Origin of the sequence: Inmirania thermothiophila (assembly GCF_003751635.1) — a bacterium.
In the GTDB taxonomy this organism is placed as follows: Bacteria; Pseudomonadota; Gammaproteobacteria; order DSM-100275; family DSM-100275; genus Inmirania; species Inmirania thermothiophila.
This window is the reverse complement of sequence record NZ_RJVI01000003.1, coordinates 1-219,259: the sequence shown is the minus strand read 5'-3', so window position 1 is coordinate 219,259 and position 219,259 is coordinate 1. Positions and strand designations below refer to the sequence as shown.

At 74.7% G+C, this 219,259-nt stretch carries 227 protein-coding genes and 1 other RNA gene (1 of these 228 cut by a window edge); 109 read left to right on the top strand and 119 right to left on the bottom strand.

Annotated features, from left to right (window positions below):
* The 3 genes from argJ to EDC57_RS11745 all read right to left on the bottom strand — a co-directional run.
* A protein-coding gene (gene argJ, locus EDC57_RS11755) for a bifunctional glutamate N-acetyltransferase/amino-acid acetyltransferase ArgJ (protein WP_123402092.1) crosses the window boundary here: on the bottom strand, window positions 1-481 show its beginning. It extends 734 nt beyond the left edge of the window; the window shows 481 of its 1,215 coding nt (coding positions 1-481); the start codon lies at window positions 479-481; its stop codon lies off the left edge, out of view.
* 9 nt (window positions 482-490) lie between these two features.
* Window positions 491-3,313: a preprotein translocase subunit SecA gene (gene secA / locus EDC57_RS11750; RefSeq protein WP_123402091.1), complete on the bottom strand. Its 2,823-nt coding sequence runs from the start codon at window positions 3,311-3,313 to the stop codon at window positions 491-493.
* An 89-nt stretch (window positions 3,314-3,402) separates the two neighbouring features.
* Window positions 3,403-4,320, bottom strand: coding sequence for a M23 family metallopeptidase (locus EDC57_RS11745; protein ID WP_123402090.1), 918 nt, complete (start codon window positions 4,318-4,320; stop codon window positions 3,403-3,405).
* A gap of 41 nt (window positions 4,321-4,361) precedes the next feature.
* On the opposite strand from EDC57_RS11745, the gene EDC57_RS13335 reads away from it, so the two are divergent.
* Window positions 4,362-4,787: a DciA family protein gene (locus tag EDC57_RS13335; RefSeq protein ID WP_123402089.1), complete on the top strand. Its 426-nt coding sequence runs from the start codon at window positions 4,362-4,364 to the stop codon at window positions 4,785-4,787.
* Window positions 4,788-4,798: 11 nt separating this feature from the next.
* Here the strand turns inward: EDC57_RS13335 and lpxC are convergent, their stop codons facing one another.
* The 18 genes from lpxC to rnpB form a co-directional block, all read right to left on the bottom strand.
* Window positions 4,799-5,713 (bottom strand): UDP-3-O-acyl-N-acetylglucosamine deacetylase, encoded by a 915-nt coding sequence (lpxC, locus tag EDC57_RS11735; protein WP_123402088.1) that lies wholly within the window; start codon window positions 5,711-5,713, stop codon window positions 4,799-4,801.
* Window positions 5,714-5,836: 123 nt separating this feature from the next.
* Complete coding sequence (gene ftsZ, locus EDC57_RS11730; protein WP_123402087.1) at window positions 5,837-6,976, bottom strand: cell division protein FtsZ; 1,140 nt, start codon at window positions 6,974-6,976, stop codon at window positions 5,837-5,839.
* A gap of 43 nt (window positions 6,977-7,019) precedes the next feature.
* Window positions 7,020-8,255 (bottom strand): cell division protein FtsA, encoded by a 1,236-nt coding sequence (gene ftsA, locus EDC57_RS11725; RefSeq protein ID WP_123402086.1) that lies wholly within the window; start codon window positions 8,253-8,255, stop codon window positions 7,020-7,022.
* Window positions 8,252-9,055: a cell division protein FtsQ/DivIB gene (locus tag EDC57_RS11720; RefSeq protein ID WP_123402085.1), complete on the bottom strand. Its 804-nt coding sequence runs from the start codon at window positions 9,053-9,055 to the stop codon at window positions 8,252-8,254. The genes ftsA and EDC57_RS11720 overlap by 4 nt, the downstream gene beginning before the upstream one ends.
* Entirely contained in the window at window positions 9,052-10,002 is a 951-nt protein-coding gene (locus tag EDC57_RS11715) for a D-alanine--D-alanine ligase (protein ID WP_123402084.1), read from the bottom strand. The genes EDC57_RS11720 and EDC57_RS11715 overlap by 4 nt, the downstream gene beginning before the upstream one ends.
* Window positions 10,002-10,880, bottom strand: coding sequence for a UDP-N-acetylmuramate dehydrogenase (gene murB / locus EDC57_RS11710; RefSeq protein ID WP_123402083.1), 879 nt, complete (start codon window positions 10,878-10,880; stop codon window positions 10,002-10,004). Before murB ends, EDC57_RS11715 begins: the two co-directional genes overlap by 1 nt.
* The gene (gene murC, locus EDC57_RS11705) at window positions 10,877-12,292 is read right to left on the bottom strand and encodes a UDP-N-acetylmuramate--L-alanine ligase (RefSeq protein WP_123402082.1); all 1,416 of its coding nucleotides are present in this window, start codon (window positions 12,290-12,292) and stop codon (window positions 10,877-10,879) included. Before murC ends, murB begins: the two co-directional genes overlap by 4 nt.
* A 1-nt stretch (window position 12,293) precedes the next feature.
* Window positions 12,294-13,340, bottom strand: a complete 1,047-nt coding sequence (murG, locus tag EDC57_RS11700; RefSeq protein WP_425454803.1) for an undecaprenyldiphospho-muramoylpentapeptide beta-N-acetylglucosaminyltransferase — start codon at window positions 13,338-13,340, stop codon at window positions 12,294-12,296.
* Window positions 13,341-13,345: 5 nt separating this feature from the next.
* On the bottom strand, window positions 13,346-14,509 hold the full coding sequence (gene ftsW, locus EDC57_RS11695) for a putative lipid II flippase FtsW (protein ID WP_211331999.1): 1,164 nt from the start codon (window positions 14,507-14,509) through the stop codon (window positions 13,346-13,348).
* Window positions 14,506-15,864 (bottom strand): UDP-N-acetylmuramoyl-L-alanine--D-glutamate ligase, encoded by a 1,359-nt coding sequence (murD, locus tag EDC57_RS11690; protein WP_123402080.1) that lies wholly within the window; start codon window positions 15,862-15,864, stop codon window positions 14,506-14,508. Before murD ends, ftsW begins: the two co-directional genes overlap by 4 nt.
* On the bottom strand, window positions 15,861-16,943 hold the full coding sequence (gene mraY, locus EDC57_RS11685; RefSeq protein WP_211331998.1) for a phospho-N-acetylmuramoyl-pentapeptide-transferase: 1,083 nt from the start codon (window positions 16,941-16,943) through the stop codon (window positions 15,861-15,863). The genes murD and mraY overlap by 4 nt, the downstream gene beginning before the upstream one ends.
* Window positions 16,944-16,947: 4 nt before the next feature.
* Entirely contained in the window at window positions 16,948-18,309 is a 1,362-nt protein-coding gene (locus tag EDC57_RS11680; protein ID WP_123402078.1) for a UDP-N-acetylmuramoyl-tripeptide--D-alanyl-D-alanine ligase, read from the bottom strand.
* Complete coding sequence (locus EDC57_RS11675) at window positions 18,306-19,769, bottom strand: UDP-N-acetylmuramoyl-L-alanyl-D-glutamate--2,6-diaminopimelate ligase (protein ID WP_211331997.1); 1,464 nt, start codon at window positions 19,767-19,769, stop codon at window positions 18,306-18,308. The genes EDC57_RS11680 and EDC57_RS11675 overlap by 4 nt, the downstream gene beginning before the upstream one ends.
* On the bottom strand, window positions 19,766-21,448 hold the full coding sequence (locus EDC57_RS11670) for a peptidoglycan D,D-transpeptidase FtsI family protein (RefSeq protein WP_245995288.1): 1,683 nt from the start codon (window positions 21,446-21,448) through the stop codon (window positions 19,766-19,768). Before EDC57_RS11670 ends, EDC57_RS11675 begins: the two co-directional genes overlap by 4 nt.
* A 14-nt stretch (window positions 21,449-21,462) precedes the next feature.
* Window positions 21,463-21,732: a cell division protein FtsL gene (gene ftsL / locus EDC57_RS11665; protein WP_123402076.1), complete on the bottom strand. Its 270-nt coding sequence runs from the start codon at window positions 21,730-21,732 to the stop codon at window positions 21,463-21,465.
* Window positions 21,729-22,652 carry a 16S rRNA (cytosine(1402)-N(4))-methyltransferase RsmH gene (gene rsmH, locus EDC57_RS11660; RefSeq protein ID WP_281272261.1) on the bottom strand — a complete coding sequence of 308 codons (924 nt, stop codon included), beginning with the start codon at window positions 22,650-22,652 and terminating at the stop codon, window positions 21,729-21,731. Before rsmH ends, ftsL begins: the two co-directional genes overlap by 4 nt.
* Before the next feature lie 17 nt (window positions 22,653-22,669).
* Window positions 22,670-23,125 carry a division/cell wall cluster transcriptional repressor MraZ gene (gene mraZ / locus EDC57_RS11655; protein ID WP_123402075.1) on the bottom strand — a complete coding sequence of 152 codons (456 nt, stop codon included), beginning with the start codon at window positions 23,123-23,125 and terminating at the stop codon, window positions 22,670-22,672.
* A gap of 272 nt (window positions 23,126-23,397) precedes the next feature.
* Window positions 23,398-23,774: RNase P RNA component class A (gene rnpB, locus EDC57_RS11650), an RNA gene on the bottom strand.
* Between the two features lie 120 nt (window positions 23,775-23,894).
* Here rnpB and EDC57_RS11645 point away from each other — a divergent pair.
* Window positions 23,895-24,635: a cytochrome c biogenesis CcdA family protein gene (locus EDC57_RS11645; protein WP_211331996.1), complete on the top strand. Its 741-nt coding sequence runs from the start codon at window positions 23,895-23,897 to the stop codon at window positions 24,633-24,635.
* 9 nt (window positions 24,636-24,644) lie between these two features.
* Here EDC57_RS11645 and rsmI read toward each other — a convergent pair whose 3' ends face one another.
* Complete coding sequence (gene rsmI, locus EDC57_RS11640) at window positions 24,645-25,484, bottom strand: 16S rRNA (cytidine(1402)-2'-O)-methyltransferase (protein ID WP_123402074.1); 840 nt, start codon at window positions 25,482-25,484, stop codon at window positions 24,645-24,647.
* 73 nt (window positions 25,485-25,557) lie between these two features.
* Here rsmI and EDC57_RS11635 point away from each other — a divergent pair, with 73 nt between their 5' ends.
* From EDC57_RS11635 to EDC57_RS11620, 4 genes are read left to right on the top strand one after another with little or no spacing between them, the layout of a single operon-like run.
* Window positions 25,558-27,432, top strand: coding sequence for a penicillin-binding protein activator (locus EDC57_RS11635; RefSeq protein WP_170165136.1), 1,875 nt, complete (start codon window positions 25,558-25,560; stop codon window positions 27,430-27,432).
* Complete coding sequence (locus EDC57_RS11630) at window positions 27,429-27,797, top strand: YraN family protein (protein ID WP_211331995.1); 369 nt, start codon at window positions 27,429-27,431, stop codon at window positions 27,795-27,797. The genes EDC57_RS11635 and EDC57_RS11630 overlap by 4 nt, the downstream gene beginning before the upstream one ends.
* 55 nt (window positions 27,798-27,852) lie before the next feature.
* Window positions 27,853-28,434 carry a BON domain-containing protein gene (locus EDC57_RS11625; RefSeq protein WP_123402072.1) on the top strand — a complete coding sequence of 194 codons (582 nt, stop codon included), beginning with the start codon at window positions 27,853-27,855 and terminating at the stop codon, window positions 28,432-28,434.
* 1 nt (window position 28,435) lies between these two features.
* Window positions 28,436-29,857, top strand: a complete 1,422-nt coding sequence (locus tag EDC57_RS11620) for an FAD-binding oxidoreductase (RefSeq protein WP_425454799.1) — start codon at window positions 28,436-28,438, stop codon at window positions 29,855-29,857.
* On the opposite strand, the gene EDC57_RS11615 is transcribed toward EDC57_RS11620, so the two are convergent.
* The 7 genes from EDC57_RS11615 to EDC57_RS11585 all read right to left on the bottom strand — a co-directional run bounded on the left by EDC57_RS11615 (window position 29,827) and on the right by EDC57_RS11585 (window position 34,955).
* Entirely contained in the window at window positions 29,827-30,324 is a 498-nt protein-coding gene (locus tag EDC57_RS11615; RefSeq protein ID WP_123402071.1) for an O-acetyl-ADP-ribose deacetylase, read from the bottom strand. The genes EDC57_RS11620 and EDC57_RS11615 overlap by 31 nt on opposite strands.
* Window positions 30,325-30,343: 19 nt before the next feature.
* A complete protein-coding gene (locus tag EDC57_RS11610) occupies window positions 30,344-30,763 on the bottom strand; it encodes a ClpXP protease specificity-enhancing factor (protein WP_123402070.1) in 420 nt (139 codons plus the stop codon).
* Window positions 30,764-30,802: 39 nt separating this feature from the next.
* Window positions 30,803-31,429, bottom strand: a complete 627-nt coding sequence (locus EDC57_RS11605; protein WP_123402069.1) for a glutathione S-transferase N-terminal domain-containing protein — start codon at window positions 31,427-31,429, stop codon at window positions 30,803-30,805.
* 103 nt (window positions 31,430-31,532) lie between these two features.
* Window positions 31,533-32,258 (bottom strand): cytochrome c1, encoded by a 726-nt coding sequence (locus tag EDC57_RS11600; protein WP_123402068.1) that lies wholly within the window; start codon window positions 32,256-32,258, stop codon window positions 31,533-31,535.
* Window positions 32,258-33,478: a cytochrome b gene (locus tag EDC57_RS11595; RefSeq protein ID WP_123402067.1), complete on the bottom strand. Its 1,221-nt coding sequence runs from the start codon at window positions 33,476-33,478 to the stop codon at window positions 32,258-32,260. Before EDC57_RS11595 ends, EDC57_RS11600 begins: the two co-directional genes overlap by 1 nt.
* Window positions 33,478-34,071 (bottom strand): ubiquinol-cytochrome c reductase iron-sulfur subunit, encoded by a 594-nt coding sequence (petA, locus tag EDC57_RS11590; RefSeq protein WP_123402066.1) that lies wholly within the window; start codon window positions 34,069-34,071, stop codon window positions 33,478-33,480. The genes EDC57_RS11595 and petA overlap by 1 nt, the downstream gene beginning before the upstream one ends.
* 125 nt (window positions 34,072-34,196) lie before the next feature.
* Window positions 34,197-34,955 carry a Nif3-like dinuclear metal center hexameric protein gene (locus tag EDC57_RS11585; RefSeq protein WP_123402065.1) on the bottom strand — a complete coding sequence of 253 codons (759 nt, stop codon included), beginning with the start codon at window positions 34,953-34,955 and terminating at the stop codon, window positions 34,197-34,199.
* A gap of 53 nt (window positions 34,956-35,008) precedes the next feature.
* Between EDC57_RS11585 and EDC57_RS11580 the strand changes: the two genes are divergently transcribed.
* Window positions 35,009-36,160 carry a S1C family serine protease gene (locus tag EDC57_RS11580; RefSeq protein WP_123402064.1) on the top strand — a complete coding sequence of 384 codons (1,152 nt, stop codon included), beginning with the start codon at window positions 35,009-35,011 and terminating at the stop codon, window positions 36,158-36,160.
* Window positions 36,161-36,182: 22 nt separating this feature from the next.
* A complete protein-coding gene (locus EDC57_RS11575; RefSeq protein WP_123402063.1) occupies window positions 36,183-37,445 on the top strand; it encodes a D-amino acid dehydrogenase in 1,263 nt (420 codons plus the stop codon).
* A 9-nt stretch (window positions 37,446-37,454) separates the two neighbouring features.
* Here EDC57_RS11575 and EDC57_RS11570 read toward each other — a convergent pair whose 3' ends face one another.
* A complete protein-coding gene (locus EDC57_RS11570; RefSeq protein WP_123402062.1) occupies window positions 37,455-38,861 on the bottom strand; it encodes a mannose-1-phosphate guanylyltransferase/mannose-6-phosphate isomerase in 1,407 nt (468 codons plus the stop codon).
* A 100-nt stretch (window positions 38,862-38,961) separates the two neighbouring features.
* On the opposite strand from EDC57_RS11570, the gene galE reads away from it, so the two are divergent.
* The 5 genes from galE (at window position 38,962) to EDC57_RS11545 (ending at window position 42,724) form a co-directional block, all read left to right on the top strand.
* A complete protein-coding gene (gene galE / locus EDC57_RS11565; protein ID WP_123402061.1) occupies window positions 38,962-39,954 on the top strand; it encodes a UDP-glucose 4-epimerase GalE in 993 nt (330 codons plus the stop codon).
* Complete coding sequence (locus EDC57_RS11560; protein ID WP_211331994.1) at window positions 39,951-40,298, top strand: VanZ family protein; 348 nt, start codon at window positions 39,951-39,953, stop codon at window positions 40,296-40,298. The genes galE and EDC57_RS11560 overlap by 4 nt, the downstream gene beginning before the upstream one ends.
* Window positions 40,299-40,587: 289 nt before the next feature.
* A complete protein-coding gene (locus EDC57_RS11555) occupies window positions 40,588-41,427 on the top strand; it encodes a PEP-CTERM sorting domain-containing protein (protein WP_123402060.1) in 840 nt (279 codons plus the stop codon).
* 34 nt (window positions 41,428-41,461) lie between these two features.
* The gene (locus EDC57_RS11550; protein ID WP_123402059.1) at window positions 41,462-42,319 is read left to right on the top strand and encodes a LamG domain-containing protein; all 858 of its coding nucleotides are present in this window, start codon (window positions 41,462-41,464) and stop codon (window positions 42,317-42,319) included.
* A 15-nt stretch (window positions 42,320-42,334) separates the two neighbouring features.
* Window positions 42,335-42,724: a hypothetical protein gene (locus EDC57_RS11545; RefSeq protein WP_123402058.1), complete on the top strand. Its 390-nt coding sequence runs from the start codon at window positions 42,335-42,337 to the stop codon at window positions 42,722-42,724.
* Between the two features lie 6 nt (window positions 42,725-42,730).
* Here EDC57_RS11545 and EDC57_RS11540 read toward each other — a convergent pair whose 3' ends face one another.
* From EDC57_RS11540 to EDC57_RS11530, 3 genes are all read right to left on the bottom strand, one after another.
* On the bottom strand, window positions 42,731-43,495 hold the full coding sequence (locus EDC57_RS11540) for a S1 family peptidase (RefSeq protein WP_123402057.1): 765 nt from the start codon (window positions 43,493-43,495) through the stop codon (window positions 42,731-42,733).
* Window positions 43,495-43,677 carry a hypothetical protein gene (locus EDC57_RS11535; RefSeq protein ID WP_123402056.1) on the bottom strand — a complete coding sequence of 61 codons (183 nt, stop codon included), beginning with the start codon at window positions 43,675-43,677 and terminating at the stop codon, window positions 43,495-43,497. The genes EDC57_RS11540 and EDC57_RS11535 overlap by 1 nt, the downstream gene beginning before the upstream one ends.
* Window positions 43,678-43,825: 148 nt before the next feature.
* Complete coding sequence (locus EDC57_RS11530; RefSeq protein WP_123402055.1) at window positions 43,826-44,143, bottom strand: hypothetical protein; 318 nt, start codon at window positions 44,141-44,143, stop codon at window positions 43,826-43,828.
* A gap of 141 nt (window positions 44,144-44,284) precedes the next feature.
* Between EDC57_RS11530 and EDC57_RS11525 the strand changes: the two genes are divergently transcribed.
* The 8 genes from EDC57_RS11525 to EDC57_RS11495 all read left to right on the top strand — a co-directional run bounded on the left by EDC57_RS11525 (window position 44,285) and on the right by EDC57_RS11495 (window position 54,034).
* Entirely contained in the window at window positions 44,285-45,568 is a 1,284-nt protein-coding gene (locus EDC57_RS11525; RefSeq protein WP_123402054.1) for a nucleotide sugar dehydrogenase, read from the top strand.
* Entirely contained in the window at window positions 45,568-46,587 is a 1,020-nt protein-coding gene (locus EDC57_RS11520; RefSeq protein WP_123402053.1) for an NAD-dependent epimerase, read from the top strand. The genes EDC57_RS11525 and EDC57_RS11520 overlap by 1 nt, the downstream gene beginning before the upstream one ends.
* A gap of 224 nt (window positions 46,588-46,811) precedes the next feature.
* Entirely contained in the window at window positions 46,812-47,369 is a 558-nt protein-coding gene (locus EDC57_RS11515) for a hypothetical protein (protein WP_123402052.1), read from the top strand.
* A gap of 29 nt (window positions 47,370-47,398) precedes the next feature.
* On the top strand, window positions 47,399-47,689 hold the full coding sequence (locus tag EDC57_RS12870) for an HPr-rel-A system PqqD family peptide chaperone (RefSeq protein ID WP_170165135.1): 291 nt from the start codon (window positions 47,399-47,401) through the stop codon (window positions 47,687-47,689).
* Complete coding sequence (locus EDC57_RS11510; RefSeq protein WP_170165134.1) at window positions 47,686-48,618, top strand: HprK-related kinase A; 933 nt, start codon at window positions 47,686-47,688, stop codon at window positions 48,616-48,618. The genes EDC57_RS12870 and EDC57_RS11510 overlap by 4 nt, the downstream gene beginning before the upstream one ends.
* Window positions 48,587-49,693, top strand: a complete 1,107-nt coding sequence (locus EDC57_RS11505; RefSeq protein WP_123402050.1) for a nucleotidyltransferase domain-containing protein — start codon at window positions 48,587-48,589, stop codon at window positions 49,691-49,693. Before EDC57_RS11510 ends, EDC57_RS11505 begins: the two co-directional genes overlap by 32 nt.
* Before the next feature lie 103 nt (window positions 49,694-49,796).
* Window positions 49,797-53,252, top strand: a complete 3,456-nt coding sequence (locus EDC57_RS11500; RefSeq protein WP_123402049.1) for a VanZ family protein — start codon at window positions 49,797-49,799, stop codon at window positions 53,250-53,252.
* A gap of 92 nt (window positions 53,253-53,344) precedes the next feature.
* Window positions 53,345-54,034, top strand: a complete 690-nt coding sequence (locus tag EDC57_RS11495) for a hypothetical protein (RefSeq protein WP_123402048.1) — start codon at window positions 53,345-53,347, stop codon at window positions 54,032-54,034.
* Between the two features lie 90 nt (window positions 54,035-54,124).
* Here the strand turns inward: EDC57_RS11495 and EDC57_RS11490 are convergent, their stop codons facing one another.
* The 4 genes from EDC57_RS11490 to EDC57_RS11475 all read right to left on the bottom strand — a co-directional run bounded on the left by EDC57_RS11490 (window position 54,125) and on the right by EDC57_RS11475 (window position 58,810).
* The gene (locus tag EDC57_RS11490) at window positions 54,125-54,829 is read right to left on the bottom strand and encodes an exonuclease domain-containing protein (RefSeq protein ID WP_245995286.1); all 705 of its coding nucleotides are present in this window, start codon (window positions 54,827-54,829) and stop codon (window positions 54,125-54,127) included.
* Between the two features lie 11 nt (window positions 54,830-54,840).
* Window positions 54,841-56,697: a putative nucleotidyltransferase substrate binding domain-containing protein gene (locus EDC57_RS11485; RefSeq protein ID WP_123402047.1), complete on the bottom strand. Its 1,857-nt coding sequence runs from the start codon at window positions 56,695-56,697 to the stop codon at window positions 54,841-54,843.
* A gap of 123 nt (window positions 56,698-56,820) precedes the next feature.
* Window positions 56,821-58,551 (bottom strand): sodium:solute symporter family protein, encoded by a 1,731-nt coding sequence (locus tag EDC57_RS11480; RefSeq protein ID WP_123402046.1) that lies wholly within the window; start codon window positions 58,549-58,551, stop codon window positions 56,821-56,823.
* A gap of 10 nt (window positions 58,552-58,561) precedes the next feature.
* A complete protein-coding gene (locus EDC57_RS11475) occupies window positions 58,562-58,810 on the bottom strand; it encodes a DUF4212 domain-containing protein (protein ID WP_123402045.1) in 249 nt (82 codons plus the stop codon).
* Between the two features lie 293 nt (window positions 58,811-59,103).
* Here EDC57_RS11475 and EDC57_RS11470 point away from each other — a divergent pair, with 293 nt between their 5' ends.
* From EDC57_RS11470 to EDC57_RS11360, 22 genes are all read left to right on the top strand, one after another.
* Window positions 59,104-60,642 carry a GGDEF domain-containing protein gene (locus tag EDC57_RS11470; protein WP_123402044.1) on the top strand — a complete coding sequence of 513 codons (1,539 nt, stop codon included), beginning with the start codon at window positions 59,104-59,106 and terminating at the stop codon, window positions 60,640-60,642.
* A 207-nt stretch (window positions 60,643-60,849) separates the two neighbouring features.
* Window positions 60,850-62,217 carry a phenylacetate--CoA ligase family protein gene (locus tag EDC57_RS11465; RefSeq protein WP_123402043.1) on the top strand — a complete coding sequence of 456 codons (1,368 nt, stop codon included), beginning with the start codon at window positions 60,850-60,852 and terminating at the stop codon, window positions 62,215-62,217.
* Window positions 62,214-63,044 carry a sulfotransferase family protein gene (locus EDC57_RS11460; RefSeq protein WP_148051462.1) on the top strand — a complete coding sequence of 277 codons (831 nt, stop codon included), beginning with the start codon at window positions 62,214-62,216 and terminating at the stop codon, window positions 63,042-63,044. Before EDC57_RS11465 ends, EDC57_RS11460 begins: the two co-directional genes overlap by 4 nt.
* On the top strand, window positions 63,041-64,255 hold the full coding sequence (locus EDC57_RS11455; protein ID WP_123402041.1) for a glycosyl hydrolase: 1,215 nt from the start codon (window positions 63,041-63,043) through the stop codon (window positions 64,253-64,255). The genes EDC57_RS11460 and EDC57_RS11455 overlap by 4 nt, the downstream gene beginning before the upstream one ends.
* Window positions 64,245-65,402 carry a glycosyltransferase family 4 protein gene (locus EDC57_RS11450; RefSeq protein ID WP_123402040.1) on the top strand — a complete coding sequence of 386 codons (1,158 nt, stop codon included), beginning with the start codon at window positions 64,245-64,247 and terminating at the stop codon, window positions 65,400-65,402. Before EDC57_RS11455 ends, EDC57_RS11450 begins: the two co-directional genes overlap by 11 nt.
* Window positions 65,399-66,343 carry a sulfotransferase family protein gene (locus EDC57_RS11445; RefSeq protein WP_123402039.1) on the top strand — a complete coding sequence of 315 codons (945 nt, stop codon included), beginning with the start codon at window positions 65,399-65,401 and terminating at the stop codon, window positions 66,341-66,343. The genes EDC57_RS11450 and EDC57_RS11445 overlap by 4 nt, the downstream gene beginning before the upstream one ends.
* Window positions 66,333-67,460 (top strand): glycosyltransferase family 4 protein, encoded by a 1,128-nt coding sequence (locus EDC57_RS11440; RefSeq protein ID WP_123402038.1) that lies wholly within the window; start codon window positions 66,333-66,335, stop codon window positions 67,458-67,460. The genes EDC57_RS11445 and EDC57_RS11440 overlap by 11 nt, the downstream gene beginning before the upstream one ends.
* Before the next feature lie 4 nt (window positions 67,461-67,464).
* A complete protein-coding gene (locus EDC57_RS11435) occupies window positions 67,465-68,352 on the top strand; it encodes a glycosyltransferase (protein ID WP_123402037.1) in 888 nt (295 codons plus the stop codon).
* 37 nt (window positions 68,353-68,389) lie between these two features.
* Window positions 68,390-69,100, top strand: a complete 711-nt coding sequence (locus EDC57_RS11430) for a class I SAM-dependent methyltransferase (RefSeq protein ID WP_123402036.1) — start codon at window positions 68,390-68,392, stop codon at window positions 69,098-69,100.
* A 136-nt stretch (window positions 69,101-69,236) separates the two neighbouring features.
* A complete protein-coding gene (locus EDC57_RS11425) occupies window positions 69,237-69,824 on the top strand; it encodes a tetratricopeptide repeat protein (RefSeq protein ID WP_123402035.1) in 588 nt (195 codons plus the stop codon).
* A complete protein-coding gene (locus EDC57_RS11420; RefSeq protein ID WP_123402034.1) occupies window positions 69,821-71,941 on the top strand; it encodes a sulfatase family protein in 2,121 nt (706 codons plus the stop codon). Before EDC57_RS11425 ends, EDC57_RS11420 begins: the two co-directional genes overlap by 4 nt.
* Window positions 71,938-73,449 (top strand): oligosaccharide flippase family protein, encoded by a 1,512-nt coding sequence (locus EDC57_RS12865; RefSeq protein WP_170165133.1) that lies wholly within the window; start codon window positions 71,938-71,940, stop codon window positions 73,447-73,449. The genes EDC57_RS11420 and EDC57_RS12865 overlap by 4 nt, the downstream gene beginning before the upstream one ends.
* Window positions 73,446-74,750, top strand: coding sequence for a sulfotransferase family protein (locus tag EDC57_RS11405; protein WP_170165132.1), 1,305 nt, complete (start codon window positions 73,446-73,448; stop codon window positions 74,748-74,750). The genes EDC57_RS12865 and EDC57_RS11405 overlap by 4 nt, the downstream gene beginning before the upstream one ends.
* Window positions 74,722-75,687 (top strand): glycosyltransferase family 2 protein, encoded by a 966-nt coding sequence (locus EDC57_RS11400; RefSeq protein ID WP_170165131.1) that lies wholly within the window; start codon window positions 74,722-74,724, stop codon window positions 75,685-75,687. Before EDC57_RS11405 ends, EDC57_RS11400 begins: the two co-directional genes overlap by 29 nt.
* A gap of 337 nt (window positions 75,688-76,024) precedes the next feature.
* Entirely contained in the window at window positions 76,025-77,224 is a 1,200-nt protein-coding gene (locus tag EDC57_RS11395) for a polysaccharide pyruvyl transferase family protein (protein ID WP_123402030.1), read from the top strand.
* A gap of 104 nt (window positions 77,225-77,328) precedes the next feature.
* A complete protein-coding gene (locus EDC57_RS11390; protein ID WP_170165130.1) occupies window positions 77,329-78,168 on the top strand; it encodes a glycosyltransferase family 2 protein in 840 nt (279 codons plus the stop codon).
* A complete protein-coding gene (locus tag EDC57_RS11385) occupies window positions 78,161-79,438 on the top strand; it encodes a putative O-glycosylation ligase, exosortase A system-associated (protein ID WP_123402028.1) in 1,278 nt (425 codons plus the stop codon). Before EDC57_RS11390 ends, EDC57_RS11385 begins: the two co-directional genes overlap by 8 nt.
* Complete coding sequence (locus EDC57_RS11380; protein ID WP_123402027.1) at window positions 79,435-81,189, top strand: asparagine synthetase B family protein; 1,755 nt, start codon at window positions 79,435-79,437, stop codon at window positions 81,187-81,189. The genes EDC57_RS11385 and EDC57_RS11380 overlap by 4 nt, the downstream gene beginning before the upstream one ends.
* A gap of 25 nt (window positions 81,190-81,214) precedes the next feature.
* Window positions 81,215-82,336, top strand: coding sequence for a polysaccharide deacetylase family protein (locus EDC57_RS11375; RefSeq protein WP_123402026.1), 1,122 nt, complete (start codon window positions 81,215-81,217; stop codon window positions 82,334-82,336).
* Window positions 82,337-82,514: 178 nt separating this feature from the next.
* Window positions 82,515-83,111 carry an asparagine synthase-related protein gene (locus EDC57_RS11370; protein ID WP_281272264.1) on the top strand — a complete coding sequence of 199 codons (597 nt, stop codon included), beginning with the start codon at window positions 82,515-82,517 and terminating at the stop codon, window positions 83,109-83,111.
* Complete coding sequence (locus tag EDC57_RS11365) at window positions 83,108-84,100, top strand: sulfotransferase family protein (protein ID WP_148051461.1); 993 nt, start codon at window positions 83,108-83,110, stop codon at window positions 84,098-84,100. Before EDC57_RS11370 ends, EDC57_RS11365 begins: the two co-directional genes overlap by 4 nt.
* Window positions 84,101-84,389: 289 nt before the next feature.
* A complete protein-coding gene (locus EDC57_RS11360; protein ID WP_123402023.1) occupies window positions 84,390-84,806 on the top strand; it encodes an endonuclease domain-containing protein in 417 nt (138 codons plus the stop codon).
* A 251-nt stretch (window positions 84,807-85,057) separates the two neighbouring features.
* Here the strand turns inward: EDC57_RS11360 and rfaD are convergent, their stop codons facing one another.
* Genes rfaD through hldE form a run of 3 tightly spaced genes read right to left on the bottom strand, consistent with a single transcriptional unit; the run spans window position 85,058 to window position 88,019 of the window.
* On the bottom strand, window positions 85,058-85,999 hold the full coding sequence (gene rfaD / locus EDC57_RS11355; RefSeq protein WP_123402022.1) for an ADP-glyceromanno-heptose 6-epimerase: 942 nt from the start codon (window positions 85,997-85,999) through the stop codon (window positions 85,058-85,060).
* Window positions 85,996-86,586, bottom strand: a complete 591-nt coding sequence (locus tag EDC57_RS11350; RefSeq protein ID WP_211331993.1) for a D-sedoheptulose-7-phosphate isomerase — start codon at window positions 86,584-86,586, stop codon at window positions 85,996-85,998. The genes rfaD and EDC57_RS11350 overlap by 4 nt, the downstream gene beginning before the upstream one ends.
* On the bottom strand, window positions 86,583-88,019 hold the full coding sequence (gene hldE / locus EDC57_RS11345) for a bifunctional D-glycero-beta-D-manno-heptose-7-phosphate kinase/D-glycero-beta-D-manno-heptose 1-phosphate adenylyltransferase HldE (RefSeq protein ID WP_123402021.1): 1,437 nt from the start codon (window positions 88,017-88,019) through the stop codon (window positions 86,583-86,585). Before hldE ends, EDC57_RS11350 begins: the two co-directional genes overlap by 4 nt.
* Before the next feature lie 119 nt (window positions 88,020-88,138).
* Between hldE and lpxL the strand changes: the two genes are divergently transcribed.
* Together lpxL and msbA are read left to right on the top strand one after the other, a co-directional pair.
* Window positions 88,139-89,059 (top strand): LpxL/LpxP family Kdo(2)-lipid IV(A) lauroyl/palmitoleoyl acyltransferase, encoded by a 921-nt coding sequence (gene lpxL, locus EDC57_RS11340; protein ID WP_123402020.1) that lies wholly within the window; start codon window positions 88,139-88,141, stop codon window positions 89,057-89,059.
* Window positions 89,056-90,801, top strand: a complete 1,746-nt coding sequence (gene msbA, locus EDC57_RS11335; protein ID WP_342768987.1) for a lipid A export permease/ATP-binding protein MsbA — start codon at window positions 89,056-89,058, stop codon at window positions 90,799-90,801. The genes lpxL and msbA overlap by 4 nt, the downstream gene beginning before the upstream one ends.
* Before the next feature lie 58 nt (window positions 90,802-90,859).
* Here the strand turns inward: msbA and EDC57_RS11330 are convergent, their stop codons facing one another.
* Window positions 90,860-91,726 (bottom strand): glycosyltransferase, encoded by an 867-nt coding sequence (locus EDC57_RS11330; RefSeq protein WP_170165129.1) that lies wholly within the window; start codon window positions 91,724-91,726, stop codon window positions 90,860-90,862.
* A 20-nt stretch (window positions 91,727-91,746) separates the two neighbouring features.
* Window positions 91,747-92,709 carry a UDP-glucuronic acid decarboxylase family protein gene (locus tag EDC57_RS11325; protein ID WP_123402018.1) on the bottom strand — a complete coding sequence of 321 codons (963 nt, stop codon included), beginning with the start codon at window positions 92,707-92,709 and terminating at the stop codon, window positions 91,747-91,749.
* On the opposite strand from EDC57_RS11325, the gene EDC57_RS11320 reads away from it, so the two are divergent.
* Window positions 92,708-93,757, top strand: a complete 1,050-nt coding sequence (locus EDC57_RS11320; protein WP_123402017.1) for a glycosyltransferase family 9 protein — start codon at window positions 92,708-92,710, stop codon at window positions 93,755-93,757. The two genes, EDC57_RS11325 and EDC57_RS11320, sit on opposite strands and share 2 nt — an antisense overlap.
* Here EDC57_RS11320 and EDC57_RS11315 read toward each other — a convergent pair.
* From EDC57_RS11315 to EDC57_RS11270, 10 genes are all read right to left on the bottom strand, one after another.
* Window positions 93,735-94,853, bottom strand: a complete 1,119-nt coding sequence (locus tag EDC57_RS11315) for a glycosyltransferase family 4 protein (protein WP_148051460.1) — start codon at window positions 94,851-94,853, stop codon at window positions 93,735-93,737. The genes EDC57_RS11320 and EDC57_RS11315 overlap by 23 nt on opposite strands.
* A complete protein-coding gene (locus EDC57_RS11310; protein WP_123402015.1) occupies window positions 94,850-95,611 on the bottom strand; it encodes a glycosyltransferase family 2 protein in 762 nt (253 codons plus the stop codon). The genes EDC57_RS11315 and EDC57_RS11310 overlap by 4 nt, the downstream gene beginning before the upstream one ends.
* A 27-nt stretch (window positions 95,612-95,638) precedes the next feature.
* Window positions 95,639-96,907: an O-antigen ligase family protein gene (locus EDC57_RS11305; protein ID WP_123402014.1), complete on the bottom strand. Its 1,269-nt coding sequence runs from the start codon at window positions 96,905-96,907 to the stop codon at window positions 95,639-95,641.
* Window positions 96,895-97,923, bottom strand: a complete 1,029-nt coding sequence (gene waaF, locus EDC57_RS11300) for a lipopolysaccharide heptosyltransferase II (protein WP_245995284.1) — start codon at window positions 97,921-97,923, stop codon at window positions 96,895-96,897. Before waaF ends, EDC57_RS11305 begins: the two co-directional genes overlap by 13 nt.
* 4 nt (window positions 97,924-97,927) lie before the next feature.
* Window positions 97,928-98,158, bottom strand: coding sequence for a zinc-finger domain-containing protein (locus EDC57_RS11295; RefSeq protein ID WP_123402013.1), 231 nt, complete (start codon window positions 98,156-98,158; stop codon window positions 97,928-97,930).
* Window positions 98,148-99,071, bottom strand: a complete 924-nt coding sequence (locus EDC57_RS11290; RefSeq protein WP_123402012.1) for a branched-chain amino acid transaminase — start codon at window positions 99,069-99,071, stop codon at window positions 98,148-98,150. Before EDC57_RS11290 ends, EDC57_RS11295 begins: the two co-directional genes overlap by 11 nt.
* 39 nt (window positions 99,072-99,110) lie before the next feature.
* Window positions 99,111-101,996, bottom strand: coding sequence for a bifunctional [glutamate--ammonia ligase]-adenylyl-L-tyrosine phosphorylase/[glutamate--ammonia-ligase] adenylyltransferase (glnE, locus tag EDC57_RS11285; RefSeq protein ID WP_123402011.1), 2,886 nt, complete (start codon window positions 101,994-101,996; stop codon window positions 99,111-99,113).
* A 128-nt stretch (window positions 101,997-102,124) separates the two neighbouring features.
* Window positions 102,125-103,747, bottom strand: a complete 1,623-nt coding sequence (gene groL / locus EDC57_RS11280; RefSeq protein WP_123402010.1) for a chaperonin GroEL — start codon at window positions 103,745-103,747, stop codon at window positions 102,125-102,127.
* A gap of 34 nt (window positions 103,748-103,781) precedes the next feature.
* Window positions 103,782-104,072 (bottom strand): co-chaperone GroES, encoded by a 291-nt coding sequence (groES, locus tag EDC57_RS11275; RefSeq protein ID WP_123402009.1) that lies wholly within the window; start codon window positions 104,070-104,072, stop codon window positions 103,782-103,784.
* A 143-nt stretch (window positions 104,073-104,215) separates the two neighbouring features.
* Window positions 104,216-104,641: an FxsA family protein gene (locus tag EDC57_RS11270; RefSeq protein ID WP_123402008.1), complete on the bottom strand. Its 426-nt coding sequence runs from the start codon at window positions 104,639-104,641 to the stop codon at window positions 104,216-104,218.
* Between the two features lie 91 nt (window positions 104,642-104,732).
* Between EDC57_RS11270 and cutA the strand changes: the two genes are divergently transcribed.
* The 14 genes from cutA to EDC57_RS11200 all read left to right on the top strand — a co-directional run bounded on the left by cutA (window position 104,733) and on the right by EDC57_RS11200 (window position 116,347).
* Window positions 104,733-105,083: a divalent-cation tolerance protein CutA gene (cutA, locus tag EDC57_RS11265; protein ID WP_123402007.1), complete on the top strand. Its 351-nt coding sequence runs from the start codon at window positions 104,733-104,735 to the stop codon at window positions 105,081-105,083.
* Window positions 105,071-105,529, top strand: coding sequence for a protein-disulfide reductase DsbD domain-containing protein (locus EDC57_RS11260; RefSeq protein ID WP_170165128.1), 459 nt, complete (start codon window positions 105,071-105,073; stop codon window positions 105,527-105,529). The genes cutA and EDC57_RS11260 overlap by 13 nt, the downstream gene beginning before the upstream one ends.
* Before the next feature lie 127 nt (window positions 105,530-105,656).
* Complete coding sequence (gene aroQ / locus EDC57_RS11255; RefSeq protein WP_123402006.1) at window positions 105,657-106,118, top strand: type II 3-dehydroquinate dehydratase; 462 nt, start codon at window positions 105,657-105,659, stop codon at window positions 106,116-106,118.
* 7 nt (window positions 106,119-106,125) lie between these two features.
* Window positions 106,126-106,590: an acetyl-CoA carboxylase biotin carboxyl carrier protein gene (gene accB, locus EDC57_RS11250; protein WP_123402005.1), complete on the top strand. Its 465-nt coding sequence runs from the start codon at window positions 106,126-106,128 to the stop codon at window positions 106,588-106,590.
* 10 nt (window positions 106,591-106,600) lie between these two features.
* Window positions 106,601-107,947 carry an acetyl-CoA carboxylase biotin carboxylase subunit gene (accC, locus tag EDC57_RS11245; protein WP_123402004.1) on the top strand — a complete coding sequence of 449 codons (1,347 nt, stop codon included), beginning with the start codon at window positions 106,601-106,603 and terminating at the stop codon, window positions 107,945-107,947.
* A 3-nt stretch (window positions 107,948-107,950) separates the two neighbouring features.
* A complete protein-coding gene (gene prmA / locus EDC57_RS11240; protein WP_123402003.1) occupies window positions 107,951-108,823 on the top strand; it encodes a 50S ribosomal protein L11 methyltransferase in 873 nt (290 codons plus the stop codon).
* Between the two features lie 73 nt (window positions 108,824-108,896).
* Window positions 108,897-109,553 carry a zinc-ribbon and DUF3426 domain-containing protein gene (locus EDC57_RS11235; protein ID WP_170165127.1) on the top strand — a complete coding sequence of 219 codons (657 nt, stop codon included), beginning with the start codon at window positions 108,897-108,899 and terminating at the stop codon, window positions 109,551-109,553.
* Between the two features lie 76 nt (window positions 109,554-109,629).
* The gene (gene dusB / locus EDC57_RS11230) at window positions 109,630-110,616 is read left to right on the top strand and encodes a tRNA dihydrouridine synthase DusB (RefSeq protein ID WP_123402001.1); all 987 of its coding nucleotides are present in this window, start codon (window positions 109,630-109,632) and stop codon (window positions 110,614-110,616) included.
* A complete protein-coding gene (locus EDC57_RS11225) occupies window positions 110,613-110,918 on the top strand; it encodes a helix-turn-helix domain-containing protein (RefSeq protein ID WP_123402000.1) in 306 nt (101 codons plus the stop codon). The genes dusB and EDC57_RS11225 overlap by 4 nt, the downstream gene beginning before the upstream one ends.
* Window positions 110,915-112,474 carry a bifunctional phosphoribosylaminoimidazolecarboxamide formyltransferase/IMP cyclohydrolase gene (purH, locus tag EDC57_RS11220; protein ID WP_123401999.1) on the top strand — a complete coding sequence of 520 codons (1,560 nt, stop codon included), beginning with the start codon at window positions 110,915-110,917 and terminating at the stop codon, window positions 112,472-112,474. The genes EDC57_RS11225 and purH overlap by 4 nt, the downstream gene beginning before the upstream one ends.
* Window positions 112,475-112,486: 12 nt before the next feature.
* The gene (purD, locus tag EDC57_RS11215; RefSeq protein WP_123401998.1) at window positions 112,487-113,785 is read left to right on the top strand and encodes a phosphoribosylamine--glycine ligase; all 1,299 of its coding nucleotides are present in this window, start codon (window positions 112,487-112,489) and stop codon (window positions 113,783-113,785) included.
* Window positions 113,782-114,408: a TatD family nuclease-associated radical SAM protein gene (locus tag EDC57_RS11210; RefSeq protein WP_123401997.1), complete on the top strand. Its 627-nt coding sequence runs from the start codon at window positions 113,782-113,784 to the stop codon at window positions 114,406-114,408. The genes purD and EDC57_RS11210 overlap by 4 nt, the downstream gene beginning before the upstream one ends.
* A 27-nt stretch (window positions 114,409-114,435) precedes the next feature.
* A complete protein-coding gene (ubiU, locus tag EDC57_RS11205; protein ID WP_123401996.1) occupies window positions 114,436-115,431 on the top strand; it encodes a ubiquinone anaerobic biosynthesis protein UbiU in 996 nt (331 codons plus the stop codon).
* Window positions 115,432-115,441: 10 nt separating this feature from the next.
* On the top strand, window positions 115,442-116,347 hold the full coding sequence (locus EDC57_RS11200) for a U32 family peptidase (protein ID WP_123401995.1): 906 nt from the start codon (window positions 115,442-115,444) through the stop codon (window positions 116,345-116,347).
* Between the two features lie 9 nt (window positions 116,348-116,356).
* Here EDC57_RS11200 and ubiT read toward each other — a convergent pair whose 3' ends face one another.
* The gene (gene ubiT, locus EDC57_RS11195; protein ID WP_123401994.1) at window positions 116,357-116,866 is read right to left on the bottom strand and encodes a ubiquinone anaerobic biosynthesis accessory factor UbiT; all 510 of its coding nucleotides are present in this window, start codon (window positions 116,864-116,866) and stop codon (window positions 116,357-116,359) included.
* Window positions 116,867-116,974: 108 nt separating this feature from the next.
* Between ubiT and EDC57_RS11190 the strand changes: the two genes are divergently transcribed.
* The gene (locus EDC57_RS11190; RefSeq protein ID WP_211331991.1) at window positions 116,975-119,482 is read left to right on the top strand and encodes a glycogen/starch/alpha-glucan phosphorylase; all 2,508 of its coding nucleotides are present in this window, start codon (window positions 116,975-116,977) and stop codon (window positions 119,480-119,482) included.
* Window positions 119,483-119,499: 17 nt separating this feature from the next.
* On the opposite strand, the gene EDC57_RS11185 is transcribed toward EDC57_RS11190, so the two are convergent.
* The 3 genes from EDC57_RS11185 to trxA form a co-directional block, all read right to left on the bottom strand.
* Complete coding sequence (locus EDC57_RS11185; protein WP_123401992.1) at window positions 119,500-119,802, bottom strand: cupin domain-containing protein; 303 nt, start codon at window positions 119,800-119,802, stop codon at window positions 119,500-119,502.
* A 20-nt stretch (window positions 119,803-119,822) separates the two neighbouring features.
* Entirely contained in the window at window positions 119,823-121,082 is a 1,260-nt protein-coding gene (gene rho / locus EDC57_RS11180) for a transcription termination factor Rho (protein ID WP_123401991.1), read from the bottom strand.
* A gap of 193 nt (window positions 121,083-121,275) precedes the next feature.
* Window positions 121,276-121,602 carry a thioredoxin TrxA gene (gene trxA / locus EDC57_RS11175; RefSeq protein ID WP_123401990.1) on the bottom strand — a complete coding sequence of 109 codons (327 nt, stop codon included), beginning with the start codon at window positions 121,600-121,602 and terminating at the stop codon, window positions 121,276-121,278.
* Between the two features lie 128 nt (window positions 121,603-121,730).
* Here trxA and rhlB point away from each other — a divergent pair, with 128 nt between their 5' ends.
* Genes rhlB through gspF form a run of 5 tightly spaced genes read left to right on the top strand, consistent with a single transcriptional unit; the run spans window position 121,731 to window position 128,543 of the window.
* Window positions 121,731-123,005, top strand: coding sequence for an ATP-dependent RNA helicase RhlB (rhlB, locus tag EDC57_RS11170; RefSeq protein WP_123401989.1), 1,275 nt, complete (start codon window positions 121,731-121,733; stop codon window positions 123,003-123,005).
* A gap of 13 nt (window positions 123,006-123,018) precedes the next feature.
* The gene (gene gspC, locus EDC57_RS11165) at window positions 123,019-123,879 is read left to right on the top strand and encodes a type II secretion system protein GspC (protein WP_123401988.1); all 861 of its coding nucleotides are present in this window, start codon (window positions 123,019-123,021) and stop codon (window positions 123,877-123,879) included.
* A 39-nt stretch (window positions 123,880-123,918) separates the two neighbouring features.
* Entirely contained in the window at window positions 123,919-125,841 is a 1,923-nt protein-coding gene (gene gspD / locus EDC57_RS11160; RefSeq protein ID WP_123402246.1) for a type II secretion system secretin GspD, read from the top strand.
* Window positions 125,828-127,330, top strand: coding sequence for a type II secretion system ATPase GspE (gene gspE, locus EDC57_RS11155; protein ID WP_123401987.1), 1,503 nt, complete (start codon window positions 125,828-125,830; stop codon window positions 127,328-127,330). The genes gspD and gspE overlap by 14 nt, the downstream gene beginning before the upstream one ends.
* 4 nt (window positions 127,331-127,334) lie before the next feature.
* Entirely contained in the window at window positions 127,335-128,543 is a 1,209-nt protein-coding gene (gspF, locus tag EDC57_RS11150) for a type II secretion system inner membrane protein GspF (RefSeq protein WP_123401986.1), read from the top strand.
* An 8-nt stretch (window positions 128,544-128,551) separates the two neighbouring features.
* On the opposite strand, the gene speD is transcribed toward gspF, so the two are convergent.
* From speD to EDC57_RS12860, 3 genes are all read right to left on the bottom strand, one after another.
* Window positions 128,552-129,358: an adenosylmethionine decarboxylase gene (gene speD, locus EDC57_RS11145; RefSeq protein WP_425454802.1), complete on the bottom strand. Its 807-nt coding sequence runs from the start codon at window positions 129,356-129,358 to the stop codon at window positions 128,552-128,554.
* Window positions 129,359-129,421: 63 nt separating this feature from the next.
* On the bottom strand, window positions 129,422-131,089 hold the full coding sequence (locus EDC57_RS11140) for a DUF885 domain-containing protein (protein WP_170165126.1): 1,668 nt from the start codon (window positions 131,087-131,089) through the stop codon (window positions 129,422-129,424).
* Window positions 131,086-131,526, bottom strand: a complete 441-nt coding sequence (locus tag EDC57_RS12860) for an OsmC family protein (protein WP_170165125.1) — start codon at window positions 131,524-131,526, stop codon at window positions 131,086-131,088. The genes EDC57_RS11140 and EDC57_RS12860 overlap by 4 nt, the downstream gene beginning before the upstream one ends.
* A gap of 107 nt (window positions 131,527-131,633) precedes the next feature.
* On the opposite strand from EDC57_RS12860, the gene crp reads away from it, so the two are divergent.
* Window positions 131,634-132,263 (top strand): cAMP-activated global transcriptional regulator CRP, encoded by a 630-nt coding sequence (crp, locus tag EDC57_RS11135; protein ID WP_123401983.1) that lies wholly within the window; start codon window positions 131,634-131,636, stop codon window positions 132,261-132,263.
* A gap of 15 nt (window positions 132,264-132,278) precedes the next feature.
* On the opposite strand, the gene EDC57_RS11130 is transcribed toward crp, so the two are convergent.
* Window positions 132,279-132,608 (bottom strand): (2Fe-2S) ferredoxin domain-containing protein, encoded by a 330-nt coding sequence (locus EDC57_RS11130; protein WP_123401982.1) that lies wholly within the window; start codon window positions 132,606-132,608, stop codon window positions 132,279-132,281.
* A gap of 66 nt (window positions 132,609-132,674) precedes the next feature.
* Here EDC57_RS11130 and EDC57_RS11125 point away from each other — a divergent pair, with 66 nt between their 5' ends.
* From EDC57_RS11125 to EDC57_RS11080, 10 genes are read left to right on the top strand one after another with little or no spacing between them, the layout of a single operon-like run.
* A complete protein-coding gene (locus tag EDC57_RS11125; RefSeq protein WP_245995282.1) occupies window positions 132,675-133,940 on the top strand; it encodes a (Fe-S)-binding protein in 1,266 nt (421 codons plus the stop codon).
* 38 nt (window positions 133,941-133,978) lie between these two features.
* The gene (gene gspG / locus EDC57_RS11120) at window positions 133,979-134,395 is read left to right on the top strand and encodes a type II secretion system major pseudopilin GspG (protein ID WP_123401981.1); all 417 of its coding nucleotides are present in this window, start codon (window positions 133,979-133,981) and stop codon (window positions 134,393-134,395) included.
* Complete coding sequence (locus EDC57_RS11115; protein ID WP_123401980.1) at window positions 134,392-134,844, top strand: GspH/FimT family pseudopilin; 453 nt, start codon at window positions 134,392-134,394, stop codon at window positions 134,842-134,844. Before gspG ends, EDC57_RS11115 begins: the two co-directional genes overlap by 4 nt.
* Complete coding sequence (gspI, locus tag EDC57_RS11110) at window positions 134,844-135,206, top strand: type II secretion system minor pseudopilin GspI (RefSeq protein ID WP_123401979.1); 363 nt, start codon at window positions 134,844-134,846, stop codon at window positions 135,204-135,206. Before EDC57_RS11115 ends, gspI begins: the two co-directional genes overlap by 1 nt.
* Window positions 135,203-135,775, top strand: a complete 573-nt coding sequence (gene gspJ / locus EDC57_RS11105; protein WP_123401978.1) for a type II secretion system minor pseudopilin GspJ — start codon at window positions 135,203-135,205, stop codon at window positions 135,773-135,775. The genes gspI and gspJ overlap by 4 nt, the downstream gene beginning before the upstream one ends.
* Window positions 135,776-135,777: 2 nt before the next feature.
* Window positions 135,778-136,713 (top strand): type II secretion system minor pseudopilin GspK, encoded by a 936-nt coding sequence (gene gspK, locus EDC57_RS11100; protein ID WP_123401977.1) that lies wholly within the window; start codon window positions 135,778-135,780, stop codon window positions 136,711-136,713.
* A complete protein-coding gene (gene gspL / locus EDC57_RS11095; protein ID WP_123401976.1) occupies window positions 136,701-137,849 on the top strand; it encodes a type II secretion system protein GspL in 1,149 nt (382 codons plus the stop codon). The genes gspK and gspL overlap by 13 nt, the downstream gene beginning before the upstream one ends.
* Window positions 137,846-138,322 carry a type II secretion system protein GspM gene (gspM, locus tag EDC57_RS11090; RefSeq protein ID WP_123401975.1) on the top strand — a complete coding sequence of 159 codons (477 nt, stop codon included), beginning with the start codon at window positions 137,846-137,848 and terminating at the stop codon, window positions 138,320-138,322. The genes gspL and gspM overlap by 4 nt, the downstream gene beginning before the upstream one ends.
* Window positions 138,319-139,098: a type II secretion system protein N gene (gene gspN / locus EDC57_RS11085; protein ID WP_123401974.1), complete on the top strand. Its 780-nt coding sequence runs from the start codon at window positions 138,319-138,321 to the stop codon at window positions 139,096-139,098. The genes gspM and gspN overlap by 4 nt, the downstream gene beginning before the upstream one ends.
* A complete protein-coding gene (locus EDC57_RS11080) occupies window positions 139,095-140,666 on the top strand; it encodes a hypothetical protein (protein ID WP_123401973.1) in 1,572 nt (523 codons plus the stop codon). Before gspN ends, EDC57_RS11080 begins: the two co-directional genes overlap by 4 nt.
* A gap of 3 nt (window positions 140,667-140,669) precedes the next feature.
* On the opposite strand, the gene yrfG is transcribed toward EDC57_RS11080, so the two are convergent.
* The gene (yrfG, locus tag EDC57_RS11075; RefSeq protein WP_123401972.1) at window positions 140,670-141,365 is read right to left on the bottom strand and encodes a GMP/IMP nucleotidase; all 696 of its coding nucleotides are present in this window, start codon (window positions 141,363-141,365) and stop codon (window positions 140,670-140,672) included.
* 67 nt (window positions 141,366-141,432) lie between these two features.
* Here yrfG and EDC57_RS11070 point away from each other — a divergent pair, with 67 nt between their 5' ends.
* From EDC57_RS11070 to EDC57_RS11025, 11 genes are all read left to right on the top strand, one after another.
* Window positions 141,433-142,083, top strand: coding sequence for a hypothetical protein (locus EDC57_RS11070; protein WP_123401971.1), 651 nt, complete (start codon window positions 141,433-141,435; stop codon window positions 142,081-142,083).
* 4 nt (window positions 142,084-142,087) lie between these two features.
* Window positions 142,088-142,636 carry an ADP compounds hydrolase NudE gene (gene nudE / locus EDC57_RS11065; protein ID WP_123401970.1) on the top strand — a complete coding sequence of 183 codons (549 nt, stop codon included), beginning with the start codon at window positions 142,088-142,090 and terminating at the stop codon, window positions 142,634-142,636.
* Window positions 142,633-143,445: a 3'(2'),5'-bisphosphate nucleotidase CysQ gene (cysQ, locus tag EDC57_RS11060; RefSeq protein WP_123401969.1), complete on the top strand. Its 813-nt coding sequence runs from the start codon at window positions 142,633-142,635 to the stop codon at window positions 143,443-143,445. Before nudE ends, cysQ begins: the two co-directional genes overlap by 4 nt.
* Window positions 143,446-143,653: 208 nt before the next feature.
* On the top strand, window positions 143,654-143,896 hold the full coding sequence (locus EDC57_RS11055; protein WP_245995298.1) for a helix-turn-helix domain-containing protein: 243 nt from the start codon (window positions 143,654-143,656) through the stop codon (window positions 143,894-143,896).
* 4 nt (window positions 143,897-143,900) lie between these two features.
* Window positions 143,901-145,058 carry a proton-conducting transporter transmembrane domain-containing protein gene (locus tag EDC57_RS13200; RefSeq protein WP_245995279.1) on the top strand — a complete coding sequence of 386 codons (1,158 nt, stop codon included), beginning with the start codon at window positions 143,901-143,903 and terminating at the stop codon, window positions 145,056-145,058.
* 120 nt (window positions 145,059-145,178) lie between these two features.
* A complete protein-coding gene (locus tag EDC57_RS13195; RefSeq protein ID WP_245995277.1) occupies window positions 145,179-145,943 on the top strand; it encodes a hypothetical protein in 765 nt (254 codons plus the stop codon).
* A complete protein-coding gene (locus EDC57_RS11045) occupies window positions 145,940-146,884 on the top strand; it encodes a respiratory chain complex I subunit 1 family protein (protein WP_123401967.1) in 945 nt (314 codons plus the stop codon). The genes EDC57_RS13195 and EDC57_RS11045 overlap by 4 nt, the downstream gene beginning before the upstream one ends.
* Entirely contained in the window at window positions 146,884-147,564 is a 681-nt protein-coding gene (locus EDC57_RS11040) for a formate hydrogenlyase (RefSeq protein ID WP_123401966.1), read from the top strand. The genes EDC57_RS11045 and EDC57_RS11040 overlap by 1 nt, the downstream gene beginning before the upstream one ends.
* Window positions 147,561-149,042: a hydrogenase 4 subunit F gene (locus EDC57_RS11035; protein WP_123401965.1), complete on the top strand. Its 1,482-nt coding sequence runs from the start codon at window positions 147,561-147,563 to the stop codon at window positions 149,040-149,042. The genes EDC57_RS11040 and EDC57_RS11035 overlap by 4 nt, the downstream gene beginning before the upstream one ends.
* Window positions 149,039-150,610 carry a hydrogenase large subunit gene (locus EDC57_RS11030; protein WP_123401964.1) on the top strand — a complete coding sequence of 524 codons (1,572 nt, stop codon included), beginning with the start codon at window positions 149,039-149,041 and terminating at the stop codon, window positions 150,608-150,610. The genes EDC57_RS11035 and EDC57_RS11030 overlap by 4 nt, the downstream gene beginning before the upstream one ends.
* A 1-nt stretch (window position 150,611) precedes the next feature.
* Entirely contained in the window at window positions 150,612-151,121 is a 510-nt protein-coding gene (locus EDC57_RS11025) for an NADH-quinone oxidoreductase subunit B family protein (protein WP_123401963.1), read from the top strand.
* 42 nt (window positions 151,122-151,163) lie between these two features.
* Here the strand turns inward: EDC57_RS11025 and EDC57_RS11020 are convergent, their stop codons facing one another.
* From EDC57_RS11020 to EDC57_RS10995, 6 genes are all read right to left on the bottom strand, one after another.
* Window positions 151,164-152,108 (bottom strand): hypothetical protein, encoded by a 945-nt coding sequence (locus tag EDC57_RS11020; RefSeq protein WP_123401962.1) that lies wholly within the window; start codon window positions 152,106-152,108, stop codon window positions 151,164-151,166.
* Window positions 152,105-153,250: a vWA domain-containing protein gene (locus EDC57_RS11015; protein ID WP_245995275.1), complete on the bottom strand. Its 1,146-nt coding sequence runs from the start codon at window positions 153,248-153,250 to the stop codon at window positions 152,105-152,107. The genes EDC57_RS11020 and EDC57_RS11015 overlap by 4 nt, the downstream gene beginning before the upstream one ends.
* Before the next feature lie 5 nt (window positions 153,251-153,255).
* Window positions 153,256-154,302 carry an AAA family ATPase gene (locus EDC57_RS11010; RefSeq protein WP_123401961.1) on the bottom strand — a complete coding sequence of 349 codons (1,047 nt, stop codon included), beginning with the start codon at window positions 154,300-154,302 and terminating at the stop codon, window positions 153,256-153,258.
* A gap of 10 nt (window positions 154,303-154,312) precedes the next feature.
* Window positions 154,313-154,789 carry a DsrE family protein gene (locus tag EDC57_RS11005; protein WP_211331990.1) on the bottom strand — a complete coding sequence of 159 codons (477 nt, stop codon included), beginning with the start codon at window positions 154,787-154,789 and terminating at the stop codon, window positions 154,313-154,315.
* A 113-nt stretch (window positions 154,790-154,902) separates the two neighbouring features.
* Window positions 154,903-155,235 (bottom strand): MoaD/ThiS family protein, encoded by a 333-nt coding sequence (locus EDC57_RS11000; protein ID WP_123401960.1) that lies wholly within the window; start codon window positions 155,233-155,235, stop codon window positions 154,903-154,905.
* Window positions 155,232-155,987 (bottom strand): SDR family NAD(P)-dependent oxidoreductase, encoded by a 756-nt coding sequence (locus tag EDC57_RS10995; protein WP_123401959.1) that lies wholly within the window; start codon window positions 155,985-155,987, stop codon window positions 155,232-155,234. Before EDC57_RS10995 ends, EDC57_RS11000 begins: the two co-directional genes overlap by 4 nt.
* A 68-nt stretch (window positions 155,988-156,055) precedes the next feature.
* On the opposite strand from EDC57_RS10995, the gene EDC57_RS10990 reads away from it, so the two are divergent.
* The 3 genes from EDC57_RS10990 (at window position 156,056) to EDC57_RS10980 (ending at window position 158,599) form a co-directional block, all read left to right on the top strand.
* Window positions 156,056-156,793: a 2-thiouracil desulfurase family protein gene (locus EDC57_RS10990; RefSeq protein ID WP_123401958.1), complete on the top strand. Its 738-nt coding sequence runs from the start codon at window positions 156,056-156,058 to the stop codon at window positions 156,791-156,793.
* Window positions 156,794-156,826: 33 nt separating this feature from the next.
* Window positions 156,827-158,224: a sensor domain-containing diguanylate cyclase gene (locus EDC57_RS10985; protein ID WP_123401957.1), complete on the top strand. Its 1,398-nt coding sequence runs from the start codon at window positions 156,827-156,829 to the stop codon at window positions 158,222-158,224.
* 126 nt (window positions 158,225-158,350) lie between these two features.
* The gene (locus tag EDC57_RS10980; RefSeq protein WP_123401956.1) at window positions 158,351-158,599 is read left to right on the top strand and encodes a hypothetical protein; all 249 of its coding nucleotides are present in this window, start codon (window positions 158,351-158,353) and stop codon (window positions 158,597-158,599) included.
* 75 nt (window positions 158,600-158,674) lie between these two features.
* On the opposite strand, the gene trpC is transcribed toward EDC57_RS10980, so the two are convergent.
* The 6 genes from trpC to rpe all read right to left on the bottom strand — a co-directional run bounded on the left by trpC (window position 158,675) and on the right by rpe (window position 164,070).
* Window positions 158,675-159,481: an indole-3-glycerol phosphate synthase TrpC gene (gene trpC / locus EDC57_RS10975; protein WP_211331989.1), complete on the bottom strand. Its 807-nt coding sequence runs from the start codon at window positions 159,479-159,481 to the stop codon at window positions 158,675-158,677.
* A complete protein-coding gene (gene trpD / locus EDC57_RS10970; protein WP_123401955.1) occupies window positions 159,478-160,497 on the bottom strand; it encodes an anthranilate phosphoribosyltransferase in 1,020 nt (339 codons plus the stop codon). The genes trpC and trpD overlap by 4 nt, the downstream gene beginning before the upstream one ends.
* A 33-nt stretch (window positions 160,498-160,530) precedes the next feature.
* Window positions 160,531-161,112 carry an anthranilate synthase component II gene (locus EDC57_RS10965; protein WP_211331988.1) on the bottom strand — a complete coding sequence of 194 codons (582 nt, stop codon included), beginning with the start codon at window positions 161,110-161,112 and terminating at the stop codon, window positions 160,531-160,533.
* A 12-nt stretch (window positions 161,113-161,124) separates the two neighbouring features.
* A complete protein-coding gene (trpE, locus tag EDC57_RS10960) occupies window positions 161,125-162,597 on the bottom strand; it encodes an anthranilate synthase component I (RefSeq protein WP_123401954.1) in 1,473 nt (490 codons plus the stop codon).
* A gap of 118 nt (window positions 162,598-162,715) precedes the next feature.
* Window positions 162,716-163,396, bottom strand: a complete 681-nt coding sequence (locus EDC57_RS10955) for a phosphoglycolate phosphatase (protein ID WP_123401953.1) — start codon at window positions 163,394-163,396, stop codon at window positions 162,716-162,718.
* Entirely contained in the window at window positions 163,393-164,070 is a 678-nt protein-coding gene (gene rpe, locus EDC57_RS10950; RefSeq protein WP_123401952.1) for a ribulose-phosphate 3-epimerase, read from the bottom strand. The genes EDC57_RS10955 and rpe overlap by 4 nt, the downstream gene beginning before the upstream one ends.
* A gap of 180 nt (window positions 164,071-164,250) precedes the next feature.
* Between rpe and EDC57_RS10945 the strand changes: the two genes are divergently transcribed.
* Window positions 164,251-164,700: a CopD family protein gene (locus tag EDC57_RS10945; protein ID WP_245995273.1), complete on the top strand. Its 450-nt coding sequence runs from the start codon at window positions 164,251-164,253 to the stop codon at window positions 164,698-164,700.
* Here EDC57_RS10945 and EDC57_RS10940 read toward each other — a convergent pair.
* Genes EDC57_RS10940 through EDC57_RS10920 form a run of 5 tightly spaced genes read right to left on the bottom strand, consistent with a single transcriptional unit; the run spans window position 164,691 to window position 167,659 of the window.
* On the bottom strand, window positions 164,691-165,413 hold the full coding sequence (locus EDC57_RS10940) for a TerB family tellurite resistance protein (protein WP_123401951.1): 723 nt from the start codon (window positions 165,411-165,413) through the stop codon (window positions 164,691-164,693). The genes EDC57_RS10945 and EDC57_RS10940 overlap by 10 nt on opposite strands.
* A 6-nt stretch (window positions 165,414-165,419) precedes the next feature.
* Window positions 165,420-165,608: a hypothetical protein gene (locus EDC57_RS10935; protein WP_123401950.1), complete on the bottom strand. Its 189-nt coding sequence runs from the start codon at window positions 165,606-165,608 to the stop codon at window positions 165,420-165,422.
* Between the two features lie 51 nt (window positions 165,609-165,659).
* Window positions 165,660-166,946, bottom strand: a complete 1,287-nt coding sequence (locus tag EDC57_RS12855; RefSeq protein ID WP_123401949.1) for a fused MFS transporter/spermidine synthase family protein — start codon at window positions 166,944-166,946, stop codon at window positions 165,660-165,662.
* A 3-nt stretch (window positions 166,947-166,949) separates the two neighbouring features.
* Complete coding sequence (locus EDC57_RS10925; RefSeq protein WP_211331987.1) at window positions 166,950-167,228, bottom strand: DUF2249 domain-containing protein; 279 nt, start codon at window positions 167,226-167,228, stop codon at window positions 166,950-166,952.
* Window positions 167,225-167,659 (bottom strand): hemerythrin domain-containing protein, encoded by a 435-nt coding sequence (locus EDC57_RS10920; protein ID WP_123401948.1) that lies wholly within the window; start codon window positions 167,657-167,659, stop codon window positions 167,225-167,227. The genes EDC57_RS10925 and EDC57_RS10920 overlap by 4 nt, the downstream gene beginning before the upstream one ends.
* A 92-nt stretch (window positions 167,660-167,751) precedes the next feature.
* On the opposite strand from EDC57_RS10920, the gene EDC57_RS10915 reads away from it, so the two are divergent.
* Entirely contained in the window at window positions 167,752-168,426 is a 675-nt protein-coding gene (locus EDC57_RS10915; RefSeq protein ID WP_123401947.1) for a Crp/Fnr family transcriptional regulator, read from the top strand.
* Between the two features lie 9 nt (window positions 168,427-168,435).
* On the opposite strand, the gene EDC57_RS10910 is transcribed toward EDC57_RS10915, so the two are convergent.
* The 12 genes from EDC57_RS10910 to EDC57_RS10855 form a co-directional block, all read right to left on the bottom strand.
* On the bottom strand, window positions 168,436-169,101 hold the full coding sequence (locus tag EDC57_RS10910; protein ID WP_123401946.1) for an energy-coupling factor ABC transporter permease: 666 nt from the start codon (window positions 169,099-169,101) through the stop codon (window positions 168,436-168,438).
* 62 nt (window positions 169,102-169,163) lie between these two features.
* Complete coding sequence (locus tag EDC57_RS10905; protein WP_123401945.1) at window positions 169,164-170,729, bottom strand: nitrite reductase; 1,566 nt, start codon at window positions 170,727-170,729, stop codon at window positions 169,164-169,166.
* Entirely contained in the window at window positions 170,716-171,870 is a 1,155-nt protein-coding gene (gene nirJ / locus EDC57_RS10900) for a heme d1 biosynthesis radical SAM protein NirJ (protein ID WP_123401944.1), read from the bottom strand. Before nirJ ends, EDC57_RS10905 begins: the two co-directional genes overlap by 14 nt.
* A 3-nt stretch (window positions 171,871-171,873) precedes the next feature.
* Complete coding sequence (gene ahbB / locus EDC57_RS10895) at window positions 171,874-172,383, bottom strand: siroheme decarboxylase subunit beta (protein ID WP_123401943.1); 510 nt, start codon at window positions 172,381-172,383, stop codon at window positions 171,874-171,876.
* Window positions 172,380-172,823 (bottom strand): Lrp/AsnC family transcriptional regulator, encoded by a 444-nt coding sequence (locus EDC57_RS10890; protein WP_123401942.1) that lies wholly within the window; start codon window positions 172,821-172,823, stop codon window positions 172,380-172,382. Before EDC57_RS10890 ends, ahbB (EDC57_RS10895) begins: the two co-directional genes overlap by 4 nt.
* A complete protein-coding gene (gene ahbB, locus EDC57_RS10885; RefSeq protein WP_123401941.1) occupies window positions 172,810-173,322 on the bottom strand; it encodes a siroheme decarboxylase subunit beta in 513 nt (170 codons plus the stop codon). The genes EDC57_RS10890 and ahbB (EDC57_RS10885) overlap by 14 nt, the downstream gene beginning before the upstream one ends.
* Window positions 173,310-173,828, bottom strand: a complete 519-nt coding sequence (locus tag EDC57_RS10880) for an Lrp/AsnC family transcriptional regulator (protein WP_170165124.1) — start codon at window positions 173,826-173,828, stop codon at window positions 173,310-173,312. Before EDC57_RS10880 ends, ahbB (EDC57_RS10885) begins: the two co-directional genes overlap by 13 nt.
* Before the next feature lie 20 nt (window positions 173,829-173,848).
* Window positions 173,849-175,012, bottom strand: coding sequence for a cytochrome D1 domain-containing protein (locus tag EDC57_RS10875; protein WP_123401939.1), 1,164 nt, complete (start codon window positions 175,010-175,012; stop codon window positions 173,849-173,851).
* Window positions 175,009-175,341 carry a c-type cytochrome gene (locus tag EDC57_RS10870; RefSeq protein WP_123401938.1) on the bottom strand — a complete coding sequence of 111 codons (333 nt, stop codon included), beginning with the start codon at window positions 175,339-175,341 and terminating at the stop codon, window positions 175,009-175,011. The genes EDC57_RS10875 and EDC57_RS10870 overlap by 4 nt, the downstream gene beginning before the upstream one ends.
* Before the next feature lie 59 nt (window positions 175,342-175,400).
* Window positions 175,401-177,140: a cytochrome D1 domain-containing protein gene (locus EDC57_RS10865; RefSeq protein WP_123401937.1), complete on the bottom strand. Its 1,740-nt coding sequence runs from the start codon at window positions 177,138-177,140 to the stop codon at window positions 175,401-175,403.
* A 40-nt stretch (window positions 177,141-177,180) separates the two neighbouring features.
* Entirely contained in the window at window positions 177,181-178,590 is a 1,410-nt protein-coding gene (locus EDC57_RS10860) for an ATP-binding protein (RefSeq protein WP_123401936.1), read from the bottom strand.
* Entirely contained in the window at window positions 178,587-179,300 is a 714-nt protein-coding gene (locus EDC57_RS10855) for a response regulator (RefSeq protein ID WP_123401935.1), read from the bottom strand. Before EDC57_RS10855 ends, EDC57_RS10860 begins: the two co-directional genes overlap by 4 nt.
* Window positions 179,301-179,506: 206 nt before the next feature.
* Here EDC57_RS10855 and EDC57_RS12850 point away from each other — a divergent pair, with 206 nt between their 5' ends.
* The 5 genes from EDC57_RS12850 to EDC57_RS10830 are packed head-to-tail and all read left to right on the top strand — an operon-like array spanning window position 179,507 to window position 184,514.
* Window positions 179,507-180,151 carry a Spy/CpxP family protein refolding chaperone gene (locus EDC57_RS12850; RefSeq protein ID WP_123401934.1) on the top strand — a complete coding sequence of 215 codons (645 nt, stop codon included), beginning with the start codon at window positions 179,507-179,509 and terminating at the stop codon, window positions 180,149-180,151.
* Between the two features lie 53 nt (window positions 180,152-180,204).
* On the top strand, window positions 180,205-181,626 hold the full coding sequence (locus EDC57_RS10845; protein WP_123401933.1) for an FGGY family carbohydrate kinase: 1,422 nt from the start codon (window positions 180,205-180,207) through the stop codon (window positions 181,624-181,626).
* Window positions 181,626-182,357, top strand: a complete 732-nt coding sequence (locus tag EDC57_RS10840; RefSeq protein WP_123401932.1) for a glycerophosphodiester phosphodiesterase family protein — start codon at window positions 181,626-181,628, stop codon at window positions 182,355-182,357. Before EDC57_RS10845 ends, EDC57_RS10840 begins: the two co-directional genes overlap by 1 nt.
* A complete protein-coding gene (locus tag EDC57_RS10835) occupies window positions 182,354-183,541 on the top strand; it encodes an FAD-dependent oxidoreductase (RefSeq protein ID WP_123401931.1) in 1,188 nt (395 codons plus the stop codon). The genes EDC57_RS10840 and EDC57_RS10835 overlap by 4 nt, the downstream gene beginning before the upstream one ends.
* A 10-nt stretch (window positions 183,542-183,551) precedes the next feature.
* Window positions 183,552-184,514, top strand: coding sequence for a glucosaminidase domain-containing protein (locus tag EDC57_RS10830; RefSeq protein WP_123401930.1), 963 nt, complete (start codon window positions 183,552-183,554; stop codon window positions 184,512-184,514).
* Here EDC57_RS10830 and EDC57_RS10825 read toward each other — a convergent pair.
* The 4 genes from EDC57_RS10825 to EDC57_RS10810 all read right to left on the bottom strand — a co-directional run bounded on the left by EDC57_RS10825 (window position 184,480) and on the right by EDC57_RS10810 (window position 188,011).
* Window positions 184,480-185,532, bottom strand: coding sequence for a polysaccharide deacetylase family protein (locus EDC57_RS10825; protein ID WP_123401929.1), 1,053 nt, complete (start codon window positions 185,530-185,532; stop codon window positions 184,480-184,482). The two genes, EDC57_RS10830 and EDC57_RS10825, sit on opposite strands and share 35 nt — an antisense overlap.
* A gap of 35 nt (window positions 185,533-185,567) precedes the next feature.
* Window positions 185,568-185,726, bottom strand: a complete 159-nt coding sequence (locus tag EDC57_RS10820) for a PEP-CTERM sorting domain-containing protein (RefSeq protein ID WP_148051459.1) — start codon at window positions 185,724-185,726, stop codon at window positions 185,568-185,570.
* 145 nt (window positions 185,727-185,871) lie between these two features.
* On the bottom strand, window positions 185,872-187,512 hold the full coding sequence (locus EDC57_RS10815) for an FAD-dependent oxidoreductase (RefSeq protein WP_123401927.1): 1,641 nt from the start codon (window positions 187,510-187,512) through the stop codon (window positions 185,872-185,874).
* Window positions 187,505-188,011, bottom strand: coding sequence for a gluconate 2-dehydrogenase subunit 3 family protein (locus EDC57_RS10810; RefSeq protein ID WP_170165123.1), 507 nt, complete (start codon window positions 188,009-188,011; stop codon window positions 187,505-187,507). Before EDC57_RS10810 ends, EDC57_RS10815 begins: the two co-directional genes overlap by 8 nt.
* Window positions 188,012-188,122: 111 nt before the next feature.
* On the opposite strand from EDC57_RS10810, the gene EDC57_RS10805 reads away from it, so the two are divergent.
* Window positions 188,123-188,713, top strand: coding sequence for a lamin tail domain-containing protein (locus EDC57_RS10805; RefSeq protein WP_170165122.1), 591 nt, complete (start codon window positions 188,123-188,125; stop codon window positions 188,711-188,713).
* Here EDC57_RS10805 and EDC57_RS10800 read toward each other — a convergent pair.
* Window positions 188,685-189,071: a SirB2 family protein gene (locus EDC57_RS10800; protein ID WP_123401925.1), complete on the bottom strand. Its 387-nt coding sequence runs from the start codon at window positions 189,069-189,071 to the stop codon at window positions 188,685-188,687. The two genes, EDC57_RS10805 and EDC57_RS10800, sit on opposite strands and share 29 nt — an antisense overlap.
* A gap of 155 nt (window positions 189,072-189,226) precedes the next feature.
* Between EDC57_RS10800 and EDC57_RS10795 the strand changes: the two genes are divergently transcribed.
* Genes EDC57_RS10795 through EDC57_RS10760 form a run of 8 tightly spaced genes read left to right on the top strand, consistent with a single transcriptional unit; the run spans window position 189,227 to window position 197,221 of the window.
* Complete coding sequence (locus EDC57_RS10795; protein ID WP_123401924.1) at window positions 189,227-189,721, top strand: hypothetical protein; 495 nt, start codon at window positions 189,227-189,229, stop codon at window positions 189,719-189,721.
* Window positions 189,712-193,773, top strand: a complete 4,062-nt coding sequence (locus tag EDC57_RS10790; RefSeq protein ID WP_123401923.1) for a tetratricopeptide repeat protein — start codon at window positions 189,712-189,714, stop codon at window positions 193,771-193,773. The genes EDC57_RS10795 and EDC57_RS10790 overlap by 10 nt, the downstream gene beginning before the upstream one ends.
* Window positions 193,745-194,383 carry a tetratricopeptide repeat protein gene (locus tag EDC57_RS10785; RefSeq protein ID WP_170165121.1) on the top strand — a complete coding sequence of 213 codons (639 nt, stop codon included), beginning with the start codon at window positions 193,745-193,747 and terminating at the stop codon, window positions 194,381-194,383. The genes EDC57_RS10790 and EDC57_RS10785 overlap by 29 nt, the downstream gene beginning before the upstream one ends.
* Window positions 194,380-194,631, top strand: coding sequence for a hypothetical protein (locus EDC57_RS10780; RefSeq protein ID WP_123401921.1), 252 nt, complete (start codon window positions 194,380-194,382; stop codon window positions 194,629-194,631). Before EDC57_RS10785 ends, EDC57_RS10780 begins: the two co-directional genes overlap by 4 nt.
* Window positions 194,632-194,646: 15 nt before the next feature.
* Entirely contained in the window at window positions 194,647-195,324 is a 678-nt protein-coding gene (locus EDC57_RS10775; protein ID WP_123401920.1) for a MotA/TolQ/ExbB proton channel family protein, read from the top strand.
* Window positions 195,321-195,812 (top strand): ExbD/TolR family protein, encoded by a 492-nt coding sequence (locus EDC57_RS10770; RefSeq protein WP_123401919.1) that lies wholly within the window; start codon window positions 195,321-195,323, stop codon window positions 195,810-195,812. The genes EDC57_RS10775 and EDC57_RS10770 overlap by 4 nt, the downstream gene beginning before the upstream one ends.
* Window positions 195,809-196,285, top strand: coding sequence for an ExbD/TolR family protein (locus EDC57_RS10765; RefSeq protein ID WP_211331986.1), 477 nt, complete (start codon window positions 195,809-195,811; stop codon window positions 196,283-196,285). Before EDC57_RS10770 ends, EDC57_RS10765 begins: the two co-directional genes overlap by 4 nt.
* Window positions 196,286-197,221, top strand: a complete 936-nt coding sequence (locus EDC57_RS10760; protein WP_123401918.1) for a TonB family protein — start codon at window positions 196,286-196,288, stop codon at window positions 197,219-197,221. It abuts the gene before it with no gap.
* A 3-nt stretch (window positions 197,222-197,224) separates the two neighbouring features.
* On the opposite strand, the gene EDC57_RS10755 is transcribed toward EDC57_RS10760, so the two are convergent.
* From EDC57_RS10755 to EDC57_RS10640, 24 genes are all read right to left on the bottom strand, one after another.
* Window positions 197,225-197,683: a hypothetical protein gene (locus EDC57_RS10755; protein ID WP_123401917.1), complete on the bottom strand. Its 459-nt coding sequence runs from the start codon at window positions 197,681-197,683 to the stop codon at window positions 197,225-197,227.
* Window positions 197,684-197,688: 5 nt separating this feature from the next.
* The gene (locus EDC57_RS10750; protein WP_123401916.1) at window positions 197,689-198,933 is read right to left on the bottom strand and encodes an NnrS family protein; all 1,245 of its coding nucleotides are present in this window, start codon (window positions 198,931-198,933) and stop codon (window positions 197,689-197,691) included.
* Window positions 198,934-198,941: 8 nt separating this feature from the next.
* A complete protein-coding gene (locus EDC57_RS10745; protein ID WP_123401915.1) occupies window positions 198,942-200,759 on the bottom strand; it encodes a nitric oxide reductase activation protein NorD in 1,818 nt (605 codons plus the stop codon).
* Window positions 200,723-201,757: a 4Fe-4S binding protein gene (locus EDC57_RS10740; RefSeq protein WP_211331985.1), complete on the bottom strand. Its 1,035-nt coding sequence runs from the start codon at window positions 201,755-201,757 to the stop codon at window positions 200,723-200,725. The genes EDC57_RS10745 and EDC57_RS10740 overlap by 37 nt, the downstream gene beginning before the upstream one ends.
* Window positions 201,754-202,152: a magnetosome magnetite crystal formation protein family gene (locus tag EDC57_RS10735; RefSeq protein ID WP_123401914.1), complete on the bottom strand. Its 399-nt coding sequence runs from the start codon at window positions 202,150-202,152 to the stop codon at window positions 201,754-201,756. Before EDC57_RS10735 ends, EDC57_RS10740 begins: the two co-directional genes overlap by 4 nt.
* Window positions 202,133-202,954: a CbbQ/NirQ/NorQ/GpvN family protein gene (locus EDC57_RS10730; protein WP_123401913.1), complete on the bottom strand. Its 822-nt coding sequence runs from the start codon at window positions 202,952-202,954 to the stop codon at window positions 202,133-202,135. Before EDC57_RS10730 ends, EDC57_RS10735 begins: the two co-directional genes overlap by 20 nt.
* 15 nt (window positions 202,955-202,969) lie before the next feature.
* Window positions 202,970-203,218 carry a cytochrome C oxidase subunit IV family protein gene (locus EDC57_RS10725; protein ID WP_123401912.1) on the bottom strand — a complete coding sequence of 83 codons (249 nt, stop codon included), beginning with the start codon at window positions 203,216-203,218 and terminating at the stop codon, window positions 202,970-202,972.
* A gap of 14 nt (window positions 203,219-203,232) precedes the next feature.
* Window positions 203,233-203,835: a cytochrome c oxidase subunit 3 gene (locus EDC57_RS10720; RefSeq protein WP_245995270.1), complete on the bottom strand. Its 603-nt coding sequence runs from the start codon at window positions 203,833-203,835 to the stop codon at window positions 203,233-203,235.
* Between the two features lie 92 nt (window positions 203,836-203,927).
* Entirely contained in the window at window positions 203,928-205,367 is a 1,440-nt protein-coding gene (locus EDC57_RS10715) for a cbb3-type cytochrome c oxidase subunit I (RefSeq protein ID WP_123401911.1), read from the bottom strand.
* Between the two features lie 15 nt (window positions 205,368-205,382).
* Window positions 205,383-205,811 (bottom strand): c-type cytochrome, encoded by a 429-nt coding sequence (locus tag EDC57_RS10710; RefSeq protein ID WP_123401910.1) that lies wholly within the window; start codon window positions 205,809-205,811, stop codon window positions 205,383-205,385.
* A 148-nt stretch (window positions 205,812-205,959) separates the two neighbouring features.
* On the bottom strand, window positions 205,960-207,162 hold the full coding sequence (gene ccmI, locus EDC57_RS10705; protein WP_123401909.1) for a c-type cytochrome biogenesis protein CcmI: 1,203 nt from the start codon (window positions 207,160-207,162) through the stop codon (window positions 205,960-205,962).
* The gene (locus EDC57_RS10700; protein ID WP_123401908.1) at window positions 207,159-207,632 is read right to left on the bottom strand and encodes a cytochrome c-type biogenesis protein; all 474 of its coding nucleotides are present in this window, start codon (window positions 207,630-207,632) and stop codon (window positions 207,159-207,161) included. Before EDC57_RS10700 ends, ccmI begins: the two co-directional genes overlap by 4 nt.
* Entirely contained in the window at window positions 207,632-208,168 is a 537-nt protein-coding gene (locus EDC57_RS10695; RefSeq protein ID WP_123401907.1) for a DsbE family thiol:disulfide interchange protein, read from the bottom strand. The genes EDC57_RS10700 and EDC57_RS10695 overlap by 1 nt, the downstream gene beginning before the upstream one ends.
* Window positions 208,165-210,144 (bottom strand): heme lyase CcmF/NrfE family subunit, encoded by a 1,980-nt coding sequence (locus EDC57_RS10690; protein ID WP_123401906.1) that lies wholly within the window; start codon window positions 210,142-210,144, stop codon window positions 208,165-208,167. Before EDC57_RS10690 ends, EDC57_RS10695 begins: the two co-directional genes overlap by 4 nt.
* A gap of 9 nt (window positions 210,145-210,153) precedes the next feature.
* A complete protein-coding gene (gene ccmE, locus EDC57_RS10685; RefSeq protein ID WP_123401905.1) occupies window positions 210,154-210,603 on the bottom strand; it encodes a cytochrome c maturation protein CcmE in 450 nt (149 codons plus the stop codon).
* Complete coding sequence (gene ccmD, locus EDC57_RS10680) at window positions 210,600-210,764, bottom strand: heme exporter protein CcmD (RefSeq protein ID WP_123401904.1); 165 nt, start codon at window positions 210,762-210,764, stop codon at window positions 210,600-210,602. Before ccmD ends, ccmE begins: the two co-directional genes overlap by 4 nt.
* Complete coding sequence (locus EDC57_RS10675; RefSeq protein ID WP_123401903.1) at window positions 210,761-211,501, bottom strand: heme ABC transporter permease; 741 nt, start codon at window positions 211,499-211,501, stop codon at window positions 210,761-210,763. The genes ccmD and EDC57_RS10675 overlap by 4 nt, the downstream gene beginning before the upstream one ends.
* Before the next feature lie 11 nt (window positions 211,502-211,512).
* Window positions 211,513-212,199, bottom strand: a complete 687-nt coding sequence (ccmB, locus tag EDC57_RS10670) for a heme exporter protein CcmB (RefSeq protein WP_170165120.1) — start codon at window positions 212,197-212,199, stop codon at window positions 211,513-211,515.
* Window positions 212,196-212,810, bottom strand: a complete 615-nt coding sequence (gene ccmA / locus EDC57_RS10665; RefSeq protein ID WP_123402234.1) for a cytochrome c biogenesis heme-transporting ATPase CcmA — start codon at window positions 212,808-212,810, stop codon at window positions 212,196-212,198. Before ccmA ends, ccmB begins: the two co-directional genes overlap by 4 nt.
* 141 nt (window positions 212,811-212,951) lie before the next feature.
* Window positions 212,952-213,347, bottom strand: a complete 396-nt coding sequence (locus EDC57_RS10660) for a c-type cytochrome (RefSeq protein ID WP_245995267.1) — start codon at window positions 213,345-213,347, stop codon at window positions 212,952-212,954.
* Window positions 213,348-213,358: 11 nt separating this feature from the next.
* Window positions 213,359-213,844, bottom strand: coding sequence for a c-type cytochrome (locus tag EDC57_RS10655; RefSeq protein ID WP_170165119.1), 486 nt, complete (start codon window positions 213,842-213,844; stop codon window positions 213,359-213,361).
* Window positions 213,845-214,268: 424 nt separating this feature from the next.
* A complete protein-coding gene (locus EDC57_RS10650; protein WP_211332003.1) occupies window positions 214,269-214,670 on the bottom strand; it encodes a DUF302 domain-containing protein in 402 nt (133 codons plus the stop codon).
* Window positions 214,671-214,717: 47 nt separating this feature from the next.
* Complete coding sequence (locus tag EDC57_RS10645) at window positions 214,718-215,140, bottom strand: c-type cytochrome (protein ID WP_211331984.1); 423 nt, start codon at window positions 215,138-215,140, stop codon at window positions 214,718-214,720.
* A 547-nt stretch (window positions 215,141-215,687) separates the two neighbouring features.
* On the bottom strand, window positions 215,688-216,626 hold the full coding sequence (locus tag EDC57_RS10640; RefSeq protein WP_123401898.1) for a LysR family transcriptional regulator: 939 nt from the start codon (window positions 216,624-216,626) through the stop codon (window positions 215,688-215,690).
* Window positions 216,627-216,743: 117 nt separating this feature from the next.
* Between EDC57_RS10640 and EDC57_RS10635 the strand changes: the two genes are divergently transcribed.
* Window positions 216,744-218,138, top strand: coding sequence for a ribulose-bisphosphate carboxylase (locus EDC57_RS10635; protein ID WP_123402233.1), 1,395 nt, complete (start codon window positions 216,744-216,746; stop codon window positions 218,136-218,138).
* A 129-nt stretch (window positions 218,139-218,267) separates the two neighbouring features.
* The gene (locus EDC57_RS10630; RefSeq protein ID WP_123401897.1) at window positions 218,268-219,164 is read left to right on the top strand and encodes a phosphoribosylaminoimidazolesuccinocarboxamide synthase; all 897 of its coding nucleotides are present in this window, start codon (window positions 218,268-218,270) and stop codon (window positions 219,162-219,164) included.
* Window positions 219,165-219,259 lie beyond the last annotated feature (95 nt).

Genomic DNA, 219,259 nt, shown 5'->3' with positions numbered 1-219,259 from the left:
CCCCCTTGGGCACGGTGTCGGTGGTCATGATCGCCCGCGCCGCGGCGAGCCAGCCGTCCGCCGCGCGCGCCGCCCAGGCCCGCGGCAGCGCCTCGCGGATCGCGTCCACCGGCAGCGGCTCGCCGATCACCCCGGTGGAGAAGGGCAGCACCGCCGAGGCCGGGCACTCGGCGAGACGCGCCGCCTCGCTGCAGACGGCCTCGGCGTCCTGCACCCCCTGGATGCCGGTGGCGGCGTTGGCATTGCCGGCGTTGACCACGAGGATGCGCGCCTCCGACATCGCGAGGTGCCGCCGCGCCACCAGCACCGGCGCGGCGGCGAAGGCGTTGCGGGTGAAGACCGCCGCCACCACCGCCCCCTCGGCGAGTTCCGCCACCGCGAGGTCGTCGCCCCCGCGCTTGCGCAGCCCCGCCCGCGCCGTGCCCCAGGCGATCCCGGGCACGGCCTCGAGCCTGTCGGGTTCGTCCAGCCCCACCGCCATCTCAGTCCCTCACTGCAGCCTGCCGTGGCACTGCTTGTACTTCCTGCCCGAGCCGCAGGGGCAGGGCTCGTTGCGCCCGATCTTGCGCCCCGGGCGGACGAAGGTCTGCGGCCGCGGCGCCGGCTCGGCCGTCGCCGCGCCCGCCCCCGCCGCCACCGCCGCCGCCGGCTCGGCCGCGGCGGCACCGGCGAGCGCCGAGGCCTCGGCGTGCTTGTACTCCATCTGCGCGCTCTGGCGCCGCTGCGCCTCCACCGCCTCCACGTCCTCCTCGGCGCGCACCTGCACGCGGGAGAGGATCACCACCACCTCGTGCTTGATGCGCTCGAGGAGGTTCGCGAACATCTCGAAGGCCTCGCGCTTGTACTCCTGCTTGGGGTCGCGCTGGGCGTAGCCGCGCAGGTGGATGCCCTGGCGCAGGTAGTCCATGGCCGCCAGGTGCTCCTTCCACAGCGCATCGAGCACCTGCAGCATCACCGCCTTCTCGAACTGGCGCATGACCTCGGGGCCGGCCATCTCCTCCTTGCGCCGGTACTCCGCCACCATGGCCTCGAGGATGCGCGCGCGCAGGGTCTCCTCGTGCAGCGACTCGTCCTCCTCGAGCCACCGGCGGATCGGCAGGCGCAGGCCGAACTCGCGCTCGAGGGCCTCCTCCAGGCCCTCGACGTCCCACTGCTCCTCGATGCTCTCGGGCGGGACGTACTCGTCGATGACCTTGTTGACGACGTCGCGGCGGATGTTCTCGATGGTCTCCGAGATGTCGTCGGCGGCGAGCAGCTCGTTGCGCTGCTCGTAGATGACCCGGCGCTGGTCGTTGGCGACGTTGTCGTACTCGAGCAGCTGCTTGCGGATGTCGAAGTTGTGGGCCTCCACCTTGCGTTGGGCGTTCTCGATGGCCTTGGTCACCCACGGGTGCTCGATGGCCTCGCCCTCCTTCATGCCCAGCTTCTGCATGATGGCGGCGACGCGGTCGGAGGCGAAGATCCGCATCAGGTTGTCCTCGAGGGACAGGTAGAAGCGGCTCGACCCCGGATCGCCCTGGCGCCCGGCGCGGCCGCGCAGCTGGTTGTCGATGCGCCGCGACTCGTGCCGCTCGGTGCCGATGATGTGCAGCCCGCCGGCGGCGATGACGGCGTCGTGCCGCTCCTGCCACGCGCGGCGCACGCGCTCGCGCTCCTCCTCCGTGGCCTCGGGCCCGAGCGCCTTGAGCTCGGCCTGGAGGTTGCCGCCGAGGACGATGTCGGTGCCGCGGCCCGCCATGTTGGTGGCGATGGTGACCGCGCCGGGGCGGCCGGCCTGGGCCACGATCTCGGCCTCGCGCTCGTGGTGCTTGGCGTTGAGGACCTGGTGCGGGATGCCCGCCTTGCGGAGCAGCCCCGAGAGGTACTCCGAGCTCTCGATGGAGGTGGTCCCCACCAGCACCGGCTGGCCCCGCTCGCGGCAGCCCTTGATGTCCTCCACGATGGCGTCGTACTTCTCCCGCGCCGTGAGGAACACGAGATCCGGCAGATCCTTGCGGATCATCGGCCGGTGGGTGGGGATCACCACCACCTCCAGGCCGTAGATCTGCTGGAACTCGTAGGCCTCGGTGTCGGCGGTGCCGGTCATGCCGGCGAGCTTATCGTAGAGGCGGAAGTAGTTCTGGAAGGTGATGGAGGCCAGGGTCTGGTTCTCGGCCTGGATCGGCACCCCCTCCTTGGCCTCGATGGCCTGGTGCAGCCCCTCGGACCAGCGTCGGCCCGGCATCGTGCGCCCGGTGAACTCGTCGACGATGATGACCTCGCCGTTGCGCACGATGTAGTCGACGTCGCGCCGATAGAGGGCGTGGGCGCGAAGCGCCGCGTTGAGGTGGTGCATCAGCACGATGTTGGCGGCGCTGTAGAGGCTGTCACCCTCCTTGAGCAGCCCCGCCTCCACCAGCAGCCGCTCGGCCTTCTCGTGCCCCTCCTCGGTGAGGTAGACCTGCTTGTACTTCTCGTCGACGCTGTAGTCGCCGGGGCCGTCCTCCTCCTTCTGCGGCGTGAGCTTGGGCACGATCTCATTGATGCGCTGGTAGAGCTCGGTGCCGCCCTCGGCGGGGCCGGAGATGATGAGCGGGGTGCGCGCCTCGTCGATGAGGATCGAGTCCACCTCGTCGACGATGGCGTAGTGCAGCTCGCGCTGGGCCTTCTCCTCGAGGCTGAAGGCCATGTTGTCGCGCAGGTAGTCGAAGCCGAACTCGTTGTTGGTGCCGTAGGTGACGTCGCAGTGGTAGGCCTCGCGGCGGGTGCAGCGGACCAGATACTCGTGGCTCGGGTCCGGACCGCCCCCCTCCGGGCTGTAGCGCCAGGAGGCGTTGTCGGGGCCGAGCCCGCCGGAGCTCTGGATCACCCCCACGCTGAGCCCCAGGGCGTGGTAGACCGGCCCCATCCACTGGGCGTCGCGCCGCGCCAGGTAGTCGTTGACGGTGACCACGTGCACACCCTTCCCGGGCAGAGCGTTGAGGTAGACCGCCAGCGTCGCCACCAGGGTCTTGCCCTCGCCGGTGCGCATCTCGGCGATCTTGCCCTGGTGCAGGACCATGCCGCCGATGAGCTGCACGTCGAAGTGGCGCATCCCCAGCGTGCGCCGGGCCGCCTCGCGCACCACCGCGAAGGCCTCGGGCAGGAGGTCGTCGAGGGACTCGCCGCCGGCATGGCGCTCGCGGAACTCCTCGGTCTTGGCGCGCAGCTGCTCGTCGCCGAGCGCCTGGATCTCGGGCTCGAGGGCGTTGATGCGGTCGACGACCTTGCGCAGCCGTCGGAGCAGGCGCTCGTTGCGGCTGCCGATGACCTTGGTGACGAGCTTGTTGAGCATGAGGATCCGGCCCCGGGTGGCGTCCGTGGAAAGCCCTGAATGATACCGCAAAGGGAGCGCGGCCGGCGGCGCCGGGTTCCCCGCCGGGTTCAGCGGCGGGCGGCGCGGACGTAGCGCAGCGGATCGACGGGACGGCCGTCGCGCAGGACCTCGAGGTGGACGTGGGGGCCCGTGGAGCGCCCCGAGGAGCCCATCTTGGCGATCACCTGGCCCTTGCGCACCAGGTCCCCGACCTTGACCAGCAGCTCGCTGTTGTGGCCGTAGCGGGTGACGTAGCCGTTGCCGTGGTCGATCTCCACCAGGTTGCCGTAGCCGTAGCGCGGCCCGGCCCAGGTCACCACCCCGGAGGCCACCGCGATGACGTCGCTGCCGAAGCGGCCCGCAAAATCCACGCCCTGGTGCCACTCCGGCCGGCCCGTGAAGGGATCGGCGCGGCGCCCGAAGCGCGACGACAGCCACCCCGAGCGCACCGGCCGGCCCGCCGGCAGCACCTCCTCGCGCACGCTGCGGGTGACGAGCAGGTCCTGCACCGCCTCGAGCTGCTGCTCGCGGGCCTCCAGCGCCTGCGCGAGCTCGTCGAGGGCGCGCACGAAGTCGGGGACCGCGGTCGCGGGCGCGACGTCGGCCTCGGGACCGCCGCGCCCGGGCGGCTGGTCGAAGTCGAACTCCGAGGGGTCGAGGTCGGCGAGCTCGGTGATGCGCGCCCCCACCGCCTCGAGGCGCATGAGGCGCGCCTGCAGCTCGCCGAGACGCGCCGCGAGGGCGTCGACGCTGTCCTCGGCGTGGCGGCGCGCCGCCTCCACCTCCCGGCGCCTCGCCGCAAGCTCTTCCTCGAGGCGAGCCTGGATGGCATCGACTCGGGGGCGCATCCCGGCCGCGCCGGCGCGATAGCCCACCGCGAAGGCGCCCGCCGCAAGCAGGACCACGACCGCCGCCGCGCCCGCGATGGCGCCCCCTGCAGGGACGATGCGGGCCCGCCGCGGACCCTTCAGGAGGAAGAGGCGCATCTCTGGTATCCTCCCGGCATCGGCCTCCGCCTGTCCCGGACATGCCCCGCGAGCCGCACGCCCGCCCCGTCGCCGGCCTCCTCGGTCAGGGCCTCGCCGCCCGCGCCCGCGCCTTCGCGCGCCTCGCCGCGGCGCTGCGCGCGGCCCTGCCTCCGGATCTCGCCCCCCACTGCCACGCCGCCGCGGTGCGCGGCGACGAGCTGGTGGTCTTCGTCGACGGCGCGGCCTGGGCCACCGCCGTCCGCTTCCATGGCGCGCGCCTGCGCGCCGCCGCCGCCGGGGCCGGCTTCGCCGTGCGCCGCCTGCGCACCCGCGTCCTTGCCCCGACCCCGCCGCCGCCCCCGCCGCGGGCACCCCGCCCGCCCGGCCCCGAGGGCACCGCGGCCCTGCGCGCCGCCGCCGCCGGCACCGACGCGCCCCGCCTGCGCGAGGCCCTGCTGCGCCTCGCCGCGCGCGGCCGCCGCTAGGCCGCGGCGGCTCAGACCCCCACCGCCACCGGTCGCATGTAGGAGATCGGCAGCGTCTCCGGGTCGCTGAAGGTCACCACCTCCCAGGCGTCCTCCTCGGCCACGAGCCGGCGCAGCAGCCGGTTGTTGAGGGCATGCCCCGACTTGTAGCCGCTGAAGGCGCCGATGAGGCTGTGGCCGAGCAGGTAGAGGTCGCCGATGGCGTCCAGGATCTTGTGCTTGACGAACTCGTCCTCGTAGCGGAGCCCGTCCTCGTTGACCACCTGGTAGTCGTCCACCACCACCGCGTTGTCGAGGCTGCCGCCGAGGGCCAGCCGCCGCTCGCGCAGCCGCTCGATGTCGCTGAGGAAGCCGAAGGTGCGCGCGCGGCTCACCTCCTTGATGAAGGAGGTGGAGGAGAAGTCGATCTCGGCGCGCTGGCGCCGCCCGCGGAAGACCGGATGGTCGAAGTCGATCTCGAAGGCCACCTTGAAGCCGTCGTAGGGGTCGAAGCGGGCCCACTTGTCGCCGTCCTCCACCACCACCGGGCGGCGGATGCGGATGAAGCGCTTGGGCACGCCCTGCTCCTCGACCCCCGCGGACTGGATGAGGAACACGAAGGGCCCGGCCGAGCCGTCCATGATGGGCACCTCGGGGGCGCTGACATCGACATAGGCGTTGTCGATGCCGAGGCCGGCGAAGGCCGAGAGCAGGTGCTCCACCGTCGAGATGCGCACGCCGTCGCGCTCGAGGGTGGTGGAGAGGCAGGTGTCGCCCACGTTCTCCGGGGTGGCCCGGATCTCCACCGGCTCGTCGAGGTCGACGCGGCGGAAGACGATCCCCGTGTCCGGGGCGGCCGGACGGAGGGTGAGATAGACCTTCTCCCCCGTGTGCAGGCCGACGCCGGTGGCGCGGATCACGTTCTTGAGCGTCCGCTGCGCGATCATGATTTCGGTGCCCGATCCCCCCGCGTTCCGGACCGGCCGGCCCGAAAACGCGCGCAGCATAGCACAGGGGTCCCCCCCCACAAAGCGAACACCCTCACGCCCGCCGAGGCGGCCCGGCGCCGCTCAGTCCGCCTGACGGCGCAGGAAGGCCGGGATGTCCAGGTAGTCGAGGTCGTCCACCGGCGGCGGCGCCACGGCGTCGCCCGCGGCGCGGCGGCGGATCACCGCCGGGCGCTCGAGCTTGTCGTAGTCCACCTCGCCGTCCTTGTTGACCAGGCGCACCGGCGGCTCCTTGGCGCGGGCGGCGGCGCTGCCGAGGCCGGTGGCGACCACGGTCACGCGCAGCTCGTCGCCGAGGGCCTCGTCGATGACCGTGCCCACCACCACGGTGGCGTCGTCCGAGGCGAACTCCTTGACCGTGCTCCCCACCTCGTCGAACTCGCCGATGGAGAGGTCGGGGCCGGCGGTGATGTTGACGAGGATCCCGCGCGCGCCGGCGAGGTTGACGTCCTCGAGCAGCGGACTCGCGATGGCGTTCTCGGCCGCCGCCCGGGCGCGCCCCTCGCCCCGGGCGCTGCCGGTGCCCATCATCGCCATGCCCATCTCGGACATCACCGTGCGCACGTCGGCGAAGTCCACGTTGATCAGCCCGGGGCGGGTGATGAGCTCGGCGATCCCCTGCACCGCCCCCAGGAGAACGTCGTTGGCGGCGGCGAAGGCGCTGAGCAGGGTCACGTTCTTGCCCAGCACCGTGAGCAGCTTCTCGTTGGGGATGGTGATGAGGGAGTCGACGTGCTGGGTCAGCTCGGCGATGCCGGCCTCGGCCACCTGCATGCGCTTGCGCCCCTCGAAGGGGAACGGCTTGGTGACCACGGCCACGGTGAGGATGCCGAGCTCGCGCGCCACCTGCGCCACCACCGGCGCCGCGCCGGTGCCGGTGCCGCCGCCCATGCCGGCGGTGATGAAGAGCATGTCGGCCCCCTCCACGACCTCCTGGATGCGGTCGCGGTCCTCCAGCGCCGCCTGCCGGCCCACCTCGGGGTTGGCGCCGGCGCCGAGCCCCTTGGTGATGCCGCCGCCGATCTGCAGCACGGTGCGGGCCTGGGTGCTCTTGAGGGCCTGGGCGTCGGTGTTGGCGCAGATGAACTCCACCCCCTCGATGCCCGCCTGCACCATGTGACGGACGGCGTTGCCGCCGCCGCCGCCCACACCCATGACCTTGATCACCGCGTTCTCCGGATATGCGTCCATCAGCTCGAACATCGCGCTCCTCCTCTAAGACGGCCGCCCAACCGACCTCGCAAGCTCAGAAACCGCCACGGAACCAGCTCTTCATGCGCTCCCAGACCCCCCGGAAGCCCCCCGTCAGGGGCACCCTGCGCGGCGGCCGGGCCCGGCTGTCGCGACCGAACAGGAGCAGCCCCACCCCCGTGGCGTAGATGGGGTTGCGCACCACCTCGGTCAGCCCGGTCACGTGCTGGGGCAGGCCCAGCCGCACCGGCATCTGGAAGACCTCCTCGGCGAGATCCACCACGCCCTCCATCTGGGAGCTGCCGCCCGTGAGCACGATCCCCGCCGCCACCAGCTCCTCGAAGCCGCTGCGGCGCAGCTCGTTGTGGACGAGGGTGAACAGCTCCTCGTAGCGCGGCCCCACCACCTCGGCCAGGACGTGCCGCGCCACCCGCCGCGGCGGGCGGTCGCCCACGCTCGGCACCTCGATGGTCTCGCCCGGCTCGGCGAGGTCCGACAGCGCGCAGGCGTAGCGGATCTTGATCTCCTCGGCGTGCTGGGTCGGCGTGCGCAACGCCACCGCGATGTCGTTGGTGACCTGGTCGCCGGCGATGGGGATCACCGCGGTGTGGCGGATCGCCCCCGAGGTGAAGACGGCGATGTCGGTGGTGCCGCCGCCGATGTCCACCAGGCAGACGCCGAGCTCCTTCTCGTCCTCGGTGAGCACGGCCTGGCTCGAGGCGAGCTGCTCGAGGATGATGTCGTCGACCTCGAGGCCGCAGCGGCGCACGCACTTGACGATGTTCTGGGCCGCGCTCACCGCCCCGGTGACCATGTGCACCTTGGCCTCGAGGCGCACGCCGGCCATCCCCACCGGGTCGCGGATCCCCTCCTGGTTGTCGATGATGAACTCCTGGGGGATGACGTGGAGGATGCGCTGGTCGGCGGGGATGGCCACCGCGCGCGCCGCGTCCAGCACCCGCTCCACGTCCGCCGGCGCCACCTCGCGGTCCTTGATCGCGACGATGCCGTGGGAGTTGAGGCTGCGGATGTGGCTACCGGCGATGCCGGCGAAGACCGAGTGGATCTCGCACCCGGCCATCAGCTCCGCCTCCTCCACCGCGCGCTGGATCGACTGCACGGTGGAATCGATGTTCACCACCACCCCCTTCTTGAGGCCGCGGGAGGGATGGGAGCCGAGTCCCACGATCTCGATCCCGCCCTCCTCGGTCACCGCCCCCACGATGGCCACCACCTTCGAGGTGCCGATGTCGAGGCCGACGATCAGGTTGCGCTCGCCCTTCCGGCTCATGCCCGCCCTCCCGCGCCTCCGGCCGCATCGGCGCCCGCCCCCGACGCCGCCCGCCAGCGCACCGCAAACCCGTTCGCGTAGCGAAGATCCACCCGTTCCACCTCCTTCCAGCGCGGCGCGAGCGCCGCGCCGAAGGCGCGCACAAACCGCGCAAGCCGCGCCTCGGTCCGCTCGCGCCCGACCTCGATCGCCACCCCGTCGGCGAGCACCAGGCCGACCGCCCCGCGCGCGTCCCAGCGCAGCCGCACCGGACGCAGCCCCGCCTCGGCAAGGCGCGCCTGCACCCGCGCCAGCAGCGCCACCGCCTCGGCCTCGCGCCCGTCCGGGGCGTCGATGCGCACGAGCCCGGGCGGCCAGCTCGCGGGCTCCGGGGCGAAGCGCACGCCAGCCGCATCCACCAGCTCCCGCGCCCCCCAGCGCGCCACCGCCCGCCGCTCCTCCACCTCCACCCGCACCGCATCCGGCCACAGCCGGCGCACCCCGGCGCGGGCCACCCACGGCAGCGCCTCCACCGCCGCCCGCGCCGCGGCGGCGTCCATGCGCACGAGCCCGGCCCGCACGTACGGCATGAGCGCCCGGCGCACCGCCGCCGGCGCGGTGTGCCGCAGCGTCCCCGCCACCTCCACCCGCCGCACGGGGAAGGTGGCCGGGTCGGCCGCCCACGCCGCAACCCGCAGCGCCCCCCAGGCCGCCGCGCCCCCGGCGGCGGCGAGCAGCAGCGCGCCGGCGACCCGCCCCGCGCGGGGCCTGCGCGCGGCCGCCCGGCGCGGCACCGCCCCCGCGCCCCTGCGCCGCCTCACCGCCGCGCCTCCATGCTGGTGGCGAGGATCCGCCACACCAGCTCGTCGAACCCGATGCCCGCCGCCCGGGCCGCCATCGGCACCAGGCTGTGGTCGGTCATCCCGGGCACCGTGTTCACCTCCAGCAGCCAGGGGGCGCCCGCGGCGTCCACCATCAGGTCCACCCGCCCCCACCCGCTCGCGCCGACGGCGCGGAAGGCCTCCAGGGCGAGCTCGGCGAGGGCCCGTTCCTGCGTCGCGGGCAGGCCGCAGGGGCAGTGGTAGCGGGTGTCGTCGGCCTCGTACTTGGCGGCGTAGTCGTAGAAGGTGCGCGGGGTCTCGAGCCGGATCAGGGGCAGCACCGTCTCGCCGAGGATGGCCGCGGTGTACTCGGCCCCCTCGATCCAGCGCTCGGCGATGACGGGGCCGTAGGGGGCGGCGGCGTCGCGGGCCGCGGCCAGATCCTCGCCCCGCGTCACCTTCGCCGCCCCGATGCTGGAGCCCTCGAGCGCCGGCTTGACCATCAGCGGCAGCCCCAGGGCCTGCACCGCCGGCCTCGGGTCCCCCGCCGGCGGCAGCACCGCCCACGGCGGCGTCGGCAGGCCGAGGCCGCGCCAGAGCTGCTTGCAGCGCAGCTTGTCCATGGACAGGGCCGAGCCCAGCACGCCGCTGCCGGTGTAGGGGATGCCCAGGACCTCGAGCGCCCCCTGGATCACGCCGTCCTCGCCGCCGCGCCCGTGCAGGGCGATGAAGGCGCGGTCGAAGCCACCCTCGCGCAGGGCGCCGACGACGTCGCCGGCGGCATCCACCGGGTGGGCGTCGACGCCGCGCCGGCGCAGCGCCGCCAGCACCTGCGCGCCGCTCTTGAGCGAGACCGCGCGCTCGGCCGAGCGCCCGCCGAGGAGCACCGCCACGCGGCCGAAGGCGGCGGCGTCGCGGACCTCCGGGATCGGCCCCGGAGGCACCATCACGCCGCCCTCCCCACGATGCGCACCTCGGGCTCGAGCCGCACCCCGTGCACCCGCCACACGGTCTCGGCCACCTCCGTGATGAGCCCCTCGATGTCGGCCGCCGTGGCCCCGCCGAGGTTGACGATGAAGTTGGCGTGCCGCTCCGAGACGCAGGCCCCGCCCCGGCGCCGGCCCTTGAGGCCGGCGGCCTCGATCAGCCGCGCCGCGTGGTCGCCGGGCGGATTGCGGAAGACCGAGCCGCAGCTCGGCTGGTTCGTGGGCTGGGTGGCCTGGCGCCGGGCGAGGAGCTCGCGGATGCGCGCCTGCGCCGCCGCCGCATCGCCGCGGCCGAGGGCCAGGGTGGCGGCCACGAACCACTCCCCCGGCGGCCCCTCGACGCTGCGGTAGCCGACGCGGAAGGCGTCCGGGCCCCGGCGGCGGATGCGCCCGCGCCGGTCGATGGTCTCCACCGAGCGCACCAGGGCCCAGGTCTCGCCGCCGAAGGCGCCGGCGTTCATGGCCAGGGCCCCGCCCAGGGTGCCCGGGATCCCGGCGAGGAACTCCGCCCCCACCAGCCCCTCGCGGGCGGCGCGGCGCGCCACCCGCGCGCAGGGGGCGCCGGCCTCGGCGCGAAGCCCCTCGTCGGTGCGGGTGACGGCCTCGAGCACCCCCTGGAGGCAGACCACGGTGCCGTCGATGCCGCCGTCGCGCACCAGCAGGTTGCTGCCGAGGCCGACCCAGAGCACCGGCTCGTCCTCGGGCAGGGCGGCGAGGAAAGCGGCGAGGTCCGCGAGGTCCGCGGGGCGATAGAAGCGGCGTGCCGGACCGCCCACGCGCCAGGTGGTGTGCCGGGCCATGGGCTCGTCGTGGCGCAGCTCGCCGCGAAGCCCGCTCATCGCCCGCCCTCCAGCGCCGCGGCGAGGCCCTCGGCGATGCGGCCGATGCTGCCCGCGCCCATGGTCAGGACCACGTCGCCCTCGCGCACCAGCCCCGCCAGCACCTCGGGCAGGGCCTCCACCTCGGCCACGAACACCGGCTCGACGCGCCCGCGGGCGCGCACGGCGCGGGCGAGGCTGCGCCCGTCCACCCCGGGGATGGGCGCTTCGCCGGCGGCGTAGACCTCGCCGAGGACGAGCACGTCGGCCTCCCCCAGGACCTCGGCGAAGTCCTCGAAGAGGTCGCGGGTGCGGCTGTAGCGGTGGGGTTGGAAGGCGAGCACGATGCGCCTGCCCGGCCAGGCCGCCCGCGCCGCGGCGAGGGTGGCGCGGATCTCGCGCGGGTGATGCCCGTAGTCGTCCACCAGGATCACGGCGCCGCCCCGCGCCTCGGTCACCTGGAAGCGCCGGCCGATGCCCTGGAAGCCCGCCAGCGCACGCCGCATCGCCTCCGGGGCCACCCCCAGCTCGTGGGCGACGGCGATCGCGGCGAGGGCGTTGAGCACGTTGTGCCGGCCCGGCAGGGCGAGCTCCACGTCGAGCACGGCACCGTCGCCGGGCAGGCGCACGCGGAAGCGGCTGCGCAGCCCCTCCTGGCGCACCGCCTCGGCGCGCAGGTCGGCCGCGGCCTCGATGCCGTAGGTGAGCACCGGCTTGCTCACCTCGGCGAGGATCCCGCGCACGCCCGGATCGTCCGCGCACAGCACCGCCAGCCCGTAGAAGGGAAGCCGGTGCAGGAACTGCACGAAGGTGCGCTGCAGCGCCGCGAAGTCGCCGCCGTAGGTCCCCATGTGGTCGGCGTCGATGTTGGTCACCACCGCCACCACCGGGTTGAGATAGAGGAACGAGGCGTCGCTCTCGTCCGCCTCCGCCACCAGGTAGCGGCCGGTGCCGAGGCGGGCGTGGGTGCCGGCGCTGTTGAGGCGGCCGCCGATGACGAAGGTGGGATCGAGCCCGCCCTCGGCGAGCAGGCTCGCCACCAGGCTCGTGGTGGTGGTCTTGCCGTGGGTGCCGGCCACCGCCACCCCGTAGCGGAAGCGCATGAGCTCGGCCAGCATCTCCGCGCGCGGCACCACCGGGATGCGCGCCGCCCGCGCCGCCGCCACCTCGGGGTTGTCCTCGCCCACCGCGCTGGAGACCACCACCACGTCGGCCTCGCCCACGTGGGCGGCGTCGTGGCCGTAGCGGATGGTGGCGCCGAGCCCGGCGAGGCGGCGCGTGGCCGCCCCCTCGTGGAGGTCCGACCCGCTCACCTCGTAGCCCAGGTTGAGCAGCACCTCGGCGATGCCGCTCATGCCGGCGCCGCCGATCCCCACCATGTGGATGCGGCGCACCCGCCGCGCCCACTCGGTCCCGGGCAGCACCCCCACCATCTCAGCGCCCCCCCGCCGCCGCCAGGCAGGCCTCGGCCACCCGCGCCGCGGCGTCGGTGACCGCCCGCCCGCGCGCCGCCTCGGCCATCCGCACGAGCCCCTCGCGATCGCCGGCCGCCTGCGCCAGCAGCCCCGCCAGCCGCGGCGCGTCCAGCTCGGCCTCGCGCACCACCCAGGCCGCGCCCGCCGCGGCCAGCCAGGCCGCGTTGGCGGCCTGATGGTCGTCCACCGCGTGCGGATAGGGGACGAGGATCGAGGGCACGCCGGCGGCGGCGAGCTCGGCCACGGTGAGCGCCCCGGCGCGCGCCACCACGAGATCCGCCCAGCCGTAGGCCGCGGCCATGTCGTCGAGAAACGGGACCACCTCGGCCTCCACCCCGGCCGCGGCATAGGCCGCCCGCGCCGCCGCCTCCTTGCCCGCGCCGGCCTGGTGGCGGATCGCCAGCGCCACCCCCGCCTGCGCCGCCGCCTCCGGGACCACGCGGTTGAGCGCCGCCGCCCCCTGGCTGCCGCCGAGGACCAGCACCCGCAGCGGCCCGCCGCGCCCGGCGAGGCGCGCGCGAGGCGGGGGCAGCGCCGCGATGGCCTCGCGCACGGGGTTGCCCACGTGCTCGCCCCCCGGCAGCGTCCCCGGGAAGGCCTCCAGCCGGCGGCGGGCGAGCCGCGCGAGCAGCCGGTTGGTGAGGCCTGCCACCGCGTTCTGCTCGTGGATCACCAGCGGGATGCCCAGCAGCCAGGCCGCCACGCCGCCGGGCCCCGCCGCATAGCCCCCCATGCCGAGGACCACCGCGGGGCGGTCGCGGCGCAGGGCGGCGAGCGCCGCCGCCAGCGCCCGCCCCACCCGCCAGGGTGCGGCCAGCCACCCCGCCGGCCCGCGCCCGCGCAGCCCCTCCACCGGCAGCCGCCGCAGCGGGATCCCCGCGGCCGGGACGAGGCGCCCCTCGAGCCCCCGCGCGCCGCCGAGCCAGCGCACCTCGGCGCCGCGCCTGCCGAGCGCCGCAGCCACCGCCAGGCCCGGGAAGACGTGACCGCCGGTCCCTCCCGCCATGATCGTCACCACCGTCCTTGCCACCGGCGCTGCTCCCGCTCGCGCGTCTGCGCCGCCACGCGCTGGGCCAGCGCCAGCGCCGCCAGGGTCGCCACCATGCTGCTGCCGCCGTAGCTCATGAGCGGCAGGGTCAGGCCCTTGGTGGGGGCGATCCCGAGGTTGACGGCGATGCTGACGAAGGCCTGCGCCCCCAGCCAGACGCCGATGCCGTCGGCGAGGTGGCCGCCGAAGGCCTCGCCGGCGGCGCGCGCCCGCTGGCCGAGGCGGAGCAGCCGCCAGGCCAGCGCCCCGTAGAGGGCGACCACGGCGAGGCTGCCCACGAGCCCCAGCTCCTCGGCCAGCACCGCGAAGAGGAAGTCCGTGTGCGCCTCCGGCAGATACGCGAGCTTCTGCACGCTGGCGCCGAGGCCGACCCCGAACCAGCCGCCGCGGCCCACGGCGATCAAGGCTTGGGTGAGCTGGAAGCCGCTGTCGAAGGGATCGGCCCAGGGGTTGAGGAAGGCGAGCACCCGCTCCATGCGGTAGGGCGAGCTCACCACCAGGGCGGCGCCGGCGGCCGCGAGGACCCCGAGGACCACCCCCAGCCCCAGCAGGCGCGCCCCGCCGAGGAAGGCCATGCCGAGGGCGGTGCCCGCCATCACCGCGGCGGCGCCGAAGTCCGGCTCGGCAAGAAGCAGCGCCGCGGCGAGGCCGAGCACCGCCGCCGGGCGGGCCAGCGCGCGAAGCCCCGGCGGCGCCGGCTGCGCCGCCAGCCAGGCCGCGAACCACAGCACCCAGGCGAGCTTGAGGGCCTCGGAGGGCTGCAGCCGCACCGGACCGAGGGCGAACCAGCGCCGGGCGCCGTTGACCTCGTGCCCGAGCTGCGGCACGAGCACCAGGGCCGCGGCGAGGAGGCCGGCGAGCAGGCCCGGCCAGGCCAGCCGCCGCCAGGCCGCGAGCGGGATCTGATAGACGATCCAGGCCAGACCGAGGCCGAGCGCGGCGTAGGCCGCCTGGCGCACGGCGAAGTGGAAGGGATCGCCGTAGCGGCGCGCCGCCTCGGCGATGGAGGCCGAGGTCACCATCACCAGGCCCCAGGCGAGGAGCACGGCGGCGATGGCCGCGATCCAGGGCTCGGGCCAGGCCGCGCCCGCGCCCCGTCGCACCGCCTCGGCCCGCGCCGCGCTCACGCCAGCGCCTCCACCGCGGCCGCGAAGCGCCGGCCGCGCTCCTCGAAGCTCGCGTACTGGTCGAGGCTCGCGCAGGCGGGCGAGAGGAGCACCGTCTCGCCCGGCCGCACCGCCTCCGCCGCGAGCCGCACCGCCTCCTCCACGTCGGCGGCGAAGACCACCGGCACCGCGCCCGCCAGCGTCTCGGCCAGACGCGGCGCATCGCGGCCCATCAGCACCGCGAGCCGCACCCGCCCCGCCGCGGCCGCGCGCAGCGGGGCGAGGTCCGCCCCCTTGGCGTCGCCGCCGGCGATCCACACCAGCGGACCCGGCAGGCCCTCGAGGGCGGCGAGCGCGGCACCCACGTTGGTGGCCTTGGAGTCGTCGATCCAGCGCGCCCCGCGGCGCTCACCCACCGTGACCATCCGGTGGGGCAGCCCCGCGAAGGCGCTCACCGCCGCCCGCTGCGCCTCGGGGGCGATCCCGGCGGCGTCCGCGAGCGCCATCGCCGCGAGCACGTTGGCGAGGTTGTGCCGGCCGGCGAGCGGGACCTCGTCGGCGGCGAGCCGGCGCTCGCCGCCGCGGCAGAGCCACACGCGCCCCCCCGCCTCCACGAGGCCGTAGTCGCCGCCGCCGGGCGCGCCGAGGCCGAAGGTGACCCGCCGCCCCGGCGCCGGCATCGCCGCCGCCACGGGGTCGTCGCGGTTCACCACCGCGGTGGCGGCGCCGGCGAGGATGCGCGCCTTGGCCGCGGCATAGGCGGCGAGGTCCGCGTGACGGTCGAGGTGGTCGGGCGAGACGTTGAGCACCGCCGCCGCCTGCGGCGCCAGGCTCGCGGTGAGCTCGAGCTGGAAGCTCGAGAGCTCGAGGACGTAGAGATCGGGCGCCGGCCCCTCCAGGAGGTCGAGGACCGGGGTGCCCAGGTTGGCGCCCGCGGCGGCGCGCAGGCCCGCGGCCCCGGCCATCGCCGCCACCAGGGCCGTCACCGTGCTCTTGCCGTTGGAGCCCGTCACCGCCACCACCGGCGCCGGCGCCAGGCGCGCGAAGAGCTCCACGTCGCCCACCACCGGCAGCCCCCGGCGGCGGGCCTCGGCGAAGAAGGGCAGGCGCTGGTCGAGGCCGGGGCTCGCCACCACCAGCTCGGCCCCGGCCAGGACCGCGGGATCGAGGGCGCCGAGGCGAAGCTCCAGGCCCGCGTCCGGCTCGAGCCCGTCGAGCCCCGGCGGCGCGGGGCGGCTGTCGGTGGCGGCCACGGCGACGCCGCGCCGGCGCAGGAAGCGCACCGCCGAGGCCCCGCTGCGGCCGAGCCCGGCCACCGCCACCCGCCGCCAGGGCAGCGTGCTGCGCGTCGGATCCGCCTGCCGTGCCGCGCTCATCGGATCTTCAGGGTCGCAAGACCGACCAGGACCAGGATCACGGTGATGATCCAGAAGCGGACGATGACCCGGGGCTCGGGCCAGCCCTTGAGCTCGAAGTGGTGGTGCAGCGGCGCCATGCGGAAGATGCGCCGCCCCGTGAGCTTGTAGGAGGCCACCTGCAGGATCACCGAGAGGGTCTCCACCACGAAGACCCCGCCCATGATGAACAGCACCAGCTCCTGACGGACGATCACCGCCAGCACCCCCAGCGCCGCCCCCACCGCAAGGGCGCCGATGTCGCCCATGAAGACCTGGGCCGGGTAGGCGTTGAACCAGAGAAAGCCCAGACCCGCGCCCACGAGGGCGCCGCAGAAGACCACGAGCTCGCCCACCCCCGGGAGGTAGGGGATGGCGAGGTAGGTGGCGAAGCGCACGTTGCCCGAGGCGTAGGCGAAGATGCCGAGGGCCCCCGCCACCATCACCGCCGGCAGGATCGCGAGCCCGTCGAGGCCGTCGGTGAGGTTGACGGCGTTGCTGGAGCCGACGATGACGAAGTAGGCCAGGACCACGTAGAAGCCCCCGAGGGGGATCGCCACGTTCTTGAAGAAGGGGACGATGAGGGCGGTCTCGGCCGGGTGCTCGGCGGTGAGGTAGAGGGCGAGGGCCACGGCGAGCCCCGCCGCCGACTGCCAGAGGTACTTCCACCGCGCCGGGAGCCCGCGCGGATCGCGCCGCACCAGCTTGCGGTAGTCGTCGACGAAGCCGATGGCGCCGAAGGCCAGGGTGGTGGCGAGGACGATCCAGACGTAGCGGTTGCCGAGATCCGACCACAGCAGCGTCGCCGCCGCCACCGCCACCAGGATCAGGACCCCGCCCATGGTGGGGGTGCCGGCCTTGGCGAGATGGGTGGCGGGGCCGTCGTCGCGCACGGTCTGGCCGATCTGGCGGAAGCTCAGGTGGCGGATGAGGTAGGGGCCGACGGCGAAGGAGATGGCGAGCGCGGTCAGCACCCCGAGGATGGCGCGGAAGGTGAGGTACTGGAAGACGTTGAAGCCGCTGTGCAGGGCCTCGAGCTGCTGTGCAAGCTCGTAGAGCACGCCTTCAGCCCTCCGCCGCCAGCGCGTGCACGATGCGCTCCATCGCCATCGCGCGCGAACCCTTGACGAGCACCACGGTGTCGGGGCCCAGCGCGCCCTCCACCGCATCCAGCAGCGCCCCCACCGATTCGTGGACCTGGCCGCCGACGCCGAAGGCCTCCGCGGCCCGCGCCGCCAGCGGCCCGAGGGCGTGCAGCCGTGCGATCCCCGCCCGCCGCGCCGCCGCCCCCGCCTCGCGGTGCAACGCCTCGGCCTCGGCGCCGAGCTCGGCCATGTCGCCGAGCACCAGCACCCGCTCGCCCCCGAGCCCGGCGAGGACCGCAAGCCCCGCCGCCAGGGAGGCCGGGTTGGCGTTGTAGCTGTCGTCGATGAGCCAGCCGCCGCCGCGGGCCGGCCGCGGCGCCAGCCGGCCCGGCGGCGGCGCGATGGCCTCCAGGGCCCCGACCCGCGCCTGCGGCGCGATCCCGAGGGCGGCCCCCGCGGCCCAGGCGGCAAGCGCGTTGCGGGCGTTGTGGGCGCCGCCGAGCCGCAGCGTGAGCACCCACTCCCCTTCGGCGTCCCGGATCCGCACCGGGGTGCGGAAGCCGTCACGGCCCAGGGTGGTGGCCCCGGCCTCGCCCCGCACCGCCGCCCCGGCGCCCCCGAGGGCGTAGTCCAGCACCCGCCGCCCGGCCGCCAGACCGCGCCAGAGCGGCGCGAAGGCGTCCTCGGCCGGGAACACGGCGACCCCCTCGGGGGGCAGCGCCTCGAGCAGCGCCCCCTTGGTGCGCGCCACCGCCTCGAGGCTGCCGAAGCCCTCGAGGTGGGCCGCAGCGGCGCCGGTGACGATGCCCACGTGGGGGATGGCGAGGGCGGCGAGCGTCGCGATCTCGCCGGGGGCGCTCGCCCCCATCTCGAGGACCGCGGTGCGGTGCTCGGGCCCGAGGCCGAAGAGGGTCAGGGGCAGCCCGATGTCGTTGTTGAGATTGCCGCGGGTGGCGAGCACCGGCCCGCACGCCGCCGCCACCGCCGCCACCATCTCCTTCACCGTGGTCTTGCCGTTGCTGCCGGTGACGCCCACCACCTGCGGCGCGTGCCGGCGCCGCCACGCCCGGGCCAGCAGGCCCAGGGCGCGGCGGGTGTCGGCGACCACGAGCTGCGGCAGCGCCAGCGGCAGCGGCCGCTCCACCAGGGCCGCGGCGGCGCCGCCCGCCTCGGCGGCGGCGACGAAGTCGTGGCCGTCGAAGCGCGTCCCGCGCAGGGCCACGAAGAGGGCGCCGCGGTGCAGCCGCCGGCTGTCGGTGTCGACGCCGCGGAAGCCTGCATCCGCCGCCGGCGGCGGCAGGCCCAGGGCGGCGGCGGCCTCGCGCAGGCGCATCGCGATCATGCCCGCGCCTCCAGGGCGGCGCGCACCGCCTCGCGGTCGCTCCAGGGCAGGCGCCGCCCGCCCACCTCCTGGGTGGTCTCGTGGCCCTTGCCCGCCACCAGCACCACGTCGCCCGCCCCGGCCTCGGCGACGGCGAGGCGGATGGCGCGGCCGCGGTCGCGCTCGATGCGCGCCGCCTGCGGCCGGCGCATGCCGGCCAGGATCTCGGCGATGATGGCGTCACCGTCCTCGCCGCGCGGGTTGTCGTCGGTGAGCACCACGACGTCGGCGAGCCGCTCCGCCGCCGCCCCCATCAGGGGGCGCTTGCCGCGGTCGCGCTCGCCCCCGCAGCCGAAGACGCACCAGAGCCTGCCGCGGGCGTGGGCCCGCGCCGCCTCCAGCGCCTGGGCCAGGGCGTCCGGGGTGTGGGCGTAGTCGACGAGCACCGTCGGCAGCGCCCCGCCGCCGAGCCGCTCCATCCGCCCCGGCACCGGCGCCACCGCGGCGAGCAGCCGCACCGCCTCCGCCAGGGCCGCCCCCTGCCCCAGCAGCACCGCCGCCGCGGCGAGGAGGTTCGCGGCGTTGAAGCGCCCGGCCAGGGGCGTGGCGAGCACCGCCCGCTCCCGGCCGCGCCGCAGCACCAGCCGCAGCCCCGCCGGCGTCGCCTCCACCGCCTCGGCGCGCAGCCAGGCCCCCGCGCCGAGGCCGTAGGTGAGGGCCTCGGCGCCCGCGCGGGCGAGCCAGGCGGCGCCGAAGGGATCGTCGGCGTTGACCACGCGCAGCGCGAGCCCCGGCCAGGCCAGCAGCCGCGCCTTGGCGGCGCCGTAGGCCGCCATGTCCCCGTGGTAGTCCAGGTGGTCGCGGCTGAGGTTGGTGAAGACCGCGGCGCGGAAGCGCACGCCCGCGACCCGGTCCTGGTCGAGGGCGTGGGAGGAGACCTCCATGGCCACGCGGCGCACCCCGGCGGCGGCGAAGTCCGCAAGGCGCGCCTGCAGCGTCACCGGGTCGGGCGTGGTATGGCCGGTGGGCTCCAGCGCCTCCAGGCGGCCCACGCCGAGGGTGCCCACGAAGGCTGCGGACACCCCCGCCGCCTCCCACGCCTGGACGAGGAAGTGCGCCACCGAGGTCTTGCCGTTGGTGCCGGTGATCCCCACCACCTCGAGCCGCGCCGAGGGATCGCCCCAGAAGCGGGCGGCGAGCTCGCCCGCTCGCCGCCCGAGCCCCGGCACCGCCACCGCCGGCACCGCCAGCCCCGCCGGCGGCGCCACCCCGGGCGCGGGCTCCCAGAGCACCGCCGCGGCCCCGGCCGCCAGCGCCGCATCCAGGTGGGCGAGGCCGTGGCCGCGGCTGCCGCGGCAGGCGAGGAAGACCTCCCCCGGCGCCAGCCGGCGGCTGTCCAGGGCGAGCCCGCGCACGGGCACCGCCGGCGCCTCCGGGAGGATCTCGTCGAGCCGGCGCACCGGCCGCGGCAGCGCGCTCACGGCTCCGACCTCCCGAGGGCGGCCACCTGCGTCCCCGCGGGCAGGGCGTCGGGGGGCACGTCCAGCAGCCGCAGGGCCCCGGCCATGATGCGCGCGAACACCGGCGCCGCCACCTCGCCGCCGTAGTAGCTCTCGCCGCGGGGGTCGTCGATCATCACCGCCACCACCAGGCGCGGGCGGCTCGCCGGGGCCATGCCCACGAAGAGCGCCCGGTAGCGGTCCTCGAGATAGCCGCCGGGACCCACCTTGCGGACGGTCCCGGTCTTGCCCGCGACGCGGTAGCCCGGCACCGCCGCGCGCCGCCCGGTGCCGCGCGCCACCACCCCCTCGAGCATGGACCGAAGCTCGAGGGCGACGCGGTAGGGCAGGGCCCGCGCCGGCGGCGGCGCCTCGGCCTCCTGCACCAGCCGCACCGGAGGCAGCATCCCGCCCGCGGCGATGGCGGCGTAGGCGCGGGCGAGCTGCAGCGGGGTCACCGCAAGCCCGTAGCCGTAGCCCAGGGTGGCCTGCTCCACCTCCCGCCAGGTCCGCCAGTCGCGGAGGGTGCCGGCGGCCTCGCCCGGAAAGCCGCTGCCGGTGGGGCGGCCGAAGCCGACGCGGTCGAACACGGCCCAGAGCCGCTCGGCCGGCAGCGCCAGCGCGACGGCGGCGGCGCCGACGTTGCTGGACTGGATGAGCACCGTGGCGAGGTCGATGGCGCCGTAGTCGCGCAGGTCGTGCACCGTGAGGTCGCCCACCCGCAGCCGCCCGGGGCTGGTGTCGATGACGCTCGTGGCGCGGAAGCGCCCGCTCTCGAGGGCGGCGGCGAGGGTGAAGGGCTTGATCGTGGAGCCGGGCTCGATGGGGTCGGTGAGGGCGCGGTTGCGCCGCCGGGCCGGGTCCCAGGCGGCCCGGTTGTTGGGGTTGTACGAGGGCTGGACCGCGAGCGCGAGCACCTCGCCGCTTCGCGCATCGAGGACCACGGCCGCCCCCGCGGCGGCCCGCTCGGCCTGCACCGCCGCCTTGAGCTCGCGGTAGGCGAGGTACTGGATGCGGCGGTCGAGGGTGAGGTGCAGGTCGCGCCCGGGCTGCGGTGGGCGCACCAGCTCCACGTCGGCGACCGGCCGCCCCAGCCGGTCGCGCACCACCCGCTTCGCCCCGGGGCGGCCGCGCAGCCAGCCGTCGTAGGCGAGCTCGATCCCCTCCTGGCCGACGTCGTCGACGTCGGTCACCCCCACCACGTGGGCGGCCACCTCTCCGGCCGGGTAGTAGCGCCGGTACTCGCGGCGGATGCCGACGCCGGGGGCGCCGAGGGCGAGCACGCGCTCGGCCGTCTCGGGGGTGACGTGGCGGCGCAGGTAGTGGAACTCGCGCCCGCGGCGGGCGTCGAGCTCACGGCGCAGCCTGCGCGCATCGAGGCCGAGGGTGCGCGCCACCCGCACCATCGCCGCCTCGTCGGCGAGCAGCGCCGCCGGCTCCGCCCACACCGAGGGCACCGGGGTGCTCACCGCCAAGGGCTCGCCGTTGCGGTCGAGGATCATGCCGCGGTGGGCGGCCACCGTGACCGTGCGCAGGTGGCGGGCCTCGCCCTCGCGGACGAGGAAGTCGCGCTCGAAGACCTCCAGCTCCACCGCCCGCGCCGCCAGCACCCCGCCCGCCACCGCCACCACGGCGAGGGCGAGGCGGTGACGCCAGCGCATACCCGCCCCATCGCTCATGGCCGCACGATCACGATCTCATCCGGGGCCGGCAGCCGCATCCCGAGGCGCCCGGACGCGATGGTCTCGATCCGCCCGTCCGCGGCCCAGGTCGCCTGCTCGATCTGGAGCCGGCCCCACTCCACCTGCAGCGCGTCGCGCCGCTGCTCGAGGCCCTGAAGCTCGGCGAAGAGCCGCCGCGACTCGTGCCGCGACCACACCACCGCGAGGGCGCTCGCCGCCACCGCCGCCGCCAGGATCACCACCGGCAACGCCGCGCCCCTCACGGCAGCCGCTCGGCCACCCGCAGCACGGCGCTGCGGGCGCGCGGATTGGCCTCCACCTCGGCGGCGCCCGGACGGCGCGCCCGCCCCAGCAGCCGCAGCCGCGGCCGCATCGCCGACGCCGGCAGCGGCAGGTCCGGGGGCCCGTCGCCGCCCCGCGCCTCCCGCCGCAGGAAGCGCTTGACGATCCGGTCCTCGAGGGAGTGGAAGGCGATCACCGCCAGCCGCCCGCCGGGGGCGAGCGCCTCCACGGCCTGGGGCAGCGCGGCCTCGAGGGCCTCGAGCTCGCCGTTGACCCGGATGCGCAGGGCCTGGAAGGTGCGCGTCGCCGGGTGCCGGCCCGGCTCCCGCGTCGGCACCGCCGCCGCCACCACCGCCGCGAGGCGGCCGGTGGTGCGGATCGGGCCCTCGGCGCGGGCGGCGCAGATGGCCCGCGCGATGCGTCGCGCGTAGCGCTCCTCGCCGTAGTCGCGCAGCACCTGCGCGATCTCGCGCTCGCCGGCGCGCGCCAGCCACGCCGCCGCGCTCTCCCCCTCGTCCGGGTCCATGCGCATGTCCAGCGGCCCGTCGCGCAGGAAGCTGAAGCCGCGGGCGGGGTCGTCGAGCTGGGGCGAGGAGACGCCGAGGTCCATGAGGAGGCCGTCGACGCCGCCGGCGACACCCGCCTCGGCGAGCAGCTCGCCGAGGCGGGCGAAGCTGCCGTGCAGCACCCACACCCGGGGATCGCCGCCGAGATGCCTGCGGGCGTGGGCCACCGCCTCCGGATCGCGGTCCATCACCACCAGCCGCCCCTCCGGCCCCAGCTGCGCCAGGATCGCCGCCGCGTGGCCGCCGCGCCCGTAGGTGGCGTCCACGTAGCAGCCCTGCGGGCGCACCGCCAGCGACTCGAGCACCTCCGCCGGCATCACCGGGACGTGCGCCACGACCCCGCCCCCCACCCTCAGAGGGCGAGCTGCGACAGGGCCGCGCCGAGCTCCGGCGAGCCGAGCCCCTCGGACAGCCACTGCGACGACGTCTCGTTCCACTTCGACTCGTCCCAAAGCTCCAGCTTCTTGCCCTGCCCGATGAGCACGACCCGCTTGTCCAGCGCCGCGGCGCTGCGCAGCAGCGGCGGCACCAGGATCCGCCCCTGGCGGTCGAGCTCGCACTCGGTGGCGTGCCCCACCAGGATCAGCTGCAGCTTGCGCACCATGGGCTGGAGGCTCGGCATGCGCATGATCTCGCGCTCGAGCTCGACCCAGTCGCCGTAGGGGTAGAGGAAGAGGCAGCCGAGGTTGGGATCGATGGTGACCACGAGCTGATCCTCGCCCCGCTCGCGAAGCTGCTCGCGATAGCGCGCCGGGATCGCCAGACGCCCCTTGGCGTCGAGGTTCAGCGCGTTGATCCCGCGGAACAAGGCCGCCCCCCCCTTGGCCGGGATCCCTCCCACTTCTCCCCACATCCCCCCACCTCGCCACACTATAGGTAGCGCCTTTCCCACTTGTCAAGGAAACGCCCCCCCGCGGGGAGGCCATTTCGGCCTTTTGGTTCAGAGGCTTAGCGGCGGCTCGGTGGCGCCCATGTTCCCTTTCGGGATCAAAGGGTTGGGAAGGAAAGGTGAGATGCCTTCTGGAGAAGCGGCAGGTGCCTCACCCGCGGCGGCAGCACTGCGGCCGCGGGTGGGAGAAAGGGGGGAGCCGGCCGATAAGCCGGGTTCTGTCGTGGGCAGCCATTCATCTGGGACGTGCGTCGCCGCACGCCTCGAGCGACCTACCCGGGGGCTGCGCGCGGGCCACGCGCCGCGGCGCTCGGCCGCATGCCCCCCTATTTGGTCTTGCTCCGGGTGGGGTTTGCCCTGCCGCGGAGTGTTACCACCCGCGCGGTGCGCTCTTACCGCACCTTTTCACCCTTGCCTGTGCCGGCACGGGGCCGGCCATCGGCGGTCTGTTTTCTGTGGCACTTTCCGTCGGCTCGCGCCGCCCAGGCGTTACCTGGCACCCTGCCCTGTGGAGCCCGGACTTTCCTCCGCGCCCGCCGCGGGGCGCGGCGGCTGCCTGGCCGGCTCCCTCGGCCCAATCTAGCCGGCCGCCGGGGGAGAGGCAAGCGGCCGGGGATCCTCGCCCCCCTCCCCGCCCCACCCCTTCGGGCCGGTTGCCAGGCCCGTCGGAGGCGGGCAGAATCGCGCCATGGTGGAGATCTCGGGCATCGGCATCGCCTCGGCCTTCCTCGCGGGACTGATCTCGTTCCTCTCGCCCTGCGTCCTTCCCCTGGTGCCGGGCTACCTCTCCTACGTCGCCGGGCGCAGCGTCGAGGACCTCACCGGCGAGATGGAGCGCAGGGCGCGCCTGGCCACGCTGCTGATGGCCCTCCTCTTCGTGCTCGGCTTCTCCACCGTCTTCGTCGCCCTCGGGGCGAGCGCCACCGCGGTGGGCCAGCTCCTCGCCCGCTACCGCTACGAGACCAACCTCGTCGGCGGCGCCATCGTCACCCTCTTCGGGCTCTTCATGACGGGGCTGGTGCGCATCCCCTGGCTCGAGCGCGACGTGCGCATCCACCGCACCATCGGCGGTGCGCACCCGCTCGCCTCCTACCTGCTGGGGATGGCCTTCGCCTTCGGCTGGACGCCCTGCATCGGCCCCATCCTGGGCGCGATCCTGACCGTGAGCGCCACCGCCGAGCAGACCGCCACCGGGATGGCGCTGCTGGCGATCTACTCGGCCGGGCTCGGCGTGCCCTTCCTGCTCGCGGCGCTCTTCACCGACCGCTTCCTGCACCATGCGCGCTCGGTCCGGCGCTTCGCCCCGACGCTGCACAAGATCGCCGGCTGGATCCTGGTCGTCTTCGGCATCGCCATGATGACGGGGCTGCTCAGCCGCTTCGCCTTCTGGCTGCTGACGGTCTTCCCCTGGCTTGCCGAGATCGGCTGAGCCGGGCCCTCAGCCGCGCCGCGCCGCGAGTGCCTGGGCGATGGCGTAGGCCTCCGGCCGCGGCCGCCCCGTGAGCCGGGCCGCAAGGCGCGCCGCCTGCGCCGGCGGCAGCTCCTCCAGCAGCACCGCGAGCACGCGCCGCAGCTCCGCCTCCTCCCGGGCCTCCCCGGCCGCCCCCGCGATCACCAGCACGTGCTCCCCCAGCCTGCGCTCGGGCCGCGCCGCCGCCTCCTCGGCGAGCACCTCCAGGGGGGCGAGGCGCACCTCCTCGTGGCGCTTGGTGAGCTCGCGCGCGTGGGCGGCCTCGCGCCCGCCGCCGAGGATCTCGGCGAGATCGGCGAGGGTGTCCGTGATGCGGTGCGCCGACTCGAAGAGGACGACGGTGCGCGGCTCCGCCCGCAAGGCCTCGATGCGCGCGCGCCGGGCCTGCCTGCGGGCCGGCAGGAAGCCCTCGAAGCAGAAGCGGTCCGTGGGCAGGCCGGCGACGCTCAGGGCCGCCGTCACCGCGCTCGGCCCCGGCACCGCCACCACCGGGATGCCGGCCCCGCGCGCCGCCCGCACCAGCCGGTAGCCGGGGTCGCTCACCAGGGGCGTCCCGGCGTCGCTCACCAGGGCCACCGCCGCCCCCTCCCGCAGCCGCCCCAGCAGCGCCTCCACCCGCGCCGCCTCGTTGTGCTCGTGCAGCGACACCAGGGGCCGGCGCAGCCCGCAGGCGGCGAGCAGGGCGCCGGTGCGGCGGGTGTCCTCGGCCGCGACCAGCTCCGCCCCGGCCAGGGTCTCGCGCGCGCGGGGGCTGAGGTCGCCGAGGTTGCCGATGGGGGTGGCGACGACGTAGAGGGTGCCGGTCACGCTGTGGCCTCGGTGGTCGCGGGCGGGGCCGCCGCGCTATCATCCGGCCTCGCCCATGCTCGCTGGAAGGACCATGGCTCCGCGCCGGCCCGGGTGGCGCTGCCTCGTCGCGGCGGCGGCCCTCACTCTCGCAAGCTGCACCGCGCCGGTCAAGCCGCCGACGGTCCCGGCGCCGTCCCCCCCCGCCGCGGCACCGGAGGTGGACGCCGCCGTGCGGGCGCTGCTGCAGGCGGCGGGCGAGGCCGCGCCGGGCGAGGCGGTGCGGCTGCGCCTGGAGGCGGCGCGGCTGCTTGGGGCCGCGGGACGCGACGACGAGGCGGCGGCCCTGCTCGCGCCCCTGGACCTCTCCTCCGCCTCGCCGGAAGTGGCCCTCGAGGCCGCCATCCTGCTCGCCGAGCACGCCCTTGCCCGCGGCGTCGCCGCCGAGGCCCTGCTGCGGCTGCCGGATGCGGCGCCCGACGCCGCGCCCGCGCTGCGGCGCCGCCTCCACCGCCTGCGCGCCCAGGCCTTCGCGGCCCTCGGCAACGCCCTCGAGGCGGCGCGGGCCCGCATCGCCCTCGAGCCCCTGCTGGAGGAGGGGGAGGCGGTGCTGGAGAACCAGCGCGCGATCCTGCGCCACCTCACGGAACTCGGCGACGACGCCCTCGCCCGCCTCGAGGCCGGGGGGGAACGGCCGCTGGCGGGATGGGCGGGGCTTGCCCGCATCGCCCGCAGCCCCCGGCTGCCCGGCGACTTCGACCGCGCCATGGCGGCCTGGCGGCAGCGCCATCCGGACCATCCGGCGCGGCCGCAGCTCATGGAGGGCGTCGCCGCGCGGATGCGGGTCGAGCCCCTGCGGCCGCGCACCGTGGCCCTGCTGCTGCCCCTGAGCGGACGGCTCGCCGCCGCCGGGCGGGCGGTGCGCGACGGGGTGCTGGCCGCCTACCTGCGCACGCCCCCTCAGGAACGGCCGCGGCTCGTGATCCTCGACACCCGCGACGGCGCGGAGGCGGGCGCCGCCGTCGAGGAGGCGGTGCGCGAGGGCGCCGAGGCCGTCATCGGGCCCCTCGCCAAGGATGCGGTGCGGGCGCTCGCGCTGCGCCCGGCGCTGCCGCTTCGGGTGCTCGCCCTCAACTACGACGACGGCGGCACACCGCCGCCGCCGCGGCTCCACCAGCTCGGGCTGCTGCCCGAGGACGAGGCGGCGCAGGCGGCGGAGCGGGCGCGCGCCGACGGGGCCGTCCGCGCCCTCGTGCTCGCCCCGGCGAGCCGCTGGGGCGACCGTCTCGTCACCGCCTTCCGCACGCGCTGGGAGACCCTCGGCGGCGAACTCCTCGACGAGGCCCGCTACGACCCGCGCGGCACCGACCATCGCCCGGTGCTGGAGCGGCTGCTGGACATCGACGAGAGCAAGGCGCGGCGGCGGGCGCTGGAGGCGATCCTCGGCACGGGCGTGCGCTTCGAGCCGAGGGCGCGGGCCGACGCCGAGGTCCTCTTCCTCGCCGCCGACTCGACCGCGGCGCGGCTCATCCTGCCGCAGATCCGCTTCCTCGGCGGCGGCCGCCTCGCCGTCTACGCCACCTCCGCGATCTTCACCGGCCGGCCCGACCCCCGCGCCGACCGCGACCTGGACGGAGTACGCTTCGCCGACATCCCGTGGCTGCTCGCGCCGGACGAGTCGGGCTCGGCCCTGCGGCGGGAGCTCGAGGGGCTCTTTCCGCAGGGGATCACGGTCTACGGGCGGCTCTACGCCCTCGGCTACGACGCCTGGCAGGCCCTGCCCCTGCTGGAATGGCTCGGGCAGGGGCCCGACGCGGGTCTTACGGGGCTGACAGGAATCCTCACCGCCGACCCCGACCGCCGCCTGCACCGTCGCCTCTACTGGGCGCGCTTCGAGGAGGGGCGCCCGCAGCCGCTGGGCTGGACGCCCCGCATCGAGGGCGTCGGCGCGGCGGCCGCGGCGCCATGAGGGGCGGCGATGCCGCCGGGCGCGGGCGCATGGGCGAGGAGGCCGCCCTCGCCCACCTGCGCGGCCATGGCCTGCGCCTGATCGCCCGCAACCATCGGTGCCGCGCCGGCGAAATCGACCTCGTCATGGCGGAGGGCGAGGTGGTGGTCTTCGTCGAGGTGCGGCTGCGCCGGCGCAGCGACTACGGCTCGGCCCTGGAGAGCGTCGATGCGCGCAAGCAGCGGCGCATCGCCGAGGCGGCGCGGCACTTCCTCGCCGGGCATCCGGAGCTTGCCCGCCGGCCCGCGCGCTTCGACGTGGTCGCGGTCGAGCCCTCGGCCGGCGGCCTCGCCTGCCGATGGATCCGCGACGCCTTCCGCTGCTAGCGGCCCCGCCCTGGGCTACCATGGCGCCATCCTTCGCATCCAGGGAAGTCCACCCATGAACCGGATCGCGCTCGCCTCCCTCCTGCTCGCACCGCTCCTCGCCGCGGGCTGCGCCCCGCTCGTGGTCGGGGGCGCCGCAACCGGGGTCGCGGTGGTGCACGACCGGCGCACCGCAGAGGCCGTGCTCGACGACCAGGCCATCGAGCTCAAGGTGGCCTCGTGGCTTGCCGGGGACGGCGAGATCAAGGCCCGCGCCCACGTCTCCGTGACCAGCTACAACCGCATCGTCCTCCTCACCGGCGAGGCCCCGACGCCGGCGCTTCGCGCCCGCGCCGAGGCCATCGCCAGGCGCCACCCCAAGGTGCGCGCGGTGCGCAACGAGATCGCCGTCGCCACCCCCACGACCCTCGGCCGCCGCTCCCGCGACGCCCTCGTCACCGGCCGCGTCAAGGCCGCGCTGGTGGGCATCGAGGATCTGCCCGGCTTCGACCCCACCCGCGTCAAGGTGGTGACCGAGAACGGGACCGTCTACCTCATGGGGCTGCTCTACCGGCGCGAGGCCGACGCGGTGGTGGCGCGGGCCCGCGGCGTCGACGGCGTGGCCCGCATCGTCCGCGTCTTCGAGTACCTGGACTGACGTGGCGGGCGGGATCGGCGAGCGCTTCCTCGCCGCCCTCGAGGGGGTCGTGGGCGCCGCCGCGGTGCGCGCCGCGCCCGCCGACTGCTGGCCCTACGGCTACGACAACAGCCGCCGCCATGCCGCCCCGGGGGCCGTGGTCTTCCCGGCCTCGGAGGAGGAGGTGGCGGGGGTGGTGCGCCTGTGCGCCGAGCACCGCATCCCCCTCGTGGCGCGGGGCCGCGGCACCGGCACCACCGGCGCCGCGGTGCCGACCCCGGGCGGGGTGGTGCTCAGCACCGAGCGCATGGCGCGCATCCTCGCCGTGGAGCCCGACGACCGCCTCCTCGTCGCCCAGCCCGGCGCCACCAACGCCGAGGTGCAGGAGGCGGCCGCGGCCCACGGCTTCTTCTGGCCGCCCGATCCCACCAGCGCCGCCTTCTGCACCGTCGGCGGCAACCTCGCCTACAACTCGGCGGGACCGCGCGCGGTGAAGTACGGGACCTGCCGCGAGAACACCCTCGGCCTGCGCGCCGTGGACGGCACCGGCCGGGCCTTCCGCACCGGCGTGCGCACCACCAAGGGCGTGGTGGGATACGACCTCACGCGGCTCCTCGTGGGCTCCGAGGGGACGCTGGCGGTGATCACCGAGGCGACGCTGCGCCTGGTGCCGCTGCCCGAGGCCACCGCCACCCTGCGCGCCGTCTACACCGACGTCGGCGCCGCGGCACGGGCGGTGGCCTCGGTGATGGCCCAGCCCGTCACCCCCTGCGCGCTCGAGTTCATGGACGGCAACGCCATCGCGCTGGTGCGCGAGCGCCCCGAGGCGGACCTGCCGGCCGGGGCGGGGGCGATGCTCATGATCGAGGTGGACGGGCCCGCCCACGGCATCGACCACGCCGCCGAGGCCGTGGCCCGCGCCGCCTCGGTGGAGGGGCTGGTGGATCTGAGGCGGGCGCGGGATGCGACGGAGGTGGCGGCGCTGTGGGCGGCGCGCAAGGCGCTCTCTCCGGCGCTGCGCCAGATCGCGCCGAAGAAGATCAACGAGGACGTGGCGGTCCCGGTCTCGCGCCTGCCCGCGCTGATCGAGGGCCTCGGGGCCCTTGCCCGCCGCCACCGCATCCGCATCGTCAACTTCGGCCACGCCGGCAACGGCAACATCCACGTCAACCTCCTCGCCGACCCGGACGACGCCGACGAGATGGCGCGGGCCCGCGCCTGCCTGGCCGAGGTCTTCGACCTCGTGCTGCGCCTCGACGGCACCCTCTCGGGCGAGCACGGGGTCGGCCTCGAGAAGCAGCCCTTCGTCGGGCGCGAGCTCGACGCGCACGTCATCGCCCTCTCCCACGCCATCAAGGCGCAGTTCGACCCCTTCGGGATCCTGAACCCGGGCAAGGTCTTCCCGCCGCCGGATCAGGAGGCTTCCGCGAGGAGCCGCCGGTAGAGGGCGGCGTCCTCGGCGCCGAAGCAGCAGGCGATGATGCGCTCGAAGTGGGGTTCGTGCGCGCGCATGACGCCGAGGGCGATGCGCGCCGCGCGCTCCTTGGGGAAGCCGTAGGCCCCGGTGCTGATGGCGGGGAAAGCGATGCTGCGCACCCCGTGCTCGCGGGCGAGGCGGAAGCTCTCGCGGTAGCAGGACTCGAGGAGGGCGTCCTCGCCGCGGTCGCCGCCGCGCCAGACCGGGCCCACGGTGTGGATGATCCACCGCGCCGGCAGCCGGAAGCCCGGGGTGATGCGGGCCTGCCCGGTGGGGCAGCCGCCGAGGCGGGCGCAGTGGGCGCGAAGCTCCGGACCCGCGGCACGGTGGATGGCGCCGTCCACACCGCCGCCGCCGAGCAGGGTCTCGTTGGCGGCGTTGACGATGGCGTCCACCTCGAGCCGGGTGATGTCGCCCTCGACGACCTCGATCACCCCCGCCCCCCGCGCGCCGCTACTTGATCACCCGCAGGTGCGGCCGACCCCCTCCGCCCTGGGGGCGCGCCCCGTGGGCATCGCCGGCCTCGTCCTTCGCCGCCGGGGTATCGGCCTCCTCGGCGGCGAGGTCGTCGTCCGTGAACATCATGCCGCGCCCGTTCTCGCGCGCGTAGATGGCCATCACCGCCGCCACCGGCGCGGCCACCGCGTAGGGCGCGCCGGCGAAGCGGGCCTGGAAGCGGATCTCGTCGTTGCCCAGCACCAGGCCCTGGACGGCGCGCGGCGCGACGTTGAGGACGATGCGCCCGTCCTGGACGTAGCGCTCGGGCACCTCCACCCCCGGCCGCGTACAGTCGACCACCAGGTGCGGCGTCAGCCCGTTGTCCACGATCCACTGGTAGAGGGCGCGGATCAGATAGGGGCGACTCGGCGTCATGGCATCACCTCGACCCCAGTATAGCCGGCCGGCGACCCGTCAGCCCCGCAGCTCCCGCTCCGCCTCGGACAGGCTCTCCCGGAAGGCATCGCGGGCGAACATGCGCTCGGCATAGGCGATCACGGGGCGCGCCTCCCGCGGCAGCTCCACCCCCCAGGCCGGCAGCCGCCACAGCAGCGGCATCAGGCAGCAGTCGGCGAGGGTGAGTTCCTCGTTGAGGAAGAAGGGCTTGAGCTCGAAGAGCTCGGCGCTCGCCGTGAGGCTGTCGCGCAGCAGCCTGCGGGCCTTGTCCGCGCGCGTCGCGTCCTCGCCCTCGATGAGGCGGATCAGCCGGTACCAGTCGTGCTCGATGCGGAACATGCCGAGACGGATGCGCGCCCTCGCCACCGGATCGATGGGCATCAGCGGCGGATGCGGAAAGCGCTCGTCCAGGTACTCCATGATGACCCGCGCGTTGTAGAGCACCAGGTCGCGGTCGAGCAGCGTCGGCAGGCTCTGGTACGGATTCAGCTCCAGCAGATCCTCGGGGAACGCACCCGGGGCGACGTACTCCACCTCCCCCTGGATCCCCTTCTCCGCCAGCACGATGCGGGTCTGGTGGCTGTAGGGATCGAGCGGGTCCGAGAACAGCGTCATCACCGTGCGGCGGGTCGCGGCCAGCGCCATGTCTGCCCCCCCCTTGCAGGCTGTGTCCAGGCGATGATCGTAACGCAACGGGGCGCGGGAGGCCCGGACGGCCTCCCGCGCCCGCATCCCGCAGCGGACGCGCTCAGTGCACGTCCTTCCAGTACTCCTTCTTGAGCAGGTAGCTCAGGACGAAGAGCACCGCGAGGTAGAGCAGGACCCAGAAGCCGAGGCGCTGCCGCTCGAGCTGCATGGGCTCGCCCAGATACGCCATGAAGGCCACGAGGTCGCGGACGGCGCGGTCGAACTCCTCGGGGCTCATCTTCCCCGGGGTGCCGGGCTCGAGCCGCTCGATCACCGTCTGCCCCTCGGCGTTCTTGGTGAACACGGCCCGCTGCAGCCCCTGCAGATCCGCCATCACCCACGGCATGGCGACGTCCTTGAAGAGGGCGTTGTTGACCCCCCACGGGCGCTTCTCGTCGGCATAGAACGAGGTGAGATAGGTGTAGAGCCAGTCCACACCCCGCGAGCGCGCCACCAGGGTGAGGTCCGGCGGCGTGGTGCCGAACCACTTGGCGGCCTGCTTGGGGTCGACGTTGACGGCCATGAGCTGGCCCACCTTCTCGGCGCCGCGCAGGTACTCCGTCTTCAGGGTCTCCTCGTCGATGCCGAGGTCCTTCCCCATGCGGTTCCAGCGGTGGAAGGAGGCCCCGTGGCAGCTCAGGCAGTAGTCGACGAACAGCCTCGCCCCACGCCGCAGCGATTCCTTGTCGGCGAGGTCGATGTCGACCTCCTTGAGGTGCCCCCCCTCGGACGCCGCCGCCAGGCCCGGCAGCCAGGCCAGCAGCAGGATTGCAACGATCTTCCTCATCACGTCACCCTCTCCGGAACCGGCTTGGTCTTGTCGATCTTGCTGTAGAGCGGCATCAGCACAAAGAAGGCGAAGTAGATCACGGTGCAGATGCGCGCGACGAGGGTCCGCGCCGGCGTCGGCGGCAGCATGCCCAGGTAGCCGAGGATGAGGAAGGCCACCGCGAACAGCGCCAGCGCCAGCTTGAACAGCGGCCCCTTGTAGCGGATCGACTTGACCGGGCTGCGGTCGAGCCAGGGCAGCGCCATGAAGATCAGCACCGCCGCCCCCATCGCCACGACCCCGAGGAACTTGTCGGGGATCGCCCGCAGGATCGCGTAGTAGGGCGTGAAGTACCACACGGGGGCGATGTGCTCCGGGGTCTTGAGCGGGTTGGCCGGCTCGAAGTTCGGATATTCCAGGAACTTGCCGCCCATCTCCGGGAAGTAGAACACCACCACCGCGAACAGGAACATGAAGGCCACCGCCCCCATGATGTCCTTCACCGTGTAGTAGGGGTGGAAGGGGATCCCGTCCAGCGGCACGCCGTTCTCGTCCTTGTTCTTCTTGATCTCGATCCCGTCGGGGTTGTTGGAGCCCACGTGGTGCAGGGCCATGATGTGGACCACCACCAGCCCCAGCAGCAGGATCGGGACCAGGATGATGTGGAACGAGAAGAAGCGGTTCAGGGTCGCATCGGAGATGACGAAGTCACCGCGGATCCACTCCGCAAGACCGGGCCCGATCACCGGGATGGCGCCGAACAGCGACGTGATCACCTGCGCGCCCCAGTAGGACATCTGCCCCCAGGGCAGGAGATAGCCGAAGAAGGCCTCGGCCATCAGGCCCAGGTAGATGAGCATCCCGATCAGCCACACCAGCTCCCGCGGGCTGCGGTAGGAGCCGTACATGAGTCCGCGGAACATGTGCAGATAGACGACGACGAAGAACGCCGACGCCCCGGTCGAGTGCATGTAGCGCAGGAGCCACCCCCACTCGACGTCGCGCATGATGTATTCCACCGACGCGAAGGCGAGGTTGGCGTCCGGCTTGTAGGCGGTGGCGAGGAAGATGCCGGTCACGATCTGGTTGACCAGCACCAGCAGCGCCAGCGACCCGAAGAAGTACCAGAAGTTGAAGTTCTTGGGCGCGTAGTACTTGGAGAGGTGGCCCTCCCAGAGCTCGGTGGCCGGGAAGCGCGCATCCACCCACTCCATGAACCTGCTCTTTGCGCTCGCCATCACGCGGCCTCCTGGTCAACACCGACGATGATGCGGTTGTCGGCGAGGTACTTGTGCGGCGGCACCACGAGGTTGAGCGGCGCCGGCACCCCCTTGAAGACGCGACCCGCGAGATCGAAGCGCGAGCCGTGGCAGGGGCAGAAGAAGCCCCCCTTCCACTCGGGGCCGAGGTCCTCGGGGGCGACCTCCGGGCGGTACAGGGGCGAACAGCCCAGGTGCGTGCAGATGCCCACCAGGACCAGGATCTCGGGCTTGATGGAGCGGTAGAGGTTACGCGCGTAGGGCGGCTGCTGCGGCTCCTTGGATTCGGGGTCGCGCAGCTGGTCGTCGAGGGTCGGCAGCGCCTCCAGCATCTCCTTCGTGCGCCGCACGATCCAGACCGGCTTGCCGCGCCACTCCACGATCATGCGCTGGCCCGGCTCCAGCTTCGAGATGTCCACCTCCACCGGCGCGCCCAAGGCCTGCGCACGCGCGCTGGGCTTGAGCGAGGCCACGAAGGGGACGATGGCGAAGGCCGCACCGACCCCGCCGACCACCGAGGTCGCCGCGGTCAGGAAGCGCCGCCTCCCGACGTCCGTACCGTTGTTGCCCATGATGCCCTCCCGCCGATTTTCCGGGGCCGCCCCGACAGCCCCTTATGGACGGATAACGTTTTGTTTCAGGGAAAAAATCGGGACCGCATTATGGGGAAGCGTCCCCCCCCGGTCAAGCGCCCGGCTCAGACCGGGTTGTCGATCTCCACGTGGCGGTGCTCGATGCCGAAATGCTGCGCCAGGTGCTCGCCCAGCGTCCGCACCCCGTAGCGCTCGGTGGCGTGGTGGCCGGCGGCGAGGTAGTGCACGCCGAGCTCCCGCGCGGCGTGGAAGGTGGGCTCCGAGATCTCGCCGCTGAGGTAGGCGTCGAAGCCGCGCGCGGCCACCGCCTCGAGATAGCCCTGGGCGGCCCCGCTGCACCAGGCGATGCGCCGCACCGGATGCTCGCCGCCCGCGACCACGAGCGGATCGCGCCCGAGCCGCGTCGCCACCCGCCGGGCCAGCTCCGCCAGGGGCAGCGGCTCGGGGAGCTCGCCCCAGAAGACGATCTCCGGCCCCTCCCCGGGGGCGAAGCGTCCGTCCTGGGGCAGCCCGAGGATGCGGCCGAGGGCGGCGTTGTTGCCGAGCTTGGGGTGGGCGTCCAGGGGCAGGTGGTAGGCGAGGAGGCTCATCTGCGCCTCCAGCAGCAGCGCCAGGCGCGCCCGCCGCATCCCCGTCACGCAGGGCGATTCGCCGCGCCAGAAGTAGCCGTGGTGGACGAGCACGGCGTCGGCACCCGCCTCGCGCGCCGCCTCCAGCAGGGCGAGGCTCGCGCTCACCCCGGTCACCAGCCGACCGACCCGCGCCCGGCCCTCCACCTGCAGCCCGTTGGGCGCGTAGTCCTGGATGCGCCCGCACTCCAGCAGCGTGTCGAGATAGGCCACCAGGGCGCGCAGATCCACCATGCGGAACACCTCCGTGGCGGCAGGATGGGCGGCGTGCTAGCTTAGTCGGCGCCATGGGCACCCGCAAATGGATTCCCCCGGGGCTGCGCCTCGCGGTGCTCTTCGCCGCGGCCGCCGCCGTCGTGCTCGCGCTGCGCCCGGATCTGCTGCCGCAGCGGGAGGTGCGGATCACGCGCAGCGCGCCCCCGCAGGCCGCCGCGCCCGCCCCGGCCTCCTACGCCGACGCCGTGGCGCGCGCCGCCCCCGCCGTGGTCAACGTCTACACCGCGCGCGTCGTGACCCAGCGCCCGAGCCCCCTCGCCGAGGACCCGGTGCTGCGCTTCTTCTTCGGCGACGAGCTCGAGCGCATGCCGCGCCGGCGGGTGCAGAACAGCCTCGGCTCCGGCGTCATCGTCAGCCCCCAGGGCTACATCCTCACCAACAACCACGTCATCGAGGGCGCCGACGAGATCCAGGTCGCGCTCGCCGACGGACGCACCGCCGAGGCCCGCGTCGTCGGCACCGACCCCGACACCGACCTCGCCGTGCTGCGCGTCGATCTCGAGCGGCTGCCGGCGATCGTCCTCGGCGACTCGGGACACCTGCGCGTGGGTGACGTCGTCCTCGCCATCGGCAACCCCTTCGGCGTCGGCCAGACCGTGACCCAGGGCATCGTCAGCGCCACCGGCCGCAAGCGCCTCGGGCTCAACACCTTCGAGAACTTCATCCAGACCGACGCCGCCATCAACCCGGGCAACTCCGGCGGCGCCCTCGTCGACGCCCGCGGCACCCTCGTGGGCATCAACACCGCCATTTTCTCGCGCTCGGGCGGCTCCCAGGGCATCGGCTTCGCCATCCCGGTGGACCTCGCCGCCGAGGTGCTCGAGCAGATCATCCGCCACGGCCGCGTGGTGCGCGGCTGGCTCGGGGTGGAGATCCAGGAGCTGACGCCGGCGCTGGCCGAGTCCCTGGGCGCCGAGCCCGGCCGCGGGGTGCTGGTGGCGGGGGTGCTGCGGGGCGGGCCCGCCGACCGCGGGGGCATCGAGCCCGGCGACGTGCTCCTCGCCATCGACGGCGCGCCCCTGGCGACCCCGGACGACCTGCTCGAGCGCATCGCGCGGCGCCGCCCCGGGGAGACCGTGCGCGTGGAGATCCTGCGGCAGGGCCGGCGCCTCGCGCTGGAAGCCCCGGTCGGGCAGCGCCCGGCGCGCCTGCCGGGCCGCTAGCAGCGAGGGAGGTCGGATCGCGATGCGGGTCGTGGTCGTCGGCAGCGGGCTGCTCGGGGTGGCCGCCGCCTGGTTCCTGCGCCGCGCGGGGGCGGAGGTGACCGTGCTCGAGCGGCGCGAGGGGGCGGCGCTGGAGACCAGCTTCGCCAACGCGGGCATGCTCACCCCCAGCATGGCCGACCCTTGGAACGCCCCCGGCGTCTTCTGGAAGGTGCTGCGCTGGCTCGGGCGCGAGGACTCACCGATGCTGCTGCGCCCGCAGGCGCTGCCGTCGATGCTCGGCTGGGGCCTGCGCTTCCTCGCCAACTCCACACCCGAGCGCTACCTGCGCAACACCGCCCGCAACGCCCGTCTCGCCAACTACAGCCTCGCGACCCTGCGCCGCCTGCGCGACGAGCTCGGGCTCGCCTACGATCAGCGCACCCTCGGCACCCTCAAGGTCTTCCGCAGCCACGAGGCCATGCGCCACATGGTGGAGCTGGCGCGCTTCCTCGAGGAGCACGGGGTCGTCTCGCGCGTGCTCGACGTCGACGGCGTGCTGGAGGTGGAGCCGACGCTGGCGCCGGTGCGCGCGCGCCTCGTCGGCGGCATCCACTACCCCGGCGACGAGTCCGGCGACGCCCACCTCGCCTGCCGCCAGGTGGCCGAGCACGCCGCCCGGGCCGGCGTCGTCTTCCGCTTCGGGGTCGAGGTCACGGGCCTTGTCCGCCGCGGCCGCCGCCTCGCCGCGGTGCAGACCACGGAGGGTCCGGTGGAGGCCGACGCCTTCGTCCTCGCCGCCGGCAGCTACAGCCCCCTGCTCGCGCGCCGCCTCGGCCTCGACCTGCCCATCCGCCCGGTCAAGGGCTATTCCATCACCGTCCCCTGCGGCGACTGGAAGGAGGAGCTGCACCTGCCGGTGGTGGACGACGACCTGCACCTGGCGATCACGCCTCTCGGACGGCGCCTGCGCGTCGCCGGCACCGCCGAGTTCACGGGCTGGGACACCACCGTCCGCCCCGGACGCATCGCCATGCTCAGGCGCCTCGTGGAGGAGCTCCTGCCCACCTTCGCACCGCACCTGCGCAGCGCCGAGATCGCCGAGTGGGCGGGCCTTCGCCCCATGAGCTGCGACGGCGTACCGATCCTCGGGCCGACCCCGGTGGAGGGGCTCTTCCTCTGCACCGGGACCGGCCACCTGGGCTGGACATTGGCCTGGGGCGCGGGCCGCCTCGTGGCCGATCTCGTCACCGGCCGCACTCCGCACCTCGACCCCGCCGACTACGCCCTCGCCCGCTTCGGCTGAGGGCCGCGGTCAGCGCCCGTAGCGGTCCTCGAAGCGGACGATGTCGTCCTCGCCCAGATAGGGCCCGGACTGCACCTCGATCAGCTCCAGCGGGATCTTGCCCGGGTTCTCGAGGCGGTGGCGCACCCCCACCGGGATGTAGGTGGACTGGTTCTCCGTGAGGAGGAAGCTCTCCTCGCCGCGGGTCACCCGCGCCGTGCCGCGCACCACGACCCAGTGCTCGGCCCGGTGGTGGTGCATCTGCAGCGACAGGCTCGCGCCGGGGTTCACCGTGATCCGCTTGACCTGGAAGCGCTCGGCCCGGTCCACCGTCTCGTAGCTGCCCCAGGGGCGGTAGACGCGCCGGTGCAGGAGCGCCTCCTCGCGTCCCTCCGCCTTGAGGCGGGCGACCAGCGCCTTGACGTCCTGGACCCGCTCCCTGGGCGCCACCAGCACCGCGTCGGCGGTCTCCACCACCACGTGGCCCTCGAGCCCGACCGCGGCGACGATGCGGCTGGTGGCGTGCAGGTAGGAGCCGCGCACGTCCTCGGCGAGGACGTCGCCGAGGACGACGTTGCCCGCCTCGTCCTGCTCGCGCGCCTGCCACAGCGCCGACCACGAGCCGACGTCGCTCCAGCCCGCATCCAGCGGCTGGACCACCGCGGCCTCGGTGCGCTCCATGACCGCATAGTCCACCGAATCCGACGGGCAGGCCTCGAAGGCGCCGCGGTCCGGGCGCACGAAGTCGGCGTCCTCCGCGCGTCCCGCCCACGCCCCCCGGCAGGCCTCGAGGATCGCCGGTGCATGGCGCGCCAGCTCCTCCAGATAGCGCCCGGCGCGGAACAGGAACATGCCGCTGTTCCAGTAGTAGCCCCCCTCGGCGAGGAAGCGCTCGGCGGTGGCGCGGTCGGGCTTCTCGACGAAGCGCGCGACGCGGAAGGCGCCGCCGTCGAGCGGCGCGCCGGCGCGGATGTAGCCGTAGCCGGTCTCGGCCGCGTCCGGCACGATGCCGAAGGTGACCAGCGCCCCCGCCGCGGCGTGTGCAGCCCCCGCCTCCACCGCCGCGCGCAGCGCCGCCGCATCCCGCACCAGGTGATCCGAGGGCAGCACCAGCAGGAGCGGATCGGCGCCGCCCTCCTGCGCCGCCAGGGCCGCCAGCGCCACCGCGGGGGCGGTGTTGCGCCCCGCCGGCTCCAGCACCACCGCCCGCGGCCGCACCGCCACCTCGCGCAGCTGCTCGGCCACCATGAAGCGATGGGCCTCGTTGCACACCACCAGCGGCGCCGCCCCCGTCTCCCCGAGCCGCAGCGCCGTCTCCTGCAGCATGCTGCGCTCGCCCACGAGGGGCAGGAACTGCTTGGGGTGCAGCTCGCGCGAGAGCGGCCACAGGCGGCTGCCCGCCCCGCCCGAGAGAATCACCGGCACGATCTCGGTCACGATCGCTCTCCTTCCCTGTGCCTGCGGCCGATTATAGGGCCCGCGCCCGGCGCAGCCCTGCTAGACTGGCCCGCTCGGGAACGGGCCGAGGGAGGGCACGATGGCACGGGGCACGATCCTGGTCACCGGCGGGGCCGGCTACATCGGAAGTCACGTGGTGCTGGCGCTCGGCGAGCGCGGCGAGCGGGTGGTGGTCCTCGACGACCTCTCCACCGGGCGCGCCGACGCGGTCCTGCACGGCGAGCTGGTGGTGGGCGACGTCGGCGACGGCGCCCTCGTGCGCCGCCTGCTTCGCACCCACGGCATCGACACCGTCATGCACTTCGCCGCCCGCACCGTGGTCCCCGAATCGGTGGCCGACCCGCTCAAGTACTACCGTGAGAACACCTGCGCCACGCGCAGCCTGCTCGAGGCCTGCGCCGCCCAGGGGGTGCGCCACTTCGTCTTCTCCTCCACCGCCGCGGTCTACGGCGTCCCCGAGGGCGGCATCGCCGACGAGGACACCCCCACCGCCCCCATCAACCCCTACGGCAGCTCCAAGCTCATGAGCGAGTGGATGCTGCGCGACCTCGCCGCCACCGGGGCGCTGCGGCACGTGACGCTGCGCTACTTCAACGTCGCCGGCTGCGACCCCGCGGGGCGCATCGGCCAGTCCACCCCGGAGGCGACGCTGCTCATCAAGGTCGCCTGCGAGGTGGCCCTGGGCCGACGGCCGGAGCTCGCCGTCTTCGGCACCGACTACCCCACGCCCGACGGCACCGGCGTGCGCGACTACATCCACGTCACCGACCTCGCCGACGCCCACTTGCGGGCGCTGGACCACCTCCGCGCCGGCGGCGCCTCGCTCACCCTCAACTGCGGCTACGGGCGCGGCTACAGCGTGCGCGAGGTCATCGCCGCGGTGGAGCGCGCCCACGGCGCCCCGCTGCCCGTGCGCGAGGCCCCGCGCCGCCCCGGCGACCCCCCCATGCTGATCGCCCGCGCCGAGCGCATCCGGGAAGTCCTCGACTGGCGGCCGCGCCACGACGACCTCGACACCATCGTCGCCAGCGCCCTCGCCTGGGAGCGCCGGCTCGCGCAGGGGGCGCGGTGAACGCAAGGCTCTGGCCGCCGCTCGCGCTGATGGCGGCGATCCTCGCCCTGTCGTCGGTGCCGGGCACGCCCGACACCCCGGTCGTGGGCGCCGTCGCGCCGGGCCTGCAGAACCTGCTCCACCCGCCCCTCTACGCCGCCCTCGCCTGGCTGTGGTGGCGGGCGCTCACCCCGCGCCCGGCCGCGGCCTGGATCGCCGCCGCCCTCGCCGCCGCCTGGGGCGGGCTCGACGAGCTGCACCAGGCGGCGGTCCCGGGCCGCTCGGCCTCCCTCCTCGACGCCGTCCTCGACGCCGTTGGCGCCCTCGCCGCGGCGCTGGCCCTGCGGCGTCGCCGGGGCCTGTAAAGAATTCCGACACCCACGGCGCCGCCCCCCCCCGGCGGACGCCCGCCCCGGTCCCCGCCGACCGCCCCTGCGACCAGCGCGAGCCCGGCCGGCGCGCCACCGGACCCGTCGCAAGGCGCACGGCGGCGCACACCCGGACCCCACCCGCCGCCGGTGTCAGATTTTTTTACACCTGACGGGCGATAGGGTCTTGTCAACAGCCTAATGTATTGATGCAAAAGATCACGTTTTTGATGGCATGATGCTTGCTTGCCGGGACGGCATGGCCCACGATCAGGGAGCATTCGCCATGTCGACCATCCAACGGTTCCGGGAAGTCCCGGCCCTCGTCCGCGCCCTCGCCGCCGGCTGCGCCGTCGCCGGCGCGCTGCTCGCCGCCACGGCCCAGGCGGCACCGGTCTACGTCAACGACTTCGAGGGTGCGCCCGACATGAGCGGGTGGAGCCACACCACCCGCACCACGGACAACAACGGCGAGACCGTCCTCGGCGTCTTCCCCACCAAGTCCGGGAGCGTCGCCGGCCTGTCCTGGGGCGCCACCGGGCCCGTGACCTTCACCCTCCCGGGGCTCGCGCCCGGCCACTACGAGGTCTCCTTCGACCTGTTCCTGATCCTGAGCTGGGACGGCCATGGCGGCTGCTGCCAGCCGGACTTCTTCCGCTTCAGCGTCAACGGCACGCCCTTCGTCGACGCCACCTTCTCCAACAACCCGGGCAGCAACCAGCACCAGGGCTATTCGCCCCTCACCCCGCTCGCCCGCAACACGGTGGACAACACGCCCGCGACGGGCAACAGCGGCTTCAACGTCCTCGACATCACCCCCTTCGCCGGCTCGCCGGCCGGGGCGCGGGTCGCCAACTACCGCTATTCCATGCTCTTCGACTTCACCCACGGCGGCGGTGACCTCGTGCTGGAGTTCCTCGGGCAGACCACGCCCGCGGCGGGCGACCAGTGCACGGTCTTCTGGTGCGGGCTCAACTACTACGACGAGCCCTGGGCGCTCGACAACCTGCGCATCGATGACCTGAGCCGCCCCGCCACCGCCTCGGTGCCGGAGCCCGCGAGCCTGGCGCTGCTTGTGCCGGGGCTTGCCGTCATCGCGGCGCGACGGCGCGCCGCCGCCGGTTGATACCGGCCGCCATCCCAGGAACAGGAGAGGGAAGATGACGAGACCTGCCCACCTCGCCCGGCACCGCCGCCGTCTGCGCCTCCTCGCCGCGGCCCTCGCGCTGGCCGCGAGCGGCGCCACCCACGCCATCCCCGCCGCCGTCCCCGTCGCCTGGTATCCCCTCGACGGCGACGCCGCGGACGCGAGCGGCAACGGGCTCGACGGCACCATCCACGGCAGCGTCACCGCCACCGCGGGCCACGACGGCACCCCCTGGGCGGCGCTCGCCTTCGACGCCGGGGGCTACATCGATCTCGGCAGCCCGTCCGCGCTGCAGATCACGGGCCCGCTGACCCTCTCGGTGTGGATCCGGTTCGAGGTGGGGGGCTCCTGGAATCCGCGCATCCTGAGCTACAACGACCACCACGGCTACACCCTCTTCACGTGGGGCACGGGCACCGCACGGACCCTCTCCTTCGACTACGGCGGCGTCGGCGGCTCACCTGCACGCGTGAGCACGCCGGACCCCCTGGAGGCGGGGCGCTGGTATCACATCGCCGCCGTGGGCGACCCGGCGGACGGGGCACGCCTCTATGTCGACGGCATGCTGGTGGCGTCCAACCCCCTCGCCGTGGTGCCGGAGTTTGCGGGCAGCGCCAACATCGGGCGGAAGTCGAGCTGGGCCTGGGACTGGTGGCGGGGCGCCATCGACGATCTCGCCATCTACGATGTCGCCCTCGACGCCGAGGCGGTGCGGCGGCTCGCCGCGGACGGCCCCGCCACCGCCTCGGTGCCGGAGCCCGCGAGCCTGGCGCTGCTCGTCACCGGCGCGCTGATCGCCGCCGCCGGGCGGCGCAGGGCCCGCCCCCGACGTCCCGGCGGCGCGGGGACCGCACCGACCTCCGGGCGGTGAGGCTGGAGCGGGCCCATGGGCGGAGCGGGGCGGTCCGGCCGGGGCGGGCGCGCCGGGGCGGCGCTGGTCACGGCCGTGCTCCTCGCCCTGCCCCTGGTCTCGGCGGTGGATCTCGTCCGCTTCGTCCGCGCCCCGGTCTGGATCGACCACATGGCCGTCCCCGCCAACCGGCCGGAGCGGCAGCCGCCGCGCCGGGGCGCCCCGGTCACCGTGCACCGCGGCACGGCCGCCTGGTACGCCCTCCTGGGCCTGCGCAGCCTGTTCCTCCTCACCTACGGGTGGGTCGCCCTCGCCGCGCTGCGCCACCGCCTCACCGGGAGGACCCTGCTCGTGTTCCTGCTCGCGGTCATGGCCCACATCGTCGCCGTGGTCTTCTCGGGTGACCTCGCCCGCGCCCTGCAGTGAGGCGGCTCAGCGCAGCCCCGCGCGGCGCAGCAGCGCGACGGCGTGCTCGATGGGCACCGCGTAGCTGATCCCGCTCGGCCGCTCCAGCGCCGCCTCCTTCGTCCCCTGGACGAAGACCTTGTTGACGATGCCCACCACCCGGCCGGTGTCGGGCTCGTAGAGGGGGCTGCCGCTGTTGCCGGGGTAGGCGGTGGCGTCGAGCTGGTAGACCTCGTAGGGCCGCTGGAGGCGGCGGATGAGGACGGGGTCGAGCTCGCGCGCGCGCCCGGCCGGGATCACCACCGGGGTCACCGCCGAGACGATGCCGCGGTGGGTCGCCGGGTAGAGGCCGAGGATGGTGCCGATGGGGAAGCCCGTGAAGGCGTACTCCGCCCCCTCGCGCACCGGACGCGAGCCGCCCAGGGTGAGCGCCGGCAGGCGGGTCGTGCCCTCCTCGATGCGCAGCAGGGCGAGGTCGTGCAGAGCGTCCTCGGCCACCTTGCGCACGCGCAGGGCCCGCCCCGAGGGGCCGCGCCCGACGAAGACCGCCAGCGCCTCGCCCTTCTCCACGTCCACGGGCCCGGCCACGACGTGGGCGTTGGTGAGGACGTGGCGGCCGTCGGCCACCGCGAAGCCGGTGCCGCGGAAGCTCGCCGGCGGCTGGCGCGTGGGCAGGAAGGTCCCCACCCCCACCACCGCGGTACGCACCCGCTCCACGGTGTCCGGCAGCTCCGCGGCCGGGGAGGCGGCGGCGGACAGCGCCGCGGCAAGCAGCGTCCCGGCCGCCCGCATCAGGCGCGGAAGTAGACCCCGAGCCGGCGCAGCTCCGCGATCACGCGCGGGCGCTCCGCGGGCGGGACCAGGTAGCCGTTGACCGCCCGCCCCGAGGGGTCGGGCACGAACCAGAGCGCGGGCAGCGGCAGATAGCCCAGCGAGCCCATGATCCGCACCTGCGTGGCATCCACCCAGAGCATGCGACATCCCTCCGCGTTCCCTGCGAGGAAGGCCATGCACACGCCGTGCCGAACTCATCGGCTCTTTCGATTTCAAAGCGTTGCATCCCTGGCCCATGCGGTCGGCCGGCGATGTGTAAAGCATGCCGACGCCGGGAGTGGGGCCGCCTCAGCCGGCGTCGCCGCCATCCGACCCGAGGCGGGCCATGGCCGCCTCCAGGTGCTCGTTGATGCTCACCGACAGCCGCGCGATGCGCCGGGCCTCCCGCGCGGTCAGGCCGCGGGTCTTGGCCTTGCGCAGCAGCAGCGACCACTCGCGGCGCACGGGCTCGGGCACTGCCTCCCGGTAGCGCACGCCGCGCGCCTCGGCCTTGAGCCGGATGTCGGTGGTGGGCTGATAGCCCTCGGGCCGCTTGTCATCCAGCAGCCACTCCATGGGCGTGATCACCACGCCGTCCTCGCCCTGCGGTTCCTCGGCCACTGCCATTGCCCGCGATCCTCCCGGACGCCCCCCTTCCCGCCCCGACGGGTCCTGCCGCACGGCGGTTTGCCCGCCCGCCGCCGCAGCCCCAATAATAGACCCTTGCGGCGCCATCGGCCGCATCCTCTGCACAAGGAGCCCTCCCGCATGGACGAGAAGCTCGCGGTCGTCGGCCTCGGCTACGTGGGCCTGCCCCTGGCGGTGGCCTTCGGCAAGCGCCGCCCCACCATCGGCTACGACGTCAACGAGGCCAAGGTGGCCACCTACCGCGCGGGCCACGACCCCACCGGCGAGGTCACGGACGCCGAGCTCGCCGCCGCGCGCCACCTGGAGCTGACCTCGGACCCGCGGCGGCTGCGCGAGGCCGGCATCGTCATCGTCGCCGTGCCCACCCCCATCGACCAGGCGCGCATCCCCGACCTCGGCCCCCTGCGCGCGGCGAGCCGCACCGTGGGCGAGCACCTGCGGCCCGGCGCCGTGGTGGTCTACGAGTCCACGGTCTACCCGGGCTGCACCGAGGAGGTCTGCGTCCCCATCCTGGAGCAGGCCTCGGGACTGCGCTGGCGGGAGGGCTTCCATGTGGGCTACTCGCCCGAGCGCATCAATCCCGGCGACCGCGAGCACCGCCTCGAGACCATCGTCAAGGTAGTGGCCGGCGACGACGAGGCCACCCTCGAGCGCGTCGCCCGCCTCTATGGGGAGGTGGTCGAGGCCGGCGTCCACCGCGCCTCCAGCATCCGCGTCGCCGAGGCCGCCAAGGTGATCGAGAACACCCAGCGCGATCTCAACATCGCCCTCATGAACGAGCTCGCGATGCTCTTCGACCGCATGGGGCTCGACACCCTGGAGGTGCTCGAGGCGGCCTCCACGAAGTGGAACTTCCTCCCCTTCCGCCCCGGTCTGGTGGGCGGGCACTGCATCGGCGTCGACCCCTACTACCTCACCTACAAGGCCCAGACCCTCGGCCACCACCCGGAGATCATCCTCGCCGGGCGGCGCATCAACGACCGCATGGGCAAGTACGTGGCGGAGCAGACCGTCAAGCGGCTGATCCGCAACGGCCACGGCGTGCGCGGCACGCGCGTGGCGGTGCTCGGCCTCACCTTCAAGGAGGACTGCCCGGACCTGCGCAACTCCAAGGTCGTCGACGTCGTCCGGGAGCTCGCCGACTACGGCGCCGAGGTGGTGGTCCACGACCCCGTGGCCGACCCCGCGGAGGCGCGGGCCGAGTACGGCATCGAGCTCGCCCCCTGGGAGGCGCTCCGCCCGGCGGCGGCGATCGTGCTCGCGGTGCCGCACCGAGCCCTGCGCGAACGCGCGGCCGGCGAGTTCGCGGCGCTCGCGGGCGATGCCCCGAGCTTCATCGACGTCAAGTCGGCGCTGGACCGGCGCGCCCTCGAGGCCGCCGGCTTCGACGTCTGGAGGCTGTGATGGCGAGGCGCTACCTGGTCACGGGGGCGGCCGGCTTCATCGGCGCGGCCACCGCCCTGCGCCTGCTCGAGCGCGGCGACGAGGTGGTCGGCCTCGACAACCTCAGCGACTACTACGACGTCTCGCTCAAGGAGGCGCGGCTCGCGCGCCTCGCCCCCTTCCCGGCCTTCCGCTTCGTGCGCGCCGACGTCGCCGACCGCGCCGCCATGCGCGCCCTCTTCGCCGCCGAGCGCTTCGACTGCGTCATCCACCTCGCGGCCCAGGCCGGGGTGCGCTACTCGCTGGAGAACCCCGACGCCTACGTGGACACCAACCTCGTCGGCTTCGGCAACATCCTCGAGGGCTGCCGCCACGGCGGCGTCGGCCACCTCGTCTTCGCCTCCTCGAGCTCGGTCTACGGCGCCAACACCCGCCAGCCCTTCTCCGTGCACGACAACGTCGACCACCCCCTCTCCCTCTACGCCGCCACCAAGAAGGCCAACGAGCTCATGGCCCACACCTACGCCCACCTCTACGGGCTGCCGTGCACGGGGCTCCGCTTCTTCACCGTCTACGGCCCCTGGGGACGGCCGGACATGGCCCTGTTCCGCTTCACCAAGGGCATCCTCGAGGGCCGCCCCATCCCGGTCTACAACCGCGGCCGGATGGTGCGCGACTTCACCTACATCGACGACATCGTGGAGGGGGTGGTGCGGGTGGCCGACCGCATCCCCGCCCCGGACCCCACCTGGGACGGCGACCGCCCCGACCCGGCCACGAGCTTCGCCCCCTACCGCGTCTACAATATCGGCAACGGCCGTCCGGTGGAGCTGATGCGCTACATCCGCGTCCTCGAGGCCTGCCTCGGGCGCAAGGCCGAAATGGAGCTGCTGCCCATGCAGCCGGGCGACGTCCCCGCCACCCAGGCCGACACCACCGAGCTCGAGGCCGACACCGGCTTCGCCCCCTCCACCCCGGTGGAGGTGGGCGTGCAGCGCTTCGTGGACTGGTACTGCGACTTCTACGGCGTGCGCCGCTGAGCCGCCGCCGCGGTGTCGGATTTCTTTACACCGGCGTCCCCTGCGCCCCCGCAGGGGACGCGCATACCGTTGATTTCCCACGCATCGGTTCGTGCGGCGCGAAAATTGCATCGAGCCGTGTCAGACGCGAGCGGGGCGCTTGCGAACCGTTTGCACCGATACGATCGAGCAACTAAGCTGATCATCGATCCCGCCGCAAGGCACCGGTCGAGGAGGTCCGGCCCATGGATCAGGAACAGCCCACCAGGCCAGGGACGCGCAGCGGCGAGGCCCCGGCGCCCGACCGCACGCGACGGCGCCTGACCGGCGCCGGGCTCGCCGCCCCGGTGCTGCTCTCGGTGGCCGCGCGCCCGGCGTGGGGCAACCGCTGCACCCTCTCGGCCCAGCTCTCCGGCAACCTCTCGGCGCCCACCGTCACCTGCGAGGGGCTCTCTCCGGGCTACTGGAAGAACCACACCAGCGAGTGGGACCACGGCACCGGCCTCACCTACCGTACCGAGCTCCGCTTCCACGACCCGAGCCACGGCTTCCCCGTCCGCGCCTTCCCCGACACGGGGACGGTGGACTTCGGCGACCGCACGCTGCTCCAGGTGCTGCAGCTCACGGGCGGGGACGATCCCAAGAGGCTGGGCTTCCACGCCGTCGCCGCGGTGCTCAACGCCCAGCGCTTCTACCCCGGAAGCTTCGGCTACGCGCCCGGCGACATCGTCGACATCTACCGCAACTGGACCGGCACCGCGGAGGACCTCAAGGCTTTCTACGAGGCGCTGGAGGTCTCCTGACGGCAGGGGGGGCACCGCGGGGGCGCGCGATGACGGCGACGGCAACGGTGTGGCGGCTGCGCCGCGGGCTGCGGCTTCGCCGGCGCGCCCTCGGCGGCGAGGTGGCGCTGCTGGACGAGGCCACCGGGGCCACCCACCTGGTCGCGCCCGCCGCCGCGGCCATCCTCGAACTCCTCGCTGGCGGCGCGCCCCTCGACACCGCCGCCATCGCCGCGCGCCTCGCCCCGGAGGACCGCTGCCCGGTCCTGCGCGAGGCCGCCGTGCACGATGCGCTGCGGGCGCTGCGCCGGCTCGATCTGGTCGAGGAGGCGGGGGCGTGAGGGTGGCCGACTGCCCCCCGCGGGCGCTGGCGCGGCGCCTCGCCCGCGGGCTCGTGCTGGAGGTGGGCCCGCTCGCCTTCCGCCTGCGCACCCCCTTCCCCGAGATCGCCGCACACCTGCACCGCCTCTATCCCGACCACCGCCTGAGCGGGCCCGACGCCTTCGCGGACTGGAGCGTCGAACTGCTGCCCGGGCGCGGCCTGCGCCGGCGGCTGCGCCCGCAGGCACGGCTGGTGGTGGACGGGCACGAGCCCTTCCGCCCGCTGCCGCGGGGCCAGGCCTGCCCGCTGCTGGAGTGGGGCCTCAACTGGTGCGTCTACAGCCAGGCCCACTGGTGGATCGTGGTCCACGCCGCGGTGGTGGCCGACGGCGACCGCGCCCTGCTGCTCGCGGGCGACTCCGGCGCCGGCAAGAGCACGCTGTGCGCCGCGCTGCTCACCCGCGGCTGGCGGCTGCTCTCGGACGAGCTCGCCCTGCTCGACCCGCGCGACGGGCGCATCCAGCCGCTGCCGCGCCCGGTGAGCCTCAAGGACCGCGCCATCGAGCTCGTCGCCGGCCTCGCCCCCGGGGCCGTCCTCAGCGACCCCGTGGCCACCGACGGCAAGGGCTGGGTGGCGCATCTGCGGCCGCCCCCCGGCAGCGTCGCCCGCGCCCGCGAACCCGCCCGCGCCGCCTGGCTGATCCTGCCCGAGGTGACCCCGGGAAGCCCCCCCGCGGTGGGGGGCGTCGGCCCGGGCCGGGCCCTCATGGCCCTGGTCCGCCAGTGCGTCAACTACACCGCCGTCGGCCCCGACGCCTTCGAGCGCCTCGCCGACATCGCCGCCTCCGTGCCCGCCTACCGGCTCCGCTTCGACGACCTCGCGCAGGCGGCGGCGCTGGTGGACGGGCTCACCCGCCATGCCCGCGACCGTGCCGCGGCGGGCGCCTGAGCCCGTCCACGCCCGTCTCGCCGCGGGGCTGCTGGAGCCGGCCGCCCTCGCCGGGCTGCGCCTCGCCGACTGGGACGCGCTGCTGCCTGCGGCGCGCGCGGCGGGGCTCCTCGCCACCCTCGCCGAGCGCGTGGCGGCGGCCGGACTCGTCGAGCGCGTGCCGGCGCGGGCGCGCCGCCACCTCGAGGCGGCGCGGCGCTTCGCCGCCGCCCAGGCCCGCGCCGCCGACGACGAGCTGCACCGGCTCGCCACCCTCCTCGGCCGGCGCGGCATCGAGCCCGTGCTGCTCAAGGGGGCGGCCTACCTCGCCGCGGGCCTGCCCTGCGCCGAGGGACGGCTCATGGGCGACATCGACCTCCTGGTGCCCGAGACGCGCCTCGCCGAAGCCGAGCTCGCCCTCAAGCTGGCCGGATGGGCCCCGGTCAAGCACGACCCCTACGACCAGCGCTACTACCGCCGCTGGATGCACGAGATCCCGCCCCTGCGCCACGTCCACCGCGGCAGCAGCATCGACCTCCACCACAACATCCTGCCCCGCACCTCGCGCGCCCGCCCGCAGGGGGCGGCGCTCCTCGAGGCCGCGGTGGCGGTGCCGGGCCGCCCCGGCCTGCGCGTGCTCGCGCCGGCGGACATGGTGCTGCACGCCGCCGCCCACCGCTTCTTCGACGACGGCGAGTGCGACCACGCCCTGCGCGACCTCTGGGACCTGCACCTGCTCCTCGGCGCCTTCGGCGGGGAGCCGGGCTTCTGGGACACCCTCGCCGCGCGCGCCGCCGCCTTCGGCCTCGAGCGGCCGCTGGCCTACGCCCTGCGGTGGTGCCGGCGCCGCTTCGGCACGGCGGTGCCCGCCGGCACCCTCGCCGCCGTCGCCGCGCACCTGCCGCCGCCTCCCCTCGGGCGCATCATGGACGCGGTCTGGGAGCGGGCCCTGCGCCCGCCCCATGCCGCCTGCGACGACGCCTGGAGCGGGCTCGCCCGGCGCGCCGTCTACCTGCGCGGCCACTGGCTGCGCATGCCGCCGCGGCTGCTCCTGCCCCACCTCGCCCGCAAGGCCCTGGTCCCGCGGCGCGCCTGAGCCCCCGCGCGGGCGCTGCTAACATGGAGGCCGTGGACGGATCCCCCGGCATGCCCCGCCCGAGCCCCGCCCCCCGCCGCGGCCCGGGAGCGGCCCCGCGCCCATGAGCCGACCGCGCCGCGGCGCCGCCCTGCTCCTCGCCCTCGGCGCCATCGTCTACGCCAGCCTCGTGCCCTTCGAGCTGCGGCCCCTGCCGCTGGAGGAGGCCCTCGCCCGCTTCCGCGCCATCCGCCACCTGCAGCTCGGCCTCGGCTTGCGCGCCGACTGGGTCGCCAATATCCTCCTCTACCTCCCTGCAGGCTTCGCCGGCGCCGCCCTCGCCCTGGGCCGGCCGCTGCGCGCGGGCGCCGCCCTCGCCCGCGCCGCTGGCCTCTTCCTCGCCCTGCTCGCCCTCGCCGCCGGGATCGAGTTCGTGCAGATCTTCTTCAGCCCCCGCACGGTCTCCCTCAACGACATCCACGCCGAGGCCATCGGCGCCGCCCTCGGCATCAACCTCTGGCTGCTCGCCGGCCCCCGCCTGGCCGCGCTGGCGCGTGCCCTCGCCGGCCGGGGGCCGGGCGGCCCGAGGCCCCTCGCCGCCGCCTTCCTGCTCGTCTACCTCGCCCTCGCCCTCTTTCCCTACGACCTGCTCGCCTCGCGCGCCGAGCTCGCCTGGAAGCTCACCGGCGACCTCACCGGGTGGTGGCTCGCCCCCGCCTGCGCGGGAGGATGCGCGACGGGGCTCGCGGCCGAGGCCGCCGCCGCCGTCGTCGCCGGCGCCGCCCTGCGCCTGCTCACGGGCCGCACCGCCGCGGCCGCGGCGGCGGCGCTCGCGGCCGCCCCCGCCCTCGAGGCGGCCCAGATCCTCGTCGCCTCGGGGGTGGCCCAGGGGGCCTCGGCGCTCGCCCGCACCCTCGGGGCGCTGGCCGGCGTGCTGCTGGCCGCGCACCTCCGCCCCCGCGGCTGGCTGCCCGGCAGCCTGCCCTGGCGGCTCGCGGCGCTGGCCTGGTGCGCGGCGGTGCCGGCGGCGGCGTGGTGGGGGCGCGGCCCCCTGCTGCCCCTGGACGAGGCCCTCGCCCGCCTCGCCGCGGTGCGCTGGATCCCCTTCTACTACCACTACTTCACCACCGAGGCCGAGGCCGTGCGCAGCCTCGTCGCCCACCTCGGGCTCTACCTCCCCGCGGGCCTGCTGGTGGCCGCGGCGCGGCCGCGGGTGCGCGTGCGCCCGGCGGCGAGCGCCGCCGCCGTCGCCGCCCTCGCCCTCGGGGTGGAGACCGGCCGGCTCTTCCTCGCCGGCATCCGGCCCGACCCCACCAACGTCCTCATCGGCGCCGCCGCGGGCTGGGCCGGGGCCTGGCTGCTGCATCTGCTGCGCCGGCCCGCGGCGGACGGGACCGCACCCCCGCCCCCTGCCCCGGGCACCCGGTGGGCCGCCGTCCCCGTGCTGCTCGCCGCCCTCGCCCTGGTCCCGGCGGCGCGCGGGCTGGGGCTCGTGCGCACCGCCGCGGCGCCGCCGGAGCCGCTGGTGGACGAACGGGCCCTGCCCACGCACCCGGCGCCTTCGACGCTGCCGGTGCCGGCGCTGCCCCAGTTCCGCACGCCGCATCCGCGCCTGCCGGCACCGACGGCGGCGGACCTCGCCCGCCTGCGCAGGGACAACCCCGGCTATCTCCAGGCGCAGCGGGCGCTCGCCGCGCGCGGCGGCAGCCGGCGCACGCGGCTCGAGGCGGCGGTGCTCGCCGCCTACGCCGAGCCCGGCGGCATCGACCTCGGGGATCTCGCCCGCCGCCTGCTCGCCCTCAAGGTGCGCGACCGCGGCCACGACCAGGTCCTGCCCCTGGCCATGGCCTACGACTGGCTCCACGACCGCTGGAGCCCGGAGCAGCGCCGGGCGCTGCTGGACAAGCTTCTCGCAGGCTGCGGCCACGTCGTCGAGTTCATCCGCAGCGCCCGCCTCTCGCCCTACAACGTGATCCTCTACAACGCGCCGCTGCAGGCCCTCGTCGCCTGCAGCGTCGCCACCTTCGGCGAGGATCCGCGCGCCGCGCCGCTGATGGCCTTCGCCCATCACCTGGTCTGGCGCGTGGTGGTGCCGGCCTGGCGGCAGGTCATGGGCGTGAACGGCGGCTGGCACGAGGGGGCCGAGTACGTGGGCATCGGCATCGGCGATGCGGTGTACAAGGTGCCGGCCATGTGGGCGGCCACGGGCGAGGACCTCTTCGCCGCGGTCCCGGGCCTGCGCGGCTTCCTCGACTTCCTCGTCTACCGCACACGGCCCGACGGCAGCCACATGCGCTGGGGCGACGGCGCCTGGTTCGACCGCGACAGCCCCGACCGCCTCGCCCTGGCGCTGCGCCACCGCCACGCGGCCGCCTACAGCCTCGGCGGCTGCCCGCGCACCGTCGAGCCCACCTCCTGGCCGTGGGGGCCGCTCACGGATCCCGCGCTGTGCGACCCGGGAGCGGCGGCGCGCCTGCCTTGGGCGAGCTGGTTCGACGGCATCGGCATGCTCATCGCCCGCAGCGACTGGTCCGCGCGGGCGACCTGGGTGAGCTTCAAGGCCGGCGACAACTACTGGTCCCACAGCCACCTCGACCAGGGCGCCTTCACCCTCTTCAAGGGTGGGGCGCTGGCCATCGACAGCGGCTACTACGGCCCCCGCTACGGCTCCGACCACCACATGAACTACGCCTACCAGAGCATCGCCCACAACGTGGTCACGGTCACCGACCCCGACGACACGGTGCCGGCACCGGCGCGCGAGGGGCCGCGCCCCATCGCCAACGACGGGGGTCAGCGCCGCATCGGCTCCGGCTGGGGCGTCGAGCCGGCCCCCCTCGACCGCGCCGAGTGGGAGCGGCGCCGCGAGACCTACCACACCGCCGAGGTCCTCGCCCGCCACCAGGACGCGCGCCTCGCCGTGGTGGTCGCCGATCTCACCCCGGCCTACACCAACGCCCGCTCCGGCGAGGGCACCTTCAGCCACCGCACCCGCCGCGTCGAGCGCTACGTGCGCACCTTCCTCTACGACCGCGGCAACGACGTGGTCCTGGTGCACGACCGCCTGCGCGCGAGTCGCGCCGCGTTTCGCAAGCGCTGGCTGCTCCACACCCGCACCCGCCCCGCCATCGCGGGCCGCCGCTTCACCGTGCAGTCGCCCGCCACCGTGCCCGGGCTGCCCGACGGCGTGCTCGTGGGCGAGGTCCTCGCGCCGGGCAACGCCCGGATCCACGCCATCGGCGGCCCCGGGTTCGAGTTCTGGGTCGACGGGCGCAACTACGACGAGCAGGGGACCCTGTGGCGGCACATCGCGGGGCGGCACCGCCGACCGCCGCGCCCCGAGCCGGGCCGCTGGCGGCTCGAACTCAGCGCCGACGAGGAAGGGCGCGATGCGCGCTTCCTGGTGGCCCTCGTGCCGCGGCTCGCCGGCGATCCCCTCGACGTGCGCATCCGCCGCCTGGAGGCGGGCGGGCGCCTCGGGGCCGAGATCGCGGGCCCCGCCGGGCCCCTGCGCGTCTGGTTCGATGACGGCGACCGCGTCGAGGTGGAGGGCGTCGGCCGCATCGGCCCGGCCCGCTGAGCCGCCGCCCGCCACGCCGGCGGGGCCTTCCCCTCCGGCGCCGGCTCGGGCAAGGTAGGCGGCCTTGCTGGGGGAACCGCTTCGGGGGAACGATGCGCGAGACCAGACCCGCCGCCGAACGCTTCGTCGGCGTCGTCGCCGGCGTGTTCGTCGCCGTCAACGGCGCCATCCTCTATCTCTTCCTGCTCCAGTTCCCGTTCGGCCTCACGCCCTTCCTGGCGAGCCTCCGCCACTGGGACCGGCTGACCCCGCGGATCTTCGTCGCCGCGGCGCTGGCCGCGGCGCTCGCGGTGGTGGCACGCCTCGCCGTCTCCGCCCTGCCCGAGCGCTGGAAGGACCGCCTCACCTACTGGCGCGGCGGCGAGGCCCACCCCGCCCGCGACGTCTTCTTCACCACCCGCCGCCAGCCCTTCGACGGCGCCGAGGCCGTGCGCGCCTTCCCGGAGGTGAAGGAGGCCGCCTTCGCCCCCGCCCGGCAGCTCGCGGTGTGGCGGCGCCTGGAGGCCGAGCGCGCCGCCCATCCCATCGTCGCGGGCACCCGCGCCTACTGGCTGCTGGTCCGCGACCTGCACCTGCTCTCGCTCGCCGTCCTCCTCGCCTTCCTGGTCTCCTGGCCCATCAACGGCGCCCTCCCCTTCGCCGTCGCCGCGCCCTATCTCTTCGTCTTCGGCACGCAGTATCTCTTCCTGCTGCTGACCGCGCGCCGCGCGGGCCACCGCTACGCCGACACGGTCCTCGCCATCGCCCTCGGCATCGAGCCGGGCGGGGGCGGGCGGCGCTGATCCGTTTTCCCCCTCCCGGCCTCCCCCGCTGCCGCGGGGGAGGAGATGCCCCCTCCCCGCGCCGCAGGCGGGGGGAGGGCCGGGGAGGGGCTAACAGCGCACGGCGAGATCCCGCAGGCGCGGCGTGCGGCCGCCCACCGCGCGCTGCTGCGCCTGGGCGAGGAAGAGCTCGGCGGCGGCGAGGGCATCGCTCAGGGCGTCGTGGGCGGGGTAGCGGGGCAGTCCGTGGCGGGCGCGGGCCTGGTGCAGGCGCAGGTCCCCCTGGACGATGGGGCGGCCCTCGATGTGGAAGCGGCGCGCCTCGAGCTGCAGGGTGTCCACCACGGGGCAGAGCAGGCCCCGCCCGTAGAGGCGCCGGCAGGCCCGGTCCAGGAAGCGCTGCTCGATGACGGCGTGGTGGGCGAGCAGCACCTTGCCGGCGAGGGCCGCGAGGACCTCCGGCACCACCTCCGCCAGCGTCCGCCCGCGGGCGGCGATGTCGTCGAGGATGCCGTGCACCACCGCCGCCTCCTCGGGCACCGGCCGCGTCGGCCGCACGAAGAGGTGGCCGGCCTCGCCGAGGCGCACCGCGCCGTCGCGGATCACCACCCAGCCGATGCTGAGGATCTCGTCGCGGCGCGCATCGAGGCCCGTGGTCTCCATGTCCATGGCCACGTACTCGACCCGGTGCCAGGCCATCCCGGGGTCGGGGAAGGGCACCCGGTAGAAGTCGCGCAGGGGCCCCGCGGGGGCGCGGCGCAGCTGCCAGCGCCGGCGCAGCCCCAGCGGAATCGGCCAGCCGCAGCCGCCGAGCACGGCGCACCCGCTCAGAAGCGGCCGGCCTGGTAGCGCTGGGCGAGCACCGACTGCATGGTGCGCACCACCTCGAAGGCGTCCTTGAGGTGGTTGCGCTCGAACTGCGACAGCGCCGCGGGCGAGACGTAGTTGTCGGGCTCGCGCCCCTCGGCGATCTGCCGCGCCATGTGCTCGAGGCGGACGTGGCTGATGAACTCCAGCGCGTCGCGCAGGTCGCGCGCACCCGACTCGGTGATCTCGCCGCTGCGGGCGGCGTAGGCGAGCCGGTCCTGGGTGTTGACGGCGTCGCTGCCGCCCGCGAGCGCGTAGATGCGCGCGAGGTCGACGATGGGGATGATGCCGCGGTGCTTGATGTCGAAGGTCTGGTCGTGCTCGCCGCCCCGGATGAGGACGAAGTTGCGGAAGAAGCCCAGGGGCGGCTGGTGCGAGAGGGCGTTGTTGACCATGTGGGCGAGGAAGATGCGGTTGCCGCGGCTGCGCTCGAGGAAGAAGGTGCGCAGGGCCCGCGTGAGGCGGTCGTCGCCGTAGATGTGGCGCAGATCGAAGAAGACGCAGGTCAGCATGAGCGCCTTCGGCTCCGGGGCGTCGATCCAGCGCCCGAAGTAGCGCTTCCAGACCTTGAGCGGCTGTCGCCACTCGGCGGTGCGCGCCATCATCTCGCCGGGGCAGTAGACGTAGCCGCAGGCGTTGAGCCCGTCGGTGACGTAGCGCGCCAGGGCCTCGAAGTAGGCGCCGTGCTCGCGCTCGTCGTAGGCGTCGTCGATGATCAGGCAGTTGTCCTGGTCCGAGCGCGCGGTCTGCTCGTTGCGGGCCTGCGAGCCCGCCGCCACCCAGGCGTAGTCCACCGGCGGTGAGCCGAGCTCGGCCTCGGCCATCTGCAGCAGCCGGGTCGTGATGGCATCGCCCAGCGCGGTGATGACGTGGCCGATGCTGTGGGCGCTCGCACCCGCCGCCACCAGGTTGCGCAGCAGCGCGGGGATGCGGGCCGCGATCTCGCGCAGCCCCTCCACCGTGGTCTGCTTGGCGACGTCGCCGGCGAGGTAGACCGGCGAGGTGCTGTGGCGCTGGGTGAGGTCGGTGGCGGTGATCATGCCCACCACGCGCCCGCCCTCGGTCACCGGCAGGTGGTGGATGTTGTGCCGCGCCATCAGCAGCAGCGCCTCGAAGGCGTAGGCGTGCACGGAGATGGTGAGCGGGGCCACGGTGGCGATGTCGAAGACCGGGGCGTCGTAGTCGAGCCCCTCGGCCACCACGCGCGCGCGCAGGTCGCGGTCGGTGACGATGCCGAAGAGGTGCCCCTCGTGGACGACCAGGATGGACGAGACCCGCTCCTCGCTCATGCGGCGGGCCGCCTCGCGGATGCTCGCCTCAGGCGGGATGGTGACGGGCTCGCGGGTGAGGAGGTCGCGGATGGGCGTGGTGGTGAGGCTGACCTGGGCATCGGCGGGCTGCAGGAAGCGGGCGACCGCGCCCCGCAGGCGCTCGCCCCCGGCCGGGACGAAGAACGCCGCGAAGGCCGGATGCGCCTCGCAGAGGGCGTCGATCTGCGCCGGCGGCAGGACGTAGAGGAGCGTGTCCTCGATCGCCACCGCGCGCCCGCCCTTGGCGGTGCCGGTGCGGTAGCCGAAGACGTCGCCCTCGCCCAGCCGGGCCGCGAGCTCGCCGCGCGCGTCGTGGAGGTCCACCGCGCCGCTTCGCACCACGAACAGCCGCGCCTCGGGCTCGCCGCGCTCCGGGATGCGGCTGTCGCGGCGGAAGTAGCGGATCTCCAGATGCGGGATGAGCTCGCGCAGGGCCTCGTCCGGCAGCTCGCTGAAGGGCTCGTGCGCCGCCAGGAAGTCGCGGATCTCGAGAAGCTCGACGTCCATCCCTGCCTCCTCCTGCCTGTGACCGCATTCTGCCATGGGCACCGGCAGCCCACGCCGGGCATGAAAAAGGGCCCCGCCCGAAGGCGGGGCCCGCACCTCAAGCAGGTGCCTCCCTGAGGTCGGTCAGTGGGCCACGGCCCCGGCCGCGCCGCGCGGCACCCGGATGTCCTCCACCAGGTGCTGGATGTGCTCCGGCGGCGGCGCCGTCACCTTGGACACCGCGAAGGCGACGGCGAAGTTGATCATCGCCCCCACGGCGCCGAAGGCCTCCGGCGAGATGCCGAGGAACCAGTGGTCCGGCGTGTTGGGCGCCATGTTGGTGCCGGGGATGAAGAACCACCCCTTGAACCAGAAGATGTAGATCAGGGTGGTGCCGAGACCGGCGAGCATGCCCGCCACCGCGCCCTGGCTGTTCATCCTCTTGTTGAAGATGCCCATCATGAGCGCAGGGAAGATGGACGAGGCCGCAAGCCCGAAGGCCAGGGCCACCACCTGGGCCGCGAAGCCCGGCGGGTTCAGGCCGAAGTAGCCCGCCACCAGGATCGACCCCGCCATGGCGATGCGCGCCGCCAGCAGCTCCCCCTTCTCCGTGATGTCGGGCTTGATCATGCCCTTGAGGATGTCATGGGAGATGGCCGAGGAGATGGCCAGCAGCAGGCCCGCCGCGGTGGAGAGCGCCGCCGCCAGACCGCCCGCCGCCACCAGGGCGATGACCCAGTTGGGCAGGCGCGCGATCTCCGGGTTGGCGAGCACCATGATGTCGCGGTCGACCTTGAGCTCGTTGTCGCCGCCCTTGCGGTACTGGATGCGCCCGTCGCCGTTCTTGTCCTCGAACTTGAGCAGCCCCGTGGTCTCCCAGTTCCTGAACCACTGCGGACGCTGCTCATAGGGCAGCGAGGCCTGCGGGTTGCCCGAGAGGTCCGGCTGCACCGTCTTGATGAGGTTGTAGAACGACATCGCGCCGACCGCCGGGGCGGTGGTGTAGAGGATGCCGATGAACACCAGCGCCCAGCCCGCCGAGGCGCGCGCATCCCGCACCTTCGGCACCGTGAAGAAGCGGATGATGACGTGCGGCAGGCCCGCGGTGCCGATCATCAGCGAGAAGGTGTAGAGCAGCATGTTGAGCAGGCCGGTCTTGCGCGCCGTGTACTCGGCGAAGCCCAGCTCCACCAGCACCTGGTCCAGCTTGGCCAGCAGCGGCGTGCCGTCCTCGACCGTGCCGAACAGGCCGAGCTGCGGCAGCGGATTGCCCGTCAGCTGCAGCGAGATGAAGATCGCCGGGATCGTGTAGGCGGTGATCAGCACGCAGTACTGGGCGATCTGGGTGTAGGTGATGCCCTTCATGCCGCCGAGCACCGCGTAGAAGAACACGATCACCATGCCGGTGAAGAGGCCGGTGGCGAACTCCACCTCGAGGAAGCGCGAGAAGGCCACGCCGATGCCCTTCATCTGCCCGATGACGTAGGTCAGCGAGGCGACGATGAGGCAGATCACGGCCACCCCGCGCGCGGTCTGCGAGTAGTAGCGCTCGCCGATGAACTCCGGCACCGTGTACTTGCCGAACTTGCGCAGATAGGGCGCAAGGAGCATGGCGAGGAGGACGTAGCCGCCGGTCCAGCCCATGAGGAAGAGCGAGGCGTCGTAGCCCTGGAAGGCGATCAGCCCCGCCATGGAGATGAACGAGGCGGCCGACATCCAGTCCGCGGCCGTGGCCATGCCGTTGGCCACCGGATGCACGCCGCGGCCTGCGGCGTAGAACTCGCCCGTGCTCGCCGCGCGCGACCAGATGGCGATGCCGATGTAGAGGGCGAAGGTGGCGCCCACGACGATGAAGGTGATGGTCTGCAGATCCATGGCTCCCCCCTCAGTCCTCGTGGACGTCGAACTCGCGATCCAGACGGTTCATCTGCCAGGCGTAGATGAAGATCTGGATGATGAAGACGAGCATCGAGCCCTGCTGCGCGAACCAGAACCCGATGTCCACGCCCGGCTCGGCCCCCCGGAAGAGGATGGCCATGCCGTACGAGACGAAGGCCCACACCGCCAGGTGGATGCCCACCAGGCGCATGTTGGCCCGCCAGTAGGCCTGTGGCGACCTGTCCTGTGTGCTCATCGACGATCCTCCTTCTCGTTGTCCCCCGTGGCGCCCCCGCCGGGCGCGCCCGTGCACGGCCCGGTCGTGCCGGACCTTCGGGATCGGCATGCACGTTCCGGGCCAGTGGCGCTGAGCCTGTGCTTTCCGCAAGTTGCGCGCCGCACCGCACCCGCCCGTTACCCGTCGTAACGTCCGGCCCGCGCCCCACGCGCGCCCTCGGCGTTACGTCGCGTAACATCTCGGCCGGGACGCCTTGACAAAGGCCCCGCCGGCTCCGATCCTGCGCCGGGGACCCGCCGCAGGGGGCCAGGATGACGGAGGACGAGGCCGGGGCACTGGAAGCGGCACGGCCCGAGCTCGCGAGACGTCTCGAGCTCTGCCGCGACCTCCCCAGTCCGCCGGGGGTGGCGCTGCGGCTGGTGCGCCTCGGCGAGGACCCGGAGGCCGACCTCGACGAGATCGTCGGCATCCTGCGCCACGACCCCGCCCTCGCGGCCAAGGTCCTGCGCGTGGCCAACTCGCCCCTCTACTCCCGCCAGCGCAACATCGACAACCTGCGCCAGGCCATCCTGCTTCTCGGCCTCAACGGCACCCTCACCCTGGCCCTGAGCTTCTCCCTCGTGCCGACGCTTCGGGACGGCGGCCGCGACGGCCTCGACCACGCGCGCTTCTGGCGCCGCACCTGCCTCGGGAGCCTCGCCGCCCAGGTGCTCGCCGACCGCGCAGGCCTGCCCGGCCTCGAAGACGCCTTCCTCGCCGGCCTGCTCCAGGACATCGGCATCCTCGCCCTCGAGCGGGTCGAGCCCGGCCTCTACGCCGGCCTCGGCCCCGATGCCGGCCACGACGCCATCGCCGCGCGCGAGCGGGAGCGCCTCGGCACCGATCACGCCGCGGTGGGCGCCTGGCTGCTCGCACGCTGGGCGCTGCCGGCGAGGCTGCGTCGCGCGGTGGCCCGCAGCCACCGCCTCGCGCCCCCGCAGGAGGCGGAGGATCTGCAGGGGCTGCTGGACTGGGCGGTGGCCGGCGCCGCCGTGGTCGCCGGCGCCTGGATCGACGGCGACGGTCCGGAGCAGGGCAGCGAGGCCGTGCGCGCCGTGGCGGCGGCCATCGGCTGGGACGGGGCCGCCTGCGGCGAGGCGCTGGAGCGGATCGCCGCCCACGTGCCGGAGACCGAGGCCCTGCTGGAGTGCGAGCTCGCCTCCCCGGAGGAGCTTGCACTGCTGCAGGAGCGGGCCCGCGAGCTCGCCACCGCGCGCAGCCTCCATGCCGTGCAGCAGGCGCAGCAGATCCGCCGCCACGCCCAGGCCCTCGAGACCCGGGCCCGCGAGCTCGAGGAGCGGGCCCGGCGCGACTCCCTCACCGGGCTCTACAACCGCGCCTGGCTCGACCAGATGCTGGAGGAGGAGTTCCGCCGCGCCGAGAGCTACGGCTGGCCCCTCAGCGTCGCCTTCATCGACCTCGACCGCTTCAAGACCATCAACGACACCTACGGCCACGCCGCAGGCGACACCGTCCTGCGTCGGATCGCCGCCCTGCTGCTGGACAACAGCCGCGAGACCGACATCGTCGCCCGCTACGGCGGCGAAGAGTTCGTCCTCCTCCTGCCGGGCAGCGGGCGCCGCGGCGCCCAGGCCTTCTGCGAGCGGCTCCTCGCCGCCTGCCGCGCTGCCGCCACCGAGGTCGCCCCGGGCCGGCACGTGGCGGTCACCGCCTCCATCGGGCTCGCCACCCACGGCGAGCACCAGCGCTACGAGTCGCCCGACGAGCTCGTGCGCGCCGCCGACAAGGCGCTCTATGCCGCCAAGGTCGCCGGACGCGACCGCCTGGTCGTGGTGGACGAGCGCCGCTAGCCGGGCCGCCGCCCCGGCAGGGGCCGTGCCGCGGCGTCAGCCGATGCTTACGCAGCTTTGCGCCGGCCGCGGTTGCAACGGCGCCCGGGAAAGACTAGAAAACTTGATAGTCACGACGCACGTTCGTGATCAGCCGCCGGCGCCGCAAAACCCGCCCGGACCCTCCGGGCACGGCGCCGGCCGCAGCGCGAGGAACCGCCGCCGCCCATGAGCCCCTACACCCGCCTCGTCAGCGGCCTGCTCTTTCCGCTTCACGAGCGGCTCAAGGGCCACGACACCGTACGCGCCCTCCGGGAGCTCGAGGCGAGCCAGTGGTGGCCGCCCGAGCGGCTCGAGGCCCTGCGCCTTGCGCGGCTGCGCCGGCTGCTTGCCCGCGCGGGCGCCCAGGTGCCCTACTACCGGCGGCTCTTCGCCGAGCACGGCTTCGACCCCGCGGCGGTGGCCTCCCTCGGGGACCTGGCGGCGCTGCCCTTCCTCACCAAGGCCGACATCCGCGCCCACGCCGAGGCCCTGCGGGCCGAGGACGCGCGGGGGCTCGCCCGCTTCAACACCGGCGGCTCCACCGGCGAGCCGCTGGTCTTCTGGATCGGCCGCGAGCGGGTCACCCGCGACGTCGCCGCCAAGTGGCGGGCGACGCGCTGGTGGGGCGTCGACATCGGCGACCGCGAGATCGTGGTCTGGGGCTCGCCGGTGGAGATCGGCGCCCAGGACCGGCTGCGCGCGGTGCGCGACCGCATCCTGCGCACACGGCTGCTGCCCGCCTTCGAGATGTCGCCCGGGCGCATCCGCGACTACCTCGCCGTGATCCGCCGCAGCCGCCCGCGCATGCTCTTCGGCTATCCGTCGAGCCTGGATCTGCTCGCCCGCGCGGCCGAGCGCGAGGGGCTGCGCCTCGACGGGCTCGGCATCCGCGTCGCCTTCGTCACCGCCGAGCGGCTCTACGACGAGCAGCGAAGCCGCATCGCGCGCGTCTTCGGCTGCCGCGTCGCCAACGGCTACGGCGGCCGCGACGCCGGCTTCCTCGCCCACGAGTGCCCCGAGGGGCGCATGCACATCACCGCCGAGGACGTCGTCCTCGAGCTGGTGGACGCCGCCGGCCGCCCCGTCCCGCCGGGCGAGCCCGGCGAGGTGGTGGTGACGCACCTCGCCACCGGCGACTTCCCCTTCATCCGCTACCGCACCGGCGACGTCGCCGTCCTCGACGACGCGCCCTGCCCCTGCGGGCGCGGCCTGCCCGTGCTGCGCGAAGTCATGGGCCGCACCACCGACTTCGTCGTCGCCCGCGACGGCACCGTCATGCACGGGCTCGCCCTGATCTACGTGGTGCGCGACCTGCCCGGGATCGAGCGCTTCCGCATCGAGCAGGAGAGCCTCGAGCGCACCCGCGTCCTCCTCGTGCCGGGGCCGGGCTTCGAGGCGGGGCACGTGGAGCGCATCCGCGCCGGCTTCCGCCAGCGCCTCGGCGAGGGGGTGGAGATCGACGTCGAGACCGTCGAGCGCATCCCCCCCCTGCCCTCGGGCAAGCACCGCTACGTCATCAGCCGGGTCGACCCCTACGCGCAGGCGGCGGCATGAGCACGACTCCGCAGGCACGGGCGGCGCAGGTGGCGGCGGCGTTGCGGCGCCGGGGGCGGCTCGCGGGCAAGGCGCTCGCCCAGCGCCTGCGGCCGCGCCAGGGGCCGCCGCTGACCCTCTTCGTCGCCGGGGTGCAGCGCTCGGGCACCAACATGGTGATGGACGTCCTCGAGCGCAGCCTCGAGACCGTGGTCTTCCACAAGCGCGACCCGCGCGCCTTCCGGCGCTACGAGATGCGGCCCCTCGACACCATCGAGGCGCTGCGTGGGCGCTGTCGGGCGCGGGTCATGGTGGTCAAGGCCCTGTGCGAGCTGGACCTGCTGCCGCGCCTGCTGGAGGCGCTCGCCCCCGCCCGCGCGGTCTGGATCTACCGCGACTGGCGCCACAGCGTCCGCTCGCAGCTTCGCTCCTTCCCGAGGCATCCGGGCTGGATCCGGCGCACGCTGGAGGACCCGGCGGTGGGCGGGTGGATCGGACGCGGGCTGCAGGGGCCCCTGCTGAGCGAGGCGCGGGCCCTGGCGGCCGAGGCCGAGATGCACGACGCCGACAGCGCCGCCCTCTTCTCGTGGTTCCGCAACCGGCTCCTCTTCGACCTCGGCCTTGCGCGCGACCCGCGGGTGCGCCTCGTGCGCTACGAGCGGCTGCTGGAAGACCCCGCGGGATCGTTCGCGGCCCTCTTCGCCCACGCCGGCCTCGCCTTCCGCCCCGCCTGGGCCGACGGGGTCCGCGCCCCCCGGCACGCGCAGGGCGCGGCGCTTGCCGTCTCGCCCCCCCTGGCCGCGACCTGCTCCGCCCTGCTTGCGCGCATGGAGGAGGCGGCGGCATGAGCGCGCTCCTCGCCGCGGCCGCCGCCCTCGCCGCCCTCGCCTGGGGCCTCGCCCTGTGGCGGCGGCGGGGGCTTCTCGTGCGGCTCTGGCGCGAGCCGGTGCTGGCGCGGCCGGTGCTCGCGGTCGAGAGCGACGACTGGGGTCCCGGCGGCGAGGCCGAGGCGGCGGCGCTGCGCGCGCTTGCGGCGACGCTGGCCACGGTGCAGGACGCCGAGGGACGCCCGGCCCTCGCCGCCATCGGCCTCTGCCTCGCCCGCCCCGCCCCCTCCACGCCGCAGCACTACCGCCGCACGCGCCTCGACGACCCCGCCCAGGCCGTGGTCCTCGAGGCCCTGCGCGAGGGCGAGCGCCGCGGCGTCTTCGCCCTCCAGCTCCACGGCATGGAGCACCTGCGCCCGGCCTCGGTGCTGGCCGCCGCGGGGCGCGATCCGGCCCTGCGCGCCTGGCTCGAGGACCCGGACCCCGAGGCGCTGCCGCCGCCGCTGCAGAGCCGCTGGGTGGACGGCGCGCTCCTGCCCACACGGGCGCTCCCCGCCGACGAGGTCGCGGCCATGGCGGCGGAGGAGACCGCGGCCTTCGCCGCCGTCCTCGGCCGCCCCGCGGTGGTGGCGGTGCCGCCCACCTTCGTCTGGACCGAGGCCGTGGAGCAGGCCTGGGCGGCCTGCGGCGTGCGCGTCATCGTGACCCCCGGGGTGCGCCACGAGGGCCGCGGGGCGGACGGCGCCCCGCTGGCCGGCCCGCGCATCCTCAACGGCGAGGAGGCCGCGGGCGGGGCCCGCTACCTCGTCCGCGACGTCTACTTCGAGCCCGCCCGCGGCCACCGCGTGGAGGAGGCCCTCGCCGCCGTCGCCGCCCGCGTCACCGAGGGCCGGCCCGCCCTCGTGGAGAGCCACCGCTTCAACTACCTCGGACCCGACGCCTCGCGCCACCGGGGCGCGCTCGCCGAGCTGCTGCGCCGCGCCGCGGCGGAGCTGCCGGGGCTGCGCTTCGTCGCCCCGGAGACCCTCGCCGCGGCCTACGCCCGCCCCGAGGCCTCGGACCTCTTCACCCGCTCGCGCCGGAGGCGGATCGCCGCCTGCTGCGCACGCATCCGCCGCGAGCCGGCCCTGCGCCGCCTTCTCGGCCCGGCGGCGGTGGCGGTGCGCATCCTCGACCTCGCGCGGCGCCTGGCCGCCCCCGCGGACGCGCCGAGGACCGCCCATGCCCGCTGAGCGCCGCTACCTCGTCCTCACCGAGCTCTTCCTCCCCACCAAGGGGGGCACGGCAGTGTGGTTCGACGAGGTCTACCGCCGCCTCGGCGACCGCGGCACCCACATCGTCACCGCCGCCGTGCCCGGCGCCGCCGAGCACGACCGCGACCACCCGAACACCGTCCACCGCATCCGCTGGCGCCCGAGCCGCTGGCTGCGGCCCTACTCGCTGCCCATCTACGCCCGGCTCGCCGCCACCGCCCACGCCCTCATGGCCCGCCACCGCCTCGACGCCGTCCACGCCGGGCGCGTCCTCCCGGAGGGGCTGGTGGGCTGGAGCGTGGCCGCCCTGTGGCGCCGGCCGCTGGTGGTCTACGCCCACGGCGAGGAGATCACCACCTGGGGCCGCATCCCGCGCCGGCGCCGCGCCATGCGCTTCGTCTACCGCCGCGCCACCCACGTCATCGCCAACAGCGACTTCACCCGCGAGCGGCTCCTGGAGCTCGGCGTGCCGGCGGCGCGCATCCGCGTCATCCACCCCGGCGTCGACACGGCGCGCTTCCGCCGCGGCCCCGCCGACGCCCGGCTGCGCGCGCGCCTGGGGCTCGCCGAGGGCACCCGCCTCATCCTCTCGGTGGGCCGCCTCAGCCGCCGCAAGGGCTTCGACCGCGTCATCGAGGCGCTGCCCGCGCTCCTTGCACGCGGCCTCGACGTGCACTATGCCGTCATCGGGATCGGCGAGGACGAGGCGCACCTGCGGGCGCTCGCCGAGGGCTGCGGCGTGGCTCGGCGCGTCCACCTGCTCGGCCATGTGCCCCCCGATGAGCTGCCCGCCTGGTACCGCACCGCGGACGTCTTCGCCATGCCCAACCGGCCGGTGGGGGCCGACGCCGAGGGCTTCGGCATGGTCTACATCGAGGCCGCCGCCTGCGGCACCCCGGCCGTGGCCGGGCGCCACGGCGGCACCGGCGCCGCCGTGCTCGACGGCGAGACGGGCCTTCGCGTCGACGGCGAATCGGTGGAGGCCGTGGCCGAGGGGCTCGCACGGCTGCTCGCCGAGCCGGAGCTGGCCCGCCGCCTGGCCGAGAACGCCTGGCGGCGCGCCGTGGAGGAGCTCTCCTGGGAGCGCGTCGCCGAGCGCACCCGCGCCCTGGAGGAGGCGGCGTGAGCGCGATCCTGCACAAGCTCGGCAAGCTGCGCGATCCCGAGATCCGCGCCAAGAACCTCGAGGCGGCGCGGCTCGCCGCCCGCGAGGCGTGGTGGGACATCGCCCGCCCGGCCCTGCCCGAGCCCATCTTCGTCGTCGGCTGCTCGCGCTCGGGCACCACCGTCACCTACGAGACCCTCGCCCTCGCGCCGGGGCTTCGCAGTCTCGGCTACGAGGTGCCCCAGCTCTGGCACCGCATTTGGGGCCCCTGGCACAACGGTTGGCACTCCGAGGCCGCCACCGCCGAGGACGCCCGCCCGGCGCACGGGCGCCTCGCCCGCCGCTTCTACTACGCCCGCCTCGGCGCCGGGCGCATCCTCGACAAGACCTGCATCAACGTCCTGCGCGTCCCCTACCTCGCGCGGCTCTTCCCGGACGCGCACTTCGTCTACGTCCACCGCGACGGGCGCGACAACGTCAGCTCCCTCATGGACGGCTGGCGCAAGGACCGCCACTTCGCCCTGACGCAGTTCCTCGGCCCCTGCCCGGAGGAGGTGGCCATCGAGGGCGGGCGGTTCCGGGAGTGGCACTTCTTCCTCCCCCCGGGCTGGCGCGACTACAACCGCGCGAGCCTCGCCGAGGCCTGCGCCCACCAGTGGATCAGCGCCAACCGCCTCGCCCTCGAGGGGGCGCGCCACGTCGATCCGGACCGCTGGCACGTGCTGCGCTACGAGGCGCTGCTCGAGGCCCCGGTGGAGGCCTTCGAACGGCTCTATGCGCGCCTCGGCCTCGAATTCACGCCCGCCATCCGCCGGCGCTGCGCCGAGCTCGCCCGCCACCCCACGAGCCTCGTCAGCGGGCCGCCGAAGCGGGCCAAGTGGAAGGAGCGCAACCGCGAGGCGGTGGAATCCATCCTCGACCGCATCGCGCCGATGCAGGAGCGGCTGGGGTATGACGCCTGAGGCTGCGCAGGGCACCCGGCGGCTGCGGGTCGGCTGCTTCCTCGGCACCGACGGCGACTACGGCGGGGCGGGGAGGATCCTCTGGAACGTCCTCCGGCACGCGGACCGCATCGGCATCGAGCCGGTGGCGGTGCTTTCGCGGCGCGGGCCGGGGGTGGCGGAGCTCGAGGCGCGCGGCATCCCGTGGACCGTCTGGCCCAAGGAGGACCAGGGCGTCGCCGCGGCTGCCTTCCGCGCCGTCCGCATCCGGGGACTCGTGCGCGAGCACGACCTGGACCTCGTGCACTGCCTGTCCGGGGCCTTCGGCTGGCGGGCCTGGGAGCTGCGCGCCCTGCGCCGCGCCGGCTGTCCCGTGCTCGTCCACACCCAGCGCCCCATCCCTGCCGCCTCCCCCTATCTGCGCCATACGGATGCCGTGGCGGCATGCTCCGCCTACCTCGCGGGCGAGCTCCGGTGCGATGCCCCGGTCCACGCCGTCCACGACCTCGTGGACGCCGAGCGGATGCAGGCGGGGAGATCCCTCCGTGCCGAGCTGGGCATTCCGCCCGAGACGCGGGTGGTGGCGTTCGTGGGGCGGCCGCGGACGGCCAAGGGCATCGGTCTCTTCCTGGAGGTGGCGGCCTCCGGGCTGCTGCCGGACACCCGCTTCCTGCTCAGCGTGCAGCGGGGCAACAGGCTGCCCGACACCTGGGACGAGGAGACGCTGCGGGCGCGCATCGCGGCTGCGCCGCAGGTTGAGCTCCTCGGGCACGTGGCGCGGATCGAGGATGTCTACGCCACCGCGGACGCCCTGCTGCTGCCCTTCCTCGGCGAGGAGCCCTGCCCGGCGGTGCTGGAGGAGGCGGCGGTGGCCGGTGTACCCGTGGTGACTTCCAGGGGCGGCAGCGTCCGTGAGTACGTCGAGGAGGGGCTCTCGGGCCTGTACGTGGCCTCGCCTTCGGTGCAGAACCTCGCCGAGGCCCTGGCCCGGGTGCTGGAAGGCCGCCCGGCCGCCGACCGCCGCGGGGGGATCGCCGCTTGGGGGCGCGAGCGCTTCCTCGAGCGCCCGATTCGGACACTGCGCGCGATCTACCGGGCGCTGGGCGGCGGTGCAGACCGGACCGCGGAGGCCTGCTGAACCGATGGCGGCGAGGATCACGGTGGTCGTCCCGGCCTTCAACGCGGCGCGCTGGATCCGGCGGGCCATCGACAGCGTCCTCGCCCAGACGCATCGGCCCGACGAGATCGTCGTCGTGGACGACGGCAGCACCGACGAGACCCCGGACATCCTCGCGGGCTACGGCGACCGGATCCGCGTCGTCCGGCAGGACAACCGCGGCCTGCCCGCCGCGCGCAACGCGGGAATCGCCGCCGCGCGCGGCGACCTCATCGCCTTCCTCGACGCCGACGACTGGTGGCGCCCGGGCAAGCTCGCGGCGCAGCTCGCCCTCATGCGGGAGCGGCCGGAGGTGGGCTTCTGCTCCACCGAGGCCACGGTGGTGGACGACGACGGCACGGAGGTGGGACGCTGGCGCTGCCCGCCCTGCGAGGGCGCGATTCTCGAGGCGATCTTCGAGCGCCACGCCACCGTGGCCGGCAGCGGCTCGGCCGTGCTCGTGCGACGGGAGGTGCTCGAGCGCGCCGGTCGGTTCGACGAGACCCTGCCCGCGCTGGAGGACATCGATCTCTGGATGCGCCTGGCCGCGATCAGCGCCTACGCCTGCGTGGCCGAGCCGCTGGTGGTGATCCGGCGGGGCGCGCAGAGCATGAGCCGCGACCTCGACCGCATGCGCGGCGCCGCCATCCGCGTCATGCGCAAGAACCGCACCCTGCTCCCCCCGGATCGGCGCGGCCGGTTCTGGAACCGCTGCTACGCCGGGATGCTGAGCGACTACGCCAAGTGGGAGGCGCGGGCGGGCAGGCGCGCCGCCGCGCTCGTCCATCTCGCAGAGGGGCTCGTGCGGGCGCCGCTGGCGCGGGGGCGGATGATCCTGGGGCTGCTGCCCGCGGCGCTTGCGCGGCGTCTGTGAAACCGGAGGCAAGAGCAACCGCACGGAGGGATGCGCATTGAAGACATCCATCAGCGACCGGATGCGGCGAAGCATCGTTCGCCGGTTCTTCACCTATCCCGGCGGAGATTACCAAGATGGCCGCGACCCGGAGGGCCGCTTCCGCCTCATCTGCGACCACGTGGATCTCTCCCAGATCGGTAGCGTCCTGGACATCGGCTGCAACGCGGGCAGGATCACCCGACTGTTTGCCGAAGCCGGCAAGTTCGCGGTGGGTCTCGACGTCGCGCCCTATTACCTGACGACCCTGATGGACATGCGCTACGCCCCGAAAACACCCGCATTCGGCAAGTTCCCCCTGACCCGCGAATCCGTGGACCTGCTGCCCTCCTTCGACCTCGTGCTCCTCCTTTCGGTCCACCACTGGTGGGTCAAGGAGCACGGCGACGCCTACGCCCAAGCGATCGTCGCCAAGCTCGCCGGCAAGGCCCGCCGCCACCTCGTCATCGAGTTCGCCGCAAGCAATGACAAGTACGGCTATCGGGAGCCTCGCTTCGACGACGACGAGGAGCGCAGCGTCACCGACTATGCCCTCGACTGGCTCAAGGGCGTGCCCGGGCTCACCAACGTCCGAAAGATCGGCCGCAAGCAGGAGCGGAACGCCGTGGAGACCTTCCGCTACCTCTTTCTCTGCGACACGCACGATCGAGGGCAGGACGTCCGCTGGGCGATACCGCCGGAGCAGGAGGCCCAGGGTGGCGCGTCATGATGGCGGTCTCGGCGGGCACACGCACGGCGGGCCGGGGATGAGCCGGCGCCGCAGACAGGGGGCTGCCGCCGGTCGCTCCGCACGCCGGCTGTGGGCCGTCGCCGGCATCCTGGCGACCGTCTGCGCGCAGACGGCCATGGCGATCGGCAACTTCAACCCGAGCCCCGCGGAGCTGCGCCTGCTGCCCGCCTACTGCGGCCCCCGCGCGCAGCCCTGGGGCAACGATGCGAACCGCCCCGAAGTCCGGCGCTGGCTCCAGGTCTTCGGCGGCGACTACATCCACATGCACCACTACTGCGAGGCGCTGCTGCGGCTGCACAAGGCGCGGACGGAGGCGGACCCCGACCGGCGGCGCGGCATGTACCAGGTGGCGCTCAACAATCTGGAATACGTGAGGGAGCGCGTGGGTTCAGGCTTCGTGCTGCGGGCCGAGCTCCACGTGCTCCTCGCCGAGACCCACGCGGGCCTCGGCGATCTCGGGGCGGCCCTCGCCGAGGCGCGAAGATCGGTGCAGGCCAAGCCCGACTACGTGCGCGGCATCGCCCTCCTTGCCGACCTTTCGGTGCGGGCCGGACAGGCCGCGGAGGCTCGCCGGGCCCTCGAGGCGGGGCTTGCACGCAAGCCTCAGGCCCGGCGGCTGCGGCTGCGGCTGGCCTGCCTCGACGGACGGGCCGCACGCGGCTGCCCGCGGGGCTACCCCGCGCCCGGGGAGGGGAGGCGGTGAACCGCGTGCCGAGGCTTCGCCCACTCGCTGCGGGCTCGGCCCTTGCGGCGCTCGCCTTCACGGCGCTGCTCACGGCCAAGTCGGTGGCGGACTTCGGCCGCACGGGACCGGCCATCCGCGCCGAGATCGAGGCCCATTACCTCGGCTACGCCGTCTACGCGGTCGGGCGCCTGGCGGTGGCCGCCTTCGTCATCGCCTGGCTGCTGGCGATGGCCGGGGCCGCCGTGCAGGCGGCCTTCCTGCCCGCCCGGCGCCGCCCGGCCTTCGCCGCCTTCGTCGCCGGCGGCGCCGCCATCGGCCTCGGCACCGCGTGGACCTTCGCCCGCGCCCTCGTCCACGAGCCCGGCACGCTGGTGGCGAGCTGGCTCTACGACGTCGCCCACCTGGTGCGTCTCTGGTTCCTGGTGGAGCCCCTGCCCCTGGCCGGGATCGGCCTGGCGCTGGCAGGGCTCGTCACCCTCGCCCTCGCCGTGCTCGCGCTGCGGCTCGTGAGGGCCGGACGTCCCTGGCCCGCCGCGGCCCTCGCCGCCGTCCCCGCATCCGCCGCGCTGGCCGCCGTGCTGCCCCGCCCCGGCGCTCCGCCCCCCGCGGCGGGCGCCGCCGCCGGGCGGCCCAACATCGTCCTCATCGGCTCCGACACCCTGCGCGCCGACCGCCTCGGCCTCGCCGGCTACCCACGCAGGCTCACGCCCCACATCGACGCCCTCGCCGCGCAGGGGACGTGGTTCGCCGAGACCTACGTCCCCATCGCCCGCACCGCGCCCAGCATCACGACGCTGCTCACCGGCGCCTGGCCGCGCCGCCACGGCGTCACCAGCAACTTCATCCCGGACGAGGCCACGCGCCTGCCCGTCCCCGCGCTGCCGGCGCTGCTGCGCGAGGCCGGCTACCGCACCGCGGCGGTGGGCGACTGGGCGGCGAGCGACGTGGGCAAGATCGCCTTCGGCTTCGACGCGCTCGAGGTCTCGCCCGACCAGTGGAACCTCAAGTACCTGCTGCGCCAGGGGCCCAAGGACCTGCGCCTGTTCGTCGCCCTGTTCACCCACAACGCGGCCGGCCGCCTCCTGCTGCCCGAGCTCTACTACCTCGCCGGCCGCCCCCTCACCGCCGACGTCGGCCGTGCGGCCCGCCGCGCCATCGACCGCCTCGCCGCGGGGAGGCGGCCCTTCTTCCTGCTCACCTTCATCGCCACCACCCATGCCCCCTTCGGCAGCGAGTATCCCTACTACACGCTGTTCAGCGGCGGCGGCTACCGGGGGCGCTCCAAGTTCTCCATGACCGGGGTCTTCACCCCGGAGGACATCGCACGCCGCCAGGCGCAAGGGGCCGAGGCCTTCGACGTGCAGCAGATCGTGGATCTCTACGACGGCGCGGTGCGCCGCTTCGACGACGAGGTCGGGCGCATCGTCGAGCACCTCGCCGCACGCGGGCTGCTGGACGACACCATCGTGGTGGTCTTCAGCGACCACGGCACGGACCTCTTCGAGCGCGGCACCTGGGGCCAGGGCAACACCGTCCTCGGCGACGACCCGAGCAACCGCATCCCGCTCGTCGTCGTCGATCCCCGCCGCCGCGGCCCGCGCACGGTGCGAGCCACGGTGCGCTCGGTGGACCTCGCGCCCACGCTGCTGGAGCTCGCTGGCCTCGACCCCGGCCGGCTGCAGGCCGACGGCCGCTCCCTGGTCCCCTTCATGGACGGCGTCGAGGCCGCACCCCGCGCCGCCTACTTCGCCACCGGGGCCTGGCTCGCCCGCGTCCAGGGGATGGCCGAGGACCATCTGCGTGTGCCGCCCCTGCTCGAACTCCTGGAGATCCCCGACCACGGGACCGGAACCATCGCCCTCTCCGCCGAGGGCCGGCGGCGCATCGAAGCCGCCCGCGACCGGGCCGTCCGCTACGGGCGCTGGAAGCTCGTGCGCATCCCGACGAAGGCGGGGCCCCGCTACGCCCTGTACGATCTCGCCGAGCCGCAGGCCGGCGACGTCACCGCGCACCACCCTGCGCTCGCCGCCTGCCTGCGCCGGGCGCTGGAGGCGTGGGTGGAGGACCCGGCGGCGGCGCCCCTGCGGCCGGACTGCGGCGGCGAGGTCGCGGCCCGGGAAGGAGCGCGGTCGTGAGCGCGGACATCGGCGAGCGCTTCCGCAAGGGGGCCTTCTGGATCTATCTCCAGGGCTGGGCCTCCACGGTGGCGAGCTTCGGCGGCAGCATCGTCATGGCGCGCCTGCTCGAGCCCGCCGACTTCGGCGTCTTCGCCGCCGTCTCCGCCTACACCGCGATCCTCGCCCGCCAGCTCCAGTTCGGGATCCCGGAGGCGCTCCTGCGCACCCCCGAGGACGACCAGCCCGCGCTCCACAGCGGCTTCTGGGTCATGCAGGGGCTCGCGCTCGTTTGCTTCCTGGCGGCCTGGCTGCTCGCCCCGCTGCTCGCCCGGGCCTATGCCGACCCCCGCTTCGTGGATCTCATGCGCCTCGTGGCCGTGCTCTTCCTGCTCCAGCCGGCCGCCTTCGCAGCCCAGACGGAGATCCGCCGCCGCCTGCGCCACGACCAGGCGGCGCGCCACAACCTTGCGGCCTCCGTCCTGGCGATGCCGGCAGCGATCGGCGCGGCTGCCGCCGGCGCCGGCCCCTATGCCTTCGTCGTCGGCGGCGGCACCGCCGCCCTCGTCCTCGTCACCCTCGCCCTGCGGCGCAGCAATTGGCGGCCCCGCCCCGCCTTCGACGCGGCGCGGGCCCGGGCCGTCCTCGGCTACGGCTGGCGGCTCCACGCCGCAAGCTCCCTCAACGTCGCAGGCGACCGCGTCGATGCCATGATCATCGGCAGCGCCGCAGGCACGGCGCAGCTCGGTCTCTACAACCGGGCCCTGTCCTCGTCGCGGCTCCCCGTCACCGAGCTTCTCGGCCGTCTGTACTCGCTGGTCTTCGCCACCTTCGCCCGCATCCGCGAAAACCCCCAGCGCTCCCGGAAGGCCTTCCGCAAGCTCGCCACCGCCATGGCCGTGCCCATCTATCTGGCCCTGGCCTGGCTGTGGACGAGCGCCGAGCCCTTCATCCGCTTCCTCTACGGCGAGAAGTGGCTGGGGGCGGTGCCGGCCATGCGGATCCTGCTGCTCGCCGCCGCCATCACCACCCTGCGGGGGCTCGTCTCCATGTACGCCGGCGCCGTGGGGCAGGCGGGCAGGCAGGCCGTGCTCGAGGGGGTGAGCCTTGCCGCGACGGCGCTCTTCGTGACCCTGGGCCTGCAGTGGGGCCTCGAAGGCGCCGCCTGGGGCATCGTCGCCCGAAACACGCTCGGCCTTGCGCTGGCGGTCTCGGTGATCCTGCCGCGCACCGGCGTGCGCGCCCGGGACCTCGCCGACGGTGCCTGGCCCGCGGTGCTCGCCGGAGCCTGCGCGCTCCTCGCCGCGTCCGCCTGGGCGCCGCCCCCGGCGCCCACGCTGCCGCCGTGGGCGGGCGACGTGATCGCGCTCGCGTGGAACGGCGCCGCCGTTGCCGCCGCGGGCCTGTTCACCCTCTTCGCCCTGCGCCTTGCCCTGCCGCAACATTCCGGGTTGTCCGCCCTCTGGGATCTCGCACAGTGGGCATGGGGCCGCCTGCACGGACGGACACACCAGGAGCCAGCCACGTGAAGGCCCCGCGAGCACCATCCCAGCGGCTTGTCTTCGTGGTGGGCGCACCGCGCAGCGGAACGACCCTGCTGACCCACATGCTGCACCGCCATCCGCTTGCCTGTGGCACGCCAGAAACTCACTTCTTGTGTCATGTTCACGTCTATCCCGGCGGCCCGGTCCGCTTCGTAAGGAGTTGGCCCAATAATGCAGAGTGGCTCTGCAGCCGGCTCCAGACGATACGCACGCCGAACTGGGTTGCAGAGCCCGAGCGGACCTTCGGCGCCTGCCTGGATCTCGACCGGCGGGACCTCCTGGGTGCCCTGCGCCGCATCTTTCTCGCCGTCATCCGGGATGCCGCCCCCCACCCCGATGCTCCCGTGCTGGTGGAGAAGACGCCCCAGCACATCCAGTACCTCGCCTTGCTGCGGCGCCTCTTCCCGGAGGCGGCGATCCTCCACATCGTGCGGGACGGCCGTGCCGTCGCGACCTCGCTGGGGCGCATGCGGTGGTGGGGCAGCGGGCTCACGGGCGGACTCGCCTACTGGGGCCACTGGGTGCCGGCCGCCTCGCGTTGGGTCGCCCGCGACCGGCGCGCGCTCGAGATCCGCTATGAGGCGCTGGTCACCGATCCCGAGGCTACCCTTCGAGAGGTGACGCGCTTCCTCGGCCTCCCCTTCTCCGACGCCATGCTCAGCCCGACCGAAGACGAGCACGCGCTCCTCGAGGCCGCGTCGGGATATAAGCAGAACGTGCTCCACCGCGTCGACCCGAGGCTGGCTCATGCCTGGCGGGATGCCTGCGATACCGAGACCCTTCGCTACATGGACACCGTGCTCGGGCGCGTGCTGGCACAGATGCGCTACCCGCTCGAGACCCCGCCCCGAGGGCAGGTCCGCCTCGTGGTCGGAGGGGTGGACACCTCGGGCCGGCAATGGGCCAAGGCGAGCGAGCTGATCCGGACGGCGTGCGCCGACCTCGCTCCGGGGGAAGTGCTCATCGCATCCCCGGCCCATGACCGCCTGCCCCGCGTGCCCACCATCACCTGCGAGGACTTCGCCCGGCGCATCCTGAACGCCCCGAGCCGGGCAAGTGCCGCGGCCCGCGCCGCAGTCGCTCTTGCCAATGCCGCCCGCATCCGGCGGGAGCTGCACTGGGTCCGCCCTCCGCAAGCGGCGGAGGTGGCGTGGAAGCCCCGCCGCGTGCTGGAGCGAGCCCTGGAGGCGCTGGTCACCGTCCACGATCCCGCGGCCGAACCGGCGGCGGGAACGGAACCCGCGGACGCACCGCCGCATGGATCCCCAGTCCGAGGAAGACGATAACCTGATGCCCCTCCTCGTCAGCGTCATCATTCCCACCTACAACCGGGCGCGGCTGATCGGCACGGCGGTACGACACGTGCTCGCGCAAAAAGGCGCCCCGCCCTACGAGGTGATCGTCGTCGACAACGGCTCCGCAGACGACACGCCCGCTGTCCTCAACGCACTCGCGGCATCGGACGGCCGCCTGCGCGTGCTGAGGGAGCTGGTACAGGGAATTTCCGCTGCCCGGAACGCTGGGGTCCGGGCGGCACGCGGCGAGTATCTCTTCTTCACCGACGACGACGTCCGTGTCCCCGAAGACTGGATCGCAACGGGCATGCGCCACTTCGAGACACGACGGTGCGACGCGCTGGGAGGCCCGGTCCTGCCCGACATCGACCACACCGCATCCCTGCCCTCGTGGTTCGGGGATTTCCTCTACCCCTGCTTGGCGCTGCGTCCCCCAGAAGGTGACGCGCGACTGCTCACCGAAAACGACTGGATGCCTTACGGGGCCAACATGGCGTTCCGACGTGAGGCGCTGCTGTCGGCGGGCGGTTTCGACCCGCGCCTTGGGCGCCTGGGGAACTTTCTGGGCCTCGGCGAGGAAAGCGCGCTGTTTCGCAGGATCCTGGCCCAGGGAGGCAAGGTGCTTTTCATCCCGGACGCCCCGGTTCGCCACTACATCCCGCCGGAGCGGCTTCGCCGCCGCTACTTCCGTCGCTGGCATTTCGATTCGGCCACGCAGCGCGGATGGCATCTCGCGGCCGAGGAGGGCCTCCGCCCGCGGCCGTGGATGCTGCGTGTGGCGGCACGCTCCTTCGCCAAAAGCCTGCGGCTGAAGCTCGCGCGCCACCCAGAGGCATCCTTCCGCGCGGAACTGCGCGGATGGGAGCACCTCGGGATCTTTCGGGGCACGTGGACCGCGGCCTACGGACGCAAGGAAGGCGGAACATGATCGGGAACGTTCCAGCGCACGATCGGGACAGGAGAGTCCATGTCCCGAGAGCCACGCATGCAGCACGGTCCTGGATGGTGCTGCCTGCGGGACCCTGCCGCCTCGTGCGCAATCCGCCCGTGGCTCTCGGGCCTGATCGTGCGCCCCGCCCTCCACCGTGCCCTGCCGCAGCACGAGGGGCTCGCCGCGATGCTCGCGCTTGCAGGCTCGGCGGGGCAGGGACTGCGTCGCCGCTGGACTCCCTCCGGGAGGGTCGCGTGATGGAACGGAGGCGCCCCGATCCAGGGTTCGGCCGGGGCCGGCCCTTCACGCGCCGCGCGCTTCGGGGACATCGGCCATGACGGTCCTGAGCGTCATCCACGCCTACCCCGCGGCGCACAATCCGGGCATGGCGAGCGTGGACCTGGCGGCGCATCGGCTGCTCGGCCGCGCGTGCCCCGGGGCGACACTTCGAAGCTTCGTCCTCGGCGATCCGTCCCCGATCGAGGAGACCGATCCCGGGCATCCCCTCCGCTATCTTCCGCTGCAGGGGCACCTCGACGCCGTCCTGGGCTCGGATGCGATCCTCTACTGGGGCGACTTCCTCCATGCCGACACCTACATCGAGCGCGACCTCGCGGCCCGGCTGATCGCGCACGGGCTGGCTTCCAGCCGCGACGAGGCCCGCAGCCTGGCCTACCGCCACCACCTCCTCGAGGGCGCGCCGCGCGCGATGAAGGAGAAGGTCCTCGTCTTCGGCGGCACGCTCATCACCAACGACATCCGCTCCCGGGGCGGCAGGCGGTACACGGAGGCCCTGCAGGAGCTGCTCGCCTCGGCCCGCGGGGTCTGGTTCCGGGATCCGTTCTCCGCCGCGTATGCGGCGCCGCTGCGCCCCGGCCGGCAGACGCTGGGGGTGGACCCCGCCTTCCTCCTCGGCAGCGACGGCTGGGGCAACTGGGCGCCGCCCCGGGAAGGTCCGCGGACCGGCGGTGTGGCGCTCTTCTGCGGCCGCAACCGATCCGCCTGGCCGGTCCACTTCCTGGCCCGCGGCCTCGCCCGGCGCCTGCGCGAGCCGCTGACCTGGATCCACTGGTTTCCGCCGAACCGGAACCGCTACGGCGCCTTCTTCCGTCTCACCGGCTTTCACCGGGGGTACCGACCGCGCCCGGTCGAGGAGATTCTGTCCGATCTCGCCCGCTATCGCTGCATCGTCACGGACACCTATCATCTCTGCGTCAACGCGTGGCGGCAGGGGGTGCCTGCGATCTGCGTCGGGCGCGGAGCGGACCGCAACGTAGGCACCGTGTCCGACGGCAAGAAGCGCGCCCTGTATGCCCTGTACGGCGCCATGGACTTCTACGTCTTCGAAGGGGAGATCCGGGGTCCGCGGGCGCTGCGCTGGACCGCGGCGCGCGTGGCCGAGGCGGCCGCGGACCGCGACCGCGTCGGGGAGGTCCATGCCGCGATGGGCGCGCATGCGCGACAGGCGCGAGCGGCGCTGCTTGAAGGCCTGCGCGGCCTCGTGCGCAGTCCGGCTGCCGGCTTCGGGTCCTAGCGATGCGGAGCGAGGGCACGGACCCGAGGCTCGATGGTTCCAGCGCCGTCGGAAGCCGCAGCCGACGGGAGGGGCATGGCCCGGGGCAGGTGGTGCGCGACCAGGTGACCGCGATCGTCAAGACCTTCGAGCGGCCGCGCTGCCTGGCACGGCTGCTGCGCTCCATCGCCCGCCGCTACCCGGGGCTGACCGTGCTGGTCGCCGACGACAGCCGCGCCCCCTATGCCGAGCGGGTGGCGGCACGGTACCCCGCGCTTCGCACGCGGGTCTTCATCATGCCCTTCGACAGCGGCGTGAGCGCCGGGCGGAATCTGCTTCTGCGCGAGGTGGCCACGCCCTACTTCGTGCACTGCGACGACGACTTCGTCTTCGACCGGCGCACGGACCTCGACGCCGCCGTCCACCTGCTCGAGGCGCACGACCTCGACATCCTGGGCGGGCTCTGCTACGACGTGGCCCCGGTGGGGCTGCCGGCGCTCGCGGCGGATCTCCTCCGGCTCCGCCTCTATCGCCTGCGCCAGCGGTGGACCATGCAGGGCGTGCCGCGACGCTTCATGGGCAACTTCCGGGACCGGGACGACGGCACCACCGCCATCGAGCCCGTGGCACTCACACCCCCGGTGACCCGCTGCGAGCTGGTGCAGAACTTCTTCATCGCGCGCACCCGGGCGGTGCGGGAGCGGGTGGGCGGCTGGGACGAGCGCATCAAGATCGGCGGCGATCACGAGGACTTCTTCCACCGCGCGTCGCGGGCGGGGCTGCGCATCGGGCACACCGAGCCTTTCGGCGTCGTCCACTATCCGGAGCGGCCGTCCCGCTACGCGCGCTTCCGCGCCCGCGCATCCTGGATGCGCCCGAGCCGCTTCGGCCGATGGCGGGGCGCAGCGGACGCCCCCGCACCGGGAGCGGATCCCGCCGGGCCGCGAGGAGGCGACGATGCGTGATCTCGCCGTCCTCGCCCTGCTCGCCGGCGCATGCCTTGTGACCGTATACCGCCCCTGGCTCGGGGTGCTCGCGCTCGCCTTCTTCGGCTACGCCAACCCGCACCGCTACGCCTGGGGCTTCGCCACGACGCTCCCCGTCTACCAGATCCTGCTCGCGGTGGCGTTTCTCGCCGCAATCGGCGCCCGCGAGCGGCAGGGGCTGCCGCGGGACTGGCGGATCCCGGTCTTCTACCTCCTCTGGCTCTGGTTCCTGGTCACCACCGCGGTCTCCCCCATCGGCTGGGCGGCGTGGCCCAAGCTCTGGGAGGTGAGCAAGGTCTACACCCCCCTCATCCTGAGCCTGATCCTCATCACGGGCCGCGAGCGGCTTTTCTGGCTGCTCGCCACCATCGGCTTCTCCTTCGGGCTGCTCGCCGCCAAGGGCGGGATCTTCGGCATCACCCGCGGCTTCCACTACCGCGTCTGGGGGCCCGAGGGCACCATGTACGGGGGCAACAACGAGTTCGGCATCGCGACCCTGGTGGCGGTGCCGCTGCTGGTGCTGGTGGCGCGGGAGCTCAAGGGCACGTCGGGCTGGCGGCGGCTCGTGCGCTGGGGGGCGATGGCGGCGGTGCCGCTGGCCGTGGCCTCGGTGATCTCCTCGTGGTCGCGCGGAGGGCTCATCGCGCTCGGGGCGCTCTCCCTCGTCATGTGGTGGCACAGCCGCCACAAGCTGGTGCTCACCGTCGCGGTGCTCCTGGCGGCGCTTGCGGCGCCGCGCTTCCTGCCCGAGGCGTGGTTCGCCCGCATGGAGACCATTAGCACATACCAGCAGGACAATTCGGCCATGAACCGCATCGAGGCCTGGACCGACGGCATCCGCTACGTGCTGGAGCACCCGGTCACCGGGGCGGGCTTCGACGGCTGGCGCTACGTCACCAAGCGCGACTGGCACAGCGCCTACGTGGAGATCCTGGCCGAGCACGGCTTCCCCGGGGCGCTGCTGTGGGGGCTGCTGGTCTTCGGGACGCTGGCGAGCCTGACCCGCATCGCCTGGCAGGCCCGCCGCGACGAGCGCATCGCCTGGGCGCGCGACTACGCCGTGATGATGCGCGCCTCGCTCATCGCCTACCTGGCGGGCGCGCTCACCCTCGGGATCACCTATTGGGACCTGCTCTACCAGCTCGTCTTCTGCGCCGTGCTGCTCAAGGCGTTCGTGCGCCGCGAGGTGGAGGCCGAGGCCGCGGCGAGCCCCACCGAGGCGGCGCGGCCCCAGGGGGCGGCGGCATGAGCGGCGGGATGCCGGCCCCGTCCTGGCGGGCGCTCCTCGCCGCCGCCGACGGCGCCCCCGCGGAGCTTGCCGTGGAGCCCGGGGTCTGGCCCGGGGGCACGGCCGAGGCCGAGGGCGTGCGGATCCTGTGGCTCGGTGAGCCGCGGATCCGCCACGGCGAGGACTTCCGCGATCCCGATCTCGGCCTCATCCTCGCCCGCCTCTGGCGCGAGCAGGGTGGGGCGCTCCTGGAGGCGCTGGAGGGGGCGTGGCTCCTCGTGGCGCACGACACCGTCCGGCACGAGACGGTGGCCGCCGTGGACCGCTTCGCCACCTTCCCCGTCTACTGGGCCGAGGGCCCGCAGGGGGTGGCCCTCGCCGGAGGCGGCCGCGCCGCCCTCGAGGCCCTGGGCCGCAGCCCCGAGCTCGACCCGCAGGCGGTGCACGACTACCTCTTCTTCCACATGATCCCCGCGCCCTGGAGCGCCTGGCGCGGCGTGCACCGGCTCGGGCCCGGCGAGCACCTGCGCGTCGGTCACGGCCGCACGGAACGCATCCAGCACTGGCGGCCGCACTACGTGGAGCCGGAGGAGGCCGACGCCGAGGCGCTGGCCGAGGAGCTGCGCGAGCGGCTGCGGGTGGCGGTGCAGCAGGCGGCGGGGGCGGAGCCCTGCGGTGCCTTCCTCTCCGGCGGCACCGACAGCTCGGCGGTGGCGGGGCTGCTCGCGCGCCTTCGCGGCGAGGCGGTGGACGCCTTCTCGGTGGGCTTCGACGCCCCGGGCTACGACGAGATGCACTACGCCCGCATCGCCGCGCGCCACTTCGGCCTGCGCCATCACGAAGGCTACATGCGCCCGGCGGACGTGGCCGAGGCCATCCCCCGCATCGCCGCCGTCTACGACGAGCCCTTCGGTAACGCCTCGGCGGCCGCGGCCTGGTTCTGCGCCCGCATGGCGGCCGAGGCGGGGGTCGCGGTGCTCCTCGCAGGCGACGGCGGCGACGAGCTCTTCGGCGGCAACGCCCGCTACCTCAAGCAGCACGTCTTCGAGCGCTGGTGGCGCCTGCCGGCGCCGCTGCGCCGGCCCCTGGAGGCGCTCGCGCCGCACCTGCCCGGGCGCCCCGTGCTGCTGCGCAAGGCGCAAAGCTACATCGCCCAGGCCCGCGTGCCGCTTCCGGACCGGCTCGAGAGCTACAACTTCCTCCTGCGCTTCCCGCCCGCGGAGGTCTTCGAGCCCGGATTTCTCGCCGGCGTCGACGCGGCACGGCCGCTCGCGCACCTGCGTACCCTCTGGCGCGAGGCCTCGGCCGGCGCGCTGGTCGACCGCATGATGGCGCTCGACCTTCGCATCACGCTCGCCGACAACGACCTGCGCAAGGTGCGCCACATGGCCGAGGCCGCAGGCGTGCGCGCCCGCTTCCCCATGCTCGACGCCGCTGTGCTCGAGCTCGCCCACCGCATCCCGCCACGCCTGCACCTCGCCGGCGGCAGGCTGCGCGCCTTCTACAAGGACGCCTTCGCCGGCTTCCTGCCGCCCGAGGTCCTCGCCAAGCCCAAGCACGGCTTCGGCCTGCCCTTCGGCCACTGGCTCAACACCGATCCCGACCTCGGCACGCTGGCCCACGACCACCTCGAGGCCCTCGGCCGGCGCGGCATCGTCCGTGCCGCCTGGATCCAGCGGCTCCTCGCCGGCAACCGCGACCACCCCAACTACTACGGCGAGATGCTCTGGGTGCTGGTGATGCTGGAGGCGTGGCTGCGGGCGAGCGTGTGAGAACCAAAGGAAACGGAGGAACGCCATGCCATGGAAGACCCTGATGGAACGATTTTCCTCGTCGGCCCTCTTCACTTTCCTTGCGGTTGCAGGCTTATTTCACGCTCCAGCGTGGGCCGACACGTCTGTCCTCGTCACTGTGGATGTGGAGTCCTATACGAACGGTGACCCTTCCTTGCAGGTCCTCGGCGCGGTGCCCGACAGCTCCGAACCTCTCGGGGTGCCGTTCATGGCCAGGCGGTTCGCCGAGCTGGGCATCCGGGGCACCTTCTACGTGAACGTCTACGAGCGAGCCAAGTATGGCGACACCGTGTTGCGGCGTGCGATCCGCGACATTCTCGCCTACGGCCACGAAATCGGTCTCCATACCCACCCCCAGCCGACATTCGGCCCCGGCGGCCTCTCGCGCCATCCCCTCGCCATTCAAAAGCAGATCCTGGCCTGGGGGCGGGATCTTCTTTCAGATTGGTCCGGCATGCCGATCCTGATCCATCGGGCAGGAGGGTACATGGCAAACCTCGACACACTCCAGGCCCTCCAAGCGCTCGGGTTCGTCGCCGACGCCTCCCTCGCCCCGTCCGTCCCCTCTCCCCTCTCGAAGCAGATTCCCGCGCCATACAATGACGTGGCGGAAATCGAGGAAATCGTCGAGCTGCCCGTCACGTACTACGCGCAGATTCGCCTTGGCCCCTACGAATCGCTGCGCCTTGTCGACATCGAAAGCAGCAGCGCGGAGGAAATTCTTGCCGTTCTTGCCGCATTCGCGCGACGAAACGGATGTGCGGTCAACATCATGATGCACAGCTTCAGCCTGACTCGATACGGGAAAGCCGACCGACGGCCCGCAACAAAGCTCGCCCGCATTGCGCAGTTCGTGCACGAGAACGAATCGCTGCAATTCCGCGGAACCAGGGAATTCCTCGACGGGTGGAGGCGCGGCGCCATCCAATGCACGCCTGCTCGCGACTTCGTCCCTACGACGGGCCTCTGGCTGACCTACCTGCGCGCTTGGGAGCGGTTCGGCGATGGGTGGAAAAACGCTGCGATGGCTCTATCCCCCGCTGGCGCGGTGTCTTTTGCCCTCCTCATCTTGCTTCTACGGAGAAGGAAGAATCTCGATTCTCCAGTAGCCCGAGCGCGACCGTAATGGCTAGACAAAAAAGATCACTTTGTGATAGTTTTATGAACGACCGACTCAAGGCGATTACCAGCCAAATGGTCCCACAGAGCCGCAAAACCGTAGTCCTGCTGGTGACTGGAGGAGGTTTCTTTGACCTGACCAAAGCCTCGCCTTGGCAAACCATCTGTCCACCACCCACGACACCGTGCTCCTCGCCTGTATCGATTGCAAGTCTGCCCTGAAGTTGCGAACACACCTCGCAATCGCAGGATATGTACCGCCACTGACACTGCGCGCAGAGCGCACCCTCTGGCGCGAGGCCTCGGCCGGCGCGCTGGTCGACCGCATGATGGCGCTCGACCTTCGCATCACGCTCGCCGACAACGACCTGCGCAAGGTGCGCCACATGGCCGAGGCCGCAGGCGTGCGCGCCCGCTTCCCCATGCTCGACGCCGCTGTGCTCGAGCTCGCCCACCGCATCCCGCCACGCCTGCACCTCGCCGGCGGCAGGCTGCGCGCCTTCTACAAGGACGCCTTCGCCGGCTTCCTGCCGCCCGAGGTCCTCGCCAAGCCCAAGCACGGCTTCGGCCTGCCCTTCGGCCACTGGCTCAACACCGATCCCGACCTCGGCACGCTGGCCCGCGACCACCTCGAGGCCCTCGGCCGGCGCGGCATCGTCCGTGCCGCCTGGATCCAGCGGCTCCTCGCCGGCAACCGCGACCACCCCAACTACTACGGCGAGATGCTCTGGGTGCTGGTGATGCTGGAGGCGTGGCTGCGCCGGGCGGAGGCGCCGCGGTGACCCGGCGCGACGGCGCGGGCCTGATCCTGCTCTTCGGCATGCCGCGCTCGGGCACCACGTGGGTGGCGAAGATCCTCGACAGCCATCCCGAGACCCTCTACCGGCACGAGCCGGACTCGCGCCACCTCCTCCAGGGCGTGCCCCTCTTCCCCGCGCGCGGCGAGTGGGACGGCCTGGCCCCGGCCCTGCGGCGCTACGCCGCGGCCCTGCCGCGGATGCGCGACGTGCGCACCTGCGGCAAGCTGCCCATCTTCCCCAAACGCCACCTCGGGCCGGGGCGGGGCGTGCTGCTGCGCGCCGGCGTGGTGGCGGCCAAGGCCGCTGCACGCGCGGGGCTGGATCTGCCGGTGCCGGGGGCGGCCTGGGGGGCGGACACACCCGGCGTGCGGCTGGTGTGGAAGTCCATCGAGTCCCTCGGGCGTCTCGGGGCCCTGCGGCATGCGCTTCCCGACGCGGTGAGCGTCCACATCCTGCGCCACCCCTGCGGCTACGCGGCCTCCGTCGCCCGCGGCGAGGCGGGCGGCCGCTTCACCGGCGCCGGCACCGCCGCCGAGGACTGGGGCATCTTCGAGATGCTCCTGAAGACCGACGCTGCGCGCAGACGCGGCCTGCGCATGGAGCACCTCCGCGGGGCCTCGCCCTGGCAGCGCCTGGCGTGGCGGTGGGTGCTCACCAACGAGAAGGCGCTCGACGATCTGGAGGGTGCTGCCGGGCACCGGCTGCTGGTCTACGAGCGCCTCTGCGAGGCGCCCGCCGAGGAGGCGCGGGCGCTTCTCGCCCACTGCGGGCTGGGCTGGCACGAGCAGACCGCCGCCTTCGTCGCCGCCAGCACGGGCGGCCACGACCGCGGCTACTACAGCGTGGTCAAGGATCCGCGGCGCAGCGCCTGGGGCTGGCGGGAAGAGCTGCCCGCCGGGGCGGTGGAGGCCATCCTCGCCGTTACGGCCGACTCGCCCGCCTTCCGGCCCTACGCAGAAGGCGGCGCGTGAGGGGTGCCTTCCGGGTCTCCCCCTCCAAACCTCCCCCACTGCGTGGGGGAGGGGTTTTCCCCCTCCCAACCTCCCTCGCTTCGCGGGGGAGGAGTTGCGCCCCCTTCCGGCCTTCTCCACTGCGTGCGGGAGAAGCGGGGGGTGTGGGAGGAGTTGCTGGGCATGGCGGCGGCGTGCCCCCTCCCCGCGGAGCGGGGAGGGCCGGGGAGGGGCGGGGCGGGTGGTCGGGCCGGACGCCTCGGGCTAAGCTTGGGGGGCCACGGATCGGTTCCTTCCGGAGGCTGCAGGGATGCATCCGACGACGCTGCGTGCGCGCCGTTTGCGCGCTTCCATGACCGACGCGGAGCGACGCCTCTGGCAGCACCTGCGCCGTCGCGGGCTCGGTGTGCGGTTCCGGCGCCAGCATCCCATCGGGCCCTACCTCGCAGATTTCGCCTGCGTCGGGCTGCGTCTCGTGATCGAGGCGGACGGCGGGCAGCATGCCGCGGGCCGAAGGCGGCACGACGAGGCGCGCGACCGGTGGCTGCGCGCCCACGGATGGAGGGTGCTGCGCTTCTGGAACCATGAGGTCCTCGGCGCCACCGATTCGGTGCTGGAACGCATCCGGATGGAGGTCGAGGCGCTGGCGAAGGCGGGGCGGGGCGCGTCGCGCCCGGCGGATGCAGAACCCGCAGCGGAGCGCGGGAACCGGCCGGTGTGCGGGTAGGTTCGGCGGCGGTCGGGGCCCGTTGCGGTTCCCTTCTGGCCCCCTCTTGGCCCCCGCCCGACCTCCCCCGCTTCGCGGGGGAGGAGCTGAGCCCCCTCCCAACCTCCCCCACTCGTGGGGGAGGGGTTTTTCCCCCTCCCAGCCTCCCCCACTCGTGGGGGAGGGGTTGGCCCCCTCCCGGCCTCCCCGCTTCGCGGGGGAGGGGTGTGCGGGGTTGGAGGGCGGCCGGGTTGCGGGGGGCGGACGCGGCCTCAGCCGTTGAGCCACTCCATGTAGAGGCGCACGCCCTCCTCGACGGTCTTGAACGGGGCGGTGTAGCCGGCGGCGCGCAGGGCCGAGATGTCGGCCTCGGTGAAGCTCTGGTAGCGGCCCTTGAGGTGCTCGGGGAAGGGGATGTACTCGATCTCGCCGCGGCCGTGCCAGGCGATGACGGCGCGGGCGACGTCGTTGAAGCTCTGGCTGCGCCCGGTGCCGACGTTGAAGATGCCGGAGGCCTCGGGGTGGTCGAGGAACCACAGGGCCACCGCGGCGCAGTCGCCGACGTAGACGAAGTCGCGCCGCTGCTCGCCGTCGGCGTAGCCGTCCGAGCCCTCGAAGAGGCGGACCTTGCCGTCCTCGAGGAGCTGGCGGTTGAAGTGGAAGGCGACGCTGGCCATGCCGCCCTTGTGGGCCTCGCGCGGGCCGTAGACGTTGAAGTAGCGGAAGCCGGCGATCTGGCTGCGGGCCTGCGGGAGGCGACGGCGCACGTACTGGTCGAAGAGGAACTTGGAGTAGGCGTAGACGTTGAGGGGGCGCTCGTGGCGGCGTTCCTCGCGGAAGACGGGCCCGGCGCCGTAGACCGAGGCGCTGGAGGCGTAGAGGAAGGGGACCTCGCGCTCGAGGCAGTACTGCAGCAGCCGCTTGGAGTACTCGTAGTTGTTGGCGAGCATGAAGCGGCCGTCCCACTCCACGGTGGAGGAGCAGGCGCCCTGGTGGATCACCGCACGCAGGGGGCCGAAGCCCTCGTCGCGGCGGACGCGCTCGATGAAGTCTTCCTTGTCCAGGTAGTCGGCGATCTCGAGATCGGCGAGGTTGCGGAACTTGGTGCCGTCGGTGAGGTCGTCGACGACGAGGATGTCCTGCTCGCCGGCGTCGTTGAGCGCCTTGACGATGTTGCTGCCGATGAAGCCGGCGCCTCCGGTGACGATGATCACGCCTGTCCCCTCTCGCCGAAGAGCCGCGCCTCGATGCGGGCGCAGAGGATGTGGCCGATGAGGATGTGTCCCTCCTGGATGCGCGGGGTCTCGTCGCTGGGCACGCGCAGGCAGAGGCCGCAGCGCCCGGCCATGGCCCCGCCGCGGCGGCCGGTCAGGCCGATGGTCTCCACCCCGAGGCGGGCCGCGGTGTCGATGGCCGCGAGCACGTTGGGCGAGCTGCCGGAGGTGGAGATGCCGATGAAGACGTCGCCGCGCGAGGCCAGCCCCTCGAGGGCGCGGGCGAAGACGTGCTCGTAGCCGTAGTCGTTGGCCACCGCGGTGAGGGTGGAGGTGTTGGTGGTCAGGGCGATGGCCGGCAGGGCCCTGCGCTCGCCGCTGAAGCGGCCCACGAGCTCGGCGGCGATGTGCTGCGCATCCGCCGCGCTGCCGCCGTTGCCGGCCAGGAGGATGCGCCCGCCGCGGGCGAGCGTGCCGGCGCAGCGCGCCGCCGCCTCCTCGATCGCGGCGAGCAGCGCCGCATCCTCCAGCATCGCCCGCTTGACCTCGAGGCTCGCCGCCACCAGCGCCCGCACCTGCTCGCTCATCGTCCCGCCTCCACCGCACGCACCGCCTCGATGATGCGGCTGGTGGAGCAGCCGGCGCGGAAGGGCAGCACGCGCACCTCGCCGCCGGCGGCGCGCACGCAGCCGGCACCCGCGATCTCCTCGGGCCGGTAGTCCCCGCCCTTGACCAGGACGTCGGGCCGCACGCGGCAGATGAGCCGCTCGGGGGTGTCCTCCGAGAAGGCCACGACCCAGTCCACCGCGGCGAGGCCCGCCAGGACCTCCATGCGTTCGGCGAGCCGGTTCACCGGCCGCCCGGGCCCCTTGAGGCGGCGCACCGAGTCGTCGTCGTTGACGGCGACGACGAGGCGGTCGCCGAGGCGGCGGGCCTCGTTGAGGTAGGCCACGTGCCCGGCATGGAGGATGTCGAAGCAGCCGTTGGTCATGACAATGCGCTCGCCCCGGGCGCGGGCGCGGGCGACGTGGGCGAGCAGCGCCTCCTCGTCGACGATGCCGAGGCGCGTCTCCTCCACCTGGTGCAGGGCCTGCTCGAGTTCCGGCACGCTCACCGTGGCGGCGCCGAGCTTGGCCACCACCAGGCCCGCGGCGAGGTTGGCCAACGCCGTCGCCTCGGGCAGCGCGGCCCCCGCCGCCAGCGCCGCGGCCACCACCGCGATGACGGTGTCGCCGGCGCCGGTGACGTCGTAGACCTCGCGCGCCCGCGCCGGCAGGTGCAGCGGCGCCTCGCCCGGGCGCACGAGGCTCATGCCGTGCTCGCCGCGGGTGACGAGCAGCGCCTCGATGCCGCAGTCGGCGAGCAGGCGCAGGCCGCGCTCGACGAGCTCCGCCTCGCCGGCACAGGGACCCACCACGGCCTCGAACTCGGCGAGGTTGGGGGTGACGAGGCTCGCCCCGCGGTAGCGGCCGAAGTCGCGCCCCTTGGGATCCACCAGCACCGGCACGCCGGCCGCGCGCGCGGCCTCGATGAGCGTTCCCACCTCGCGCAGGGTCCCCTTGCCGTAGTCGGAGAGGACCACGGCGCCGGCGCCGGCGAGCCGCGCGCGCAACGGCGCGGCGAGGGCGGCGCCGTCGAAGCCGCCGAAGCCGTCCTCGAAGTCGAGGCGGATGAGCTGCTGGTGGCGGCTGAGGACCCGAAGCTTGGTGATGGTGCGCGCCCCGGCGAGCCGCACCAGGCTGCAGCCCACGCCCTCGGCGGCGAGCACGGCCTCGAGCTCGCGCGCGGCCTCGTCCTCGCCCGTGACCGCCACCAGGTGGACGTCGACGCCGAGGGCGGCGAGGTTGAGGGCGACGTTGCCGGCGCCGCCGGGCCGCTCCTCCCCCGCCGTCACCCGCACCACGGGCACCGGCGCCTCGGGCGAGATGCGCGCGGTCTCGCCGTGCCAGTAGCGGTCGAGCATGAGATCGCCCGCCACCACGACGCGGGCCTTGCCGAAGGGGGGGATCTGCACCTTCATCCGGACCTCTGCCGGGCCGCCCGATGCGGGCGCCCATGGTAGCACGGGGCCGCGCCGTTCCGGAGCCTGGGGCGAGCCGCTACAATGGCCCGTTCCATCCGACGCGCCCGGAACCCGGCATGGCCACCGCTGCAGGCACGCTCAGGCAACGGCTTGCCCCCCGCCTCTGGCCGGCATGGCTCGTCCTCGGGGGGCTGCGCGCCGCGGCCCTCCTGCCCTACCGCGCGCAGCTCGGCCTCGGCACCGCCCTCGGCTGGCTGCTGCCGCGCCTCTCGCCGCGCCACCGGCGCATCGTCGAGATCAACCTCGGCCTGTGCTTCCCCGAGATGGACGCGGCCGCGCGCGAGCGCCTCGCCCGCGCCCACTTCCGCGCCCTCGGCATCGGCGTCTTCGAGGTGGCCATGAGCTGGTGGGGGCGGGAGGGGATGCTGCGCCCGCTGGTGCGGGTGCAGGGGATCGAGCACCTGGACCGCGCCCTCGAGGAGGGCCGCGGCGTGATCCTGCTGAGCGCCCACTTCACGACGCTGGAGATCGGGGGGCGGCTGCTCTCGCTGATCCGCCCCTTCAGCGTCACCTACCGCCGCGACCGCCATCCGGTCTTCGGCGAGGCCATGCAGCGCTACCGCGAGCGGCTCTACGAGCACGCGATCCAGCGCAACGACGTGCGCGCCATGATCCGCCGCCTCCGCGAGGGGCGCGTCGTCTGGTACGCCCCCGATCAGGACTTCCGCGGCAAGGGGGCGGTCTTCGCCCCCTTCTTCGGCGTGCCCGCCTCCACCAACACCGCCACCGCGCGCTTCGCGCGCCTCTCGGGGGCCGCGGTGGTGCCCTTCTTCGCCCGCCGCCTGCCCCGCGCGCGCGGCTACGAGCTCACCTTCCTGCCGCCGCTCGAGGGCTTCCCGAGCGGCGACGCCGAGCGCGACGCCACCGCCGTCAACGCCGTCTTCGAGCGCATGATCCGCACCGCCCCCGAGCAGTACACCTGGGTGCACAAGCGCTTCAAGCACCGCCCGCCGGGCGAGCCCGGGGTCTACCCGTGAGCGGCGCCGCGGGCATGGCCGGGCGCGAGCTCTACCTGCGCCTGCTCCGCTACGTCCGCCCCTACTGGCGCGTCTTCGCCGTCGCCGTGCTCGGCATGGTGGGCTTCGCCGCCACGGAGCCGGCGCTCTCGGCGCTGCTCAAGCCCATGCTCGACGGCAGCTTCATCGCCCGCGACGCGCGCATGACGACGCTGGTGCCGCTGGCCCTGATCGCCGTCTTCCTCGTGCGCGGCATCTCCAGCTACGCCGCCACCGTGGGCATGGCCTGGGTGGCCAACCACGTGGTCATGGACCTTCGGCGCGACCTCTTCCAGCAGCTCCTGGTGCTGCCGGCGCGCTTCTACGCCGGCCACGCCACCGGCCGGCTGGTCTCGAAGGTGACCTACGACGTCGCCCAGGTGGCGCAGGCCTCGACCCAGGCCCTGGTGGTGCTGGTCCAGGACGGGCTCGCCGTGGTGGGGCTCATCGGCTGGATGCTCTGGCTCAACTGGCGCCTGACCCTGATCGCCTTCGTGGTGCTGCCGGTGCTCGCGGTGACGGTCCGCCTCGCGAGCCGGCGGCTGCGAAGCCTCAGCGGGCGGCTGCAGCGGGCGATGGGGGACATGACCCACGTCCTCGAGGAGGCGGTGGGCGGCTACCGCATCGTGCGCATCTTCGGCGGCGAGGACTACGAGCGCGGCCGCTTCGCCGCGGTCAACGACGCCGTGCGCCGCCTCAACACGCGGGTCACGGCCACCTCCTCGGCCTTCGTCTCGGTGGTGCAGGTGGCGGCGGTGGCCGCGCTCGCGCTCATCGTCTACGTCGCCGCCCGCCAGGCCGCCTCGGATCAGTTCACCGTGGGCGGCTTCGTCTCCTTCTTCGCCGCCATCGGCCTGCTCTTCCGCCCGCTCAAGCGCCTGACCCAGATCAACGAGCAGCTCCAGAAGGGGATCGCCGCCGCCGAAAGCGCCTTCGCGCTGCTCGACGAGCCCGCCGAGCCCGCCCGCGGGCGCCTGCGCCCGGAGCGCGTGCGCGCCGCCCTCGCCTTCGAGGGGGTGGGCTTCGCCTACGATCGCGAGCCGGTGCTGCACGACGTGGACCTGCAGGTGGCCCCGGGCGAGACCGTGGCCCTCGTGGGCCCCTCGGGCAGCGGCAAGACCACGCTGGCGATGCTGCTGCCGCGGTTCTACGACCCCACCGCCGGGCGCATCCTCCTCGACGGGGTCGACCTGCGCGAGCTGGACCTCGCCTGGCTGCGGGCGCAGATCGCCTACGTCAGCCAGGAGATCGTGCTCTTCAACGACACCGTGCGCGCCAACATCGCCTACGGGGCGCTCGCCGGCGCCGACGACGAGGCGGTGCGCCGCGCCGCCGAGGCCGCCGACGCGCTGGAGTTCATCGAGCGCCTGCCCGAGGGCTTCGACACCGTCATCGGCGAGCGCGGCGTGCGCCTCTCGGGCGGGCAGCGCCAACGCCTCGCCATCGCCCGCGCCATCCTCAAGGACGCCCCGATCCTGATCCTCGACGAGGCCACCTCGGCGCTCGACAGCGCCGCCGAGCGACGGGTCCAGGCCGCCGTCGACCGCCTCCGCACCGGCCGCACCAGCATCGTCATCGCCCACCGCCTCTCCACCATCGAGCGCGCCGACCGCATCGTCGTCCTCGACCGCGGCCGCATCGTCGAGACCGGCACCCACGCCGACCTCCTCGCCGCCGGCGGCCTCTACGCCGAGCTGCAGCGGCTGCAACGAGCGAAGGGGTAGGCCCCGGGGGCATGTCCGCACCCCCGACGGGCGCGTCCGCGCCCGGGGGCCGGCGCCATCACGGACCGCCTTCGACGCCCGCGCGGGGGGTCTGCGTCCGCGGCGCGGCCCCCTGGCGCCCGGAGGCAAGCTCGCGCAGGCCGCGCTCGGCCACCGCGAGCCCCTTGCGGCGCTTGTCGGCGAGCAGGCGGCGCGTCGCCTCGTCGGCCCGGCGGGGCGGATGCCAGAGGTGGAAGAGCACGGCGCGGCCGCGGTAGACCCGCACCCCGACGCCCGCAGTCCGCAGGCGCCGCTCCAGATCCACCTCCTCGCCGCCATAGCCCACGAAGTCGAGGTCGAAGCCGTTGACCCGCTCGAAGTCGGCGCGCCAGACGGCCATGTTCGCCCCCAGCAGCCCGCCCTGCCGGCCCCGCCACAGCGGCAGCAGCCAGTCCGGCACGCGGCAGCCGCTGCGCCAGTGGCGCACACCCCCCGTGAGCCCGTGCCGGACCATGGACCAGGGCGCGTCCAGCCCGTCGATGCCGCGCTCGATGAGCCGGCGGCTGAGCGCCGGCCCGAGGTCGGCGCGGCGGCCGCCCACGGCGAGACCGCGCCGGGCCAACGCGCGGTGATCGGCGACGAAGTCCGGGTGCGGGATGCAGTCGTTGTCGGTGAACACGAGGTAGTCGGCCTCGCTGCCGAGGACGGCGCGGTTGAGGATCTCGGCGCGGCGGTAGCCGCGGTCCTCGTGCCAGACGTGGCGAAGCGCGAGCCCCCGCCGGGCGTATTCCCGGGCAAGGCGCCCGATCTCCGGGCCCGAGCCGTCGTCGGCGAGGGTCAGCGAGAAGTCGCGGTCGCGCTGGCGCAGGTAGCCCTCGAGGACGAGGCGCGTGGCCTCGGGCCGGTTGTAGGCGGCGACGATGATCTCGATGCGCGGGGGCGCCACGCCCGGGCTCCCTTCGGCCCTCATCCGCAGGCGGCCAGGAGCCGGTCGAAGTACTGGATGGTCGCCTGCAGCCCCTCCTCGACGGGGGTCGTGGGCTGCCAGCCCAGCGCCTCCCGCGCGAGCCGGATGTCCGGCCGGCGCTGGCGCGGATCGTCGGCGGGCAGGGGCCGATGGACGATGCGCGAGCGCGAACCGGTGAGCTCGATGATGCGCTCGGCGAGCTCCCGGATGGTGAGTTCCTGCGGATTGCCGAGATTGACGGGACCGGTGAAGTCGTCGGGCGTCTCCTCCATCAGCCGGACCAGCCCGTCCACGAGATCGTCCACGTAGCAGAAGGAGCGGGTCTGGCCGCCGTCGCCGTAGACCGTGATGTCCTTGTTGCGCAGGGCCTGGACGATGAAGTTGGAGACCACGCGGCCGTCGTCCGGATGCATCCGCGGCCCGTAGGTGTTGAAGATGCGCGCCACCTTGATGCGCAGCCCGTGCTGGCGGTGGTAGTCGAAGAAGAGGGTCTCGGCGCAGCGCTTGCCCTCGTCGTAGCAGGCGCGGGGGCCGATGGGATTGACCCGCCCCCAGTAGCCCTCGTGCTGCGGGTGGACCTCGGGGTCGCCGTAGACCTCGCTGGTGGAGGCCTGGAGGATGCGAACGCGCAGCCGCTTGGCGAGCCCCAGCATGTTGATCGCCCCCATGACGCTGGTCTTGGTGGTCTGCACGGGGTCGAACTGGTAGTGCACCGGTGACGCCGGACAGGCGAGGTTATAGACTTCGTCGACCTCGACGTAGAGCGGGAAGGTGATGTCGTGGCGCAGCACCTCGAAGGCGGGGTCGTCGAGCAGGTGCTGGATGTTGCCGCGCGTGCCGGTGAAGAAGTTGTCGACGCACAGCACCTCGTGCCCCCTCGCGAGCAGCCGCTCGCAAAGGTGTGAGCCGATGAAGCCCGCCCCGCCCGTGACGAGCACCCGCCGGTTGCCGTAGTTGCGCATGCCTCGTCCCCCCCTCGCTCCACCGCGCCGCGTCCTCGTCGTGCGCAACGACAAGATCGGCGACTTCATGCTCGCCTGGCCGAGCCTTGCGCTGCTGCGCGCGGCGCTGCCCGCGGGCGAGATCCACGCCCTCGTGCCCCGCTACACGCGGGAGCTGGCCGAGGCCTGCCCGTGGATCGACGCGGTGGTGGAGGATCCCGGCCCCGAGGCCGGCGGCCGGGCCCTGCGCGGCCTTGCGGCGGAGCTTCGGCGCCGCCGCTTCGATGCCGCGCTCACCCTGTTCTCCACCACCCGCATCGGCATCGCCCTCGCCGCCGCGCGCATCCCCTACCGGCTCGCGCCGGCGACCAAGATCGCCCAGGTCTTCCACAACCGCCGTCTGCGGCAGCGGCGCTCGCGCTCCGAGAAGCCCGAGTACGCCTACAACCTGGATCTCGCCCGGCGGCTGCTCGCCGACCACGGCGTCGCGCCGCCGCCGGACCCGCGCCCGCCCGTCTGGCGGCTGCCCGCCGCCGAGACCGCCGGGCTCGACCGGCGCCTGCGCACCGCCCACGGCATCGCCCCCGAAGCGCGCATCGTCGTCCTCCACCCCGGCAGCGGCGGCTCGGCGGCGAACCTCGCGCCGGCGCAGTATGCGGAGCTGGCCCGGCGGCTGCAACCGGCCTTCCCGGTCCACTTCCTGGTCACCGCGGGCCCCGGCGAGGAGGCCGGCGCCGAGGCCCTCGCCCGCCGCCTGCGCGGCGACGGGCTCGCCGCGAGCGCCCTGCCGCCGCGGGCGGGCCTCGTCGACTTCGCCCGCCACCTCGCCCTCGCCGCCCTCTTCATCGGCGGCTCCACCGGGCCGCTGCACATCGCCGGCGCCCTCGACGTGCCCACCGCGGCCTTCTACCCGCGGCGCCGCTCGGCCACGCCCCTGCGCTGGCAGACGCTGAACTCCCCCGGGCGGCGCCTGGCCTTCACGCCCCCGCACGGGGCCCCCGAGGAGGACATGGGGCGCATCGACCTCGCCGCGGCCGCGCGCGCGATCAGCGCGCACTTCCTGCGCTGACGAGCCCCGCGAGGATCCCGCGCAGGGCGCGGAAATGCGCGGCCTCGTCGAACATCCGGTCCGCCTTGGCCTTGCCCGCGGCGGCGAGCCGGCTCCGCAGGCCGGGATCGTCGTGGAGTCGCGCGATCGCCGCGGCGAGCGATGCGGCATCGCCCGAGCGGAACAGAAGCCCCGTCTCGCCGTCGTCGATGATCTCCGGCACGCCGCCGCGGTCGCTGCCCACCACCGCCACGCCCACCCGCATGGCCTCGGGCAGCACCAGCCCGAAGGTCTCCTCGACGGTGGTGAGCGCCACGCAGTCGCAGGCCGCCATGTAGCGCTGCGGATCCTCGACGAAGTCGAGGAAATGCACGTCGAGCCCCGCCGCCGCCACCCGCCGCCGCAGGTCCTCGAGGTAGCCGGGCTCCATCGCCCGCCCCACGATCAGCCCGTGCACCGCCCGCCCCTGCGCCCGCAGGCTCTCCACCGCCTCCACCAGCAGGTGCTGCCCCTTGAAGGCCTCGATGCGGCCGAAGAGGCCCACGAGGAAGGCCTCGGCGGGGACGCCGAGCCGCGCCCGCACCGCGCGGCGCACCGATGCCCTGTTCAGGCCCTGCGGCGCCGGCACCCCGTAGTAGAGGGTGCGGATCCGTCCGGCGCACTCCGGCGGCAGGAAACGGCGCAGATCCGCCGCAAGCCGCCGGGTGATGGCCAGGATCAGGTCGAGCCGCCGGTAGACGGCGGCGTGATAGGGGTCGCGCTTGGGCCGGGTGATGGCCATCTGGCGCGTGTGCACGATGCGCGGCCGCGACCGGCTGAGACCCCGCGCCGCCACCGCCAGCGGCAGGTCCCGCGCCCAGTGCACGTGCACGATCTCGGGCCGCACCTCGTCCAGGAGCCCGGCGAGCGCACGCACCGCCCCGGGCGCAAGGGGGATCCGCGGCCGCGCCACCAGACGCGCGGCGAGACCCAGCCCCTCGGCCCGCGGGCGCAGCAGCCCGTCCGGCGCGACCGCCATGACCGTGGGGCCGGAGGCGCCCAGCGCCTCGGCGGCGCGCAGCGCATAGAGCTCGAGACCGCCGAGATCGGGCGAGAGGCACAGCTCCAGCACCCTCACCGGGGACCGTCCTCCCGCCGCTGCCGCTCCAGCAGCTTCCAGTACTTGACATAGGCGTGGAAGGCCGTGGTGACCGCCACGTTCCAGCCGTCCATGCCCTGGAGGATGCCACCCTTCAGGATGAGCTTGCGCACCAGCGCCGCCGCCGCATGCAGCGCCGGCGTCCAGGGCCTCGCCCTGCGCCCGCGCTCGTAGGCGGCCCAGGCGTCGTAGCTGGTCAGGGCGTTGATGCGCTCGACCCAGTGGGCGACGTCGCGGTAGGTGAGGTGGCGCAGATGCGCCTGCAGGCGCACGACGCGCCGGGCCTCCACGCGGGAGTGGGCCTTGCGGGGAAGATAGCCGGCGCGGCCGCGGTGGTAGAGCCGCACCACGTAGTCCGGGTAGAAGCCGGCGGCGCGGATCCAGTGGTTGCCCACGAAGCTGCGCCGCCGCAGTGCGTAGGCGTCCACGTCGTCGCGATCCAGGTCGAGCCCGCCGATGGCGGCGACCGCGTCCTCCTCGAGCCGCTCGTCGGCGTCGATGCTGAGGATCCAGTCGTTGCGTGCCTGGGGCACGGCGAAGGCCTTCTGCGGCCCGTCGCCGAGATAGGGCTGCTCGAGCACCCGCGCCCCCAGCGCGCGGGCGACCTCGACGGTGCGGTCGGTGCTGCCCGAATCGACGACGATCACCTCGTCGCAGACCGGCCGCACCGACTCGATGCACGCCGGAAGATGCTCCTCCTCGTTCAGGGTGATGATGGTCGCGGTGATCGGGCGCACCTTGCCGAACCCTCCCCCAGGCCCGTCTCAGGGCGTCGCCGGCGCCGGCGCGGCCGCACCGGCGCCGCCCGCCCCCGCTCGCGACGCCGCCGCGAGGAAGACTGCCGTGAAGACCAGGAACACCGTCGCCTCCTTGCCGGTCTTGAGCGGGGTCTCGCTGAGGCCGTGCAGCGCGAAGGCCGCCACCACCAGCAACCCCGGCACCGCCGCCGCGGCGCCCGCCGCGTGCGCCCGCAGGAACGCCGCGGCGGGGATCCCGAGCATCGCCAGCAGCGCCGCAAGCCCCAGCAGGCCGCGGGTCGCGAGCACGTGGAGGTAGTTGTTGTGGGCCTGGTTGTAGTGCCCGATGGCGGGCGGGGCCCGGCGCCGGGCGATGAGCCCCTGCACCTGCGGCTTCCACCGCGCAGGACCCACGCCGAGCAGCGGATGCTCCCGCCAGAGCGCGAGCGCGGCACGCCACAGCTCGAGGCGTGTCTCCAGGCTCCCCAGCGCACGGGCGTCCCTAACCTCCTCCCGCGCAAGGTAGCGCTGGATGTCGGCCACCCCTGCGGCCACCTTCCGTCGCGCCATGTCGCTGCCGCTCCAGACGCCGGCCGCAAGCGCCGCGGCGACGAGCGGCGCGGCGAGCTTCGCCCGCCGCGGAAGCCGCAGAACCACCCACAGCGCAGGCAGCGCGAGCAGATTGAGATAGCCTGCGCGCGAGCCGGCGAGCAGCACCGCCGCCGCCGCGCCCGCGCACCCCAGGGCATAGAGCAGGCGCCAGACGCCCTCCCCGCGCCTCGTCACCGCCGCATCCAGAAGCAGCGCCGCCACCAGGGCCGAGAACGTGCCGAAGGGGATGTGGTGGTAGACGCCCTTGGCCTGCCCGTAGCCCAGTACCTCCACCTGGTAGAGGCCCTCCGCCACCAAGCCGAGCCCCGCGAGCGCGCACCCGCGAAGCAGCCAGCGCTCGGCGTCCGGCACCCGCCGCACCAGCAGGTAGACGGGGATCGTCAGGAGATAGCGCAGGTCCACCTCGAGGCGCTTGAAGAAGAGGCGCGGATCGGTCCCGTTGGCCGCCCAGGAGAGGAAGGTCACCGCGAAGTAGGCCGCGGCCGCGAGCAGGACCCCGCGCTCCCACCGGCTCAGCTCCCGCCAACCGGGCTGCGGCGGCAGGGCGAGGACGAGGGCGAGGACCACGTAGAGGGCGCTGTTCCACTCCGGCACGGTCATCGTCCCCACCGGCAACAGGAACAGCACCCACGGCGCGAGCCACGCCCGCCAGGGCGCAAGCGGCGGCCCGGCTACGGCGTGCACGTGCGCTCCACCTCCTCCACCTCGATCCCCTCCAGGCAGGCCGTGTGCCCGAGCGGGCACACGCGCCGGAAGCACGGCGCGCACGCAAGGGCCCGGCGCACGATCCGCGCCCGCGGCGTCAGCGGCGGCGTGTAGTCCGGGCTCGAGGCGCCGTAGATCACGGTCAGCGCCGTTCCCGTCGCCGCCGCCACGTGCATGAGGCCGGAGTCGTTGGTGACCACGCGCTCGCAGGCCGACATCAGGTCCACCACGTCCTCCAGCCGCGTGCGGCCGCACAGGTTGCGGGCGGCGCCGCCCGAGGCGGCGACCACCTCCTCGCCGAGGGGGCGCTCGCGCGCCGACCCGAAGACCCACACCCGCCAGCCGCGCGCCGCCATGCGGGCCGCGAGCGCGCCGTAGCGGCGCGCAGGCCAGCGCTTGCTCGGCCCATACTCGGCCCCGGGACACAGCCCGAGCACCGGCCCCTCGCCGGCGAGGCCGAGCGCCGTCATGAGCCGCGCGCGGTTGGCCTCGTCGACGGCGAGGCGCGGCTGCGGCAGGACCTCCGGCACCGCCTCGCCCGGCTCCAGCGCCAGCACCGCCATGCGCCGCACCCACGGCGCGCGGCGGCGGCCCGGATCCGGGCGGACGTCGTTGACGAGCCCCCGGCGGGCCTCGCCGAGATGCCCGGTGCGCCGCGGGATGCCGGCGAGCCACGGCACCAGCGCGGCCTTGAACGAGCGCGGCAGGAGGAGGGCCTGGCCGTAGCCGCGCCGCCGCAGCCGGCGCGCCAGGCGCCACCGCGCGCCGAGCCCGAACTCGCCGTGCCCCACCTCGAGCGCGATCGCCTCCCGCACCTCCGGCATCCGCCGCACCAGCGGCAGCGACCAGGGCGGGGCGATGACGTCGATGGCCACCCCGGGCCGGCGCGCCGCAAGCAGCCGCAGCACCGCCTGGGCCATGACCATGTCGCCGACCCAGGCCGGACCCACCACGAGCACCGCGCCGCCCGCCGGCGCCGCACCGCCCGCAGCCACGGCCTCAGCCGTCGCCGTCGACGAGGACGTACTCGGCGCCGCAGTAGGGGCAGCGCACCCGGCCGTCCGGCGCCTCGGCGATGGGCAGATAGACCCGCGGGTGCGAGTTCCACACGCTCATCCCCGGCATCGGGCAGGAGAGCGGGAGATCGGCCCGGGTCACCTCGTAGCGGCGCCGGTCGTTGGGGATGCGCCCGCCGGTGGCGGCGCCGGTCTGTGCGGGCTCAGCGGACATGGGTCAGCCACTCCGGATGGGTGTTGCGACGCCCGTGGACCTGGTCGAAGTAGATGGATTGAAGCTGCCGCGTCACCGGCCCGGGGCGGCCCTCGCCGATGGTGCGGCCATCGAGCTCGCGGATCGGCGTCACCTCCGCGGCGGTGCCGGTGAAGAAGGCCTCGTCGGCGATGTAGACCTCGTCGCGGGTGATGCGCTTCTCGATCACCTCGTAGCCGGCCTCGCGCGCCAGCGTGATCACGGTCTGGCGGGTGATGCCGTTGAGGGCCGAGGTCAGCTCCGGGGTGTAGATCCGCCCGCCGTGGACGAGGAAGACGTTCTCGCCGCTGCCCTCGGCGACGAAGCCGTCCACGTCCAGCAGCAGCGCCTCGTCGTAGCCGCAGGCGATCGCCTCCTGCAGGGCGAGCATGGAGTTGATGTAGTTGCCCACGGCCTTGGTGCGGCACATGGCGATGTTGACGTGGTGGCGCGTGAAGGAGGCGGTCTTGACCCGGATGCCGTGCCGGATGGCCTCGTCGCCGAGATAGGCGCCCCAGGACCAGGCGGCGATGGCCACGTGCACGCGCAGGTTGTCGGCGCGCAGGCCGAGCCCCTCGGCGCCGTAGAAGCAGATGGGGCGGATGTAGCCGCTCTCGAGCCCGTTGGCGCGCACGCACTCGATGGTCGCCGCGTTGATGGTGTCGCGGTCGTAGGGCATGGGCATGCCCAGGATGTGGGCCGAGTTGAAGAGGCGCTCGGTGTGCTCGCGCAGGCGGAAGATGGCGGGGCCGCGGTCCGTGGCATAGACACGGATGCCCTCGAAGACCCCCAGGCCGTAGTGCAGCGTGTGGGTGAGCACGTGCACCCGGGCCTCGCGCCACGGGACCATCTCGCCGTCGAACCAGATCACGCCGTCTCGCTCGGCCAGGGACATCCGCCGCTCCTCCACGGGGAAAGCTGGAAGGACCGCATTCTAGGGAAGGTCCGCGCGCTTGCCAATTTCCCCCCCGCCGTCCTCCATGATCCGCTGCCAGAGCGCGCGGACGCAGGCGCGTTCCTCGACGAAGGCGTCCCGGGGCGCCCGCGCCGGCTGCTCCTGCAGGGCCGCCCGATGCACCGCCCCGCGCAGGCGGCGGTAGGCCTCGGCCAGCGCCTCGGCATCCGCCGCGGCCAGGTGCCCGCCCGCGGCGAGGGCCTCCAGCTGGCGGATGTTGTCGGTCCAGCGCAGGACCTCGGGGTCCTCGCCGCCCCAGCGCAGCACCAGGTACTGGACCAGGAACTCGATGTCGCCGATGCCGCCGGCGCCGTGCTTGAGGTCGAACCACGCGGTGTCGCTGCGGTCCAGCTCGCGCCGCTGCCGCGCCCGCATCTCGCGCACCTCGCGCCGCAGCGCCTCCGGGTCGCGGGGCCGCCCGAGGACCTCGGCCCGCACCTCGGCGAAGCGCTGCGCGAGCCCGGCATCGCCCGCCACCACCCGGGCCCGCACCAGGGCCTGGTGCTCCCAGGTCCAGGCCTCCTCCCGCTGGTAGCGGGCGAAGGCGTCGAGGGAGGAGACCAGCAGCCCCGCCTTGCCGCTCGGGCGCAGGCGGGTGTCCACCTCGTAGAGGACGCCGCCGGCGGTGGGCGTGGTGAGGATGTGGATGATGCGCTGGGCGAGCCGCGCGAAGAAGGTGGCGTTGTCCAGGGGGCGCGGGCCGTCGGTCTGCTGGGCGGCGCCGGTGCTGTCGTGGAGGAAGACCAGGTCGAGGTCGGAGCCGTAGCCGAGCTCGATGCCGCCGAGCTTGCCGTAGGCGACGACGGCGAAGCCCGCCCGCCGCCGCCCCGCCGCGTCCTCGCACCAAGGCTCGCCGTGGCGGGCGACGAGCTGGGCCCGGGCGAGGGCGAGCACCCGCTGCAGCACCACCTCGGCGATCTCGGTGAGGTGGTCGCTGACCACCATCAGGGGCAGCGCCCCCGAGACGTCCGCCGCCGCCACGCGCAGCACGTTCACCTGGCGGAACTGCCGCAGCCGCTCCATCTGCTCCTCGAGATCGTCCGCCGCCGCCCCCTCGAGGAGGGCGTCGAGCTCGCGCGCGAGGGCCTCGCGCCGCGGCGGCGCATAGAGCGTCCTCGGATCCATGAGCTCGTCGAGCAGCACCGGGTGACGCGCCAGCAGCCGCGCGATCCAGGGGCTCGCCGCGCACAGGCGCACGAGCTGCGACAGCGCCAGCGGCGACTCCAGCAGCAGCGCCACGTAGGCGCTGCGGCGGGCGATGGCCTCCACCACGTCGAGGACCCGCGGCAGGGTGCGGTCCGGACCCTCGGCACGGCCCACGGCGGCGAGGAGCAGGGGCATGAGCCGGTCGAGGCGGCGCCGCGCCGTCTCCGACAGCGTCGCCACCAGGCGCCCGTCGCGCAGGGCGGCAAGGCGCCGAAGCGCCGCCGCGGCATCGCCGTAGCCGAGGCGGGCGAGCACCGCCTCGGCCTCGGCCGCCCCCAGCGCGCCCCCCCACACCGCGGCGCAGGCCTCGTCGGCGCCGCCCGCCTCGGCCTGGGGCGCGGTCACCACGCCCTCGAAGTGGGTCTCGACCCGGCGGCGGTGGGCGGCGAGCGCCGCCGAAAAGGCCTCCCAACCGTCGAAGCCGAGGGCGCAACCGATGCGCGCGCGCGCGGTCTCGTCGCCCGGCAGGCGGTGGGTCTGGGCGTCGGCGAGCTGCTGCAGGCGGTTCTCGACCCGGCGCAGGAAGCGGTAGGCGGCGGCGAGCTCCGTCGCCGCTGCCTCGGGCAGGAGCCCCTCGCGCCCCAGGACCTCCAGCACGCGCAGCAGCCGCCGCTCGCGCAGGGCCGGCATGCGCCCGCCGCGCACGAGCTGGAAGGCCTGGCCGATGAACTCGATCTCGCGGATCCCGCCGGGGCCGAGCTTGATGTCGTCCTCCATGCCCCGCCGGCGCACCTCGCGCACGATCATGGCCTTCATCTCGCGCAGCGCCTCGAAGGCCCCGTAGTCGAGGTAGCGGCGGTAGACGAAGGGACGGAGGCTCTCGAGCAGGGTCTCGCCGGCGGCGCGCGCCCCCGCCACCGGCCGCGCCTTGATGAGGGCGTAGCGCTCCCACTCGCGGCCGTGGATCTGATAGTAGGCCTCCATCTGGGCGAAGCTCATCACCAGGGGGCCGCTCTTGCCGTAGGGCCGCAGGCGGGTGTCGACGCGGAAGACGAAGCCGTCGGCGGTGCGCTCGTCGAGGACGCGGATCAGCCGCCGGGCGAGGCGCGTGAAGTACTCCTCGTGGTCGAGGCCGCGGCTGGTGGTGCCCCGCGCCGGGTAGGCGAAGACGAGATCGACGTCGGACGAAAAGTTGAGTTCCCAGGCCCCGAGCTTGCCGAGGCCCAGCACCACGAGCCGCGCCTGTCCGTCCTCGGCCGCCGCGGGCCTGCCCCAGGTCTCCTCGGACCAGGCCTCGAGCCGCGCCAGGGCCTCGTCGATGCAGGCCTCGGCGAGCCAGCTCGTCTCCTCGAGGACGGACTCGATGGCGGCGAGACCGAGGATGTCGCGCCAGGCGATGCGCACCATCTCGCGCCGGCGCACCCGCCGCAGGGCCGCCATCAGCGCCGCCTCGTCGGCCGCATCGGCGAGCGCCGCCGCCACCCGCCGCCGCATCTCCGCGGCATCGGCGGGACGGTCGAGGTCGCCGCTCGCAAGGAGCGCCTGGAGCATCGCCGGCTCGCGCGCGAGGCTCTCGGCGACGAAGTCGCTCGCGGCGAGCACCTGCGCCGCCTGCGCCTCGCGCCCGGCGAGGGCGGGCACCGCCGTGGCGAGGGCCCCGACCCGCTCCTCGACCCTCTGCGCCAGCGCCGCAGGCAGCCCGGCCGGCACCCCTTCCATCGTCCGCGCCCTCCTCCGCAGCCGATCCCCGGAGGCAGAGGATGCCACAAGGGCCGCGCCCGAGGCGCGCCCAAAAAAAGGGCCCCGCCCGGAGGCGGGGCCCCTGCGCCGGTGCGCGCCCGGCCGGATCAGAAGTCCATGTCGGGCGCGGACGAGGCCGCCGGCTTCTCGTCCTTGGGCAGCTCCGCCACCATGGCCTCCGTGGTGATCATGAGGCCGGCCACCGAGGCGGCGTTCTGCAGCGCCGTGCGCGTGACCTTGGTGGGATCGAGGATGCCCATGGCGACCATGTCGCCGTACTCGCCGGTCTGGGCGTTGAAGCCGAAGTTGCCCTCGCCCTCCTTGACCTTGGCCACCACCACCGACGGCTCCTCGCCGGCGTTGGCGACGATCTGGCGCAGCGGCTCCTCCATCGCCCGGCGGGCGATGTTGATGCCGACGTCCTGATCGTGATTGGCGCCCTTGAGGTCCTTGAGCGCGGCGAGCGCGCGGATGAGCGCGACGCCGCCGCCGGGCACCACGCCCTCCTCCACCGCCGCGCGGGTGGCGTGCAGGGCGTCCTCGACGCGGGCCTTCTTCTCCTTCATCTCCACCTCGGTGGCGGCACCCACCTTGATCACCGCGACACCGCCGGCGAGCTTGGCCACCCGCTCCTGCAGCTTCTCGCGGTCGTAGTCCGAGGTGGTCTCCTCGATCTGCTGGCGGATCTGCTTGACCCGCGCCTCGATGTCCTCCTTCTTGCCGGCGCCGTCGACGATGGTGGTGTCCTCCTTGGTCACGATCACCTTCTTGGCGCGGCCGAGGTCGTCGAGGCTCGCCTTCTCCAGCGTCAGGCCCACCTCCTCGGAGATGACGGTGCCGCCGGTGAGGATGGCGATGTCCTGCAGCATGGCCTTGCGGCGGTCGCCGAAGCCCGGGGCCTTGACCGCGGCGCACTTGATGATGCCGCGGATGTTGTTGACCACGAGGGTGGCCAGGGCCTCGCCCTCCACGTCCTCGGCGATCACCAGCAGCGGCTTGCCGGACTTGGCCACCGCCTCGAGCACCGGCAGCAGCTCGCGGATGCTCGAGATCTTCTTGTCATGGAGGAGGATGTAGGGGTCCTCCAGCTCCGCGGCCATGCTCTGCTGGTTGTTGATGAAGTAGGGCGAGAGGTAGCCGCGGTCGAACTGCATGCCCTCCACCACCTCGAGCTCGTTCTCGAGGCCGGAGCCCTCCTCGACCGTGATCACGCCCTCCTTGCCCACCTTCTTCATGGCCTCGGCGATGATCTCGCCGATGCTCTCGTCGCCGTTGGCCGAGATGGTGCCCACCTGGGCGATGGCCTTCTCGTCCTCGCACGGCACGGAGAGCTTCTTGAGCTCCTCGACCGCGGCCGCCACCGCCTTGTCGATGCCGCGCTTGAGGTCCATCGGGTTCATGCCCGCGGCGACGGCCTTGAGGCCCTCCTTGAGCATGGCCTGGGCCAGCACGGTGGCGGTGGTGGTGCCGTCACCGGCCACGTCGGAGGTCTGGGAGGCGACCTCCTTGACCATCTGGGCGCCCATGTTCTCGAACTTGTCCTTGAGCTCGATCTCCTTGGCGACGCTGACGCCGTCCTTGGTCACCGTGGGGGCGCCGAAGCTCTTCTCGAGCACCACGTTGCGGCCCTTGGGGCCGAGGGTGACCTTCACCGCGTTGGCCAGGATGTTGACGCCGTTCAGCATGCGCTGCCGGGCGTCCTCGGCGAAACGGATGTCCTTCGCTGCCATCTCTTCTCTCCTCCGGAAGCCAGCTCTCTCGGGGTCAGCCCTCGATGACGGCCATGATGTCGTCCTCGCGCATCACGAGGACCTCCTCGCCGTCGACCTTGACCTCGGTGCCGGCGTACTTGCCGAAGAGCACCTTGTCGCCGACCTTGACGTCCAGGGGGCGGATCTCCCCGTTCTCGAGGAGCTTGCCGTTGCCGACGGCGATCACCTCGCCGCGGATCGGCTTCTCCTGGGCGGTGTCCGGGATCACGATCCCGCCCGGGCTGGTGCGCTCCTCCTCCGTCCGGCGGACGATGACGCGGTCGTGCAGTGGACGCAGCTTCATCGGTGTCCTCCACGTTGGTTGTCCATGACGACTTCCCAACCCGCCGCCCGCAGGCGGCGGAACCCTTGCCGTGCAGCATGGGGGGACGAGTTGTTAGCACTCGCCCCAGGTGAGTGCTAATGATAGCGGCGCCGCCGCCCCAGTCAAGAGCCGTCCGGGTCGTCCTCGCGGCGGAACTCGCCCTCGATGACCACCGGCCCCTGCGGCGGGAGCGTGCGCGAGGCGAGGAAGCGGCGCAGCAGCTCCCGCCGCAGCGGCGGCACCAGGCACAGGAAGCCCAGGGTGTCGGTGATGAAGCCCGGGGTCAGCAGCAGCGCCCCCGCCACCACCAGCACCGCCCCCTCCAGGAGCTCCAGCGCCGGCAGCTCGCCGCGCTCCAGCGCCCGGTGGGCGCGGGCGAGGGTGGCGAGCCCCTGGGCCCGCAGCAGGGCGACCCCGAGCACCGCGGTGCCGACCACACCGAGCACGGTCCAGCCGGCGCCGATCCACCCCCCGACTCGGATCAGGACGTAGATCTCGGCGAGCGGCAGCAGCGTGAAGAGGAGGAACAGGGCGAAGGCGGGAGACATCCGGTCGCTCCGCGGGCACGGCCCCGCCGGATCCGCGCAGGCTATAATCCTGCCGGAATCCCAGGGGCCTTTCCAGCCAAGGAGCCGGATCATGGCAGATCGTCCGCCCACCGACAACCGCGAGGACGCGATCCTGGTGCTGCTCTGCACCTGCCCGGAGGAGGCGCAGGCGCGCGAGATCGCCCAGCGTCTCGTGGAGGAGCGGCTCGCCGCCTGCGTCAACCTCGTCCCCGGGGTGGGCTCCATCTACCGCTGGGAGGGCCGGGTGGAATCCACCGGCGAGGTGCTGCTCCTGATCAAGACCACGGCGCGGCGCCACGACGCGCTGGCACAACGCCTGGCCGAGCTCCACCCCTACGAGGTGCCCGAGATCCTCGCCCTGCCGGTGGTCGAGGCCGCGGCGGCCTACGCCGCCTGGGTGCGGGCCTCGTGCGCGGGCTGACCGCGCTGGCGGCGACGGCGTGGGCCGCCGCCGCGGCCGCGGCCCCGCTTTTCGGCATCGGCGGCGACGAGGCGCCGCAGCCCTTCCTCCCCGCCGACGAGGCCTTCGTCCTCAGCGTCGACGCCCCGGCCCCGGACCGCCTCGTGGTGCGGTGGGAGATCGCCGAGGGCTACTACCTCTACCGCAGCCGGCTGGCCTTCGCGGCGGCCGAGCCCGACGCCGTCCTCGGCCCGCCCCGGCTGCCGCCGGGCCGGGCCACGGAGGATGCGTTCCTCGGCCGCCAGGAGGTCTACCACCGGCGCGTCGCGGTGGAGGTGCCGGTGCGATGGCAGGGAAAGCCGCGCCGGATGCTGACCCTGGAGGTGCGCTACCAGGGCTGCGCCGAGGCCGGGCTCTGCTACCCGCCCCTCGCGAGGACCGTCCCCGTGATCCTGCCCGCGCCGTGAAGCGGCGCCGATCCTGCGGCAAAGTCGGCGAAACTTGCGGCGAGCTGCGGCGAACCGGCCGCAGAGCATGGACAGCCGCGCGGCCCTGCGGCACAATGCGCGCTCCACGTCACCGGGGGAGCACGGCGTGGCCGAGATCCTCGTCCTCAACGGCCCCAACCTGAACCTGCTGGGCCGACGCGAGCCGCAGATCTACGGCACGGTGACCCTCGACGAGATCCGTGCGCGGCTCGCCGCCCGCGCCGCGGCGGCCGGCCACACCCTGGCCTTCCACCAGGAGAACGCCGAGCACGCCCTCGTCGAGCACGTCCACCGCGCCGCCGAGCGCGGCACCGCCTGCGCCATCATCAACCCCGGCGCCTACACCCACACCAGCATCGCCCTGCGCGACGCCTTCCTGGGCACGGGCCTGCCCTTCATCGAGGTCCACCTTTCCAATCCGCACGCGCGCGAGCCGTTCCGCCACCGCTCCTACCTCGCCGACATCGCCCTCGGGGTGATCGCCGGCCTCGGGGCGGACGGCTACGAGCTGGCCCTGGAGGCGCTGATCCGCCGCCTCGCCGCCGGCACCGTGCACGCCCAACAGTGAGGTCGAGATGGACATCCGCAAGATCAAGAAGCTGATCGAGCTGGTGGAGCAGTCCGGGGTCGCGGAGATCGAGATCCGCGAGGGCGAGGAGTCGGTGCGCATCAGCCGCCACCCGCAGCCGAGCACGGCCGCCCCGCCTCCGGCCTGGTATCCGGTGCCCGCGGCGGCACCCGCGGCGGCGGCCGCCCCCGCCGCGGCCGCCGCGGAGGCGGAGGGTGCCGCCGAGCCCGCCGAGGAGGGGCACGTCATCACCGCACCCATGGTGGGCACCTTCTACCGCGCCCCCTCGCCGGGCGCCCCGCCCTTCGTGGAGGTGGGGCAGCAGGTCAAGGAGGGCGACACCCTCTGCATCATCGAGGCGATGAAGATGCTCAACCAGATCGAGGCCGACCGCGCCGGCGTGGTCAAGCGCATCCTGGTGGAGAACGGCCAGCCCGTCGAATACGGGCAGCCGCTGTTCATCCTTGCCTGAGCCGCACGCCATGCTGGACAAGGTGGTCATCGCCAATCGCGGGGAGATCGCCCTGCGCGTGCTGCGGGCCTGCCGCGAGCTCGGCATCCGCACGGTGGCCGTCCACTCCACCGCCGACCGCGACCTCATGCACGTGCGCCTGGCCGACGAGTCGGTCTGCATCGGCCCGCCGGCGGCGGCGGAGAGCTATCTCAACATCCCCGCCATCATCAGCGCGGCCGAGGTCACCGACGCGGTGGCCATCCACCCGGGCTACGGCTTTCTGTCGGAGAACGCCGACTTCGCCGAGCGCGTCGAGCGCTCCGGCTTCGTCTTCATCGGCCCGCGCCCCGAGACCATCCGCCTCATGGGCGACAAGATCGCCGCCATCGAGACCATGCGCCGCGCCGGCGTCCCCTGCGTGCCGGGCTCGGACGGCCCGCTGCCCGAGGACCCGGCGGAGGCCGCCCGCATCGCCCGCGACATCGGCTATCCCGTGATCATCAAGGCCGCCGGCGGGGGCGGCGGGCGCGGCATGCGGGTGGTGCACACCGAGGCCAACCTCCACCACGCCATCGCCCTCACCCGCGCCGAGGCCCAGGCCGCCTTCGGCAACCCCGTCCTCTATATGGAGAAGTACCTGGAGCGGCCGCGCCACATCGAGGTCCAGGTGCTCGCCGACGGCCGGGGCCGGGCGGTCCACCTGGGCGAGCGCGACTGCTCGCTGCAGCGCCGCCACCAGAAGGTCCTCGAGGAGGCCCCGGCGCCCGGGCTCGACGAGGCGCAGCGGCGCATGATCGGCGAGCGCTGCGTCGCCGCCTGCCTCGAGATCGGCTACCGCGGCGCCGGCACCTTCGAGTTCCTCTACCAGGACGGGGAGTTCTACTTCATCGAGATGAACACCCGCATCCAGGTGGAGCACCCGGTCACCGAGATGGTCACCGGCATCGACATCGTCAAGGAGCAGATCCGCATCGCCGCCGGCGAGCCGCTGCGGATCCGCCAGGAGGACGTGCTCGTGCGCGGCCACGCCGTCGAGTGCCGCATCAACGCCGAGGACCCGCAGACCTTCCTCCCCAGCCCCGGTCGCGTCGAGCTCTACCATCCCCCGGGCGGGCCCGGCATCCGGGTCGACTCCCACCTCTACTCCGGCTACACCGTGCCGCCCCACTACGACTCCCTGGTCGCCAAGATCATCGCCCACGGCGAGGACCGCGCCTCGGCGCTCGCGCGCATGCGCACGGCGCTGGAGGAGCTGGTGGTGGGCGGGATCCGCACCAACGTCGAGCTGCACCGCGAGCTGCTGCGCGACGCCGCGGTGCAGGCCGGCGGCACCGACATCCACTACCTGGAGCAGCGGCTCGCCGAGCGGGGCTGAGCCATGGGGTGGTGGGACCTCGTGGTGACGGCGCCGGCCGGGCGTGCCGGCGCCCTCGCCGCGCGCCTCGAGGCCCTCGGCGCCGCCGCGGTGAGCCTCGCCGACGCCGCCGACGACCCGGTCTACGAGCCGCCGCCGGGGGCGGCGCCGCTGTGGCGCGCCACCGCCGTGCACGCCCTCGCCGCGAGCCGCGAGGAGGCGGTGCGGCTCGCCGACGCCCTCGCCCCGGAGCTCACCGCGGAGGAGGCGGCGGGCCTGCGCATCGAGGCCCTGCCCGAGCGCGACTGGGTCCGCGCCTGGATGGAGGACTTCCGTCCCATGCGCTTCGGCCGCCGCCTCTGGGTCTGCCCCAGCACCGAGCCCCCGCCCCCGCCGCCGGCGGTGGCCGTGGTGCTCGACCCCGGGCTCGCCTTCGGCACCGGCACCCATCCCAGCACCGCCCTGTGCCTGGAGTGGCTCGATGCCGCCGAGCTCGCCGGGCGCCGCGTCGTGGACTACGGCTGCGGCTCGGGGATCCTCGCGGTGGCGGCGGCGCGGCTGGGCGCGGCCGAGGTCCTCGCCGTGGACATCGACCCCCAGGCCCTCGCCGCCACCCGTGCCAACGCCGAGCGCAACGGGGTCGCCGGGCGCATCCGCACCCTGCCCGCCGACGCCCCCCTGCCGGCGGGCGCGGCCGACGTGGTCCTCGCCAACATCCTCGCCAACACCCTCGTCGCCCTGGCGCCGCGGCTTACCGCCCTGCTCGCCCCCGACGGCGTCCTCGTCCTCGCCGGCGTCCTCGAGGGCCAGGCCGGCGAGGTGGCCGCCGCCTACCCGGCGCTGCGGTTCCGGCGGGCGGTGCGCGAGGGGTGGGCGCGGCTCGACGGGATGCGCTGAGCCCGCCGCGGCGGCGCCCTTGCCGGCGGGGCGGCGGCGCCCGCATGATGGCGCGGGGGCGCGGAGGAGGGCCGTGCGCACACGCTGTCCGCAGTGCGGGGCGCAGCACGAGGCGACCGAGGCGCAGCTCGCCCGCGCCGGCGGGCGGGTGCGCTGCGGCCGCTGCGGCGCCGTCTTCGCGGCCGGGCCGGTGCAGCAGGAGCTCTTCCCGCAGCCTGCGGCCGAGGACCTCGCGCCGGCGCTCCTCGCCGCCGAGGCGGCGCCGCGGCGCTGGCCGTGGGCGCTGCTCGCCCTCGCCCTCGCCGCCGCCCTGATCCTGCAGGCCGCCTGGGCGGCGGCGCGCCACCCGGTGCGGCTTGCGCCCCTTCGCCCCCTCGCCGAGCGGCTCTGCCCGCGTCTCGGCTGCGCCCTCCGCCCCGTGCGCGCGCCGGGGCGGATCGCCGTGCTCGCCCACGACGTGCGCCGCCACCCGGACGACCCCCGGGCCCTGCGGGCCCAGGTGGTGCTGGAGAACCGCGCCCCCCACCCGCAGCCCTGGCCGCTGCTGGAGCTCGTCTTCACCGACACCGGCGGGCGCGTGGTGGCGGCGCGCCGCTTCCGCCCCGAGGAGTACCTGCCGCCGCCGCGCAGCCCCACCGAGCCCTTCGCCGCGGGCGCGACCCTGCGCGCCGAGCTCGACCTCATGGACCCGGGCCCCGCCGCCGCCGGCTACGCCTTCACCCCGCGCTGAGCCGCCGGCGGCTTTGGCCCGGACGGCGCGAGCGGGTAAACTCTGCCGCCTTCCCCTTGCGCCGGTGCCGCCCAGGATGCAGATCGGTCCCTACAGGCTCGCCGCCCCGGTGGTGCTCGCCCCCATGGCGGGGATCACGGACCGGCCGTTCCGCATCCTCTGCCGCCGCTACGGCGCGGCGCTGGCGGTCTCGGAGATGGTCTCCTCCAACTCCCTCCTCTGGGGCAGCCTCAAGACCCTGCGCCGCACCGACCACGCCGGCGAGCCGGAGCCGCACGCGGTCCAGATCGTGGGCGCCGACCCGGCGCTCATGGCCGAGGCGGCCCGCCTCAACGTCGCCCGCGGGGCCCAGATCATCGACATCAACATGGGCTGCCCGGCGAAGCGGATCTGCAACGCCGAGGCGGGCTCGGCCCTGCTGCGCGACGAGCCCCTGGTGGCCCGCATCCTCGCCGCGGTGGTGGCGGCGGTGGCGGTGCCGGTGACGGTCAAGATCCGCACCGGCTGGGACCGCGCCCACCGCAACGCGGTGCGCATCGCCCGCATCGCCGAGGACTGCGGCATCGCCGCCGTCACCGTGCACGGGCGCACCCGCGCCGACGGCTACCGGGGCGAGGCCGAGTACGAGACCATCGCCGAGGTCAAGGCGGCGGTGTCCATCCCCGTGATCGCCAACGGCGACATCACGGACCCGGAGAAGGCGCGCGCGGTGCTGGCGCAGACCGGGGCCGATGCGGTCATGATCGGCCGCGCCGCCCAGGGGAGGCCGTGGATCTTCCGCGAGGTGGCGGCCTGCCTGACGCGGGGCGAGCGGGTGCCGCCGCCGACCCCGGACGAGGTGCGCGCGGTGGTGCTCGAGCACCTCGACGCCATGCACGCCTTCTACGGACCGGACACCGGCGTGCGCGTCGCGCGCAAGCACATCTGCTGGTACACCAAGGGGCTGCCGGGAGGGGCCGCCTTCCGGCAGCGGGTCAACCGCGAGGCCGACCCCGCCCGCCAGCGGGCGATGACGGCGGCCTTCCTGGAGGAGGCGCTGGCGAAGATGGAGAAGGCGGCATGAACGCGGGGGGCGCGGAGCCGGCGGCCTACCCCAGCGGCGAGGAGGAGGAGCACGTCCTGCGCCGCTGCGTGGCCCTCGCCCTGCAGCGCTATTTCGAGCGGCTCGGCGACACCGACCCCGCCGACCTCTACGACCTGGTCATCGGCGAGGTGGAGGCGCCGCTGCTGGAGGTGGTGATGGCCCGCTACGGCCACAACCAGACCCGCGCCGCGGCGGTGCTGGGCATGAGCCGCAGCACCCTGCGCAAGAAGCTGCGCCGCCACGGCCTCGCCGCGGGCGGCGACGGGGAGGAGGCCGGATGAGGATCCGCAGGGCGTTGGTGAGCGTCTCCGACAAGACGGGCCTGACCGAGCTCGCGGCGGCCCTCGCCCGCCACGGGATCGAGGTCCTCTCCACCGGCGGCACCGCGCGGCTGCTGCGCGAGGCCGGCCTCGCGGTGAGGGAGGTCTCGGAGCACACCGGCTTTCCCGAGATCATGGACGGGCGGGTCAAGACCCTGCACCCGCGCATCCACGGCGGCATCCTCGGCCGCCGCGGCGTCGACGACGCGGTCATGGCCGCGCACGGCATCGAGCCCATCGACCTCGTGGTGGTGAACCTCTATCCCTTCGAGGCCACCGTCGGCCGCGCCGGCTGCACCCTCGCCGAGGCCGTCGAGCAGATCGACGTCGGCGGCCCGGCCATGATCCGCGCCGCGGCCAAGAACCACGCCCACGTCGCGGTGGTGGTGGACCCCGCCGACTACGCGGCGGTGATCGAGGAGCTCGACGCCCGCGACGGGGCGCTGAGCGCGGCGACCCGGGCGCGCCTCGCGGCCAAGGCCTTCGCCCACACGGCCCGCTACGACGGCGCCATCGCCGGCTATCTGAGCGCGCTCGCCGAGGACGGCGGCCGCGAGCCCTTCCCGGGGACGCTCACGCTGCAGTTCCGGCGCCGCCAGGTGATGCGCTACGGCGAGAACCCGCACCAGGGCGCGGCCTTCTACGTGGCGCAGGACCCGCCCGCCGGGACCGTGGCCGCGGCGCGCCAGCTCCAGGGCAAGGCCCTCTCGTTCAACAACATCGCCGATGCCGACGCGGCGCTGGAGTGCGTCAAGCAGTTCGGCGAGGCGCCCGCCTGCGTCATCGTCAAGCACGCCAACCCCTGCGGGGTGGCGGTGGCGGGGGATCTGCGCACCGCCTACGAGCGCGCCTACCGGACCGACCCCGAATCGGCCTTCGGCGGCATCATCGCCTTCAACCGGCCGCTGGACGAGGCCACGGCGCGGGCGATCCTGGAGCGGCAGTTCGTGGAGGTGGTCCTCGCCCCCGAGGTGGCGCCGGCCGCGGCCGAGGTCTTCGCCGCCAAGCCCAACGTGCGCCTGCTCGCCTGCGGCGCCTGGCCCGCCGAGCCCCCGCCCCGGCTCGACCTGCGCAGCGTGGCCGGGGGCCTGCTGGTGCAGGATGCCGACCTCGCCCTGCACGGCGAGCTGCGGGTGGTGACCCGCCGCCGGCCCACGGAGGCGGAGATGCGCGACCTGCTCTTCGCCTGGCGGGTGGTCAAGTTCGTCAAGTCCAACGCCATCGTCTACGCCCGCGACGGGGCCACCGTGGGTGTGGGCGCGGGGCAGATGAGCCGCGTCAACTCCGCCCGCATCGCCGCCATCAAGGCCGAGCAGGCGGGGCTCGAGGTGGCTGGCGCGGTGATGGCCTCGGACGCCTTCTTCCCCTTCCGCGACGGCATCGACGCCGCCGCCGCGGCCGGCATCCGCGCCGTCATCCAGCCGGGCGGCTCGGTGCGCGACGAGGAGGTCGTCGCCGCCGCCGACGAGCACGGCCTGGCCATGGTCTTCACCGGCATGCGCCACTTCCGCCACTGAGGAGGCAGGACGATGGCAGAGGGCAGGCGGATCCTGGTGGTGGGCGGCGGCGGGCGCGAGCACGCCCTCGCCTGGAAGGCGGCGCAGTCGCCGGAGGTGGCGCGGGTCTACGTCGCCCCCGGCAACGCCGGCACCGCGCGCGAGCCCAAGGTGGAAAACGTGCCCATCGGCGCCGAGGACCTCCACGGGCTGCTCCACTTCGCCACCGAGGCGGGCATCGACCTCACCCTGGTGGGACCGGAGGCACCGCTGGTGGCCGGCATCGTGGACCGCTTCCGCCAGGCCGGCCTCTCCATCTTCGGCCCCACCCAGGCCGCCGCCCGCCTCGAGGGCTCCAAGGCCTTCACCAAGGACTTCCTCACCCGCCACGGCATCCCCACCGCCGACTACGCCGTCTTCGAGGCCCTCGAGCCGGCGCTCGCGCACCTGCGCGCGCGCGGCGCCCCCATCGTGGTCAAGGCCGACGGCCTCGCCGCCGGCAAGGGGGTGACCGTCGCCCGCACCCTGGAGGAGGCCGAGGCCGCGGTGCGGGCCTGCTTCGAGGGCGCCTACGGCGCCGCCGGCCGGCGCGTCGTCATCGAGGAGTGCCTCGAGGGCGAGGAGGCGAGCTTCATCTGCCTCGTCGACGGCAGCCACGTGCTGCCCCTGGCGAGCTCCCAGGACCACAAGCCGGTGGGCGACGGCGACACCGGCCCCAACACCGGCGGCATGGGCGCCTACTCGCCGGCCCCGGTGGTGACCGAGGCGGTGCACGCGCGCATCCTGCGCGAGGTCATCGAGCCCACGGTGCGGGGCATGGCCGCCGAGGGCGAGCCCTACACCGGCTTCCTCTACGCCGGCCTCATGATCGCCCCCGACGGCACCCCCAAGGTGCTGGAGTACAACGTGCGCTTCGGCGACCCGGAGACGCAGCCGATCCTCATGCGCCTGCGCAGCGATCTCGTGGCCCTGTGCGAGGCCGCGCTGGCGGGCAGGCTCGGCAGGATCGAGGCCGAGTGGGACCCGCGCGCCGCCCTGGGGGTGGTCATGGCCGCCGGCGGCTACCCCGGGCCCTACCGCAAGGGCGACCCCATCGAGGGGCTGCCCGAGACGGAGCCCGAGGACGTCAAGGTCTTCCACGCCGGCACCGCCGAGCGTGGCGGGCGCGTGGTCACCAGCGGCGGGCGGGTGCTGTGCGTGACCGCGCTCGGCGAGACCGTGGCCGCGGCGCAGGCGCGGGCCTACCAGTGGGTGGAGCGCATCCGCTGGCCCGGCTGCCACTACCGGCGCGACATCGGCTTCCGGGCGCTGGCCCGGGAGGGTGCGGCGTGAGTGCGACGGCGCCGAAGGCACCGGCGCAGACGGTGGCTTACGCCATCGAGGACCGCCTCTACCTCAACATCACGGACCGCTGCACCCTGCGCTGCGCCTTCTGCCCCAAGCACCGCGGCTCGCGCGCGGTGCGCGGCCACGACCTCAGCCTCGACCACCGCCCGGACACCGACGAGATCCTCGCCGCCGTGGGCGATCCGCGGCCGTGGCGGGAGATCGTCTTCTGCGGCTACGGCGAGCCGACGCTGCGGCTCGGCACCCTGCTGGAGGTGGCGCACGCGCTCAAGGCCCGCGGCGCCGCCCGCGTGCGCGTCAACACCGACGGGCTCGCCTGCCTCGTCCACAAGCGCGACGTGCTGCCCGAGCTCGGGGCCTGCGTCGACGCCGTCTCGGTGTCCATGAACGCCCAGAACCCCGCCGTCTACGCGCACCACTGCCGGCCTGCGCTCGCCGGGAGCTGGTTCGCCATGCTCGAGTTCCTGGAGCGGGCGCCGCGCCACATCGGCGAGGTGACCGCCACCGCCATCGACGGCCTCGAAGGGGTCGACGTCGCCGCCTGCGAGCGGCTCGCGCGCGCCGTGGGCGTGCGCTTCCGCCGCCGGGTGCTCGACGTCGTGGGGTGAAGGGATCCGCCAGGGGGGTAACCGACCATGGAGCTCGTCTGTCCCGCCGGCAACCTGCCGTCGCTCAAGGCCGCGGTGGACCACGGCGCCGACGCCGTCTACATGGGCTTTCGCGACGACACCAACGCGCGCCACTTCCCGGGGCTGAACTTCACCGAGGGCAGCGCCGCGGAGGGCATCCGCTACGCGAAGGAGCGCGGCCGGCGCGTCTTCGTCGCCATCAACACCTATCCGCAGCCGCACAACTGGCCGCGCTGGCAGCGCGCGGTGGACCACGCCGCCGACCTCGGCGTCGACGCCCTCATCCTCGCCGACATCGCGGTGCTCGAGTACGCGGCGCGCCGCCACCCGGAGCTCGCCCTGCACCTGTCGGTACAGGGCTCGGCCACCACCTACGAGGCGCTGCGCCTCTACCACGAGCACTTCGGCGTGCGCCGCGCCGTGCTGCCGCGGGTGCTGTCGCTGCCCCAGGTGGAGCACCTCATCCGTAACGCCCCGGTGGAGCTGGAGGTCTTCGGCTTCGGCGGCCTGTGCGTCATGGTGGAGGGCCGCTGCACCCTCTCCTCCTACGTCACCGGCGCCTCGCCCAACGCCTGCGGGGTCTGCTCGCCGGCCCACGCCGTGCGCTGGGAGGAGACGCCGCAGGGGCTGGAGACCCGCCTCGGGGGACTGCTCATCGACCGCTTCGGCGAGGGCGAGCGCGCGGGCTACCCCACGGTGTGCAAGGGCCGCTACCGGGTCGGCGACGACCTCTACTACGCCATCGAGGAGCCCACCAGCCTCAACACCCTGGAGCTGCTGCCCGAGCTCGCCCGCGCCGGGGTGGCGGCGATCAAGATCGAGGGCCGCCAGCGCAGCCCGGCCTACGTGGCTCAGGTCACCCGGGTCTGGCGCGAGGCCATCGACGCCGTCCGGCGCGAGGGGGAACGCTTCCGTCCGCGCGCCGACTGGCAGGCGGCGCTGGCCAAGGTCTCCGAGGGCAACCAGACCACCCTCGGCGCCTATCACCGGCCCTGGCAGTGAGGATCCGACCGTGACCCGACCCCGTCTCAGCCTCGGTCCCGTCCTCTACTACTGGCCGCGCGAGCGGCTGCTCGCCTTCTACGACGAGGTCTGCCGCTGGCCGGTGGACACCGTCTACCTGGGCGAGACCGTCTGCTCCAAGCGCCGCGCCCTGCGCACCCGGGAGTGGTTCGAGCTCGCCGAGCGGCTGGCGCAGGCGGGCAAGGAGGTGGTGCTCTCCACCCTCGCCCTGATCGAGGCCGAGAGCGAGCTCAAGACCCTGCGCCGCATCTGCGACAACGGCCGCTTCCTGGTGGAGGCCAACGACATGAGCGCGGTGCGGCTGCTCGCCGAGCGCGGCCTGCCGTTCGCCACCGGGCCCACGGTCAACGTCTACAACCAGCGCACCCTGGCCTTCCTCGCCCGCCTCGGGCTGCGCCGCTGGGTGCTGCCGCCGGAGCTCTCGCGCCAGACCCTGGCGGCGATCCAGGCCGAGCGGCCGGAGGGGGTCGAGACCGAGGTCCTGGCCTGGGGGCGCATCCCGCTCGCCCACTCGGCGCGCTGCTTCACCGCACGCGCCGAGAACCGCCAGAAGGACGACTGCGGCGAGTGCTGCATCGGCGACCCGGACGGGCGCACCGTGCGCACCGGCGAGGACACCCCCTTCCTCGCCCTCAACGGCATCCAGACCCAGTCGGCGCTGACCTGCAACCTCCTCGGCGAGGTGGACGACATGGCCGCGCTCGGCGTCGATCTGGTGCGCATCAGCCCCCAGTCGGAGGGCACCGGCGAGGTGGTCGCGGCCTTCCGCCGGGTCCTGGACGGCGCCGCCGACGGGCGCGCCGAGGCCGAGCGCGTCGCCGCCCTCGCCCCGGTCGGGCCCTGCGACGGCTACTGGCGCGGCGCCCCCGGCATGACCTGGCGGCAGGCGGTCTGAGGCGCCGCCTCAGCGCCGGCCGTCGTCGAGGGCCACCGCGCCGCCCCCGGCGAAGAGCCGCTCGTAGACGTCCACCGCGCGCTGCAGCGCCGCCTCCAGGGGCCGCGGGAGCGCGGGCAGGACCGACTCCATGCTGTCCAGGAGATTCTTCAGCTCGAGCCCGAGGGCGGTGTCGCCCTCCATGCGCAGGCGGCGCTGGAAGAAAAGGCTGTCGTGATCCTCGCGCCGGGTCGCGAGCAGCAGGAAGTCGTGGAGGTCGCCCGAGATCGTCACGTCCGGCGCCGCCGGCCGCGCGGCGGCGACGAAGCGGCCGCCCTCGAGCCGCAGCCGGTACGTCACCGCGGCGTCGCGGATGCGCAGCGCCACCGTGCGCCCCTCCAGGAAGGCGAACTCCCCCCGCGCCAGGGCCGGCGCCAGGGCCCGGTTCACCGCCACCGCCAGCGCCGCCGAGTGCACCACCCCGGGGACCAGCCCCAGGGGCCAGGCCAGCAGCCTCGGTAGTCTCGCCGTCGTGCCCAACTGCCTCACCTCCGCCTCGCCGGGCGGCTACGATACCACAGCGATCATCGCCCATGGGCCCCGTCCGGGGCTACCATGGCGGCTGCACGCCATGAGGAGGGGAGGGGAGTGGCCAGCGAAGCCCTGCCGCCGCTGCCGAGCCAGCCGTCGGATCCCGCCGCGCTCGCGCAGGCGATCCTCGAGCGGCTCTTCTTCACCGTCGGCAAGGACACCGTCACCGCCACCGACCGCGACTGGCTCCACGCCGCCGCCTACGCCGTGCGCGACCGCCTGGTGGAGCGCTGGATGGAGACCCAGCGCAGCTACTACCGGCGCGACGTCAAGCGCGTCTACTACCTGTCCATGGAGTTCCTGCTCGGGCGGCTGCTGGTCTCGGGGCTGATCAACCTCGGCATCCTCGACGAGGCGCGCGCCGCCCTGCGGCGGCTCGGCATCGAGCTCGAGCGCATCCGCGACCTCGAGCCCGACGCCGCCCTCGGCAACGGCGGCCTCGGGCGGCTCGCCGCCTGCCTCCTCGACGGCATGGCCACCCTGGGGCTGCCCGGCTACGGCTACGGGATCCGCTACGAGTACGGGATGTTCTACCAGCGCATCGAGAACGGCTGGCAGGTGGAGCACCCCGAGAACTGGCTGCGCTACGGCAACCCCTGGGAGTTCCCGCGCCCGGAGGTCCTCTACCCGGTGCGCTTCGGCGGGCGCGTGCTCCAGTTCACCGACGCCGCGGGCCGGCTCTGCCACCGCTGGGTGGACACCGAGGAGGTCATGGCCATGGCCTACGACACCCCGGTGCCGGGCTACGGCGGGCGCACCGTCAACAACCTGCGGCTGTGGTCGGCCAAGGCCTCGCGCGACTTCGACCTGCGCTACTTCAACGAGGGCGACTACATCGAGGCGGTGGCGGAGAAGAACCGCTCCGAGAACCTCTCCCGCGTCCTCTATCCCAGCGACACCACCGAGATGGGGCGCGAGCTGCGCCTGCGCCAGGAGTACTTCTTCGTCAGCGCCACGTTGCAGGACATCCTCTACCGCTTCCGCAAGACCCACGGGGATCTCGAGCTGCTGCCGGAGAAGGTCGCGATCCAGCTCAACGACACCCACCCGGCGCTCGCGATCCCGGAGCTGATGCGCATCCTCCTCGACGAGCACGCCATGGCCTGGGAGCCGGCCTGGGAGATCACCCGCGCCACCTTCGCCTACACCAACCACACGCTGCTGCCCGAGGCGCTGGAGACCTGGCCGGTGGAGCTGGTGGCGCGCCTGCTGCCGCGCCACCTCCAGATCCTCTACGAGATCAACCGCCGCTTCCTCGAGGAGGTGCGGGCCCGCTTCCCCGGCGACGAGGCGCGCCTGCAGCGGCTGTCGCTGGTGGAGGAGACCCCGCCGCGGCGCTTCCGCATGGCCCACCTCGCCGTGGTGGGCTCGCACCGGGTCAACGGGGTCTCGGCGCTGCACACCGGGCTGCTGCGGCGCGAGGCCCTCGCCGACTTCGAGGCGCTCTGGCCCGGGCGCATCGTCAACTGCACCAACGGCATCACGCCGCGGCGCTGGCTGCTGCAGGCCAACCCGCGCCTGGCCGCCCTCATCACCGAGCGCCTCGGCGAGGGCTGGGTCACCGACCTCGACCGCCTCGCCGAGCTCGCCCCCCTCGCCGAGGACGCCGCCTTCCGCGACGCCTTCCGCCGCATCAAGCAGGCCAACAAGCAGGACCTCGCCGAGCGCATCCACCACCACCTCGGCCTCGACGTGCGGCCCGACACCCTCTTCGACGTCCAGGTCAAGCGCATCCACGAATACAAGCGCCAGCTCCTCAACCTCCTCCACGTCGCCGCCCTCTACAACGACCTGCGCGCCGGCATCGAGCGGCTGCCGCGCACTGTGATCCTCGCCGGCAAGGCCGCCCCCGGCTACCGCATGGCCAAGCTCATCATCAAGCTCGCCCACGACATCGCCGAGGTTATCCACCACGACCCGGAGACGGCGGGGCGGCTGAGCCTCGTCTTCATCCCCAACTACGACGTCTCCACCGCCGCCGACATCATCCCCGCGGCCGAGCTCTCGCAGCAGATCTCCACCGCCGGCACCGAGGCCTCCGGCACCGGCAACATGAAGCTCGCGCTCAACGGCGCCGTCACCCTCGGCACCCTGGACGGGGCCAACATCGAGATCCGCGAGGCGGTGGGCGGGGACGCCTTCTTCGCCTTCGGCCTCGACGCCGAGGAGGCGGCGCGGCTGCGCCGGGCCCGGCCCGACCCGCGGACCTGGCTCGAGGCGGATGCGCGCCTTGCGCGCGTCATCGACCAGCTCGCCTCCGGGTTCTTCTCCCCCGACGACCGCGGCCGCTACCGCCCCCTGGTGGATGCGCTGCTCGGCGAGGACCGCTTCCTCGTCCTCGCCGACTTCACCGCCTATGCCGCGGCGCAGGAGGCGGTGGAGGCGGCCTATCGCGACCCCGCGCGGTGGTGGGCGATGGCGGTGCGCAACACCGCCGCCATGGGGCGCTTCTCCATCGACCGCACGGTGCGCGACTACGCCGCGCGGATCTGGGGGGTGGAGCCGGTGACGCCGCGCCGCAGGCCGCGGCCACGCACGTCCCCACCGCCGCGCCTGCCGCGCTAGCGGCGCCGCCCGCCCCCTCAGTCCTCGAAGCGGTAGTGCTTGCGCACCGGGCGCCGCACCTCCCAGGTGCAGGACAGCCCGGCCGGGAAGGTGACGAGGTCGCCGGCGCGGATCCTCACCGGCGCGCCGCCATCGGGGGTGACCACCACCTCGCCCTCCAGCAGGTAGCAGGTCTCGGTGGCGTCGTAGGTCCAAGGGAAGGTGGAGACACCGCAGGTCCACACCGGCCAGGTCTCCACCCCCAGCTCGGCGAGGGTCCGGGCGGACGGATCCCGCGTGAGGTGGATGCCGCCGCCGGCTTCCCGGGTCGGCTCGGTCATGGCCGGCACCTCCCGCCGCCTCAGGCGCGCTTCATGGAATCGAAGAACTCGGCGTTGGTCTTGGTGGCGCGCAGCTTGTCGTAGAGGAACTCCATCGCCGCCAGCTCGTCCATGGGGTGCAGCAGCCGGCGCAGGATCCACATCTTCTGCAGCTCGTCGGGCTTGGTGAGGAGCTCCTCGCGGCGGGTGCCGGAGCGGTTGATGTTGATGGCGGGGAAGATCCGCTTCTCGGCGATGCGCCGGTCGAGGTGGATCTCCATGTTGCCGGTGCCCTTGAACTCCTCGTAGATGACGTCGTCCATGCGCGAGCCGGTGTCGATGAGGGCGGTGGCGATGATGGTGAGCGAGCCCCCCTCCTCGATGTTGCGCGCGGCGCCGAAGAAGCGCTTGGGTTTCTGCAGGGCGTTGGCGTCGACGCCGCCGGTGAGGACCTTGCCCGAGGAGGGGACGACGGTGTTGTAGGCGCGGGCAAGGCGGGTGATGGAGTCGAGCAGGATGACCACGTCGTGCTTATGCTCCACGAGGCGCTTGGCCTTCTCGATCACCATCTCGGCCACCTGAACGTGGCGCGAGGCCGGCTCGTCGAAGGTGCTCGCCACCACCTCGCCGCGCACCGAGCGGGCCATCTCCGTGACCTCCTCCGGGCGCTCGTCGATGAGGAGGATGATGAGGTAGCACTCGGGGTGCTTGACCTCGATGGAGTGGGCGATGTTCTGCAGCATCATCGTCTTGCCCGCCTTGGGCGGGGAGACGATGAGGCCGCGCTGGCCCTTGCCGATGGGGGCGACGAGGTCGATCACCCGCGCGGTGATGTCCTCGGTGCTGCCGTTTCCGATCTCGAGGGTGAGGCGCTCGTTGGGGTGGATGGGGGTGAGGTTCTCGAACAGGACCTTGTTCTTGGCCGCCTCCGGCGGCTCGAAGTTGATCCGCTCCACCTTGAGGAGGGCGAAGTAGCGCTCGCCGTCCTTGGGCGGGCGGATCTTGCCCTCCACCGTGTCACCGGTGCGCAGGTTGAAGCGGCGCACCTGGCTCGGCGAGACGTAGATGTCGTCGGGGCCGGCCAGGTAGGAGGCGTCGGCCGAGCGCAGGAAGCCGAAGCCGTCCTGCAGGATCTCGGCCACGCCGCTGCCGTAGATGCTCTCGCCGCTCTTGGCGTGGGCCTTCAGGATGGCGAAGATCAGGTCCTGCTTGCGGGCGCGCGCGACGCCCTCGATGCCCATCTCGCGGGCGATCTCCACCAGCTCACCAGCGGATTTCTTCTTCAGCTCGGTCAGGTTCATTGCGGCTGCCCTGGGGCACTGCTCGGATGGACATGGCACAGGGACGTCGGCCCCGGACGGGGGCCTGCGACCGCGCTCCAGCCTCGAGGACAGGGGATCGGGGTGTTCGGATACAGGGGTCGGCCGCTGTACCGGCCCTTACGCTATCATCGCGCGGCGCCGGCGTCCACCCCCGGGCGGACGCCGCGCCCCCTCAGAGATTGCTGTCGATGAAGGCGGTGAGCTGCGACTTCGACAGCGCCCCCACCTTGGTGGCCTCGACGTTGCCGTTCTTGAACAGCATCAGCGTCGGGATGCCCCGGATGCCGTAGCGCGGCGGCGTGGCCGGATTGTCGTCGATGTTGAGCTTGGCCACCTTGAGCCGGCCCGCATACTCCCGCGCCACCTCCTCGAGGATCGGCGCGATCATCTTGCACGGGCCGCACCACTCGGCCCAGAAGTCCACGAGGACCGGCAGCTCGCTGCCGAGCACCTCGGTCTCGAAGGTGGCGTCGGTGACCTGAAGGATGTCGTCACTCACGTTGCTCTGCCTCCCAGCGGACGGGGCGGTACGCGCTGCCCCGCGAAAGCGCCATTTGACCCCGAGCCGGCGGCGATTTCAAGGCCGCCCGCAACGGCCCCGCGTCTTTTCGGGTATGCTGTGCCGCCATGACCGAGCAGACCGTACTCACCGACAAGACCTTCTCGGAGCTGGACATCCCCGATCCGGTGCTGGCCGGCATCCGGGAGGCGGGCTTCGAGCGCTGCACCCCGATCCAGGCCGAGACCCTGCCCGTGGCCCTCGCCGGCCAGGACGTGGCGGGCCAGGCCCAGACCGGCACCGGCAAGACCGCGGCCTTCCTCATCGCCACCTTCGCCCATCTGCTGCGCCACGACCCGCCGCCGGGGCGGCGCCGCAACGACCCGCGGGCGGTGATCCTCGCCCCGACGCGCGAGCTCGCCATCCAGATCCATCGCGACGCCGAGGTCCTCGGCCGCCACACGGGCCTGCGCCACGTCCTCGTCTACGGCGGCACCGGCTACGAGTCCCAGCGCCAGGCCCTGGCCGAGGGCGTCGACGTCCTCATCGGAACCCCGGGGCGCGTCATCGACTACTTCAAGCAGCGCATCTTCGGGCTCAAGGCGGTGCAGGTCATGGTCCTCGACGAGGCCGACCGCATGTTCGACCTCGGCTTCATCCGCGACATCCGCTACCTGCTGCGGCGCATGCCGCCGCCCGAGCGCCGCCTCGGCCTGCTCTTCTCCGCCACCCTGTCGCTGCGCGTGACCGAGCTCGCCTACGAGCACATGAACAACCCGCGCTGGATCCGCATCGAGCCGGACAAGGTCACCGCCGACAAGGTCCGCCAGGTGGTCTACTTCCCCTCCAACGAGGAGAAGATGCCGCTGCTCATCGGGCTCATGCGCTGCATGGCGCCGCAGCGCGCGCTGGTCTTCGTCAACACCAAGCGGGAGGCCGACCGCGTCCGCGACTTCCTCCGCGCCAACGACTTCCACGCCGGCGTCCTCTCCGGCGACGTGCCGCAGCGCCGCCGCCAGGAGCTGCTGCTGCGCTTCCAGCGCGGGGAGCTGCCGGTGCTGGTGGCCACCGACGTCGCCGCCCGCGGCCTGCACATCCCGGACGTGACCCACGTCTTCAACTACGACCTGCCCCAGGACCCCGAGGACTACGTCCACCGCATCGGGCGCACCGCGCGCATGGGTGCGGTGGGGGATGCGGTGAGCTTCGCCTGCGAGACCTACGCCTTCTCCCTGCCCGAGATCGAGGCCTACATCGGCCACCGCATCCCGGTGGCGGCGGTGGACAAGGCGCTCCTCGCCGAGGTGCGCACCCCGGAGCGGCGCCCGCGCCGGCGCCCCCCGCGCGGCCACGGCGGGCGCCGCCGCGGCGAGCGCGCGCCGCGGCGGGGGCGGCGGGACTGAGGGGGCGGCGGCGGTGACGGGGCCGGTCCCGGCGCGGCTGTCCCGGACCCTCGCCCGCACCGCCGAGCTCGTCCTCCTCGCGGTCACCGCCTGGCTGCTCGCGCGCCTGACCTGGCTCCTCGTCCTGCCGCCGGCGCCGCCTCCGGTGGCGGCGGCGGATGCCGCTCCGACGACGGCGCGCAGCGGCGACCCCCTCGCCCTCGCCCGCCGCATCGCCGCCGCCCACCTCATGGGCGAGGCCCCGCCCGCGGCGGCCCCCGCCGGGCCGGCGCAGGCGCCGCCGCCCGCCACCGCGCTGCGCCTGACCCTGCGCGGGGTCCTCGCCAGCGGCGACCCCGCCGCCGCCCGCGCCATCATCGCCGACGCCTCGGGCGAGGAGGCCCCCTACGCGCCGGGCGCGCGGCTGCCCGGGGACGCGGTCCTCGAGGCCGTCGGCCCCGACCACGTCCTGCTGCGGCGCGGCGGCCGCCTCGAGCGGCTGGTCCTCGCCGAGCCCGAGGCCGGCGCCGCCGACGCCGCCCCGCCGCCGGCGGCAGCGGCGGCCGCGCCGGCGGGCCGGCGCAGCCTGCGCGAGTATCGCGACGCGCTGCTCACCGACCCGCAGTCGGTGGCGGACGCGGTGCGGGTCGAGCCCGTCAGCCGCGACGGGGCGTTCCTCGGCTTCCGCCTGCGCCCCGGGCGCGACCGCACGCTGCTCGCCCGGCTGGGGCTGCGCTCCAGTGATATCATCACCGAGGTCAACGGCGTGCGCCTCGACAGCCCGGTGCGGGCGCTGGAGGTGCTGGGCACCCTCGAGGGCACGGACACCGTCGAGGTGACGGTGCTGCGGCGCGGCCGGCCGGAGCGGCTGACCGTGCGGCTGGACGCCGAATAGGACACCACCGGCAACCGGAGGGGGGAGCGGGTGCGCGGGATGCGGATGGCGCTGGCGGGGCTCGTCGCCCTGCTCGCAGGGACGGTGTCGGCCGCACCGGTGACCCTCAACCTGCAGGACGCCGACATCGGCGCCCTCGTCCGCACCGTGGCCGAGGCCACCGGGCGCAACTTCATCGTCGATCCCCGCGTCAAGGGCAAGGTGACGGTGATCTCGGCCCGCCCCATGGAGGGCGAGGACCTCTACCGGGTGTTCCTCTCCATCCTCGCCGTGCACGGCTTCGCCGCCGTGGAGCAGGGCGAGGTGGTGAAGATCGTCCCCGACGCCGACGCCCGCGCCGAACCCCTGCCGGTGGACGGCGACGGCGGCGGCGGCGACCGCCTCGTCACCCGCGTCATCGCCCTGCGCCACGTGCCGGCGACCCAGCTCGTGCCGGTGCTGCGCCCGCTGGTGGGACGGCAGAGCCACCTCGCCGCCTACCCCCCGGCCAACGTCCTCATCGTCACCGACCGCGCGGCCAACATCGCCCGCCTCGAGGCCATCATCGAGCGGGTGGACGTGCCCAGCGAGCAGACCGTGGAGGTGGTGCGCCTCGCCCACGCCGACGCCCCGGAGCTTGCCCGCGTCCTCGCCGCCCTCGTCCGCTCCCAGGGCAAGGAGGCGGCCCCGGTGCAGGTGGTGGCCGACGAACGCACCAACAGCCTCCTGCTGTCGGGCCCGCAGGGCGAGCGGCTGCGCCTGCGCGCCCTCGTCGCCCACCTGGACACGCCCCCCGAGGAGGGCGGCACGACGCAGGTGATCTACCTGCGCTACGCCAAGGCCGCCGACCTCGTGCCGGTGCTCACGGGGCTCGCGGCCGCCCCGGCCGCCGCCGGCAAGGGCGAGGCCCAGGGGGGTGCGGTGCGGATCCAGGCCCACGAGGCCACCAACGCCCTCGTGGTGAGCGCCCCCCCCGCGGTGCTGCGCGAGATCGAGCAGGTGGTCCGCCGCCTCGACATCCGCCGCGCCCAGGTCCTGGTGGAGGCGGCGGTGGCGGAGGTCGCGGCCGACCGCGCCCGCGAGCTGGGGGTGCAGTGGCTCGCCGACGGCAGCCCCAACCAGCGCGGCGGGGTCGGCCTCGTCAACTTCAACATCGCGGGCTCGGCCATCACCGGGCTGCTGGAGCAGCCGCCGCGCATCGGCGAGGGCCTCAGCCTCGGCCTCGGCGACCTCAGCCCCGGCGGCGACCGCTTCGCCCTCCTGCTGCGCGCCCTGGCCGCCGACGCCGCCACCAACGTCCTCTCCACCCCGACGCTGGTGACCATGGACAACCAGCAGGCCGAGATCGTGGTGGCCCAGAACGTGCCCTTCGTCACCGGCCAGTTCGTCTCCACCACCAGCAACAGCACCCCGCAGAACCCCTTCCAGACCATCCAGCGCCGCGACGTCGGCCTGATCCTGCGCGTGACCCCGCAGATCAACGAGGGCACCGCGATCCGCCTCGAGATCGAGCAGGAGGTCTCCAGCGTCTCGCCCAGCAGCCAGGGCGCGGTGGACCTCGTCACCAACCGGCGCGCCATCAAGACCAGCGTGATGGTGGACGACGGCGAGGTCCTGGTCCTCGGCGGGCTCCTGGACGACACCCTGCAGGAGAGCGAGCAGCGGGTGCCGGGGCTCGGCGACATCCCGGGGCTCGGATGGCTGTTCCGCTACCGCAAGGTGAGCAAGGTCAAGCGCAACCTGATGGTCTTCCTGCATCCGACGATCCTGCGCGACGCCGACATGGCGCGGCGGGTCACGGGCGGCAAGTACCGTGCCCTGCGGCGGGTGCAGCAGCGCTTCGCGGAGGGCGCCGCGGCGCGCCTGCCGGGGGCCGAGCCGGCGGTGCTGCCGCCCATGGAGGAGCTGCTGCGGCTGCCGCCGCCCTTCGAGGAGGCGGCCCCGCCGCCGCCCGCGGAGCCGGGCGCCGATGGACGCCGTTGAGGCCGCCGCCCCGGGCCGCCCCGCGGCCGAGCCGGGCTACGCCTTCTGCCGCCGCCACGGGGTCCTGGTCGCGGAGCTTGCGCCCGAGCGCGCCCGCATCGTCCACCGCCCCGACGCCGACCCGCTGATCCTCGCCGAGCTGCGCCGCCACCTCGGCCGCCCGCTGGTGCTGGAGGCGGTGGAGGAGGCGCGCTTCGAGCAGCTCCTCGCCGCGCGCTTCCGCGACGGCCGCGGCAGCGCCATGCAGGCGATCGAGGACCTGGGCGAGGCCATGGACCTGGTGCGGGTGGCGGGGGAGCTGGCCGAGCCGGAGGACCTGCTGGAGGCCGAGGACGACGCCCCCATCATCCGCCTCATCAACGCGCTGCTGGCGGAGGCCATCCGCGAGCAGGCCTCCGACATCCACATCGAGCCCTACGGCGAGCGCCTGGTGGTGCGCATGCGCGTCGACGGCGTCCTGCGCGAGGTCCTTTCGCCGCGCCCGGAGCTCGCCCCCCTGCTGGTGTCGCGGATCAAGGTCATGGCCCGCCTCGACATCGCCGAGAAGCGCCTCCCCCAGGACGGGCGCATCTCCCTGCGGGTGGGCGGCCACGCCGTGGACGTGCGCGTCTCGACCCTGCCCACCGGCGCGGGCGAGCGCGTGGTGCTGCGCATCCTGGACAAGCAGGCCGGGCGCCTGGACCTCGGCCAGCTGGGCATGGCGCCGGCGACGCTCGCCGGGGTCGAGCGCCTCATCCGCCGCCCGAGCGGCATCCTCCTCGTCACCGGGCCCACGGGCTCCGGCAAGACCACCACCCTCTACGCCATCCTGCAGCGGCTCAACGAACCCGGGCGCAACATCGTCACCGTCGAGGACCCCGTGGAGTACGACATCCCCGGGATCGGCCAGACCCAGGTCAACCCCCGCATCGGCCTGTCCTTCGCCCGGGGCCTGCGCGCGATCCTGCGCCAGGACCCGGACGTGGTGATGGTGGGGGAGATCCGCGACCTCGAGACCGCCGAAATCGCCGTCCAGGCGAGCCTCACCGGCCACCTGGTGCTGTCCACGCTGCACACGCGCAGCGCCGTGGGTGCGGTGACGCGCCTGCGCGACATGGGGATCGAGCCCTATCTGCTCTCGGCGAGCCTCATCGGCGTCATCGCCCAGCGCCTCGTGCGCCTGCTCTGCCCCCGCTGCCGCCGCCCGGCGCCGGCCACCGCCGCCGAGCGCGCCGCCCTCGGCGTCGGCGCCGACGAGGCGGCGGTGCTCCACCATCCGGGCGGCTGCCCCGCCTGCGGCGGCACCGGGTACCGCGGCCGCAGCGGGATCTACGAGCTGGTCCCCGTGGACGAGCGCATGCGCAGCCTGATCCACGACGGCGCCGCCGAACAGGCCCTCGAGGCCCATGCCCGCAGCCTCACCCCCGGCATCCGCGAGGACGGGCGCCGCCGCGTCCTCGCCGGCGAGACCTCGCTCGAGGAGGTGCTGCGGGTCACCGCCGAGGACTGAACCCGTGGGCGCCTTCCGCTACCAGGCCCTGGATGCGCGCGGCCGCACGCGGCGGGGGCTGATCGAGGCCGACGGGCCGCGCCAGGCCCGCCAGCGGCTGCGCGAGCAGGGCCTGGTGCCGCTGGCGGTGGAGGCGGAGGCGGCCCCGACGCCCGGCGGCGGCACCCGCCGCGACGCCCTCGGCGGGGCGGATCTGGTCCTCGCCATGCGCCAGCTCGCGACGCTGGCCCGCGCCGCCGTCCCCGTCGGCGAGGCGCTGGCCATCGCCGCCGCCCAGAGCGAGGGGCGCCGCGCCCGCGCCGTGCTCCTCGGGGTGCGCGCGCGCATCCGCGAGGGCCAGTCCCTGGCCGCGGCGCTCGCCGCCTACCCGCGGGCCTTTCCGCGCATCGTCCAGGCCACCGTCGCCGCCGGCGAGCGCACGGGGCGCCTGGCCGAGGTCCTGGAGCGGCTCGCCGACTACCTGGAGCACCGCCGCCAGGTCCGCCAGCGCCTGGCCCTCGCGCTGCTCTACCCCTCGCTGCTGGTCACCGTCGCCTTCCTGGTGACGGCGCTGCTGGTCACCTACGTGGTGCCGCAGGTGGTGCAGGTCTTCGTGGACATGGGACAGGCGCTGCCGTGGGCGACGCGGCTGCTCATCGCGATCAGCGACGCCGCCCGCGACCGCGGCCCCGCGGCCGCCCTGGCGACCGCGGCGGCCCTGGCCGCGGCGGCGGCGGCACTGCGCCGCCCGGCGCCGCGGCGTGCCTTCGACGCCCTGCTCCTGCGCCTGCCCCTGCTCGGGCGGGTGCTGCGCGGGGTGCAGGCGGCGCGCTTCGCGCGCACCTTCAGCATCCTCGCCGCGAGCGGCGTCCCCGCCCTGGAGGCCATGGGCCTTGCCGCCCAGGTCCTCGGCAACCGGCCCATGCGCGAGGCGGTGGAGACGGCCGCGGCCCGCGTGCGCGAGGGCAGCCCCATCCACGAGGCCCTCGCCCGCAGCGGCCTCTTCCCGCCCCTGCTGGTGCACCTGGTGGCGAGCGGCGAGGGCAGCGGCGAGCTCGAACGCATGCTCGAGCGCGCCGCCGCCGCCCTCGAGCGCGAGACCGAGACCCAGATCGGCCTCGCCCTCGGGCTGCTCGAGCCCGCCCTGATCCTGCTCATGGGCGGGCTGGTGCTGTTCGTGGTGGTGGCGGTGCTGCTGCCGCTGTTCGAGCTCAACCAGCTCGTTGGGCCCTAGCGCCGCCCTCAGACCCGGCGCATGTTGCGCCCGTAGAAGATCTCCAGCATCTCGCGGCGCAGGGCCTCGCGGATGCGCCGCTGCTCCTTGGCCGGCAGGGCGGCGCTGTCGACCCCGAAGAGGTAGTTGTCGAGGTCGAACTCCTTCAGGAGCATCTTGGTGTGGAAGATGTTCTCCTGGTAGACGTTGACGTCGATCATCTGGTAGCGCTCGCGGGTGTCGCGCGAGAGGTAGTTCTGGATCGAGTTGATCTTGTGGTCGATGAAGTGCTTGCGCCCGCGCACGTCGCGGGTGAACCCGCGCACCCGGTAGTCGAGGATGACGATGTCGGAGTCGAAGCTGTGGATGAGGTAGTTGAGCGCCTTCAGGGGCGAGATGCGCCCGCAGGTGGAGACGTCGATGTCGACGCGGAAGGTGCTGATGCCGTTGTCCGGATGGCTCTCGGGGTAGGTGTGGACGGTGAGGTGGCTCTTGTCCAGGTGGGCGACGATGGCGTCGGGCAGCGGCCCCGGGGCCTCGCGGTTGGAGACCCGCTCGGCGTCCACCACCGGCTCCTCGGAGATGAGCATGGTGACGCTGGCGCCGTGGGGGTCGTAGTCCTGGCGCGCGATGTTGAGGATGTTGGCGCCGATGATCTCGGCGACGTGGGTGAGGATCTCCGTGAGGCGCTCGGCGTTGTAGACGTCGTCGATGTACTCGATGTACTCGCGGCGCTGCGCCGGCGTGCGCGCGTAGCAGATGTCGAAGATGTTGAAGCTCAGGCTCTTGGTGAGGTTGTTGAAGCCGTGGAGCTTGAGCTTGCGGCTGTGCCCCATCACCGCACGGCCCTCCCCTGCTGAGACCACCCGCGAGCCCGCGGGGCACGAAAAGACCGCGTATTATGCCCCATGCGTCCCGAAGGCGACAGCCGCCGCGCGCACCCAGGCCGCCTCGCCGAAGACCCGCCGCACCACCCGGGGCAGCGCCACGGAGCCGGCCGAGAGGAGGCGGTCGTGGAAGCGGCGAAGGGCCGCCGCATCGCCCGGATCCACCCCCAGCACCCCGCGCAGGGCGTCGATCAGCGCCCAGCCCAGGGCGTAGCCCATGGGCACCGTGGGGGCGCGGCCGTACCAGGCCACCTCGCCCGCGGCCTGCGCCTCGGCGAAGCCGAGCCGGTCCACGAGGAGCCGCCGCGCCACCCCGGGGCCGACCCCGTCCACCTGCAGGCCCACGTCCACGAGCACCCGCAGCGCCCGCCACAGCCGGTCGTGCAGCACCAGCACCCGCTCCTCGGGGCGGTCGAGGAAGCCCTGCTCCAGCATGAGCTGCTCGCAGTAGAGGGCCCAGCCCTCGTAGAGGGTGGCGGAGGGGTTGAGCAGCCGCGTCCAGGTGCGCGAAGCCGGGCGCAGGTGGGCGGTGACGAACTGCAGGTGGTGCCCCGGCCAGGCCTCGTGCACCGAGGTCAGGCGGATCGCCGCCTCGTGGTGGGCGGCAAGGCCCGCCTCGTCCTCGGGCACGGTGACGTAGTAGGTCCCCGCCTGCTCGGGATCGTGGGGCGCGGGCTCGAGATAGGCCGCGAAGGGGATGCGCGGGCGCAGGAAGGGCGGGGTCGCCACCACCTCCAGCCGCTCGCGCGGCGGCGCCGTCACGAGCCCCCGCGCGAGGACGAAGGCGCGCGCCGCCGCCATCGCCTCGCGGTAGCGTGCAAGCAGCGCCTCGGCCTCCGGCCGATCCCCGCGCAGCCGCGCCAGGACCTCCTGCGGGGACGCGCGCGGCGCCACCGCCGCGCAGGCCTCGGCGAGCGAGCGCTCCACCCGCCCCACCAGCGCCTCGCCGAAGCGGCGCAGCCCCTCGGCATCCAGTTCGAGGCCGTGGCGCAGCCTGAGGAGGCGCTCGAAGTGGAGCCGTCCGCAGGCCAGCGTCCCCGCCGCCCGCGGCAGCACCTCCCCCTCGAGGAAGGCGGCGAAGGCCTCCAGCGCCGCCGCCGCCTCGCCGGCAAGGCCGGCGAGGCCCGGCGCGGCGGCGACCACGGGGCCGAGCCGCGCATCCGCGGCGAGCCCCCGCACGAAGGCGGCGCCGGCGCGGGCCTCCTCCACCGCCAGCTCCGCCCACGCCGGCACCACCGCCTCGGGCTCGGCGGCAAGGTGCGCCCGCGCCGCGCGCAGATGCCCCGGCACCGCCCCGAGCCGGCCCGCGAGCGCCGCCGCCGGGTCCGGCAGCGGACGCACCGCGATCTGGTGGATCGCCTCCACCGGGAGGTAGCGCACGGGGTCGCGCCGGCGCCAGTCCCGCTCCAGCAGCTCGTGCAGCTCCAGCTCCGCGGCGCCCCGCAGGAGCGCGTGATCCAGGGCGCGGTCCGGGTCGAGCCCCGTGGGATCGATCTCGTCGAGGGCGTCGAGGAGCTTCTCGTCGAGGGCGATCAGCGCCCCGATGTCGTCGTCGCCGAAGGGGGCGAGGCGCCCGGCGTGGGCGGTCTCGCCCACCGCCACCGCCTCCTCGGGATGGAAGCGGAACCAGGCCCGGTGGTAGCGCTCACAGAGGGCGTCGAAGCGGGCGGGGTCGCTCACGGGCCGCCAGCCCCGTCCCCGGCCTCCTCCTCCACCCGGTGGTCGTGGCGGATCTCGACGCTCGCCGCCAGCATCCTCGACACCGAGCAGTACTTTTCCGCCGAGAGCTGCACCGCGCGGGCCACCGCGCGGGCATCGAGCCCGCGCCCGCGCACGCGGTAGTGGACGTGGATGCGGGTGAAGACCCTGGGCACGGTCTCGGCCCGCTCCGCCTCCACCTCCACCACGCAGTCCGTGACCGCCTGCCGGGCCTTGCGCAGGATGGTGACCACGTCGAAGCCGGTGCAGCCCGCAAGCCCCAGCAGCACCATCTCCATGGGCCGCGGCCCGAGATTGCGCCCGCCCGCCTCCGGGGCGCCGTCCATCACCACCGCGTGGCCGCTGCCGGACTCGCCGACGAAGGCCACCCCCTCGACCCACTTGGCGCGCACGCGCATCACCGATCCTCCCTCGCCGTCGCCGGCCCCTTGTCCCGACCTGGACCGCGGCCGCGGCCCGGTCCATTATGGGAGCGTACCCACCCTCGCGACGCGACGCCAGGACCATGCCCAAGCCCCACGAGCGCCCCGTCATCCAGCGCCTGCTGCGGCACTGCCACCGCCGCCGCTACCCGGCCAAGGCGGTGATCATCTACGAAGGGGACCGCCCCGACGTCCTCTACTACGTCCTCGAGGGCTCGGTGACGGTGCTGCGCGAGGACGAGGAGGGCCGCGAGCTCGTCCTCGCCTACCTCAACCCCGGCGACTTCTTCGGCGAGATGGGCCTGTTCGACGACGAGGGCCAGGGCCGCAGCGCGTGGGTGCGCACGCGCACCGCCTGCGAGCTCGCCGAGATCGGCTACGCCCGCTTCCGCCAGCTCGCGGCCGAGGACCCGGAGATCCTGTTCGAGCTGGCGGCGCAGATGGCCCGGCGCCTGCGCCGCACCAGCGAGAAGGTGGGGCACCTGGCCTTCCTCGACGTCACCGGCCGCATCGCCCGCGCCCTGCTCGACCTGTGCAAGGAGCCCGACGCCATGACCCACCCGGACGGGATGCAGATCCGCGTCACCCGCCAGGAGCTCGGGCGCATCGTGGGCTGCTCCCGGGAGATGGCCGGGCGCGTCCTCAAGCACCTGGAGGAGCAGGGCCTGATCTCGGTCAGCGGCAAGACCATCGTGGTCTTCGGCGCGCGCTGACCGGCGGGCCCGCCCCTAGCGCGCCGGGGGCTCGTCCGGCAGCCGCAGCCGCTCCACCACCTCGCCCCCCACGAGATGGCGCTCGACGATCTCGTCGATGTCGCTGCGGTCGACGTAGGTGTACCAGACGCCGTCGGGGTAGACCACCGCCACCGGCGCCTCGTCGCAGCGGCCGAGGCAGCCCGCGCGCTGCACCCGCACCCCGCCGGGCCCGAAGATGCCGAGGGCCTTGCAGCGCTCCATGGCGTACTGGCGCAGCTCCGAGGCCCCGAACCGGGCGCAGCAGGGCTCGCCCTCCTCGCGCTGGTTCTCGCAGAAGAAGAGATGCCGGCGGTAATAGGGCATCGCCGCCCCTCCCTGTCGCTGACCGGAGCGCCATTATAGGGGCGGGCCTGCCTATAATGCGCGGTCTTGGACAGACAAGCCCCCACAGCCCGAGACGCCCTCGCCGCCCGCATCGCCGCCGCGGCGGACCTCTGCGTGCAGTGCGGCGCCTGCCTGCCCCACTGCCCCACCTACCGCCTCGCCCGCGACGAGGCCGAGTCGCCCCGGGGGCGCATCGCCCTCGCCCGCGCCCTCGCCGAGGGGCGGCTCGCCCCGGAGCCGCGCCTCGCCGGCCACATCGACCGCTGCCTCGGGTGCCGCGCCTGCGAGGCGGTCTGCCCCTCGGAGGTCCCCTACGGGGCGCTCCTCGACCAGACCCGGGCGCTGCTCGCGCCGCGCCGCCCACCCGGCGCGGCGGTGCGCGCCCTGCGCCGGGTGGCGGCCTCGCCGCGGCTCGCCGCCGCCGCCGCGGCGCTCCTCGCCGCCGCCCGCACCGCCGGCCTGCTGCGCCTCGCCGCCGCCCTCGAGGGCCCGCTTCCCGGGCTCGCGCGCCTCAGCCGCCAGGCCCCGCGCCCGGGCCGGCCCCCGCGGCCGGGGCGCCACCCGCCCCACGGCACCGCAAGGGGCCGCGTGCAGCTCTTTACGGGCTGCATCGCGCGCCACGCCCAGGCGCCCGCCCTGCATGCGGCGGTGGCGGTGCTGCGCCGCCTCGGCTACGAGGTCCACGTTCCGGCGGCGCAGCGCTGCTGCGGCGCGCTCCATGCCCACGGCGGCGACCCCGCCGGCGCGGCGGCCCTCGCCGCCGCCAACCTGCGCGCCTTCGCCGGCGACGACCCGGTGCTGTTCCTCGACAGCGGCTGCGGCGCCCAGCTCGTGGAGTACGGACGCTGGCACCCCGAGGGCGAGACGCTGGCCCGGCGCGCCCGCGAGCTCTGCGCCTTCCTCGCCGAGGCCGCGTGGCCGCAGCCTGCCGCCCGGCACGAGGCGCGCATCGCCCTCCACACCCCCTGCACCCACCGGCGCGTGCTGCGCGACCCCGAGGCGGGGCGGCGCCTGCTCGCCCGCATCCCCGGGCTCGAGGTGGTGCCGCTCGCCGACAACGCGTTCTGCTGCGGCGCGGCAGGCGAGTATGTACTCACCCACGCGGACTGGGCGGAGGCCCTGCGCGCGCCCAAAATCGAAGCCCTGGCGGCGGCGGCCCCGGACGCGGTGGCCACCACCAACATCGGCTGCCGCCTCCACCTCGCCGCCGGCCTCGCCGCGCGCGGTCTCGCCGTTCCCGTCCTCCATCCGGTGGAGATCCTCGCCCGCGCCCTCGCCCCGCCTGCGCGCACCGCCGAGGGCGGTTTATGATCAGGGACCCACGACGCAGCAGGGAGCGAGGCGCGACCATGCGACGAGCGCAAGGCTTCACCCTCATCGAGGTGATGGTGGTGGTGATCATCCTCGGCATCCTCGCCGCCCTGGTGGTGCCGCGGATCATGGACCAGCCCGAGCGGGCGCGGGTCACCAAGGCCCAGGCCGACATCCGCGCCATCGAGAGCGCGCTGCGCCTCTACCGTCTCGACAACTACGCCTACCCCACCACCGAGCAGGGCCTCGAGGCCCTGGTCCGCCGTCCCACGACGCCGCCGGAGCCCCCCAACTGGAAGGAGGGCGGCTATCTCGAGCGCATCCCCGTCGACCCCTGGGGCCGGCCCTACCAGTACCTCTCGCCGGGGACCCGCGGCGAGATCGACGTCTACTCCCTCGGCCCCGACGGCGCCCCCAGCGACGACGACATCGGCAACTGGAACCTGCCGGGATGAGCGGCCGCGGGCGCGGCTTCACCCTCCTGGAGCTGCTGGTGGTGCTGGTGATCGTGGGCGTCGCCGTCTCGGCAGCGGCCTGGGTCCGCCACGACCCGGCGCGGGCGCGGCTCGCCGAGGAGGCGCGCCGGCTCGCCGCCCTCGTCGCCCTCGCCCGCGACGAGGCGGTCCTGCGCGGCACCCCCCTGGCCCTGGAGCTCGGCCCCACAGGCTACCGCTTCCTCGCCTGGGACGGCGCCGCCTGGACGCCGATCGCGACCGGACCCCTGCGCCCGCGGCGGCTGCCGCGGCCGGTGAAGGCGGCCCCCGAGGACGGGGAGGGGCTGCCGGTGGTGCTCGACACCACGGGCGACCTGCCCCCTTTCCGCGCCGTGCTCCGCGCGGGCGCCCTGGAGGCCTCGGTCGGCCTCGACGAGGAGGGGCGCCTGCGCCTCGATGCGGGCTCCTGATGCGCGGGCGCGGCTTCACCCTCGTCGAGGTGCTGGTGGCGCTGGCGGTGCTCGCCATCGCGCTGGGCGCCGCCGTGCGCGCGGTCTCCGCCGCCGCGGCGGCGCAGGCCCGGCTCGAGACCCGCACCCTCGCCCAGTGGGTGGCCGCCAACCTCGTCGCCGAGCAGCGCGCCCTCGGCGCCTGGCCCGACCCCGGGCGCAGCGACGGCACCGCCGTCATGGGGCGGCGGGCCTGGCGCTGGGTGCTCACCGTCAGCCGCACCCCGGACCCGGATCTGCGCCGGCTCGAGGTGGCGGTGGCGCCGGAGGAGGCGCCGGCGCAGACCGCGACCCGCCTCGTCGCCTTCCTCGCCCGCCCATGAGCCGCGGCTTCACCCTCCTCGAGCTCCTGGTGGCCCTGGCCCTGCTCGCCCTCATGGCGGCCATGGCCTGGGGCGGGCTGGACGCGGTGACGACGACGCGCGCCGGCACCGCGGAGGCGGCCGAGGCGCTGGCCGCGCTGCAGCGCACCCTCACCCTCCTCGAGGACGACCTCGCCCAGGCCGCGCCGGGGGTCCGTCGCGACGCCTTCGGCCTGGAGCTGCCGGCCCTCGCCGGCGACGGGGCGCGGCTGGCGCTGACCCGGGTCCGCGGGCTGACGCCTCCGGGCGGGGACCCGCGCCCCCTCGCGCGGGTGACCTGGCGGCTGGAGGGCGAACGGCTCGTGCGCCAGCACCGGCCGCTGCCGGATACGTCCGCCCGGCCCGCCGCACGCCCGCTCCTCGACGGCGTTACCGCCCTGCGCTGGCGCTACCTCGACGACGCCGGCGCCTGGCGCGAGGCCTGGCCGCCGGAGGATGCGGCGGGGAGGCTGCCGCGGGCGGTGGAGCTCGTCCTGGAGCACGCCCGCCACGGCCGCATCCGCCGTCTCGTGGCCCTGGCGGGGGGATAGGCATGGGACGCGAGCGGGGCATGGCCCTGGTGCTGGCGATGCTGGTGGTGGCGCTCGCGGCGACGGCGGCGGCCGCGGCGGCCTGGCGCGGGCAGGTGGCGGTGCGCCGCACCGAGCTCGTGGTGCAGCGGCTGCAGGCCGCCGAGTACGCCCGCGCCGCCGTCGCCTGGGCCGGGCGCATCCTCGCGCGCGACCGCGACGAGGGGCCGGTGGACCATCCGGGCGAGGACTGGGCGCGGCGGCTGCCGCCGCTCGCGGTGGAAGGCGGCGCGGTGTCCGGATACATTGAGGACATGCAGGGGCGGCTCAACCTCAACAATCTCGTGGACGAGGAGGGGCGCCCCCGCGAGGCGGAGGTGGAGCGCCTGCGCAGGCTACTGCGCGTCCTCGAGCTCGACCCGGCCCTCGCCGACGCCGTCGTCGACTGGATCGACCCCGACACCGAGCCCCACGGCACCGGCGGCGCCGAGGACGAGACCTACGGCGCCATGGACCCGCCCTATCATGCCGCCAACGGCCCCATGCAGGGCATCGCCGAGCTGGCCCTGGTGGCCGGCTTCGACGCCGAGACCCGCCGCCGCCTCGCCCCCCACGTCACCGCGCTGCCGGAGCCGACGCCCGTCAACGTCAACACCGCGACCCCGGAGGTGCTGCGGTCCCTCGCCGACGGCATCGACGCCGACACCGCGCGCGCCCTCGTCGAGGCCCGCGGCGCCGAGGGCTGGGACCGCGTCGAGACTTTCCTGCGCGCGCCGCCGCTGGCGGGGCTGGGCCTCCGTGCCGACGGCCTCGCCGTGGGCAGCGCCTACTTCCTCGTCCACGCCGAGGCCCGCGTCGGGCGGACGGCGGTACGGCAGCGCACCCTCCTGCACCGCGGCGACGACGGCCGCGTGCGGGTCGTGGCCGCGGGCCGGGGAGGTCTGCCGTGGCCCGGCTGACGCTGCTGCGCCCCCGGGCGGACGGCCGCTGGGACTGGTGGCGCGATGATGGCGCCGCCGGCGAGGGCACACCCGCCGAGGCGGCGGCGGCGGCCCGCGGCACGCGTCCGGTGCTGGTGGTGCCCGGAGAGACGGCGCAGGTCCACCGCGTGGCGCTGCCGGCGCGGCGCGCGGCCCAGCTGCGCGCCGCCCTGCCCTACGCCCTCGAGGAGCGGCTCGCGGACGACGTCGAACGGCTGCATTTCGCCGCCGTGCGCCGCGGCGGGGAGGTGCTCGCCGCGGTGGTGGCGCAGCGCGATCTCGCCGCCCTCCTCGAGGCCCTGCAGGGACAGGGGCTGCGCCCGGTGCGGGCGGTGCCGGAGCCGGCGCTGCTGCCCGCCGAGGCCGGCACGGTGACGGCCCTGCTGGAGCCCGCGCGCGCGGTGGTGCGGACCCCGGAGGGGGGCTTCGCCCTCGAGCGGGAGGCGGCCGCCGCCCTCCTCGCGCGTCTGGCGGCCGAGGGGCGGCGGCTGCGCCTGCATCTCGCCCCCGGGGCGCCGCCGCCCGACCCGGCGGCGCAGGCCGAGCCCCTGGCGGGGCCCCCGCTGGCGTGGATGGCGCCCCGCGCGGGCACCGCCCCGGACCTCCTCCAGGGGCGCTTCGGCGCCGAGGCCCACCTTGCGCAGGTGCTGCGGCCGTGGCGGGCGGCGGCGGCGCTGCTCCTCGTCGCCCTGGCCGCGGCCACGGCACTGCGCGCGGTCGAGCTCGCCCGTCTCGAGGCCGCCGAGCGCGCCCTCGCCGCCCGCATCGAGACCGTCTTTCGCGAGGCCCTACCCGAGGTGCGGCGCATGGTCGATCCGGAGGCGCAGATGCGCCAGCAGCTCGAGGCCCTGCGGCGGGCCGCCGGGCGCGGCGGCGGGCTGCTGCCGCTGCTCGCCGCCGCCGCCCCGGTGCTCGCGCGCGACGGCGTCACCGTGGAAGGCCTGCGCTACCGCGACGGCGTCCTGGAGCTCGACCTCGCGGCGCCCTCGCTGGAGGCGGTGGAGGCCCTGCGCCGCCGCCTCGCCGCCCTCGATGGGCTCGCCGCGGAGGTGGTCTCGGCCTCGCGCCGCGAGGACCGCGTGCAGGGCCGGCTGCGCCTGCGGGGGACGGCATGAGGTCCTGGCTCGCGGAGCGCACCCCGCGCGAGCGCGCCTTCCTCGCCCTCGGCGCCGCCGCGGCGGCCGCCCTCGTCTTCCACCTCGCGGTGTGGGCGCCCCTCGGGAAGGCCCGCGCCGCCGCCGCGCACCGCCTCGCGCTGCGGGCGCAGACCCTGGCGCGCATGGAGGCGATGGCGGCCGAGATCCGCGCCCTGCGCGCACGCACGCCGGCGCACGACGGCGAGGCCCTGCTGCCGGCGGTGGAGCGCAGCGCGCGCGAGGCCGGGCTCGGTGCCCACGTGACGCGCCTGCGCCCAGAGGGCGAGACCGCGGTGGAGGTGGAGCTCGCCGACGCCCCCTTCGACGCCCTCGTGTCGTGGCTGGCGACCCTCGAGGCCCGCCACGGCCTCGTGGCGGCCCGCCTCGGGGTCGGCCGCGGCGAGGCCCCGGGGCGGGTCTCGGCGCGCCTGCGCCTGGAGCGTCCGGCATGAGGCGGCTGCTGCTCCGGTATCTGCTGCCCCTGGCGGCCCTCTACGCCGTCGCCCTCGCCGCCACCCTGCCGGCGCAGGTGGCGCTGGAGCGGGCCGCGGCGCGCTGGCCGGTGGCGGCCGAGGCCGCCCGCGGCACCGTCTGGCGCGGCGAGGCCACCGGACTGGAGGTGGGCGGGATCCGCCTCGCGCGGCTGCGCTGGGCGCCGGCGCCGGCCGCCCTCGCGCGGGGCGAGGCCGCCCTGCAGCTTGCCGCCGAGCTCGAGGGCGCGGTCCTCGACGGGCGTCTCGGCGTCACCGCCGCAGGCCGACTGCGCGCCGGGCCGGTGCAGCTGGGCGCCGAGGCCGCCGCGCTGGCCGGACCGCTCGGGCTTGCGGCGCTGCGTCCGCAGGGCCGTATCGAGGCCGACATCGAGGCCCTCGAGCTCGCCTCGCTCAGACCCTTGCGGCCGCGCGCTGCGCGCGGCCGGGTCCTGTGGCGGCGGGCGCGCCTCGCCGGCGAGCCCCTCGGCGAGCTCGCGGCCGACCTGCGCCCCACCGCGGACGGGCTCGAGGCGCTGGTCGCCGACCGCGGCGGGCCGCTCCAGGTGGCCCTCGCGGCCCGCCTCAGGGCGGACGGCGGCTGGACCCTGCGCGGGCGCATCGCACCGCGCGCCGGCGCATCGCCCCGCCTGCATCGCCTCCTCGCCGGCCTCGGCCGCCCCGGCCCCGACGGCGCCGTGGCGGTGGACCTGCGCGGCCGCCTGGACGGGCCCGCCGCGGCCCGCACGGGATCGTGAGCGCGCCCTTCCTCCCCACGGTGCCCGAACCGCGGGCCTACGCCAATCCGCTGGTGGAGCGGCGGCCGGCGCGGGTCCAGGCGTGGGTCGACAGCCTGCCGCTGATGGACCTGCCGCGCGTCGCCGCCATGCTGGAGGAGGCCCTCGCCGCCCTCGCCCGCGAGCCGGTGCCGGCGCGGGAGCGGCTGCGGCTGCTGCGCATCTACGCCGAACCCGTGCGCGCGCTCTACGCGAGCTTCAGCGGCCCCGCGGGGGGGCCCGCGAGCCTGTCCACGGCGCAGCGTCTGGCGCTCTCCGACCGGCTCGGGCGCATCCTCCTCGCCCTCGCCGCAGGCTACAAGCTCGTCGTGCGCGAGGGGCGCGGCCAGCGCCGCGACCCGCGCCGCGACCGTCTCGTCCTGGAGGCCCTGCAGCGCGCCCTCGACCTCCAGGCGCAGGTCCTGCTGCACGCCTTCCGCACCTACGCCGCACCGCCGCCCCATGCCTACCGCGAGCTGCACCAGCTCTTCCTCTACGCCGAGCAGGGCGGCGTCGCCCAGCGCGCCGACGCCGAGGGCGTCGCGCCCGAGGACCGCTACAAGCGCATCCTCCTGGTGGCCGCGGCCGACCCGTTCCGGCTGCAGCCGGGCGAGGCGGAGCTCCTAGACGACGCCCTCGAGGGGCTCGCCCCCGCGGCGCGTCTGTTCGTGGGCGGCTGCGGCGGCGGCCACGGCCGCTTCGTCATCGACCCGGCAGCCGACCGCCCGCCCGAGCCCTGCCTGCGCCTGCCGCCGGAGCGCGCCCGCCGCCCCGCCCGCATCCTCGACGCCGGGCCGCTGCGCGCCGCCCTCGAGGGGATGGCCGCCGGCCCGCGGGCGGGGACGGTGACGCCGCTGCAGCTCGCGCTCCTTCGGCGCATCGTGCCGCAGCTGGAGAGTCCGGCCCTGCGCCGGCTCGCCCGCCGCCTCGGCGAGGGGCGGGTGGGGGTGGCCCTGGGGCTCGCCGCGGTGCACTGGTACCTGGGCGAGGAGGGACGGGCGGCGCTGCGTCCGCGCCGGGCCGAGAGCGCCTACGGGATCGAGGTCTACGAGGGCGGGGAGGAGGCCCCCGAGGCCCCGGCCCACTCCCTGCACGAGTTCGTTCTCGGCGACGAGAGCGAGGGCGGGGTGGGCCTCGAGAGCGAGGGCACGCCCCCGCCGGGGCTGGCGGTGGGGGAGCTCGCCGCGGTCTTCCGGGGCGAACGGCTGATGGCGGCGGGGGTGGTGCGCTGGGTGCGGCGCGAGGCCGACGGCGGCCTCGCCGCGGGGATCGCGCGCCTGCGCTGCCGCCTGCTCCCGGTGCGCATCCGCCCCGTGCGCGGGGAGGCCGGACGCTTCCCGGACCAGCCCGCCCTCTACTGCGCCGCCGATCCCGCGCGGCGCGTCCCCGCAAGCCTGATCACGCGGCGCATCCTCTACGAGCCGGACCTGCCCCTGGTGGTGGAAGGCATGGGGCGCACCGCCGCGGTGCGCGCCGGAAGCCTCATCCTCGACAGCGGCCGCATCGCCCGCTTCACCCTGCGCCGGCCCCGGCCCGGGGACGCCCCCTGAGGCTCAGCCCCGCGGCGGCACCGGCAGCAGCGCCGCGAAGCCGTCCACCGCAGCGTAACCCGCCACGCACCGGGGCGGGCGGCGCGAATCGGGCCGGCGCACGGCGAGGAGCTGGCCGATGCCGTAGCGGTGCGCCGCGGCCAGCACCGCGGGGTTGTCGTCGATGAGCAGCGTCGCCTCGGGATCGAAGGGCTCGCGCCGCCTCAGCCGCGGCCAGAAGCCCGCCGATTCCTTGGGCTCGCCGAGGTCGTGGGCGCAGACCACGGCGTCGAGATGGCGCCCGAGGCGGGTGCGGCGCAGCTTGAGCTCGAGGCTGCGTCCGTGGGCGTTGGTCACCAGCACCGCACGGCGCCCGGAGGCGCGCAGCGCGCGCAGGAAGGGCACGACGCCGGGGTGGACGGCGATGAGGTGCGCCACCTCCTCCTTGAGGCGCGCAATATCGAGGCCGAGCTCGCGGCTCCAGTAGTCGATGCAGTACCACTGCATCGTCCCCTCCACCGCGCGGTAGCGCGCCATGAGCACCTCGCGCGCCTGCTCCAGCGGGAGGCCGCGGGCCTCGGCGTAGCGGCGCGGCACGTGCTCGAGCCAGAAGTGGTTGTCGAAATGGAGGTCGAGGAGGGTGCCGTCCATGTCCAGGAGGACGGTCTCCACCCGCCCCCAGTCCACGGGCCGCCCCGTGCCGTCCGCCGCGCGCTGCATGCCGGTTCCGCCCCCCGCCGTGGTGGGGCGGAATATAGCAGGACGGCCGCGGCTATACTGCCAACCCATGGCCAGCCTGCGCCCCATGCTCGTGCTCCTCGCCGGCCTCGCCGCCACGGCCTCGGCCGCCCGGCACGGGCTCGACGAGCCCTTCCCCGGCGAGACCGCGGCGGTCAACGAGGGCACGCTCCGCTTCCTGCCCGCACCGCCGCCGCGGCTGCACCACCAGACCAGCCGCATCACCCTGTCGCGGACGAGCCTCGCCGACGGCTGGACCCGCCACGCCCAGTGCCACCGCGGGCTCGACCCCGTCCCCGCCCTCCAGGTGGTCTTCCACCCCGCCCACACGCGGGGCCTGCGCATCCTGCGCGCCGAGGGCGTCGGCCGCGCCCGCGTCGAGGGGGCCACGGTGCAGCTCGAGGACGTGCGCGCGGGGGCCGAGCTCTGCATCGAGGCCGCCACCCGCACCCTCCACCGCAACCCCGACGGCACGTACACCCTGCGCAACGGCCCCTTCATGCGCCGCTTCCTCGACGGCTACTATCCGCTGCACCTCGTCCTCGAGGTGGACCCCGGCGACTCCGGCCTGACCCTGCTCGCCGCCGAGCCCGCGCCGCAGCCCGGCCTGACGCTGACCCGCGGGGCGCGGGGCGTGCGGCTCGAGGCCTGGTTCGAGGGGCGGCTGGTCACGCGCCTGCGCTTCGCGCCCGGGGGCTGAGCCGATGCGGCGCCGGCCCGAGCTCCTCCGCGCCGAGATCGTCGCCGAGACGCGCATCTTCCGCATCGAGGCGCGGCGGCTGCGCTTCGCCAACGGCACCGTGGTGGACTACGAGCGGCTGCGCGCCCGCGGCCACGGCGCGGTGCTGGTGGTGCCGCTGCTCGACGACGGCACCGTGCTGCTGGTGCGCGAGTACGCGGGGGGCGTCGACGACTACGAGCTCGCCCTACCCAAGGGGCGGATCGACGCCGGCGAAGACGCCCTCGCGGCGGCCAACCGCGAGCTCATGGAGGAGGTGGGCTACGCCGCCCGGGAGCTGCGCGAGATCGCCACCTTCTCCATCGCCCCGGGCTATCTCGACCACCGCACCCGCATCGTCCTCGCGCGCGACCTCTACCCGCGGCGCCTGCCCGGCGACGAGCCCGAGGAGATCGAGGTGGTAGCATGGCCGCTTGCGCGGCTGGGCGAGCTGGTGGCCCGCGACGACTTCACCGAGGCCCGCTCCATCGCCGCCCTCTACCTGGTCCGCGACCTGCTGCGGGAGGAAGGATGACGCAAGGCGACGACACCGAGCGGCTCCTGGAGGCGGTGGCCGCGCTCGCGCGCGAGGCCGGCCGCCGCATCCTCGAGGTCTACGCCACCGACTTCGCGGTGGCGCACAAGGACGACCGCTCGCCCCTGACCGAGGCGGACATGGCCTCGCACCGCACCCTCGTCGAGGGCCTGCGGCGGCTGACCCCCGAGATCCCGGTGCTGTCGGAGGAGTCGGCCTCCGTGCCCTTCCACGAGCGCGCGCGCTGGACGCGCTTCTGGCTCGTCGACCCCCTGGACGGGACCAAGGAATTCGTCAAGCGCAACGGCGAGTTCACCGTCAACGTCGCCCTCGTGGAGGGGCACGCGCCGGTGCTCGGCGTCGTCCACGCCCCGGTCCTCGACCGCACCTACCTCGGCGCCCGCGGCCTCGGGGCCTTCCGCCTCGAGGGCGGGCGAGGACGGCGCCCGATCCGCGTCCGCTGCCCCGCCGCCGAGCCGCCGGCGGTGGCCGGCAGCCGCTCCCACGCCACCCCGGAGCTGGCCGCCTACCTCGAGCGGCTCGGCCCGCACGAGCTGCGCTCCATCGGCAGCTCCCTCAAGTTCTGCCTCGTCGCCGAGGGCAGCGCCGATCTCTATCCCCGCCTCGGCCCCACCTCCGAGTGGGACACCGCCGCCGCCCAGGCGGTGGTGGAGGCCGCCGGCGGCCACGTCGTGGACACCGGCGGCCGGCCCCTGCGCTACAACACCGGCGACAGCCTCCTCAACCCCCACTTCCTGGTCTACGGCGACCCCGCGCGGGACTGGCTGGCGCCGCTGCGCGGGGACTGACCCGCGGCACCCCCCCGGCGGAGGCCCGCTCATGCGGGCCTTTGCCGCTCTTTTGCAACTTCATATCGCCCATGAGAAGTCTCACACTTCATTAATACCGCACCAGCGTCCGAAACAGGGTGCTCAGGACAGAGTGCTGTTTCCTCTTACCCCGGTTTCCCGGTATAAGACGCGCCCGAACCGCCAGACGGGGAGCGATCCGCCCGTGATGACCGCCGCCCAGCTCCGCGCCGCGCGCGCCCTCGCCGGCCTCGACCAGCGCCAGCTCGCCGAGGCCAGCGGGGTGTCGCTGAGCACGATCCAGCGGATGGAGGCCAGCGAGGGTGTGGTGCGCGGCAATGTGGACTCCCTGGTGCGCGTGATCGAGGCCCTGGACCGCGCCGGCGTCGTCCTCATCGGGGAGGGCGAGGCGAGCCCCGGCGGCGGCCGCGGCGTGCGCCTCAAGGGCTGAGGCCGTGGCGCCTGTCCTCCCGCTGTGGCTGCTGGCCACCGCCGTCGGCGCTGCACTGGCGTCGTCCGTGGTCGGTGCGGCGGCCGCCCGCAGCCCCCGCCTGCTCGCAGCGAGCTTCGCCCTCCTGGGCGCGGCCGCGCTCGCGGACCTCGGCGCCGCGGCCTGGGCCTTGACGGCGCCGGAACCGGCACGGGCCGTCCTCGGTCTCGGTCTGCCCTGGCTGCACTGGCACCTGCGCCTCGACCCGCTGGCCGGCTTCTTCCTGGGGGTGATCGGGCTGGTGACCGCGGCCGTGGCCCTGTTCGGCCCCGGCTACGTGCGTGCCTACCGCCACGGCCCCTCCTCGCCGGCGGTGCTGGGCGTGGCCACCGGTGTCTTCGTCGCCGCCATGGCGCTGGTGGTGCTGGCCGACGACGCCTTCGCCTTCATGATCGCGTGGGAGCTGATGTCGGTGGCGAGCTACTTCCTCGTCGCCTTCGAGCACCACGAGCCCGCCAACCGCCGCGCCGCCTTCATCTACCTGCTGATGGCCCAGCTCGGCGGCGTCCTCATCCTGCTCGCCTTCGGCATCCTCGTCGCCTTCGGCGGCGGCTTCGCCTTCGACGCCATGCGCACGGCCAACCTGCCGCCGGCCTGGGCCTGGATCGCCTTCCTCCTGGGACTGGCCGGCTTCGGCATGAAGGCGGGTGTGGTGCCCCTCCACGTGTGGCTGCCGGAGGCCCATCCCGTCGCCCCCTCCCACGTCTCCGCCCTGATGTCGGGGGTGATGCTGAAGGTCGCCCTCTACGGGCTCGTGCGCCTGGTCTTCGACCTGCTCGGCGCGCCGGACTGGGGCTGGGGGGTGGTGCTGCTCGTGACGGGCGGCGTCACCGCCCTCTACGGCGTCCTCTACGCCCTCATGCAGCACGACCTCAAGCGGCTGCTCGCCTACTGCTCGGTGGAGAACGTGGGCATCATCGTCATCGGCCTCGGCCTGGCCGCGATCTTTCAAGGCAGCGGGCTGCCCGGTCTCGGCGTGCTCGGCATCGTGGCCGCGCTCTACCACAGCCTCAACCACGCCCTCTTCAAGAGCCTGCTCTTCCTCGGCGCCGGCGCCATCCACCACCGCAGCCACGAGCGCGATCTCGAGCGCATGGGCGGGCTGCTGCGCCGCATGCCCTGAACCGGCGCCTTCTTCCTCGTCGGCTGCATCAGCATCGCGGCGCTGCCGCCCTTCAACGGCTTCGTCTCCAAGTGGCTCACCTTCCAGACCGCGCTGCAGGCGGGAAGGCTCGAGGGCGGTGTGCTGCGGGTGGTCATCCCGGTCTCCGCCGCCATGCTGGCCCTGACCGGGGCCCTGGCGGCGGCGTGCTTCGTCAAGGTCTACGGCATCGCCTTCCTCGGCCAGGCGCGCACGAGGCGGGCCGCGCGGGCGCGTGAGGCCGGCGTCGGCATGGTCGCGGCCCAGGGGCTGCTGGCGGGCCTCTGCCTGCTGTTCGGCGTCTTCCCCACCTTCACCGTCATCGCCCTCGCCCCGGTCACCGAGAGCCTCGTGGGTCAGGCCCCGGCGGCAGCCGCCAGCCAGGGCTGGATGTGGCTGACGCCGGTCTCGCCCGAGGTGGCGAGCTACAGCGCGCCCCTGGTGCTCGTCGGCGTCGCGCTGGCGGTGGCGGCTTGGGCCCTGGTGCGCTGGTACACGCGGCGGCGCCGCTGCGACCTGCCCATCCCCCGGCGAGAGCCGTGGGAGTGCGGCTTCGGGACGCCGACGGCGCGCATGCAATACAGCGCCACCGCCTTCTCCATGCCGATCCGCGAGATCTTCCGGCCCCTGTTCCGGCTCCACGAGGAGCAGGTGCGGGAGATGGAGCCGGCGCTCGCGACCCGGCCGGCGCGGCTTCGCTACGAGGTCCATGCCGAGGACCTCGCATGGGGCTGGCTGTACCAGCCGGTGGTGCGCGTGGTCCATGGGGCGGCGCGGCGCGTCACCCGCATCCAGACCGGGCGGCTGCGCCACTACCTGGCCTACTCGTTGCTCACCATCGTGCTGCTGCTGTGGGTGATCACATGAGCGAGTGGATCCTCGCCCTGCTCCAGACTGCGCTCTTCGTCGCCGCGGCGCCCCTGTTCGCAGGCTGGATCAAGCGCGTCAAGTGCCGGCTCCAGAACCGGTGTCCGCCGGCCTGGTTCCAGCCCTATCGCGACCTGCGCCGGCTGCTGGCCAAGGAGATCGTGCTCGCGCGCACCGCGAGCCCCGTCTTCCGGCTCGCCCCCTACGTGGTCTGCGGCACCGCGATCCTGGCCGCCTCGGTGGTGCCCTTCGTCTTCGTGCACGTGCCCATGGCGGCGATGGCCGACGCCATCGTGCTGGTGGGCCTGTTCGCCTTGGGGCGCTTCTTCCTGGCGCTCGCCGGCCTCGATGTGGGCACCGCCTTCGGCGGCATGGGGTCGTCCCGGGAGATGACGGTGGCGGCGCTGGCCGAGCCGGCGATGCTGATGGTGATCTTCACCCTCGCCATGGTCGCCTCCAGCACCAACCTCGCCACCGTGGTGGCGCACACCCTGGCCGAGCCCCCGGTGCTGCGCCCGTCGCTGCTGTTCGCGCTGCTGGCCCTGGTCCTGGTGGGGATCGCCGAGACCGGACGCATCCCGGTGGACAACCCGGCCACCCACCTGGAGCTCACCATGATCCACGAGGCCATGATCCTCGAATACAGCGGCCGCCACCTGGCGCTGATGGAGCTCGCCGCCCAGGTCAAGCTGATGATCTACGCCGTGCTGGTGGTCAACCTGTTCTTCCCCTGGGGGATCGCCGCCACGGCGGCGCCGGCGGCGCTCGCGGCGGCCCTCGCCGCCGTCGTGGCCAAGCTCGCCCTCCTCGGCGCCCTGCTCGCGGCGGCGGAGACCGCGGTGGCCAAGATGCGGCTGTTCCGCGTCCCCACCTACCTCGCGGTGGCCTACAGCCTCGCCCTCGTCGGCATGCTGAGCCACGTCATCCTGGAGACCCGCTGATGCGCGCCTACCTGGACCTGCCCCTGACCGAGCAGGCCATCCTCACCCTCGCGGCCATGGTGCTGGTGAGCGCCTTCGCCCTCCTGGCGCAGCCGCGCGTGGTCGCCACCATCCGCGTCTTCGCGTGGCAGGGCGTGCTGCTGGCGGCGACCACGGCGCTGGTGGCATGGGACTCCGGGCGCAGCCACCTCTACCTCTCGGCCGCCCTGACCCTCGCCCTCAAGGGGCTGCTGATCCCGTGGCTGCTGGTGCGCCAGGCCCGCGCCCTCGGCATCCTGCGCGACTTCGACATCGTCGTGCGGCCAGGCCTGATTCTGCTCGCCGCCGGCGCCCTCGTGGTCTTCTGCTACAACGCCGCCCTGCCCATCGAGCGCTTCAGCGACAGCGTCACCCGCGACACCATCGGGCTGAGCCTCGCCATCGTCCTGCTCGGGATGCTGATGCTGGTGACGCGGCGCAAGGCCGTCACCCAGGTGGTGGGCTTCATGGCGGTGGAGAACGGGCTCTTCTTTGCCGCCGTCAGCGCCACCCAGGGCATGCCCATGGTCGTGGAACTCGGCATCGCCTTCGACGTCCTCGTGGCCGCGGTGCTCTTCGGCGTGATCTTCCTGCACATCCGCGACAGCATCGACTCCCTGGACGTCGACCAGCTCAGCCGCCTGACGGAGGCCACCGAATGAACACCGCGCTCCTGGCCACCCTCGGCGTGCCCGCCGCAGCGGCGCCGCTGCTCGCCCTCGCAGGGGCCGGCGCGCGCGCGGCCCACATCAACGCCGCGGCCTCGGGTCTCGGCTTCGCTGCGGCGGCGTGGCTCGCCCGCGAGGTGTTCGCCCGCGGACCGGTGGGCGGCGGCGAGCTCTACGTGGACGCCTTCAACGTCTACCTCATCCTGCTGACCGCCTTCGTGGGCCTGACCACGGCGGTGTTCTCCGGCCCCTACATGGCCCATGAGGCCGCCCGCGGGCGGGTGGGCCCGGCGCGCATGCGCCTCTACCACGCAAGCTTCCAGGGCTTCCTCTTCACCATGCTGCTCGCGCTCGCCACCAACAATCTGGGCGTGCTCTGGGTGGCCCTGGAGGGGGCGACGCTGGCCACGGTGCTGCTGGTGAGCCTCTACCGCACGCCGGAGTCGGTGGAGGCCGCCTGGAAGTATTTCATCCTCTGCGGCGTCGGCATCGCGCAGGCGCTCTTCGGCACGGTGCTGCTCTACTTCGCCGCCGCGCGCGTCGTCCCGGACCCCGAGCGCGCCCTGCTGTGGACCGAGCTGCACGCCCGTGCCACCGAGCTCGAGCCCGTGGTCATGGGCTTCGCCTTCGTCTTCGTGCTCGTGGGCTACGGCACCAAGGTGGGCCTGGTGCCCCTGCACAACTGGCTGCCCGACGCCCACTCCGAGGGCCCGACCCCGATCTCGGCGATCCTCTCGGGGCTGCTCCTCAACGTCGCCCTGTACGCCGTGGTGCGGATCAAGATGCTCGCCGACGGCGCCCTCGCCGCCGGCAGCGTGCACGACCCGGCGCTGGCGGGCCGGCTCATGATGGCCTTCGGCCTGCTGTCCTTCCTCGTCGCCGGCCTGTTCCTGCACCGCCAGCGCGACATCAAGCGGCTCTTCAGCTACTCGTCCATCGAGCACATGGGCCTGATGACCTTCGCCTTCGGCCTCGGCAGCCCCCTCGCCACCTTCGGCGCGCTCCTCCACATGACCGTGCACTCCCTGACCAAGTCGGCCATCTTCGTCACCGTGGGGCATGCCAGCCAGATCGCCGGCACCCAGTCCCTGGAGCGCATCCGCGGTCTCATCAGCACCCAGCCCGCGGTGGGCTGGGGCCTGCTGATCGGCGCCGTCGCCATCGCCGGCTTCCCGCCCTTCGGGATCTTCGCCAGCGAGTTCCTGCTCCTGACCGCGACCATGCAGAGCTGGCCGTGGCTGACCGTGGCCCTGCTCTCCGGCATCGTCGTCGCCTTCGCCGGCCTCTTCCGCCACATGCACCCGGTGGTCTTCGGCCCCAGGCCGCAGGATCAGTCGCCGATCCCCGCCAACATGGTGCCGGTGGCCGTGCACCTCGCCATCGTGCTCTGGCTCGGGCTGGCCATGCCCGGCTTTCTCGCCCGGTGGTTCGACGAGGCCACCCGCCTCATCGCCGGGAGTGGCCTGCTGTGAGCGTCGCCGCCTTCATCGAGGCCTGCCGGGCGGCCGGCCTCGGTCTGCTCGGCACCGATTCCGATGCCCTCCGGCCGGCGACCACCGTCGACGTGGCAGCCCCCGATTGGGCCGCGGCCGCCCGCGTCGCGCGCGCGCTCGACCTGCGCTGGGCCGCGCTCTGGGCCGACGAGGTCGCTGACGGGCTGCGCGTGCATTGCTGCCTCGAGGGCGGGGGCCGCTACCTCGTGCTGCGCACACACGTGGCCGAGGGCGAGGCCCTGCCTTCCCACACCCCGATTTATCCGGCGGCCGACCGGCCCGAACGCCATGCCCGCGATCTGCTCGGCCTGCAGCTCGCCGACCACCCCGACCCGCGGCGCTGGACCCGCCACGCCGCGTGGCCCGCGGAGGTCCATCCCCTGCGCGGCGACCGCCCCCTGCGCCCCGAGGGGCTGGGGCCCACCCCGACCGACCACCACTATCCGTTCGTGCAGGCCGAGGGCCGCGGCATCGTCGAGATCCCGGTGGGTCCCGTGCACGCCGGCATCATCGAGCCCGGCCATTTCCGCTTCCAGGCGGTGGGCGAGATCGTGCTCAACCTGGAGGAACGGCTCGGATATGTCCACAAGGGGATCGAGAAGCTCGCCGTCGGACGCGACGCCGAGGGGCTTGCGCGCCTCGCCGGCCGCGTCAGCGGCGACAGCACGGTGGCCCACGCCTGGGCCGCCTGCCAGGCCCTCGAGCGCGCCGCCGGCATCGAGCCGCCGCCGCGCGCGATCTGGCTGCGGGCGCTGATGGCCGAGCGCGAGCGCATCGCGAACCATCTCGGCGACATCGGCGCCATCTGCAACGACGTCGGTTTCGCCTTCGCGCAGTACCAGCTGACGCGCCTCAAGGAGGCATGGGTGCGGGCCAGCGCCGCGGCCTTCGGCCACCGCCTCATGATGGACCGCGTCGTTCCCGGCGGGGTCGCGGTGGACCTCGCCGCCGAGGCCGGCGCCGTGATGGCCGCGCAGGCCCGCGCCCTCGCGGAGGAGGTCGCTGCGATCGTCGCCATCCTGGAGGACTCGGAGTCGCTCGAGGACCGCCTCATGACCACCGGCCGCCTCGCCCCCGAGCAGGCCCGCCTGCTGGGGGCGGTGGGCTACGTGGGCAAGGCCTCGGGCCAGGCCTTCGACGTCCGCCGCGACGCCCCCTACGCCCCCTACGACCGGCTCCCGGTCGAGGTGCCGTGCTACCGGGCCGGGGACGTCGCCGCCCGCGCCAAGATCCGCGCCGACGAGATCGGCATCTCGGCCCGGCTCATCGCGGCGCTGCTGGAGACACTGCCCGACGGACCGGTCCGCGCTCCCTGGCGGTCGCCGCCGGCGCCGGCCGAGGGGCTCGGCATCATCGAGGGCTGGCGCGGGGAGATCATCACCTACGTGCGCCTGGATCGCGAGGGGCGGGTCGCCCGCTTCTTCCCGCGCGATCCCAGCTGGCTCACCTGGCCCGCCCTCGAGCTTCTCCTCCAGGGCAACATCGTCCCCGACTTCCCGGTCTGCAACAAGTCCGTCAACGGCTCGTACTCGGGACAGGACCTCTGACATGCTGCGTCTGTTCGGCAAGATCCTGCGCACCGGCATCGTCACCGAGGCGCCCCCGCGCGACGACGAGATCGCCGCCCTCGGCGCCGAGGTGAAGGGGCTGGTGCAGCGCCACTTCGGTGGCAGTCTCGCCATACGCGAGGTGGACGCCGGCTCCTGCAACGGCTGCGAGCTCGAGATCCACGCCCTCAACAACCCGTATTACGACCTCGAGCGCTACGGCGTGCACTTCGTCGCCTCGCCGCGCCATGCCGACGTGCTGCTGGTCACCGGGCCCGTGTCGCGCCACATGGAGGCGGCGCTGAGGCGCACCTGGGAGGCGGTGCCGGCGCCCAAGTGGGTCATCGCCGCAGGGCAATGCGCCTGCGACGGCGGCGAGTTCGGCGTCAGCTACGCCTCCTGCGGGGCGGTGGAGAACGTGATCCCCGTGGATGTGCGGATCCCCGGCTGCCCGCCCACGCCGCGCGACCTGCTCGCCGGCATCCTCGCCCTGATGCGCCGCGCCGCCTGAGCCCGGCGGCCGGGATCGCGGGTGCCGCCCGCGCACGGGCGCTCACGGCACCCTCCCTCGCCCCCCGCGCCGGTGCGCGGCGGCCTCGCGCGCCGCCGGCGCGGGCCAGCCGCCGAGCTCCGCCAGGGCCCGGCGCAGGGGCGCGAGCACCGGTCCCATGCGGCGCTCGAGGAGCGTGCCGTCGGCGCCCGCATCGGCGAGCCGGGCGCGGGCGTGCGCGGCCGACGCCCGCGCCCCGGCGGGCAGCCGCTGCGCCAGCAGCGCCAGCACCGCCTCGACCACCGCCCGGTCCCGCGGCGCTGCGAGCAGCTCGTCGCAGCGCCGGAGGAAGGGCGGCCCCACCGGCCCGCCCTCCGCCGCCTCCCGCTCCAGCAGCGCCGCCGCCAGGGCCGGATCCCGCGGCGCCCGGCGCGCGAGGGCGGAGCGGATCGCCTCGGCGGGAACCCCGCCCGCGAGCAGCCCCCGCGCCATCCGCAGGCGCGCCTCCGCCTCCGGGGTGAAGGGCAGATGCTCCAGGACCGCGGCGGCGACGGCCGCAGCCAGCGCCGAGCCCGCCACCGCCGGGTGCCCGAGCAGCAGCGCGCCGAGCTCCGGCGAGGGCGCCGCCCACCACGCGGCCTCGGCCGTACCCTCGTCGAGGGCGGGGTTCAGCGGCATCATCGCCACCAGCTCCGGGTCGCCCAGCCGCGGCAGCGCCGCCAGGCGCTCGCGCCCGAGGCCCGCGACCACCTCGGGGCGGCGCAGGGGGCCGCGCCGGAGGGCCGCCTCCCCCACCGCCACCCGCGCCAGCAGATCGCGCACCGCCTCCAGGTAGAAGTAGCCGGTGCCGCCGACAAGCCGCAGCCCGCGCTCGCTCCGGCCCACGAGGCCGCGCACCTCGCCGCGGGCCTCGTCGATGCGCACCGCGCGCGCCAGCCGCGCGAGGGCCTCGAGGCGCAGCGCGTCCTCCGGGCGCAGCTCCCGCCGGGTGCGGCCGCCCGCCCTCATGCGTGGAGCTGGATACGTTCGCCCCAGGGCACCCCGGCGGGGCCCTGCACCACCCAGATCACGGGGTAGGCGGGCGGGCGCGCGGGGAAGCGGCCGCGGGCGTCGGTGAGGTAGACCAGGGCGTCCGGCCGCTGGGCGCGCGCCGCCACCCATGCGAAGACGGGGCGGAAGTCGGTGCCGCCGCCGCCGCGCACGCCGCGGGGCAGGCGCAGCGCCTCCCACGGCTCGAACACCCACGGCCCGCCGGGGGCGAGGGCGGCGTCGCAGGCGAGCAGGGTCACGCGGGCGCGCAGCGGCCCCTTGATGGCGTCCAGCTCGGCGACGAAGGCGGCGAGGGTCTCCGCGGCGATGGAGGCGCTGGTGTCGAGGGCCACCACCAGATCCACCGTACGCGCCCCCAGCGTCGGCAGCGCGAACTCGCCCTCCCGCCGCGAGGGCCGCTCGTAGCCGTAGTCGTGGCGCGCCAGCGCCCCCATGTGGCGCGCCAGCAGCGTCCGCCAGGGCAGCCGCGGCGCCAGGTTCGAGGCCAGGGCGCGCAGGGCCGCCCCCCCGGTGCGCCCCGCCGCCCGCGCCTGCTCGAGGGCCGCGGCGGCATGGCGGCGCCATTCGGCGGCGAGCGCCTCGCGCGCCTGCCCCTGCGGCGCGCGCGGCGGTCCGCCCGCTCCCTCGCCCCCGGCGTGGCGGCCGCCGGCGGCCCGCGGCTCGCCGGGCTCGTAGAGGTGCTCGTCGAGGAGCTCGCCCTCCTCGTCCTCGAGACAGGGGTAGATCTCCTCCGCGGCGAGGCCGCGGAAGGCCTCCAGCGCCACCACCCCCGGCGGCGGCTCCAGCCCTTCCTCCAGGAGCAGGCCGTTGACCGCGAAGTCGCAGGCGAGGTCCCACCGCCGCCGCCGGCGCGCGCCGCGGCGCGCGAAGTGCTGCAGGGCGCAGTGCAGGGCCTCGTGGGCGAGCACGAACTCCAGCTGGCCGAGGCCGAGCCGCGCCACGTAGTCCGGGTTGTAGTAGAGGCGGCGGGCGTCGGTGCCGGTGCTCCGGCACCAGGGCGCCTCCACCAGCGGCAGCCGCATCGCCAGGGCGCCGAGGAAGGGCCGCTCCACGAGGAGGCGGGCGCGCGCCGCCCGCAGCCTGGACTCGGCCCCCGCCACCGCGCTCACCCCTCCGGGAGGAGGACGTCGGCCACCGCCTCGGCCCAGGGGGCGAACTCGGGATGGGCGAAGAGCCGCGCGCCGGCGGCGCGCTGCAGGTCGGCCACCAGCATCACCGCGAGCTCGCGCTCCGGCAGGCGGGCGGCGTAGCGCAGGGCGTGGCCGATGGCCGCCTCGCCGTCCCCCTCGCCGAGACGGGCCCGCACCCGCTGGGCCAGCGCGGCGGTGAGGGCGTACTGCAGCTCGAGCCCCTCCGGCACCGCCACCTCCTCGCCGCGGACGATGGCGTCGACGTCGGGCAGGGCGTCGGCCAGCCGCAGGAAGGCCATGAGCTCGGCCGCCGCCGCCTGCCCCACGCAGCCCGCCAGCGCCGCCTCCAGCAGCGCCTCGTCGTCTCCGAACTTCGCCAGCGCCGCGCTGGCGAAGGCCCACGAGCGCGGGGTCGGGAAGGCGGTGAGGCTGTGCTCGGGGTCGAAGGCGAAGAGCAGGTCGGGGCGGAAGCGCAGAAAACCGATGATGCGCGGATCGATCCCGCCCTGCTCCGCCCAGGCCACCCAGTCGTCCAGGTGCGGCTCCAGCTCCAGGTGGGCGAAGCGGTTGGCGAGCGGTGCCGGCATGGCGAAGGTGACGCCGCGGTCGCCCTCGCGGTTGCCGGCGGCGAGGATCGCCCAGCCCTCGGGGACGCGGTAGTCGCCGAGGCGGCGGTCGAGGATGAGCTGGTAGGCCGCGGCCGACACCACCGGCGGGGCGGCGTTGATCTCGTCGAGGAACAACACCCCTGCGGGGCCGTGGCGCTCGGCGTCGGGGAGCATGGCCGGCACCGCCCACTCGACCCGCCCGCCGCTGCGGAAGGGGATCCCGCGCAGGTCGCTGGGCTCGAGCTGCGACAGCCGCAGGTCGATGAGCGGCAGCCCCCGCGCCGCCGCGGCCTGGGCCACGAGCTGCGACTTACCCACCCCCGGCGGCCCCCAGATCATGAGCGGCGTGTGGGTCCCCTCGGCCGCCGCCGCCAGCTCGCGGGCGAGGATGCGGGCGAGATGGGCGGGCCTCACCGCCGCCCCCTCAGGGGCGCACGTAGCTCCATCCCTGCTCCTGCCGCTCCATCAGCCAGACCACACCCGCCGGCACCACCTCGGCCTCCGGCAGCAGCTCCACCGGCTTGCCCCCCTGGCGCTCCATGTTGCGCTTGGTGTTGCCGCACGCCTTGAACGCCACCATGCCCTCGAAGTTCTGGGCGAAGGAGCGGATGCGCGCCTTCACCGGCGAGGTGTCGGCGCGCAGCATGTGCAGCCCGGGCCCGTAGGCCACGATCTCGATCTGCACCTCCTCGCCCTTCTCCTGGTAGTAGGCGATGATGTTGCGGGCGTTGTTGAGGGCGAGGTTCATGCGCTTCGGATCGTTCTCGTCGACGTGGATCACCAGCCGGTGCACCCGCGCCCCCTCCTCGACCGCCCCCGCGACCGGGACGACGCCCGCCAGGGCGAGGGCGGCCGCGCCCATCAGCCAGGCCCGACGACCGATGCTCGTCTCGCTCTTCATCTCCACCTCCTCCTTGCCCGTGGCACGGGCAGGCCCACCGCCGCGGCGGGCCGTCCTCCAAAAATAGACGCTTTCGCTCGGTTTCCGGAATATCCCGGATGGACCGCGGCGGCTCAGCAGACGGGCACGCCGTAGCCGCGGCTGAAGGGCACCGGCCCCGAGAGGGCGACCACATCCCCGTCGGCGAGGGGGCGCCCGGTCTCGATGGCGTCGACGGCGCCCGGATCGGCCATGGCGGTCTCGCCGTTGTGGAAGACGACGTAGAGCTCGTGCAGCGGCAAGGCAAGGCGCGCCAGGAGATCCCCCAGCGTGGCCCCTGCGGGCAGCTGCACGCGCCGCCGCCAGCCGCCGCCGGCGTATCGGCGCATGCTGTTGTAGTAGCGGACCTCCACCTCCACGGCGCCATCCTCGCCGCGCCCGTCCTGCGCCGCCTTGACCCCGGTCAAGGCCCCGCCCCCCGGAGCCGCGCCCCGTCGCGGTCGAGATCCCATTCCGCGGCGGAGAAGGCCTGCGGCGGCACCTCGACGAGGAGCCGGAAGAGGAGCTCCGCCGCCTCCTCCGGCGGGCGCAGGGCCCCGCGCCGGTGCAGCGCCACGAAATGGTCCACGACCGGGAAGCGCGCCCGCGGCTGGCGCCGGATCTCCGCCTGCATGGGCGTGTCCACCACCCCCGGGCGGACGCTCCCCACCGCCACCCCGGCCGCCGCCAGCTCCTCGCGCAGCACCTGCCAGATCATGTGCAGGGCGGCCTTGGCGGTGCAGTAGGCGCCCCAGCCCGGCACCGGCCGATGGGCGGCGCCGGAGGAGACGTGCAGCACCCGCCCGCCGCCGAGCCGCCCCAGCAGGGCCTGGGTCAGGAACAGGGGGCCTTCCACGTTCACCGCCATGTGCGCCCGCCAGGCGGCGAGCCCCACCTGCGCAAGGGGCGCCACCGGCTCGAGCACGGCCGCGTTGTGCACGAGGAAGCGCACCGGCGATGCCCCCACCGCCTCCGCCACCGCCGCGCGCCCCTCCGGGGTGCCCACGTCGGCGGCGACGGGGCGGATCCGCCCCGGGTCGGCCGCCGCCGTCTCCTCCAGCGGCCCCTGCCGCCGCCCCACGGCGAGGACGGGGATGCCCGCCGCGGCGAGCCGCCGCACCAGGGCGCGGCCGATGCCGCTGCCGCCGCCCGTGACCACCGCCACCGCCTCCGCCGTCATCCCGGGCCCTCCCCGCCTGCGCCCGCCCCCAGCATAGCGGCGTCGCGCCGCTGTGCCACAATGCCGCCATGGCCCGCCCCCGCATCGGTGTCAGCGCCTGCCTGCTGGGCGAGACGGTGCGCTACGACGGCGGCCACCGGCGCGACCCGGTGGTGGCCGAGGTCCTCGCCCGCACCTTCGATCTGGTGCCGCTCTGCCCCGAGGTGGCCGCCGGGCTCGGCGTGCCGCGCCCGCCCGTCCACCTCGTGGGCGCCGCCCACGCGCCGCGTGCCGTGGGCGTGGACGACCCCGCCCGCGACGTCACCGCGGCCCTGGCGGCGCAGGCTGAGACCGAGATCCTCACCACCCTCGACGGGGTGATCCTCAAGGCCCGCTCGCCGAGCTGCGGGATCGCGAGCACCCCGATCCACGACGCCCGCGGGAACGTGCACGCCCTCGGCGCCGGCGTCTTCGCCCGCGCCCTGCGCCGGGCGCGGCCCCTGCTGCCCATGGCGGAGGCCGAGCGTCTGGCCGACCCGGGGCGGCGGCTCGCCTTCGTCCTCGCCGTGCTCGTCCACCACCATGCACGCCGGCCGCGGCGGCTCGCCGCCCTCCACGAGGCGGTCGCGCCGCTGCTCGAGGGCTGCGACCGCGCCGCCGGGCGCCGCGCCGCCGCCCTCGCGCGGCGGGGCCGCGGTCGCGCCGCGGCGCGCCGCTACACCGCCCTCGCCCTCGCCGTGCTCGCCCGCCCGCGGAGCGCGGCGAGGCTGCGCCGCGCCGCGCGCGGGTGGATTCCGGCGCCGGCGCGCGCTAAGATCGCGCGTTAACCCTTCATCTGACATGGATAAGGAGGGCGGCCCATGGCGAAGGAGAGCCCGCCGCGACCGCTGCGCCTGGCCCTCGTGGGGGCAGGCCGGGGCGGCAGCAGCCTGCTCGAGGCGCTGGAGGAATCCGAGACCGAGATCGTCGCCGTCTGCGACCGCAACCCCGCGGCACCCGGCATCGCCGCAGCACACCGCCGCGGCATCCCCGTCCACCACGATCTCGAGGCCTTCCTCGCGCCCTGCGCCGACGCCGACCTCGTGGTGGACGTGACCGGGGATCCCGAGGTGGGCCGGCGCCTCGCGGCGCGGCTGCCGCCGAGGGTCCACGTGCTCGACGGCACCGCCGCACGGCTGCTGTGGGAGCTGACCCGCACCACCCGGGCGCAGGCGGAGGCGGCGACGCGGCGCAACCGCCGTCTCGAGCGGGTCTACGAGCTCGCGGTGGCCCTCTCCGCCACGGGAGACCTCCACGACGCCTATCAGCGCGTCCTGCGCTGCGCGCTGGAGGTGGCCGAGGCGCCGGCGGGCTCGGTGGCCCTGCTGGACGAGCGCACCGGCGAGATGGTGCTCGCCGCCTGGCGCGGCTTCCCCGAGCACTTCGCCAGCTTCCGCCGCTGGCGGCTGCGCCCCGGCGGCCTCACCACCCACATCCTCAACCGCGACAGCCCCACCATCATCCCCGACATCACCGCCCTGGAGGAACCCGTCAACCCGCTCCTCGCGGAGGCCGGGGTGCGCTCTGTGGTGGCCGCGCCGCTGCGGGCCCAGGGGCGCATCGTCGGCATCCTCTACGTGGACGACTTCGCGCCGCGGCGCTTCGACGAGGAGGCGGCGTGGATCCTGGGGCTGCTGGCCGAGTACGCCGCCCTCGCCCTGGAGCGGCTCCGGCTGCTGGAGGAAACCCGGCGCATGGCGGTCACCGACGGGCTGACCCGCCTCGCCAACCAGCAGGAATTCATGCGCCGCCTGGCCGAGGAGACCGAGCGGGCCAACCGCTACGGGCGGCCGCTCTCCCTCATCACCCTCGATCTGGACCGCTTCAAGGCCTACAACGACCGCTACGGCCACCTCGCGGGCAACGAGCTGCTGCAGACCCTGGCCGCCACCATCCAGCGGGTCGTGCGCCGCTCCGATCTCGCCGCCCGCACCGGGGGCGAGGAGTTCTGCATCCTCATGCCCGAGACCGAGACCGAAGAGGCGGCGCGGTGCGCCGAGCGGCTGCGCAGGGAGGTGGCCGCGCTCGCCGACCGCTACCCGGAGCGCATCCGCCAGGCGGTGACGGTCTCGCTGGGTGTCGCCACCCTGCCCCACCACGCCGAGGACGCCGAGGCGCTCTACCGCGCCGCCGACGACGCCCTCTACACCGCCAAGCGCGGCGGGCGCAACCGCACCGTCATCCACCCCGATCTCGCCGCCGACGGCGTCCCGCACTGAGGCGCAGCCGCCGCCCCGTTTTTTCCTGCCATCGCAGTAAGGATCCGCGCCGCGGCCGGGTCTTTAGGGGCAAGGGCGGCGATTGCACGCCCTGCAAGCGAAGCGAAGATGCGAGGAGAACGCGAGATGAAGACTCACGAGATGGTGAAGGGTGTGCTGGGTGCGGTGCTGCTGTCGGGGCTGGCGATGACGGCGACGGCGGGGACGCTGGAGTACGGGCAGGACCGCAGCGGCGAGCCGGCGGTGGTGGCGAGCGTGTCGCAGCCGGGCGGCGGGCTGGTGGCGGCGGACGACCGCAGCGGCGAGCCCTCGGTGCGGGCGACGCAGGGCGTGATCGGCACGGCGGCGCTCGGCTTCGCCGACGACCGCAGCTGAGCGGAACGGAGCCCGCCTGCGGGCGGGCGCCCCGCGAAGGCCCGGCCCTGTGCCGGGCCTTCGCGCGTGCCGGGCTCAGGTGCCGTGGGCGAAGAGCTCGGCGAGGCGGGCCCCGGGGTCCGGCGCGCGCATGAAGGCCTCGCCCACGAGGAAGGCGTGGACGCCGGCCGCCCGCACGCGGGCGACGTCGGCGCGCGTATGGATGCCGCTCTCGGCGACCACGCAGGCCCCGGCCCGCGCCGCCTGCGGCGCGAGCCGCTCGGTGGTGGCGAGATCGGTGCGGAAGGTGCGCAGGTCGCGGTTGTTGATGCCGAGAAGCCGCGGGCCGAGGCGCAGCGCCCGCTCCAGCTCCGCCTCGTCGTGGACCTCGACGAGGACGTCGAGACCGAGCGCCAGGGCGAGGGCGTGCAGGTCCGCCAGCCGCCCATCGTCCAGGGCCGCCACGATCAGGAGCACGCAGTCGGCCCCCAGCGCCGCCGCCTCCCAGACCTGATAGGGATCGACGAGGAAGTCCTTGCGCAGCACCGGCAGCGCGCAGGCGGCACGGGCCGCGGCGAGGTGGGCGTCGTCGCCCCGGAAGAAGTCGCGGTCGGTGAGGACGGAGAGGCAGGCGGCGCCGCCGCGCTCGTAGCTGCGGGCGATGGCGGCCGGGTCGTAGGGCTCGCGCAGCAGCCCCTTGCTGGGGGAGGCGCGCTTGCACTCGGCGATGACCGCGGCCGCGCCCACGCCGATGCGCGCCTCGAGGGCGGCGGCGAAGCCGCGGGGGGGCTCGCGCCGGGCCTCGGCCGCGGCGCGCACCTCGGCGAGCGGGCGCAGGCGGCCGCGCTCGGCCACCTCCTCGGCCTTGCGCGCCAGGATGCGGCGCAGGACGTCGGCGATCACGCCATGGACTCCGTCAGCCGCGCCAGCGCCTCGAGGCGGCGCAGGGGCTCGCCCGAGGCCATGAGCTCGCGCGCCCGCGCCACGCCCGCGGCGAGATCGGGGGCGAGGCCCGCGACGTAGAGGGCGGCACCGGCGTTGGCGGCGACCACGTCGGCGGCAGGCCCTCCCTCGCCGCCGAGGACCCCGCGCACCACCGCCAGGCTCTCCGCCGGGCCGGCCACCACGAGGGCCTCCAGGGGCGACCTCGCAAGCCCCAGCCCCTCGGGGGTGACGCGGTAGCTGCGCACCGTGCCGCCGCGCAGCTCGGCCACCTCGGTGGGGGCGGAGACGCTGATCTCGTCGAGGCCGTCCTCGGCGTGCACCACCAGCACGTGCTCGGAGCCGAGGCGCCCCAGGACCTCGGCCATGGGCTCGACCCAGCGGCGGTCGAAGACGCCGATCACCTGCCGCCGGGCGCCGGCCGGGTTGGTGAGCGGTCCCAGGAGGTTGAACACCGTGCGCACCCCCATCTCCCGCCGCGGCCCGATGGCGTGGCGCATGGCGCCGTGGTGGCGCGGCGCGAAGAGGAAGCCCACGCCCACCTCGCGGATGCAGCGCGCCACCTGCTCCGGGGTGAGCTCCAGCCGCACCCCCGCGGCCTCCAGCAGGTCGGCGCTGCCCGAGCGGCTCGACACCGAGCGGTTGCCGTGCTTGGCCACGTGCCCGCCCGCCGCGGCGACGACGAAGGCAGCGGCGGTGGAGATGTTGAAGGTGCCGGCGGCGTCGCCCCCGGTGCCGCAGGTGTCCACCAGGTGGGGGACGTCCACCCGCACCGGGGTGGCGAGCTCGCGCATCACCGCCGCCGCCGCCGCAATCTCCTCCACCGTCTCGCCCTTCATGCGCAGCCCCACGAGGAAGCCGCCGATCTGCGCCGGCGTCGCCTCCCCACCCATGACGGCGCGCATCACCGCGGTCATCTCCTCCGCCGTCAGGTCGCCCCCCTCGACGACGCGGCGGATCGCCTCCTGCATCTGCATCGCTCCAGCCTCCTCCGGCCTGCGGCCGCGCCCTCAGGCCGACATCTCCAGGAAGTTGCGCAGCAGGGCGTGCCCGTGCGCGGTGAGGATCGACTCCGGGTGGAACTGCACCCCCTCCACCGGCAGGGTGCGGTGGCGCACGCCCATGATCTCGCGCCCGCCGTCGGGCTCCTCGCACCAGGCCGTGACCTCGAGCTCGCCCGGCAGCGTCGCCTCCTCGATCACCAGCGAGTGGTAGCGGGTGGCCTCGAAGGGGCTCGGCAGGCCGCGGAAGACGCCGAGGCCGCGGTGGTGCACGGGCGAGGTCTTGCCGTGCATGATCCGCCGCGCCCGCACGATGCGGCCGCCGAAGGCGGCGCCGATGCACTGATGGCCGAGGCAGACGCCGAGGATGGGCACGCGCCCGGCGAGACGCCGCACCGCCTCCACCGAGATCCCGGCCTGCGCCGGCGTGCACGGCCCCGGCGAGATCACCAGGTGGCTCGGCGCGCGTGCCGCCGCCTCCTCCACCGTGCAGGCGTCGTTGCGCACCACCGCCACCTCGGCCCCCAGCTCGCCCAGGTACTGGACCAGGTTCCAGGTGAAGGAGTCGTAGTTGTCGATCACCAGCACCACGGCCCGTCCCCCTCACAGCAGCCCGGAGCCCGCGAGCGTCGCGGCGCGGAAGAGGGCGCGGCCCTTGTTCATGGTCTCCTCCCACTCCCGCGCCGGCACCGAGTCGTGGACGACGCCGGCCCCGGCCTGGACGTGGAGCATGCCGTCGCGCAGGACGGCGGTGCGGATGGCGATGGCGGTGTCCATGTTGCCGTGCCAGCCGATGTAGCCCACGGCCCCGGCGTAGATCCCGCGGCGCACGGGCTCGAGCTCGTCGATGATCTCCATGGCGCGGATCTTGGGCGCGCCGGTGACGGTGCCGGCAGGGAAGGCCGCGCGCAGCACCTCCATGGCGCCGAGGCCCGGGCGCAGGCGGCCGCTGACGTTGGAGACGATGTGCATGACGTGGGAGTAGCGCTCCACCACCATGCGCTCGGTGACGCGCACGGTGCCGATCTCGGCGACGCGGCCGACGTCGTTGCGCCCCAGATCGATCAGCATCAGGTGCTCGGCCCGCTCCTTCGGGTCGGCCAGCAGCTCCTGCTCCAGCCGCGCGTCCTCCTCCGCGTCGGCGCCCCGCGGGCGGGTGCCCGCGATGGGGCGCACGGTGACCTCGCCGTCCTCGAGACGGACGAGGATCTCGGGTGACGAGCCCGCGACGTGGAAGTCGCCGCAGTGCAGATAGAAGAGGTAGGGCGAGGGGTTGAGGCCGCGCAGGGCGCGGTAGAAGTCCAGCGGGTGCCCGGCGTAGCGGGTCGTCAGCCGCTGCGACAGCACCACCTGCATGCAGTCGCCGGCGGCGATGTAGTCCTTGACCCGGCGCACCGCCTCCTCGAAGCCCTCGCGGGTGAAGCCGGAGACGAAGTCGTCCTCGCCGGGGCCGCTGCCGCCCCCGTGGAGGTAGGCCGGGGTCAGGCCGCGCAGGCGGCGCACCAGCTCGTCGATGCGCCGCTCGGCGCGGGCCAGCGCATCGGGGGTCTCGGGGTCGGCGTGGACCACGAGGAAGAGCCGCCCCCGGAGGTTGTCGAAGACCACCACCTCCTCGGAGAGGAAGAGCAGGATGTCGGGCGTGCCGAGGGCGTCGGGCGGGGCCTTGCCCGCAAGCCGCGGCTCGATGTAGCGCACGGTGTCGTAGGCGAAGGTGCCCACCAGGCCGCCCGTGAAGCGGGGCAGCCCCGGCACCTCGGGCACCCGGTAGCGGGCGCGGAAGGCCTCGATCCAGGCCAACGGGTCGGCGGCCTCGGCCTCCTCGACGATCCGGCCGTGGCGCTCCACCTCGATGCGGCGGCCGCGCACGCGCACGACGGTGGCCGCGGGCAGGCCGATGATGGAGTAGCGGCCCCATTTCTCGCCGCCCTGCACCGACTCGAAGAGATAGGCGTAGGGGCCGTCGGCGAGCTTGAGATAGGTGGACAGCGGCGTGTCGAGGTCGGCGAGGACCTCGCGGCAGACGGGGATGCGGTTGTAGCCCTCGCGGGCCTTACGGGCGAATTCGTGGACGTTCATGTTCCATCACCTGGCTCCGGATCCGGGGTCGTCGAGCGGTTCGCGGCCTCAGCGGCTGCGCCATCGCCCGTCGCCGACGGTGATCCGGATGTGCCAGGTGATGGTCTTCATGCGCCCTTCAGGCGGCCTCGTTCAGGATCCAGGCCGGCAGCTCGGCAAGGCTCGCGATCACCGCGTCCGGCTGCGCCGCGGCGATGTCCTCGCCGTGGTTGTAGCCGTAGGGGACGCAGACGACGCGCATCCCCGCGGCCCGCGCCGCCTGCACGTCGTTGACCGAGTCGCCCACCATGAGCGTGCGGCCGGGCTCGATTTTGAGGCAAGCCGCCGCGTGCAGCAAGGGGGCGGGGTCGGGCTTGCCCCGGGGCAGGGTGTCGCCGCTCACCACGACGCCGAAGTACCGGCGGATGCCCAGCCGCGCCAGCAACGGCTCGGTGAAACGGGCCGGCTTGTTGGTGATGCAGCCGAGGCGCAGGCCCATGGCGGCGAGCCCCTCCAGCCCCTGCGCCACCCCCGGGTAGAGGCGCGTGCCCTCCGAGAGGTGGCGCTGGTAAGCGTCGAGGAAGAGGGCATAGGCCCGCTCGAACAGGGCCGGGTCGGGCTCGGCCTCCATCTCGCCGGTGAGGGCGCGCTTGACCAGGCGCGGGGCGCCGTTGCCGATCCAGCGCCGCACCGCCGCCTCCCCCGCCGGCGTCCGCCCCAGCGCCGCGAGCATCTCGTCCACCGCCGCGGCGAGGTCCGGCGCACTGTCCACCAGCGTGCCGTCGAGATCCAGCAGCACCGCCTCGCAGGCCCCGCTCATCGCGGCACGCGCGCGGCCGCGATCTCCTCGCGCATGGCGCGGATCACGGCGGCGTAGTCGTCGGCGCCGAAGATGGCGGAACCCGCGACGAAGGTGTCGGCGCCGGCCTCGGCGATGGCGCGGATGTTGTCCACCTTGACCCCGCCGTCGATCTCGAGGCGGATGTCGAGCCCGCTCTCGTCGATGCGCCGCCGCGCCTCGCGCAGCTTGTCCAGGGCCGAGGGGATGAAGCGCTGCCCGCCGAAGCCGGGGTTGACGGACATGATCAGGATCATGTCCACCTTGTCCATGACGTAGTCGAGGTGATGCAGCGGCGTGGCCGGGTTGAAGACCAGCCCCGACTTGCAGCCGCAGTCGCGGATGAGCTGCAGGCTGCGGTCGATGTGCTCGCTCGCCTCGGGGTGGAAGGTGATGTAGTCGGCCCCGGCCTCGGCGAAGTCGGGGATGATGCGGTCGACCGGCTTCACCATCAGGTGGACGTCGATGGGTGCGGTGATGCCGTAGTCGCGCAGCGCCTTGCACACCATGGGCCCGATGGTGAGGTTGGGCACGTAGTGGTTGTCCATGACGTCGAAGTGGACGAGGTCGGCGCCGGCGGCGAGCACCGCCTCCACCTCCTCGCCGAGGCGCGCGAAGTCGGCCGAGAGGATCGAGGGTGCGATGAGGTCGTCCACGAAGCGGCTCCTCCGACGGTCCGGGCGCCCAAGGGTAGCGCAGGCGGCCCCGCCCGTGCACCCGTCAGGCGGTTGTTTTGCGTTTGATTGTTCTTATCCGCGCATAAGGCGGAGGGCGCGCCTTGGCGCCGCCGGGCGCGGCGGCGACAATGACCCTCCCGCACCGCCGGGAGGAAGCCCGTGGCCGTCGCCCTCGCCCTGCATCTGCTCGCCGCCGTCGTCTGGGTCGGCGGCATGTTCTTCGCCTACCTCGTCCTGCGCCCGGCCGCGGCGGCGCTGGAGCCCCCGGTGCGGATCGCCCTCTGGCGCGAGGTCCTCGGGCGCTTCTTCCGCTGGGTCTGGGGTGCGGTCCTGGTGCTGCCGCTGACCGGCTACTGGATGGTGGCCGCCCTCGGCGGCCTCGCCCATGCGCGCTGGCCGGTGCACGCCATGCAGGCCGTGGGCTGGCTCATGATCGCCCTCTTCCTCTGGCTCCAGGCCCGGCCCTGGCCGGCCCTGCGGGCCGCGGCGGCGGCCGGCGACTGGCCGGCGGCGGGGGCGGCGCTCGCCCGGGTGCGGGCGGTGGTGGCGCTCAACCTCGCGCTGGGGCTCGCCCTCGCCGCCATCGGCGCCCTCGGGCGCTACCTCTGATCCCCGAGGGCGGCGCGCAGACGCCCCCAGGCGGCGATGATCTCCCGGGTGCGGGCCTCCGCCGCGCGGCGGACCGCCTCGTCGCCGCCGGCGCGGTCGGGGTGGTGGCGGGCGAGGAGCCGGCGGTAGGCGCGCCGCGCCTCCTCCAGGGTGGCATCCGGCGGCAGGCCGAGGATGCGGAAGGCGTCGGCGAGCCCATCCCCCGGGGGCAGCAGGACGTCGGCCTCGGCGGCGGCCACGCCGAGGCGCGCCGCGACCTGGCGGTAGAGGGCGCGACGGCGCGCATCCGGCGGACCGTCCGCGCACAGCACCTGCGCCTGCAGGCGCAGGAACTCGCGCGCCGCACCGGGACGCGTCCGCTCCAGCCGCGCCACCGCCGCCAGCGCAAGCTCCAGGGGGAAGCGCCGCGACCTGCCCCGGCGGAAGGCCGCCTGCGCCCGCCTGCGCGCCCGCGGCCCGAGGCCCATGCGCCGCATGACCGCCTCGGCGGCCGCGATCTCGGCCCGGCTGACGCGCCCGTCGGCCTTGGCGAGATGGCCCATGACCGCGAACACGGCCATGCGGTAGGCCTCGCGCGCGCCCCCGCGCAGCGCCCGCGCGGCGAGGCCGCGATCGACCCCGTGGCCCAGCAGCACCCCCGCGGCGGCCCCGAGGGGACCGCCCGCAAGCAGCCCCACCAGGCCGCCGAGACCCTTGCCCAGCCAGCCGCCCATGGGCCCTCAGACGGAGGCGAGGAGGAGGAGGACCACCAGCACCACCGCCGCCAGCGGCAGGAGAAATCCGGGCCAGTCTCTGGGCGCCTCCTGCGCGCGGCGGTGAAGCGCCTGCAGCCCCGGGTAGAACCACAGCAGCAGCAGCAGGGCACCGACGCCCAGCAGCACCTTCTCCCAGGTCGCAAGCGGCTCCATGAGCGCATCTTCGGTCGCCGCCGCCGCAGCGTCAACGCCGCGGGGCGGGCCTCAGCCTGCGGCGTCGAGCCTTGCGCGCTCGTGCCGGTAGCGCCGGGCCGCCGCGGCGAGATTCACCCCCAGGAGGGCGAAGGAGAGGGCGAGGAGCAGGCCGGCGAGGCGCGCCGCCGCGTCCCCCGCCCACGGCGCCGCCGCGAGCAGCGCCAGCGCCGCCGCATGGAGGCGGAACTGCAGGCGGGCGCGCCCGTCGTCGACGAACTGCTTCATGTTGGGGATGCGATGCCGCCCGAGCAGGGACCGCGCCACAAGGACGTTCTGCAGGTGGAGCCAGGCGAGGAAGGGGACGATCTTGTAGAGCATGCCGCTAACCAGGGACACGCCCCATCCGGCGAGCAGCAGGATCCCGGCGAGAAGCGCAAGGCGCGCGTCGCCGGCCGCGCGCGCCGCCGCCACCGCGACCAGGCCGGCGAGCAGCGCCCCCATGCCGAGGCGCCAGAAGGCGACGGTCACGTCCCAGACCTTGCGCTTGCGCCGCTGCTGCAGCACCAGCGTCGCCGCCGCGAAGGTGGCGGCGGCAAGGCCGATGAGGGCCGCCGCCGCGACCTCCGCCGCCGGCACCCCCCGCGTCCCCGACCACAGGGCCAGCAGCCCCAGCAGCGCCGCCGGCAGGCAGCAGGTGACCGGCTTCGGGTACGGCGGCGTGACCTGGAACATGGGCACCACCTGGAAGCCCACCCCCATCACCAGGAGGCCGAGCCAGCCGGCGAGGGCCCACACCCAGTGCAGGTCGGTGAGCTGGCGGGCGAGCACGCCCCAGCCGGCGTGGCCGGCGAGCAGATGGAGCCCGAGCCCCGCGGTCACCGCGAGCGCCACCAGGGCCATGGCCACGCTGCGGCCGCTTTCGTGGCGCCAGCCCACCCGCGCCGCGGCCGCGAACCCCTGGGCCAGGAACACCGCGAGCGCCGCCCCCAGCACGGCGGTGCCCGCCGCCGCCGCCCACCGCACCCCGGCGAGCCCCGCCGGCGCGAGCAGCGCCCCGGCGAGGACGCCGGCGTGGACCCACGGCCCCAGCGCGGCGGCGCCGGGCAGAGGGACCCCGGTCAGCACCGGCATCACCTGGTAGACCGCCCCCGCCATCACCGTGAGGAGGAAGCCGAGGGTGACGAGATGGACCACGGCCAGGGTCTCGGGGGCCCAGCGCATCGTGAGCGCCGCCCCGCCCCAGAGCACGAGGGCCACACCCGCCGCCGCCCCCAGCCAGGGCGCGGTGAGGAAGAAGCGCAGCGGCACTCCCAGCGGCGGGATGCGCTCGAAGCTCAGGTTGCCGAAGCGCCCCACCGCCTACTCCGCCCCCGTGAGGTCCTCCACCGCCCGCGCCGCGACGGCGTCGCCCTCGCGCCAGATCAGCACCTCCACCGGCGCCTGCCGCCCGCGGCGCGTGCGGTGGCGCAGGCCCTGCCGCGCCAGCAGCTCGTAGAGCGGATGGGGCTCGCGGCGGTGAAGCAGGCGCAGGTACTCACCCGGCGCGAGGGCGGCCGCGGCCTCCAGCGCCCGCTCCAGGGGCTCGCAGGGCTCGAGGTCGCGGACGTCGAGGACGCGCTCGCGCGCCTGCACGGTCACAGCGCCCGCATGCGCCCCAGCACCTCCGCGGCATCGCCACCGAGGGCCTGGTCGCTCATGGGGTAGAGGATCTGCTCCTCCTTCATGTTGTGCTGCTGCATCAGGATCATCAACGTCTCGGCCTGGCCCAGGTACTCGTCGGCGTCCTCGTCCGCGACCGCCTGCTCCATGGCGGCGATGACGTCGCGCATCTGCTGGTGCTCGATGCGCATGACCTGGGTCGGCCCCCCGACCATGCCCGTGCGCTCCTCGATCTCGGGGAAGAGCACCTGCTCCTCCATGTCGAGGTGGCGGCGAAGCGCGTCGGCGAAGGCGGCGAAGCGCTCCCGCGCCGCCTCCCAGTCCCCCTCATGGACCGCATTCTCCGCCGCCGCGAACAGCTCGTCGCAGTCGCGGTGGTCCCGGGTCATGAAGCTGCTGATCTCGCTCACGGCATGCCTCCCGATGGTGCCTGCGACGGCGTCTATACTACCCGCGACCGGGGCCACCCCGCCCTTGAGCGAGATCAAGACCGGGAGGCAGCTTGAGCGGCGAGATCATCGACATCCTCGCGGGCATCCCGCTCTTCCAGCAGCTCGACCCCCGCCACCTCGAGGAGATCGCGGCGGGCACGCGCGTGGTGGAGCTCGCCCGCGGCGAGATCCTCTTCCACAAGGGCGACCGTCCCACGGGCTTCCACTGCGTGCTGGAGGGGCAGATCAAGCTCGCCATGCTGAGCGAGGACGGCGCCGAGAAGGTGCTGGAGCTCCTGGGCCCGGGGCGCACCTTCGGCGAGGCGGTGATGTTCCTGGACCGCCCCTACCCCGCCTACGCCCAGGCCCTGCGCGCAAGCCGCCTGCTCCACGTGGGGCGCTGCGCGGTGCTGCGCCACATCGAGGACGATCCGGCCTTCGCGCGGGCCCTGCTCTCGGGGCTCGCGCAGCGCCTCCACCACCTGGTGCGCGAGGTGGAGGACCTCACCCTGCACAGCGCCACCCAGCGCGTGATCGGCTACCTTCTCGGCGACGAGCCCGACGGCGGCCGGCACAGCGTCCGCCTGCCGGCGAGCAAGGCCGTCGTGGCCTCCCGCCTCAACCTCACGCCGGAGACCTTCTCGCGCGTGCTGCACGAGCTCGGCGCCCGCGGCCTGGTGACCGTGGAGGGACGCACCGTGCACCTGCGCGACGTGGAGGGGCTGCGCCGCCTCGGCCATTGCTGAGGGCCGGGCTCACGCCTCGCCGCCGAGGTCGCGGCGCGGGTCGAAGCTCGCCACCCACTCCGGCCGGAAGGCCGCGAGCAGCGCCACCACCATGCCGTTGAGCAGCCCCTCGGGCAGCATCAGCAGCGGCAGCAGGGCGAGATAGTCCGGCAGCAGCCGCACCGCGCCGCCGCCGCCCAGCGCCACCAGCGCGCTCGCCGCGAGCACCGCCGTGGCGGCGGCGAGGCCGGCGGCGAGGAAGCAGTTGACCATCACGTAGACGAAGAACTGCCGGCGCAGCCGGCGCCGCGCAAGGCGCAGCAGCCCCTGGGTCACCGCCACCGGCAGGGCGACCCCGGCGAGCAGGTTGAGGCCCAGGGGCGCGGCCGCGGCGGCACCGGCGAGCAGCAGCCCCAGCGCCGCCAGCGCCCCGGCCAGCACCGCCGGCGCCGGCCCGAGGACGAGGGTCGCCGCGGTCAGGCCCAGGAAGTGAAGCTCCGGCCCCGCCGGAAGCCCCGCCCGCACCCGCCACAGCACCATCAGGGCCACCGCGCCGCCGAGGAGCAGATGCAGCCCGGGCCCGCCGGCGAGGCGCCGCCACGGGGTGCGCGTCACCGCCCACAGGAGCAGCGGCACGGCCAGCAGCCACCCCGCCGCCCCCAGCGGCCAGCCGACGGCGTTTCCGGAAATCCACATCTCGGGCGCCCGCAAGCTGCGTCCGGTCAAGTTTCACCGCCGCGGAGGCGGGGCGCAAGGGCTCAGTGGCTGGTGCCCTCCGAGCGCGTGATCTTGTTCCAGACGTTGTACTTCCCCGAGGGCTTGCGCATGGGCAGGCGCTTGACCTCCTGCAGAGTGCGGGCGTCGTAGACCACCACCGCGCCGTCCATATCCCAGACGCTGACCAGGGCGTAGCGGCCGTGGCGGTCGAACTCCACGTGGGCGGCGGTCTTGCCCGGAGCCGGACGCAGGGTCGCCGCCACCTCCAGGCGCTCCTTGTCGATCACCTGCACCACGTCGCGGTCTTTGCCGAAGAACACGTCCACCCAGGCGTAGCGGCTCTTCTCGTGGCTGCGCAGGAAGAAGCCGGGGCCCAGCGTGGAGATGCGCCGCACCACCTTCCAGTCCTGCAGATCGACCACGGTCACCACCCCCTCGCGCAGGTTCGGCGTCGCCATCACCCGCCGCCCCCGCCAGCGCCAGGTGATCCCGGAGGCGAGGTGGGGCAGGCCCGGCAGGTCGATGCGGGCGATCTCGCGCCCCACCGCCAGGTGCACCACCCGGGCGGTGCGGCTCTGGCGCGAGGCGCCGATCAGGAACCGGTATTCGGGGTCGAAAAGGAAGTCGTCGAGGAAGGTCCCCACCGGGATCCGCCGCACCGGGAAGGCGCCCTCGGCCAGCGGCGGCGCCTCGCCGGAGTCGGCGCGGTAGTCGTGCATCGGCCCCTCGTAGACGGGGAGGGCCTCGGCGCGGCTGCTGTAGGGGATCTCCCAGATCTCCCGGACGTCCTTGAGGGCGGCGATGAAGCTCCCCCGCGGCGGCGCCACGTAGACGGCGCTCACCCGCGAGGAGGTGCCGTCGCGGCCCACCACCGGGATCACCCGCAGGGGCCGCAGGTCGGCGGCATCCAGCACCACCAGGGTGTGGGGCAGGTAGTTGCCCACCATGACGTAGCGGCCGTCGTCGGAGACCGCGAGGTTGCGGGTGTTGATGCCGGCGCGGACCTCGGCCACGCGCTCGAGCCCCCAGAGGTCGACCTTGATGATCCAGCCGTCGCGCGAGGCGACGTAGACGAAGCGCCCGTCGGGGGAGAACTTCGGCCCGCCGTGCACCGCCCGCGGCGTCGGCAGGCGGGCGATGACCTCGAGGCGGTCGCCGTCGAGGATGCTGATGTGGTGGTCCCCCAGCTCCACCACGACGAACAGGTTGAGGGGGTCGGCGCCATGGCGCGGCGCCTTCGCGAGGCGCTCGGGCGGCACCAGCACCCGGCGCGTGGCCTCGATCCGCGCCGCGTCCCAGGCGGGGGGCGCGGGCGGCGGCGCGAAGATCCAGCGCGCCAGGGCCTCGATCTCGTCGGCCCCGAGGCGATCGCCGAAGGCCGGCATCTGGGTCGCCGCACGCCCCTCGGCGATCACGCGCGCCGCCTTCTCCGGGCTCAGCCGGCCGAGGTTTTCGGGCACCAGGGCCGGGCCCATGCCGCCGAGGCGGTCCGCCCCGTGGCAGGAGGCGCAGTGGGTCTGGTAGAGGGCGGCGGCGTCCGGCGTCCCCTGCGCCACCGCCGCGGCCGCCGCCAGCGCGAGCGCCGCCAGCCGCTCAGGCCACCGCACGGCCCGCCTCCCCGAGGCCGATCTCGGCGTCGGTGAGATAGCAACCGGGGTCCTCGGCCCAGGGATCGCCGAAGGCGAGCTTGGCCCGCACCCGCGTGTTGCCGTTGCACAGCTCGAGGTGGCGGCAGGCGGCGCAGCGTCCCTTGAGCGGGCGCGGCCGCGCCCGCAGGCCCGCCAGGAGGGCGTCGTCCGAGCGGCGCCAGATCTCGGAGAAGGGGCGCTCGCGCACGTTGCCGAGGCGGTGGTCCCACCAGAAGGAGTCGGGATGGACCCAGCCGCGGTTGTCGATGTTGGCGATGGCGATGCCGCTGGCGTTGCCGCCCCAGGCGCGCAGCCGCGCCTCCAGCGCCGGTGCGTGCTCGGGGGCGCGCCGGGCCAACCAGTGCAGCAGGAAGACGCCGTCGGCGTCGTTGTTGCCGGTGACGATCTCGCGCTCCCGTCCCGTCTGCAGATCGAGCCAGGCGAGCTCGCAGAGGTAGTGCATCACCTCCCGCGTGGTGCGCAGATGGGCGTCGCTGGCGCTGCGCCCGCGCCCCGCGTAGTTGAGGTGGGAGAGGTAGAAGCGGCGCACCCCGGCCGCGTCCAGCCGGTCCATGAGGTCCGGCAGCTCGAGGGCGTTGTCGCGGGTGAGGGTGAAGCGCGCACCCACCCGCAGCCCCCGCGCGGCGAGCCGCTCGAGGGCGGCGAGGGCGGCGGCGAAGGCGCCCTCGCGGCCGCGGATGCGGTCGTGAGTGGCCTCAAGCCCGTCGAGGCTGATCCCCACGTAGTCGAGCCCGGAGCCCGCGAGCCGCTCGACCCAGGCCGCGTCCACGAGGGTGCCGTTGGTGGAGAGGCCGACGTAGATGCCGGCGGCCTTGGCGCGGGCGACGATGCGCATCAGGTCGGGCCGAAGCAGCGGCTCGCCACCGGAGAGGATCAGCGCCGGCACCCGCATCGCTGCGAGGTCGTCCACCACCGCCAGGGCCTCGGCGGTGCCAAGCTCGCCGGCGAAGTCGCGGTCGGCCGAGGCGGTGTAGCAGTGGCTGCAGCGCAGGTTGCAGCGGCGGATGAGGTTCCAGATCACCACCGGCGCGGCCGGGCGGCGCCGCGGCACCGGACGCCCCTCGACGGCGTCGCGCAGATACTGGCTCAGGCGCAGCATGGATCAGCCCTCCCGGATGCGCAGGCCGGTCTTCTTGAGGATCCGGCGGCTGTAGAGGATCTCGTGCCCGCGCAGGGCCTCGCCGAGGAGGGCGCGCACCTGCGCCGCGCGGGCCTCCACCTCGGCGCGCTCGCGCCCGTGGAGCATGGTGAAGAGGTTGTAGGGCCAGTGCGGCGGGCGGCGCGGGCGGCGGTAGCAGTGGCTGACGAAGGGCAGGCGCGCGATGCGCCGGCCCAGCTCGTCGACGCGCTCGTCGTCCACGTCCCACACCGCCATGCCGTTGGCGCGGTAGCCGAGCCGGTAGTGGTTGGGCACCGCGGCGATGCGGCGGATGGCCCCCGCCGCCAGCATCGCCCGGATGCGTGCCATCACCACCTCCGGGGGCAGGCCGAGGGCCTCGGCCACCGCATGGTAGGGCTCGCGCACCAGCGGCAGCCCGGCCTGGGTGGCGGCGATGATGCGCCGGTCGATGGCATCGGGCCGCCAGGCGGTGTGCTCGGGGCGCGCGTTCACGGCTCGAACCTCAGGCCGATGCCGTACTCGGCCTCCTTGGGCAGGCGCAGCACCGCGAGCCCCGTCTCGTCCTCGATGGCGCGCACCACCCCCTCGGCCTCGCCGGCGTGCTCGGTGGCGACCACGAACCAGAGGTTGTAGCGGTGCTCGCGCTCGTAGTTGTGGGCCACCTCGGGATGGGCGTTGACCGCCTCGGCCACCTCGTCGAGCCGCTCTGCCGGCACCGCCATGGCGCAGAGCATGAACTCGCCGCCGAGGCGGGCGGCGTCGTACATGGGCCCGAAGCGGGTGAGCAGCCCCTGGGCCAGCATGCGGTCGAGCCGCTCGATGACCTCGTCCTCGGGGCAGTCGAGCTCGGCGGCGACGGCCGCGAAGGGGCGCGCATCCACCCCGATGCCGTCCTGGAGGCGGCGCAGGAGGGCGCGGTCAAGCCGATGCATGGCCCGGCTCCTCGAAGACGTAGCGGGCCCCGCGCTGCTTGAAGCGGCGGCGGCTGAAGAGCACCCGGCGCGGGCGCCCGGCGAGACCGGCCCGCCGCGTCACCGCCTCGATCTCGGCGAGCACCGCCTCGCGGTCGCGCCCGTGCACCATGCAGTAGAGGTTGTAGGGCCAGCGCGGATGGCGCCGGCGGCGGTAGCAGAGGTGCACCGCAGGCTCGGCCGCAAGGCGCGCCCCCGCCGCGTCCACCTCCTCGTCGGGGACGTCCCAGACCACCATGGCGTTGGCGCGGTAGCCCAGCTCATGGTGGCGCACCACCAGCCCGAGCCGGCGGATGACGCCGCTGCGCAGCAGCCGCGCAAGGCGCAGGATCACCTCCGACTCGTCCATCCCCAGGCGCTCGCCCACCGCGCGGTAGGGCCGCGCCACCAGCGGCAGGCCGTCCTGGATGGCGCCGAGGAGCGCGCGGTCGCGCGGGTCGAGGGCGGTCAGCGCGTCCATTCCAGATCGAACCCCAGGTCGATGTGATACTCCCGCTCCATGGGCAGGGCGATCACCTCGTGGCCGCACGCCTGCTCGATCTCGGCGAGCACCCGCGCAAGATGCGCCTCGTCGGCGGCGGTGACCACGAACCAGAGGTTGAGCTCGCCCTCGCGCTCGTAGTTGTGGTTGACCTCGGGCCGGGCCGAGACCTGCGCCGCCACCCGCTCCAGCTCCGCCTCCGGCACCGCCATCGCCGCGAGGGTGCTCGCCCCGACGGTGTGCGGGCGCACCACCGCCCCCACCCGGGAGAGGACACCGCGCTCGCGGAGCCGCACGAGGGCCTCCAGCACCTGGGCCTCGCTCAGCCCCACGGCGCGCCCCATCTCGGAAAAAGGGGCCGGGGCGAGGGGCAGGCCCGACTGATAGCGGGCGACGAGGCGGCGCTCCGGTGCCTCGAGGGCGCTCACCCCGCCCTCGGCGCCCCTCCCCCCTTCTGCCGCCGCCTGCATGTCTCTGCCCCGCATCGCCCCGTCCCCGTGAACCGTCACAGCCCGATCCGGTGCGCCCGCGCGGTGAAGAAGATGCCGCTGGGGTAGCGCGCCTCGAGCCGCGCCACCGGCTCCAGCCGCTCGGTGTCGTAGACCTGCACCTCGCCGCCGTCGCGCACCGAGATCCAGACCTGCTCCCCGCGCGGCGTGAACTCCATGTGCAGCACCGCCGGCCCCGGGCGCAGGGTGCGCACCACACGGAGCGACTCGGTGTCGATCACCTGCACGGTGTCGTTGTCGGGATGGGCGAAGTTGACCCAGACCTGGCGCCCGTCCGGGCGGGCCATGGCGAAGACCGGCTGGCCGTGGACCGGGATCCGCGCCACCTCGCGCCAGCCCTCGGTCTCCACCACGAGGAGCTCGTGGCGGCCCACCGCGGGCAGGAAGGCGAGCCGCCCGGCGATGGCCCAGCCCTCCAGGTGCGGCATCTTGTAGACGGGCAGCCGCCGCTCGCCGCGACCGTAGTGGGGGAGGATGCGCCGTGCGCCCCGCTCCGGATGCCACAGGTCCACCAGCGCCAGGCCGTCCTCGCCGAAGAGCCCGGCGATGTACCAGCGCCCGTCCGGGGTCACCAGCGCGTCGTAGGGCTGGCGGCCGACCTCGCGGATGCGCTGCACCTGCGGCCGGCGTGGGTCGTGCACGTCGGCGATCCAGATCTCGCCGGCCTCGAACAGGCTGAAGACGAAACGCCGTCCGGGGGCGTCCACGAGCCCCACCACCTTGGAGCGGCGCCCGTCGGCGCCCACCGCCGGGATCTCCGCCAGGGGCTCGAGGGTGACGGCATCGAAGAGCCGCACCCCGCCCGGCTCGTAGTTGGAGACCGCGATCACGCGACCGTCCTGGGAGATGGCGCCGCCGATGCTGTTGCCGGCCTGGCGGATGCGCCGCACGATCCGCCCCCGCAGCAGGTCCACCTTGGTCAGGCCGCCGTCGCGGCCGAAGACGTAGGCGTAGCGCTCGTCGCGGGAGAAGACCGCCGAGGCGTGGGAGAGGTCGCCGAGGCCCTCGATGCGGGCAAGGCGCGCCATGCGGGTGGTGTCCACCACCTGCACCGCGCCGTCGGCGCGCTCGACGACGAGGCCGAGGTCCCCGGTGCCGCGCACCGAGGCGCAGCCGGCGGCGAGCAGGGCGAGCAGCGCCACCGCGGCGGACGCCCTCACCGCAGGCCCTCCCGCGGCGCAAGCCCCCGACGCAGCCGTGCCACCAGCCAGCGCGCCTCCTCGGGCGTGATCTCGCTGCGCCAGGGGGGCATCGCGGTGCCCGGCCGCCCGTCGAGGATGGTGGTGACGAGGAGGTCGTCGGGCTTGCCCGCGAGGGCCTCGGGGGTGAGCGGCGAGCCCAGCCCGCCGCGCAGGGTCATGCCGTGGCAGGAGCCGCAGTCCTGCCGCAGCAGGCGCAGCAGGGCCTGCTGGCGCGCGCCCCCGGGCCCTGCCGCCACCGCCGGCAGCGCGGCCAGGATCGCGGCCAGGGCAAGCGGGGTCCGGCGCATCGCCTCCTCCGTCGGGAATCCGGGGCGGGCGGGGCCCGCAGGCCCCGCCCGCGACAGGCTCAGTAGATGTCGTGACGGGTGTTGAAGACGTTGAACTTGCCGGTCGGGGTCACCAGGCGCGGATCCTTGATGACCGCCTTCAGCTTCAGCGTCTTGTCGTCCACGATGACGATGGCCGAGCGCTGCTCCTTGCCGTTCCAGACCGAGAACCAGACCTCGTCGCCGGCCTTGTTGAACTCGGGCTGGACGACGCGCTTCGGCCCCTCCCCGAGATCGGCCCACTCGGCGATGGGCAGCACCTTGTAGCCGGCCTCGAGGTTGTTGATGTCGAACACCGCCACCGACTGGCTGATCTTCGCATCGGGGTTCAGGGCCGTGTCCACGTAGAGGTGGTGGGACTTGGGATGGGTCTTGATGAAGAGCGACCCGCCGCCCTGGCCCTTGAGCATCCGCACCACCTTCCAGGCGTACTGCGGATGGCCCTTGGGGTCGGTGCCGATGACGGCGATGTTCTCGTCACCCAGGTGGCTGGTGGCCCACACCGGCCCGTACTTGGGGTCGATGAAGTTGGCGCCGCGCCCCGGGTGCGGGATCTTCCCCACCTCGATGAGCTTGACCAGCTTGTCGGTCTTGGAGTCGATGACCGCGATCTTGTCGGACTTGTTGGCCGCGGTCAGGAAGTAGCGGTGGGTGCGGTCCCAGCCGCCGTCATGCAGGTAGCGGGCGGCGCCGATGGTGGTCACCTTGAGGTTGTCGATGTCCTCGTAGTTGACCATCAGGACGTGGCCCGTCTCCTTGACGTTGACGATGAACTCCGGGTGCTGGTGGGAGGCCACGATGGCCGCCACGCGCGGCTCCGGATGGTACTCCTGGGTGTCCACCGTCATCCCGCGGGTGGAGACGATCTTGAGCGGCTCCAGGGTGTCGCCGTTCATGATCACGTACTGGGGCGGCCAGTAGGTGCCGGCGATGGCGTACTTGTCCTCCCAGCCCTTGTACTTGGAGGTCTCCACCGAGCGCGCCTCGAGGCCCACCTTGATCTGGGCCACGGTGTCCGGCTTCTCCATCCACAGGTCGATGAGGTTGATCACCGCATCGCGCCCGATGGTGAGGAGATAACGGCCGGAGGCCGACAGGCGCGAGATGTGCACGGCGTAGCCGGTGTCGACGACGTTGATGATCTTCTTGCTGTCGCCGTCGATCAGCGCCACCTTCCCGGCGTCACGCAGGGTGACCGAGAATAGGTTGTCGAGGTTGTAGTTGTTCATCTTGCGCGTGGGGCGCTTCTCCGGCGGCACGATCACCTTCCAGCTCGCCTTCATCTCCTCCATGCCCCACTCCGGCGGCACCGGCGGGTCGTACTGGAGATAGCGCGCCATGATGTCGATCTGCCGCTCGTCCAGCACGCCGGAGGTGCCCCAGTTGGGCATGCCGGCAGGCGAGCCGTAGGTGATGAAGGCCTTGAGGTAGGCGCTGCCCCGCTTGCGGGTGATGTCGGGTGTGAGCGGCTTGCCGGTGGCGCCCTTGCGCAGCACGCCGTGGCAGCCTGCGCAGCGCTCGAAGAAGATCTTCTTGGCCTCCTCGAACTCGGCCTTGGTCAGCGGCGGCACCCCCTCGGGCGCCCCCGGGACGACGGCCGACTCGGGCGGCACCGCCGAGGGCGCACCCTTGTAGCTCAGCTCGGCCTTGCCCGTGCCCGGGTGCGGCTCGTGCTTGGCCGCCTGCACCACGGCCGGCGAGGCGACGGCGAGCGCGGCCGCGAGGGCGGGGGCGGCACAGATGGAGAGATGTCGGGACATGGCTTCTTCCCCTCCTTGCGGTTGCGGATGGTGCATTCCCTTATCCTCCCGCAGTCTCTGGAAATCCTTGATCGAGATCAAGGGCCCCGGGCAGCTCGAGACGCGCCGAGAGGCCGCCGCCCGGGCGGTTGGCGAGCCGCACGCGGCCTCCATGCAGCGTCGCCACCTCCCGCACCACGGCAAGCCCGAGGCCGCTGCCGCCGGTGGCGCGGCTGCGGGAGCCCTCGAGGCGGTGGAAGGGCTCGAGGACCCGCTCGAGCTCCGCCTCGGGGATGCCGGGTCCGCGGTCGAGCACCTCGATCACCGCCCGCCCCGCCTCCCGCCCCACCCGCACCTCGGCCCCGCCCGCATAGCGCACCGCGTTGTCGACGAGGTTCTCCAGCGCCCGGCGCAGCGCCACCGGGCGGCCCGTCACCATCACCGGCACCGCAGGCTCCAGCAGGCCCACCGGCTCGCCCGCCTCGGCGCGGTCCTCCACCACGGCCTCGGCCAGCGCCGCGAGATCGACGCTGCGGGCCGGCTCGGCCTCGTGCCCGCGCAGCAGCTCCAGCGCCCCCCGCACCATGGTCTCCATCTCGTCGAGGTCGGCCAGGATCCGCCCCCGCACCGCCTCATCCTCCACGAACTCCGCGCGCAGACGCAGCCGCGTGATGGGGGTGCGCAGGTCGTGGGAGACCGCCGCCAGCATGCGCGAGCGCTCCTCCACATGGGCGCGCAGGCGGCGCTGCATCTCGTTGAAGGCACGCGCCGCGCGCGCCACCTCCACCGGCCCGTCCTCGGGCAGCGGCGGGCGGTGGAGGTCGCGCCCGAGCCCCTCGGCCGCCGCCGCCAGGGCCGCCAGGGGCCGCGTGAGCCAGCGCACCGCGAGCACCGTGAGCAGCACCGCGGCGGCGAGGAGCACCGCGAGCGCCCCCACCGCCCGCAGCGGCCAGCCCACCACCGCCTCCGGCAGCCGGTAGCGCAGGGCGAGCCAGCTGCCGTCGACGAGGCGCACCTCCGCCTCCAGCACCCGCACCGGCGCCATCCACGGCGGCAGCCCGCCCATGTGCCGCCGCATCATGCCCGCCATCGGAGGCGGCGGAGGCCGATCCTCGCGCAGGTGCACCCGCAGCGGCCGCGCCTCCCCCAGGGCGGCGGCGAGCAGCCCGGCGAAGAGCCGCTCCTGCGGCGAGACCGCGCCCCGGGCGAGGGCCGGTCGCGGACGCACCGCCACCACGAGCTCCGGCCCGGCGGCGGCATCCAGGAGCGGCCCGCGCCGCGTTGCCGGCAGGGCCTCGGCCAGGCGCACCAGCGCCGCCGCCCGCTGCGCCAGCTGATGGCCGCTGGCGGCATAGAGGCTGCGCACGCGCTCCTCGAGCAGCAGTCCGGCGCCCAGGAGCTGCGCCCCCACCAGCCCCCCGAGCAGCACCGCCAGCAACCGTCCGCGCAGGCTCCGGGGGACGAGCCTCACCGCCCCTCCACCTCCACCTCGGCGGCGAGGACGTAGCCCTCCCCGCGCACCGTGCGGATCAGCCGCGGCTCGCGCCCGTCGTCGCCGAGGCGGCGGCGCAGGCGGCTGACCAGGACGTCGATGCTGCGGTCGAAGGGGGCGGCCTCGCGGCCGCGCGCGAGGTCGAGCAGACGGTCGCGGGCGAGGACGCGCCCGGGCCGCTCGAGAAAGACCCGCAGCAGCCGGTACTCGGCGCCGCTCAGCGGCACCACCGTCCCCTCGGGGCTGGTGAGCTGGCGCGTGACCGCGTCGAGGGTCCAGCCGGCGAAGCGGTAGCGCCGCCCCGGCGCCGTCCCGGCGGCCCCCCCCGCCCGCCGCAGCACCGCCTTGATGCGGGCGAGCAGCTCGCGCGGGCTGAAGGGCTTGGCCACGTAGTCGTCGGCGCCCATCTCCAGGCCGACGATGCGGTCGGTCTCCTCGCCGCGGGCGGTGAGCATGATCACCGGCACGGAGGAGCGGGCGCGCAGGTCGCGGCAGAGGGTCAGACCGTCCTCGCCGGGCAGCATCAGGTCGAGGATCACGAGGTCGATGCGGTCCTCGGCGAGGGCCCGCCACATGGCGCGGCCGTCCTCGGCGGTGCTCGCGCGCAGCCCGTTGCGCTCGAGGTAGGCGGCAAGCAGCGCGCGGATCTCCGGGTCGTCGTCGACGACGAGCACGTGCGGCCTTTCCATGGCCCCCTAGATACCACACCGGACCCGGGCCGCCGAGCAGGAACCGGTAACCGAATGTAACCGGCCGCGGCGTCGTAACAGAACGAAACCATCAGGACAGGCGGCGACATCGCCGGGACACATGGCGGTGGTCTCATGGGCGGCGAGGAAGGGGACGAACGGCCCCGCTTCCGAAGACCCACAGGAACCCGAGAGGAGAAACGACCATGAAGAACCGGACCCGCAACGCACTGGCCCTCGCCACCGCCGCCGCCCTCGGCCTCGCCGCCGCCACCGCCTTCTCCCATCCCGGGGACGCCGAAGGCCCCCGCGGCTGGGGGGGCTGGAGCGAGCGCGGCCCCATGGGGGGCATGATGGGCGGACCCGCGCAGGGGATGATGGGCGGGATGATGGGCCACATGATGGGCGGCCACATGATGGGCGGCATGGAGGGACCGCAGGACATGGGTCCCGGCCACCCTTTCGGCGGCCCGGGGAAGGGGCCCTGCCCCGGCGCGGGCGGGATGCCCGGGATGGGGAGCGACGCTGAGGCCATGCAGGCCCAGGTCGCCCAGGCGGCCGAGGCCCGGCTCGACCGGCTGCGCGCCCAGCTCGGGATCCGTCCGGACCAGGAGGCGGCCTGGAACGCCTATGCGGACGCGGTGAAGGCCCTGCAGACCTTCCGTGCCGAGGCCCCGCGGGGCGCCGGCCGCGCCCTCGAGGCGGAAGGGCGGCTGCGCCTCCGGGCCACCCGCATGCGGCAGCTCGCCGACCGCCTCGAGGCCCTCGCCACCGCCCGCGAGGCCCTCTACGAGAAGCTGGATCCGCCGCAGCGGGTGGCCTTCGACGCCGCCACCCGCCACCGCGGCTGAGCGGCGCCGCGGGCGGGCGCCGCCCGCCCGCGCCGCGGCTATGCTTGGGGGCCATGGAGCGCCCCCTCGACGTCGTCCTCGCCCTCGACCAGGGCACCCACGCCTCGCGCGCACTGCTCGTCGCCGCCGACGGCAGCGTGCGCCACCGGGTCGTCCGCCCCGTGGCGCTCCAGCGCCGCGGCGCGGCGGTGGAACAGGACCCCGAGGCCCTCGTGCTGAGCCTCGAGGAGGCCGCCCTCGAGGCCCTCGCCGCGGCCCGGCGCGGGGGAATGCGGCCGGTGGCGGCGGGCCTTGCAACGCAGCGCTCCACGGTGCTCGCCTGGACGCGGGCGGGGGCGCGGCCGCTCACGCCCGCCATCAGCTGGCTCGACGCCCGCGGCGGCGAGGCCCTCGAGGCCTGCCCGCTGCCCCCGGCGCGCCTGCGCGCGCTCACCGGCCTCGTCCCTTCGGCCCACCACGCGGCGGGCAAGATCGCCTGGCTGCTGCGCGCCGACGGCGCACTCCGCCGCGCCGCCGAGGGGGGGCGCGCGGTGGTGGGCCCGCTGGCGGCCTTCCTGGTGCAGCGCCTCACCGGGGGCGCGCCGCGGATCGATGCCGGCAACGCCTCGCGGACCCTCCTCTACGGGCTCCGGCGCGGCGACTGGGAACCCGCGCTGCTCGAGGCCTTCGGCGTCCCGCCCGCGGCCCTGCCCGCATGCCGCCCGGTGCGGCACCGCTGGGGCGCGCTGCACGGGACGGGCCTTCCCCTGACCGCGGTCCACGGCGACCAGCCCGCCGCCCTCCACGCCGACGGCGCACCGCGCGCCGACACGCTCCACCTCAACCTCGGCACCGGCGCCTTCGGGCTCGTGCCGCTCCAGGTGCCGGCCGCGCGGGTGCCCCGCGGCTATGCCGTCGGCGTCGCCGATGCCGGACCATCGGGGCGGCTGCTCGCGGCCGAGACCACCATCCACGGCGCCGGCGCGGCGCTCGCCTGGATCGGCGATCGGCGCAGGCTCGCCGCGGAGGTGGTGCTGCGCCTGGCGGCGCGGGAGCCGTCCTCGCCGCCGCCGCTGTTCGTGGACGCGGTGGGCGGGCTCGGAGCACCGTGGTGGCGCCCCCATGCCCTCCCGCGCTGGCCCGAGGGCGAGCCGGTGGAGGATGCGGCCGCGGTGGCCTCGGTGGTGGAGGGCATGGCCTTCGTCATCGCCGCGAGCATCGCCGGCCTCGCCGGGGCCATGCCGGGGCTGCGCGCGATCCGCGCCGGCGGCGGCCTGGCGCGGCTCGAGCCGCTGCTCGGCCGCCTCGCCGCGCTCGCCGGCCTCCCTGTGTACCGGGTCGCCGAGCCCGAGGCCACCGCCCGCGGCATCGCCTGGCTGGCCGCGGGGTCACCCGCGCGGTGGCGGCCGGCACCGTCGCGGCGCATCGCACCGCTCGCCGACGACGCGCTCGCGGCCCGCTTCGCCCGCGCCCGCGCGGCGCTGGAGGCGGCCTGATGGGTGCGCGCTTCGAGGTGGTGGCCCACCGCGGCTTTCGCGCCCGCTATCCCGAGAACACCCTCGCCGCCGTCGCCGCCGCCCTCGACGCCGGCGCCCACCACGTCGAGGTGGACGTGCACCTGAGCGCCGACGGCGTGCCCGTGCTCTGCCACGACGCCGACCTCGCGCGCGTCAGCGGCCGTCCCGGGCGCGTCGCGGAGCTGCCCGCGGCGGTGCTCGCGGACTGGCCCGCGGGCGAACCCGGCCGCCTCGGCGACCGCTTCCCCCGCGCCCGCCTCGCCACCCTCGCCGAGGCGGCGCGCCTGGTGGCCGCCCGCGGCCGCCACCTCTTCGTCGAGCTCAAGCCCGATCCGTGGCAGCGCTTCGGCGCCGCCGCCCTCGACGCCCTCGCCGACGCCCTCGCACCGGTCCCGGGCCTGCGCTGGACCCTGATCTCGTTCCTGCCCGAGGTGGTGGAGGCGGCGCGCGCGGCCGAGCTCGCCCCCGCCGGGTGGGTCCTGCCGGCCTACGACGCCGGGGCCCGGGCGGCGGCCCGCGAGCTCGCCCCGCCGGTGCTGTTCGTCGACCGCGCCTGGCTGCCCCCGCGGGGGGCGCTGTGGCCCGGCCCCTGGCGCTGGGCGGTCTACGAGGTCAACACGCCGCGCGAGGCGGCACGCCTCGCCGCCCGCGGGGCGGGGCTCATCGAGACCGCCGAGGTGGCGCTGCTGCGCGCGGCGGTGTGCGGATGAGCGACGGCGTCGATCTCGTGGTCGTCGGCGCCGGCATCCAGGGCGCCGGCATCGCCTGGCTGGCGGCGGCATCGGGACACCGGGTGCTCGTCCTGGAGCGGATGCCGGCCCCCGCCCTCGGCACCTCGAGCCGCTCCACCAAGCTCGTCCACGGCGGCCTGCGCTACCTCGAGACCGGCCAGTGGCGGCTCGTGCGCGAGGCCCTGCGCGAACGCGCCTGGCTGCTGCGGCAAGCCCCCGCCCTCGTCCGCCGCCTGCCCATGCGCATCCCGGTCTACGCCGGCATGCGTCGCCGCCCCTGGCAGATCCGCGCCGGCCTCGCCCTCTACGCGCTCCTCGGGGGCCTCGGCCCCGACCTGCGCTTCTGCAGCCTGCCGGCGGCGGAGGCGACCGCGGAGGGCCTCGCCGGCGACGGGCTGTGCGCCGCCTTCGCCTACCTCGAGGCCCAGACCGACGACGCCGCCCTCACCACGGCGGTGCTCGCCGCCGCCACCGCCCACGGCGCCCGGGTGCTGCACGAGGCCGCGCTCCGCTCCGCCGCGGCCGACCGCGACGGCGTCGTGGTGCGCTGGCGCGGCGGCGAGGTGCGGGCGCGGGCCCTGGCGGTCGCCGCCGGGCCGTGGACGGCGCAGGTCCTGCGCCGGCTCGACCCGGCGCCGGCGCTGCCGCCGCTGGAGCTGGTGCAGGGGACCCATCTGCTGCTCGCCGGCCGCCTCGACGCCGGGTACTACCTGGAGGCGGCGGACGGGCGCGCGGTCTTCGCCCTGCCCTGGGGCGGCGAGACCCTCGTCGGCACCACCGAGACCCCCTACGCCGGGGACCCCGCCGCCTGCCGCCCGCTGCCCGCGGAGGTGGCCTACCTTCGGGCCGCCTTCGGCCGCCGCTTTCCCCGCCGCCCGGCGGAGGTCCTCGGGGCCTTCGCCGGGCTGCGCGTGCTGCCGGGCGGGGACGCCCCGGCGTTTCGCCGCCCGCGCGAGACCCTGGTGGGGCTCGCCGGACGGCCGGTGCGGATCGCCGTGGTCGCCGGCGGCAAGCTCACCACCTTCCGCGCCACCGCGCGCCGCGTCCTGGCCGGCCTCGCCCCCGCCCTCGGCCCGCCCCCCGGCGCCGCGGCCCTCGAACGGCTCCGCCTCGAACCCGCCCCCGTGACCGCGGGCCTTGCGCCCCTCGCCCCGATGGGGTAGGGATGGCGGCATGTCCGACGTCACCCTGCGACGCGACGACGCCGCCCTCCTCGGCGGCCTCGCCACGCTGGCGGTGCTGCTCGTGGTGCTGGCGGTGCCCCGCCCGCGCGTCATCGAGCCCGCCCGCGAGGCGCCGCCGCCCCGCGCGGAGGGCGCGCCGCCGCCCGTTGCGACGCCGGCACCGGCCGAGGCCCCGCCCGTCGCGGCCCCGCCCACGGCGGAGGCGCTGGCGCGGCGCCTCGAGGAGGCCGGCATCGCCTGGCCGCCGCCGCCCGGGGCGCGCATCCCGCCGCTCTACGTCGAGCGGCTGCCGCCGGACCTCGACCGCCTGCCGGTGGCGCGGAAGAAGGCCCTCTTCTTCCGCACCCTCCTGCCGCTGGTGCTCGCCGAAAACCGACGCATCCTCGCCGAGCGCCGGCGGCTGCTCGCGCTCCTCGCCGCCGGACGGCTGGAGCCGGGCTCGGCCGCGCGTGGGGAGCTCGAGGCCCTCGCCCGCCGCTACCGCGTCTTCGGCGACGTCAACGACCCCGCCGTGCGCGAGGAGCTGCTGCGCCGCGTCGACGTCGTCCCGCCGGCCCTCGCCCTCGCCCAGGCCGCCATCGAGAGCGGGTGGGGCGCCTCGCGCTTCGCGCGCGAGGCCAACAACCTCTTCGGCATCTGGACCTGGACGCAGGCGCGCGGCCTGCGCCCGCGCGAGGCCGCGGCCGACGCGCGCCACCGCGTGCGCGTCTACCCGGACCTGCGCAGCGCCGTGCGCGCCTATCTGCACAACCTCAACGTCGGCCACGCCTACGGCCTCTTCCGCCGCCTGCGCGCCTTCATGCGCGCCCAGGGCGAGCCGCTGGACCCGGTGGTGCTGGCCTACGGGCTGCGCCGCTACTCCGCCCGCGGCGCCGACTACGTGCGCGAGGTGCAGCGCCTGATCCGCGCCAACCGCCTCACCCTGGCGGACCGGACGGAGCTGGCGGGATGATCCACGGGTGGCTGTACCAGTACCAGCGCCCGTCGGCGCCGGGGGCGGTGCAGGTGTAGCGGGCGCGCCCCGGCGGCAGGGGCGCGCGGGCCACGACCTCGAAGGCGCGCCCGCCGAGGTGGCGCACCGGGATCGCCCCCTGCCCGCCGGCGTAGCAGGCCAGACGCGCCGGATCCGGCCCCGCCACGGGCGCGAGGACGAGCCGCAGCCGCGGCGGATTGCTGCCCTGCGGCACCCGCGGATCCCAGGGCTCGGCCCGCGCCACCGGCAGCGCCCGTGCCGCCACCTTGAGGCGGAACTCGTCCCCGCCCACCCCCGCGGATCCCACCGGAAACCGGGGCAGGGCGCGGGGATCGCTCCAGCGCCCCACCGGCCCCGAGTGCTGGCCGAAGGCGACAAAGCCGAGCCCGCGCACGAGCCCCGCCAGGGCGGCGTCGAACTCGCCGTAAGGGTAGGCGAAGAGGCGCTCGCGCACCCCCAGCTCGGCCTCCAGCCGGGCCTGGGCCCCCAGGAGCTCGGCCCGCACCCGGGCCCGCCAGGCGGCCTCGTCCTCGCCGGGGCGGCGCAGCAGGCTGTCATGGCTGCGGCCGTGGTTGGCGAAGGCGACGCCGGCGGCGGCCATCTCCCGCATCTGCCCCCAGGTCATGAAGCCCGGCAGGCCGCGGTCCACGGGATCGGTGGCGACGAAGACGGTGAAGGGCCAGCCGCGGGCGCGCAGCCGCGGCCAGGCGGCATCGAAGACCGAGCGGTAGGCGTCGTCCACGGTGATCGCCACCGTGCGGTCGGGGACGGGGCGGCCGGTGCGCACGGCGTCGGCGATCTCCGCGAGGGGCACGACGCGGTATCCGCCCTCGGCCAGGTGCTCGAGCTGGGCCTCGAAGGCCCCGAGCCCGATGCTGGTGGCGGGGAAGCGGTCCTCGCCGAAGCGGTGGTAGAGGAGGATCACGCCGTCGGCGACGGCGCCGGGCGAGACGATGAGCAGCAGCGCGAGGAGGGCGCGGCGGGCGGCTTGCATCATGGACCCCGCATGAGGCGGGGCCCATGATAGCAGCCTCAGCGGCGCCTGCGGGCGGCGAGGGCGACCCCGACCGCCCCGGCCGCGAGCAGGGCGATGGTGGAGGGCTCGGGGATGGTCCCGGTGGGCCCTCCGGCCGCGCCGGCCCAGACGGTCCAGGGCGCCAGCGCGGCCAGCAGCGACAGCAGTGCCTTCATGACGATCTCCTCCTCACGGCGCCGGCCGAGCCCGGCACCGTGCCCGTGCAAGATCCGCGCCCGCACAGGGAACGCCGGCTCCTTCAACGGGTTGCACGCCTCCGCGGAGGCCGCGGCGCGCCGGTTGTCAAAAAATCCGACACCGTCACCCGCGGGCCGCGGCGAGGATCGCGTCGGCGGTGCGGATGGCCAGCGCCTCCACCGTGAGGGAAGGGGCCTCGCCGCCGCCGGAGGAGGGGAAGACGCTGGCGTCGGCGATCCAGAGATTGCGCCAGCGGTGACTCCGCCCCTGGTCGTCCACCACCGAGGTCCGCGGATCCCGCCCCATCCGGCAGGTGCCGAAGACGTGGGTGCTCTGGAAGAGATCGAGGCTGCCGAACTCGGCGGCCACCGCCTCGACGCCCGCGGCGGCGAGGACCGCGCGCACCGTCGCCGCCATCTCGGCAAGACGCGCCAGGGCATCGGCATCGAGCCGGCTGTGGATGCGCGCCACCGGCAGGCCGTGGGCGTCGCGCACCTCGGGGTCGAGGTCGACGAAGCTGCCGGGGTTGGGCAGGCACTCGCCGATGGCGCCCACCGCGAGGGCATGGCCGAAGCGTTCGCGCATGGCGCGCTTGTGGCCGCGGCCGATGCCGGCGACGAGGTGCACGGCATGGCCCGCCGGCCCCGCGTAGCCGGCCTCCGCGGTGGCAGGGCCGAGGCGGAACCCGCCCGGCACCCGGGCGGCGGGGTCCGGGGCGCTGCGGTCCCAGCAGATCACCTCCCGGGGCAGCCCGCGGTGGGCCTGCAAGGGGCGCGGATGGAGCCCGGCCGAGGTCCAGGACAGGGTCTCCATGAAGTTGCGGCCCACCTCGCCGCTCTCGTTGCCGAGCCCGGAGACGAGGAGCAGGCGCGGCGTGAACACGGCCCCCGCCGCCAGCACCACCGCCCCCGCCCGCACCCGGTGCCGGCCGCCCGCCTCGTCCGCGTACTCCACCCCGTGCACGCGGTCGCGGCGGTCCGGCAGCACGCGCAGCACCGTCGCCCCGGTGACGATGCGGCAGCGCCCCGTGGCCGCGGCGCGCCGGGCGAAGGTCACGTCGGCGCTGCCCTTGTCGCGGCGCGGGCAGCCCCGGTTGCACTGCGCGCAGTAGTTGCACGCGGGCCGCCCGTCCCACGGCTGCGGGAGCACGGCGAGGGGGTTCGGCGCCCAGCCGAGGCCCAGCCGGCGCAGCCCCGCGATCACCGGGCGCGACGTCCAGCCCACGGGATGGGGCGGGAAGGGGTAGGGCCGCGAGCGGGGGCAGCGCGGGTCCGGATCCGTCCCCGCCACCCCGACGATCCGTTCCGCCACGTCGTAGTAGGGCTCCAGGGCCTCGTACCCCAGCGGCCAGTCGGCGCCCACCCCGAGCAGGCTGCGGATGCGGAAGGCGTCCGGGTGCAGCCGGTGGGCCTCGCCGGTGAAGTGGAGCGTCGCCCCGCCGACGCCGCGCACGTGCAGGTAGCCCACGGGCTGGCGGCGCCCGGTGCGGTTGATGCGCCCGAGCCCCGCGCTCCAGGAGCGCAGGGAGTCGTGGGCGGGATCCAGGGGCTGCAGCGGCGCCACCGTGTAGGGCAGGCCCGGCCGCTTCTCGGGAAAGCCCACCCGCTCCCAGTCCGGGCGATGGAGCCGGTAGTCCCGCGCGGGATCGTAGGCGGGGCCGGACTCCAGCACCATCACCGAGGCGCCGCGGCTGGCGAGCCGCCAGGCGCAGGCGGTGCCCCCGGCGCCCGCCCCCACCACCACCACGTCCACCGGCTCAGGCATCGTCCGGCGGCGCCCAGTAGCGGGGGTAGCCCCGCGGCTGCGGCGGCCCCCGGTACCCGATCGCGGCCCACACCCCCGGATCGCCGTAGTAGCGCACGAGGACCTCCCGGCGCAGGGTCTCGAAGAAGCGCCGCGGCGGACCCGACCGCCCCGCCGCGGCCAGGAGCAGCGCCGTGCGCGCCTCCTCGCCGAGGGCGGCGTAGCCCCGCCCGTGTACCGACCTGGCCTCCCGCTCGAGCCACCGCACACCCTCGCGCAGCAGCCGGCGCAGGCGGGGATCCCCCTCGGCCTCGGCCGCGAGGGCGGCCGCGATCCCGAGATCCAGCGCCCCCGGCGCCTCGTCGGCGGGCACCACGGCGTCCACCGCGGCATCGAGCACGCCGCGCTCGGCCCCGCGCAAGGGCCGCGCGCGCCAGAGGCGCAGCCCCACCGCCGCCCCGGCAAGGCCCGAAAGCCCCGCCGCCGCAAGCCTCAGCAGACCCCGCCGTGTCCAGCGCATCACGCCCCCATGCCCCATGGCTTAGCCCATCCCGGCGCACCCTGCCACGCGCGCGCATCCGTGCTAGATTTATTCAGTGCGCCCGTTGCGGATCTCAGGGAGGAGAACGCCATGCGCAGGAGCCTGCTGCCCCTCGCCCTCGTCCTCGGCCTTGCCGCCCGCACCGCCGCCGGCACCGTCCTCATCAGCGAGATCGACTACGACCAGCCCGGCGCCGACGAGGCCGAGTTCATCGAGCTGCACAACCCCGACGGCGCGGCCGCATCGCTGGACGGCCACGTGCTCGAGCTCGTCAACGGCGCCGACGGCAGCGTCTACCGCAGCGCCGCCCTCGACGGTCTCACCATCGCCGCAGGCGGCTTCCTCGTCCTCTGCGGCAACCCGGCGAGGGTGCCGACCTGCGACCTCGACATCGGCCCCGCCACCCACCTCATCCAGAACGGGCCGGACGCGGCGCGCCTCGTCGCCGCGGGCCTCGTGCTCGATGCCGTCGCGTGGGAGGGCGTCGTCGCCGGCCTCGCCTCCATCGGCAGCGACGACCCCGCCGTGGCGGACCTTGCGCTGGCGCGCATCCCCGCCGCCGGCGGCCCCTTCCGCCCCACCCGCGCGACCCCGGGCGGTGCGCCGCTGCCCCTGCCCCCGCCGTGGGCGCTCCTCGCCACGGGGCTGCTGCTCATGCCCAGGGCGAGGGATCGCGGGTGAGGGCCACCGCCGCCACGTAGCCGAAGGCCGCGATGGAGGCTGCCCAGGCGGCGGCCCGCACCGGGCGGGAGCCGGGGCCGCGCACCGCGATCCAGCCCAGGCCGATGTGCGCCAGCAGCCCCGCCAGCTTCGCCGTCAGCCAGGCGTCCACCAGCGGGTACTGGTGCAGGATGGCCGCGAGGGCGAGCCCCGCCGCGAGGAGCACGGCGTCGTTGTAGTGCGGCACGCGGCGCGCCCAGACGCTCGCCGCCCGCGGCGAGCCCGTCACCGCCCACCAGCCGCGCAGCAGGAAGAGCAGCAGGCTCACCGCCACCGCGGTCACGTGCACCGTCTTGATCCAGGCATAGTACGCCGCCATCGGCCACCTTCGGGAACGGACCGGTGCCGTAGAATAGCGGCACGGGGCGGCGGGCGCCGCCCCGGCTCCCCGGGCCGGCGGGCCGGGGCGGGAGCCGGCGCAGCGGAGGCGGCGGCGGGCACGGCCGGGGAGGGGCCGCCGGAAAGGGAGGAAGCGTGCGTCACGTCCTGCTCGCCGCCGCCCTGCTGGCGGGGATCGTCCGCGCCGACCCCCTGGACGAGGCCGCGGCGGCGGCGCGCGCGGCGCTGTCGGACACCCGCCGGGTCCTGACCGAGGCCTGGGCCGCCGAGGAGGCGGTCCTCGCCCCCGACGGCGACAGGGTCCTCGTCCTCCTCTCCATGCGCTTCGGCGCCCCCTTCGTCCTCGAATCCGTGATCCTGCGCCTGGACGGGCGCGTGGTCGCCGAGCACCGGCCTGGACAGGATGAGCTCGGTGCGCTCCTCTCCGACGGCGTTCTCCCCTTCTGGGCGGCCCGGCTGCCGCCGGGGCGATACCGGCTCGAGGCCGTCATGGGGGGCCGCGATCTCAACGGCTACGCCTACGAGCAGGGCACCCGCTACGATCTGGTCAAGGAGGCCGCCCCCAAGGTCGTCGAGCTCACCATCCTCGGCGACCGCATCCGCCACCTCGAGGTGCGGGCATGGCCCTGAGCCGCGGGGCCGCCGCCGCGGCCCTGCTCCTGGCGGGCACGGCGCTGGCGGCGCCGGGGCCCGAGGCGCTGGTAGCGGAGATCCTGGCCGCCCACGGCGCGCGCCGGCAGCCGCCGCCCCCGCCGCCCGGCACCCCCCGTCTGGACGCCGCCGCGGCGCTCGCCGCGGGCGACCTCGAGGGCGCCGCACGCCTCCTCCAGCGGCTCGCCGGCGCACCGGAGCTGCACGCCCGGCTCGCCCTCGCCCGCGGCGCCCCCGAGGCGGCCCTCGCCCACCTCGCACAGGCGCCGGGCCCGGAGGCCACGCTGCTGCGCGCCATCGCCCTCCACCGCCTCGGCCGCCCGGCGGAGGCGATCTCCGCCCTCGACCGCGCGCCACCGCCGCCCGCCCCGTCCCTCGGCCTCGCCGCCGCCGAACTCGCCCTGCGCCAGGGCCGCGCCGACGAGGCCCTGGCCCGCCTGCGGCCGCTGCCGCCCGATCCGCCCGCGCTTCGCCTCGCCGCCCGCGCCCTCGATGCCCAGGGCGAGGCGGCGGCGGCGCTGGCGGTGCGCATGCACCTCGCCCTGCGGGGGACGCCGGGCAGCGAAACCGCCCGCGCCGCCGAGCGCGCCGCCGCGGCGCTGCTGCGCGACGGTGCCGCCGCCGCGGCCGCCGACCTTCTCGCCCGCGCCCTCGGCCGCCTGGAGGCCGCCGAGACCGCCCTGGCCCTACCCCAAGGCCCGCCCGGGCAGCGGCTCGCCGCCGCCTGCGGCGCCCTCCCCGAGGCCTGCCGCGACCCGCGCCTCGCCGCGGCCCGCGAGCTGCAGGCGCGGCTGCGCGCCGAGGCCGTGCGGCTCGAGGCCGCCGCCGACCGCCTCGCGCACGCGGCACCCCTGGTGGAGGCCCGCCCGCGCGAGGTGGCGGCGGCGGCGCGGCGCCTGGCGCCACGCCGCCACGCCCTGCTGCCGCTGCCGGAGCACCCGCTGGATGCCCGCCTCGCCACCCTCCTCGACGGCCCCCCGGAGCCCGAGCTCCACCGCCTGTACCTGGGGCTGGTGCGAGCGGTCGGCGGCCGGCGGGCGCGCGGGATCTGGTGGCGAGGCCGCGGCGACGACGAGGCCGCCGAGGCCGAGCTCGCGGCGGTCGAGGCGGCGCTGGCCCGTCTGGAGGGCGAGGCCGGACCGCCCTACGGCGGCCTCGCCCCGCGTCTCGCCGCCCTCGCCGACGAGGCGCGGACCGCGGCCGCGCGCCTGCGCCAGGAAGCGGCCCGCCTCGAGGAGGCGATGGCGCAGACCGTCCTCGCCGCGGTGGACGCGCGCCGCGCACGCCTGCGCCGGGGGCAGCTCCGCCTCGCCGCCCGCCTCGGGGCCATCGCCCGCGCCGCCCCCGCGCCGGGGGCGGGCCGCACCCTCCCGCCGCACGAGGCGCAGACCGTCGCGGCGGTGCTCGCCCTGCGCCCGCAGCACGCGCCGCCGCCCCCCTTCGACTTCGGCCGCGCCGCGCGCGCGCTGCGCCGGCTCGCCGCGGCGCCCGAGCCCGACACCGCCGCGGCCGCGGCCGAGCACCTCGCCGCCCTCCTCCTCGCCAGCGGCGAGGCCCAGGAGACCACCGGCCGGCCGCTCCCCGGGGTCGATCCCGCCCTCGCCGAGGCGGCCGCGCTCTACGGGCGCCTCGCCGGCACCGAGGCCGACCCCGGGCGCCGCGCCCGTCTGCGCTACCAGCAGGCCCACGCTGCCGACCTCGCCGCCGACCTCGCCGGCGCCGCCCGGGCCCTGGAGACGGCGGCCGCGGACGCCGACGGGGCCCTCGCCACCGAGATCTGGTTCCGTCTCGGCGAGACCCGCTTCACCCTCGGCCGCTACGCGGAGGCCGCCGACGCCTACAGCCGCGCGCTCGAGGGCGGCAGCGGCCCGCTCGCGGTCCACGCCCGCTACAAGCGCGGCTGGTCGCGCTACAAGCTGGGCGCCTACGCGGAGGCCGAAGACGACTTCCTCGCCGTGCTCGCCGCCGAGCTCCCGCCGGGCGGCCTCGAGGCCGCCTCGGGCCCGCGCCGCCAGCTCCTCGAGGACACCCTGGGCGTGCTCGCCCTCGCCCTCGACCACCAGGGCGGCGTCCGCGTCCTCGACGCCGCCCTCGGACGCCGCCCGCTTCCCTTCGCGGCCCTGCTCTACCAGGGCCTCGGCGAGCACTACCTGCGCAAGGAGCGCTTCGTCGACGCCGCCGAGGCCTTTCTCGCCTACGGCCGCCGCCACCCCGCGGATGTGCAGGCGGCCCTCTTCGCCGCCCGCGCCGCCGAGGCCTACGCCGCCGGGGGGTTCCCCAGCCTGCTGTGGCCGGCGCGGGAGCGCCTCGCCGCCGACTACGGCCCGGGCAGCCCCTTCTGGGCGGGCCTCGACGAGACCGCACGCGGCCGCGTCGGGGCCGCCATCGCCCCGCACCTGGAGGCGCTGGCCCGGCGCGCCCACGCCGCCTTCCAGGCCGGCGAGGCGCCGGCGGCCGAGGCGGAGCGCCGCTACCGCGCCCTCCTCGAGGCGGTGCCCGCGGAGGCGCGGGGACCGCACCGCTTCCTCCTCGGCGAGCTGCTGCGCGCCGCCGGGCGCACCCGGGAGGCGCTCGCCGCCTACGAGGCGGCGGCGTGGGCGGATCCGCCCCACGCCGACGCCGCCGCCGCCGGCTACACGGCGCTTGCGCTCCTCGACGGCCCGCTGCGGGACTCGGACCGCGGCCGCGCCCGCTTCGTCGCCGACGCCCGCCGCTTCCTCGACCGCTTCCCGCAGGCGCCGCGGCAGGCCGAGGTCCGCGCCCGGCTCGCCGAGGCGCTGTTGGAGTCGGGCCGCGACGACGAGGCGGTGGCGGCCGCCGCCGGGCTCCTGGACGCCCCCGCGCCGCTGCGCGCCCGCGGGCTGGCGGTGATCGGCGAGACGCGGGCGCGGACCGGGGACTGGGCCGGCGCCGAGGCGGCCTGGCGCGCCGCCCTCGAGGCCGACCCCTCCGCCCGGGCGGTGCGGGCGCGCCTGGCGCTGGCGCTCTACCGCCAGGCCGAGGCGCTGCGCGACGGCGGCCGCCTCGCCGAGGCCGCGGCGGCGTTCCTGCGCGTGGCGCGCGAGCTCCCGGACTCCGGGCTCGAGGCGCCGGCGCGCTTCGACGCCGCCGCCCTCCTCATCCGGCTCGAGCGCTGGCCCGAGGCGGCCGAGGCGCTGGAGGCCCTGCGCGCGGACAGCCCCGACCACCCCCTGGCCGCGCGGGTCCCGGAGAAGCTGGCCCTCGCCTACGAGCACCTCGGCCGCCGCACCGAGGCCGCGCGCGAGCTCCTGCGCGTGGCCGCCGCGAGCCGCGACGAGGCGGTGGCGCGGGCGGCGCGCCTGCACGCCGCCGAGCTCCTCGCCGCCGCGGGCGCCCGGCGCGAGGCGATCGATGTCCTGCGCGACTACGTCGCGCGGCATCCGCGCCCGCTGGACGAGGCCCTGGAGGCGCGGTGGCGCCTCGCCGGGCTCTACGCAGAGGCCGGCGACGCGGAACGCCGCGCGATCTGGCTGCGCCGCCTCCTCTCCGCCTACCGCAGGGAGGCGGCGGGTGCCTCCGACGCCGCCCACACCCTCGCCGCCCGCGCGGCCCTGGCCCTGGGCGACATCGCCCGCGCCCGCTTCGAGGCCGTCCGCCTGCGCCTGCCCCTGCGCGCGAGCCTCGCCCGCAAGCGCGAGGCCCTGGAGGAGGCGGTGCGCCACTACGAGACCGCCGCCCGCACCGGGGTCGCGGGGGCGGTGACCGAGGCCGCCTACCGCGTGGGCGAGCTCTACCGCCGCCTCGCCGCCGATGTCCTGGCCTCCGAGCGCCCCGCCGGCCTCGACGCGCTCGCGCGCGCGCAGTACGAGGTGCTGCTCGAGGAGCAGGCGCTGCCGTTCGAGGACCGCGCCGTCGAGCTCCACGCCGCCAACCTGGCGCGTGCCCGTGAGGGCGTCTGGGACCGCTGGGTGGCGGCCAGCCTCGAGGCCCTGCGGGCCCTCGATCCCGCCCACTACGACCGCCGCGAGAAGGTGGAACACCATGTGGACGTCCTGGATCCGACGCCCTGAGCCGCTGCTGGCGGCGGCCGTGCTGGTGCTGGCGGGCTGCGCCGCGCAGCCGCCGGCACCCCCGCCGGCGCCGTCCCCATCCCGCCCCGCCCCCGAGCCGCAGCCTGCCGGGCCGGCGCCGCAGGCCGACCGCGCGGCGCTGGAGGCCGGCTTCGCCGAGGCCCTGGCGCGGCTCAGGGCGGGCGACGACGACGACGCCCGCCCCATCCTCGAGGCCCTGGCCGCCCGCCCCGACGCCCCCGCCGGGGTGCACCTCAACCTCGCCCTGCTGCTGCGCCGCGCGGGCGAGCCGCAGGCCGCCTTGGCGGCGGTGGAGCGGGCCCTCGCCGCCGCCCCCCGCTGGGCCCCGGCCCTCAACCTCCGCGGCGTGCTGCTGCGCGAGCAGGGTCGCCTCGCCGAGGCCGAGAAGGCCTACCGCGCGGCGATCCGCGCCGACCGCCGTTACGCCCTCGCCCACCACAATCTCGGCGTGCTCGAGGAGCTCTTCCTGGGCCGGCCGGACGAAGCTCTGAAGGCCTACCGCCGCTATCTCGAGCTCGCCGGCGGGGACCCCACGGTGGCGGCATGGGCCGAGGCCCTCGCCGCCCACCGCGGCGGAGGGGACCGATGAGGGCGGCGGCCGCGCTGCTGCTGATGCTCGCTGGCGCCGCGGCCGGCGATACCCTCCCCGAGGGGCAGCTGGGGATGGCCGTGATCGGCGACCGCGAGCTGCCGCGGGTGCTCTACCTGCTGCCGTGGCGGGCACCGCAGCCAGCCGAGCCGCCGCCGCTGCCGGCGCCGCCGGACCCCCTCGCCGTGCCGCCGCCCGCCGCCGAGGGCGGACAAGCCCCTATAATCCCCGCTTCCCCGCGTGAGTGAGCGAGGAGGACGGCCATGGACCCGCTGGCGACCGCGATCCGCTTCTTCCAGGAGGGCGGCCCCTTCATGTACCCGATCGTGGTGGTGCTGGCCCTCGGCGTGGCCATCACCATCGAGCGCTGGATCTATCTGGGCCGCGTGCGGGCGCGCAACCGCAAGATCTGGGACCAGATCCTGCCGCTCCTGCACCAGGGCCGGTTCCCCCAGGCCCTGGAGCTCGCCAGCACCTCGGAGAGCACCATCGGCAGGATGCTCGCCTACGGCCTCGCCCGGGTCGGGCGCGGGCGCCGTGCCGACGACCTCGAGACGGCGATGGAGGAGAGCCTGATGGAGATCGTGCCGCGGCTCGAGCGGCGCACCCAGTACATCGCCATCTTCGCCAACATCGCCACCCTCCTCGGGCTTCTCGGCACCATCCTCGGCCTCATCTCGGCCTTCACCGCGGTCGCCAACGCCGACCCGACCCAGAAGGCGGCGCTCCTCTCCACCAGCATCTCGGTGGCCATGAACACCACCGCCTTCGGCCTCATGACCGCGATCCCGCTCCTGCTCGCCCACGCCGTCATCCAGAGCCGCACCCACGAGATCATCGACAGCCTCGAGATGGCGGCCGTGAAGCTGGTCAACATCGTGCGCGGCGCACCGCCCGCGGCGGAGCCGCCCGCCGGCACCGAGGCCCCCGCGCAGGCATGATCGCGCGGCTCAGGGCCCGGCGCCGCCGCCTGCGTGCGGAGCCCGAGATCGACGTCACCGCCTTCATGAACCTGATGGTGGTGCTGGTGCCCTTCCTCCTGCTCTCGGCGGTCTTCTCCCACCTCGCGGTGATGGAGCTCCACCTTCCGGAGAGCGAGCAGGCGCGGCCGGCGGACCCGCCGCGCCTGCGCCTCGAGCTCACCGTGCGCCGCACCGGCCTGCTCCTCGCCGACGCCGCCACCGGCCCCATCGCCCGCTTTCCGCGCCGCGACGAGGGCTACGACTACGGCGCCCTCGCCGCGAAGCTGGCCGAGATCAAGGCCCGCTTCCCCGAGGCGCGCGAGATCACGCTCCTGCTCGAGCCCGAGATCGCCTACCAGACCCTGGTGGACGTCATGGACACCGTGCGCCTCGGGCCGGAGGGCGGCGGCGGGCTGCTCTTTCCCGACGTCGCCCTCGGCGAGGCGCCGCCGGAGGGGGCGCCATGAGCGCCGCATCCCGCCGCGCCCGCCGCATGGCCCGCCGCCACGCCCGCGGCACGCCGGTGCGCCTGCACCTGGTCTCGCTCATGGACATCTTCACCATCCTGGTGTTCTTCCTCCTCGTGAACACCTCCGACGTGCAGCCGCCGGGGCGCGCCGTCCGCCTCCCCACGGGGCGCGCCGAGACCCCGCCGCGCCAGACCCTGGTGGTGACGGTGACGCCGGAGGCGATCCTCGTCCAGGACCGCCCCGTGGTGCGCGTCGCGGCGATCCCGCCCGACGGCCCCATCGCGCCGCTCGCCGAGGAGCTCGCCCACCAGGCCGCCCGCTCCGGCCTGCCCCCGGCCGCGCGCGAGGCCACCGTGGTGGGCGACCGCACCATCCCCTTCGCGCTCCTCCAGCGCGTCATGCAGACCCTGAGCGCGGCCGGCTATCCCCGCATCTCCCTGGCCGTGGTACGCCGGGAGGGGCGTTCCTGAATGGACGCCGCCGCGCTGCCGCCGCCGCTGCTGCCGTGGAGCGAGGACCCGCAGGAGCGGCGCCGCTTCCGCCGCATCCTCGCCGCGACCCTGACCCTGTTCACCGCGGCGAGCCTGGTGCTCACCTTCCTCGTGCCCCCGCCCAGGGTCAGCCGCCAGGAGCTGGAGCGCGTGCCGCCGCGGCTTGCCCGTCTCGTCGAGCAGCGCCGGGCCGCACCGCCACCGCCGCCACCGCGGGTGGAGCGGCGGGAGGAGCCGGAACCAAAGCCCGAGCCCGAGAAGCCCCCGCGGCCCGAGAAGCGGGCGGCGCCGAAACCGCCCCCGCAGCGCAGGCCGGCGCCGTCGCAGGAGATCGCCGCCGCCCGCGAGCGGGCGCGGCAGGCCGGGCTGCTGGCGCTCGCCGGCGAGCTTGCGGCGCTGCGCGAGCTGCCCGCCACCGAGGCCCTGGCCGGGACGCGGCCCACCCGCAAGGCGGCGGAGACCGGGGCCGGCGGGCGGCGCCTGCTCACCGCCCGCGCGGGCGAAGGCAGCGGCGGGGTCGCCGCGCCGGGGGCCGCGGTGGGCGGCGCCCCCCTCGCCGCCGGCGCCGTGCGCGAGGTGCAGGCCCCGGAGCTTGCCGCGGCGGCACGCGAGCGCCGCGCCGCCGCCCGCACCAGCGAGGAGATCCAGCTCGTCTTCGACCGCCACAAGGCGGCCTTCGACGCCCTCTACCGGCGCGCCCAGCGACGCCGCATCGGCATCCGCGGACGCGTCGTCCTCGAGCTCGCCATCGCCCCCGACGGCACCGTCACCGCCTGCCGCGTGCTCTCCAGCGAGATCGACGACCGTGCCTTCCTCGACCGCCTCGTGGCCCGTGTGCGCCTGCTGCGCTTCGAGCCGCGGGACGTGGCCCCGTGGCAGGGGACCTTCTCCATCGACTTCCTGCCCGGCGGCTGAGGCTCAGAGCCCCCCGTGGGCCCCCGCCACCGCCGCGGCCACGGTGACGAGGCTCGCCGCCAGCAGGACCCAATGGGCGCGCTGGGCAAGGCGCAGCGCCCGGGCCGGGTCGTCCGGCGCCGGGTCGCGCCGCTCGGCGAGGGGCTGCGCGACGAAGAGCACCAGGAAGAATACCGTCCACAGCGCCACCATGGCGTGCATCCACCAGAAGCGCGGCACGGCGAAGCGCCCCCAGGCGTCGAGCCGCGCCAGCATGTGCAGCCCGGCGATGCCGGCAAGGGCCACGAGCCAGCGCGCGATCGCGGCGAAGCGGCGTACGACGTCGCGGAAGCGGGCGAAGGCGGCGGCGGCGTCGGGCTCGGCGCGAAGCTGCGGCAGGAGCACCAGCGCCACCAGCCCCACGCCTCCGATCCAGAGCACCACCGCGAGGACGTGCACCAGGCGCGCGATCACCAGGTCCATGGCGCTCACCCCGGACGGCCGTCGAGGCGCGGCCTGAGGTAGACGGGGAGGTAGCGCCCCGCCCACGCCGCCGCCGCCAGCGTCCACACCCCCGCCGCGACGAGGTTGGGCGAGGCCCAGCCCGCCCCCGGCACGAGCTCGCCGACCACGCGCAGCACCATGGCCGCCTCGAAGGACCAGAAGACCGCCCACTCGAGCCCGTCCATCACCAGCGGCCGCCCGGAGTGACCGCGGCTGACCCGCGTCGCCATGGCGATCACCATGGCCGCGGCGAAGCCCACCGTGACGACGTGCAGCGGCGCCCGTCCGAGCCCCGCCGTGCCGGCGAGCCGCGCAAGCCCGTCCGCCGCCCCCAGGGCCATGCCGATGCCGAAGGCGAGGTAGGCCAGGTGCAGCACCCCCAGCAGGCGCACCTCGAGGGCCCGGCGCAGGCCCCAGCGCAGGCTGTGATGCAGCGCCACCGCCGCGACCAGGGCGTCCGGGAGCCAGGTCGATGCCCCCCGGCCCGCAAGCTCCAGCAGCCCGTGCAGGCCGAGCCCGACGTTGATCGCGGGCAGGCTCCACCGCGGCCGGTAGCCGCGATAGCCCTCCAGGGCGCATTCGGAGAAGAACGGGATCATGCGGTGGGCCACCGTGGCCAGCACCGGCAGCAGGAACCACCACAGGGCGAGCCGCACCGCGAGCAGGGCCGGACCGCCCCGTCCCGCCGCCACCGCCACGGCGGTCGCGGCGCAGGCCGCGAGCCCCGCCGCGAGGGCGGCGTTGAGCCAGCGCTCGTAGCGCTTGTCGGGCGCCGGCGCGGTGCGGAAGACCCGCCACAGCGCCGCCAGGGCCACCGCCCAGCCGAGGGCGAGGCCGCCGAAGCCCGCCGCCACCACGGCCGCGGCCTGCGCCAGCAGGCCCGCGTAGACCGCCACCACCCCCGCCGCCATGGCCGCGAAGGCCCCGACGTAGGCGGCCACCGGCACCGGCCGCCCGCCCATCCAGCGCGGGTAGGTGGTCATGAGGAAGCCGAAGACGAAGAACGGGAAGAGGCCCAGCACCATGAGCGCCCCGTGCACCGCCGCCGGCGCCACCGGCGCCCACAGGGCGGTGCCGGCGGCGCGGGCGGCGAGCTCCGCCGCCCACCAAACCGCCACCGCCACCAGCTGCAGGGCACCGCCGAAGAACATCACGCGATGGGGCGCGGCGGTGAAGACCCGACCCTCCGCCCGCAGCCGCTCGAGCCTTGCCGTCTCCTGTTCCCCCATGGATCACCTCATGCCGTCAGCCGGGCGTAGAGCAGCGGCAGCTCCCGCGGCAGCTCCCCCGGCCTGCGCACCACCACGAAGCCCTCGCTCCCGAAGAGATGGGGCAGATAGGCCGCGCCCTCCTCGTCGATGGTGACGCAGAAGGGCACGAGCCCCTGGCGCCGCGCCTCCCGCACCGCCTCGCGCGTGTCCTCGATCCCGTAGCGGCCCTCGTAGTGGTCGAGGTCGTTGGGCTTGCCGTCGGTGAGCAGCAGCAGCAGGCGCCGCGCCGCGCGCTCCGCCGCAAGGAGCCGCGTGGCATAGCGGACCGCCGCCCCCATGCGGGTGTAGTAGCCCGGCCGCACCGCGGCGATGCGCCCGCGCACCGCCGCATCGTAGCGCTCGTGGAAGGCCTTGATGAGATTCATGCGCACGTGCTCGCGCCGGCGCGAGGAGAAGCCGTAGATGGCGTAGCGGTCGCCGGTGGCGGCGAGGGCCTCGGCGAAGAGGAAGAGGCTGTCGCGGATGACGTCGATGACCCGACCCGACTCGCCGATCCAGGCATCGGTGGAGAGGGAGAGGTCGGCAAGCAGCAGGCACGAGAGGCTGCGCCCGCCCCGGTCCAGGGCGCAGTGGAGGCCGCGCTCGGCGTCGGCCCGCCCGCGCAGGCGGTCGGCGCTGAACTCCAGCAGCGCCTCGAGATCCAGCTCCTGCCCCTCGGGGCGGCGCCGGTGCCAGAGCCGGCCCGGGGCCAGGGCCTCGAAGTGGCGGCGCAGCCGCCGCGCCGGCCGGCGCAGATGCGCCGGCAGGACCGCCGGGGCCGCGCGGGCCGCCACCATGGGCCGCACCAGGCAGCGCTCCGGCAGCAACCGGCCGCGGCGCCAGTCCCACTCGGGCAGGCGGATGCCGGGCCCGAGGGGACGGTCGTCGGCCTCGGCCGCCGGCAGGTCCAGGTCGAAGCGCACCCTGGACGCCACCGACCGGCCGCCGCGGGCGACGCTGAGGTGGTCGAGATCGTCCGCCGCCGCCGGGTCGGCCTCCCCCTCCTCGGGCTCGCGGTGCACGCGCACGTACTCGCCGAGGGTCATGAGGACCTCGAAGCGGTTGAGCAGCAGCCCGCCGCGGCGCTGCGGCAGCGCCACCCGCTCCGCGGCGTGGCGGCGCCCGCCGCTGCGCGCCCGCCCGCCGCCGCCGTCGCCCTCGGCTCCCTGGCCGCCGTCGCCGCGCCCCTCCGGCGCCGGGTAGAGCCAGAGCGGCACCGGGTGCACCGGCGGCCCCGCCGCCGGCCACGCCGTCACCGTCCCCGGCCGCTCGAGGGCCTCGCGCACGGCCCGCTCCCGCGCCGCCTCCGCCCCGCGCAGCCGCGCCGGGTCCGGGCGCCGGGCGAGATGCGCCGCCACCAGCCGCCGGTAGCGGGGCCGCATCCCCGGCAGGCGCCCCAGCACCCAGCGGGTGCGCCACTGGTTGGCGGCAAGCCAGGCGTCCTCGCCGCCCGCCGCAGGCCCCGGCGCGGCGGCGAGGGCGGCGAGCCAGAGATAGAGGTCGCGGTTGAGGGCGGCCTCGGGAAAGAGATCGATGCACGGCGGCAGCCGCAGGGCCTCGGCGTCCACCGAGGCCAGCTCCGCGCGCTCCCCGCTGCCGGCGATGCGCTCGAGAAGCCGCCGGCGGGCGCCGTGGCGCCGGGCCGCCCCCGCGGTGACGGCGACCCCCCCGCCCCCGCCGGCGGCGCGGAAGAGCATGCCCACCACGGGACGGACGGCCTCCAGGGTCACCGCCGCCTCGGGATGGCCGCGCCCGGCCGCGCGGGTGATCAGCCGGTGCCAGAGGAGACCGACGGATTCTTCCACGTCGCTGCCCTCCCGTGGAGGCGGTCGCGGTGGCGCAGGAAGCAGTCCGGCGCGGTGCAGACGTAGGGGCGGCCGATGTCGCGCCAGGAGACGTCGAGGGCGCAGGCGTCGCGCACCCAGGTGAGCAGACCCTCGTCGCCGTGGCGCGCCCGCGTCTCGTCGCAGGCCTGGATGCAGCGGGCGCACTGGACGCAGGCGAACATGCGCCGCTTGATGGCGCGGGGCTTGAGCCGCATCGGGCAGACATGCTCGCAGTGCCCGAGGCAGTCGGCACAGGCCTCGGCGCGGGTGCGGTCGTAGCCCACCACCATCGCCCGCCGGTTGGCCATCCAGACGTAGCTCTGGAACAGCCCCACCGCGCAGCCGTAGCGGCAGAAGAGGTGGCGGGCGAGGGCGAACTCGATGGTGAAGACCGCCGTCGCCGCCGCCAGGAAGACGGTCTCGTAGCGGCCGAGCCCGCCGCGCAGGAGACCGCCGTAGATCTCGGCCGGCGGCATCAGATAGGTGAGCAGCACCAGCGCCCACAGGAAGGCGAAGCCGCCCACCGCAGGCCACACCGCCCACCACCAGCGCCGATCGCGCCGCTCCCGGGTGCCGTCCGGGCGCTCCTGCGGCAGCGGCTCGCGCTCCCACAGCGACGGCCGGCCGCCCGCGCGGCGCATCAGCCCGTTGATGAGCTCCACCACGGAGAAGTGCGGGCAGAGCCAGCCGCAGTAGAGCCGCCCCCAGCGCCAGGAGACCCAGAAGAAGACGCCGACCACGAGGACGATGGGGAGCAGCCCGCGCAGGAGGAGGTTCACCGTGACCTCGCCCGCCCCGATCTCGCCGCGCAGGAACGGCTCCAGGCCCAGGGTCCAGTCCCAGCCGAAGAGGACGAAGTGGCCGCGGGTGAGGTCGAGGCGGAACAGGTCCAGGGGCGGGGCCAGGACGAAGAGGGCGAAGAAGGCGAGCCGCGTCGCCAGGCGCCGCCGCTGCAGCCGCGCCGCCTTCCCGCTCACGGCCCCACCTCCGGGCAGGGCGCCCCGAACAGGGGGTAGCGGTAGGGCCGGCCGGCCATGGCCCGGGCGAGCCCCACGGCGCCGAAGAGGACCAGCATCGAGTGGAAGGTGGTGAAGTAGAGGATCAGGAAGACCCACGTCGGCGGGGCCTCGATGCCGCCGAGCATCGCCACCCCGGCCGCCACCACCACGAGAAGGAAGCCCGCCCAGAGGCTCGCCGTGAGGGTCTGGCGCAGATGACAGGCGGCAAGCGGGGGCGCCGGCCGCGTGCGCCGCCAGAGCCACAGCAGCAGCGCGAAGGCGAGCCCCGGGGCCACCAGGAGGTTGGCGAGATAGAGCGCCTCGGCCGCCACCGCCACCTCCTGGCCGCGTGCCTCATGCGCCGAGGACGGCATCCACCACCTCCGCCAGCGCCGAGACGGTGTCCTCGTCGTCGGTGAGACTCTCCACCAGCGCCACCTGGCAGGCCTCGCGCAGGTGGACCCCGCTCGCCACCAGCCGCGCCGCATAGACCAGCAGCCGCGTGCTCGCGCCCTCCTCGAGGTCGTGCTCGGTGAGGTTGCGCAGGGCCTGGCCGAGCTGCACCAGCCGCCCGGCGAGGGCCTCGTCGACCCCGCCCTCGTGGGCGACGATGCGCCGCTCCAGCTCCGGCGGCGGAAACCCCAGGCGGATGGCCACGAAGCGCTGGCGCGTGCTCGGCTTCAGGCCCTTGAGCAGGTTCTGGTAGCCGGGGTTGTAGGAGACCACGAGCATGAACTCGGGCGGCGCCTCGAGCACCTCGCCGGTGCGCTCGATGGGCAGGATGCGGCGGTCGTCGGTGAGGGGGTGCAGGACCACGGTGGTGTCCTTGCGCGCCTCCACCACCTCGTCCAGGTAGCAGATCCCGCCCTCGCGCACGGCCCGGGTCAGCGGCCCGTCGGCCCAGTAGGTGACGCCGTCGCCGATGAGGTGCCGTCCCACGAGGTCGGCCGCGGTGAGGTCGTCGTGGCAGGCGACGGTGATGAGCGGCCGCCCCAGGCGCGCCGCCATGTGGGCCACGAACCGGGTCTTGCCGCATCCGGTGGGCCCCTTGATGAGCAGGGGCAGGCGGTTGCGCCAGGCGTGCTCGAAGAGCGCGCACTCGTTGCCCTGGGGCAGGTAGAAGGGAATCCCCTTGGGTGCAGCCTCGCCCGCCCGGACCTTGCCCGTCTCGTTCATGCGCCGTTCTCCGCTTCAGGTGAGGAAGGCCGCGCCGATCCCCGCCGACACCGCCAGGAGCCAGCCCGAGACGAGCGCCCGCCAGCGGCGCGGCGCGCGGCGAAGCCCCATGAAGTCGTCCACCAGCGCCTGGCCCTTGACCACGGCGATGGCGAGCGCCGCCGGCACCACCCAGCCGCCGGCCGTCTCCGCGAGAAGCCAGCTCGCCACCGTGAGCGCCGACAGCAGCACCCAGACCCTCGTGCAGCGATCGATCCCGGGCATGCCGCCCTCCTCCTTCAGTGCAGCACGTAGACCAGCGGAAAGAGCACCAGCCACACCAGATCCACCATGTGCCAGTAGCTCGCCCCGCTCTCGAGCCCGTGCTGCTCGAGATCATAGGCGCCGCGCCCTGCGCGCACCGCCATCCAGGCAAGGATCACCATGCCGAGGACCACGTGTAAGGCGTGGAAGCCGGTGAGCAGGTAGTAGAAGGTGAAGAAGAGCTCCCCCTCGAGACCGTGACCAAGGGCCGCGAGGTGGGCGTACTCGTAGCCCTTGACGAGGAGAAAGAGGGCGCCGAGACCGAAGCCCGCCCAGAGCAGGCCCGCCGCCCGCCGCCCCTGCCCGGCCGCCGCCTCGGCGACGGCGCGGGCGACCACGAGGCTCGCCGCCACCAGCGCCAGGGTGTTGGCCAGCGCGGCGCGCCGGTCGAGCACCGCCTGCCCGGCGTCGAAGAGCTCGGGGGCCGAGCGCCGCGTCCATGCGTAGGCGAGGAAGAAGGCGGCGAAGGCGAGCAGCTCGGCGAAGATGAAGAACCAGATCGCGAGGTCGCCGGGAAGGCCGTCCCGGCGCACCTCGCCGGGGCAGAGACGGCGTCCCGCGATGGCGCAGCCGTGCACGTGTCGCCCCCCCGGAGCCAGGCAGGGGGCCTCCGCCCCCCGCCTTCGATGGATCCCGTCCGCCGCCGTCCCTGGCGGCGCTCACCCTGCGGCTACAGGCTCTCCCGGCGCAGCCGCGACGCCGGCGCGCCCTGCACCGCGCCGCCGCCGGCGAGAGCCGCCTCGGGCTCGTCGGCGCCCACGAAGAAGCTGGCGATGTAGGCCACCAGCCCGGCGAGGAAGACGAGGCCCGTGATCTCGCGCAGCCAGTAGAAGAGCGCGATCTTCTCCTGCACCACCATGTACGGCATGGGCGTCTCCGCGGCCCGCTGCAGCCACACCTGCAGGATGCCCGCGGCGGTGAGGAACAGCGTGATGAAGACGATGGAGACGGTCATCAGCCAGAAGGCCCACATCTCCAGCACCTGCTGGCGGTTGCTGTTGGCGGCGGTGCGCCCGCGCAGCAGCGGCATGGCGTAGGAGATGATCGTGAGGTTGATCATCACGTAGGCGCCGTAGAAGGCCATGTGGCCGTGCGCCGCCGTGATCTGGGTGCCGTGGGTGTAGTAGTTGACCGGCGCCAGCGTGTGCAGGAAGCCCCACACCCCGGCCCCCAGGAAGGCCATCACCGAGGTCCCCAGCGCCCACAGGGTGGCGGCCTTGTTGGGGTGCTCACGGCGACGGCGGTTGACCATGTTGAAGGCGAACACGGTCATCATGAAGAAGGGGATGGGCTCGAGCGCCGAGAAGACCGAGCCCAGCCACTTCCAGTACCCCGGGGTGCCGATCCAGTAGTAGTGGTGCCCGGTGCCGACGATGCCGGTGATGAGGGTCATGGCGATGATGAGGTAGAGCCACTTCTCGATCACCTCGCGGTCGACGCCGGTGACCTTGATGAGCACGAAGGCGAGGATCGAGCCCAGGATCAGCTCCCACACGCCCTCGACCCACAGGTGCACCACCCACCACCAGAAGTACTTGTCCTTGACCAGGTTGTCGGGGTTGTAGAACGAGAACAGGAAGAACACCGCAAGGCCCGCGAGCCCCATCAGCAGCACCAGCGAGATGACCGTCTTGCGCCCGCGCAGCACGGTCATGCCGATGTTGTAGAGGAAGCCCAGGGCGACCACGACGATGCCCAGCTTGGTGATCGTCGGCTGCTCCAGGAACTCACGCCCCATGGTGGGGAAGGCGCCGTTGCCCGTGAGCTTGGCGAGCCCGGCGTAGGGCACCAGCAGGTAGCCCAGGATCGTGAGCGCGCCGGCGACGAGGAAGATCCAGAACAGGGCCAGCGCAAGCTTGGGGCTTTCCAGCTCCCGCTCCGACTCCTCGGGCACGATGTAGTAGGCCGCCCCCATGAAGCCGAACAGCAGCCACACGATGAGCAGGTTCGTGTGCACCATGCGGGCGACGTTGAAGGGAATCGCCGGGAACAGGAAGTCCCCGACCACGTACTGCAGCCCAATGATCAGGCCGAACAGGATCTGCCCCACGAAGAGGGCGATCGCGGCCACGAAGTAGGGCTTGGCGACCGCCTGCGAACGGTACTGCATGGTCCTCTCCTCCCCTCAGCCCTCGATGTTGGGCGGCCAGGCGTTGGTGTCGATCTCGGAGACGTACTTGAAGAAGGCCACCAGCGCGTCCAGCTCCTCCTCGCTGAGGTTGAACTGCGGCATCTGCCGCCGCCCCGGCACGCCGCTCGGCTGCGCCTTGATCCAGGCCTTGATGAAGTCCGGACCGCGCCGCTTGTACACGTTGCCGAGCTCGGGCGCGAAGTACGCCCCCTCGCCGAGCAGCGTGTGGCAGCCGATGCAGTCGTTCTCCTCCCACACCCGCTTGCCCAGGGCCACCTGCTCCGTGATCGCCTGGCGGTTGTCTCGCTGCGGCAGCCGGTTGTAGGTCGTGTCCATGGTCAGCGCCAGGAAGAGCAGGAAGAAGAAGACCGCCCCTCCGTAGAAGATGTTGCGTGCCATGGACTTGGTGAAGGTCGTCGCCATCGCGCAAGTCCCCCCTGGTTGCGGTTCCAGTGCCGGAACAGGAAACCGCGGCTGGCGCTCAGGAATCCTTGATATGGATCAAGGTGGGGAACGGGGCGTGGGCGCCGGGCTTGGGGGACCGGGGACGCGCAGCCCCCGCCGCGGAACCCTACAGGACCTCCTGGTCGATGACGACGGTGACCGGGCCCTGGCCCGGACGGACGACGCCGGCGCTGCCCTGGAGGTCGCCGCTGCGGGCCCGTGCCTCGCCGCTGCGCGAGACGCGCGCGCCCACGATCACCTCCCCGTACTGGGACAGCCGCGCCTGCGGGGTCATGGCGTCGCCGTCGTCGAGGCGCACCTGCGCCGGCAGGTCGCGGACCCGCAACCGCTTCACCGCGAGCGGCATGGGCGGACCGTCCGGCGCCCGCGCGAAGACGAAGACCGTGTCGTCCGGCCGCACCTTGTCCCGCAGCGCCTCGGCGAGCCGCACCTGCACCTCCACCACGGCCGCGGCGGCGGCCGCGGGCGCCCCCTCGGCCCCGCCGAGCCGCGCCCTCGCCTGGGCGAGATAGTCGGCGACCACCTTGGCCGCCTCGCTGCCGGGGGGCAGGCTCGACTGGACCTGCTCCCAGTGCCGGACCGCCTCGGCGAAGCCGCCGCGCTGGAAGGCGGCGAACCCCGCGAGCAGGCGCGCCTCCGTGTTGGCCGGCTCCCGCTCCAGGGCCCGCCGCAGCAGCCGCTCCGGCTCCCCCACGAGACGGTCGCCGTTGACGCGGGCGAGCGACTGGGCGAGCCCCACCAGGACCTGCGGCTCGTCGCCGAGCAGCCGCTGGGCCCGCCGGTAGGCCTCCACCGCCTCCGGGAAGCGGCCCATCACCAGATAGGAGCGGCCGAGCATGCGCCAGCCCTCGCCGTCGTCGGGCTGGCGCTGCAGCCGCTCGGCGAGCCGCGCCACCATCTGCTCGATGGTCATATCCCCCGCCGCCTGCGGCGGCGGCGCCGTGCCGGCGGCGAGCTGCGGCGCGCCCAGCCGCCAGTAGAGCCCGCCGGCCAGGGCCGGAACGACGAGGGCGACGACGACGCCGGCCCAGGGCACACCGCCCCGACGCAGCCGCTCCTCCGGCTCCGCGCCCGCCACGTCCTCGAGCAGGTCGCGCTCGAGCTCCGCCCGCGCCTCGCGGTAGTGGGCCTCGTCGATGACGCCGTCGGCAAGATCCCGCTCGAGCTCCGCCAGGCGGTCCTGGAAGATGGCGACGTTGAGCTCGCGCCGCGCCACGCCGGCGGCGCGCCCGCGCCCCATGAGCGGCGGCACCACCAGCGCGAGCGCCAGCGCCACCATGGCCGCCGCCGCCGCCCAGAAGGCGCTCATCGCCGCTCCTCCCCGTCGCGGCCGGCGAGCAGCGCCTCGAGCCGCGCCCGCTCCTCGGGGCTGAGCTCGGCCGGCACGGCGCGCTGGCGGCTGCGCACGAAGTGGATGAGCACCACCACCCCCACCACCACGAGCACGAAGGGCCCGACCCAGAGCAGGGCGGTGGTGGCCTTGAAGGGCGGCCGGTAGAGGACGAAGTCGCCGTAGCGGGCGGTGAGGAAGCCGATGATCTCCTCGTCGCGCTTGCCCGCGACGATCATCTCGTAGACCTCCTGGCGCAGGTCCTTGGCCAGATCCGCGTTGGAGTCGGCGATGTTCTGGTTCTGGCACACCAGGCAGCGCAGCTCCTGGGTCAGGCGCTTGAAGCGCGCCTCCTGCTGCGGGTCCTGGAACTGGTAGACCTCGATCACGGACCAGGCCGGCGCCGCCGCCGCGAGCAGCACCAGCAAGGCGAGCAGCCTCCGCCTCATCACCCCTGCTCCCGCTTGAGCCGCTGCACCAGCGGCAGGATGGTCTCGTTGAGCGCCTCGGGCGTGATGGGACCGATCTGCTTGTAGCGGATGATCCCGTTGCGGTCGACGACGAAGGTCTCGGGCACCCCGTAGACGCCCCAGTCGATGCCGACGCGCCCGTCGCGGTCCATGAGGCTGTCGGTGTAAGGGTCCCCGAGGTCGGCGAGCCAGGCCAACGCCGCCCCGCGCTCGTCCTTGTAGTTGAGGCCGTAGATGGGGACCTCGCCGCGGCGCGCAAGCTCCACCAGCAGCGGGTGCTCGGCGCGGCAGGAGACGCACCAGCTCGCCCAGACGTTGAACAGGTAGACCCGGCCCTTGAGGTCGTCGCGGCGCACGATCCGCTCCGGATCGTGCAGGCTCGGGAGGGCGAACTCCGGCGCCGGCTTGTCGATGAGCGGCGAGGGCACCCGCTTCGGGTCGAGCCCGAGCCCGACGGCGAAGAGGGCGACGAGGGCGGCGAAGACCGCCGCCGGCAGCAGGTAGCGCAGCCTCATGCCTCCTGCCCCCCGAGGGCGGCGAGGCGCGCCGCCTGCCGCCGCACCGCGAGCCGGTAGCGGCGGTCGGTGGCCGCCAGCAGCCCGCCGATCACCATGAAGACGCCGCCGAGCCAGATCCAGCGCTGGAAGGGCTTGACGTTGAGGCGCACGGCCCAGGAGCGGCCGTCGTCGAGCGGCTCGCCCATGGCCACGTAGAGGTCGCGCGTGACCCCCGGGTCGATGCCGGCCTCGGTCATGGGCATGCGCTGCACGGTGTAGATCCGCTTCTCGGCGTGGAGCTCGCCGATCAGGCGCCCGTCCCGGTAGACCTCGAAGACCCCCGCGGTGCCCGTGTAGTTGGGCCCCTCACGCGGCTCGAGCCGCTGGAGCACGAAGCGGTAGCCGCCCAGCGTCTGGGCGTCGCCCTCCGCCATGCGCACGTCCCGGCTGACGCTGTAGGCGCTCGACAGCGCCGCGCCGACGATGAAGACCGCCACCCCCAGGTGCCCCAGCACCATGCCCCAGTGCGCCCGCGGCAGGGCGGCGAGCCCCGGCAGGAACGCCCGATGGCGCGTCGCGCGCGCGTAGACCTCCTGCAGCGTCGCGAGGACGATCCAGGCCGCGAGCGCCAGTGCCGCCGCCACCCCCGCCGAGAGCGTGCCGGCCACGGCGAGGTTCCAGGCCGCCCCGAGCAGCACCGCCGCGGCCAGGGTCCAGCGCAGCCGCCGCGCCACGGCGAGGGGATCGTCCTCCTTCCAGCGCACGTGGGGCGCCACCACCATGAGGAACATCAGCGGCGCCATGAGCGGCACGAAAACGCGGTTGAAGTAGGGCGGCCCCACCGAGATCTTGCCCACGCCCAGGGCGTCCACGGCGAGGGGGTAGACGGTGCCCAGCAGGACCGTCCCCATCACCACCACCAGCACCACGTTGTTGATCAGCAGCAGCGTCTCGCGGGAGAAGAGGGCGAAGGTCCCGACCCCGCGCACCTCGGCCGCGCGCCAACCGTAGAGCACCAGCGAGCCCCCGACGACGACGCCGAGGAAGAGGAGGATGAAGAGCCCGCGCGCCGGATCGGTGGCGAAGGCGTGGACCGAGGTCAGCACCCCGGAGCGCACCAGGAAGGTGCCCAGCAGGCTCAGGGAGAAGGTGAAGATGGCGAGCAGCACCGTCCAGCTCTTGAAGGCGCTGCGCTTCTCGGTCACCGCCAGCGAGTGCATCAGCGCCGTGCCCACCAGCCACGGCATGAACGAGGCGTTCTCCACCGGATCCCAGAACCACCAGCCACCCCAGCCCAGCTCGTAGTAGGCCCACCAGCTCCCCAGGGTGATGCCGGCGGTGAGGAAGGCCCAGGCCACCGTGGTCCACGGCCGCGACCAGCGCGCCCAGGCCGCATCCAGCCGCCCGCCGATGAGGGCCGAGAGGGCGAAGGCGAAGGCCACCGAGAAGCCCACATAGCCCATGTAGAGCATCGGCGGGTGCAGCACGAGCCCCGGATCCTGCAGCAGCGGGTTGAGGTCGCGGCCGTCGAGCGGCGCCGGGGCCAGCCGCTCGAAGGGGTTGGAGGTGAGCAGCGTGAAGAGGTAGAAGCCCACCGCCACCATCCCCATCACCGCCAGCACCCGCGCCACCATGGTCGCCGGCAGGTCCCGGCTCAGCCAGGCCACCGCCACCGTCCAGGTGGCGAGGATGAAGACCCACAGCAGCAGCGAGCCCTCGTGCCCGCCCCACACCGCCGAGATGCGATAGGCGAGCGGCAGCCTGGAGTTGGAGTTGGCGGCCACGTAGGCGACGGAGAAGTCGTTGGCCACGAAGCTCCAGGTCAGGGCCCCGAAGGCGAAGGCGACGAAGAGCCACTGGCCCAGCGCCGCCGGGCGCGCCATGGCGACCCAGCCGGGGATGCCGCGGCTCGCCCCGACGAGGGGGAAGAAGGCCTGCGCCAGGGCCAGGCACAGGGCGAGGATGAGGGAGAAGTGGCCGAGCTCCGGGATCATGGCCCCCTCCTACTCGGCGACCCGGGTGGCGCCGCCCTCGCGCGCCATGCGCACGGCCTCCTCGGCCTCGGGCGGCATGTAGTTCTCGTCGTGCTTGGCGAGCACGGTCTCGGCGCGGAAGACGCCGTCGGGGCCGATGCGCCCCTGCACGACGATGCCCTGCCCCTCGCGGAAGAGGTCGGGCAGGATGCCCCGGTAGTGGACCGGGAGCGAGCGCACGGTGTCGGTGACCTCGAAGCGCACGGTCAGCCCGTCGGCCTCGCGCCGCACCGAGCCGTCGGCGACGACCCCGCCGACGCGGATGAGGTGATCCGCCGGGGCCTCCCCCGCGAGCACCTGGCTGGGGCTGTAAAAGAAGGTCAGGTTCTCGCGGAAGGCCGAAAGCGCCAGCGCCACCGCCACGCCGACCCCGAAGACGATGAACCCCACCAGGAAGAGCCGCCTCTGTCTCGGTCTCATGAACGCCTCCGCCTCGCCCGCCGGGCGAGCTGCTCGCGCACGCGGCGCTCCCGCCGCAGGATGGAAACGACGTTGGCCGCCAGCACCAGCGCGGCCAGGGCGTAGGAGGTCCACACGTAGAACGCGTAGCCTCCCATGTGGAAGAACTCCGCAAGGCTCATCGGGTCCCCCCCAGCATCTCGCTCACCCAGCCCGCGTTGCGCTCCCGCTCGAGGACCTCGGTGCGCGCGCGCAGCAGCACCGCCGCGGCGTAGAAGAGCTTGAAGGCGAGCGCCATCACCAGCAGCGGCCAGAGCATGCTGGGGTGGATCGAGGGGGTGTCGAGCTTGGTCACGGTCGGGCCCTGGTGGAGCGTGTTCCACCACTCCACCGAGTAGTGGATGATGGGAATATTGACCACGCCCACCAGGGCCAGGATCCCGGCCGCGCGCGCGGCGATGCGCCGGTCCTCGATGGCGGCGTAGAGCGCCATGTAGCCGAGGTAGAGAAAGAGCAGGATGAGCTCCGAGGTCAGGCGCGCGTCCCACACCCACCACGCACCCCACATGGGCTTGCCCCAGAGGGCGCCGGTGGCCAGCGCGAGGAAGGTGAACGACGCCCCCAGCGGTGCGCTGGAGACGGCGAACACCTCGGCGAGCTTGACCCGCCAGACGATGCCGATGCCGGCCGAGACCGCCATCACCATGTAGACGAACAGCGACATCCAGGCCGCCGGCACGTGGATGAAGATGATGCGGTAGCTGTCGCCCTGCTGATAGTCGGGCGGCGCCAACACCAGGCCGCCGTAGAGGCCGATCAGCATGAGGACGCCGCTCGCCGCGCCGAGCCAGGGCGCCAGGCGCCCCGACCAGCGGTAGAAGTGCGGCGGGGAGGCGAGACGGTGAAGCGGCTCGAACATCCGCGGACCCCCTAGCTCAGGCTGACGCGAAGCGCCGCCGCGGCGGCGAACGGGGCGAGGCTCAGCGCCAGCGCCAGCAGCGCCCCGAGGAAGTAGAGCTGCCCGGTCACCGGCACCCCGGCGGCCGCCGCCTCGACGGCGCTCGCCGCGAAGATCAGCACCGGAATGTAGAGCGGCAGCACCAGCAGCGAGACCAGCACCCCGCCCCGGCGCAGCCCCACCGTGAGGGCGACGCCGATGGCCCCGATCAGGCTCAGCACCGGCGTGCCCAGGGCCAGGGTCGCCACCAGCGCCCCCAAGGCCTCGCCCGGAAGCCGCATCAGCACCCCGAGCAGCGGCGCCATCACCAGCAGCGGCACGCCGGTCACCAGCCAGTGCGCCGCCACCTTGGCCAGCACCAGCATCGAGAGCGGGTGGGGGCTCAGCAGCATCTGCTCGAGGGCGCCGTCGTCGAAGTCCGAGCGGAAGATGCTGTCCAGCGAGAGCATCGCCGCGAGCAGCGCCGCGACCCAGATGACCCCGGCGCCGATGCGCGCGAGCAGGCCCGCCTCCGGGCTGACGCCGAGGGGGAAGAGCGTCACCACGATGACGAAGAACAGCAGCGGGTTCGCCAGCTCGCCCCGGTGCCGGTAGGCCAGCGTCAGGTCCCGGCGCAGCATCGCCAGGAAGGCACGCCCGGTGTCGATCTGCTCGCTCATGCCCCCAGGTGCACCACCCGCGCCTCGGCGCCGTCCAGCGCCACCGCGTGGTGGGTCGTGAAGACCGCCAGCCCGCCCTGCGCCAGGTGCTGCGAGATCAGCCGCTCGATGTCGCGCCGCCCGCCCCGGTCGAGGGCCGTGAACGGCTCGTCCAGGATCCACAGCCGCGCCGGCGTCAGCAGCAGCCGCGCCAGCGCCACCCGCCTGCGCTGCCCCGCCGAGAGGGTGCGGCAGGGCACGTCCTCGTAGCCGGAAAGCCCCATCCGGGCCAGCGCCTCGTCCGCCTCGACGCCGTCGCGCCGCCCGCCCAGGGCGCAGGCCACGGCGAGATTCTCCCGCGGCGTGAGCTCCCCCTTGACCCCGTGCTGATGGCCGATGTAGGCGAGCTCGGCCAGATACTCCGACCGCGCGCGGCGGATGTCGGTTCCCCGCCAGCGCACCTCGCCCTCCTCGGGAAGCGCGAGGCCGCACAGGACGCGCAGCAGCGTCGTCTTGCCCGAGCCGTTGGGCCCCTCCACCTGCAGGGCCTCGCCGGCATGCAGAGCGAAGCCCAGGTCCTCGAAGAGGACCCGGTCCTCGCGCACGAACACCAGCCCCTCCGCCTCGAGCAGGGCCCCGGCCGCCTGCGCCTCGCGCGCCCGCGCCGGAGCGCCGCCCTCGCGCACGGCCTCCGTCGACACGCCGCCCCCGTGGATTCGACGACGGCGTAGTGTACCCGACCCGCCGCGGGCTGTCCCTCCGCGCGGCCGCCCTCAGCGGATCCCGGCCTCGCGCTGGCGGCGGCGGACGTAGGCGACGATGTGGCCCACCTCCTCGGCGGTGACGCCCTTGACCGGCGGCATGTCGCCGAAGCGCCAGTGGTGGGCGCGGACCCCGTCGCGCGCGGCCTTGTAGAAGGCGATGTCCCCGTGATGGCCGGGACGGTAGATGTCGCTGAGAAACGGCGGCCCGCTGGCGGTGCCGCGCAGGTCCTCGCCGTGGCAGGCGGCGCAGTACTTGCGGTAGGCGACCTCACCCTTCGCGGGGTCGGCCACGAACCCCCGGGGCGGCAGCAGCGGGCGGTCGTCCGCCTGCCGGCCGCAGCCCGCCAGCACCACGAGGCCGGCCAGGACCAGCACCGCACGCCACGTTCTCGTCGTCCTGCTCATCTTCGGCATCCTCATCGCGTCCCTCTCCCGGCCCGCTCCACCTCGGCCTCCTCCTGCCACTGGTGGAGCCCGAGGTGGAAGTAGGCATGGACGTAGGCGAGCACGTCCCAGATCTCCCCCTCGGACAGCACCCCCTTGAAGGCCGGCATCCGGGAGCCCTGGCTGCGGAAGGGCTCGGCGGTGCCGCCCTCGCTCACGCGCCAGAAGAGATAGTCGTCGCCGCCGTGGGGGATGTGATGGAAGTTCTGGGTCAGATCCGCCGGCCGGTGCGGCAGCCTGTCCGCCAGCGGGCCGGTGCCACGGCCGTCCCGCCCGTGGCAGACCTCGCAGCGGGCCTTGTAGATCCGCGCCCCGCGCGCGATCGCATCGGGCTCGGCCCAGCGGTCGCTGCGCCGGCCCCGGTAGGGGGGCGGCGGCTCGAGCCATCGGTCGTGGCGGTGGCCGCCCCCATGCTCGTGCTGCATCGCCCCCGGGCCGTGGCCCGCATCGGCCCGCATCGGCCCGCACCGTCCCGGCGCCGAGGAGCATGAGCGCCGCCGCCAGCACCCCCGCGACCCGCGCCGGGCCCTGTCGTCTCTCTGCCATCGCATCGTCCTCCCTCCAAGAAACGCGACCTCGCGCCGCCCCCGCCGCGGCGCCCCACATCCGATGCGCGAGGGAGTCAGAGACGCAGCCGGGCCAGGTGCAGATACCGGGTGCGCCCGGCACCGGCGGACCATGATGGCGGCAGGCGCCCCCATCCGGATCACCCGGTCCGCCGACACAGGCGGCTGCGACCGGGCCCGCCGCCACCGCCACCAGCCCCGCGAGGACCAGGACGGCAAGGGTCCGCATGCAGCCGTCCGGCCCGCGCATCACACCGCCATCCTGCCGCGTCCCGCCCGCACGCCGGACCCGCGCCGGGTCGCTGCGCCGGGGCGCTCAGCCGGCGACGGCGTCGCGCACGCGCTCGAGACGCGTCTTGACCTCAGCACCCAGCGGCGCCAGCGCCGGGTTGCCCACCACGCCGAGGACGGACTCGGGGTCCATGAAGGCCACCTCCACCTCGCCGTCGGCCACCTCGCGCACCACCACGTTGCACGGCAGGAGGAGGCCCACGCCCGGCTCGGCGGTGAGCGCCCGATGGGCCAGCGGCGGGTTGCAGGCACCGAGGATGCGGTAGGGGCGCATGTCCTCCCCCAGCTTCTCCTTGAGCGTCCTCTGGACGTCGATCTCGGTGAGCACCCCGAAGCCCTCGGCCTTGAGCGCCTCGATCACGCGCTCGCGCACCGCCTCCACGTCACCCTTCACCGTCACGCTGAAACCGTAGCTCGCCATATCCAGGCCTCCTCGCGTCTTTGCGTCATCCATACCCGGCGCAGCCGCCGCCGTCAGCGGCGGCCGCTGCGCCGCTCGATCTCCTGCCAGCGGCGATAGACCGGCTCCGGCCAGCGTGACTGGATCCACGCGATGACGTCGTCGATCTGCCCCTCGTCCAGCCGCCCCTTCCAGGCCGGCATGCCGCCGCCGTCCTTTACGGTGCCCTCGCGGATCACCTCGCGCAGCACCGCCGTGGGGTGGTGCCAGGCGTGGCCGCTGCCGTCGAGCGGCGGCGGCGGGAAGCGCCCGTCGGGCCCGCGGCGGCGCCAGTCTGGCGACCCCTGGGCGGTGCGCCCGTGGCAGGCGGCGCAGTGCTGCTGGAAGACGCGCGCACCGCGCATGACGCGCGCGAAGTCGCTGCGCAGCTCGGTGGCAGCAGCCGCCGTCCACGCCCCCGCCAGGGCGAGCGCCGCAAGCAGAGACCGGATCGTCACATGCCGCCCTCCCGTGTCCATGTATCCCATCCGTCTCCGCCGCGCCCTCCCTTGCTCCAGGAACGGCGGGAGGAGCCGACACTCCGCCGATGCCCCCGCGCGCCCGGCGTGGCGCCATGCTGAAAGATTCGCCGCCAGGACGCAAGCCAGGCGGCCGCGCGCCCGCGGTTCTCCGCCCGCAGCCATGCGCGGTCCAAAGCGTCCGGCCACGGCGACCGGACGCAGGCGATGAGGGCATCGACGTCGGTCTCGCGCCCGCCCTGCGCCGGCATGGCGCGGGGCCGGAAGGGGCTGCCGCTTCGGATCATGTAGCGCAGCTTATGGAGGGCGTGCGGCCAGGCATGGCCGCCCCATCCAGGGACGGCGCCCGATCGTGGCCCGGCCGCGGGTGCCGCCGGCCGGGCTGCCCCCCCTTGGCCCCCCGGGCGCGCAGTGGCGCCGGCAAAGGGCCTCTCCGCGGCGCACCTCCTCCGGCGCGGACCGGCACCCCTCCGCCCCGGCGGCGACGGCCACGAGCGCCGGAACCACGCCCGCAGCCAAACGCATCTCACACCGCCTCCCGCCCCGTCGGCGCCACGCCGTCCGGAAGCCGCACCATCTCCGCCGCCACCTCGGGCAGGAAGGCGGCGAAGGCCGCCGCCGCAGGCCCCAGCCGCCGCCCCCGGCGCTGCACCAGATACCAGCGGCGCATGAGGGGAAAGCCCTCCACGTCGAGGATGCGCACCCGCCCCGCGGCGAGCTCCAGCTCCAGGGTGTGGAGCGAGACCACCGCGAGCCCGAGCCCCGCCGCCACCGACTGCTTGATGGCCTCGTTGGTGGACATCTCGAGCTCGGCGCGCAGGACGAGACCGTGCCCGGCGAAGAGCCGCTCCAGCGCCCCGCGCGTGCCGGAGCCCTCCTCGCGCAGGACGAAGCGCTCCTCGGCAAGGCGCGCGAGGGGGATGCGCCGCTGCCCGGCCAGCGGGTGCTCGGGCGAGGCGATCACCACCAGCGGATTGTCGAGGAACGGACGCGCCCGCAGCGGCGCCCCCGCCGGGGGCTGCCCCATGATGGCCAGGTCCGCCTCGTGCGCCTCGAGCCGTGCCAGCAGCTCGGCCCGGTTGATGATCTCCAGCGCCAGGCGCACCCCGGGGTGACGGCGGGCGAAGGCCGCCAGCACGCGCGTGGCGAAGGCCCCTGCGGTGGTCGCCACCGCCAGACGCAGCCGCCCGCCGCGCAGCCCGCGGTGCGCCGCCAGGACCTCCTCGGCCTCGGCCAGCTCGCGCTGCACCGCCCGCACCCGCGCGTAGAGCTCGCGCCCGGCCTCGGTCAGGCGGGCCTGCCGCCCCACCTGCTCGAGCAGGGCGATGCCGGCCTGCTCCTCGAGCTGCGCCACCTGCATGGAGACCGCCGGCTGCGAAAGGTGCAGCTCCCGCGCCGCCTTGGTGTAGCTGCCAAGGCGCGCCACCGCCTCGAAGACTTCCAGCTGCCGGAGCGTGAAATGCATAAGCCTCGGCTTATCTCACCAATCATCAATCGTGATTGGCAATTATAGCCCGCCCTGCGTAGCCTTTCCCGTGCAACGTCCGATGACGCGATCCACGCGAAGGAGCACGACATGGCCATCGATCAGAGCGCACGCTACGTCGACCTCGGCATGAACGAGGACGAGCTGATGCGGGAGGGCAACCACCTGCTCGCCGCCTATCGGCTCAAGCCCAAGCCCGGCTACGGCTTCACCGCCACCGCGGCCCACGTCGCGGCCGAGTCCTCCACGGGCACCAACGTCGAGGTCAAGACCACCGACGACTTCACCAAGAAGATCGACGCCAAGGTCTACTTCATCGACGAGAACTACTTCGGCGAGGACGGCGGCCTGATCAAGATCGCCTATCCCTACGACCTCTTCGACCACAACATCACCGACGGCCGGCTGATAGTGGCCAACGTCATGACCCTGATCATCGGCAACAACCAGGGCATGGGCGACATCATCGGCCTGCGCATGCTCGACTTCTGGGTGCCGCCGCGGATGCTGGCGCTGTTCGACGGGCCCTCCACCACCATCCACGACATCTGGCGCGCCATGGGCCGCGACCACGAGAACGGCGGCGCCATCGTCGGCACCATCATCAAGCCCAAGCTCGGCCTGCGGCCCCAGCCCTTCGCCGACGCCTGCTACGAGTTCTGGCTGGGCGGCGACTTCATCAAGAACGACGAGCCGCAGGGCAACCAGCCCTTCTGCCCGCTCAAGAAGGTCATCCCGCTGGTGGCCGACGCCATGAAGCGGGCCCAGGACGAGACCGGCGAGCCGAAGATCTTCTCCGCCAACATCACCGCCGACGACCCCTTCGAGATGATCGCCCGCGGCGAGTACATCCTCGAGACCTTCGGCGAGGACGCCAACCGGGTCCTGTTCCTGGTGGACGGCTTCGTCGCCGGCGTCACCGCCGTCTCCCTGGCGCGGCGCTACTTCCCCAACACCTATCTGCACTACCACCGCGCGGGCCACGGCGCCGTCACCTCCAGCGTCAACCCGCGCGGCTACCCGCCGCTGGTGCACTGCAAGCTGGCGCGGCTCGCCGGCGCCTCCGGCATCCATACCGGCACCATGGGCTTCGGCAAGATGGAGGGCAGCCCGGACGAGCGCATCGTCGAGTACATGATCCGCAACGAGGAGGCGGACGGGCCGTTCTTCCGGCAGAAGTGGTACGGGATGAAGCCCACCGCGGCGCACATCTCCGGCGGCATGAACGCGATCCGCATCCCGGCCTTCTGCGACAACCTCGGCCACGACAGCTTCTGCCTCACCGCCGGCGGCGGCGCCTTCGGCCACCTCGACGGCGGCACCGCAGGGGCCATCTCGCTGCGGCAGGCCTTCGAAGCCTGGCGCCAGGGCGTCGACCTCGTGGAGTACGCCAAGGAGCACCGCGAGCTGGCGCGGGCCTTCGAGAGCTTCCCCCACGACGCCGACCAGTACTACCCCGGCTGGCGGCAGCGCCTCGGCATCGCCGCCTGAGGGGGAACACCGGACCACAAGCGGGTGCCTCCTCCATTGTGGTGCTCTTGGCGGGCCTCCGGGCCCGCCTTTTTTGTCCGCCTCCGCGGTGGCACAATCGCCGGGCCGCCGCAGCCGGGAGTAGGCGCCATGGGCGAGGACGTCCTCTTCGAGAGCCGGATCGAGAGCCTGCCGCTGGTGGCCCGCGGCAAGGTGCGCGACATCTACGCCGTCGACGAGGCGCACTGGCTGATCGTCGCCACCGACCGCCTCTCGGCCTTCGACGTCGTGCTGCCGACCCCGATCCCGGGCAAGGGCCGCATCCTCACCGCCCTTTCCGGGTTCTGGTTCCACCGCACCGCCCACCTCGTACCCAACCACCTCACCGGTATCGCCCCCGAGGATGTGGTCTCCGGCGGGGACGAGCGCGCTCAGGTGCGCGGCCGCGCGGTGGTGGTGCGCCGGCTGCGCCCGCTGCCCGTCGAGGCCATCGTGCGCGGCTACCTCGCCGGCTCCGGCTGGAAGGAGTACCAGCGCGAGGGCACCGTCTGCGGCATCCCGCTGCCGCCCGGCCTGCGCCAGGCCGAGCGCCTGCCCGAGCCCATCTTCACGCCCTCCACCAAGGCCGCGGTGGGCGAGCACGACGAGAACATCCCCTTCGCGCGGGCGGCGGCGCTGCTCGGCGAGGAGGTGGCCGAGCGCGTGCGCGCGCTCAGCCTCGCCATCTACCGCGAGGCCCGCGACTACGCCGCCGGGCGCGGGATCCTCATCGCCGACACCAAGTTCGAGTTCGGCCTCGACGAGGAGGGACGCATCCACCTCATCGACGAGGTCCTCACCCCGGACTCGTCGCGCTTCTGGCCCGCCGACCGCTACGCCCCGGGGCAGAGCCCGCCGAGCTTCGACAAGCAGTACGTGCGCGACTGGCTGGAGAGCCTCGACTGGGACAAGCGTCCGCCGGGACCGGCGTTGCCTGCGGAGGTGGTGGCGCAGACCGCGGCGCGGTACCGCGAGGCGCTGCTGCGCCTGACCGGTGCCGCCGCGTAGCCGTCACCGCGGTCTCACTCCTTGCCGAGGGCCTCGATGAGCTCGGGCACGGCCTCGTTGAGGTCGGCCACCAGACCGTAGTCGGCCACCTCGAA

Bases quoted from the DNA above. Each gene is read 5' to 3' on its own strand.
- ftsA (WP_123402086.1), bottom strand. From the start codon at position 8,255: ATGAGCCGGAAGGGCGAGCGCAACCTGATCGTCGGCCTCGACATCGGC.
- EDC57_RS11555 (WP_123402060.1), top strand. From the start codon at position 40,588: ATGTCGACCATCCAACGGTTCCGGGAAGTCCCGGCCCTCGTCCGCGCC.
- purD (WP_123401998.1), top strand. From the start codon at position 112,487: ATGGCAGAGGGCAGGCGGATCCTGGTGGTGGGCGGCGGCGGGCGCGAG.
- EDC57_RS11480 (WP_123402046.1), bottom strand. From the start codon at position 58,551: ATGGATCTGCAGACCATCACCTTCATCGTCGTGGGCGCCACCTTCGCC.
- EDC57_RS11545 (WP_123402058.1), top strand. From the start codon at position 42,335: ATGGGCGGAGCGGGGCGGTCCGGCCGGGGCGGGCGCGCCGGGGCGGCG.
- murD (WP_123402080.1), bottom strand. From the start codon at position 15,864: ATGAGCGCGGCACGGCAGGCGGATCCGACGCGCAGCACGCTGCCCTGG.
- EDC57_RS10835 (WP_123401931.1), top strand. From the start codon at position 182,354: ATGAGCGACGGCGTCGATCTCGTGGTCGTCGGCGCCGGCATCCAGGGC.
- groL (WP_123402010.1), bottom strand. From the start codon at position 103,747: ATGGCAGCGAAGGACATCCGTTTCGCCGAGGACGCCCGGCAGCGCATG.
- EDC57_RS10820 (WP_148051459.1), bottom strand. From the start codon at position 185,726: ATGAAGGCACTGCTGTCGCTGCTGGCCGCGCTGGCGCCCTGGACCGTC.
- EDC57_RS10765 (WP_211331986.1), top strand. From the start codon at position 195,809: ATGAGCGCCGCATCCCGCCGCGCCCGCCGCATGGCCCGCCGCCACGCC.
- EDC57_RS10660 (WP_245995267.1), bottom strand. From the start codon at position 213,347: ATGAGCAGGACGACGAGAACGTGGCGTGCGGTGCTGGTCCTGGCCGGC.
- EDC57_RS11505 (WP_123402050.1), top strand. From the start codon at position 48,587: ATGCCCGCGACCGTGCCGCGGCGGGCGCCTGAGCCCGTCCACGCCCGT.
- EDC57_RS10865 (WP_123401937.1), bottom strand. From the start codon at position 177,140: ATGTCCCGACATCTCTCCATCTGTGCCGCCCCCGCCCTCGCGGCCGCG.
- EDC57_RS10655 (WP_170165119.1), bottom strand. From the start codon at position 213,844: ATGCGGGCCGATGCGGGCCACGGCCCGGGGGCGATGCAGCACGAGCAT.
- groES (WP_123402009.1), bottom strand. From the start codon at position 104,072: ATGAAGCTGCGTCCACTGCACGACCGCGTCATCGTCCGCCGGACGGAG.
- EDC57_RS10985 (WP_123401957.1), top strand. From the start codon at position 156,827: ATGGCGAAGGAGAGCCCGCCGCGACCGCTGCGCCTGGCCCTCGTGGGG.
- EDC57_RS11320 (WP_123402017.1), top strand. From the start codon at position 92,708: ATGCCTCGTCCCCCCCTCGCTCCACCGCGCCGCGTCCTCGTCGTGCGC.
- lpxL (WP_123402020.1), top strand. From the start codon at position 88,139: ATGGCCACCGCTGCAGGCACGCTCAGGCAACGGCTTGCCCCCCGCCTC.
- EDC57_RS11670 (WP_245995288.1), bottom strand. From the start codon at position 21,448: ATGCGCTGGCGTCACCGCCTCGCCCTCGCCGTGGTGGCGGTGGCGGGC.
- EDC57_RS10760 (WP_123401918.1), top strand. From the start codon at position 196,286: ATGGACGCCGCCGCGCTGCCGCCGCCGCTGCTGCCGTGGAGCGAGGAC.
- EDC57_RS10710 (WP_123401910.1), bottom strand. From the start codon at position 205,811: ATGGCGACGACCTTCACCAAGTCCATGGCACGCAACATCTTCTACGGA.
- EDC57_RS11610 (WP_123402070.1), bottom strand. From the start codon at position 30,763: ATGACGCCGAGTCGCCCCTATCTGATCCGCGCCCTCTACCAGTGGATC.
- EDC57_RS11460 (WP_148051462.1), top strand. From the start codon at position 62,214: ATGAGCACGACTCCGCAGGCACGGGCGGCGCAGGTGGCGGCGGCGTTG.
- EDC57_RS11045 (WP_123401967.1), top strand. From the start codon at position 145,940: ATGAGCGAGTGGATCCTCGCCCTGCTCCAGACTGCGCTCTTCGTCGCC.
- dusB (WP_123402001.1), top strand. From the start codon at position 109,630: ATGCAGATCGGTCCCTACAGGCTCGCCGCCCCGGTGGTGCTCGCCCCC.
- hldE (WP_123402021.1), bottom strand. From the start codon at position 88,019: ATGAAGGTGCAGATCCCCCCCTTCGGCAAGGCCCGCGTCGTGGTGGCG.
- EDC57_RS11585 (WP_123402065.1), bottom strand. From the start codon at position 34,955: ATGGTGGATCTGCGCGCCCTGGTGGCCTATCTCGACACGCTGCTGGAG.
- EDC57_RS11605 (WP_123402069.1), bottom strand. From the start codon at position 31,429: ATGGCGCTGGCCGCGACCCGCCGCACGGTGATGACGCTGTTCTCGGAC.
- ccmI (WP_123401909.1), bottom strand. From the start codon at position 207,162: ATGAGCGCCTTCTGGGCGGCGGCGGCGGCCATGGTGGCGCTGGCGCTC.
- EDC57_RS10890 (WP_123401942.1), bottom strand. From the start codon at position 172,823: ATGCATCGGCTTGACCGCGCCCTCCTGCGCCGCCTCCAGGACGGCATC.
- EDC57_RS10735 (WP_123401914.1), bottom strand. From the start codon at position 202,152: ATGCCGTCCTCGGCGCATGAGGCACGCGGCCAGGAGGTGGCGGTGGCG.
- lpxC (WP_123402088.1), bottom strand. From the start codon at position 5,713: ATGATCGCGCAGCGGACGCTCAAGAACGTGATCCGCGCCACCGGCGTC.
- EDC57_RS11575 (WP_123402063.1), top strand. From the start codon at position 36,183: ATGCGGGTCGTGGTCGTCGGCAGCGGGCTGCTCGGGGTGGCCGCCGCC.
- EDC57_RS11680 (WP_123402078.1), bottom strand. From the start codon at position 18,309: ATGATCGCGATGCGCCTGCGCGAGGCCGCCGCCGCCCTGGGCCTGCCG.
- EDC57_RS11475 (WP_123402045.1), bottom strand. From the start codon at position 58,810: ATGAGCACACAGGACAGGTCGCCACAGGCCTACTGGCGGGCCAACATG.
- EDC57_RS10675 (WP_123401903.1), bottom strand. From the start codon at position 211,501: ATGTTCGAGCCGCTTCACCGTCTCGCCTCCCCGCCGCACTTCTACCGC.
- EDC57_RS10755 (WP_123401917.1), bottom strand. From the start codon at position 197,683: ATGGACCTGGTGATCGCGCGCCTGGTGCACGTCCTCGCGGTGGTGCTC.
- accC (WP_123402004.1), top strand. From the start codon at position 106,601: ATGCTGGACAAGGTGGTCATCGCCAATCGCGGGGAGATCGCCCTGCGC.
- EDC57_RS11400 (WP_170165131.1), top strand. From the start codon at position 74,722: ATGGATCCCCAGTCCGAGGAAGACGATAACCTGATGCCCCTCCTCGTC.
- EDC57_RS10800 (WP_123401925.1), bottom strand. From the start codon at position 189,071: ATGGCGGCGTACTATGCCTGGATCAAGACGGTGCACGTGACCGCGGTG.
- EDC57_RS11715 (WP_123402084.1), bottom strand. From the start codon at position 10,002: ATGGTGCCTCCGGGGCCGATCCCGGAGGTCCGCGACGCCGCCGCCTTC.
- EDC57_RS11535 (WP_123402056.1), bottom strand. From the start codon at position 43,677: ATGCTCTGGGTGGATGCCACGCAGGTGCGGATCATGGGCTCGCTGGGC.
- EDC57_RS10730 (WP_123401913.1), bottom strand. From the start codon at position 202,954: ATGAACGAGACGGGCAAGGTCCGGGCGGGCGAGGCTGCACCCAAGGGG.
- galE (WP_123402061.1), top strand. From the start codon at position 38,962: ATGGCACGGGGCACGATCCTGGTCACCGGCGGGGCCGGCTACATCGGA.
- EDC57_RS10980 (WP_123401956.1), top strand. From the start codon at position 158,351: ATGAAGACTCACGAGATGGTGAAGGGTGTGCTGGGTGCGGTGCTGCTG.
- EDC57_RS11500 (WP_123402049.1), top strand. From the start codon at position 49,797: ATGAGCCGACCGCGCCGCGGCGCCGCCCTGCTCCTCGCCCTCGGCGCC.
- EDC57_RS10715 (WP_123401911.1), bottom strand. From the start codon at position 205,367: ATGCAGTACCGTTCGCAGGCGGTCGCCAAGCCCTACTTCGTGGCCGCG.
- EDC57_RS11005 (WP_211331990.1), bottom strand. From the start codon at position 154,789: ATGAAGAGCGAGACGAGCATCGGTCGTCGGGCCTGGCTGATGGGCGCG.
- EDC57_RS11035 (WP_123401965.1), top strand. From the start codon at position 147,561: ATGAACACCGCGCTCCTGGCCACCCTCGGCGTGCCCGCCGCAGCGGCG.
- EDC57_RS10840 (WP_123401932.1), top strand. From the start codon at position 181,626: ATGGGTGCGCGCTTCGAGGTGGTGGCCCACCGCGGCTTTCGCGCCCGC.
- EDC57_RS11635 (WP_170165136.1), top strand. From the start codon at position 25,558: ATGGCTCCGCGCCGGCCCGGGTGGCGCTGCCTCGTCGCGGCGGCGGCC.
- EDC57_RS11595 (WP_123402067.1), bottom strand. From the start codon at position 33,478: ATGGCGAGCGCAAAGAGCAGGTTCATGGAGTGGGTGGATGCGCGCTTC.
- EDC57_RS11600 (WP_123402068.1), bottom strand. From the start codon at position 32,258: ATGAGGAAGATCGTTGCAATCCTGCTGCTGGCCTGGCTGCCGGGCCTG.
- EDC57_RS10940 (WP_123401951.1), bottom strand. From the start codon at position 165,413: ATGGGCGGCTGGCTGGGCAAGGGTCTCGGCGGCCTGGTGGGGCTGCTT.
- ccmE (WP_123401905.1), bottom strand. From the start codon at position 210,603: ATGAGACCGAGACAGAGGCGGCTCTTCCTGGTGGGGTTCATCGTCTTC.
- murG (WP_425454803.1), bottom strand. From the start codon at position 13,340: ATGGCGGGAGGGACCGGCGGTCACGTCTTCCCGGGCCTGGCGGTGGCT.
- ccmB (WP_170165120.1), bottom strand. From the start codon at position 212,199: ATGAGCGAGCAGATCGACACCGGGCGTGCCTTCCTGGCGATGCTGCGC.
- EDC57_RS10935 (WP_123401950.1), bottom strand. From the start codon at position 165,608: ATGGAGCCGCTTGCGACCTGGGAGAAGGTGCTGCTGGGCGTCGGTGCC.
- EDC57_RS11530 (WP_123402055.1), bottom strand. From the start codon at position 44,143: ATGGCAGTGGCCGAGGAACCGCAGGGCGAGGACGGCGTGGTGATCACG.
- EDC57_RS10855 (WP_123401935.1), bottom strand. From the start codon at position 179,300: ATGGAAAGGCCGCACGTGCTCGTCGTCGACGACGACCCGGAGATCCGC.
- rhlB (WP_123401989.1), top strand. From the start codon at position 121,731: ATGACCGAGCAGACCGTACTCACCGACAAGACCTTCTCGGAGCTGGAC.
- EDC57_RS12850 (WP_123401934.1), top strand. From the start codon at position 179,507: ATGAAGAACCGGACCCGCAACGCACTGGCCCTCGCCACCGCCGCCGCC.
- gspN (WP_123401974.1), top strand. From the start codon at position 138,319: ATGAGGCGGCTGCTGCTCCGGTATCTGCTGCCCCTGGCGGCCCTCTAC.
- gspI (WP_123401979.1), top strand. From the start codon at position 134,844: ATGCGCGGGCGCGGCTTCACCCTCGTCGAGGTGCTGGTGGCGCTGGCG.
- gspG (WP_123401981.1), top strand. From the start codon at position 133,979: ATGCGACGAGCGCAAGGCTTCACCCTCATCGAGGTGATGGTGGTGGTG.
- cysQ (WP_123401969.1), top strand. From the start codon at position 142,633: ATGACGCAAGGCGACGACACCGAGCGGCTCCTGGAGGCGGTGGCCGCG.
- petA (WP_123402066.1), bottom strand. From the start codon at position 34,071: ATGGGCAACAACGGTACGGACGTCGGGAGGCGGCGCTTCCTGACCGCG.
- EDC57_RS10775 (WP_123401920.1), top strand. From the start codon at position 194,647: ATGGACCCGCTGGCGACCGCGATCCGCTTCTTCCAGGAGGGCGGCCCC.
- glnE (WP_123402011.1), bottom strand. From the start codon at position 101,996: ATGGAAGGGGTGCCGGCCGGGCTGCCTGCGGCGCTGGCGCAGAGGGTC.
- ftsZ (WP_123402087.1), bottom strand. From the start codon at position 6,976: ATGTTCGAGCTGATGGACGCATATCCGGAGAACGCGGTGATCAAGGTC.
- EDC57_RS11380 (WP_123402027.1), top strand. From the start codon at position 79,435: ATGAGCGGCGGGATGCCGGCCCCGTCCTGGCGGGCGCTCCTCGCCGCC.
- EDC57_RS10955 (WP_123401953.1), bottom strand. From the start codon at position 163,396: ATGAGCGGGGCCTGCGAGGCGGTGCTGCTGGATCTCGACGGCACGCTG.
- EDC57_RS10880 (WP_170165124.1), bottom strand. From the start codon at position 173,828: ATGCGGGGCAGAGACATGCAGGCGGCGGCAGAAGGGGGGAGGGGCGCC.
- EDC57_RS11520 (WP_123402053.1), top strand. From the start codon at position 45,568: ATGGCGAGGCGCTACCTGGTCACGGGGGCGGCCGGCTTCATCGGCGCG.
- EDC57_RS11070 (WP_123401971.1), top strand. From the start codon at position 141,433: ATGGCCAGCCTGCGCCCCATGCTCGTGCTCCTCGCCGGCCTCGCCGCC.
- ahbB (WP_123401941.1), bottom strand. From the start codon at position 173,322: ATGGACGCGCTGACCGCCCTCGACCCGCGCGACCGCGCGCTCCTCGGC.
- EDC57_RS10815 (WP_123401927.1), bottom strand. From the start codon at position 187,512: ATGCCTGAGCCGGTGGACGTGGTGGTGGTGGGGGCGGGCGCCGGGGGC.
- secA (WP_123402091.1), bottom strand. From the start codon at position 3,313: ATGCTCAACAAGCTCGTCACCAAGGTCATCGGCAGCCGCAACGAGCGC.
- EDC57_RS11515 (WP_123402052.1), top strand. From the start codon at position 46,812: ATGGATCAGGAACAGCCCACCAGGCCAGGGACGCGCAGCGGCGAGGCC.
- accB (WP_123402005.1), top strand. From the start codon at position 106,126: ATGGACATCCGCAAGATCAAGAAGCTGATCGAGCTGGTGGAGCAGTCC.
- EDC57_RS11375 (WP_123402026.1), top strand. From the start codon at position 81,215: ATGCCATGGAAGACCCTGATGGAACGATTTTCCTCGTCGGCCCTCTTC.
- EDC57_RS10870 (WP_123401938.1), bottom strand. From the start codon at position 175,341: ATGCGCCGGACCCCGCTTGCCCTGGCCGCGATCCTGGCCGCGCTGCCG.
- murB (WP_123402083.1), bottom strand. From the start codon at position 10,880: ATGAGCGGGCTTCGCGGCGAGCTGCGCCACGACGAGCCCATGGCCCGG.
- EDC57_RS10790 (WP_123401923.1), top strand. From the start codon at position 189,712: ATGGCCCTGAGCCGCGGGGCCGCCGCCGCGGCCCTGCTCCTGGCGGGC.
- EDC57_RS11455 (WP_123402041.1), top strand. From the start codon at position 63,041: ATGAGCGCGCTCCTCGCCGCGGCCGCCGCCCTCGCCGCCCTCGCCTGG.
- EDC57_RS12870 (WP_170165135.1), top strand. From the start codon at position 47,399: ATGACGGCGACGGCAACGGTGTGGCGGCTGCGCCGCGGGCTGCGGCTT.
- purH (WP_123401999.1), top strand. From the start codon at position 110,915: ATGAGGATCCGCAGGGCGTTGGTGAGCGTCTCCGACAAGACGGGCCTG.
- EDC57_RS10770 (WP_123401919.1), top strand. From the start codon at position 195,321: ATGATCGCGCGGCTCAGGGCCCGGCGCCGCCGCCTGCGTGCGGAGCCC.
- gspE (WP_123401987.1), top strand. From the start codon at position 125,828: ATGGACGCCGTTGAGGCCGCCGCCCCGGGCCGCCCCGCGGCCGAGCCG.
- gspM (WP_123401975.1), top strand. From the start codon at position 137,846: ATGAGGTCCTGGCTCGCGGAGCGCACCCCGCGCGAGCGCGCCTTCCTC.
- EDC57_RS11395 (WP_123402030.1), top strand. From the start codon at position 76,025: ATGACGGTCCTGAGCGTCATCCACGCCTACCCCGCGGCGCACAATCCG.
- EDC57_RS10750 (WP_123401916.1), bottom strand. From the start codon at position 198,933: ATGGGGGAACAGGAGACGGCAAGGCTCGAGCGGCTGCGGGCGGAGGGT.
- prmA (WP_123402003.1), top strand. From the start codon at position 107,951: ATGGGGTGGTGGGACCTCGTGGTGACGGCGCCGGCCGGGCGTGCCGGC.
- ccmD (WP_123401904.1), bottom strand. From the start codon at position 210,764: ATGAGCCTTGCGGAGTTCTTCCACATGGGAGGCTACGCGTTCTACGTG.
- EDC57_RS11360 (WP_123402023.1), top strand. From the start codon at position 84,390: ATGCATCCGACGACGCTGCGTGCGCGCCGTTTGCGCGCTTCCATGACC.
- EDC57_RS11645 (WP_211331996.1), top strand. From the start codon at position 23,895: ATGGTGGAGATCTCGGGCATCGGCATCGCCTCGGCCTTCCTCGCGGGA.
- cutA (WP_123402007.1), top strand. From the start codon at position 104,733: ATGGCAGATCGTCCGCCCACCGACAACCGCGAGGACGCGATCCTGGTG.
- EDC57_RS11055 (WP_245995298.1), top strand. From the start codon at position 143,654: ATGACCGCCGCCCAGCTCCGCGCCGCGCGCGCCCTCGCCGGCCTCGAC.
- EDC57_RS11325 (WP_123402018.1), bottom strand. From the start codon at position 92,709: ATGCGCAACTACGGCAACCGGCGGGTGCTCGTCACGGGCGGGGCGGGC.
- EDC57_RS11625 (WP_123402072.1), top strand. From the start codon at position 27,853: ATGAACCGGATCGCGCTCGCCTCCCTCCTGCTCGCACCGCTCCTCGCC.
- EDC57_RS11130 (WP_123401982.1), bottom strand. From the start codon at position 132,608: ATGCCCTATTACCGCCGGCATCTCTTCTTCTGCGAGAACCAGCGCGAG.
- murC (WP_123402082.1), bottom strand. From the start codon at position 12,292: ATGGTGGGGGTGCTGCCCGGGACCGAGTGGGCGCGGCGGGTGCGCCGC.
- yrfG (WP_123401972.1), bottom strand. From the start codon at position 141,365: ATGCAGCGCGCGGCGGACGGCACGGGGCGGCCCGTGGACTGGGGGCGG.
- EDC57_RS11440 (WP_123402038.1), top strand. From the start codon at position 66,333: ATGACGCCTGAGGCTGCGCAGGGCACCCGGCGGCTGCGGGTCGGCTGC.
- EDC57_RS10630 (WP_123401897.1), top strand. From the start codon at position 218,268: ATGGGCGAGGACGTCCTCTTCGAGAGCCGGATCGAGAGCCTGCCGCTG.
- EDC57_RS10805 (WP_170165122.1), top strand. From the start codon at position 188,123: ATGCGCAGGAGCCTGCTGCCCCTCGCCCTCGTCCTCGGCCTTGCCGCC.
- EDC57_RS11540 (WP_123402057.1), bottom strand. From the start codon at position 43,495: ATGCGGGCGGCCGGGACGCTGCTTGCCGCGGCGCTGTCCGCCGCCGCC.
- speD (WP_425454802.1), bottom strand. From the start codon at position 129,358: ATGGGGCACAGCCGCAAGCTCAAGCTCCACGGCTTCAACAACCTCACC.
- EDC57_RS11450 (WP_123402040.1), top strand. From the start codon at position 64,245: ATGCCCGCTGAGCGCCGCTACCTCGTCCTCACCGAGCTCTTCCTCCCC.
- EDC57_RS13335 (WP_123402089.1), top strand. From the start codon at position 4,362: ATGCCCCGCGAGCCGCACGCCCGCCCCGTCGCCGGCCTCCTCGGTCAG.
- EDC57_RS11580 (WP_123402064.1), top strand. From the start codon at position 35,009: ATGGGCACCCGCAAATGGATTCCCCCGGGGCTGCGCCTCGCGGTGCTC.
- trpE (WP_123401954.1), bottom strand. From the start codon at position 162,597: ATGAACGTCCACGAATTCGCCCGTAAGGCCCGCGAGGGCTACAACCGC.
- EDC57_RS10690 (WP_123401906.1), bottom strand. From the start codon at position 210,144: ATGATCCCGGAGCTCGGCCACTTCTCCCTCATCCTCGCCCTGTGCCTG.
- EDC57_RS11020 (WP_123401962.1), bottom strand. From the start codon at position 152,108: ATGAGGGCGGGCGGCCGCACCCGGCGGGAGCTGCGCCCGGAGGACGCG.
- gspD (WP_123402246.1), top strand. From the start codon at position 123,919: ATGCGGATGGCGCTGGCGGGGCTCGTCGCCCTGCTCGCAGGGACGGTG.
- EDC57_RS10700 (WP_123401908.1), bottom strand. From the start codon at position 207,632: ATGAGGCGGAGGCTGCTCGCCTTGCTGGTGCTGCTCGCGGCGGCGGCG.
- EDC57_RS11385 (WP_123402028.1), top strand. From the start codon at position 78,161: ATGCGTGATCTCGCCGTCCTCGCCCTGCTCGCCGGCGCATGCCTTGTG.
- gspJ (WP_123401978.1), top strand. From the start codon at position 135,203: ATGAGCCGCGGCTTCACCCTCCTCGAGCTCCTGGTGGCCCTGGCCCTG.
- EDC57_RS10910 (WP_123401946.1), bottom strand. From the start codon at position 169,101: ATGTGGATTTCCGGAAACGCCGTCGGCTGGCCGCTGGGGGCGGCGGGG.
- EDC57_RS11485 (WP_123402047.1), bottom strand. From the start codon at position 56,697: ATGGACGTCGAGCTTCTCGAGATCCGCGACTTCCTGGCGGCGCACGAG.
- EDC57_RS10785 (WP_170165121.1), top strand. From the start codon at position 193,745: ATGTGGACGTCCTGGATCCGACGCCCTGAGCCGCTGCTGGCGGCGGCC.
- EDC57_RS10780 (WP_123401921.1), top strand. From the start codon at position 194,380: ATGAGGGCGGCGGCCGCGCTGCTGCTGATGCTCGCTGGCGCCGCGGCC.
- EDC57_RS11495 (WP_123402048.1), top strand. From the start codon at position 53,345: ATGCGCGAGACCAGACCCGCCGCCGAACGCTTCGTCGGCGTCGTCGCC.
- crp (WP_123401983.1), top strand. From the start codon at position 131,634: ATGCCCAAGCCCCACGAGCGCCCCGTCATCCAGCGCCTGCTGCGGCAC.
- ubiU (WP_123401996.1), top strand. From the start codon at position 114,436: ATGGAGCTCGTCTGTCCCGCCGGCAACCTGCCGTCGCTCAAGGCCGCG.
- EDC57_RS10845 (WP_123401933.1), top strand. From the start codon at position 180,205: ATGGAGCGCCCCCTCGACGTCGTCCTCGCCCTCGACCAGGGCACCCAC.
- EDC57_RS11295 (WP_123402013.1), bottom strand. From the start codon at position 98,158: ATGTCCGCTGAGCCCGCACAGACCGGCGCCGCCACCGGCGGGCGCATC.
- EDC57_RS11225 (WP_123402000.1), top strand. From the start codon at position 110,613: ATGAACGCGGGGGGCGCGGAGCCGGCGGCCTACCCCAGCGGCGAGGAG.
- EDC57_RS10830 (WP_123401930.1), top strand. From the start codon at position 183,552: ATGTCCGACGTCACCCTGCGACGCGACGACGCCGCCCTCCTCGGCGGC.
- EDC57_RS11025 (WP_123401963.1), top strand. From the start codon at position 150,612: ATGCTGCGTCTGTTCGGCAAGATCCTGCGCACCGGCATCGTCACCGAG.
- EDC57_RS11425 (WP_123402035.1), top strand. From the start codon at position 69,237: ATGGCGATCGGCAACTTCAACCCGAGCCCCGCGGAGCTGCGCCTGCTG.
- EDC57_RS11040 (WP_123401966.1), top strand. From the start codon at position 146,884: ATGCGCGCCTACCTGGACCTGCCCCTGACCGAGCAGGCCATCCTCACC.
- EDC57_RS10990 (WP_123401958.1), top strand. From the start codon at position 156,056: ATGGCCCGCCCCCGCATCGGTGTCAGCGCCTGCCTGCTGGGCGAGACG.
- EDC57_RS11350 (WP_211331993.1), bottom strand. From the start codon at position 86,586: ATGAGCGAGCAGGTGCGGGCGCTGGTGGCGGCGAGCCTCGAGGTCAAG.
- EDC57_RS10725 (WP_123401912.1), bottom strand. From the start codon at position 203,218: ATGCCCGGGATCGATCGCTGCACGAGGGTCTGGGTGCTGCTGTCGGCG.
- EDC57_RS10825 (WP_123401929.1), bottom strand. From the start codon at position 185,532: ATGATGCAAGCCGCCCGCCGCGCCCTCCTCGCGCTGCTGCTCATCGTC.
- EDC57_RS11525 (WP_123402054.1), top strand. From the start codon at position 44,285: ATGGACGAGAAGCTCGCGGTCGTCGGCCTCGGCTACGTGGGCCTGCCC.
- EDC57_RS10995 (WP_123401959.1), bottom strand. From the start codon at position 155,987: ATGACGGCGGAGGCGGTGGCGGTGGTCACGGGCGGCGGCAGCGGCATC.
- EDC57_RS11550 (WP_123402059.1), top strand. From the start codon at position 41,462: ATGACGAGACCTGCCCACCTCGCCCGGCACCGCCGCCGTCTGCGCCTC.
- EDC57_RS11185 (WP_123401992.1), bottom strand. From the start codon at position 119,802: ATGACCGAGCCGACCCGGGAAGCCGGCGGCGGCATCCACCTCACGCGG.
- EDC57_RS10640 (WP_123401898.1), bottom strand. From the start codon at position 216,626: ATGCATTTCACGCTCCGGCAGCTGGAAGTCTTCGAGGCGGTGGCGCGC.
- EDC57_RS11745 (WP_123402090.1), bottom strand. From the start codon at position 4,320: ATGCGCCTCTTCCTCCTGAAGGGTCCGCGGCGGGCCCGCATCGTCCCT.
- nudE (WP_123401970.1), top strand. From the start codon at position 142,088: ATGCGGCGCCGGCCCGAGCTCCTCCGCGCCGAGATCGTCGCCGAGACG.
- EDC57_RS12860 (WP_170165125.1), bottom strand. From the start codon at position 131,526: ATGCGCGTGCGCGCCAAGTGGGTCGAGGGGGTGGCCTTCGTCGGCGAG.
- EDC57_RS11115 (WP_123401980.1), top strand. From the start codon at position 134,392: ATGAGCGGCCGCGGGCGCGGCTTCACCCTCCTGGAGCTGCTGGTGGTG.
- EDC57_RS11290 (WP_123402012.1), bottom strand. From the start codon at position 99,071: ATGTCCCTGGCCGAGCGAGACGGCGTGATCTGGTTCGACGGCGAGATG.
- gspK (WP_123401977.1), top strand. From the start codon at position 135,778: ATGGGACGCGAGCGGGGCATGGCCCTGGTGCTGGCGATGCTGGTGGTG.
- EDC57_RS11270 (WP_123402008.1), bottom strand. From the start codon at position 104,641: ATGTCTCCCGCCTTCGCCCTGTTCCTCCTCTTCACGCTGCTGCCGCTC.
- EDC57_RS11630 (WP_211331995.1), top strand. From the start codon at position 27,429: ATGAGGGGCGGCGATGCCGCCGGGCGCGGGCGCATGGGCGAGGAGGCC.
- EDC57_RS10810 (WP_170165123.1), bottom strand. From the start codon at position 188,011: ATGCGCTGGACACGGCGGGGTCTGCTGAGGCTTGCGGCGGCGGGGCTT.
- rho (WP_123401991.1), bottom strand. From the start codon at position 121,082: ATGAACCTGACCGAGCTGAAGAAGAAATCCGCTGGTGAGCTGGTGGAG.
- EDC57_RS11435 (WP_123402037.1), top strand. From the start codon at position 67,465: ATGGCGGCGAGGATCACGGTGGTCGTCCCGGCCTTCAACGCGGCGCGC.
- EDC57_RS11465 (WP_123402043.1), top strand. From the start codon at position 60,850: ATGAGCCCCTACACCCGCCTCGTCAGCGGCCTGCTCTTTCCGCTTCAC.
- trpD (WP_123401955.1), bottom strand. From the start codon at position 160,497: ATGCAGATGCAGGAGGCGATCCGCCGCGTCGTCGAGGGGGGCGACCTG.
- nirJ (WP_123401944.1), bottom strand. From the start codon at position 171,870: ATGCTGCGCCTGAGCCAGTATCTGCGCGACGCCGTCGAGGGGCGTCCG.
- EDC57_RS11470 (WP_123402044.1), top strand. From the start codon at position 59,104: ATGACGGAGGACGAGGCCGGGGCACTGGAAGCGGCACGGCCCGAGCTC.
- EDC57_RS10695 (WP_123401907.1), bottom strand. From the start codon at position 208,168: ATGAGGCTGCGCTACCTGCTGCCGGCGGCGGTCTTCGCCGCCCTCGTC.